191 protein-coding genes, 1 tRNA gene and 1 pseudogene (1 of these 193 cut by a window edge) are annotated in these 230,686 nt (G+C 54.7%); 110 read left to right on the top strand and 83 right to left on the bottom strand.

Annotated elements, in window-relative coordinates; all coding sequences use genetic code 11:
• The 9 genes from purL to OZ410_RS14085 all read left to right on the top strand — a co-directional run.
• Nucleotides 1-2,078: the 3' portion of a phosphoribosylformylglycinamidine synthase gene (gene purL / locus OZ410_RS14125; protein ID WP_277708667.1), read on the top strand. 1,585 nt of this gene lie to the left of the window's left edge; 2,078 of the gene's 3,663 nt are visible here — the last part of the coding sequence; the start codon falls outside the window, past its left edge; it ends in the stop codon at nt 2,076-2,078.
• 20 nt (nt 2,079-2,098) lie between these two features.
• Nucleotides 2,099-2,521 carry a VOC family protein gene (locus OZ410_RS14120; RefSeq protein ID WP_277708666.1) on the top strand — a complete coding sequence of 141 codons (423 nt, stop codon included), beginning with the start codon at nt 2,099-2,101 and terminating at the stop codon, nt 2,519-2,521.
• Nucleotides 2,522-2,607: 86 nt separating this feature from the next.
• Complete coding sequence (locus OZ410_RS14115) at nt 2,608-4,668, top strand: S9 family peptidase (protein ID WP_277708665.1); 2,061 nt, start codon at nt 2,608-2,610, stop codon at nt 4,666-4,668.
• 190 nt (nt 4,669-4,858) lie between these two features.
• Nucleotides 4,859-6,628 carry an AMP-dependent synthetase/ligase gene (locus OZ410_RS14110; protein WP_277708664.1) on the top strand — a complete coding sequence of 590 codons (1,770 nt, stop codon included), beginning with the start codon at nt 4,859-4,861 and terminating at the stop codon, nt 6,626-6,628.
• Between the two features lie 117 nt (nt 6,629-6,745).
• A complete protein-coding gene (locus tag OZ410_RS14105; protein WP_277708663.1) occupies nt 6,746-7,210 on the top strand; it encodes a MarR family winged helix-turn-helix transcriptional regulator in 465 nt (154 codons plus the stop codon).
• A gap of 21 nt (nt 7,211-7,231) precedes the next feature.
• Nucleotides 7,232-9,637 (top strand): 3-hydroxyacyl-CoA dehydrogenase/enoyl-CoA hydratase family protein, encoded by a 2,406-nt coding sequence (locus tag OZ410_RS14100; protein ID WP_277708662.1) that lies wholly within the window; start codon nt 7,232-7,234, stop codon nt 9,635-9,637.
• A 34-nt stretch (nt 9,638-9,671) separates the two neighbouring features.
• Nucleotides 9,672-10,859 (top strand): acetyl-CoA C-acyltransferase, encoded by a 1,188-nt coding sequence (locus OZ410_RS14095; protein WP_277708661.1) that lies wholly within the window; start codon nt 9,672-9,674, stop codon nt 10,857-10,859.
• Nucleotides 10,860-10,903: 44 nt separating this feature from the next.
• A complete protein-coding gene (locus OZ410_RS14090) occupies nt 10,904-12,715 on the top strand; it encodes an acyl-CoA dehydrogenase family protein (protein WP_277708660.1) in 1,812 nt (603 codons plus the stop codon).
• A 108-nt stretch (nt 12,716-12,823) separates the two neighbouring features.
• Nucleotides 12,824-14,263: a pyridoxal phosphate-dependent decarboxylase family protein gene (locus OZ410_RS14085; protein ID WP_277708659.1), complete on the top strand. Its 1,440-nt coding sequence runs from the start codon at nt 12,824-12,826 to the stop codon at nt 14,261-14,263.
• Here the strand turns inward: OZ410_RS14085 and OZ410_RS14080 are convergent.
• Together OZ410_RS14080 and OZ410_RS14075 are read right to left on the bottom strand one after the other, a co-directional pair.
• Entirely contained in the window at nt 14,241-16,268 is a 2,028-nt protein-coding gene (locus OZ410_RS14080) for a dipeptidyl-peptidase 3 family protein (protein ID WP_277708658.1), read from the bottom strand. The two genes, OZ410_RS14085 and OZ410_RS14080, sit on opposite strands and share 23 nt — an antisense overlap.
• A 262-nt stretch (nt 16,269-16,530) precedes the next feature.
• Nucleotides 16,531-18,333 carry a glycoside hydrolase family 15 protein gene (locus OZ410_RS14075; protein ID WP_277708657.1) on the bottom strand — a complete coding sequence of 601 codons (1,803 nt, stop codon included), beginning with the start codon at nt 18,331-18,333 and terminating at the stop codon, nt 16,531-16,533.
• 103 nt (nt 18,334-18,436) lie between these two features.
• On the opposite strand from OZ410_RS14075, the gene OZ410_RS14070 reads away from it, so the two are divergent.
• The 6 genes from OZ410_RS14070 (at nt 18,437) to OZ410_RS14045 (ending at nt 26,547) form a co-directional block, all read left to right on the top strand.
• Nucleotides 18,437-20,647: a bifunctional alpha,alpha-trehalose-phosphate synthase (UDP-forming)/trehalose-phosphatase gene (locus tag OZ410_RS14070; RefSeq protein WP_277708656.1), complete on the top strand. Its 2,211-nt coding sequence runs from the start codon at nt 18,437-18,439 to the stop codon at nt 20,645-20,647.
• Nucleotides 20,648-20,708: 61 nt separating this feature from the next.
• Nucleotides 20,709-21,593 carry a TolB family protein gene (locus OZ410_RS14065; protein WP_277708655.1) on the top strand — a complete coding sequence of 295 codons (885 nt, stop codon included), beginning with the start codon at nt 20,709-20,711 and terminating at the stop codon, nt 21,591-21,593.
• Entirely contained in the window at nt 21,586-22,215 is a 630-nt protein-coding gene (locus OZ410_RS14060) for a TMEM175 family protein (protein WP_277708654.1), read from the top strand. Before OZ410_RS14065 ends, OZ410_RS14060 begins: the two co-directional genes overlap by 8 nt.
• The gene (locus OZ410_RS14055) at nt 22,212-23,543 is read left to right on the top strand and encodes a M28 family metallopeptidase (protein WP_277708653.1); all 1,332 of its coding nucleotides are present in this window, start codon (nt 22,212-22,214) and stop codon (nt 23,541-23,543) included. Before OZ410_RS14060 ends, OZ410_RS14055 begins: the two co-directional genes overlap by 4 nt.
• Before the next feature lie 9 nt (nt 23,544-23,552).
• A complete protein-coding gene (locus OZ410_RS14050; RefSeq protein ID WP_277708652.1) occupies nt 23,553-25,253 on the top strand; it encodes a M1 family metallopeptidase in 1,701 nt (566 codons plus the stop codon).
• 13 nt (nt 25,254-25,266) lie between these two features.
• Entirely contained in the window at nt 25,267-26,547 is a 1,281-nt protein-coding gene (locus OZ410_RS14045) for a serine hydrolase domain-containing protein (protein WP_277708651.1), read from the top strand.
• Between the two features lie 48 nt (nt 26,548-26,595).
• Here the strand turns inward: OZ410_RS14045 and OZ410_RS14040 are convergent, their stop codons facing one another.
• Nucleotides 26,596-29,997 carry a ThuA domain-containing protein gene (locus OZ410_RS14040; RefSeq protein WP_277708650.1) on the bottom strand — a complete coding sequence of 1,134 codons (3,402 nt, stop codon included), beginning with the start codon at nt 29,995-29,997 and terminating at the stop codon, nt 26,596-26,598.
• Between the two features lie 120 nt (nt 29,998-30,117).
• On the opposite strand from OZ410_RS14040, the gene OZ410_RS14035 reads away from it, so the two are divergent.
• From OZ410_RS14035 to OZ410_RS14015, 5 genes are all read left to right on the top strand, one after another.
• Nucleotides 30,118-30,687 (top strand): YdeI/OmpD-associated family protein, encoded by a 570-nt coding sequence (locus OZ410_RS14035; RefSeq protein ID WP_277708649.1) that lies wholly within the window; start codon nt 30,118-30,120, stop codon nt 30,685-30,687.
• Nucleotides 30,684-32,084 (top strand): amidohydrolase family protein, encoded by a 1,401-nt coding sequence (locus OZ410_RS14030; RefSeq protein ID WP_277708648.1) that lies wholly within the window; start codon nt 30,684-30,686, stop codon nt 32,082-32,084. Before OZ410_RS14035 ends, OZ410_RS14030 begins: the two co-directional genes overlap by 4 nt.
• Nucleotides 32,085-32,212: 128 nt before the next feature.
• Nucleotides 32,213-34,549: a glycoside hydrolase family 3 protein gene (locus tag OZ410_RS14025; protein WP_277708647.1), complete on the top strand. Its 2,337-nt coding sequence runs from the start codon at nt 32,213-32,215 to the stop codon at nt 34,547-34,549.
• A gap of 6 nt (nt 34,550-34,555) precedes the next feature.
• Nucleotides 34,556-36,781 (top strand): DUF5916 domain-containing protein, encoded by a 2,226-nt coding sequence (locus OZ410_RS14020; RefSeq protein WP_277708646.1) that lies wholly within the window; start codon nt 34,556-34,558, stop codon nt 36,779-36,781.
• A gap of 128 nt (nt 36,782-36,909) precedes the next feature.
• The gene (locus OZ410_RS14015) at nt 36,910-38,166 is read left to right on the top strand and encodes a metal-dependent hydrolase family protein (protein ID WP_277708645.1); all 1,257 of its coding nucleotides are present in this window, start codon (nt 36,910-36,912) and stop codon (nt 38,164-38,166) included.
• Here OZ410_RS14015 and OZ410_RS14010 read toward each other — a convergent pair.
• Together OZ410_RS14010 and OZ410_RS14005 are read right to left on the bottom strand one after the other, a co-directional pair.
• Nucleotides 38,163-39,362, bottom strand: coding sequence for a DUF819 family protein (locus OZ410_RS14010; RefSeq protein ID WP_277708644.1), 1,200 nt, complete (start codon nt 39,360-39,362; stop codon nt 38,163-38,165). The two genes, OZ410_RS14015 and OZ410_RS14010, sit on opposite strands and share 4 nt — an antisense overlap.
• Before the next feature lie 13 nt (nt 39,363-39,375).
• Nucleotides 39,376-40,881 (bottom strand): S10 family peptidase, encoded by a 1,506-nt coding sequence (locus OZ410_RS14005; RefSeq protein WP_277708643.1) that lies wholly within the window; start codon nt 40,879-40,881, stop codon nt 39,376-39,378.
• Between the two features lie 165 nt (nt 40,882-41,046).
• On the opposite strand from OZ410_RS14005, the gene OZ410_RS14000 reads away from it, so the two are divergent.
• Nucleotides 41,047-41,604: a hypothetical protein gene (locus OZ410_RS14000; RefSeq protein WP_277708642.1), complete on the top strand. Its 558-nt coding sequence runs from the start codon at nt 41,047-41,049 to the stop codon at nt 41,602-41,604.
• A gap of 1 nt (nt 41,605) precedes the next feature.
• Here OZ410_RS14000 and OZ410_RS13995 read toward each other — a convergent pair whose 3' ends face one another.
• The gene (locus tag OZ410_RS13995) at nt 41,606-41,920 is read right to left on the bottom strand and encodes a hypothetical protein (protein ID WP_277708641.1); all 315 of its coding nucleotides are present in this window, start codon (nt 41,918-41,920) and stop codon (nt 41,606-41,608) included.
• A gap of 109 nt (nt 41,921-42,029) precedes the next feature.
• On the opposite strand from OZ410_RS13995, the gene OZ410_RS13990 reads away from it, so the two are divergent.
• Nucleotides 42,030-43,130 (top strand): acyltransferase family protein, encoded by a 1,101-nt coding sequence (locus OZ410_RS13990; RefSeq protein ID WP_277708640.1) that lies wholly within the window; start codon nt 42,030-42,032, stop codon nt 43,128-43,130.
• On the opposite strand, the gene OZ410_RS13985 is transcribed toward OZ410_RS13990, so the two are convergent.
• From OZ410_RS13985 to OZ410_RS13920, 14 genes are all read right to left on the bottom strand, one after another.
• Nucleotides 43,127-43,732, bottom strand: coding sequence for a hypothetical protein (locus tag OZ410_RS13985; RefSeq protein ID WP_277708639.1), 606 nt, complete (start codon nt 43,730-43,732; stop codon nt 43,127-43,129). The two genes, OZ410_RS13990 and OZ410_RS13985, sit on opposite strands and share 4 nt — an antisense overlap.
• Before the next feature lie 70 nt (nt 43,733-43,802).
• The gene (locus tag OZ410_RS13980; RefSeq protein ID WP_277708638.1) at nt 43,803-44,528 is read right to left on the bottom strand and encodes a VIT1/CCC1 transporter family protein; all 726 of its coding nucleotides are present in this window, start codon (nt 44,526-44,528) and stop codon (nt 43,803-43,805) included.
• Between the two features lie 125 nt (nt 44,529-44,653).
• Complete coding sequence (locus tag OZ410_RS13975) at nt 44,654-45,739, bottom strand: 3-oxoacyl-ACP synthase III family protein (protein ID WP_277708637.1); 1,086 nt, start codon at nt 45,737-45,739, stop codon at nt 44,654-44,656.
• 216 nt (nt 45,740-45,955) lie between these two features.
• Nucleotides 45,956-47,224 carry a DEAD/DEAH box helicase gene (locus tag OZ410_RS13970; protein WP_277708636.1) on the bottom strand — a complete coding sequence of 423 codons (1,269 nt, stop codon included), beginning with the start codon at nt 47,222-47,224 and terminating at the stop codon, nt 45,956-45,958.
• Between the two features lie 174 nt (nt 47,225-47,398).
• Nucleotides 47,399-47,737, bottom strand: a complete 339-nt coding sequence (locus OZ410_RS13965; protein WP_277708635.1) for a hypothetical protein — start codon at nt 47,735-47,737, stop codon at nt 47,399-47,401.
• Nucleotides 47,738-47,952: 215 nt separating this feature from the next.
• Complete coding sequence (locus OZ410_RS13960; RefSeq protein WP_277708634.1) at nt 47,953-48,582, bottom strand: DUF4386 domain-containing protein; 630 nt, start codon at nt 48,580-48,582, stop codon at nt 47,953-47,955.
• Between the two features lie 10 nt (nt 48,583-48,592).
• Entirely contained in the window at nt 48,593-49,096 is a 504-nt protein-coding gene (locus OZ410_RS13955) for a hypothetical protein (protein WP_277708633.1), read from the bottom strand.
• A gap of 154 nt (nt 49,097-49,250) precedes the next feature.
• Complete coding sequence (locus OZ410_RS13950; RefSeq protein ID WP_277708632.1) at nt 49,251-49,976, bottom strand: formylglycine-generating enzyme family protein; 726 nt, start codon at nt 49,974-49,976, stop codon at nt 49,251-49,253.
• A gap of 80 nt (nt 49,977-50,056) precedes the next feature.
• Entirely contained in the window at nt 50,057-51,199 is a 1,143-nt protein-coding gene (locus OZ410_RS13945; RefSeq protein ID WP_277708631.1) for a ligand-binding sensor domain-containing protein, read from the bottom strand.
• A gap of 45 nt (nt 51,200-51,244) precedes the next feature.
• On the bottom strand, nt 51,245-51,721 hold the full coding sequence (locus tag OZ410_RS13940; RefSeq protein ID WP_277708630.1) for a hypothetical protein: 477 nt from the start codon (nt 51,719-51,721) through the stop codon (nt 51,245-51,247).
• Between the two features lie 159 nt (nt 51,722-51,880).
• The gene (locus OZ410_RS13935) at nt 51,881-52,585 is read right to left on the bottom strand and encodes a hypothetical protein (RefSeq protein WP_277708629.1); all 705 of its coding nucleotides are present in this window, start codon (nt 52,583-52,585) and stop codon (nt 51,881-51,883) included.
• A gap of 213 nt (nt 52,586-52,798) precedes the next feature.
• On the bottom strand, nt 52,799-53,500 hold the full coding sequence (locus tag OZ410_RS13930; RefSeq protein ID WP_277708628.1) for a tetratricopeptide repeat protein: 702 nt from the start codon (nt 53,498-53,500) through the stop codon (nt 52,799-52,801).
• A gap of 224 nt (nt 53,501-53,724) precedes the next feature.
• Nucleotides 53,725-55,242 carry an SNIPE associated domain-containing protein gene (locus tag OZ410_RS13925; RefSeq protein ID WP_277708627.1) on the bottom strand — a complete coding sequence of 506 codons (1,518 nt, stop codon included), beginning with the start codon at nt 55,240-55,242 and terminating at the stop codon, nt 53,725-53,727.
• Nucleotides 55,243-55,410: 168 nt separating this feature from the next.
• The gene (locus tag OZ410_RS13920) at nt 55,411-56,019 is read right to left on the bottom strand and encodes a DUF4145 domain-containing protein (RefSeq protein ID WP_277708626.1); all 609 of its coding nucleotides are present in this window, start codon (nt 56,017-56,019) and stop codon (nt 55,411-55,413) included.
• A gap of 879 nt (nt 56,020-56,898) precedes the next feature.
• Between OZ410_RS13920 and OZ410_RS13915 the strand changes: the two genes are divergently transcribed.
• From OZ410_RS13915 to OZ410_RS13885, 7 genes are all read left to right on the top strand, one after another.
• Complete coding sequence (locus OZ410_RS13915; protein WP_277708625.1) at nt 56,899-60,105, top strand: WD40/YVTN/BNR-like repeat-containing protein; 3,207 nt, start codon at nt 56,899-56,901, stop codon at nt 60,103-60,105.
• A 31-nt stretch (nt 60,106-60,136) separates the two neighbouring features.
• Entirely contained in the window at nt 60,137-62,092 is a 1,956-nt protein-coding gene (locus tag OZ410_RS13910; protein ID WP_277708624.1) for a S9 family peptidase, read from the top strand.
• A gap of 73 nt (nt 62,093-62,165) precedes the next feature.
• The gene (locus tag OZ410_RS13905; protein ID WP_277708623.1) at nt 62,166-62,879 is read left to right on the top strand and encodes a DUF2490 domain-containing protein; all 714 of its coding nucleotides are present in this window, start codon (nt 62,166-62,168) and stop codon (nt 62,877-62,879) included.
• On the top strand, nt 62,876-63,583 hold the full coding sequence (locus tag OZ410_RS13900) for a DUF2490 domain-containing protein (RefSeq protein ID WP_277708622.1): 708 nt from the start codon (nt 62,876-62,878) through the stop codon (nt 63,581-63,583). Before OZ410_RS13905 ends, OZ410_RS13900 begins: the two co-directional genes overlap by 4 nt.
• On the top strand, nt 63,580-64,812 hold the full coding sequence (locus OZ410_RS13895) for a bifunctional alpha/beta hydrolase/OsmC family protein (protein ID WP_277708621.1): 1,233 nt from the start codon (nt 63,580-63,582) through the stop codon (nt 64,810-64,812). The genes OZ410_RS13900 and OZ410_RS13895 overlap by 4 nt, the downstream gene beginning before the upstream one ends.
• A gap of 52 nt (nt 64,813-64,864) precedes the next feature.
• Nucleotides 64,865-65,464 (top strand): superoxide dismutase family protein, encoded by a 600-nt coding sequence (locus OZ410_RS13890; RefSeq protein ID WP_277708620.1) that lies wholly within the window; start codon nt 64,865-64,867, stop codon nt 65,462-65,464.
• Nucleotides 65,465-65,948: 484 nt separating this feature from the next.
• The gene (locus OZ410_RS13885; protein WP_277708619.1) at nt 65,949-67,154 is read left to right on the top strand and encodes an LETM1-related biofilm-associated protein; all 1,206 of its coding nucleotides are present in this window, start codon (nt 65,949-65,951) and stop codon (nt 67,152-67,154) included.
• Nucleotides 67,155-67,193: 39 nt separating this feature from the next.
• Here OZ410_RS13885 and OZ410_RS13880 read toward each other — a convergent pair whose 3' ends face one another.
• The 5 genes from OZ410_RS13880 to OZ410_RS13860 form a co-directional block, all read right to left on the bottom strand.
• Nucleotides 67,194-67,949 (bottom strand): LytR/AlgR family response regulator transcription factor, encoded by a 756-nt coding sequence (locus OZ410_RS13880; protein ID WP_277708618.1) that lies wholly within the window; start codon nt 67,947-67,949, stop codon nt 67,194-67,196.
• A 7-nt stretch (nt 67,950-67,956) separates the two neighbouring features.
• On the bottom strand, nt 67,957-68,316 hold the full coding sequence (locus OZ410_RS13875) for a 2TM domain-containing protein (RefSeq protein ID WP_277708617.1): 360 nt from the start codon (nt 68,314-68,316) through the stop codon (nt 67,957-67,959).
• A gap of 17 nt (nt 68,317-68,333) precedes the next feature.
• Complete coding sequence (locus OZ410_RS13870) at nt 68,334-68,636, bottom strand: 2TM domain-containing protein (protein ID WP_277708616.1); 303 nt, start codon at nt 68,634-68,636, stop codon at nt 68,334-68,336.
• An 11-nt stretch (nt 68,637-68,647) separates the two neighbouring features.
• Nucleotides 68,648-68,929, bottom strand: coding sequence for a 2TM domain-containing protein (locus OZ410_RS13865; RefSeq protein ID WP_277708615.1), 282 nt, complete (start codon nt 68,927-68,929; stop codon nt 68,648-68,650).
• Nucleotides 68,930-69,037: 108 nt separating this feature from the next.
• Nucleotides 69,038-70,369, bottom strand: coding sequence for a 2TM domain-containing protein (locus tag OZ410_RS13860; protein WP_277708614.1), 1,332 nt, complete (start codon nt 70,367-70,369; stop codon nt 69,038-69,040).
• 184 nt (nt 70,370-70,553) lie between these two features.
• Here OZ410_RS13860 and OZ410_RS13855 point away from each other — a divergent pair, with 184 nt between their 5' ends.
• The 5 genes from OZ410_RS13855 to OZ410_RS13835 all read left to right on the top strand — a co-directional run bounded on the left by OZ410_RS13855 (nt 70,554) and on the right by OZ410_RS13835 (nt 73,203).
• Nucleotides 70,554-71,165, top strand: a complete 612-nt coding sequence (locus tag OZ410_RS13855; protein ID WP_277708613.1) for an FMN-binding negative transcriptional regulator — start codon at nt 70,554-70,556, stop codon at nt 71,163-71,165.
• Nucleotides 71,166-71,206: 41 nt separating this feature from the next.
• On the top strand, nt 71,207-71,581 hold the full coding sequence (locus tag OZ410_RS13850; RefSeq protein ID WP_277708612.1) for a hypothetical protein: 375 nt from the start codon (nt 71,207-71,209) through the stop codon (nt 71,579-71,581).
• Between the two features lie 3 nt (nt 71,582-71,584).
• Nucleotides 71,585-72,070: a GNAT family N-acetyltransferase gene (locus OZ410_RS13845; protein WP_277708611.1), complete on the top strand. Its 486-nt coding sequence runs from the start codon at nt 71,585-71,587 to the stop codon at nt 72,068-72,070.
• 102 nt (nt 72,071-72,172) lie between these two features.
• Nucleotides 72,173-72,592 carry a DUF2141 domain-containing protein gene (locus tag OZ410_RS13840; protein ID WP_277708610.1) on the top strand — a complete coding sequence of 140 codons (420 nt, stop codon included), beginning with the start codon at nt 72,173-72,175 and terminating at the stop codon, nt 72,590-72,592.
• Nucleotides 72,593-72,753: 161 nt separating this feature from the next.
• Entirely contained in the window at nt 72,754-73,203 is a 450-nt protein-coding gene (locus tag OZ410_RS13835) for a hypothetical protein (protein WP_277708609.1), read from the top strand.
• Nucleotides 73,204-73,292: 89 nt separating this feature from the next.
• Here OZ410_RS13835 and OZ410_RS13830 read toward each other — a convergent pair.
• Nucleotides 73,293-73,460, bottom strand: a pseudogene (locus OZ410_RS13830) (ferritin-like domain-containing protein); the annotation flags it as partial.
• Between the two features lie 127 nt (nt 73,461-73,587).
• Here OZ410_RS13830 and OZ410_RS13825 point away from each other — a divergent pair.
• A complete protein-coding gene (locus OZ410_RS13825; protein ID WP_277708608.1) occupies nt 73,588-74,544 on the top strand; it encodes a hydrogen peroxide-inducible genes activator in 957 nt (318 codons plus the stop codon).
• 32 nt (nt 74,545-74,576) lie between these two features.
• Here the strand turns inward: OZ410_RS13825 and OZ410_RS13820 are convergent, their stop codons facing one another.
• On the bottom strand, nt 74,577-74,774 hold the full coding sequence (locus OZ410_RS13820) for a hypothetical protein (protein WP_277708607.1): 198 nt from the start codon (nt 74,772-74,774) through the stop codon (nt 74,577-74,579).
• Between the two features lie 119 nt (nt 74,775-74,893).
• Here OZ410_RS13820 and OZ410_RS13815 point away from each other — a divergent pair, with 119 nt between their 5' ends.
• Complete coding sequence (locus OZ410_RS13815; RefSeq protein WP_277708606.1) at nt 74,894-76,186, top strand: D-alanyl-D-alanine carboxypeptidase; 1,293 nt, start codon at nt 74,894-74,896, stop codon at nt 76,184-76,186.
• Here the strand turns inward: OZ410_RS13815 and OZ410_RS13810 are convergent.
• The 6 genes from OZ410_RS13810 to OZ410_RS13785 all read right to left on the bottom strand — a co-directional run bounded on the left by OZ410_RS13810 (nt 76,161) and on the right by OZ410_RS13785 (nt 80,404).
• Nucleotides 76,161-76,793 (bottom strand): NUDIX domain-containing protein, encoded by a 633-nt coding sequence (locus OZ410_RS13810; protein ID WP_277708605.1) that lies wholly within the window; start codon nt 76,791-76,793, stop codon nt 76,161-76,163. The genes OZ410_RS13815 and OZ410_RS13810 overlap by 26 nt on opposite strands.
• 52 nt (nt 76,794-76,845) lie before the next feature.
• Nucleotides 76,846-77,880: a hypothetical protein gene (locus tag OZ410_RS13805; RefSeq protein ID WP_277708604.1), complete on the bottom strand. Its 1,035-nt coding sequence runs from the start codon at nt 77,878-77,880 to the stop codon at nt 76,846-76,848.
• Nucleotides 77,881-77,922: 42 nt separating this feature from the next.
• Nucleotides 77,923-78,576 carry a DUF2461 domain-containing protein gene (locus tag OZ410_RS13800; protein WP_277708603.1) on the bottom strand — a complete coding sequence of 218 codons (654 nt, stop codon included), beginning with the start codon at nt 78,574-78,576 and terminating at the stop codon, nt 77,923-77,925.
• Between the two features lie 102 nt (nt 78,577-78,678).
• Nucleotides 78,679-79,479: a TIGR00266 family protein gene (locus OZ410_RS13795; protein WP_277708602.1), complete on the bottom strand. Its 801-nt coding sequence runs from the start codon at nt 79,477-79,479 to the stop codon at nt 78,679-78,681.
• A 33-nt stretch (nt 79,480-79,512) separates the two neighbouring features.
• On the bottom strand, nt 79,513-79,890 hold the full coding sequence (locus tag OZ410_RS13790; protein WP_277708601.1) for a hypothetical protein: 378 nt from the start codon (nt 79,888-79,890) through the stop codon (nt 79,513-79,515).
• 61 nt (nt 79,891-79,951) lie between these two features.
• Nucleotides 79,952-80,404 carry a DUF4442 domain-containing protein gene (locus OZ410_RS13785; protein WP_277708600.1) on the bottom strand — a complete coding sequence of 151 codons (453 nt, stop codon included), beginning with the start codon at nt 80,402-80,404 and terminating at the stop codon, nt 79,952-79,954.
• Nucleotides 80,405-80,540: 136 nt separating this feature from the next.
• Here OZ410_RS13785 and OZ410_RS13780 point away from each other — a divergent pair, with 136 nt between their 5' ends.
• The 8 genes from OZ410_RS13780 (at nt 80,541) to OZ410_RS13745 (ending at nt 87,271) form a co-directional block, all read left to right on the top strand.
• On the top strand, nt 80,541-81,023 hold the full coding sequence (locus OZ410_RS13780; protein ID WP_277708599.1) for a DUF4870 domain-containing protein: 483 nt from the start codon (nt 80,541-80,543) through the stop codon (nt 81,021-81,023).
• Nucleotides 81,023-81,478, top strand: a complete 456-nt coding sequence (locus tag OZ410_RS13775; RefSeq protein WP_277708598.1) for a nuclear transport factor 2 family protein — start codon at nt 81,023-81,025, stop codon at nt 81,476-81,478. Before OZ410_RS13780 ends, OZ410_RS13775 begins: the two co-directional genes overlap by 1 nt.
• Before the next feature lie 103 nt (nt 81,479-81,581).
• Entirely contained in the window at nt 81,582-81,917 is a 336-nt protein-coding gene (locus tag OZ410_RS13770; protein ID WP_277708597.1) for a PadR family transcriptional regulator, read from the top strand.
• 1 nt (nt 81,918) lies between these two features.
• The gene (locus tag OZ410_RS13765; protein WP_277708596.1) at nt 81,919-83,658 is read left to right on the top strand and encodes a PspC domain-containing protein; all 1,740 of its coding nucleotides are present in this window, start codon (nt 81,919-81,921) and stop codon (nt 83,656-83,658) included.
• Nucleotides 83,659-83,800: 142 nt separating this feature from the next.
• Nucleotides 83,801-84,523: a head GIN domain-containing protein gene (locus OZ410_RS13760; RefSeq protein ID WP_277708595.1), complete on the top strand. Its 723-nt coding sequence runs from the start codon at nt 83,801-83,803 to the stop codon at nt 84,521-84,523.
• A gap of 108 nt (nt 84,524-84,631) precedes the next feature.
• Nucleotides 84,632-85,663 carry a dipeptide epimerase gene (locus tag OZ410_RS13755; protein ID WP_277708594.1) on the top strand — a complete coding sequence of 344 codons (1,032 nt, stop codon included), beginning with the start codon at nt 84,632-84,634 and terminating at the stop codon, nt 85,661-85,663.
• Entirely contained in the window at nt 85,660-86,718 is a 1,059-nt protein-coding gene (locus OZ410_RS13750; RefSeq protein ID WP_277708593.1) for an aminotransferase class I/II-fold pyridoxal phosphate-dependent enzyme, read from the top strand. The genes OZ410_RS13755 and OZ410_RS13750 overlap by 4 nt, the downstream gene beginning before the upstream one ends.
• Nucleotides 86,719-86,824: 106 nt before the next feature.
• Complete coding sequence (locus OZ410_RS13745) at nt 86,825-87,271, top strand: hypothetical protein (protein ID WP_277708592.1); 447 nt, start codon at nt 86,825-86,827, stop codon at nt 87,269-87,271.
• A gap of 62 nt (nt 87,272-87,333) precedes the next feature.
• On the opposite strand, the gene trxB is transcribed toward OZ410_RS13745, so the two are convergent.
• From trxB to OZ410_RS13680, 13 genes are all read right to left on the bottom strand, one after another.
• Nucleotides 87,334-88,302 carry a thioredoxin-disulfide reductase gene (gene trxB / locus OZ410_RS13740; protein WP_277708591.1) on the bottom strand — a complete coding sequence of 323 codons (969 nt, stop codon included), beginning with the start codon at nt 88,300-88,302 and terminating at the stop codon, nt 87,334-87,336.
• A gap of 73 nt (nt 88,303-88,375) precedes the next feature.
• Entirely contained in the window at nt 88,376-89,944 is a 1,569-nt protein-coding gene (locus OZ410_RS13735) for an arylsulfatase (RefSeq protein ID WP_277708590.1), read from the bottom strand.
• Between the two features lie 43 nt (nt 89,945-89,987).
• Nucleotides 89,988-91,718, bottom strand: coding sequence for an efflux RND transporter periplasmic adaptor subunit (locus tag OZ410_RS13730; RefSeq protein ID WP_277708589.1), 1,731 nt, complete (start codon nt 91,716-91,718; stop codon nt 89,988-89,990).
• A gap of 12 nt (nt 91,719-91,730) precedes the next feature.
• On the bottom strand, nt 91,731-92,462 hold the full coding sequence (locus OZ410_RS13725) for a hypothetical protein (RefSeq protein ID WP_277708588.1): 732 nt from the start codon (nt 92,460-92,462) through the stop codon (nt 91,731-91,733).
• Nucleotides 92,463-92,468: 6 nt separating this feature from the next.
• Nucleotides 92,469-94,970 (bottom strand): heavy metal translocating P-type ATPase, encoded by a 2,502-nt coding sequence (locus OZ410_RS13720; RefSeq protein ID WP_277708587.1) that lies wholly within the window; start codon nt 94,968-94,970, stop codon nt 92,469-92,471.
• 5 nt (nt 94,971-94,975) lie between these two features.
• The gene (locus OZ410_RS13715) at nt 94,976-95,515 is read right to left on the bottom strand and encodes a hypothetical protein (RefSeq protein WP_277708586.1); all 540 of its coding nucleotides are present in this window, start codon (nt 95,513-95,515) and stop codon (nt 94,976-94,978) included.
• Between the two features lie 18 nt (nt 95,516-95,533).
• Nucleotides 95,534-96,745 carry a TolC family protein gene (locus OZ410_RS13710; RefSeq protein ID WP_277708585.1) on the bottom strand — a complete coding sequence of 404 codons (1,212 nt, stop codon included), beginning with the start codon at nt 96,743-96,745 and terminating at the stop codon, nt 95,534-95,536.
• Nucleotides 96,742-100,509: an efflux RND transporter permease subunit gene (locus OZ410_RS13705; protein ID WP_277708584.1), complete on the bottom strand. Its 3,768-nt coding sequence runs from the start codon at nt 100,507-100,509 to the stop codon at nt 96,742-96,744. The genes OZ410_RS13710 and OZ410_RS13705 overlap by 4 nt, the downstream gene beginning before the upstream one ends.
• 93 nt (nt 100,510-100,602) lie before the next feature.
• Nucleotides 100,603-101,004, bottom strand: a complete 402-nt coding sequence (locus tag OZ410_RS13700) for an HYC_CC_PP family protein (protein ID WP_420917761.1) — start codon at nt 101,002-101,004, stop codon at nt 100,603-100,605.
• Between the two features lie 73 nt (nt 101,005-101,077).
• Entirely contained in the window at nt 101,078-102,085 is a 1,008-nt protein-coding gene (locus OZ410_RS13695) for a 4-hydroxyproline epimerase (protein ID WP_277708582.1), read from the bottom strand.
• A 3-nt stretch (nt 102,086-102,088) separates the two neighbouring features.
• Entirely contained in the window at nt 102,089-103,807 is a 1,719-nt protein-coding gene (locus OZ410_RS13690; protein ID WP_277708581.1) for a DUF885 domain-containing protein, read from the bottom strand.
• The gene (locus OZ410_RS13685; RefSeq protein WP_277708580.1) at nt 103,804-105,399 is read right to left on the bottom strand and encodes an aldehyde dehydrogenase (NADP(+)); all 1,596 of its coding nucleotides are present in this window, start codon (nt 105,397-105,399) and stop codon (nt 103,804-103,806) included. Before OZ410_RS13685 ends, OZ410_RS13690 begins: the two co-directional genes overlap by 4 nt.
• A gap of 46 nt (nt 105,400-105,445) precedes the next feature.
• Nucleotides 105,446-106,366, bottom strand: a complete 921-nt coding sequence (locus OZ410_RS13680) for a dihydrodipicolinate synthase family protein (RefSeq protein WP_277708579.1) — start codon at nt 106,364-106,366, stop codon at nt 105,446-105,448.
• Nucleotides 106,367-106,565: 199 nt separating this feature from the next.
• Here OZ410_RS13680 and OZ410_RS13675 point away from each other — a divergent pair, with 199 nt between their 5' ends.
• The 5 genes from OZ410_RS13675 to OZ410_RS13655 all read left to right on the top strand — a co-directional run bounded on the left by OZ410_RS13675 (nt 106,566) and on the right by OZ410_RS13655 (nt 110,976).
• Entirely contained in the window at nt 106,566-106,967 is a 402-nt protein-coding gene (locus OZ410_RS13675) for a response regulator (RefSeq protein ID WP_277708578.1), read from the top strand.
• Between the two features lie 67 nt (nt 106,968-107,034).
• Nucleotides 107,035-107,577 (top strand): heme NO-binding domain-containing protein, encoded by a 543-nt coding sequence (locus OZ410_RS13670; protein WP_277708577.1) that lies wholly within the window; start codon nt 107,035-107,037, stop codon nt 107,575-107,577.
• Entirely contained in the window at nt 107,570-109,927 is a 2,358-nt protein-coding gene (locus OZ410_RS13665; protein ID WP_277708576.1) for a PAS domain S-box protein, read from the top strand. Before OZ410_RS13670 ends, OZ410_RS13665 begins: the two co-directional genes overlap by 8 nt.
• A 5-nt stretch (nt 109,928-109,932) precedes the next feature.
• Nucleotides 109,933-110,250, top strand: coding sequence for an Hpt domain-containing protein (locus OZ410_RS13660; protein WP_277708575.1), 318 nt, complete (start codon nt 109,933-109,935; stop codon nt 110,248-110,250).
• Between the two features lie 3 nt (nt 110,251-110,253).
• Nucleotides 110,254-110,976 carry a LytR/AlgR family response regulator transcription factor gene (locus tag OZ410_RS13655; RefSeq protein WP_277708574.1) on the top strand — a complete coding sequence of 241 codons (723 nt, stop codon included), beginning with the start codon at nt 110,254-110,256 and terminating at the stop codon, nt 110,974-110,976.
• Here the strand turns inward: OZ410_RS13655 and OZ410_RS13650 are convergent.
• Complete coding sequence (locus tag OZ410_RS13650) at nt 110,968-113,028, bottom strand: tetratricopeptide repeat protein (protein WP_277708573.1); 2,061 nt, start codon at nt 113,026-113,028, stop codon at nt 110,968-110,970. The two genes, OZ410_RS13655 and OZ410_RS13650, sit on opposite strands and share 9 nt — an antisense overlap.
• Before the next feature lie 219 nt (nt 113,029-113,247).
• Here OZ410_RS13650 and OZ410_RS13645 point away from each other — a divergent pair, with 219 nt between their 5' ends.
• From OZ410_RS13645 to OZ410_RS13635, 3 genes are all read left to right on the top strand, one after another.
• Nucleotides 113,248-114,486: an MATE family efflux transporter gene (locus OZ410_RS13645; RefSeq protein WP_277708572.1), complete on the top strand. Its 1,239-nt coding sequence runs from the start codon at nt 113,248-113,250 to the stop codon at nt 114,484-114,486.
• Nucleotides 114,487-114,724: 238 nt separating this feature from the next.
• Entirely contained in the window at nt 114,725-115,960 is a 1,236-nt protein-coding gene (locus OZ410_RS13640) for an MATE family efflux transporter (protein ID WP_277708571.1), read from the top strand.
• 208 nt (nt 115,961-116,168) lie between these two features.
• Nucleotides 116,169-117,407 carry a glycosyltransferase gene (locus OZ410_RS13635; RefSeq protein ID WP_277708570.1) on the top strand — a complete coding sequence of 413 codons (1,239 nt, stop codon included), beginning with the start codon at nt 116,169-116,171 and terminating at the stop codon, nt 117,405-117,407.
• 54 nt (nt 117,408-117,461) lie between these two features.
• Here OZ410_RS13635 and OZ410_RS13630 read toward each other — a convergent pair whose 3' ends face one another.
• From OZ410_RS13630 to OZ410_RS13620, 3 genes are read right to left on the bottom strand one after another with little or no spacing between them, the layout of a single operon-like run.
• Nucleotides 117,462-118,991, bottom strand: coding sequence for a glycosyl hydrolase (locus OZ410_RS13630; RefSeq protein ID WP_277708569.1), 1,530 nt, complete (start codon nt 118,989-118,991; stop codon nt 117,462-117,464).
• Nucleotides 118,978-120,243, bottom strand: coding sequence for a hypothetical protein (locus OZ410_RS13625; protein ID WP_277708568.1), 1,266 nt, complete (start codon nt 120,241-120,243; stop codon nt 118,978-118,980). Before OZ410_RS13625 ends, OZ410_RS13630 begins: the two co-directional genes overlap by 14 nt.
• Nucleotides 120,224-123,274 (bottom strand): hypothetical protein, encoded by a 3,051-nt coding sequence (locus OZ410_RS13620; protein WP_277708567.1) that lies wholly within the window; start codon nt 123,272-123,274, stop codon nt 120,224-120,226. The genes OZ410_RS13625 and OZ410_RS13620 overlap by 20 nt, the downstream gene beginning before the upstream one ends.
• 206 nt (nt 123,275-123,480) lie before the next feature.
• On the opposite strand from OZ410_RS13620, the gene OZ410_RS13615 reads away from it, so the two are divergent.
• The 3 genes from OZ410_RS13615 to OZ410_RS13605 all read left to right on the top strand — a co-directional run bounded on the left by OZ410_RS13615 (nt 123,481) and on the right by OZ410_RS13605 (nt 125,649).
• Complete coding sequence (locus tag OZ410_RS13615) at nt 123,481-124,713, top strand: response regulator (RefSeq protein WP_277708566.1); 1,233 nt, start codon at nt 123,481-123,483, stop codon at nt 124,711-124,713.
• A gap of 34 nt (nt 124,714-124,747) precedes the next feature.
• Nucleotides 124,748-124,876: a hypothetical protein gene (locus tag OZ410_RS13610; RefSeq protein ID WP_277708565.1), complete on the top strand. Its 129-nt coding sequence runs from the start codon at nt 124,748-124,750 to the stop codon at nt 124,874-124,876.
• Between the two features lie 104 nt (nt 124,877-124,980).
• Nucleotides 124,981-125,649, top strand: a complete 669-nt coding sequence (locus OZ410_RS13605; protein WP_277708564.1) for a peroxiredoxin — start codon at nt 124,981-124,983, stop codon at nt 125,647-125,649.
• A 53-nt stretch (nt 125,650-125,702) separates the two neighbouring features.
• Here the strand turns inward: OZ410_RS13605 and OZ410_RS13600 are convergent, their stop codons facing one another.
• Nucleotides 125,703-127,805 carry a TonB-dependent receptor gene (locus OZ410_RS13600; protein WP_277708563.1) on the bottom strand — a complete coding sequence of 701 codons (2,103 nt, stop codon included), beginning with the start codon at nt 127,803-127,805 and terminating at the stop codon, nt 125,703-125,705.
• 66 nt (nt 127,806-127,871) lie between these two features.
• Nucleotides 127,872-128,264: a hypothetical protein gene (locus OZ410_RS13595; RefSeq protein ID WP_277708562.1), complete on the bottom strand. Its 393-nt coding sequence runs from the start codon at nt 128,262-128,264 to the stop codon at nt 127,872-127,874.
• A 134-nt stretch (nt 128,265-128,398) separates the two neighbouring features.
• On the opposite strand from OZ410_RS13595, the gene OZ410_RS13590 reads away from it, so the two are divergent.
• The 9 genes from OZ410_RS13590 to OZ410_RS13550 all read left to right on the top strand — a co-directional run bounded on the left by OZ410_RS13590 (nt 128,399) and on the right by OZ410_RS13550 (nt 141,304).
• On the top strand, nt 128,399-129,778 hold the full coding sequence (locus OZ410_RS13590) for a cytochrome ubiquinol oxidase subunit I (protein ID WP_277708561.1): 1,380 nt from the start codon (nt 128,399-128,401) through the stop codon (nt 129,776-129,778).
• Nucleotides 129,779-129,784: 6 nt separating this feature from the next.
• Nucleotides 129,785-130,822 carry a cytochrome d ubiquinol oxidase subunit II gene (gene cydB, locus OZ410_RS13585; RefSeq protein WP_277708560.1) on the top strand — a complete coding sequence of 346 codons (1,038 nt, stop codon included), beginning with the start codon at nt 129,785-129,787 and terminating at the stop codon, nt 130,820-130,822.
• 81 nt (nt 130,823-130,903) lie between these two features.
• A complete protein-coding gene (locus OZ410_RS13580; protein ID WP_277708559.1) occupies nt 130,904-131,536 on the top strand; it encodes a DUF2202 domain-containing protein in 633 nt (210 codons plus the stop codon).
• A gap of 113 nt (nt 131,537-131,649) precedes the next feature.
• Nucleotides 131,650-132,987, top strand: a complete 1,338-nt coding sequence (locus OZ410_RS13575) for a TolC family protein (RefSeq protein ID WP_277708558.1) — start codon at nt 131,650-131,652, stop codon at nt 132,985-132,987.
• Between the two features lie 11 nt (nt 132,988-132,998).
• Nucleotides 132,999-134,081: an efflux RND transporter periplasmic adaptor subunit gene (locus OZ410_RS13570; protein WP_277708557.1), complete on the top strand. Its 1,083-nt coding sequence runs from the start codon at nt 132,999-133,001 to the stop codon at nt 134,079-134,081.
• A gap of 12 nt (nt 134,082-134,093) precedes the next feature.
• Complete coding sequence (locus tag OZ410_RS13565; protein ID WP_277708556.1) at nt 134,094-137,297, top strand: efflux RND transporter permease subunit; 3,204 nt, start codon at nt 134,094-134,096, stop codon at nt 137,295-137,297.
• Between the two features lies 1 nt (nt 137,298).
• Nucleotides 137,299-137,604: a hypothetical protein gene (locus tag OZ410_RS13560; RefSeq protein ID WP_277708555.1), complete on the top strand. Its 306-nt coding sequence runs from the start codon at nt 137,299-137,301 to the stop codon at nt 137,602-137,604.
• Between the two features lie 70 nt (nt 137,605-137,674).
• Nucleotides 137,675-138,919 carry a cation:proton antiporter gene (locus OZ410_RS13555; protein ID WP_277708554.1) on the top strand — a complete coding sequence of 415 codons (1,245 nt, stop codon included), beginning with the start codon at nt 137,675-137,677 and terminating at the stop codon, nt 138,917-138,919.
• 3 nt (nt 138,920-138,922) lie between these two features.
• Nucleotides 138,923-141,304 (top strand): alpha-L-rhamnosidase-related protein, encoded by a 2,382-nt coding sequence (locus OZ410_RS13550; RefSeq protein ID WP_277708553.1) that lies wholly within the window; start codon nt 138,923-138,925, stop codon nt 141,302-141,304.
• On the opposite strand, the gene OZ410_RS13545 is transcribed toward OZ410_RS13550, so the two are convergent.
• Both OZ410_RS13545 and OZ410_RS13540 read right to left on the bottom strand, forming a co-directional pair.
• A complete protein-coding gene (locus OZ410_RS13545; protein WP_277708552.1) occupies nt 141,301-142,629 on the bottom strand; it encodes a Gfo/Idh/MocA family protein in 1,329 nt (442 codons plus the stop codon). The two genes, OZ410_RS13550 and OZ410_RS13545, sit on opposite strands and share 4 nt — an antisense overlap.
• Nucleotides 142,630-142,657: 28 nt before the next feature.
• Nucleotides 142,658-143,575, bottom strand: a complete 918-nt coding sequence (locus OZ410_RS13540; RefSeq protein ID WP_277708551.1) for a formylglycine-generating enzyme family protein — start codon at nt 143,573-143,575, stop codon at nt 142,658-142,660.
• 114 nt (nt 143,576-143,689) lie between these two features.
• Between OZ410_RS13540 and OZ410_RS13535 the strand changes: the two genes are divergently transcribed.
• Nucleotides 143,690-145,435 carry a PQQ-dependent sugar dehydrogenase gene (locus tag OZ410_RS13535; RefSeq protein WP_277708550.1) on the top strand — a complete coding sequence of 582 codons (1,746 nt, stop codon included), beginning with the start codon at nt 143,690-143,692 and terminating at the stop codon, nt 145,433-145,435.
• On the opposite strand, the gene OZ410_RS13530 is transcribed toward OZ410_RS13535, so the two are convergent.
• Nucleotides 145,405-146,280: an alpha/beta hydrolase gene (locus tag OZ410_RS13530; protein ID WP_277708549.1), complete on the bottom strand. Its 876-nt coding sequence runs from the start codon at nt 146,278-146,280 to the stop codon at nt 145,405-145,407. The two genes, OZ410_RS13535 and OZ410_RS13530, sit on opposite strands and share 31 nt — an antisense overlap.
• A gap of 92 nt (nt 146,281-146,372) precedes the next feature.
• Complete coding sequence (locus tag OZ410_RS13525) at nt 146,373-147,392, bottom strand: GntR family transcriptional regulator (protein WP_277708548.1); 1,020 nt, start codon at nt 147,390-147,392, stop codon at nt 146,373-146,375.
• A gap of 90 nt (nt 147,393-147,482) precedes the next feature.
• On the opposite strand from OZ410_RS13525, the gene OZ410_RS13520 reads away from it, so the two are divergent.
• From OZ410_RS13520 to OZ410_RS13500, 5 genes are all read left to right on the top strand, one after another.
• Nucleotides 147,483-149,582 (top strand): bifunctional aldolase/short-chain dehydrogenase, encoded by a 2,100-nt coding sequence (locus OZ410_RS13520; protein WP_277708547.1) that lies wholly within the window; start codon nt 147,483-147,485, stop codon nt 149,580-149,582.
• An 84-nt stretch (nt 149,583-149,666) separates the two neighbouring features.
• A complete protein-coding gene (locus OZ410_RS13515) occupies nt 149,667-150,947 on the top strand; it encodes a sugar isomerase (protein ID WP_277708546.1) in 1,281 nt (426 codons plus the stop codon).
• A 10-nt stretch (nt 150,948-150,957) separates the two neighbouring features.
• Nucleotides 150,958-152,331, top strand: a complete 1,374-nt coding sequence (locus OZ410_RS13510) for an FGGY-family carbohydrate kinase (protein WP_277708545.1) — start codon at nt 150,958-150,960, stop codon at nt 152,329-152,331.
• 3 nt (nt 152,332-152,334) lie between these two features.
• Nucleotides 152,335-153,480, top strand: coding sequence for an alpha-hydroxy acid oxidase (locus OZ410_RS13505; RefSeq protein ID WP_277708544.1), 1,146 nt, complete (start codon nt 152,335-152,337; stop codon nt 153,478-153,480).
• Nucleotides 153,481-153,490: 10 nt separating this feature from the next.
• Nucleotides 153,491-154,903 (top strand): purine-cytosine permease family protein, encoded by a 1,413-nt coding sequence (locus OZ410_RS13500; RefSeq protein ID WP_277708543.1) that lies wholly within the window; start codon nt 153,491-153,493, stop codon nt 154,901-154,903.
• On the opposite strand, the gene OZ410_RS13495 is transcribed toward OZ410_RS13500, so the two are convergent.
• The gene (locus tag OZ410_RS13495) at nt 154,900-158,502 is read right to left on the bottom strand and encodes a family 78 glycoside hydrolase catalytic domain (RefSeq protein WP_277708542.1); all 3,603 of its coding nucleotides are present in this window, start codon (nt 158,500-158,502) and stop codon (nt 154,900-154,902) included. The two genes, OZ410_RS13500 and OZ410_RS13495, sit on opposite strands and share 4 nt — an antisense overlap.
• A 128-nt stretch (nt 158,503-158,630) precedes the next feature.
• Between OZ410_RS13495 and OZ410_RS13490 the strand changes: the two genes are divergently transcribed.
• Nucleotides 158,631-160,328, top strand: coding sequence for a sulfatase family protein (locus OZ410_RS13490; RefSeq protein ID WP_277708541.1), 1,698 nt, complete (start codon nt 158,631-158,633; stop codon nt 160,326-160,328).
• A 131-nt stretch (nt 160,329-160,459) separates the two neighbouring features.
• On the opposite strand, the gene OZ410_RS13485 is transcribed toward OZ410_RS13490, so the two are convergent.
• A complete protein-coding gene (locus OZ410_RS13485; protein WP_420917764.1) occupies nt 160,460-162,085 on the bottom strand; it encodes a carboxylesterase/lipase family protein in 1,626 nt (541 codons plus the stop codon).
• Nucleotides 162,086-162,295: 210 nt separating this feature from the next.
• Here OZ410_RS13485 and OZ410_RS13480 point away from each other — a divergent pair, with 210 nt between their 5' ends.
• Genes OZ410_RS13480 through OZ410_RS13460 form a run of 5 tightly spaced genes read left to right on the top strand, consistent with a single transcriptional unit; the run spans nt 162,296 to nt 167,314 of the window.
• Nucleotides 162,296-164,011: an IlvD/Edd family dehydratase gene (locus OZ410_RS13480; protein WP_277708539.1), complete on the top strand. Its 1,716-nt coding sequence runs from the start codon at nt 162,296-162,298 to the stop codon at nt 164,009-164,011.
• A gap of 12 nt (nt 164,012-164,023) precedes the next feature.
• Nucleotides 164,024-164,782, top strand: coding sequence for an SDR family NAD(P)-dependent oxidoreductase (locus tag OZ410_RS13475; protein WP_277708538.1), 759 nt, complete (start codon nt 164,024-164,026; stop codon nt 164,780-164,782).
• Between the two features lie 2 nt (nt 164,783-164,784).
• On the top strand, nt 164,785-165,558 hold the full coding sequence (locus OZ410_RS13470; protein WP_277708537.1) for an SDR family NAD(P)-dependent oxidoreductase: 774 nt from the start codon (nt 164,785-164,787) through the stop codon (nt 165,556-165,558).
• Entirely contained in the window at nt 165,558-166,469 is a 912-nt protein-coding gene (locus OZ410_RS13465; RefSeq protein WP_277708536.1) for an SMP-30/gluconolactonase/LRE family protein, read from the top strand. Before OZ410_RS13470 ends, OZ410_RS13465 begins: the two co-directional genes overlap by 1 nt.
• Complete coding sequence (locus tag OZ410_RS13460; RefSeq protein WP_277708535.1) at nt 166,466-167,314, top strand: fumarylacetoacetate hydrolase family protein; 849 nt, start codon at nt 166,466-166,468, stop codon at nt 167,312-167,314. Before OZ410_RS13465 ends, OZ410_RS13460 begins: the two co-directional genes overlap by 4 nt.
• 10 nt (nt 167,315-167,324) lie before the next feature.
• Here the strand turns inward: OZ410_RS13460 and OZ410_RS13455 are convergent, their stop codons facing one another.
• Complete coding sequence (locus OZ410_RS13455) at nt 167,325-167,753, bottom strand: RrF2 family transcriptional regulator (protein WP_277708534.1); 429 nt, start codon at nt 167,751-167,753, stop codon at nt 167,325-167,327.
• Nucleotides 167,754-167,867: 114 nt separating this feature from the next.
• Here OZ410_RS13455 and OZ410_RS13450 point away from each other — a divergent pair, with 114 nt between their 5' ends.
• From OZ410_RS13450 to OZ410_RS13415, 8 genes are all read left to right on the top strand, one after another.
• On the top strand, nt 167,868-168,377 hold the full coding sequence (locus OZ410_RS13450; protein ID WP_277708533.1) for a c-type cytochrome: 510 nt from the start codon (nt 167,868-167,870) through the stop codon (nt 168,375-168,377).
• Nucleotides 168,378-168,383: 6 nt separating this feature from the next.
• Nucleotides 168,384-168,974 carry a fasciclin domain-containing protein gene (locus OZ410_RS13445; RefSeq protein WP_277708532.1) on the top strand — a complete coding sequence of 197 codons (591 nt, stop codon included), beginning with the start codon at nt 168,384-168,386 and terminating at the stop codon, nt 168,972-168,974.
• 44 nt (nt 168,975-169,018) lie between these two features.
• Entirely contained in the window at nt 169,019-170,950 is a 1,932-nt protein-coding gene (nosZ, locus tag OZ410_RS13440; RefSeq protein ID WP_420917763.1) for a Sec-dependent nitrous-oxide reductase, read from the top strand.
• A 76-nt stretch (nt 170,951-171,026) separates the two neighbouring features.
• Nucleotides 171,027-171,626: a hypothetical protein gene (locus OZ410_RS13435; RefSeq protein WP_277708530.1), complete on the top strand. Its 600-nt coding sequence runs from the start codon at nt 171,027-171,029 to the stop codon at nt 171,624-171,626.
• A gap of 3 nt (nt 171,627-171,629) precedes the next feature.
• Nucleotides 171,630-172,067 carry a nitrous oxide reductase accessory protein NosL gene (locus OZ410_RS13430; RefSeq protein WP_277708529.1) on the top strand — a complete coding sequence of 146 codons (438 nt, stop codon included), beginning with the start codon at nt 171,630-171,632 and terminating at the stop codon, nt 172,065-172,067.
• On the top strand, nt 172,064-173,296 hold the full coding sequence (locus OZ410_RS13425) for a nitrous oxide reductase family maturation protein NosD (RefSeq protein ID WP_277708528.1): 1,233 nt from the start codon (nt 172,064-172,066) through the stop codon (nt 173,294-173,296). The genes OZ410_RS13430 and OZ410_RS13425 overlap by 4 nt, the downstream gene beginning before the upstream one ends.
• Nucleotides 173,293-174,000 carry an ABC transporter ATP-binding protein gene (locus OZ410_RS13420; RefSeq protein ID WP_277708527.1) on the top strand — a complete coding sequence of 236 codons (708 nt, stop codon included), beginning with the start codon at nt 173,293-173,295 and terminating at the stop codon, nt 173,998-174,000. Before OZ410_RS13425 ends, OZ410_RS13420 begins: the two co-directional genes overlap by 4 nt.
• The gene (locus OZ410_RS13415; RefSeq protein WP_277708526.1) at nt 173,993-174,775 is read left to right on the top strand and encodes an ABC transporter permease; all 783 of its coding nucleotides are present in this window, start codon (nt 173,993-173,995) and stop codon (nt 174,773-174,775) included. Before OZ410_RS13420 ends, OZ410_RS13415 begins: the two co-directional genes overlap by 8 nt.
• Before the next feature lie 10 nt (nt 174,776-174,785).
• Here the strand turns inward: OZ410_RS13415 and OZ410_RS13410 are convergent, their stop codons facing one another.
• From OZ410_RS13410 to OZ410_RS13370, 9 genes are all read right to left on the bottom strand, one after another.
• A complete protein-coding gene (locus OZ410_RS13410) occupies nt 174,786-175,070 on the bottom strand; it encodes a hypothetical protein (RefSeq protein WP_277708525.1) in 285 nt (94 codons plus the stop codon).
• Between the two features lie 63 nt (nt 175,071-175,133).
• The gene (locus OZ410_RS13405; RefSeq protein WP_277708524.1) at nt 175,134-175,493 is read right to left on the bottom strand and encodes a bleomycin resistance protein; all 360 of its coding nucleotides are present in this window, start codon (nt 175,491-175,493) and stop codon (nt 175,134-175,136) included.
• A 127-nt stretch (nt 175,494-175,620) separates the two neighbouring features.
• Nucleotides 175,621-176,505, bottom strand: a complete 885-nt coding sequence (locus tag OZ410_RS13400; RefSeq protein ID WP_277708523.1) for a hypothetical protein — start codon at nt 176,503-176,505, stop codon at nt 175,621-175,623.
• 35 nt (nt 176,506-176,540) lie between these two features.
• Nucleotides 176,541-176,966 carry a hypothetical protein gene (locus OZ410_RS13395; RefSeq protein ID WP_277708522.1) on the bottom strand — a complete coding sequence of 142 codons (426 nt, stop codon included), beginning with the start codon at nt 176,964-176,966 and terminating at the stop codon, nt 176,541-176,543.
• Nucleotides 176,967-177,782: 816 nt separating this feature from the next.
• Complete coding sequence (locus tag OZ410_RS13390; protein ID WP_277708521.1) at nt 177,783-178,415, bottom strand: uracil-DNA glycosylase family protein; 633 nt, start codon at nt 178,413-178,415, stop codon at nt 177,783-177,785.
• Nucleotides 178,416-178,491: 76 nt separating this feature from the next.
• Nucleotides 178,492-179,823, bottom strand: coding sequence for a Shedu anti-phage system protein SduA domain-containing protein (locus tag OZ410_RS13385; protein ID WP_277708520.1), 1,332 nt, complete (start codon nt 179,821-179,823; stop codon nt 178,492-178,494).
• 124 nt (nt 179,824-179,947) lie between these two features.
• Entirely contained in the window at nt 179,948-180,358 is a 411-nt protein-coding gene (locus OZ410_RS13380; RefSeq protein ID WP_277708519.1) for a hypothetical protein, read from the bottom strand.
• A 45-nt stretch (nt 180,359-180,403) separates the two neighbouring features.
• Nucleotides 180,404-182,368, bottom strand: a complete 1,965-nt coding sequence (locus OZ410_RS13375; protein WP_277708518.1) for a hypothetical protein — start codon at nt 182,366-182,368, stop codon at nt 180,404-180,406.
• A gap of 4 nt (nt 182,369-182,372) precedes the next feature.
• A complete protein-coding gene (locus tag OZ410_RS13370; protein ID WP_277708517.1) occupies nt 182,373-182,987 on the bottom strand; it encodes a recombinase family protein in 615 nt (204 codons plus the stop codon).
• A gap of 251 nt (nt 182,988-183,238) precedes the next feature.
• Between OZ410_RS13370 and OZ410_RS13365 the strand changes: the two genes are divergently transcribed.
• The 16 genes from OZ410_RS13365 (at nt 183,239) to OZ410_RS13290 (ending at nt 198,147) form a co-directional block, all read left to right on the top strand.
• Complete coding sequence (locus OZ410_RS13365) at nt 183,239-184,171, top strand: hypothetical protein (RefSeq protein ID WP_277708516.1); 933 nt, start codon at nt 183,239-183,241, stop codon at nt 184,169-184,171.
• 630 nt (nt 184,172-184,801) lie between these two features.
• On the top strand, nt 184,802-185,536 hold the full coding sequence (locus OZ410_RS13360) for a hypothetical protein (RefSeq protein ID WP_277708515.1): 735 nt from the start codon (nt 184,802-184,804) through the stop codon (nt 185,534-185,536).
• 1 nt (nt 185,537) lies between these two features.
• Complete coding sequence (locus OZ410_RS13355) at nt 185,538-185,879, top strand: STAS-like domain-containing protein (protein WP_277708514.1); 342 nt, start codon at nt 185,538-185,540, stop codon at nt 185,877-185,879.
• Nucleotides 185,876-186,493 carry a hypothetical protein gene (locus tag OZ410_RS13350; protein ID WP_277708513.1) on the top strand — a complete coding sequence of 206 codons (618 nt, stop codon included), beginning with the start codon at nt 185,876-185,878 and terminating at the stop codon, nt 186,491-186,493. The genes OZ410_RS13355 and OZ410_RS13350 overlap by 4 nt, the downstream gene beginning before the upstream one ends.
• A 656-nt stretch (nt 186,494-187,149) precedes the next feature.
• Nucleotides 187,150-187,956 (top strand): RteC domain-containing protein, encoded by an 807-nt coding sequence (locus OZ410_RS13345; protein WP_277708512.1) that lies wholly within the window; start codon nt 187,150-187,152, stop codon nt 187,954-187,956.
• Nucleotides 187,957-188,211: 255 nt separating this feature from the next.
• Nucleotides 188,212-188,490 (top strand): helix-turn-helix domain-containing protein, encoded by a 279-nt coding sequence (locus OZ410_RS13340; RefSeq protein ID WP_277708511.1) that lies wholly within the window; start codon nt 188,212-188,214, stop codon nt 188,488-188,490.
• Between the two features lie 4 nt (nt 188,491-188,494).
• Entirely contained in the window at nt 188,495-189,070 is a 576-nt protein-coding gene (locus OZ410_RS13335; protein WP_277708510.1) for a hypothetical protein, read from the top strand.
• Nucleotides 189,067-189,729 (top strand): P-loop NTPase family protein, encoded by a 663-nt coding sequence (locus OZ410_RS13330; protein WP_277708509.1) that lies wholly within the window; start codon nt 189,067-189,069, stop codon nt 189,727-189,729. Before OZ410_RS13335 ends, OZ410_RS13330 begins: the two co-directional genes overlap by 4 nt.
• Nucleotides 189,730-189,853: 124 nt before the next feature.
• Complete coding sequence (locus tag OZ410_RS13325) at nt 189,854-191,236, top strand: endonuclease/exonuclease/phosphatase family protein (RefSeq protein WP_277708508.1); 1,383 nt, start codon at nt 189,854-189,856, stop codon at nt 191,234-191,236.
• 232 nt (nt 191,237-191,468) lie between these two features.
• Nucleotides 191,469-191,756: a hypothetical protein gene (locus tag OZ410_RS13320; protein WP_277708507.1), complete on the top strand. Its 288-nt coding sequence runs from the start codon at nt 191,469-191,471 to the stop codon at nt 191,754-191,756.
• Between the two features lie 270 nt (nt 191,757-192,026).
• A complete protein-coding gene (locus tag OZ410_RS13315) occupies nt 192,027-194,432 on the top strand; it encodes a TraG family conjugative transposon ATPase (RefSeq protein WP_277708506.1) in 2,406 nt (801 codons plus the stop codon).
• 6 nt (nt 194,433-194,438) lie between these two features.
• Entirely contained in the window at nt 194,439-195,008 is a 570-nt protein-coding gene (locus tag OZ410_RS13310; protein ID WP_277708505.1) for a TrbJ/VirB5 family protein, read from the top strand.
• Nucleotides 195,008-195,853, top strand: a complete 846-nt coding sequence (locus OZ410_RS13305; protein ID WP_277708504.1) for a hypothetical protein — start codon at nt 195,008-195,010, stop codon at nt 195,851-195,853. Before OZ410_RS13310 ends, OZ410_RS13305 begins: the two co-directional genes overlap by 1 nt.
• Nucleotides 195,850-196,467, top strand: coding sequence for a conjugal transfer protein TraK (locus OZ410_RS13300; protein WP_277708503.1), 618 nt, complete (start codon nt 195,850-195,852; stop codon nt 196,465-196,467). Before OZ410_RS13305 ends, OZ410_RS13300 begins: the two co-directional genes overlap by 4 nt.
• Nucleotides 196,454-197,368 carry a conjugative transposon protein TraM gene (gene traM / locus OZ410_RS13295; RefSeq protein ID WP_277708502.1) on the top strand — a complete coding sequence of 305 codons (915 nt, stop codon included), beginning with the start codon at nt 196,454-196,456 and terminating at the stop codon, nt 197,366-197,368. The genes OZ410_RS13300 and traM overlap by 14 nt, the downstream gene beginning before the upstream one ends.
• On the top strand, nt 197,365-198,147 hold the full coding sequence (locus OZ410_RS13290) for a DUF4138 domain-containing protein (RefSeq protein ID WP_277708501.1): 783 nt from the start codon (nt 197,365-197,367) through the stop codon (nt 198,145-198,147). The genes traM and OZ410_RS13290 overlap by 4 nt, the downstream gene beginning before the upstream one ends.
• Nucleotides 198,148-198,160: 13 nt before the next feature.
• Here OZ410_RS13290 and OZ410_RS13285 read toward each other — a convergent pair whose 3' ends face one another.
• The 12 genes from OZ410_RS13285 to OZ410_RS13230 form a co-directional block, all read right to left on the bottom strand.
• On the bottom strand, nt 198,161-199,732 hold the full coding sequence (locus OZ410_RS13285) for a type IV secretory system conjugative DNA transfer family protein (protein WP_277708500.1): 1,572 nt from the start codon (nt 199,730-199,732) through the stop codon (nt 198,161-198,163).
• A 10-nt stretch (nt 199,733-199,742) separates the two neighbouring features.
• Nucleotides 199,743-200,771 (bottom strand): MobB family relaxase, encoded by a 1,029-nt coding sequence (gene mobB / locus OZ410_RS13280; RefSeq protein WP_277708499.1) that lies wholly within the window; start codon nt 200,769-200,771, stop codon nt 199,743-199,745.
• A gap of 2 nt (nt 200,772-200,773) precedes the next feature.
• A complete protein-coding gene (locus tag OZ410_RS13275) occupies nt 200,774-201,169 on the bottom strand; it encodes a BfmA/BtgA family mobilization protein (protein WP_277708498.1) in 396 nt (131 codons plus the stop codon).
• A gap of 379 nt (nt 201,170-201,548) precedes the next feature.
• Complete coding sequence (locus OZ410_RS13270) at nt 201,549-201,998, bottom strand: JAB domain-containing protein (RefSeq protein ID WP_277708497.1); 450 nt, start codon at nt 201,996-201,998, stop codon at nt 201,549-201,551.
• 71 nt (nt 201,999-202,069) lie between these two features.
• Complete coding sequence (locus OZ410_RS13265) at nt 202,070-202,408, bottom strand: single-stranded DNA-binding protein (protein ID WP_277708496.1); 339 nt, start codon at nt 202,406-202,408, stop codon at nt 202,070-202,072.
• A 754-nt stretch (nt 202,409-203,162) separates the two neighbouring features.
• The gene (locus OZ410_RS13260) at nt 203,163-203,981 is read right to left on the bottom strand and encodes an IS3 family transposase (RefSeq protein ID WP_277708495.1); all 819 of its coding nucleotides are present in this window, start codon (nt 203,979-203,981) and stop codon (nt 203,163-203,165) included.
• 23 nt (nt 203,982-204,004) lie between these two features.
• The gene (locus tag OZ410_RS13255; protein ID WP_277708494.1) at nt 204,005-204,280 is read right to left on the bottom strand and encodes a transposase; all 276 of its coding nucleotides are present in this window, start codon (nt 204,278-204,280) and stop codon (nt 204,005-204,007) included.
• Nucleotides 204,281-204,388: 108 nt separating this feature from the next.
• Nucleotides 204,389-205,675 carry an HlyD family secretion protein gene (locus OZ410_RS13250; protein WP_277708493.1) on the bottom strand — a complete coding sequence of 429 codons (1,287 nt, stop codon included), beginning with the start codon at nt 205,673-205,675 and terminating at the stop codon, nt 204,389-204,391.
• A gap of 9 nt (nt 205,676-205,684) precedes the next feature.
• Nucleotides 205,685-207,874 (bottom strand): peptidase domain-containing ABC transporter, encoded by a 2,190-nt coding sequence (locus OZ410_RS13245; protein ID WP_277708492.1) that lies wholly within the window; start codon nt 207,872-207,874, stop codon nt 205,685-205,687.
• Between the two features lie 62 nt (nt 207,875-207,936).
• Nucleotides 207,937-208,836, bottom strand: a complete 900-nt coding sequence (locus OZ410_RS13240) for a thiopeptide-type bacteriocin biosynthesis protein (protein WP_277708491.1) — start codon at nt 208,834-208,836, stop codon at nt 207,937-207,939.
• 12 nt (nt 208,837-208,848) lie between these two features.
• Nucleotides 208,849-211,089: a lantibiotic dehydratase family protein gene (locus tag OZ410_RS13235; RefSeq protein WP_277708490.1), complete on the bottom strand. Its 2,241-nt coding sequence runs from the start codon at nt 211,087-211,089 to the stop codon at nt 208,849-208,851.
• 4 nt (nt 211,090-211,093) lie between these two features.
• Nucleotides 211,094-212,323, bottom strand: coding sequence for a lanthionine synthetase C family protein (locus tag OZ410_RS13230; protein WP_277708489.1), 1,230 nt, complete (start codon nt 212,321-212,323; stop codon nt 211,094-211,096).
• 117 nt (nt 212,324-212,440) lie between these two features.
• Here OZ410_RS13230 and OZ410_RS13225 point away from each other — a divergent pair, with 117 nt between their 5' ends.
• Both OZ410_RS13225 and OZ410_RS13220 read left to right on the top strand, forming a co-directional pair.
• Complete coding sequence (locus OZ410_RS13225; protein ID WP_277708488.1) at nt 212,441-214,693, top strand: S41 family peptidase; 2,253 nt, start codon at nt 212,441-212,443, stop codon at nt 214,691-214,693.
• Between the two features lie 786 nt (nt 214,694-215,479).
• The gene (locus tag OZ410_RS13220; RefSeq protein ID WP_277708487.1) at nt 215,480-216,040 is read left to right on the top strand and encodes a hypothetical protein; all 561 of its coding nucleotides are present in this window, start codon (nt 215,480-215,482) and stop codon (nt 216,038-216,040) included.
• Between the two features lie 307 nt (nt 216,041-216,347).
• Here OZ410_RS13220 and OZ410_RS13215 read toward each other — a convergent pair whose 3' ends face one another.
• From OZ410_RS13215 to OZ410_RS13205, 3 genes are all read right to left on the bottom strand, one after another.
• The gene (locus tag OZ410_RS13215; RefSeq protein WP_277708486.1) at nt 216,348-217,613 is read right to left on the bottom strand and encodes a site-specific integrase; all 1,266 of its coding nucleotides are present in this window, start codon (nt 217,611-217,613) and stop codon (nt 216,348-216,350) included.
• A gap of 238 nt (nt 217,614-217,851) precedes the next feature.
• A tRNA-Pro gene (locus tag OZ410_RS13210) sits at nt 217,852-217,925 on the bottom strand.
• A gap of 76 nt (nt 217,926-218,001) precedes the next feature.
• Nucleotides 218,002-220,557 (bottom strand): adenosylcobalamin-dependent ribonucleoside-diphosphate reductase, encoded by a 2,556-nt coding sequence (locus OZ410_RS13205; protein ID WP_277708485.1) that lies wholly within the window; start codon nt 220,555-220,557, stop codon nt 218,002-218,004.
• Between the two features lie 268 nt (nt 220,558-220,825).
• Between OZ410_RS13205 and OZ410_RS13200 the strand changes: the two genes are divergently transcribed.
• From OZ410_RS13200 to OZ410_RS13165, 8 genes are all read left to right on the top strand, one after another.
• Nucleotides 220,826-222,361 carry a sulfatase family protein gene (locus OZ410_RS13200; RefSeq protein ID WP_277708484.1) on the top strand — a complete coding sequence of 512 codons (1,536 nt, stop codon included), beginning with the start codon at nt 220,826-220,828 and terminating at the stop codon, nt 222,359-222,361.
• A complete protein-coding gene (locus OZ410_RS13195) occupies nt 222,358-223,062 on the top strand; it encodes an NUDIX hydrolase (RefSeq protein WP_277708483.1) in 705 nt (234 codons plus the stop codon). The genes OZ410_RS13200 and OZ410_RS13195 overlap by 4 nt, the downstream gene beginning before the upstream one ends.
• Before the next feature lie 27 nt (nt 223,063-223,089).
• Complete coding sequence (gene galK / locus OZ410_RS13190; protein WP_277708482.1) at nt 223,090-224,307, top strand: galactokinase; 1,218 nt, start codon at nt 223,090-223,092, stop codon at nt 224,305-224,307.
• Nucleotides 224,308-224,637: 330 nt separating this feature from the next.
• Nucleotides 224,638-226,641 (top strand): hypothetical protein, encoded by a 2,004-nt coding sequence (locus OZ410_RS13185; protein WP_277708481.1) that lies wholly within the window; start codon nt 224,638-224,640, stop codon nt 226,639-226,641.
• Between the two features lie 28 nt (nt 226,642-226,669).
• Nucleotides 226,670-227,899 carry a hypothetical protein gene (locus tag OZ410_RS13180; protein WP_277708480.1) on the top strand — a complete coding sequence of 410 codons (1,230 nt, stop codon included), beginning with the start codon at nt 226,670-226,672 and terminating at the stop codon, nt 227,897-227,899.
• A gap of 23 nt (nt 227,900-227,922) precedes the next feature.
• Nucleotides 227,923-228,408 (top strand): hypothetical protein, encoded by a 486-nt coding sequence (locus OZ410_RS13175; RefSeq protein WP_277708479.1) that lies wholly within the window; start codon nt 227,923-227,925, stop codon nt 228,406-228,408.
• Entirely contained in the window at nt 228,374-229,240 is an 867-nt protein-coding gene (locus OZ410_RS13170) for a Hint domain-containing protein (RefSeq protein ID WP_277708478.1), read from the top strand. Before OZ410_RS13175 ends, OZ410_RS13170 begins: the two co-directional genes overlap by 35 nt.
• A 78-nt stretch (nt 229,241-229,318) precedes the next feature.
• Nucleotides 229,319-230,473, top strand: coding sequence for a hypothetical protein (locus OZ410_RS13165; RefSeq protein WP_277708477.1), 1,155 nt, complete (start codon nt 229,319-229,321; stop codon nt 230,471-230,473).
• The last annotated feature ends 213 nt before the right edge of the window (nt 230,474-230,686 follow it).

The following is a 230,686-nucleotide window of genomic DNA, read 5'->3' as shown; positions in this document are numbered from 1 at the left end:
ACCACCGCTTCACCTTTGCCTCCGACGCTGAAAAGCCCATGGACCTGGCCCTTTCCGATATGTTCGGGAGTTCGCCCAAGACTGTAATGGAAGACCAGCGGCAGGAGCGCCGCTATGCCGAGCCCCAATACGAACCGAATATCCTGCACCAGTATCTGGAGCAGGTCCTGCAACTGGAGGCGGTAGCCTGCAAGGACTGGCTTACCAACAAGGTAGACCGCTGCGTGGGCGGGCGGGTGGCCAAACAGCAATGCGCCGGCCCCCTGCAACTGCCCCTGAACAACTGCGGGGTAATGGCCCTGGATTTCAAAGGGAAGGAAGGCCTGGCCACTTCCATTGGCCATAGCCCGGTATCTGCCCTGCTTCACGCGGGAGCCGGCAGCCGGAACAGTATTGCAGAAGCCCTGACCAACCTGGTTTGGGCGCCCCTGGAAAATGGGTTAAAATCAGTGTCCCTCTCGGCCAACTGGATGTGGCCCTGCAATAATCCCGGGGAGGATGCCCGCCTGTACGAGGCGGTGGAAGCGGCCTCGGAATTTGCCATAGCGCTGGGGATCAATATCCCGACGGGAAAGGATTCCCTGTCCATGAAGCAAAAATACCCGGACCGGGAGGTACTGGCCCCCGGAACCGTGATCATCTCTGCCGCCGGGCACTGCTCCGACCTTAAAAAGGTGGTGGAGCCCGTGTTCAAAAAAGGAGGGGGCAGCATTTACTACCTGGGGGTTTCCTCCGACGCCTTCCAACTTGGGGGCTCCTCTTTTGCCCAGGTGCTGGGGCAGCTGGGAACCCAGGCCCCGGACGTAAAAGATGCAGCCTACCTGGCCAGGGTCTTCGATACGCTGCAGGAAAATATCCGCAACGGCCAGCTGCTTGCCGGGCACGACGTAGGCTCCGGCGGGCTGGTGACAACCCTGCTGGAAATGTGCTTTGCTGACCTGGACCTGGGGGCCGAGCTGGACCTGACCCCCATGGAGGAACCGGACACCCTGAAACTCCTGTTTGCGGAAAATGCCGGGGTGGTGGTACAGGCCAAGGACGATACCGTTGAAGCCACCTGGCGCGCAGCAGGGGTCCGCTTTGCCAAAATCGGGGAAGTACGGGAAGAGGCCGTGGTGGCACTCCGCAACCACAGGCAGACCGTGGCCCTGGATGTGGCCGCCCTGCGGGATACCTGGTACCGGACCTCCTTCCTGCTGGACCAGAAGCAAACCGCGGGCGATCTGGCCCGGGCGCGGTACGAAAATTACAAGGCGCAGCCCCTGCAGCTGCGTTTCCCCAAAAAATTCAAAGGCAAACTCCCCAAAGGCCTGGAACCTGTTGGGCAACGGCCCAAGGCTGCTATCCTCCGGGAAAAGGGAAGCAATTCCGAACGGGAAATGGCCCATGCCATGTACCTGGCGGGCTTTGACGTAAAGGACGTCCACATGACCGACCTGATCAGCGGGCGGGAAACCCTGGAAGATATCCGGTTTATCGGTGCCGTTGGGGGCTTCTCCAACTCCGATGTGCTGGGCAGTGCCAAAGGGTGGGCCGGGGCCTTCCGGTACAACGAAAAAGCCAACCAGGCCCTGCAGCGCTTCTTCTCCCGCCCGGATACCCTTTCTGTCGGGATCTGTAACGGCTGCCAGTTGTTTATGGAGCTGGAACTGATCCACCCGGACCACGAGGACCACGGCAAAATGACGTATAACGATTCGGGGAAGCACGAAAGTGCCTTTACTTCTGTGAAGGTGGGCGCCAACCACTCGGTAATGCTCTCGGGCCTGGAAGGCACCACGCTGGGGGTCTGGATTTCCCACGGGGAAGGCAAATTCCACCTGCCCTATGCCCGGGACCGTTACAATATTGTAGCCACCTACGGATACGAAGCCTACCCGGCCAACCCGAACGGCAGCGATTACAATGCCGCCATGCTTTGCGACGACAGCGGACGCCACCTGGTGACCATGCCGCACATTGAACGTTCCATCTTTCCCTGGAACTGGGCCTATTACCCGGAGCGGGAAGATGCGGTATCGCCCTGGCTGCAGGCCTTTGTAAACGCCCGGAAATGGATTGAAAAACACGGGCAGTAAAACCCCGGAAAACGGCTGTTATGGCATCCCAGCACCCGTTCGACATCGCCTTTCTGGACCATGTGGCCCTTCGGGTACAGGACATGGAGGCCTCTGCACGCTGGTATACCCGGGTGCTGGGGTTAACCCGGTACGACGTCCCGGAATGGGGGGAGTTCCCCGTGTTCCTGCTGGCCGGGAAGACGGGTATAGCCCTGTTTCCGCCCAAGGGCGACGCCCCGCAGTACCCGGCCCCCGCTATCCGGCTGGACCATTTTGCCTTTCAGGTAAGCCCATCGGCCTTTGACCGCGCCCTGGAGCACTACCGCGAACTGGGTCTGGAATTCGAGGTAAAGGACCACCTGCATTTCCGTTCCGTCTATACCCGGGACCCCGATGGCCATACCGTAGAGCTTACGGCCCTGCAAGTCCCTCCGGAATCTTTTTACCTCCCGGGGTTCTAGGGATATCCTCCTATCCCATCGACTTTTGCCTATCTTTAAGGACGGGCACCCGTATGCCGGGATGCCCCATTAAAACCAACCCTGATATGCGCCTGATCCGCCTTTTAGCCCTGTTATTGGCCTTCTCCCTGGCCCCTTTTGCCACTGCACAACCCACCCTGGAAACGCTGCTGGAGGCACCGTATGTAGAAAGCCTGAAAGCCTCCCCGGACGGGGATCAACTGGCCTGGGTGGTCAATCAGGGCGGGGCGCGCAACATTGGCTATACCACAACAGGGGAAATTAGCCCGATAATCCTGACAACCTATACGGAAGACGATGGGTTGGGGATAGCCCTGGTGGGCATTGCTCAGGGGTATATCCTCTACCTGCGTGGAAATGGCAACAACCGCCAGGGATACCCCGCAAACCCGGCCAGCCTGGCCACTACGCCAGAGCGGCAATTGCTCCGCCTCCGGATTGCGGACGGTGCCATCGATACCCTGGCAGCCACCGGGAATGCCACCCTGGGGCCCCAGGGCCGACGACTGGTTTACGCTAAAGGGAACCAGGTTTATGAAATACCCGACGTAAGCGAGGAAACCCCTCAGCCCAGGGTAGGGTTTGAGGTACGCAGCGGGGCGGGCTCTTTTGCCTTTTCCCCGGATGGGGAACGCCTGGCCTTTACCAGCCGGCGGCAGGATCACAGCTATGTGGGGGTATACCGATGGGGGGCACGTCACATTGCCTGGATGGCCCCGGGCCTGGCATTTGACGATGCCCCGGCCTGGAGCCCGGACGGGAAACAACTGGCATTTATCCGCCAACCCGGATACAGCAAAGACGGGCTGCGCAACCTGATGGGTGGTACGCCCTTTGAGATTGTAGTGGCCGAAGTCGCTACCGGGAAAGGCAGCACGAAATGGAAATCCCCTGCCGACGACGGGGGCTATGCTCAATATTACCCCAATGCCCCTTTGCGGTGGACGTCCAGCGGGCACCTGGTATTCTATTCCGAGCACGAGGGGTGGAACCATATTTATGCCATGCGCCCGGACGGCACCGGCCTCAGGGACCTGAGCCCGGGCGCCTGCGAAACGGAAAACAGCGCCCTGTCTGCAGACGGGCAGACCCTGTACTTCACCAGCAACTGCGGGGACCTGAATCGCCGCCATATCTGGGCGGTGGCCCTGGGTAGTGGCAGTGCCCGGCAGCTCTCTGAAAACGAAGGGATACAAACCAACCCGGAAGCCCTGGCCGGTGGCGCCCTGGCCTACCGGGAAGGTCGGTACAACCAACCGACCACCGCAGTACTGCAAAAGGGGAATTCAAGGGAAACCCTGCAGCCGCTGCCAGCAGCCTTTCCCCGGAATGCCCTGCAGGAACCCCAGGCCGTAACCTTTACCGCAGCCGACGGGCTTACCATCCATGGCCAATTGTTTTTACCCCCCAATGCAGGCCGCCGGCAATACCCTGCCGTGATCTTTATGCATGGCGGGCCCATCCGGCAAATGCTACTGGGCTACCACAACCGGGGATATTACGCCAATGCCTACAGCATGAACCAGTACCTGGCCGCCCAGGGCTATGTGGTTCTTTCGGTGAATTACCGGGCGGGAATCGGATACGGCCGGGACTTCCGGCGCGCCAAAAACCAGGGCCCGCGGGGCGCTGCTGAATATAAGGACATCCTGGCGGGTGCGGCCTTCCTGCAGCAACACGCCTCGGTGGACCCGCAACGCATCGGGTTGTGGGGTGGCTCCTATGGGGGCTATCTGACCGCCATGGGCCTGGCTAAGAACTCGGACCTCTTTAAGGCCGGGGTAGACCTGCATGGGGTACACGACTGGGCCTGGAGGGGACGGGACTTCTCCCCAGGAGGCGGCTGGGGTATTGGGGCTGATCTTATGGAGCAGGCCTTCCACTCCTCCCCCATTTCGGAACTGCAGTACTGGAAATCCCCGGTGCTGATCATTAGCGGGGACGACGACCGCAATGTGATGATTGGCCAGTCTATTGACCTGAAGAATAAACTGGACGCCCTGGGGGTCTATAACGAAGTGCTGGTTTTTCCGGACGAGGTACACGGCTTCCTGCGCAGCGGGAGCTGGCTGGAGGCTTACCGGGCCGCGGCAGACTTCTTTGACCGCCATTTGAAAGGAGACTGATTTCAGAAGGGGTCCCCCCCTCCCCCCACCCGATTTCAAAATACCCCCCGGCCCTGCAACTCCCAATCAGAAAGGCAGATGGACCAGGTGACCGATTCGGATTTCGCAAAAACCCGGGGCCGGAATTACAAATCTTTTTTATTTAACCGCCTCCTTTTGTTATTTTGCGATTCCGCATTACAAACGAGCTATGGAAAACCCGACCCGTCTTTTCGACTTTCCCAGATATCAGGCCAGCCATTGCAGGCTGGACAAAGCCATGGTCCGCAAGACCGACGGCCAGTGGCAGGCTATCTCTTCCGAAACCTACCTGGACCAGGCCGATAGCATCAGCCGCGCCCTGCTGCGCCTGGGCGTGAAGGCCAATGATAAGATTGCCCTGATCTCCATGACCAACCGGACGGAATGGAGTATAATGGACACCGGGATCCTGCAAGTGGGCGCCCAAAACGTCCCCATTTACCCGACCATATCGGAAGACGACTATGCCTATATCCTGAACCATTCCGAAGCATCCTATTGTTTTGTTTCCTGTACCGAGGTATTGGAAAAGGTAGAGGCGATCCGCAAGGATGTTTCGGGGTTGAAAGCCGTATACAGTTTTGACGAAATCCAGGGTTGTCCCAACTGGAAGGAATTGCTCGAAAGCGGGGCAGACCCGTCTAACCAGGAAGACGTACAGGCCCGTATGGATGCCGTGCAACCCAAAGACCTGGCCACCCTGATTTACACCTCAGGAACCACCGGGCGGCCTAAGGGGGTTATGCTTTCCCACGAAAACATCGTGTCGAACGTGTTGGCCAGCAAAGAGCGGGTGCCCTTTGAATACGGCGGTACGGCCTTAAGTTTCCTGCCCGTCTGCCACATCTTTGAACGCATGATCCTTTACCTCTACCAGTATTGTGGTATCTCGATCTACTATGCGGAAGGACTGGAGAGCATCAGCGATAACCTGAAGGAAGTAAAGCCCAACGTAATGACCGTGGTGCCCCGGCTTCTCGAAAAGGTATACGACAAAATCATCGCCAAGGGCGCAGATCTCACCGGCATCAAAAAAGCCCTGTTCTTTTGGGCGGTGGACCTGGGGCTCAAGTTTGAGCCTTACGGAGCCAATGGGGGGTGGTATGAATTCCGCCTGAAACTGGCCCGGAAGATCATCTTCAAAAAATGGGTGGAAGGCCTGGGCGGTAACCTGGAGACCATGGTGAGTGGCAGCGCCGCCCTGCAGCCCCGGCTGGCCCGTATTTTTGCCGCGGCCGGCATCCCCGTGATGGAAGGATATGGCTTAACGGAAACCTCCCCGGTGATCTCGGTGAACGACCAACGCAACGGCGGGTGGAAAATCGGTTCCGTGGGGCGTGTGATCAGCGGGGTGGAAGTGCAGATTGCAGCCGACGGGGAAATCCTCTGCAAAGGCCCCAACGTTATGATGGGTTACTATAAAGACCCGGAAAAGACGGCCGAGGTGATACAGAACGGGTATTTCCACACCGGGGATATTGGTGAACTGGATACCGATGGCTTTTTGCGGATCACGGACCGAAAAAAGGAAATGTTCAAGACTTCCGGCGGGAAATACGTGGCGCCCCAACTGCTGGAGAACCGGATGAAACAATCCCGTTTTATTGAACAGGTTATGGTGATCGGGGAAGGGGAAAAAATGCCTGCGGCCTTTATCCAGCCGAATTTTGAATTCCTGGCCGAATGGGCCAAGCGCCACGAAATTCCCAGCGGTTCCCCGGAAGAAATGGTGGCAGACCCCCGCGTGGCCGAACGCATACAGCAGGAGGTGGACCTGGCCAACAGCCATTTCGGCAATTGGGAGAAGATCAAGCAATTCCGCCTGACGCCCGATACCTGGTCTGTAGATGGAGGGCACCTGACCCCTACCATGAAGCTCCGCAGGAAGATCATCAAGGAAAAGTACCGGGACCTCTACAAAGACATCTACGGGCACTGAGGAACATCCCACCAGGGGCCCGATTTCCCAGCCTAGGTGTTAAATCCACATTTTAGCATTATTTATTATGCATGCATAATAAATTTTCCTATATTTGGTGGAATCCAAGTTCCCGAGATGAAAGATATCACCATCGACCACGCCATGCGCGCCACCTGGCAGGCGGTAGCCCGGATGTACAACGAGGAGGCCAAAAAATTCGACGGCACCATGGCCATCGGGTTTTGCCTGCTTAGCATCGACCCCAAAAAAGGTAGCCCCTCCACCGCCCTGGGCCCTAAAATGGGGATGGAAGCCACCAGCCTTTCCCGCATCCTGAAAAGCATGGAACAACAGGGGCTGATCCAGCGCAAACCCAACCCGGAAGACGGACGGGGGGTGCTGATCCACCTGACAGATTTCGGGCTGAAAATGCGGGCGAATTCCAAGGAGGTGGTGCTTCGGTTTAATGAAGCCGTTACGGGTAATGTCAGCCCCGGGGACCTGCAAGCCTTTTTCAGGGTCATGGATACCATCAACACCCTGATTTCAGAAAAGAAAATATACGAGAAGACCACGGATACCCCGGTATCCCAATCCTGACACTGCAAACGCATCCACACTATGAACAGACACATCAACAAGGTAGCCGTAATCGGCTCCGGGATCATGGGAAGCGGGATTGCCTGCCATTTTGCCAACATTGGCGTACAGGTACTCCTGCTGGACATTGTACCACGGGAGCTCAACGATGCTGAAAAAGCCAAAGGGCTTACCCTGGAGGACCGGCGCGTACGCAACCGCCTGGTGAATGATTCCCTAACCAAAGCCCTGAAAAGCAAGCCCTCCCCCATCTACCACGCAGATTTTGCCAAGCGTATCCAAACCGGGAACCTGGAGGACGACCTCCACCGGGTATCCGAGGTGGACTGGATTATCGAAGTGGTGGTGGAACGCCTGGACATCAAAAAACAGGTATTCGAAAAACTGGACGCCCACCGCAAGACAGGCACCCTGATCACCTCTAATACCTCGGGGATCCCCATCCGGTTTATGTGCGAAGGCCGCAGTGCGGATTTTCGCGCCCATTTCTGCGGGACCCACTTCTTTAACCCGGCCCGCTACCTGAAACTCTTTGAAATCATCCCCGGGCCGGACACCCGCCCGGACATCCTGGAATTCCTGAGGGGATACGGGGAACAATACCTGGGAAAAACCTCCGTGGTGGCCCAGGACACCCCGGCCTTTATCGGAAACCGGATCGGGATTTTCAGCATTATGAGTCTCTTCCACGCCGTGGGCGAGATGGGCCTGACCGTGGAGGAAGTGGACAAACTGACCGGACCGGTTATTGGCCGGCCCAAATCCGCCACCTTCCGCACTGTGGACGTGGTGGGACTGGACACCCTGGTACATGTGGCCAACGGCATTGCAGACAATTGCCCGGACGACGAGCGCCACAGCCTGTTCCAGCTCCCGGGCTTTATCAGCACCATGATGGAGAACGGCTGGCTGGGCAGCAAATCCGGCCAGGGCTTTTATAAAAAGGTGAAACAGGAAGACGGCTCCAGCGAGATCCTGACCCTGGACCTGGATACCCTGGACTACCGCTCCAAAAAGCGGGCCCAGTTTGCCACCCTGGAACAGACCAAGACCGTGGATAACGTCATTGACCGCTTCCCTATCCTGGTGGCCGGCAAGGACAAGGCAGGCGCCTTTTACCGCAAGAGTTTCGGGGCCCTTTTTGCCTACGTATCCCATCGCATCCCGGAGATCACCGATGCGCTCTACAAAATTGACGATGCCATGAAGGCCGGGTTCGGCTGGGAACACGGCCCCTTTCAGATCTGGGACGCCGTAGGCCTGGAGCAGGGCCTTGCCATGGCCCAAGAAGCCGGACAGGAAGTGGCCCCCTGGGTTTCCGAACTGTCGGCATCCGGCGCCAAAAGCTTTTACACCGTCCGGGACGGGGCTACCTGCTATTATGACATCCCCGAAAAAACCCACCAGAAGGTCCCCGGGCAGGAAGCCTTTATTATTCTGGACAACATCCGCAAATCCCACGAAGTTTACAAAAACAGTGGCGTGGTGGTGGAAGACCTGGGCGACGGCATCCTCAATGTGGAATTCCGTTCCAAAATGAATACCATTGGCGGGGACGTCCTGGCCGGGCTGAACAAAGCGGTAGATCTGGCCGAGGCCAACTATCGGGGCCTGGTGGTGGGCAATCAGGCCGCCAACTTTTCCGTAGGGGCCAACATCGGGATGATCTTTATGATGGCCGTGGAACAGGAATACGACGAGCTGGCCATGGCCGTAAAGCAATTCCAGGACACCATGATGCGGATGCGGTATTCTTCCATTCCCGTAGTGGCCGCCCCCCACGGGATGTGCCTGGGCGGGGGTTGTGAGCTGAGCCTCCATGCAGATATGGTGGTGGCAGCTGCAGAAACCTATATCGGGCTTGTGGAATTTGGCGTTGGGGTGATCCCCGGCGGGGGTGGTTCCAAGGAAATGGCCCTGCGCGCCTCCGATATCTTCCACAAGGACGACGTGGAGCTGAACGTACTGCGGGAATACTTTCTGACCATCGGTACGGCCAAGGTCTCCACCTCGGCCTACGAGGCCTTCGACACCGGCATCCTGCAGAAAGGCAAGGACATCGTAGTGGTGAACAAGGACCGCCAACTGGCTACGGCCAAGGCCTATGCCGCCCTGCTTGCCGACCGGGGGTACACCCGCCCCATTGAGCGCACCGACGTTAAGGTGCTCGGAAAACAGGCCCTTGGGATGTTCCTGGTGGGTACCGATTCCATGCATGCCGGGAAGTACATCTCGGAGCACGATAAGAAGATTGCCAACAAACTGGCCTACGTGATGGCCGGGGGCGACCTCTCCGAGGCGAGCTACGTTAGCGAGCGCTACCTGCTGGACCTGGAACGGGAAGCCTTCCTGTCTCTCTGTACGGAACGCAAAACCCTGGAACGCATCCAGCACATGCTGAAAGTGGGTAAACCCCTGAGAAACTAATCCGAAATCGGACAACCCAAAAACGCGCAAAAAAATGAAAACCGCATATATCGTTAAAGCCTACCGCACCGCTGTCGGCAAAGCCCCCAGGGGTACCTTCCGCTTTAAGCGCCCGGACGAGCTGGCCGCCGAAACCATCGCCTACCTGATGGCGCAGGTGCCGGAGCTGGACAAAGCCCGACTGGACGACGTGATTGTGGGCAATGCCATGCCTGAAGCCGAACAAGGCCTGAACATGGCCCGCCTGATCTCCCTGATGGGCCTGGGGATTGAAGATGTTCCCGGGGTTACCGTAAACCGCTACTGCGCCTCCGGCCTGGAAACCATTGCCATGGCCACCGCGAAGATACAGGCGGGAATGGCAGACTGCATTATTGCAGGCGGGGCCGAGAGCATGAGTTACATCCCCATGGGCGGGTACAAACCCGTGCCGGATTACAAACTGGCCCAGGCCGGGCACGAAGATTACTACTGGGGGATGGGCCTTACGGCCGAAGCCGTGGCCCAGCAATTCAAGGTTTCCCGGGAAGACCAGGATGCCTTTGCCCTGGCCTCCCACCAAAAGGCCCTGAAGGCCCAGGCGGAAAACCGGTTTAAAGACCAGATTGTCCCCATTACCGTAGAACACACTTTTGTGAAGGACGGGAAGAAAACCACCCAAAGCTATACCGTAACCGAAGACGAAGGCCCGCGGGCCGATACCAACCTGCCGGCCCTGGGTCGACTGCGCCCTGTCTTTGCTGCCGGGGGAAGCGTAACGGCCGGGAACTCTTCCCAGATGAGCGACGGGGCGGCCTTTGCCCTGGTGATGAGCGAGGAAATGGTCAAAGAGCTGAAGCTGGAACCCGTGGCGCGCCTGGTGAACTATGCGGCTGTGGGCGTAGAGCCCCGAATCATGGGGATCGGGCCCGTGAAAGCCATCCCCAAGGCCCTGCGCCTGGCCGGCCTGAAACAAGAGGACGTAGGCCTGATTGAACTCAACGAGGCCTTTGCCTCCCAATCCCTGGCCGTTATCCGCGAACTGGACCTGGATCCTGAGCGCGTGAATGTGAACGGCGGGGCCATAGCGCTCGGCCACCCGCTGGGGTGTACCGGAGCCAAGCTGTCCGTGCAACTCTTTGATGAGATGCGCCACCGGAAGATGTCCGGAAAATACGGGATGGTCACCATGTGCGTGGGGACCGGACAAGGGGCGGCCGGAATCTATGAATTCCTGTCCTGACCCCCGGGTAAGAAACAACAACATTTAGCTATACTACACACACCATGAGCACAAAAACCGAAAAGAAAGAGCTGCTGCGCGGCGGGCAGTTTATCGTAAAGGAGACCGCCTGCGAAGACGTCTTCACCCTGGAAGACCTGAGCGAGGAACAACGGATGATGCGCGAGAGTACCAAGGAATTTGTAGACCGGGAACTCTGGGCCCACTGGGAGCGCTTTGAACACAAAGATTACGCCTACACCAAGGAGTGTATGCAAAAAGCCGGGGAAATGGGCTTCTTGAGCATTGCCGTGCCCGAAGCCTATGGCGGTATGGGGATGGGCTTTGTAGACACCATGCTGGTTTGCGATTACATCTCCGGGGCCACCGGCTCCTTCAGTACGGCTTTCGGGGCGCATACCGGGATTGGTACCCTGCCCATTACCCTGTATGGCACCGAAGAGCAGAAGCAGAAGTACGTGCCCAAACTGGCCACCGGGGAATGGTTTGGCGCCTACTGCCTGACCGAACCGGGGGCAGGCTCCGACGCCAATTCCGGGAAGACCAGGGCGGTGCTCTCCGAAGACGGCACCCACTACAAAATCAGCGGGCAGAAGATGTGGATCTCCAATGCCGGGTTCTGCAACCTCTTTATCGTTTTTGCCCGCATTGAAGACGACAAGAACATCACCGGGTTTATTGTGGAGAACGATCCGGAAAATGGGATTTCGCTGGGGGAAGAAGAAAAGAAACTGGGGATCCACTCCTCCTCTACCCGCCAGGTCTTCTTCAACGAAACCAAGGTTCCTGTAGAAAACATGCTGTCCGAACGGGGCAATGGCTTTAAGATTGCCATGAACGCCCTGAACGTAGGCCGCATTAAACTGGCTGCCGCCTGCCTGGAAGCCCAGCGCCGCGTAACCAATGAAGCGGTAACCTATGCCAAGGAACGGGTACAGTTTAAAACGCCCATTGTAAACTTCGGTGCCATCAAGGCTAAAATCGCCACCATGGCCACCAACGCCTATGTGGGCGAAGCCGCCTGTTACCGGGCTGCCAAGGATATTGAAGACCGTATTGCCCTGCGCATCGAAGCCGGCAACAACCACCAGGAGGCCGAACTAAAGGGCGTGGAGGAATACGCCATTGAGTGTTCCATCCTGAAAGTTGCCGTTTCGGAAGACGTGCAACAGACCACGGACGAGGGCATCCAGATTTTCGGGGGCATGGGCTTTAGCGCAGACACCCCCATGGAATCCGCCTGGCGCGATGCCCGGATTTCACGGATCTACGAAGGCACCAACGAGATCAACCGCATGCTGAGCGTGGGGATGTTGATCAAAAAAGCCATGAAGGGCCATGTGGACCTGCTTGGGCCTGCTACGGCTGTAGGGGAGGAACTCATGGGAATTCCTTCCTTTGACACCCCGGATTTCTCGGCCCTGATGTCCGAGGAAAAAGACCTGATCGCCCGCCTGAAAAAAGTGTTCCTGATGGTGGCCGGCAAGGCCGTGCAAACCTTCGGGCCCGACCTGGAAAAACACCAGTTGCTGCTGATGAATGCCGCAGACATCCTGATCCAGGTGTATATGGCCGAATCCGCCGTACTGCGGGCCGAAAAGAATGCCAAGCGCTTTGGGGAAGACGCCCAGAAAACCCAGGTGGCCATGGCGCGCCTGAACCTCTACGAGGCCACGGAAATCGTGATTTCCAAGGCCAAGGAAGCCATTTTGTCCTTTGCCGAAGGGGACGAACAGCGCATGATGCTGATGGGCCTCAAACGCTTTACCAAATACCACAACCCGCCCAAAGTTGGTGCCCTTCGCGAGATGATCGCAGACCAGGTGGCCGAGGCCGGGTCGTATACCTTTGACTAATTCAGATGCACTGCTGGAAACAGGAGTGAGAAGCCGCCTTCCGAAAGGGAGGCGGTTTTTAGTTGGGGGCATCTTGCCCGTGCCGCGCTTTCCCGCTACTTTTAAGGCATGGAAAACGACGTGCTGCAACAGGCGTATGACCCCGAGGCCTTCCGCAGGCAGGGGCACGCCCTGATCGACCAACTGGCCGACCACCTGAGCGGGGTGATGTCCGGAATGGGACCCGTACTGGAGTACCGCGAGCCCACCCAGGAATGGGAAGACTGGGAAACCTACCTGAAGGAAGGCAACCCAGCCGACCTCTTCCCCAAAATGCTGGAGCGAACCACCCAGGTACACCACCCGAGATGCGTAGGTCACCAGGTGGCTCCGCCCATGCCGCTGGCCTCCCTGGCTGCCCTGCTCAGTGGCGTACAGAACAACGGAATGGCTATTTACGAAATGGGGATGGCGCCTACAGCCATGGAACGGCTGCTTACCGACTGGCTGTGCCGGAAAGCGGGCTTTGGGCCAGATGCCCGCGGCTTCCTTACCTGCGGCGGCACCCTGGCCAACCTGACCGCCCTGCTGGCGGCACGTCGGGCGCGAGGCCGGGACGATGTCTGGAACCAGGGGTATTCCGCCCGGCATGCCGTGCTGGTCAGCGCTGCCGCTCATTACTGTATTGACCGGGCTGCCCGCATCATGGGGATGGGCAGCCAGGGGGTAATCCTGGTGCCGGTAGATTCGGAGTACCGTATGGACCCTGCCGCCCTGGAAGTTGCCTATACAAAAGCCCTGGAAGACGGCCTGGAGCCCATTGCCGTAGTGGGGAGCGCGCCCAGCACGGCCACCGGCAGTTACGACCCCCTGGCCGCCCTGGCGGATTTCAGCGAAAAACACGGGTTGTGGTTCCACATCGATGGGGCGCATGGCGGGGCAGCCTTCCTCTCGGAGCAGTACCGCCACCTGGTCCGGGGGCTGGAACGGGCCGATTCCGTGGTCATTGACGGCCATAAAATGATGGGCATGCCCGTTTTGACCACCGCCTTGCTGTTTCGCAACGGGGCGGACTCCTATGCCACCTTTTCCCAACAGGCCGAGTACCTGCTGGGCGAAAGCCAGGAGGAAGACTGGTACAACCTGGCCAAGCGCACCTTTGAATGCACCAAAATCAGCGGGGTATTCAGCTGGTTCGCCGTTTGGAAGCACTACGGGGAGGGCGTTTTTGCCCAATACCTGGAACGGCAATACCACCTGGCCCGGGAAGTGGCCGCCCTGATTACAGACCGCCCGGAATGGGAACTGGCCTGCCCGCCGGACGCCAACATCCTTTGCTTTAGGTACCGGCCCGAAGGGCTGGACGGGGAAGCTACGAACCAGCTAAACCAGGCCCTCCGCCAGGCATTCCTGGAAGAGGGCCGGTTCTATGTGGTCCAAACCCGCCTAAAAGGGGAGGTATTTCTGCGGACCAGCCTGATGAACCCCTTTACCCGGGTGGAGGACCTTTCCGCCCTACTGGCCCTGGCCGAGCAACAGGGCCAGGCTATTCTGGCGAAAGGAAACTAAACCGGGCCGCATAATCCAGCATCTGGGCCTCAAAGGTCTCCGGCTGGGTAAGCACCACATCGGTAATGTTCCCGTCCGCATCGGACACCAGTTCATACACCGGGTTTACAAAGCCGCTGTAGGGCGCCGAGGTAAACTGGGCGTTGCGTTCCAGCACCTGGGCATGCAGGGCCTGGTCTACCTTAACGCCATACCCCTCCACCAATGCCTGGGCGGCTTCAAAATCCCCCTCGGACTTGATGCGCTGGGTTTCCCGAAGCAGGTCCCCGAAGAGTTCGCGCAGGCGGTCGTAATCCTTGATGTCGTAATAGGTTTTCCCGTCAAGGGCAATTTTTTCGATCACCCCTTCGTCCTGACCTTTCTCAAAAACCCAGGCAGAAACCCACTGGCGGTTCACCATATGGTCTTCCTCTATGTCGTTGCCCAGTTCAATGCGGATCAGCTGAGTTACCAGCCCATTTCGAATATAGCCGTCATAGGCAGCCATGCCCACCTTGCGGTAGTCGTCCACCAGGCCCAGCTCCTGCAGTTTGGGATCCATCAGGTAGTAAAGGGCCACCAGGTCTGCCCGGCCCTCCTCCATGGTGGAGCGGTAATTGCGTAGCGTTTCCTTGGGCTGTCCCACCCCCGGGTTGATCTGGCCGGAGGCGTGGCCCACCACCTCGTGTAAGGCGGTGTGTAGCTTATCGGCCAGCTGGCCGTACTGGATTTCGAGGTCGATTTCCGTGCTGTCGTGGGCAAACTCCTTGAGGCGGCCCGTACCCCCGGCCTGGTTATAGGCATCGATGATGTTTCCCAGGGAAACGGACTTGCTGCCATGGGCAGCCCGGATCCAGTTGTTGTTGGGCAGGTTTACCCCGATGGGCGTGCTCGGGGACGCGTCCCCGGCCTCCCCGGCCACGATAACCGTTTTATAGGACACCCCTACCACACTGTCTTTCTTGTGCTCCTCCATAAGGGGGGATTGGTCCTCAAACCACTGGGCGTTCTCGGAGAGGACTGCCATTTGCCGGCTCATCTCAAAGTCCTTGATCTCCACAATGGTTTCGTAGGAACCCTTATACGCTTTCGGGTCGTTATAGACCTCGATAAAGCCGTTAATCCAGTCGATGTTGCCTTCGGTGGCGTTCACCCAGGAAATAGCGTATTCGTCCCATACCTCCAGGCTGCCGGTGCGGTAGTATTCGATGAGCAGTTCCAGGGTCCGGGCCTGGGCTTCATTTTCGGCTACTTCCCTGGCCTTTTCCAGCCAGGTTACAATTTCGGCAATGGCCGGGCCGTAATGCCCGCCCACCTTGTTTACCTGCTCGACCAGCTTGCCGTTTTCACGCACCAGGCGGCTGTTCAGACCAATTTCCACCGGCCGCCCTTCCGGACCCCGGTCCAGGCTGCTGTAGTAGGCATCCACATCTGCATCCGTAATATCCGGGCCGTAGAAATTTACAGCCGAGGCCAGGGTATTGTCCACACCCTTTTTCTTGTTGACCTTTTTGGTGTCGGCTTCGTTGAAGATTACATCAAAGGCTTCCCCTTCCAGGGAGGCACCGCTCGCTTCGAGCAAAGCGGTAAGGTATTCGGGCGAGAAGCCCGCGGGCAATTTGTCATTGGAATAATGGTGGTGAATCCCGTTGGAGAACCACACCCGTTTCAGGTAGGTTTCAAAGGCCGCCCAATCTTCCGAGTTGCGGTCACCCGGATAGTTCGTATACACTTTTTCCAGGGCGTGGCGAATGGCCAGGTTGTGGCGGTAGTTCTGGTCCCACATGATATCCCGCCCGGCCAGCCCGGCCTGGTTCAGGTAGTATACCAGCAGTTTTTCGTTGAGGGTAAGCTGGTCAAAGCCGGGAACCTGATAGCGGAGGACCCGCACATCGGCAAACTGGTCCACCACATATTCAAAGGCCTGTCCGGCATCCGGTTTTTGCACTTCCGCCTGGGGTTTATCGGCACAGCCGGTCCATAGCGCCAGGGCCAGGGCAAGCCCCGTAAAACGAAGGGTTTTCATGTGTATTAATGGGTTTTGGTTAACCTAATAAAGGTACGGAAAAGCCTGCAGAAAAGCGAGGGAAACCGGCTTGGATTGGGGCTGGGGGCACCCCCCTCCCCCCACCCATCCAAACTACTTGCCCACCCTGCAATACCCCAGCACCACATGGTCAAAAAATAGCACCCCCACCTCAGCAATCCGGCAGGTAAATGTGCCGGGTATGGCCATAAGAAAAGCCCGGACATTCCTCCCGGGCTTCACTTTTATGGCCACTGCGACCTTATTTTCCCATGGCCTGCAATACGCGCTCTTCCCGCCCTTTGCGGGAGAAATTCACAGCGCATTCAATCAGGGCCAGGTGGGAATACGCCTGGGGGAAGTTCCCCAGCAGGCGCTTGGTCTTAAAGTCGATGTCCTCGCTAAAGAGCCCCAGGTGGTTGCTGTAGGAAAGCAAGCGTTCAAAAAGCTCCCGTGCGCGCTCTTCCTCCCCAATCTTGTACAGGCTGTTAACAAACCAGAAGGTACAGATGGTAAAGGAGGACGAGGGCAGGCCAAAATCGTCTTCATTCTTGTAGCGGTAAAGCAGCCCGTCGTTGCTCAGGTGTTTTTCCACGGCCCGCACCGTATTCACGTATTTGGGGTCCCGGGCGTGGATAAAGCCGTAACTCTCCATCAGCAGGATGGAGGCATCCATATGGGGCGACCCGTAGGATTGTGTAAAGGCTTGTACCTCATCATTCCAGGCGTGGGCGTGGATGTCGTTTTTAATCTCCTGCTCCAGGGCCGTCCAGCGTTCAATTTTGTGGCTTTTCCCAAAGATGCGGGCAATCTTGATGGCCCGGTCAATGGCCACCCAGCAAAGCACCTTGGAAAAGGTAAAATGTCGGTCTTCTGTCCGGAATTCCCAAATCCCTTTATCCGGCTCCTGCCAGTGCTTCTGGACAATCCAGACAATGCCCTTGGTAATCCCCCAGAGTTCCTCCCCGTGTTCAATGTCGTTGGGAAAACGCACCAGCTGGGCGTGGATCACATCCATCAGGATGCCGTAGATATCGTTCTGCCGCTGCTGGTAGGCGGCATTGCCCACACGCACCGGGCGCGACCCCCCGTAACCGGCCAGGTGTTCCAGGGTGGTCTCGGTAAGCTTTTTTTCCTTGTTGATCCCGTACATGATCTGCAGCTTCTCATCCTTGTCCGGGATCAGGTCTACGATAAACTGCAGATAGCGCCGGGCCACATTCTTATGCCCCAGTTCAGAAACCACCTTCACCACCATGGAGGCATCGCGGATCCAGCAGAAGCGGTAATCCCAGTTGCGCACCTCCCCTATGGTTTCCGGCAGGGAGGTGGTGGCCGCAGCCAGGACGGCCCCAGAGCGGTCGTAACTCAGGAGTTTCAGGGTAATGGCCGAACGCTGGATCTGCTTGTTGTAGGCCTGGTACACGGGGGTGCGGCTGCTCCAGTTGAGCCAGTACACCTTGGTGCGCTCCATTTCCAAATAGGCATTGCGGGTAGAGGGTTTAAAAAGTTTCTCATTGTAGGACAACAGGAAAAAGCCGTTTTCCTTTAACGTGATCTCCCGGCCTTCCACCACCGCATTTTTATTGAAGGAGGTATACAGGAAAACCGTATCGTATTTCTCCCCGTGGTTCAGGCTCACAACAAATCCGTTCTTTACATAGGTTTCCGTGGTGCCCTGGGCGTACTCCAGGCGGGGGTCGTAGTGCACCCGGAATACCGGGGCGCCCTTCACGTATCGGATATAACGGATTATTTCAGGGGGGGCGTGGTACCCGCCATTTTCCTTCCGGTAGCGCGGCATAAAATCCCGTACCTCAAAGATATCTTCCCCGTTGGAGAAGCGGGTAATCAGCAGGGCGGTGCCCCGTTTATAGCGTTGGGTGATGGTATAGGAATCGTCGGTCAGGATTTGAAAACTACCGCCCTTTTCTGCATCGAGCAGGCGGGCAAAGACCGAGCTGGAATCAAACTCGGGCAAACAGCACCAATCCAGGGAGCCTGTTTTAGAGATCAGGGCTGCTGACCTACAGTTTCCTACGATACCAAAATCCAAATTATCCATATGTTGAAATATCCTTAAAAGTGAATGTTTTATTGGTTTAACCCATTCGTTTTGCCGAAATTTAGAGAAAATCAGGCCAAAAACACATCAAAAACGCCCATTTATGCCCAAAACTATCATTATCTCAAACAGACTCCCCGTTCAATTGCAAATTCACAATGGCGGCCTGGAAGCCACCCCCAGTGTGGGTGGTCTGGCTACCGGGATGAAGTCCGTGCACTCCGATGGGGAAAGCCTCTGGATTGGGTGGAGCGGGCTCACCCGGGAAGAAATCCCCGAGGGCCTGGACGGGGATATCGATGCCGCCCTGGAAAAACACGGATGCCGGCGGGTGTCCCTGACCCAGGATGAAGTGGAAGGCTTTTATTTCGGTTTCAGCAACCGCACCATCTGGCCCCTGTACCACTACTTTACGGAATACACGGAATTTGAATTGTCCAGCTGGGAAACCTATGTGCAGGTCAACCGCAAATTTGCCGATGCCATTCTGGAGGAGGCAGAGCCTGAAGACCTGGTCTGGGTACACGATTACCAGCTTATGCTGGTGCCCCAGATGCTGCGGGAACAACAGCCCGACCTTTCCATCGGTTTTTTCCTGCACATCCCCTTCCCGTCCTATGAAATTTTCCGGACCCTGCCCTGGAGGCGGGAAATATTGCGCGGCTTGCTGGGGTCTGACCTCATTGGCTTCCACACCTACGACTACGAACGGCACTTCCTGAGTTCCGTCCGCCGCCTGCTGGGCCTGGAGGTGAGTTTTAACGAAATCCATATGGATGGCCGGGCCGTGAAGGTAGATTCCTTCCCCATGGGCATCGATTACCAGAAATTCAATCAGGCGGCACAGCATCACGCCGCCCTCAAAGAAGGGGATCGCTCGGATCTGAAGCGTCGCCTGGACCAGCACAAAGCCTCCACCCCCAATGCCAAGTTTTTCCTCTCCATAGACCGCCTGGATTACACCAAGGGGATTGCCCAGCGCCTGAAAGCCTTTGAATATTTCCTGAAGAAATACCCACAGTACAAGGAAAAAGTACGTCTGATTATCCTGGCCGTCCCATCCCGATCCAAGGTGCCCCAATACCAACGCCTGAAAAAGGAGATCGACGAGCTGGTAGGACGCATTAACGGGGAATGGTCTACGGTAAGCTGGACCCCCATCTGGTACTTCTACCGCTCCCTGCCCTTCGACAACCTTATAGACCTCTACACCTCCTGCGATATAGCCTGGCTTACCCCCATCCGGGACGGGATGAACCTGGTGGCCAAGGAATACATCGCTACCCGCACGGACCAGAGCGGTGTACTGATCCTGAGTGAAATGGCGGGCTCCGCCAATGAAATGCACGAAGCCCTGCTGATTAACCCCAATAACTTCGAACAGATTGCCGAATCCCTCTACCAGGCCATTAACATGCCCCTGGAAGAGCAGCGTTCCCGAAATGCCCCTATGCAAAAGCGACTGGAACGCTATAATGTGGAGAAGTGGGCCAACGATTTTGTGGATTCCCTCAGGGCTCAGAAAAAACTGGATTTCTCCCACATTGCCCTGAAGCTGAACGTAGACAAAACCCAGGACCTGATCCGGAGCTACCGCGAAGCCAGCAGCCGTATTCTCTTCCTGGATTACGACGGCACCCTGGCCGGCTTCCATACCGACCCTCAGAAGGCCGAACCGGATCCGGAACTCTACAACTTGCTGGATGCCTTGCAGGCCCAGCCGCGCACGGATTTCTTTTTGATCAGCGGGCGCGACAAAGACACCTTCCAGCGCTGGTTTGGCAACAAGGGCTACTCCATGATTGTAGAGCACGGGGTCTGGATTTCGGAAAACGGCAACGGCTTCCGCATGCTGGAAAACGTCAAGAACAACTGGATGGATAAAATCCGCCCGGTGCTGGAATCCTTCGTGGACCGCACCCCAGGGAGTTTTATCGAAGACAAGAACTATTCCCTGGCCTGGCATTACCGCAATACGGACCCCGATTTTGGCCAGAAACGCGCCTCGGAACTCAATACGGTGCTCACTTCCCTGATCGCCAATGACGAACTGAGCGTGCTCAACGGAAATAAGGTGATGGAAATCAAAAGCAGCAATGTAAACAAAGGCCGGGCAGCCATGCGGATGATCGGCCGCAAGGCCTATGATTTTGTCTTTGCCATCGGGGACGACTGGACGGATGAGTTTATGTTCCAGGAACTCCCGGAACAGGCCATTACCGTAAAAGTGGGGCCCATGAAAACACAGGCGCGCTACTTTGTGGACGGCATTGGTTCGGCCCGCGAACTCCTGGGCCGCTTTGCAGCGCTCTAAACGCGCTCACCCCTTGTGAAAACGGCGCGAATTGGCTACTTTAACGCCCCTTTGCCAACCCATGCTGACGATGCTTTTTCACCGGACCTTACAGCACGCCATTCTATTGGCGACGCTAACCCTCCCTGCAGCCTTGCTGGCCCAGCCGGACACCGAGGTATACCAGGTACGCCTGGAAAATGGCCGGATTGCCGGCCCGGCACAAAACCTGTCCGATAACCCGGGTTACGACAACCAGCCGGCATACCTGCCAGACGGGTCCCTCCTGTACGCCCGCACCCGGAACGGGCAAACCGATATTGCCCACTACTCCGCAGCGGATGGCACCACCCAATGGGTTTGCGATACCCCGGGTGGCGGGGAATATTCCCCCACGCCCATCCCGGGCAGTGATGCCGTATCTGCCATTCGCCTGGATACCACCGGCCTGCAACGCCTCTACCGCTATACCGACGGGGAACCCACCCTACTGTTGAACGACTTGAAAGTCGGGTACCACCTCTGGGCCGGGCCTGACCTGTTGATTTGCACCGTCTTGCGGGAAGACCGGATGGACCTGGTCATGGCCCACCCGGGCACTCAGGGCTCCCGCACCCTGCGCAAGGGCGTGGGGCGAAGCCTGGCCCGCATCCCGGGCAGCCATCGCATTAGCTTCACTTCCCCGGAGGACGAGCAGACCTGGGTGTTTACCCTGGACCCTGAAACCGGAGAGCAACAACGCCTGCTGGCCCTGCCGGCCGGGGTACAGGACCTGGCCTGGCTGCCGGATGGTTCCCTGCTCTGCGGCGGGCCGGATGTGTTGCGGCAAATCATGCCAGGGACGGAGGCCCAATGGCGCACCTTCCACCGGTTCGAAGCCGGGGTGGGCCACATTTCCCGCCTGAGCGTTTCCCCGGACAGCCAACGCCTGGCCTTTGTGGCCGAAAAAACAGTAGCCCATGACTAAACCCCACCACAGTGGCCGGCTACAAGCCTTTAGCGACGGGGTATTTGCCTTTGCCGCCACTCTGATGGTGGTTTCCCTGGACCTGAACCGCGGGGTAGCCGAACTGATGGCCCAGGGCAGTAACCTGGTGGCCTTCGGGGTGAGTTTCTTTGTGCTGGTGGCCCTGTGGGTCGTGCATTACAACTACTTCCGCCGCTCGGGCTACGTGGACTACTGGATCATGGCCTACAACGCCCTGTTGCTATTTGTAATCCTCTATTACGTATTCCCTTTGAAATCCCTTGTGCACTCCTGGATGGGGACCCAGCAAATGACCCTGGAAGGCCTCTCCAGCCTGTTCCAGTTGTACAGCCTGGGCTTTGCCCTGATCTTTCTTTGTTATGCCCTGATGTACCGGCGGGCTTTTAAAAAAGAACGCAATGCGGCCACGGCCGTAGACCTTTTGTTTTACACCCGGCATTTTGCCCTCTACGTGGGGGTAGGCCTGCTGTCCATGTTGCTCTCTGCCCTGAAGGTGGGTGTAGGCGTTGGCCTGCCCGGCTTTATCTACGTCCTGCTGGGGCCCCTTTGCTATGCACATTCCAAATGGTTCGACCAAAAATTCAGACCCTCAGACTTATGAAACACTTCCTTACGCTTTGTTTATTCCTGGGTTCCCTGGGGCTTGCCGCCCAAACGGATACCCGTATGTATGATATTATCGATGCCGTATCTGCCAGCCGCCTGGAGGCGGATATCACTACCCTGGCCGGGTTCGGCACCCGGCACACCCTGAGCGACACCGTGTCCCAGACCCGGGGCATTGGCGCTGCCCGCCGCTGGATCAAATCGGAATTCGACAAGATTTCGGCTGCCTGCGGGGATTGCCTGGAGGTTTTCTACCAGCGCAACCTGGTCAAGGCCGGGGAAAACGGGCGCATCACCCGGGACGTATGGGTAGTGAACGTGGTAGCCATACAGCGGGGCACGGCGCATCCCAATCGCATGGCCATCATGAGCGGGGACATCGATTCCCGGGTAAGCGATGCCAATAATTTTACCTCGGATGCCCCGGGCGCCAACGACAACGCCAGCGGGATGGCCGGGGTCCTGGAAGCCGCACGGGTCCTGAGCCAGTACCGTTTCCCCAGCAGCATTGTGTACACCGGCCTCTCCGGGGAAGAGCAGGGCCTCTTCGGGGGCCAGGGCCTGGCCGCCTATGCCCAGGAACAGGGCTGGGACATTGTGGGCATCCTCAATAACGATATGATCGGCAATACCAGCGGGGTAGACGGGGTAGTCTCCAACCGGGACTTCCGGATCTTTTCCGAGCCCGTGCCACCCACGGAAACCGAACGGGAGCGGCGGGCCCGCCGCTTCTACGGAGGCGAAGTAGACGGGATTTCCCGCCAGCTGGCGCGGTACATTTACCGCAGTACCCAGACCTATATGCCCGAGATGAACCCCATGCTCATTTACCGCCTGGACCGCTTTGGGCGGGGCGGGCACCACCGGCCCTTCAACGATGCGGGGTTTGCCGGGGTCCGCATTATGGAAGCCCATGAAAATTACACCCAGCAACACCAGGACATCCGGGTGGAAGACGGGATACAATACGGGGACCTGCTGGAATTTGTGGACTTTGGCTATGCCGCCAAATTAACGGCCGTAAATGCCATTTCCCTGGCCGGGCTGGCCTGGGGCCCGCCGGCCCCTGCCAAGGTGGAAATCGGGGGCGTGGTACAGCCTGCCGCCAAACTGCGATGGGAAGCGGTACCCGGCGCCGTGGGCTACAAGGTCTACTGGCGGGATACCACCTCGCCTACCTGGGACCATTTCCGCTATGTGGGTGATGCCACCGAAACCGTCCTGGAAGGTATCGTAATCGACAATTTTTTCTTCGGGGTAGCCGCCGTGGGGCCCGACGGGCATGAAAGCCCGGTGGTCTTCCCCTCAGGTGTATACCGTTAACAGCACATTATGAAAAGACTCTTTGGATGGGGGCTGATGGCCCTGTTGCTCCCGGTGGGTGCCTGCATGGCGCAGTCCCGGGGCAGCGAATCGGAAACCAAACCCAAAAGCGGGCTGCTCACCCCCTGGGACGGGCGGGCCTTTACCCGGCAGGACAGCCTTCGCGGCAGTATTACCCCGGAAAGGGCCTGGTGGGACCTCACCTATTACGACCTCTCCCTGTCCGTAGACCCGGGCCAAAAAGCGATTTCGGGTAGCAATACGATTGGATATACCGTTTTGGAACCCGCCAACCGGATGCAGCTTGACCTGCAGCCGCCCCTGGAAATTACCGGGGTTCGGCAGGACGGAAAGCCCCTGGCCTTTACCCGGGAGGGGAATGTTTACTTTATAACCCTGGAAAGCGCCCAGCAACCCGGTACCTACCGGGAGGTGGAAGTGGCGTATGGAGGGCACCCCAGGGAAGCCGTCCGCGCTCCCTGGGACGGGGGCTTTTCCTGGAAGCAGGACAGTGCCGGCCTCCCCTTTGTGGCCACCTCCTGCCAGGGCCTGGGCGCCAGTGCCTGGTGGCCCAACAAGGACCACATGTACGACGAGGTAGACAGCATGTCTATGCGCATTACCGTGCCCAAACCTTTGGTGGATGTCTCCAACGGCCGGCTGAAGGCGGTTTCGGAAACGGACAGCACCAGCACCTACCACTGGGTGGTGGCCAACCCCATCAACAATTACGGGGTGAATGTCAACATCGGGGACTATGTGCATTTCGGGGAAACCTATGCCGGCGAAAAAGGCCCCCTGGATGTAGACTATTATGTGCTGCGCGAAAACCTGGACAAGGCTAAGGCGCAATTCCGGCAGGTACCCCTGATGCTGGAGGCCTTTGAACACTGGTTTGGCCCCTACCCCTTCTACGAAGACAGTTTTAAGCTGGTGGAAGCCCCTTACCTGGGGATGGAGCACCAGAGCTCGGTCACCTACGGCAACGGCTATGCGAACGGGTACCGGGGTACCGACCTGTCCGGAAGCGGCTGGGGGATGAAGTTCGATTACATCATCATCCACGAGGCCGGGCACGAGTGGTTTGCCAACAACATCACCTACCGCGACATCGCAGACATGTGGATCCACGAGAGCTTTACCACCTATTCCGAAAGCCTGTACTTGGATTACCACTTTGGGACGGAGGCTGCCAATGCCTATGTTATCGGGCTCAGGCGGAACATCCGCAACGACAGCCCCATTATCGGGCCCTATAACGTGAACCAGGAAGGCTCCCGCGATATGTACTTTAAAGGGGCCAACATTTTGCATACCCTGCGGCAACTGGTGGAGGACGATGCCCTGTGGCGCAGCATGTTGCGGGGGTTGAACCAGGAATTTTACCACCAGACGGTAACCACCCGGCAAATCGAGGACTTCCTCAGCGCCCGCAGCGGCAAGGACCTCTCTGCCTTTTTTGACCAGTACCTGCGCACGGCAAAAATCCCCAGGCTGGAATACCGGCGGGCCAACGGCCAGCTGGAATACCGCTATACCCAGGTGGTACCCGGCTTTGACATGCCGGTTCGGGTGTTCCTGGACGGGGAGGCCCACTGGCTTTTTCCGTCCGCCCAATGGAAGCAGGAAGCCCTGCCGGAAAATACCGCCCTGATGTGGGACCCGAATTTTTATATCCAAACCCAGGCCCTTCCCCCGGGGCAACCGTAATTGACCCTGCGTTATGAAACCGTATTATCTCTGCCTGAGCCTTATTTTGCTGGCCGTGTCCTGCCAGGAAAAACCGGCGCCCGAACCGAACCGCGTGGTGCAACAGGAAGCCCGCGCCCGTATGGATTCCCTCTTGCAATCCCTGGTGGCTTCGGGGAAAGTGGCCGGGGTCTCTTCCCTGGTCTACGAAAAAGGCCAAGAAGCCTATTTTGGCGCCTACGGGTACGCCAACCGGGAAGACAGCATCCCCATGGCCCGCAACACCCTGGTGCAGATCTTTTCCATGACCAAGCCCCTGACCGGCACCGCCCTGATGTCCGTCTATGAAACCGGGGCCTTTGCCCTGGACGATTCCCTGGCCCAATATGCCCCCGAGTTTGCAGGGATGCAGGTGTATAAGGGGGTGGATGAACACGGGCAGATGCAGACCGAGCCGGCCCGCAGCGCCATTACCATCCGGGATATTACCCGCCACACGGCTGGCTTCCCCAACCGTACCGAAATTCCCGGTTTGGGGGATGCGTTGGCCGAAGCCGCCCCCCTGGCCAAAGAAAAGACCCTTTCGGAAATGGCAGCCACCTTTGGAAAGCTCCCGCTTTGGTTCCATCCCGGAACCCAGTGGGAATACGGCCCCAGCGTAGACGTGCAGGCCTTCCTGGTGGAGCGCCTCTCGGGCATGCCCTTTGATGACTACCTGCAGCAGGAAGTCCTGGGGCCCCTGGGGATGACGGACACCCGCCGGGTGGTTCCCCCGGCAGACCGGGAACGATTTTCTGCCATGTACCGCCTGGAAGAGGACGGAAGCCTTACCCAAATCCCGGACAGCCTCTCCAAAATCGAGCATTTCCAGGCCTGGCCCCTGCAGCGGGGCGGCTGGGGGATGACTTCCTCCCTGGACGACTATATGCGCTTTGCCCGGATGTTGTTGGGTCGCGGTACCCTAAACGGGGTACAGGTGCTGAAACCGGAGACCGTGGCCCTGATGGCTACCAACCACCTGCCGGACAGCGTAACCGAACGGGCCTGGTTGCCCAGCAAGGGGCAAGTAGGCTTCGGGATTGATTTTGCCGTGCGCACCGCACCCCCGGCCGGGCCCCAGGAAAACAACGGCGCGGTGGGCGAATTCTTCTGGGACGGGGCAGCCAGCACCCTCTTCTGGGTAGACCCGCAAAACGAGCTGGCCGCCGTTCTGTTTGTACAACTATTCCCCTACGACCCCATCCGGCTGCACAAGAATTTCCGGGATGCGGTCTACGGGCCGTATGTGCCCCCAGCTACGCAAAACGCAGAATAAGAAAGGGGCGCCCATGGCGCCCCTTTTCATTTCGTTCCGGGTTTCGGTTTACTGAAACTGTACCCCGGTAATGGCTACCATACCCGGGTCGTCCGAGGGGTGGCGCTTATAGGTGAGGTACACGGTTTGTTTCCCTTGTTGGGGCTTGCTGATCATTACGGGTATACCTGTGCCTTGTCCCGCCTGGGGGGTGGTCAGGCTACCGGAGCCGATCACTTCCCCGTCCGGGCTGCCCAGGTGGAGTTCAAAATCCGCCCCGGCGGATGGGGGCGTCTGCCACCCGGCCATAAGCAGGAGCATTTTCACTCCGCTCATGTCATATCCATCCAGTTTCAGGTAACCTTCTCCTGCATTGAGCAGCGCCAGGTTCATGGCCCCGAAGGACATGGCCTGCATCCCTTCCATTTCCATATCCTCAGATGGGGAAATGGTGTTGCCGGTAAGGGCCATCTGCCCGTTGCCGGTAAGGGCCTTTACCCCGTTCCCGCCCTGGTCAGTGTAAGACGCGGTCAGGATCATGGTGTTGGCGGCCTGGGAGGCGTCCGGGATAATGGTGCCGGACAGCGGCAGGGAGGGTGCCCGCTCCCGCGTATCTTCCAGGGACAGGATATAGGTGGCAATCTGCCGCGCCTCCTCGGTGCTTACATCCGGGTGGGCCGGCATGACCACTTCGCCCCATACGCCGCTGCCGCCCTGCTGGATTTTCTCCATCAGGTAGCGCAGGTTGGTATTGCGACGGCCTTCCTGGTATTTGGCAGACACCAGGTTATAGGCCGGGCCAATAGAGGCCTCGTTTTCCTTGTGGCAGGATTTGCAGTCCAGGCTCTGGGTGAGGGCCTTGCCGCTGATGGCAGCCGTAGCCTGCTGGTGCCCAAAGTTCCGGGAGCTGTCGTCCATGCCTTCGCGGTAATCCACCGCGATGTAGTAACTGCCGTCTTCGGGAACCACTTCCTCCCCTTCATCCACAATGGTAACCTGGTATTGAACCGGTACGCCGGGGATAAAGAAGGATTCGTTCCCCCCGGCCAGGGATATCCGGACCTCCGGACGGGTATTGCCCACAAATACGGTTTCTTTGGCGGATTCAGAGGCCATGCCGGAAGCATCCACCGCCTTGGCGCTCAGCTGGAACTCCCCGGTTTTTTCGAAAGTATATTCCAGGGTGGGGGTATCCGTCACCACGCTGTCGCCGCTGCTAAACTGCCACACATAGTGCATAGCGTCTCCTTCCAGGTCCTGGGCATTCAGGGTGGCCTTGATGCTCAGGGGGGCCTGTCCGGAGGTGAGGTCCACTTCCAGGCCCTCGATCATGGGCGGGCGGTTGCCTCCATTGTATTCGATATAGCTGAGCCCGCTGTTGTCGTTCTTGGTAAACCAGCCGGTCCCGTATTCCAGCAGGTATACCCGGCCGGAGGGGGCTACCTCCATATCGATCAGGTTGTAGAGCTGTATGTCCGAAGCAAAGGGTTCCATCTTGTTGAAAGTGCCATCCTCAAAGAGGTGGACGGCCTTCATCCAGCCCCGCATCCAGTCGTAGACAATCACCTTCCCATCGTAGTATTCCGGCAGGGCCCCTTCCCCGTTATAGAGGTCGGAATAATAGGCAGGGCCCGCCATGGCGTTCCGGCTACCGGAGCCCACCTGGGGGTATTCGGCACTCTCCCCGTAATGGTAGTACACCATGGCCGGCTGGGCCGGGGGAAGCTCCTGCAACCCGGTGTTGTTTCGGGAATTGTTGATGGGATGCTCGGGGTCGAAGGGTTCCCCGCTTTCCCCGGTGGCATAATCATATGCCACATAGGGCTTGTTGTTGGCGATAAACAGTGGCCAACCAAAGTTACCGGGCTGGCGTGCCTGGTTGATCTCGTCATAGCCGCGGGGCCCGCGGGTCTGAAGGCTGTCTGCCCGGGCATCGGGGCCCACATCCCCCCAGTAAACATATCCATTTTTCGGGTCTACCGAAATCCGGTAAGGGTTCCGGTGGCCCATGGTATAAATTTCCGGACGGGTATTGGGCGTACCCGGGGCAAAGAGGTTCCCTTCCGGGATGTCGTAGCTGCCGTCTTCGTTCACCCGAATCCGGAGGATCTTACCCCGCAGGTCATTCGTGTTCCCGGAAGAACGGCGGGCATCGAATTGGGAACTACCCGGCAGGTCGTTCAGGGGGGCAAAGCCGTTGTTTACATAGGCTACATCTGCCTGGTTAAACGGCGTGGAGTTGTCGCCCGTAGACAGGTAGAGCAGGCCGTCGCCCCCGAAGGCGATGGAACCCCCGGTGTGGCAGCAGATCTCCCGGTCGCTGTGCAGTTCCAGGATCACCTGTTCGGAATCCAGGTCAAAGTTCCCGTCCTGGTATGTAAAGCGGGACAGCCGGTTGATCTCCGCATCCCCTGTGGGGGCATAGTATACGTAGATCCAGTGGTTATTGGCGTAATCCGGGTCCTTTTGCAGGCCCATCAGGCCCTCTTCGGCATTTACCCCGGGGGTGCGCAGGGTCTTGTGGTACACATCCAGGTAGGCTACCTGGCGCAGCTCGCCCGTGGCCTGCTCATAGAGCATGATCTCGCCCCGGCGCTGCCCGATCAGGATATCTTCCCCGGGAAGGACCGTCATTTCCGTAGGCTCAAAGAATTCCCCCTGAATCAGTTGAACCTTGGTGAAGCGGTTGGCCTCCGGCGGGATCTGGGAATGGGCCTTACTGTAGTCCAGTTCCATGTTTTCGCCAATGGCATACTGAATCCCACCCCAGAGGTGTTGCAGGTAGAGATCTTCGGAAAAACTTTCCTCCGTATGGCCCAGGGCGGTGTAGAACGCCCGGCCGCCGTCGTACTCGTGGTACCAGGCCATGGGGTGGTAATCCCCGTTCTGCCCGCCTTCGTACGTGCTTTCATCAATAGTGATCAGGACGTTTACCTCCGGGTTCAGGTTTTTAAAATTGTACATTTCATCGGTACGGTGCCAGATGGAATCCTGGAAAAAGACGGTGGAAGGATGCCCCTGATCCACAATGGTAAAGTCGGCTTCGGGCGTGCCGGCAGGATGGCTCAGGAAGTAGCCCCCGGCCAGTTTGCCATACCAGCCCCAATCGTATTCGGTATCGGTGGCGGCGTGAATCCCCACATACCCGCCCCCGGCCTGGATATAGCGCTCAAAGGCGGCCTCCTGGGCGGCATCCAGCACGTCGCCGGTGGTACTCAGGAAGATCACCGTGCTGTATTGCTTCAGGTTTTCTTCGTTAAAGCGGGCGGCGTTCTCGGTGGTATCCACTTCGAAGCCATGCTGGGCGCCCAGCTCGCGGATCGCTTCAATCCCCGCGGGGATGGAGGCGTGGCGAAAGCCCATGGTCTTGCTGAAGACCAGCACCTTAGGCGGGCCCGGACGTTTCTGATCACAAGAAACGACAAAGGCCCCAACCAGGAGGGCCACAAGTAAAATGCGTACGGATTTCATGAACGTTTTCGTTTGAGTTTGATTATTCAGGAAGGTAAATGTACAATTTACACCTGTGGCATTCCCGTTTGCCAAAAACTTTATCGTAATTTTAAGATTCCCTGTTTGATATGAAACAAATTGGCCCTGGAAACCCAATATTTTGAGCATGCCGGGTTGTGGCGCAGCTGGTTGGAATCCCACCACGGCCACAGCCAGGGGGTCTATCTGATCTTTTATGCGGTGGGCCATGCCATGCCGAGTATGCGCTGGGAAGAGGCCGTGCGGGAGGCGCTGTGCTTCGGGTGGATTGACTCCACAGTAAAGAGCCTGGGGGATGGAAAACGCCGGCAGTATTTCTGCCCGCGCAAGCCGGGGAGCACCTGGAGCCGGATCAACAAAACCCATCTGGCCGAACTGATGGAAGCCGGCCGCGTACACCCCAGCGGGATGGAACGCATCCGCCAGGCCCAGGCGGACGGTTCCTGGGTAGCCCTGGACCAGGTAGAGGCCGGGGTGGTCCCGCCGGACCTGCAGGAGGCCCTGGATCGGTCACCTGAAGCCCTTAGCTTTTTCAACAGCCTGAGCCGGACCTATCGCAAGAGCTATTTGTACTGGCTGTTTCAGGCCAAACGGGAAGAAACCCGGAACAAACGCATTTCAACCATTGTCGGCTGCTGTGCTGCCGGCAAAAAAACCTGGTACCCATGAATCTGAAAGTCCTCTGTGGCATCCTTTTGCCGGCCCTTCTGGCCGCAATGGGGTGCCGGCCGGCCCCTGCCTCGGGCCCGGAATCCGAAACGGCCATGATCATCCGCAACGTCCATATTGTAGATGTGGAACGTGGACTGCTCCTGGAGCACCAGGCCGTGGTTATAGATTCCGGCCGTATTGTCCGCATTGCCCGGGGGGCCGAAGTGGCAGTTACTTATGCTACCGAAATAGATGGGCAGGGCGGGTACCTGATGCCCGGGCTCACGGAAATGCACGCCCATATCCCCTCTCCCCCGGCAGACCCGCAGTGGATCCGGGATGCCCTGTACCTTTACCTGTCCCAGGGGGTGACCACCATCCGGGGCATGCTGGGCCACCCGGCCCACCTGGAACTGCGGGAGCAAGCCGAAAACGGAGAGCTCCCCAGCCCCAGGATTTATACCTCCAGCCCTTCCCTGAACGGCAACACTGTTCCTGATACGGCCACCGCAGCGGCCCTGGTACGCCAATACGCCCGGGAAGGTTACGATTTCCTCAAGATCCACCCAGGTATTCCCCGGCCCGCCTTTGATGCCCTGGTGGCCACCGCCCAAGAGGAAGGTATCCCCTATGCCGGGCACGTACCCGTGGATGTGGGGATCCGGCAAGCCCTGGAAAGCGGTTACGCCACTGTAGACCACGTAGACGGCTACCTGGAAGGCCTGGTCCCGGAAAAGGCCGGGGTTGCCCCGGACCAGAACGGGTTCTTTGGCTTCAACTTTACCGACCTGGCGGATACCACCCGTCTGGAGGGGCTCCTGCAACTCACCCGGGAAAACGGGGTCTGGATTGTACCCACCCAAAGCCTCTTTGAGCGGTGGTTTGCACCCACCACTGCCGATAGCCTGTTGGCCCAGCCGGAAATGCAATTCATGCCTCAAACCATACGCGATGCCTGGGCACGGAACAAGGCCCAGTATATGAATAGCCCGAACTGGGACCCGGAGCGCTGGGCCCGCTTTGACCAACTTCGCCTTTGGATGATCCGCCGCCTCCATCAGGACGGCCATGGCCTGCTCTTGGGCTCGGATGCCCCCCAGGTATTTAATGTACCCGGTTTTTCCCTCCGGCACGAAATGGCCGGGATGCTCCGGGCCGGGATCCCCCTGGCCGATATCCTGAAAATGGGCACCCTGGAACCCGCCTTCTTCTTTGGCATTGACGGGGAAACCGGCTCGGTGGAAGTGGGAAAAAAGGCGGAATTGGTCCTGCTGGCCACCAACCCCCTGGAAGACCCGGATGCCCTTGGGGATATACGCGGGGTGATGCGGCAGGGGCAGTGGCATTCCCAAACAGACCTGGCTGCTGGCTTGGAAGCCATTGCCCAAAGGTATGCGCAGAACGGAGCGGAATAGTCACCGGAAACGAATACTGTAGATTGCCGGGGTTAAACCTTTAGCCCTTTCGCGGGTCAAAGAACCCTATGGTTCTTTGCAGCCCCCATGGGGGAGGACCTGAACACGCACAACCTAAAACCACACCTATGAAACCCACCTTGTACGGCCGGTTCGCATGTGCCGCCCTGACCTTCGCCCTGCTGCTGAGCAGTTGCGGCCCCAAATGGGAAGAAACCCAGAAAGACGGATTCAATGTAGTGACCCAGGCCGGGGGCCAAACCCTGGGGTATGCCCCGGGTTCCGGGGTTACCCTGCTTACCGAAGACCGGTATGCGTTCAAGGACCTGAACCGCAATGGCAGCCTGGAGCCTTATGAAGACTGGCGGCTTACGGCCCGGCAGCGGGCCGAGGACCTGGCCGGGCGCATGAGCGTGGAACAGATTGCGGGCCTGATGCTCTACAGCGCCCACCAACGGGTACCCGGAGGGGGCTTCGGGGGGCGGGACACTTACAACGGGCAATCCTTTGAGGAGAGCGGGGCCCTGCCCTCGGACCTCACCGACCAGCAAAAGGCCTTCCTGACCGACGACAACCTGCGCCACGTCTTGATTACCACCGTGGAACGCCCGGGGGTGGCTGCCCGCTGGAACAACAATGTACAGGCCCTGGTAGAGGGCCTGGGCCTGGGCATCCCGGCCAACAACAGTACGGACCCCCGCCACGAAGCCGCTTCGGATGAAGAATTCACCATGGGGGCGGGGGGCGACATTTCCCGCTGGCCCAATGCCATTGGCCTGGCGGCGAGTTTTGACCCCGCCCTGGTACAGGAGTTTGGCCGGATTGCCTCCATTGAGTACCGGGCTCTGGGCCTGGCCACAGCCCTGTCGCCCCAGGTAGATCTGGCCACGGACCCGCGCTGGTACCGCTTCAGCGGGACCTTCGGGGAGGAGCCCCGCATGGCCACGGCCATGGCGCGGGCCTATGTGGACGGGTTCCAGACTTCCTCTGCGGAAAAGGAAATTGCCGGCGGCTGGGGCTATGAATCCGTGAATGCCATGGTCAAGCACTGGCCCGGCGGCGGCGCCGGGGAAGGCGGACGGGACGCCCACTACGGCTTCGGCAAGTTTGCGGTTTTTCCGGGTAACAACCTGGACATGCACCGCCTGCCCTTTACGGAGGGCGCGTTTAAACTGGATGGGGGCACGGGGAAAGCAGCCGCAGTTATGCCCTATTATACTATTTCCTTTGGGCAGGATCCCGCCGGGGATAACGTGGGTAATGCCTTCAGCAAGTACTTTATTACGGACATGCTTCGCGGCACCTACGGGTACGACGGGGTGGTCTGCACGGACTGGGGGGTAACCCGCCCGGATGAGGGCATGGCCGTTTTTGGCCGGACCCCATGGGGCGTGGAAGGCCTGACTGAAGCCCAGCGGCATTACCGCATCCTGATGGCCGGATGCGACCAGTTTGGGGGCAACAATGCCGCCGGACCGGTATTGGAAGCGTACCAGATGGGCGTGGAAGAACACGGGGAGGAATATATGCGGACACGGATGGAGACCTCCGCCCGCAGGCTGTTGACCAATATTTTCCAGGTGGGACTGTTCGAGAACCCCTATCTGGATGTAGCCGAAACCGAAGCCGTGGTGGGCAACCCGGAATTTATGAAGGCCGGGTATGAAGCCCAGCAGAAATCTGTGGTGTTACTGAAAAATGAAGATGGGGTACTCCCATTGGCTAAAACGACCAAAGTCTATATCCCGCAACGGTTTGTACCCCCGTCCGAAAGCTTCTTTGGCGATCCCATCCCGGGCCGGTGGGAAGACCCCATCCGCCCGGAAATTGCTTCCCGGTATTTCGAGACCGTAGATACCCCGGAAGCCGCCGATGTAGCCCTGGTGGTTATCACCAGCCCCATTAACGGGCGTACGGCCGGGTACAGCACGGACGATGCCGAGGCTGGCGGCAACGGGTTTTTCCCCATCTCCCTCCAGTACGAACCCTATACTGCCACCGAGGCCCGGGACCCCTCCCTGGCCGGTGACCCGCGGGAAGGCGATGTGCTGAACCGGACCTACAAGGGCAAAGCCGCCACAGCCCACAATAGTACGGACCTGCAATTGATCCGGGACACCCAGGCCGCCATGCAGGGCAAACCCGTGGTGGTGGTTCTGAAATTGTCCAACCCCACCGTGGTGGCCGAATTTGAACCTGGTATCCAGGGTCTTTTGGTGAATTTCAATGTGTCGGACCAGGCCGTACTGGATATCGTTTCCGGAGCGGTGGCCCCTTCGGGCCTGCTACCCCTTCAGATGCCCGCCCATATGGCCACGGTGGAACGGCAATATGAAGACGTGCCTCTGGATATGGAGGTCCATGTGGACCAGGCGGGGCATGCCTACGACTTCGGGTACGGCATGAACTGGGAAGGCCCCATACAAGACGCGCGTACAGAAAGGTTTAAACCCGCTGAAGATTAACCATTTATGAATTTATATAAAACCATCCCGGCCCTGGCCGGGATGTTATTTTCCTTTAGCGCCCTTGTGGGGCAGACCCAGGTGGGCGACCCCCGTGAAAGCCACCAGTTGGAAATCCGAAGGGCCTCCTCCCCTATTGTCATGGACGGCTTGCTGGGCGAAGCAGCCTGGGACGAGGCCGCCGTGGCCACGGAATTCTGGCAAAAATACCCCACGGACGGGGTCCCCGCGGCCAAACGCACGGAGGTGCGCATGACCTACGACGACCGCTTCCTCTACATTTCCGCCGTGTGTTACGACAGCGGGGAGTATGTGGTGCAGACCCTGAAGCGGGACAGCCGTTTCTTTGACGGGGATGCCTTCGGGGTGGTGATTGACCCGGTAAACCGGCGCACCAATGGTTTCCTGTTCGGGGTAAGTCCCTACAATGTACAATCCGAAGACCTGCTGAGCCAGAATAGTTTTGGCAGGCTCAACTTTAGCTGGGACAACCGCTGGTTTTCAGAGGTCACCCGTTTTGATGACCGCTGGATTGTAGAGATGGCCATCCCCTTTAAAACCCTACGGTTTGAAACCGGGCTGCAGACCTGGGGCATCAACTTTTTTCGCAATGACCTGAAGGCCAACCAGTACCACAGCTGGACCCCCATGCCGGTAAACTTCAACCTGACGGACCTGGGGTATACCGGCGCCCTGACCTGGGACGCCCCGCCCCAGAAAACAGGGACCAACGTCTCGGTAATCCCTTACCTGCGTACGTCCCTCTACAAGGATAAGGAAGCGGCAGACCCAGGGGTGGATTCCGAATTGGATGCCGGGGTGGATGCCAAACTGGCCCTGACCTCCTCCCTGAACCTGGACCTGACGGTAAACCCGGATTTTTCCCAGGTGGACGTGGATGTGCAACAGACCAACCTCACCCGGTTTAGCCTGAACTTCCCGGAGCGCAGGCCCTTTTTCCTGGAAAACAACGACCTGTTCACCAGCTTTGGTACGCCCCCGGCACGGCCCATCTTTACCCGCCGCATGGGCCTGGACGAAAACCGGATGCCGGTCCCCATCCTGTTTGGGGCACGGTTGAGCGGTAATGTGGGCAACCGCCTGCGCGTGGGCCTGCTGAACCTGCAGACCAAGGCAGAAGAAGGCCGCAACGGGCAAAATTATACCATTGCCACCTTTAACCAGAGTGTGTTGAAGCGCTCGCTAATCAAAGGGTATGTGACCAACCGGCAGGCCGTGGTGAAAGGGGAAGGTTTCGATTACAATGACTATGGGCGCAACGCAGGCCTGGAATTCAACTACCTGAACCTTTCCGGTACCTGGAATGTATTTGGCGGGCTGCACCTTTCGGACAAACCGGACATTGGCCTGGGCACCTTCCGCAATTTGGCCGTGCAGCACAGTGGGCGCAACCTCAACTTTTTTGTGGATTACTTTGGGATCGACACCGAATACTATGCCGATATCGGTTTTATCCCCCGCCTGGATAATTATGATGCTGCCAATGATACCATCGTTCACCTGGGGTACGAGCACCTGTATTCCCGTGTGGGTTATACCTGGCGTCCCGAGGGGGACAAGGCGGTGATTTCCCATGGCTTTGCCCTGCAAAACCGGCAGGACTGGCAGGTCGACTGGACATTTAACGAGCGCGCCAGTGCCTTGAACTACGAGGTGCGGTTCCGCAATACCAGCCAGCTGCAACTGTCTTTGGAAGATAATGACACCCGCTTGCTGTTTGCGACCCGGTTTACGGATGCAGAGCCCCTGCCGCCGGGGAAATACACCTACCGCGCGGCCTCCCTGGGCTACAATTCCGATACCCGCAAATCCATAGCTTTTGAAGGCGGGATGCAGACCGGAGGTTTTTACAATGGTACCCTGAACAGTTTTGTTGCCGGGCTTACCTACCGGGTGCAGCCCTGGGGGAACTTCAGCCTGGCCCTGGAGCAGAACTACCTGCGGTTGCCCGGGCCCTATGGCTCGGCGGACCTTACGCTGATCAACCAGCGATCGGAGGTGAATTTCTCCAACAAATTGTTCTGGACCACCTTCCTGCAGTACAATACGCAGGCGGACAATTTTAACATCAACAGCCGGCTGCAATGGCGCTTTGCGCCCATGTCCGACCTGTTCCTGGTGTATACGGACAACTACCTGAGTACCCCCTTTTTACAGGTAAACCGCAACCGGGGCGTGGTATTGAAACTCAATTACTGGTTTACGTTTTAGGGTTACTGCAAGGGGATTACAGCCCAGAGGCCTATCTTGAATGCGGGGGTGGGGGCGGGATGTTTTATCCCCTTCCCCCTACCCGGGATGACGGGAACTTTGTATTTTGAACCCAAATCCAACCCTGTATGATAAAGCCCCTCGCCCTCCTGTTTTTCCTGTTCCTGCTCCCCCTGCCCGGCACGACCCAAACCCTCCTGCGCCCGGACCGGGTTTTTGACGGGGAAGCCATGCACCCCGGGTGGGTGGTCGTGGTAGACCAGGACCGCATTGCCTACGCCGGGCCCGAATCCGGATACCGGGTTACCCGGGGCGTAACCACCCTGGACCTGGTGGGGCATACCCTGATGCCAGGCCTTATTGAGGGCCATGCCCACCTGTTGTTGCACCCCTATAACGAAACCCCCTGGAACGACCAGGTACTGAAGGAAAGCCCGGCTGAAAGGGCCATCCGGGGTACCGTCCATGCCCGCCGCAGCCTGATGGCCGGGGTAACGGCCATGCGCGACCTGGGCAGCGAAGGCGCCGGGTATACGGACGTGGCCCTGAAAAAAACCATTGAAGCCGGAATCGTGCCCGGTCCCCGCCTGCTGGTGGCCGGCCCGGCCCTTGTAGCCACCGGGGCTTACGGGCCCAAAGGGTTCCACGAGGGGGTGAGCGTACCCCTGGGGGCGGCGCCCGTGAGCGGCGTGCCTGATATCATTGCCGAAACGCGGCGGCAGATGGGCGGCGGAGCCGACTTTATCAAGGTCTATGCAGATTACCGCTGGGCTACCGGCGCCCCCTCCCAGCCCACCTTCCTGCAGGACGAACTCGATGCCCTGGTGGCCACCGCCACCTCTGCCGGTTCCTATGCCGTAGCCCATGCCAGTACGCCGGAAGGCATGCGCCGGGCCGTCATGGCCGGGGTGGAAACCCTGGAGCACGGGGATGGGGGAACGGCCCAGGTTTTTGCGCTGATGCGGGAAAAGGGCGTGGTCCTTTACCCCACCCTGGCCGCAGGGGATGCCATTGAACGCTACAACGGCTGGGACGGGGATGCGGATACAGACCGTATCCGCCGGAAAAAGCAGAGCTTCCGCCTGGCCCTGGAAAGCGGGGTAACCATCGGGTTTGGTGGCGATGTAGGCGTCTACCCCCACGGGGAGAACTACCGGGAGCTGGAACTGATGGTGGCCTATGGCATGCGCCCCCTGGAGGTCTTAAAGGCGGCCACTTCTGTAAATGCCGACACCTTCCACTGGGAAGGCCTGGGCCGCATCCGCCCCGGCTACCTGGCCGACCTGATTGCGGTACCCGGCGATCCGTCCCAAGACATTACCGCCCTCAGGCAGGTGCCCCTGGTGATGCTGAACGGCCGAATCGTAAAACAGGAAATCCCCTAGAGCAACCCGGCCACCAGAAAGCCCAGGTAGGTGCCCAGGGCGTTGCCCAGAGAACCGATGATGATGGCAGGCAGGATCAGGGCATCCCGCCCGAAGTTCTTGGCCAGGGCCATGGCGCTGGTCCCCCCACCTACATTGGCCTGGGAGGCAATGGCAGCCAATTCCCAGTCATATCCCAACAGGGCGGCCAATCCAAAGGTGATGGCCCCGTGCAGGAGCACTGCAATCAATACCACCGCCAGTAGCAACAAAGCCAGTTGGCCCGCCGCCACCAGGGCGCCAATATCGCAAAAGGCCCCTACGACGGCCAGAAAGAGGTAAACCGCCCAGCTGCCCAGGAACATATTCCCCCGAAAACGGTGTACGGCAGGCACCTGCGCCAGCAAGAGGGCCAGGGTGGTGAGCACCAGCATAAAGGGGATGGCCAGGCCTATGGACGCAAGGGCTGCGGTTGCCGCTTCGGAAAGCAGCAGGGCCGCCCCGGCCAGGACAATCCAGAGGGAGAGGCTGCCCAGGTTCAGGTGTTCGGCCTCGTCCGACCGCAGGGCCGGGGTGGTATCCGCAGGTACTCCGGAAGTTGCCACCCCATCCACCTGCTGGCGCGGCATCCACCGTTGCAGGAGCACCGGCAGGGTAATGGTGGCAAAAAACCAAAGCGTGGTCAGCACATTATCTGCAGCCACCGCACTGGTATAAACCAGCCCGTTATCCATTACGCCATACTCCAGGGCCACCGCATTAAAGTTGATGCTCCCCCCGGTATAGGTCCCGGTAAACATCCCGCCCAGGGGGGCATAGAGGCCCTCGAACAAAGGGCTGTCTCCAATAAGCCACATCCCGCCCACAACACCCGCCACGGTGCCCAGGCTCCCGGCCAGGAAGAGGACCAGAATGGGCAGGCCCGTCTTGCGCAGCTGGGACAGGTTGGCATCCAGCAGCAACAGGAACAGGGCCGCAGGGGCAACAATCTCGAAAATGGCATTGTAGGTGGGGTTGGCCTGGCTGGGGATCAGGCCCAGGTTGGAGGCCACCGCCCCAAAGATGATAGCCAGCAGGGCCATGCCAAAAGCGCGGAACACCTTGTGCTGGCTAAAACGGTAAGACAGGTATAACACCAGGGCCAAAGCCGTAACCAGGTATACCGGGTGTTCGGTATCGATGCCGGGGATAGAAATCAGGAACGCGGAAATGGGCATGCGGTAGCCTTTATTACTGTTCGTCAATAAAGGCCCCTACATCTGCTTTGAACTGGGCCATGCTGGGCGGATGCGTATACATCATATGCCCGGCCTCGTAGTACTTCATAATGATATTGCCCTGCAATTCCGGCTTCAGGCCCATATGGCTTATGGAGTGTTCCACCCCATAGAATACAGTGGCCAGGTCATAGTACCCGTTCAGGATCAGGATTTTCAGGTTGGGGTTCCGGTTCATGGCCGAGGTCATGTCCGGGAGGGTACTCACCGCTACCTGGGCGTTCCAGGCCAGGTTCCCCTGGTGTTTCCAATCCCACTGGAAACCATCCCGCAAGCCAGTGGACGTTACATAAGTCATATTGCGGTCTACCCCCAGGTCCGAATACAGGTAGTCTTTAAAGGCTGCGATATAGGGGGCCGAAATGGCATCGCTCTGGGGATCCGTCTGGGCATACTGCCCCAGCAGGTCTTCGTTTACACCCGTAAAACGGGAATCGAGACGGCCCACGGTTTCGCCCGCGTCACGCAGCAGCTCCTGGAAGTACTCCTGGTTGGTGACCCTTAGGTTTGCCTTCAGCCAGAAGTTGGCAGACAGCCCGCTATAGGCCGCCAGGCGACCCGCCATGGCCTGCTTTTCGGCCGCGGAAAGGCGGTCGCCCTGCAGCAGGGCCGGGGCGTATTCCTGCTCCGTAAAGCGGCGCACCTCGCTGAGGAAGGCTTCCAGGTCCGGGTTTTTACTGGGCAGGCGGTTGTGGTACCAGGCCGTGGCGGCATAGGTGGGGAAATGGATCAGGTAGGCCGTATCGTCTCCCGGGCCAAAGAGCAAATGCTGCAATTCGAAAACGGCGGAGACCATGATGACCCCGTTCATGGCAATACCGCGGTCCTGCAGCCATTTGACCAGGCCGGCATTGCGGAAGGTGCCATAGCTTTCCCCCAGCAAAAATCTCGGGTGGTTCATGCGTCCTTCCCGGATCAGGAATTGTTCGATAAAGCTGCCGATGCTGCGGATGTCCTGGTCTACCCCCCAGAAATCCTTGAATTCGGACTTGCCCACGGGGCGGCTGAAGCCCACCCCTACCGGGTCGATCATCACCAGGTCTGCCTTGTCCAGGATGGAGTATTCGTTATTCACCACCTGGTAAGGAGCAGGGCCCGTATACCCGGGGTCGTTCACCACTACCCGCTTGGGGCCCAGGATGCCGAAATGCAGCCAGAAACTGGCCGAAAGCGGCCCCCCGTTAAAGGCAAAGACAATGGGGCGGTCCTTGCCCCCGGCCTGTTTGTAATAGGTAAAGCCGAACAGGGCAATGGGCTTGTCGTCCTGGTCGCGTAGCAGGTGGGTGCCCACCTCCGTCTGGAAGGTGTAATTACGCCCGCCGATAACGGCCGTTTGCGTGCTTTTAAAAGTTTTGGCATCCGGGACGGGTGCAGCCTTTTCGGGGGTATCCCCGGCCTGTTGGGCGTACACCCCAACCGTCAGCAAAAAGGAACACAAAAAGAGGTAAAGCAGTTTCATGGGCGAGCATTTTGTTTCGAAGGAAGATACAACTTCAGGGCGATACCCGCAATGCCACTCTTCGGCATCCCTTTGTGACCTGTCTGCTATTCAGGGGGCTCACTAACAAATATCATAGATTATATCATAATTAAGGGTGATCTTCTAGAGTAGAATGCAGGGGAAATGAGCTATGGGTGTCTGGAATGTGGAAAACGGGTCACCGTGGGGTTTGCGACTTTTTCAATCGCCCAGTTTGGCGTGCCCCTTTGCCTGGAACACCAACGCTGGCTCCTGCAGGCTGAATCCCGTGGTCGCCCGGCCCTTTTCCACCTCTATTTTGAATTGCATGCCAGGGGTATCCCGGCGGTACTGGACGTACTGCCCGGCACGCGGGAGGCGTGCATCCGCCTGACCGGGGAGGACGTATACCTGCGCCTGGACCCACGCATTACCTTCCCGGTATTGCGGGAAGGGTTTAACGTTACCCGGAGGGATTACTACAGCCACGGCCATATTCCGGGCTATCCGGTGGTGCTGGCCGAACGCCTGATGGACCGGCCGGAATACACCCGCAATACGGTAGACTTCCTGATTTCCCTGTTGGGGCTGCCCGCTCCCTTGTCGCACGGCCGGGCCCCGGAGTTCAACTACCGGCCTCCGGCAGACCGCATCGACTTTCGGACCCTGCGCGTGGAGGCCTCGGAAATCCGGCCGGAGAACCCATCGGAATCGGACTTATAACCTACCCGAAGCTACGCAACGGAAAGAGGATGTCCATCAGTTCAATCTGCGGGGGTTCCACCACCTGGTAGGCTTTGGGGATGGTCGCCGCCAGGTCCGAATGACGAAAGGCTTCCAGGGATTCCAGGGAATCCCAGACGTATATCCCGCCGTAACCGGCGCCGGCGCCCAGGCGTACATAGTACTTCTGTAAAAGGCCGGGGATGGCCTGGAACTCGGGTGACCGTTCATGAGCCTTTTCCATGAGGTCCGCCTCCGAAAGGCTGGTGTTCAGGCGTACGATCATCAGGATCGGGCCGTTGTGTGGGTTGTCCATAGTCGGTTGTTTGCCATAAGGTACGTTTTTCGCCCCAAAGCCGGCCGCGTGCCCGTAGGATTTCCCATGGCAAATCCGTACTTTGATCCCAACCAACCAACCCCTTTCCATGCCGACGCCAGCCTCCCTCCCCGCGCGCATGCGCTCCATCGATTTCTTTCGCGGCCTTACCATGCTCTTGCTGATCGGGGAATTCAGCGGCCTGTTTGAATGGCTGGCCCGCCCGCCCCTGGATGAAAGCTGGTTCCACCCCCTGGTGGAGCAGTTCCACCACCACCCCTGGCACGGGCTGCGGTTCTGGGACCTGATCCAACCCTATTTTATGTTTATTGTGGGGGTATCCCTGGCGCTTTCCGTAGCCAACCGCCAAAAACGGGGGCAAACCCGCGCCCAGCTGTCCCGCCACGTGGCCCGGCGCTCGGTCCTGTTACTGCTGCTGGGCTGGGGCCTGTACTGCATTGCAGACGGGGCGATTACCTGGCGCTTCCAGAATGTACTGGCCCAGCTGGCGGTAACTTACCCCCTGGCCTATCTGGTGATGCGCAAGCCTTTCCGGTTCCAGGCGGGTTTTTCCCTGGCCGTGCTGGTGCTGGCCGAAGTCCTGTATCGCTACTTCCCTTTGGAGGGGTTTGACCAGCCCTTTACCCCGGGTCACAACCTGGGCGAATGGCTGGAACTCCAGCTAAATGGCAACCTGCCCGGGGGGCACTGGGTTTCCCTGAATGCCCTCTCTACCACGGCCCATACCGTATGGGGGGTGCTGGCCGGGCAATTGCTGCTGGGTAGCCGCCCGGCGGGAGAAAAGCTCAAATACCTGCTGGGGTTCGGTTTGGGGTTGCTGGTGGCCGGGTATGCCCTGGACCCGCTAACCCCCATCATCAAACGCATTGCCACCAGCACCTTTGTGCTGGCCAGCGGCGGGTGGACCCTGCTTACCCTGGCGGCCTGTTTCTGGTGGATAGACGTAAAGGGACGAAGCCGTGCCGTGTGGTTTTTTGCCGTAGTCGGGATGAACCCCCTATTTATCTATCTCTTTGCCCACCTGGGCGGCGGGGGTTTCCTGGAAAACATCCTGCATCCCTTTACCTATGCCCTGATGGGGTGGGCCGGGGAGCCTGCGGCAGCCATCTTTACCGCCCTGTGCGTATGGGCCGGGCTCTGGGGTATCTGTTACTGGCTGTACCGGCGCGAAATTTTTATCCGGATTTAGCAGCCCATGGGCAGTTCCAGCACCACGTAGTAGGTTTGGCGTTCGCCCCCGGCCGGGTAGTATTCAATCCAGAGGAAGATCCGGCTCATCCCTACGCCCACCGGGTATTCCAGAGGGCTTGGGGCGCTGCCGGCCAGTTCCGCCCAGTGATCGCCGCACTGCCGGCGCACGGCTTCCACCACTTCTTCCTGTGTCACTTTCGGGAAGCGCTCCCGGTCTTCCGGGGTGTAGCCCGCCAGGATAAACGACCGCCCGCGGAAGGGCAGGCGCTCCCAGCTGCTGTTGTAGTGGGTCCACGCCGTCAGGTCGCAGTGGGGGCCTTCCTCCATTACGGTCAGGCTGTTTTCAAAGCGCTGGCGCACGGTCATGCTGCCCGGGGTTTTCTGGGTAAACTGCACCCGGGTATTTTCCAGGGATTCGCCCAGGGCCAGGTATACGCGGGCGGTGTCGGCTTGTACGCCCTGCAGCAGGCCTTCTTCGTCCCAAACCTCTACGGCTTCAAACTCCAGGCGGAGTTCCGGGAACTCGATGACCAGCGGCCCGGCATCCTGGGCCTGCATACCTAAACCGAAAAGGCAAAAAAGGGGAATCAGATATCTCATATCGGTTAAACGCATTCGTTATAAAAATCTTATGTGGTTCCCAGCGGGATTTGGGAAGGTACCAACAGCCCTAAACCGCCACCCCAAAGAGGTACCCCACCGCCGCGGTAAGCCCCATGGCAATGGTCCCCCAGAAGGTGATGCGCCAGATGGCCTTACCCACCGGGGCCCCGCCTGCCCTGGCCGAAAGGGCACCCAGCAGGATCAGAAAGCCTGTAGCAAAGCCGTACAGGGTGTATTCCATAAAGGAGATGGGCGCCAGCAGCACCACCAGCAGCGGCAGCAGCCCGCCCAGGGAAAAGGCAGAGCCGGAAGCCAGGGCGGCCTGTATGGGCCGGGCCTGGGTTTGTTCAGTAATCCCGAGTTCGTCCCGGATGTGGGCCCCCAGGGCATCGTGCTCGGTGAGTTCCCGGGCCACCAGCTCGGCGGTTTCGTGTTTCAGGCCCCGTTTGCGGTAGATTTCCGCCAGGAATTCCAGCTCCATCTCCGGCATGGTGCGCAGCTCTTCTTTTTCGCGTTCAATGTCCGCCTCTTCCAGGTCCGTCTGCGAACTGACCGAAACATATTCCCCGGCAGCCATGGAGAGGGCCCCGGCTACCAGCCCGGCCAGGGTGGCCAGGATTACCGGGGTACGGGTATCGCTTGCGGCCGCCACCCCAATGGCCAGGGAGGCGGTAGACAGGATGCCGTCGTTGGCGCCCAGTACGGCGGCGCGAAGCCAATTGCTGCGGTGGATGTAATGTTTTTTGCGGTAGGCTTCCAGGTTAAGTTCGGAGCCCGGGTTTGAAGCGGTCATGGCCAGGAGGTTTATTCCCTTAAAGGTACGGAAAATCAAGGGTTTTACCCAGCGTACCACAGGGGTTTTACCCCATATGGACAGGGGGCTTCACGCTCCAAAACTAAGGGACAAACCTCCCCGTCTTACAGGCGGTAAATGGCGGCATTGATGTGCATGCCCGCGCCTACGGAAGCAAAAATGATGGTATCCCCAGCCTGCAGGTTATGGCCCTCCATTTCGCCCCGCATCAGGATGTCGTACAGGGTGGGCAGGGTAGCCACGGAGGAATTCCCCAGCCAGGTGATGGTCATGGGCATGACCTCCTCGGAATCCGGTTCCATGCCATAGAGCTGGTACAGGCGCACCAGGATGGCCTCGTCCATCTTGCCGTTGGCCTGGTGGATCAGCACCTTTTTGATGTCCGAAAGCGGGATACCCGTTTTGTCCAGGCAGGCCTTGATGGCCTGGGGTACGTTTTCCAGGGCGTACTGGTAGAGCTTGCGCCCGTACATTTTCAGGTAGAGATCGTCTTTGTGCTCCTCCCCCGGCTTAAAGGTGTGGCCCATAAAGAGCATCCCGGAATGCACCAGGGTATCCGAACGGCTCTGGTGCGCCAGGATCCCCACAGGGGCCTCCGTTTCCCGGGCTTCCAGCAGGGTTGCCCCGGCCCCGTCTGCATAGAGCATGCCGTCCCGGTCGTGGGGGTCGTACACGCGCGAGAGGGTCTCCGCCCCGATCACCAGTACCTTTTGCGCATCGCCGGAACGGATATAGTAGTCGGCCTGTATCACGCCCTGCAGCCAGCCCGGGCAACCAAAGATCACGTCGTAGGCTACCGTGGCGGGGTTTGCAATCCCCAGCTGGTGTTTTACCCGGGCCGCCAGGCTGGGTACAATATCCAGGCGGGTGCTGCCCGGTTGCACATCCCCGAAATTGTGGGCCACAATAATGTAGTCCAGGGTTTCCGGGTCTGCCCCGGCATCCTCCAGGGCCTCGCGGGCCGCAAAGGTGGCAATGTCCGAGGTCACCCACTGGTCTTCCACATAGCGGCGTTCCGCAATGGTGGTGATCTCTTCAAATTTTTGGGTAATCTCGGCTCCGGGTTTATCCAGTTTGCGGGCATCGGCCGTGTAGAATTCCGTGTCCTGGAAATCCGCATTGGTAATCTTCCGCTTGGGGATATACTTACCGGTGCCGGTAATGACGCTGTGAATCTTCTGGGTACTCATATGGGGGTTGGTCAGTTCTGTGGGCGGGCGGAGGGGTTCACCTCCAAGGCCTTGCCCGTTTCAAAGCCTTAAATATACCCCCACTTGCAGGACTTCGCCAATTCAATTTTCAAGAATCTGCTCCAAAGCCCTGCCCAGGCCCCTTTTATTGCCCCTGCAGCATAAAAAAAGCCGGAGCTGCAATGCCCCGGCCTGGTTTTGTGTTTTAATGCAAGCCTAACGCCCGCGGCGCTGCCCGGGGCGGCCTCCGCCCTGGCGCTGTTGTTTGCGACGGGCAAAGAACTCCTGTTTGCGGCGGTTCTTCTCCTTCTCAAATTCCTTGCGTTCGGCCGCATTCATGGGCCGGTCAGTCTGGGGGTACGGGTGGTCCTGCACCTCCTGGATTTTGCGGGAAATCAGCTTTTCAATATCCTTTACATAGGCGTTTTCCTCCGGTTCGCACAGGGAAATGGAAACGCCCTCCTCCCCGGCCCGGCCGGAGCGGCCAATGCGGTGCACATAGGTTTCGGCCTCGTTGGGGATGTCGAAGTTCACCACGTATTTCAGCTGGTCAATGTCGATGCCGCGGGAAGCGATGTCCGTGGCCACCAGCACACGCACCTTCCCGTTCTTGAATTCCTGCAGGGCATTTTGCCGCTGGTTCTGGGATTTGTCTCCATGGATGGCCGCTGCGCGGATTTTCTGCTTGTTGAGCTTGCGGGCAATGCGGTCTGCCCCGTGCTTGGTGCGGGAAAACAGCAGCACCTGGTCCAGGTCCGGGTCTTCCAGCAAGTGCAGCAGCAGGTCGTTCTTCTTGTCCTTGTTGGTGCGGTATACGTACTGCTGAATGGTGTCGGCCGTAGAGGAAACCGGGTCTACCGCCACCTTAACCGGGCGGGTCAGGATGGTGCGGGAGAGTTCCACAATGCTGTCCGGCAGGGTAGCCGAAAAGAAAAGGGATTGCCGCTCTTTGGGCAGGGTGGCAATTACCCTGCGGATGTCGTGGATAAAGCCCATGTCCAGCATGCGGTCTGCCTCGTCCAGCACAAAGTATTCAATGCGCTCCAGGCGCACCAGGCCCTGCCCCATCAGGTCCAGCAGCCGCCCGGGGGTGGCCACCAGGATGTCTACGCCATGGCGGAGGGCATCTACCTGCCGGTTTTGTTTTACCCCTCCGTAAATGACCGCGCTGCGCAGGTTGGTGAAGCGGCCGTAGGCCTTCAGGCTGTCATTAATCTGCAGGGCCAGCTCGCGGGTGGGGGTCAGGATCAGGCCCCGCACCGGGCGGAAGCCTTTTTTAATGGGGCGGTCGCCCGCCAGCTTTTGGATAATGGGGAGCGCAAAGGCAGCCGTTTTCCCCGTACCCGTCTGGGCACTGGCCAGCAAATCGTGGCCTTCCAGCACTTTCGGGATGGCCTTGGCCTGTATGGGCGTGGGGTGGGTGTAATTTTCGTGTTGCAGCGCCTTCTGAATGGGCGCCATCAGTTCCAGTTGTTCGAATGTCATGGGATAAAATTAGAGGTCCCGTGAGTGAAGCCAAGCCGGAACCCGTGTAGTTTGAAGGTGCGAAGGTAGGCATAAAAAGGGCAGCCCCTCCGGCTTTTGGGAATTAATTGGGTTTTGGGCAAAAGAAAACGCGGGGGCCGCCCCCCGCGCTTTCACTCCATAATACTATGGCATTCAACCCCTATCTGTGTCTTTTTTCTCCTTTTCGGGTTTGGCCTTTCGGGACTCCCGAATGGCCTCGCGCTCCGATTTATAGCTTTTGCGCGCCTGCTTGTAGCGTTTTTGCTGGGCCTTCAATTCGGCCTTCTCCCGCTTCAGGCGGCGCTTCTGTTCTTTCAGCCGGGCCTTTTCCCGGGCCCGCAGTTCCTTTTGGTGGGCTGCCTCGGCCGCTTTTTGGGCCGCAGCTTCGGCTTTTTCGGTTTGGGCGGCCTGCTTCCCGGCCGGCGTTTCCTGCCCGAAGGCAGCGGTCCCGGCCAGCATCAGGCACAGGAGCCATACATATTTAAATTTCATCCCTTGCTGTGTTCCCGGTGGCAAATAAAGGGGATTTTACAATCGGTTCCCCCGTTAAAAATTACCGGTTTTTGATCATAAGACCCGAAAAATGGGAAAAAGTCACGCCCCGGATGGAAAATTTTGAAAAAAGTTTGGACCTGTGGCCTGTAACCGGGTTTCAGAGCTGTGGGCGAACTTTACCCCAGGGGTGGGGCAAAGGGCCCCAGCCGGCGTTAATCGTCCAGCCCGTCGCCTTCCCGCCCCCCGCGAATCAGCAGCCAGACGGCAAAGCCCATTTCCCCCAGGACGCTGGGCAGGGCCACCAGGGCCAGCAGCACCCCGGCATAGGCCTCGTAATTGCCCAGCAGGGAATGGGCCAGGGTATCTACCATATACATCACCCCCGCTATGGTAAGCAGCATGGCCAGCCAGCGCGGGTTCCCCAGGATACGTGCCAAAAGGATCAGGTGGATGCCAAAGAAAAACAACCCAATAAGCCAAACCCCTTCAAAGCGGTCTACCTGGGTAAGGATTTCCGAGACCGTCCCGGGCCGCAGCACCTGTTGCAAAAAGATGAGGGCAGCAGCCATCAAAGCGGCGTGCAGCACCCGGAATAGGGTACTCAGCCCGGAAAACGGCTGGTCTTCATACAGGCGGTACAGGGCCCAGGCCACCACCACGTCCAGCACCACCGTACCCCAAAAGGCCGCAATGCCCAGGCGCACCAGGGTGCCATGTTGGGCTACCGTGCCCAGGGGGTCTGCCTTAATGGCCTCCAGCACCACAAAATTGGCGAAGATGGCGGCAAAGAAGATCCCCAGGTAGGCGGTGCCCGCTATTTGGGCATAGGTGATGCGCGTCATACCATTTGATTTAATCCGCCCCCAGGCGGTTGCGTACCTGCTGGGCTTTCAGCACCAGGTAAATGCCATACCCCAGCATGCCTATGATGGCCAGCTTCAGGACAATCCCCCTGAAGATCAGGGCCGGATCCGTCATATAGGCCACCCCCATATTCCCCAGGTAAAACATCAGGGGGATGGCGGTGCATAAAACAGGCTGGCGCTCCATAAACAGGCCGCAGATAAAAAACACCAGGGCCAGCATCAGGGTAATGCCCGCCCCCAGCAGGTCTGCGGTGCCGGCCAGCAGGCCAATGACCAGGGCCAGCACGGTAAACCCGGCAATGCCAAAGAGGATGTAGCGGCTGCGTTTCAGGGCTACTGCCACGTCTACCAAAACGCCTTTCTGTTCAATGATGCGGCCAATATGGCGCGCGCGCTCCGCGTCCGTCCCCAGGAAGGGGTAACGGCAACGGGTACAAAAATCCACAGGCTCCCGCTGTGCACTTTTACAGGCCGGGCAGGTTATTTCCATGTACAAAAAAATTAAGGTTTGGGCAGCCGGGCGTTTGGGCCCGCTGCAAAGGGGGGAATGCGTGTTAACAAGGTAGCCAATCGGGGCGTATGCAGACTATATGAATCCCATAGAACTTTTAGGGTTTATCTTGACGGAAAAGGGCCACAGGGCGTTACCGCCTTTGGGCCACCACCCGAAACCCGATGGAAAAGCCCCAGGCATCTGCCCTGTGGGCCCGCCTGTGGCCGGAGCGCGCATTGCCCGCCCCGTAGTACCAGCTGCCCCCTTTTAGCCAGGGGCCATCCGGGGCAGCCACCCATTCCCAGGCATTGCCGTGCATGTCCTGCAGCCCCCAGGGGTTGGGCGGATAACTCCCCACCGGGGTGGGGTGGCCCACCGCCTTCCCGGGCGGGCCGGTTTCCGAAGGGATCTCTGCATTAATGTTGGCCTGGGCAGCCGTCAGGACTTCACCCGTATAAAAAGGTGTGGTTGTGCCCGCCCGGCAGGCGTATTCCCACTGGGCCTCGGTAGGCAGACGGTACACCCAGGGCCCGCCGGCATGGTTAAGCCGCGCCAGGAAATCCTGCACCTCCACATAGGAGATGCTCACCACCGGGTACTGCGGATGCTGCCCCCTAAAGGGCGAGGGCTTTTCCGGGTGGGGTTCCCCTTTGCCCATTACCGCCTCCCACTGCGCCTGGGTAACCTCGGTGCGCCCCATCCAGAAGGGCTCTGCCAGGGTTTCCCGATGCTGCTTCCCTTCCTCCCCCATCAGGAAAGTCCCGGCGGGCAGGCGTACCAGTTCCATGCCGGTTAGGGGTTCGGTCAAGGCATCCGGTTCACCCTTGGCCTTACAGCCCAGGGTGAGCAAAACGAGTAAAAGGAAACGTAAATGCATCGGATTTACAAGTTATTGGTTAGCCCCCGGCAGCCTGTCCTTAAGGGCGTATTATCAGGGCTTTCATGGATGTGCCTGTTTTAAAATTTCCTGATGAAGGTATTCCCGTTCCATATATAAACTGCACCGGGAGATTCACCCGCAAACAGTAATTGTCCTTCCCTTGTTTTATAAATGGTCCAGATATTATCGCTCTTAACCCCGTTATCCGCGGTGTAGTTTTTAAATATTCCCGTTTTGGGATGGTAGCTCCATATACCCGAATATACCGTACCAAACCACATTGTTCCCGCAGCATCTTCGGATACGGAAAATGCCCGGTGAAGAGTACTGCCGGCGTTACTTCCTTCATCCAGATTATGCTTCCGGGTGAAGTTCAGCGTTTCTTTCCCATTATACACAAAGACCCCAGCCCCATTATCGGCGATCCATAATTTCCCTTCACTATCCACAAAAATCCCCCGAATGCCCATTTGACGTTTGTCTTCATGCCGCCCCATTTCTTTGCGGCCAATGGAAACAAAGGACTGATCTTTGAAACCGAACACCCGCTCCATAGTTCCCATCCAAACAGTGCTATCCTTTCCAATAGCTGCTTTTGTACTTGGGAAATATAAATACTTGTTATCCGTATGCTCCTTAACCGGGTAGGGGTGAAAAACGGCATTTCCAGATCGTACCTCATACAGGCCTGGCGCTGCATAAGTCGTGTCTGTGGGACTTAGGCCCCGTTGCATCCAAAGCCCATTAGGACCTGCAATGCTGTCCAGACGTATTTCTGAAAATCCCTGCCCATGATATACGAATACCTGAGTTCCATTCTCAACCCAAATTTTGCCATCGGCATCCTCATGGAGATTTCCAGGGCTTCCCAACCCATCTTTTTCAGTGAAGTATACCAGGGTTTTGCCATCGAACATGGCCACATAATCCGGGCTGGAGAACCACAGGTTTCCCTTGCGGTCCTGTAATATATCCCGGATACCCCGCGTTTCCTTTAGCCAAAAGCTGGAATCGTTTTCAATGTGTGGTTGGGTTGATCCAGATGCGGTATTCTTTTCAAAATGCCGGCAGGACATCATAATAACACCCAGGATAACCATCGGAAATACAACCCTTATTGCGCTCCTCATGTACACTTCAATCCTCGTTAATTTAATGATGCCAAGCCATCTCCAAAAGATAAACACTCCCGGGGAGGTGGTGGGGAGTTGCAGGGGCAAACCCGAACTTTCAGCTTCGGGCGGGGATGGGGCCCCGCCCGCTATTTAAAACCGCAACGCCACCCCTACCCCCTTTCGGGACGGTTCCAGCTTAAAAGCGGTTCGGGTTTCCAGTTGTTCGTTATAGTCCAGCACCGCCTTGCGTTTTTTGTTTTTGGCGATCTCCACCAAAATGCCGCTCACCACAAAAGCCACGGCCCCGCCCACGTAAAACCCGGTAGCCTCCTCGCCTAAATCGTCTTTGGCCAGGCCGGTACCCAACAGGAACCCGCTGCCCCCGGCCGCCAGCAGCCCGGCTACTTCAAAGCCCGTGCCGGTGTTCCAGTTTTTAAGCGATGCCTCGTGCTGCGCCAACAATCCTTTAAACTCCTTTTGCGTGATGCGCACATGGTCCTGGTAGTAAGATACCGAGAGCATACCCGGGTAGTAGGAAAGTTCCTGGGCGTGGGTGGTGTTCGTAAAGGTGAGGGCGAAAAAGAGAAAGGCGAAAAACAGTAAGGGGTTGGAGGGGGTGGGTTTCATAGGGTTAGAAATATAAAGTTTATATGTTGCTTTTTGAATGGTTGAAAATAATATCTCCTTGAAGTTTTTTTGCCCTTTCCTTATTAATCCCAATGGGGCTACCCAGCAGTTACATTTTAAATCAGAAAGGAATTCTTTGCATTGCAATGGCCAATTTTTTTAGAGCTTGTTGCTACTCCTCCAACTGCTCATCGTTGTTGGATGCTCATGGTCAATGGGATAATTCCGAATGATAAAGTCATATTGATTTGGGGTTAAGAGCACAAACCTGCCATCATTCCCGCAGTCAATGGGATAGAATTGTTCGTTGGAATGTTGGCGCCTTAATTCAGCATTCAACATGTCTATGAAATTCACGTAGGCCACTCCCCAGTCCAGATCTGAAAATGGTCCGTCAAAGGCTACGTATTCATTTCCATTTAGTTCAATGGTGTGTTTCCAGCTCCTTTCATCTTGTTCGCTTTGTTCATTTTCCCAGGCCAATTCCAGCCCGAGTTTCTCAAAAGTCGGTTTAACCTGTTTTAAATATGTGGTTAGCCCGCCGACTTCAAAAAGTTCTTCACAGTCTACCCAATAATAGCGATAATCCATAAAATTCAGGGTTTCTCCCCGCATGGGTCCCTGAAAGAAATTTTGGTCGGTATATTTTATTTCAAAATCAGCTTTTACCGTATCTAACTCGGATTCGCTGGTTAAATTGAAATACCCCAATCTTTCCAATTCCTCCACCACCTCTTTTCCACTTAATTGCTGTTGAATGGTTTTCTCGGGATTTGGGTTTTTGATTTTGGAAACCGCGTTGTCCTTTTTAGGATTACAAGCCAGAAAAGAGGTTAGAATGATAATCAGAAATAATGCCTTCATGTGTTGGGTCATTGGGAACACATCAGAATCGGATGTTCCTCCATGTTATCTTCGTTGTACAGGTTTTTACCATGAGCGGCCCCGCGGCAAAACCCTCTGGGTTAGGTTGTTTCCAGGTGACTACTAATTTTACTTCAATGTAGAAATTTTTAGGGTCGGGCAGGTGCAGCCATGGGAGATACCCGATGCTGTACTACGTTTTACCCAATTATTCTAATTGCCATTTTCGCAATAGATGTAAAGCATGTCCTCCACAGAGTTATCTCCGAGTTCTTTTGCTTTTGCCAAGTCTTTGCAGGCGCTTTTTGTTTCTTTTTTTGAGGGTTTTAAATTACCCCTGGTCGTTAATAGATTAATCTTGGCGACTCCTCTGTTGGCATACGCCTGATAGGCATTTGGATAGTTCTTTAATATTAAAGTATAATCTTTAATTGCTTGTTCTAGATTGCCTGTCAAACCATAAGCTAAGGCCCTAAGAAAGAGGACCTCAACATCAGAAGAATTTAAATCCAGAAATTGGTTACAATATGCAATGGATAAATCTGGATTTCCTTGTTGATAGCTAATTAAGGCTAACCAGTAAAGTGAATTCTCACTCATTTTTCTATTGCTGTTGGAAGCTACAACATATTGGAAATCGGTAGTTGCCTCCTCGAATCGTTGAGCTTGAAAAAACGCCAGGCCTCTATCGACAAAAGATGCCATGTCTGTACTGTCTATCTGAATGGCATGGGTGAAATCTGAAATCGCCTTGTCATATACTTTCATTCTCGTAAAGGCGAGCCCGCGATTAATAAGACCTTGTTTCATTATAGCAGGTTCATCTGTCGCTTCAATAAAGCGTGTGTAGTAGGGTATTGCCTTTTCAAATTCCTTTGCATGGTAATGAGAGTTACCTTCTTGATATAGGTTCATTAGCTCATTGGTTTGCCCCGAGCAAACCGTTACCATAAAAAGAGCAAAGAGTATGAATATGTTAGATCTCATTTAGAATGTAGTACAACGGTCTCGGCTACGAGTAGTTGCGTGGGGTAGCACTTAACTTTGCAAATACGCACCAAACTGAAAATCCACCAGGGTTTTCAGAAGTAGGCGAGAACAAGCAATTACTTATAGCCATTGTTGTAGCAAGTACTTTTTCAGAACAAACTGTCTGGATATTTCTCAATTTCGTTTTCAATTTGTTCTTGTTTAGCTTGCTCTAATTGTTTAATTATTGATTTTGTTTCTCTATATTCTTGTGCTTCTGGAACTTTAATAAATTCCACTTCTTTATCATATTTTTCTTGGATAACTTGTTCTATTTCGTCAAGTGTAACTCTAAAATATTCTTTACGATAGTTTACTTTATTTATTCTTCTATCGTCAAACTCTTTTTGTAGTAAATTTTCTAATTCAGGTGCGTTTTCGGTGAAGATAAGAGCGTGTAAGTCAAACCTGAAAGGAACGGAAGCATCTCCTAATTCCTTTACTCTGTCCATCGGTTCAAGTCTTCTTGTCATTCCAATTTTGTATATGTTCTCGCCAAAAGAACCAATATTTGAAATAATGTAAACGTGTCCCGATTTTGTTTCTTGCGCTCTTGAAATTGCTCTTTCTTTTGCTTCGTGTGCTTCTTGAAGGTTTTTTTGAAGTTCAGCTATTTGAGTATTCAATTTTTCAAGTTCTTCGCCACTTACTAACCCAAGCTCTTTTTGTGCTCTTTCAAGTGCTTTTTGGAATCTCTTTTCTTCTAATTCCGCTTCTTTTTTTGCTTTTTCAAATTCTCTTTGTGCTATTTCTTCTTCTCTTTGTTCTTCTCTTATAGCTCTCTGTTCTTCTTTTTCTTGTTGTTTTTTATGTTCGAGTTCATAAGCTAAATGAAGTTCGTCAAGTTTTAATTTCAAGTACTTATCTGTTATATAAACATCATTTGATTTGCCAAGTTTATTAATTGCATTAAATGCTTTTGTTATACGTTCTTCAAAACGTTTTACATTGTTCCATTTTACTTTTGAAATTAGAGTGTCACACTCTCCGTTAAATGCTCTCAAGGTTAGATTAATATAACGCCTTGTCATTATTTCTCCTTGCTTTCTGCTATTCCCAACGTGCCAATTTGTATTACAGATACAAGCGTTTCCACCTTTTATGAGTTGTTTTTGTTTAGTTCTAATATTTGTTAGTTGTTCTTTGTACTTTTCAGAGGTTTCGTAATCAAATATTGGTTCATAAATTCCAAGTTCAACAAATTCGAGGTCGTTTCTGTAAAGTTTTATGTCTCTTTCTAATTCTTTGAAAATTGATTTAGCATTGGTATATCTGTCGTTGAGATTTGAGGCTTTATTTTGAATTTCATTCAATTCCTTTTCCTCAATTTCTTTCAAGTTTTTAAGTTTATCGAGTTCTGAATTTAATGTCTGTAAATCATTTATACTTTCATTGAAGGATTTGGCAGTTTTTTGTAATTCAGCCAATTCAGAATTTTTGTTTTCAATTTCCTTTTCTATTGATACAATTCCGTTATATCTGTTTAAGTCGGAATGAAGTTTATCCGATTCTTTCGTTTTTTGCTCTAATTCCGATTTGAATTTTTTCTTGGTTTTAAGACAGTTTAAAATTGTTAAGATTAATGCAATTCCTAAAACTACAGTTGTTATTATTAGTCCTAATTCCATTTATTCGTTTTGGTTTTTCAGTATTTGCTACAACGGTCTCGTATAACCGTCAGTTACGGGTTTATATACGTTAATTTTCGGTTTAGCACTGACGTTAGTAATTTCGAGTGGATTTGGACGTAGTCGAATCCGCCGTAATTGCGGTTATACATTGTTGTGTGCTGGCTTTTATTCTTCACTTGTGGATTCCGTAGCATCTTTAATTCCTCTTTGAACTTTAGAAGGAAATACAAAAAGATATTCCGCAAGTGCTAGAGCAAAGTCCACTGCTTTTTCAGCATCTGAAGTATTCGGTAATTCAGCATCATCGTCAGCATGTCTTTCATCATTTGCATCTAATCTTACTTCATGTGCCCAAGTAGCCATATTTTCAGTGATCAAATGGTCTTCCACTGCAGAATTTATTCTAGCGTACAAAGACCCTTTTTTATAGCCCTTGTCCTTTAACATTGCATCAACTGCGCTAGCAGAAAGCATTATCGCTCCTGACGGTGCATGAATACTGTTTTTAGCTTGGTCCAAAAACGCCTTAGCCTTGTCTGGTATTGATTCATCAGTAACTGAACTTTCAGGAAACCACTTTGCCACATCTCCGTTTTGTGACCACGTAAATGCGTTTACAGCACCACCACATCTTTCACATAAATATGTTTTCCAAATCCTCCCTCGAGAGCCATCTGATGCACTTGAGGTAAATTGGTTTATTCCTCTCAGGCTAGGACTATCGATTTTACAATGTGGACACCTATCAAGTAATAAGTAATTTTCTAATTTCATTTTATCGGTTTTCTTTTTTCAGCTTGCACACAACGGGTATTATGTTCTATTTCTTTGTTTATATCCCCAATAAGTTTGGTAAAATGGTCTATCTATCTAAAAGTGGGTATAGCCCATCAAACAAGGGCAGCGGAGGGAACAGCCTACAATTTACCACCAATCCCCCTAACCCCCAATACGGAAAACCATAGAAGTTTTAGGGGTTTTCAACAAAACGTGTTGAGAATCAGGGAATGTCATTCTCTAATGCCCGCGCAGCTGGCAAACCCTAGCGTTTCATTTTCTATTTTTTCCGGCCTACTTTCTCGTTTCGTCAGAAATCAAGGAGGCCGGCAAAGGCCCTGGGGAAGCCACTTCGGAGCAACCTGCGGTTGCGTAGTTTAAGTGGCTGAGGACGTGCGGCCGACGTAGATTTGTAGAAACAGAAAGTCAGCCGCCAGCTCTTTTGGCCACTTTTGGAGCGCCTGCCAAAAGTGGCAAGACTTGGGAGGCGGGGCACAGCCCCACCGACCGTTCTCGATACCCTGAATCAGAGCAAAGTTCACTTCAGGCCACAGCATATAACAATACCACGGATACCTAAATGCAGGCGCAGCCGGCCCCCCCCCGAGGTTCAGCGTAAGGTATTGGAAGCGTTAAGAAGGCGGGAAGCCTTGGACCGTCTTTAGCTTCCAATGCCTGGTTTTGCAGTGCAAACTGCAAAAACGCCTAAGCGAGGGCGCCTTTTCTTTTGGTTCGTTTTCTTTGGGCGAGCAAAGAAAATGAACAAACCTGGGGAGGCGGACCCTGGTCCGCCGACCCTTCCCCCTTAACACTTCTTTAAGACTACCCCCCTCCCCCTTTTTCTTACCTTTAGGCGGCTAACTAACGACACCTGAAATGAGACAACTTTTACTCAGCCTGCTGCTGCTGGCAGTGGCTCCGGCCTTTGGACAAAATTTTGACATGAAACTGGCGCGGGACGTAAAACCGCGCAACATCGGGCCCGGCGGTATGAGCGGGCGGGTTACCGCCATTGATGTGGTAACCGAGAACCCCGACGTCATGTACGTGGGCACCGCCTCCGGCGGGCTGTGGAAATCCTCCTCCGGGGGCATTAAATGGGAGCCCGTCTTTGACGAGGAAGTAACCGCCAGCATCGGGGCTGTGGCCATACAGCAGTCCAACCCCAGCGTGGTCTGGGTGGGCACCGGCGAGGGGAACCCCCGCAACTCCCTGAACGGGGGGTATGGCGTATACCGCACCCTGGACGGGGGTAAATCCTGGCAGCGCATGGGCCTGGAGCAGACCCGCCACATCCACCGGATTATTATTGACCCCACCGACCCCAACACCGTATACGTGGGCGCCATTGGCTCGCCCTGGGGCGAACACCCGGAGCGGGGCGTCTTCAAGACCACAGACGGGGGCAAGACCTGGAAAAAGATCCTCTTTGTAAACAACAAGACCGGGGTGGCAGACATGGTTATGGACCCCACCAACCCCAACAAACTGCTGGTGGGCATGTGGGAACACCGCCGCTGGCCCTGGTTCTTTGAATCCGGCGGGCCCGGCAGCGGGCTGTTTATGACCCACGACGGGGGGGAGACCTGGAAGCAGCTCTCCGAAAAAGACGGCCTGCCCAAAGGCGATCTGGGCCGTATTGGCCTGGCCATTGCCCCGGGCAAACCGGACGTTATCTACGCCCTGGTGGAGGCCAAGAAAAACGCCCTCTACAAATCTACGGACGGGGGCTTTAGCTGGAAGATGATCAACAACAAGAACGACATTGGCAACCGCCCCTTCTACTATTCCGACATTCATGTAGACCCGGAAAACGAGAACCGAGTGTATTCCGTCTTTACCTATGTAAACGTGTCGGAAGACGGCGGGAAAAACTTCACCGAACTCATGCCCGCCTACGGGGTAGACAACGGGGTACACCCGGACCACCACGCCTGGTGGATCCACCCCACCAACGGGCAGTTTATGATGGACGGGAACGACGGCGGCCTGAACCTGACCCGCGACGGGGGCAGGACCTGGCGTTTTGTGGGCAACCTGCCCGTGGCCCAGTTCTACCACATTGCCGTAGACCAGGAATACCCCTACAACGTGTACGGGGGCATGCAGGACAACGGTTCCTGGCGGGGGCCGGGCTATGTATGGCGCGCCCAGGGCATCCGCAACAGTTACTGGCAGGAAATCGCCTTTGGAGACGGGTTTGACGTGGTGCCGGACCTGGACAATTCCCGCTACGGTTATGCCATGAGCCAGCAGGGCTTTGTGCGCCGCTACGACTGGATGACCGGGAACGACTATACCGTACGCCCCACCCCCCCGGACGATTCCACCGAGCTGCGCTTTAACTGGAACGCCGGCATTGGGCAGGACCCCTTTAACAACAACACCGTATACTTTGGTTCCCAGTTTGTGCACAAGAGCACGGACAAGGGCCTGACCTGGGAGGTGATCTCCCCGGACCTGACCACCAACGATCCGGAAAAACAAAAACAAAGCGAGAGCGGGGGCCTTACCATGGACGCCACCGGGGCGGAGAACCACTGCACCATTTTGGTCATTGAGCCCTCGCCCGTAGAGCGGGACATGCTCTGGGTGGGCACGGACGACGGCCGGGTGCACATTACCCGCAACGGCGGGCAAACCTGGACAGACGTTAGCGCCAACCTCAAAGGCCTGCCCAAGGGGAGCTGGATCCCGCAGATCCGCGCCTCGGCCAATACCCCGGGCGAAGCCTTGCTGGTGGCCAACGACTACCGCCGCTTTAACTATACCCCATACGCCTACCGCACCCGCGATTACGGGAAAACCTGGCAGCGTATTGTGGACGGGAACGATGTGGCCTCTTACGCCCTCTCCATCCTGGAAGACCCGGAGAACCCCAAACTCATGTTCCTGGGTACGGACGACGGCCTGTACATGAGCATGGACGCCGGGGCCAGCTGGACCAAATGGCAGCACGGCTATCCGACCGTATCGACCAAAGACCTGGTGATCCACCCCCGGGAGCAGGATTTGGTCATCGGCACCTTCGGGCGTTCGGCCTGGGTGCTGGACGACATCCGCCCGCTGCGGGCCATTGCCAAAGACCCGGCCGTACTGAATAAAGACCTGGCCCTTTTCCCCTCCCCCACGGCCTACCACGCTGCCTACCAGCAGCCCACGGGCAGCCGCTTTGGGGGCGACGCCCTCTACAATGCCGAGAACCGCCGGGGCGGGGCCATGATTACCTACTTCCTGAAGCAGGGCAGCAAAGAAATGCCCAAAGCCAAAAAGGAGGATAAAAGCGAGGACGAAGCAGAAGGCGAAGCTGCCGAAAAGAAAGCCACCAAAGATTCGGTGATCTTTACCTTCTACGACGGCGACCGCCTGATCCGCACCCTGAAGTACAAAACCCCGGATTCCGCCGGGCTGCACCGCATTTACTGGGGCCTGGACGAGTCCGGGGCAGACTTCCCCTCCCGCACCCTGCGCAAGCGCAACCGGGAACCGGGCGGGCCGGCCGTGAAGCCGGGCACCTATAAGGTGGTGGCCCAATTTGGGGAAGCTAAGGATTCCACCATGGTTACGGTAGAATCGGATCCCCGCCTGGAGGTACCCCGCAAGGCTATAGACGAGGCCTACGCCGCCGCCAAACAGTTGGAGGGTTGGCAGCAGACCGCCGCCGATGCCGTACGCCAGCTGGCCGAGAGCAAGAAGATTGCTGAGGACCTGCAGAAGACCATGAAGGAAAAGGATAAGGACGGCTTTAAGGACGCCCAGAAGGCATCCAGGGAGATCGTAAAACAGGTAGACAGCCTGATGGCCCTTTACATTGGCAAGGAAGACAAGCGGCAGGGCATTACCCGCAACCCGGAGATGACGGTGATGACCCGCCTGCGCAACGCCGCCGGTTATGCCACCAGCCGCCCTGCGGGCCTGACCGAAACGGAGCGCCGCCTGATGGCCTTTGCCCAGGCCGATCTGGAAAAAGCCCTCTCCGCCACCAACGCCTTCTTTGCAGAGGCCTGGGCGGAGTACCGCAGCACCATGGAAGGGCTGGACATGTCTCCCTTTAAGGAGACGGAAACCTTTTCCATGGAATAGGCGTCTGATAAGACAACCTTAAACCATCGATATGAAACGCATCGCAATTGTACTGGCCCTGGCCCTGGCGGTTTCCTGCAAGCAGGAACCCCAGGCGCCTTCGGTGGCCGAAACCCTGGAGTCCTACACCATCGCCCAGATGATGGACAACGAGGCCGTGGGGGGCGGCAGCTTCTCCCCGGACCACAGCGAGCTGCTGGTCCACAGCAACCGCTCCGGTATCTACAACGTGTATACCGTAAGTACGGCAGACGCTACCTGGCGGCCGGTAACGGCTTCGGACAGCTCTTCGGCCTTTGCCATCTCCTTCTTCCCGGAAGACACCCGCAAACTGTTCCGCATGGACAACAACGGGGATGAGATCTGGCACATCTACCTGATGGAGGAAGACGGCACCCACCGCGACCTGACCCCGGATGCCGGGGCCCGCGCCCTGTTTTACGGCTGGGCGGAGGACAAGCAGTCGTTCTTTTACGGCAGCAATGCCCGCGACAACCGCTTCACGGACCTCTACCAGATGGACCTGGAGACCTTTACCCCGGAGCTGGTGTACCAGAACGACGAGGGGTACAGCGTGGAGATGATCTCGGATGACAAGGCCTATATAGCCCTGTCCCGCTCTTTGAACACCAACGATGCGGACCTGTTCCTCTATAAAATAGCGGACGGCAGCCTGGTGCAGATCAATGAAACCCAGAGCGCCAACAGCGCCCAGGACATGGGCCCGGACGGCTGGTTCTATTACACCACCGACGCCGGGGGGGAATTTGCCTACCTGATGCGGTACAACCCTGCAGACGGCACCCGCGAAAAGGTGATGGAACGGGACTGGGACATTTCCGGTTCCTACTTCACGGAAAAAGGCACCTACCAGGTAACGTACGTAAACCAGGACGCCAAGAACGCCATTGAGGTAACCGAGGTGGCCACCGGCAAGCCGGTAGCCATGCCCGCCCTGGACGGCATGGACGTGACCTCCGTGGGCTTTGCGGCAGACGAGGCCATGATGCGCTTCTTTGCCGGGGGCTCCCACACCCCCTCCAACCTCTATGTATACGACCTGGAAAGCGGGGAGATGAACCAGCTCTCGGACGTGCTGAACCCGGAAATCACCCCGGAGCACCTGGTACGCGCCAGCGTGGTGCGCTTCCCCTCCTTTGACGGCCTGGAGATCCCGGCCATCTACTACCGGCCCCACCAGGCCAGCGCAGACCACCCCGTACCGGCCCTGGTATGGGTACACGGGGGCCCCGGGGGGCAGTCCCGCCAGAATTTCAACCCCTTCTTGCAGTACCTGGTGAACCACGGCTACGCCGTGCTGGCGGTTAACAACCGCGGCAGCTCCGGCTACGGGAAGACCTTTTACCAGATGGACAACCAGAACCACGGAGACAAGGACCTGAAGGACTGCATTGCCGGGAAGGACTGGCTGGCCCAGCAACCCGATATTGACGGGGAGAAGATCGGCATTTTGGGCGGCTCCTACGGGGGCTATATGACCATGGCCGCCCTTACCTTTGCCCCGGAGGAATTTGACGTGGGGGTTAACCTCTTTGGGGTGACCAACTGGATCCGTACCCTGCGTTCCATCCCGCCCTGGTGGGCCTCCTTCAAGGATGCCCTCTACGACGAAATGGGCGACCCCTACAGCGCGGATTCCGTGCGCCTGAAAGCCATTTCCCCCCTCTTCCACACGGACCAGGTAACCAAGCCGCTTATTGTGCTGCAGGGCTCCCAGGACCCCCGGGTGCTGCAGGTGGAATCCGATGAGATTGTGGCCGGGGTGCGCGCCAACGGCGTGCCCGTGGAATACGTGCTCTTTGAGGACGAGGGCCACGGCTTTGTGAAAAAAGAAAACCAGATAGAAGCCTACGGGCAGGTGCTCAATTTCCTGGACACCTACCTGAAGGGCGAGCCCGCCACCCCCATCCGGGACAATGCCATGGAGCAGCCCGAAATGGAATCCGGGGGGGCGGAGCAGGAGTAATTAGGATGGGAACGGGCGGGGCACCAGCCCCGCCCTGCCCCAAAAGTAAGGACCAACCCTGAACATGACTTTCATGCCATGGATTAAAAGTAATACAGCAGGCCGCCTTTTCGGCCTGTTGTTGTTTGTATGCGCCGGCCAGGGCCTGTGGGCCCAAAACACGGGAGAAGACCAGCTGGGCGCCTGGTATATGTATTTCGGCACCAACCGCGTGGCCGAGAAATGGAGCATCCACACCGAGGCCCAGTTCCGGTTTTACGATGCCTCCAGCAACTTTAACCAGTTGCTACTGCGCACAGGGGCCAATTACCATTTAACAGACCAGGCTATCGTTACCCTGGGGTACGGCTACATCTGGACCGATCCCACCTTTGAGGATGGGGATGCCCTGCCGGACCGTATCCTGGAACACCGCATTTTCCAGCAGTTTATCCTGAAAAATAAGGTAGGTCGCCTGGCCTTTGAGCACCGCTACCGCCTGGAGCAGCGCTTCCTGGATTTTGACGGACCCACGGAGACCCAGCACCGGGCGCGCTACCGCCTGCAGCTGACCCACCCCCTGGGCGATACCTTTTTTATCAACTTCTACGACGAAGTTTTTATAAACCTGCAGGAGCCCCTTTTCGGGCAGAACCGCCTGTATCTGGCCCTGGGGGCGCGCCTGTCGCCTGCGGTAAGCCTGCAGGCCGGCTTCCTGAAAAACAGTTTTACCGGGCGGGACTACAACCGCCTGCAGCTGGGGGTTTTCTTTAACCCGGACCTGCGCAAACGCCCTGCCGCCCCTTGAAGCAGCCCCTGCGGGCCTTGCTGGCCCTGACACTGGTCTGGCTGGGGACCGCCGGCGCCCATGCCCAGGAAGAACCCCGGGGCATCGGGGCCTGGTACATCTATTTTGCGGATTATGGCCTGTCCGAGCGCCTGTCCATCCACCACGAGACCCACCTGCACTTTCACGGCACCCTGCAGGGGTTTAACCGGTTTATTGTGCGCCCGGGGGTGAACTACCGCCTGGCCAACGGGCTGGTGGGGTCCCTGGTATACAGCTATATGTACTCAGACCCAACCTTTGAGGATGCCCTGCCCCGGGGAAACCGTTCGGACCACCTGCAGGAGCACCGCATCATGGAACAATTTGTCTGGCGCAGCCCCCTGGGCAGCTTTCGGTTTTCCCACCGCCTGCGCATAGAACAGCGCTTCTTTAACGACGAAGGCGAACGCTTTACCCGCCACCGCCTGCGCTATCGGGCCCTGGCCAGCCGACCCCTGACGCGCCGCCTCTATGCCAATGCCGATGCCGAGGCCCTGCTGACGCCCCACCAGGGGGGCATCTGGAACTACCGCCTGGGGGCCAGCCTGGGGGTGCGCCTGAACCCACAGGTACGTTTGCAGGCGGGGTATGTGCGCTTTTTCAGCCCCAATGGCCAGGACCAGCGCCTGAAATTCATCCTGTTGTTTAACCCGGACCTGCGCCCAAAAATCCTGCAACCATGACCACGGAAAAGATCACTTTTACCTCGGCCGAAGGCCATGAATTATCCGGTCGGCTGGAACTCCCGCCGGACCGCCACCCTCACCACTATGCCGTGTTTGCCCATTGCTTTACCTGCTCCAAAGATCTGAAGGCGGCCCGGGAGGTGACCCGCGCCCTGAGCCGGGAAGGCTTTGGGGTGCTGCGCTTCGATTTTACCGGCCTGGGCAGCAGCGAGGGGGATTTTGCAGCCACCAATTTCAGCGGGAATGTGGAAGACCTGCTGGCCGCCGCGGCCTTCCTGGAGCGGGAATACCAGGCCCCGGCCCTGCTGGTGGGCCATTCCCTGGGCGGTACGGCCGTACTTTCGGCGGCCTTTAGCCTGCCCTCGGTAAAGGCGGTGGCCACGGTTGGCGCCCCGGCGGCCCCGGCCCACGTCACCCATTTGTTCCGGGATAAAAAGGAAGTGATCGAGGAAGAAGGGAGCGCCGAGGTACAGATTGGCGGGCGGCCGTTCCGCATCCGCCGGCATTTCCTGGAAGACCTGGAGCAACATCCCCTGGAACAGCGCCTGGGCAACCTGGAGAAGGCCCTGCTATTTTTGCACTCCCCCCAGGACACCACCGTGGAACCCCTGCAGGCCGAGCGCCTGTACAAAGCAGCCCGCCACCCCAAAAGCTTTATCAGCCTGGACGGGGCCGACCACCTGCTGAGCCGGGCCGAAGACGCGGCTTATGCCGGTCGCGTCATTGCCGGGTGGGCCTCCCGCTACCTGCCGCCCCCGGTGGGTACGGACCCGGAAGCCCGCCACCATGTGGTGGCCAGCCTGGATGCCCATGCGGGTTTTACCACCGAAATGCGGGTGGGCCGCCACCAGATGACGGCAGACGAACCCGAATCTTTCGGGGGGGACGATTTTGGGCCTTCTCCCTACCAACTGGTATCGGCCGGGTTGTCTGCCTGCACGGCCATGACCCTGCAGCTCTATGCGCGCCGCAAGGGGTGGGACCTGCAAAACGTAGAAGTACACACCTCATACAGCAAGGACCATGCGGAAGATTCCCGGGACTGCCAGCAGGAGGATGCCAAAATAGACACCTTCCGGCGCAGCCTGCGCCTGACGGGGAACCTGGACGCATCCCAGCGGCAGCGCCTGCTGGAAATTGCCGAAAAGTGCCCGGTACACCGCACCCTGACCAGCCCTACCCAGGTGCTTTCCAGCCTGGAAGGGCCCGGAGAGAATGGGGGTTGATATCCCCCTTCAAATTGTGTAATTTTAGGGCTAAACCCAAAAACACGATCACATGAAAAAAGTAAGCATAAGCCTGCTGGCCCTGGCCCTGGTGGCCGCAACCAGCTGCAAGCAGGCCAAAAAGGAGGCAGACGACGCCATGGACAGCATGGAAGAAGCCACCGAGGAAGTTATGGACGAAGCCAAGGAAATGGTGACCGAGAAAACCGTCACCTTTACCATGGAGCCCAAGAGCGACAGCGGGGTATCCGGGGAGGTGACCTTTACCGAGAAAGACGGGAGCGTGATGATGCACGCCATGTTTTCCGGTCTCACTCCTGGGGAACACGCCATCCACATCCACCAGACGGCAGACTGCTCTGCCGCGGACGGCACCTCCACGGGCGGGCACTGGAACCCCACCGGGGAGCCCCACGGCAAATGGGGTGATGACACCGGGTACCACAAAGGGGATATCGGGAACTTTACCGCAGATGAAAACGGCAACGGCATGGTCCACTTTGAGACCGACCAGTGGTGCCTGGGCTGCGGAGACTCCAACAAGGACCTCATGGGTAAGGCCGTTATCGTGCACCAGGGTACAGACGACTATACCTCCCAGCCCAGCGGGGCTGCCGGGGCGCGCATTAGCTGCACCGGGATTATCGAGTAATCCCTGTTCCTGAATACAAGCCACAAAAAAGGCCGGGAATTTCCCGGCCTTTTGGTTTGTTTAGGGTTAGGGGGTACGCCTCAGATCTGGGCGTCCATGTTCTTTTGAAACTTGCGCAGGGACTGGTGGGCGATATAGACCCGAAAGCTTAAAGCAGACATTACCAGAAGCCATGCGGAAAAGAGAATGATTTCCATAACATATAGTTTAGTAGGTTCTTATTTCGGGGAGATTACGCCCCCCGGAGTGAATTGGGTTCGATCAAATGTATGAAAAAACCGGTGAATTACCTGATGTAAATTCACAGTTTTGCGCGAAAATGCCGATGAATGGCACTATTCAGGGGTTGTATGACACCTTTTGGGCCAAATTTGCACCCGATGTTAAGGCAATGTTAAGGTAAATGGCGGCCCGTCGAAATCCCGGCCCCGGGTTTCCGGCGGTGGGAAATAAACCCTAATTTGGCGGCCTAAACCGGGAAGTCGTGAACCCCTCAGCATCGGGTTGGATAGAAAAATTTGGCCATCTGGCCGCCAAAGAGGCGGCCGCCTACCCGGATTTTACCCACCTGTACGACCAGTTGCGCCGCCTGGGCTTTGCCTACGGCATGAATGTCTGCATCCCCGACTTCATCAGACCCACCCACGAGCTTACCCAGGACGAACGCGCCAAAATCAACCTACTGTTTGGCCTGTTTGCCACCCACCGCCTGCAGCGGCCCGGGGCGGGGTTTGACGCCTTCCTGGAGTCCGTCTTCAGCTATTACAAGGCCCTGGGGGTGGGCCGCATCACCTTCCTGCAAAAGATTCTGAGCGGGCGCAAGACCTCTTCCCAGCTGGAAAAGCTGCTGGATTCCCGCATCTACCTGGGGGGGAACGTGCTGTCCAAGACCTTCAACAGCATGATCACCAACTCCCTGTTGCAGATTGACGTGCTTACCTACAAGCACTATTTGGAGCAGGACACGGACCCCCGCACCTTTGCGCGCAACCTGGAATTCGTGGCCGTAAACATTGCAAACCAGGCGCTTTCCGCCAAGCGGAAGAAACCCTCGGACGAACGGCTGCGGGACCTCTTCCAGGCTTCCCTGACCTATATGGAGCACCCGCCCCATCCCCTGGACCTGAGCTACCGGGGCATGCTCGAGGGCTACCGGGGTACCGCCATGGCCGCCTACCTGATGGATGTGGCCTGCCTGACCGTGTGGGAAGACAACAGCCTGGAATATCTGGAGTCCGAATTTGTCCTGACCCTGGGGCGGGAACTGGGCCTGGATGGCAGGGCCATTCGCGAAGCCCTGAATGCGGTTACGGAATTCTTTGCCCATTATGCAGACCAGCTCTCGGTCTTTAATAAAGAGAATTACTACGACAATATGTCTAAGGTGGTGGGCAAGCTGATCCGGCGCAATTCCCGCCGCCTGCAAAGCGAACTTTCCCAAAGCCGAGAACTGGTATACCTGCTGTCTAAATCTACGGTAAAGGAACTCTCCGGGGAGGAACGCAAGAAGATGCAGGAGCAGCTGCTGGACCTTTTTAAAAGCATCCCTTCCCTGGCCATCTTCCTGCTGCCCGGCGGGGCGTTGCTACTCCCTATCTTTATTTCCCTTATCCCGAAGCTGCTGCCCTCTTCCTTTGACGAAAACCGGGTAGACCCGGAGGAAAATACCGGGTATAAGGAAAATCTATAATACAGGCTTGATACCTCTTTTCCAGAGGTGTAAATCCGGTTATTCCAACCAAAGCTTAAAATCCCGGACCCGTTCGCGGGCCACGATGATTTCCTGCTCCCGGTAGCGGCCCAGCAGGATTTTCAGGCGGGAATTGGAGTAGGCTACAATGTCTTTGATGTGGTCGATGTGGACGAAGAATTTCCGGCTGACGCGGAAAAACGTCTCGGGCGAAAGTTCGTTTTCCAGCTGCTCCAGGGTAGTGTCCAGCAGGTAGGTGCGCCCCTCGGAGGTGGCCGCATAGGTGCCCTTGTTCTCACTGTAGAAACACTCGATTTCGTCCGAGTGGAGGATCTTCAGATGTTGCCCCACCCGGGCGGTAAAGCGCTTCTTGTAATCCCGCTCCAAGGGGTTGGTCAGCAGCTTGCGGATGTCTTCAAAATCTACCGTGACCGGCCCGGCCTCCGGCATGCGGTCCCGGTACTGGGCCAGGGCGGCCCGCAGCTCGTCCGGGTCTATGGGCTTGAGCAGGTAATCCACGCTGTTCAGCTTAAACGCCTGCAGGGCGTACTCGTCGTAAGCGGTGGTAAAGATGATGGGGGATTTTACGGTTACCGCATCGAAGATCTCAAAGGAGAGCCCGTCCGAGAGCTGGATATCCAGAAAGATAAGTTCGGGGGCGGGGTGCTGCCCGAACCACCCGATGGCTTCTTCCACGGAATGCAGGGTATGGGCCACCTGTACCCCCTCCCCTTCCAGCATGCGGGCCAGGCGGCGGGCGGCGGGCTTCTCGTCCTCGATAATCAGTACTTCCATGTCCGGCCTATTTGAATTTCTCGGCTTCCCGCTGGTCTTCCTCCATGTATTTGCGGATTTGGCGGGCTTCCCACTCCCGGCCCAAGATACCATTTAATCCAAAGACATTGATGGCGTGGAAGGCCAGGCCAATCCCCCAGAACACCGGGGTGGACAACACCCCCCAAAGCCCTGCCCCCTGCACGTGCCAGTTGGACTGGATCAGGATGGAGCCGGCAATAAACAGGTTAATGACCAGGTAGACCGAAAGGTGCACATAAAAGCCCTTGATCTGCTGTACCCGTTTGCGGGCGCGCTGCAATTTGTAGAATTCCCGGGATTGCTCCCCGGAGCCGGAGGTGTACTCCTCGTTTTCGTAAGGTTCCATAAGGCGGTATTTGAAGGTTATTCCCAGCGGCCGGTTTTCTCGTCCTCTTCCATAAACTCCCTGATCTTGCGCTCTTCCCAGTCCCGGTTAAAGAAAGGGTTCCAGCGGAAGGTCTTCAGGGCGTGGAACAACAGGCCAATGCCCCAGCCCAGGGCGGCCCAGAGAAACCACTTATACTCCCAGAAGGTGAAGTAGTTGATCAGGGCCAGCATGCCGATCACAAAGACGTAGGCCGTCAGATTCCCGTAAAACTTCTTGAGTTCTTCCACCCGCTGGCGGGCACGGATGTACTTGTTTTCCCGATTGAGGTCTTCTTCCATGGTATGGGTGATTAAAAATCGTCTTTAGACATGAATTCGCGGATTTTCCGGTTTTCCCAGTCCGGGCCCAGGAACAGGTTGTAGCCAAAGGCCCGCAGCCCGTGCATGGCCAGGCCCATCCCCCAGCCCAGGGCGGGGAAGATCACCCAGGGAAAGTGGGTGGTGCGCCAGTTCAACCAGGCCAGGAAGGGGATTACGATCAGGTAGGCCAGCAGGTTGTGGTAAAAGCCCTTGATGCAGTCTACCCGGCGGCGGGCCCTCAGGTAGCGGTCGGATTCGATTCGGTTTTCCATGATGTTGCGTTTTTTGATGGTTTCTAAGGCAAAGGTGCAACCGCGGCAGGGGCTTTAAAAGGATTTCCGACCGAACTGTCGAAAAGCCCTCCCGAACCGGGGACGCCCTTAAAAATCGTCCCGTTCCATCAGTTCGCGGATCTTGCGCTCTTCCCATCGTTTCCCCCAAAGCGGGTTGTACCCATAGGCTTCCATGCCGTGCATCAGCAGGCCAAACCCCCAGCCCAGGGCGGGAAAAACCACCCAGGGGAAGTCCGTGGTGCGCCAGTTCAGCCAGGCCAGAAAGGGGATAACCACGCAATAGGAGGCCAGGTTGCCGTAGAATTTCTTGATGGCCTCTACCTTCTCCCGAGCCTTCTGGAAGCGCTTGTCGCGCAGGAAATCGGCGCTGGGCTGCACGGTGCCTACCTGACGGGTAAGCATGGGCAGGGCCACGCGAAAGGCGCCTCCGTCTTTGGAAATGCGCACCTGCCGGTCCGTAAGCAGGGCATAGCGCTGGCGGATGTTCTGCAACCCCACCCCGCTGGATTTTTTCACCACCTGCTTTTCCTGCAGGTTGTTGCTCACCACCAGGTAGCCGTCTTCCTCCCGCACGGTAATCCGCAGCGGGCGGGTAGCGGTTACCACATTGTGCTTTACGGCGTTTTCCAGCAGGAGTTGCAGGGAGAGGGGCACAATGCGGGCCTCGGGCTGCTGCGCCGCCTCGGGAATGTCGAAAACGATGCTGTCCTCGAAGCGCATTTTCAGCAGGCGCACATAGGTGCGGGCAAAAGCAAATTCCTCATCTACGGGCACCAGTTCCTTATTCTTCTGTTCCAGCACATAGCGGTACACCTTGGAAAGGGAGGTGGTAAAGCGCTGGGCCGCCTCCGGGTCTTCGTCGATCAGGCTGGTGAGCACATTCAGGCTGTTGAACAGGAAATGGGGGTCCAGCTGGTTCTTCAGGGCGTCGAACTGGGCAGAGGCCGTGCGGGCAATGATCTTCTGCTCCTTTACCCGGCCTTCCTGCCGCTGTTTGTAGTAGTACAAGGCATAAAAAACGCCGGCCACTACAAGGGCGATCAGCACGCTGGTGGTGTAATAGCCCGGCTGCTGCATCTGCAGGTATTCCTCCATGGGAATGCGCCAGAAGGCCAGGGCCACCAACAGGCGGGCTACAAAGATGGCCAGGGCGGTCACCAGGGCATGGGCCCCCAGGCTAAGGGCCAGGTTGCGCAGGCGGAAGACCCTGGGGCCAAACCGCTGCAGGGCCCGGCTGAATACCCAGTAATTGGCCATATAGATCACCCAGCTGAAGATCATGTGTTCGGCAAAATCCGATCCCATTTCCAGGTTAAAGCGGATCTGGGTGCCGTTCCAGAAGTAAATGAGCAGGAACACGGCATAGAGGGCTATCCCTACCAGGGTGGCGCGTCCGAGTTCTCTCCAGAGGGTTTTCATGTATGCCGGTTTTTGCTGCAGCCCGCAGCCGTCCCTAAAGTAACAATTCTATGGCGGCCTTGCGGGATCTCTGGAAACAAAGGTGGGGCCTTTCGGGGCTTCCGCCCAATCCGGCCTACCCAACCGTCGGATTCCGGGGCTGAACCGTAGGTGGGCATCCCGCCCGATTTCCTACCTTTAACCCATGTACATCCCGCCCAAATACCGCAATGAAGACCCGGAGGCCATCCGCCGCTTTATCCGGGAACACGCCTTTGGCATCCTGGTCAGTGGGGGTGCCGAGACACCCATGGCCACCCACCTGCCCCTGGAACTGGAAGAAGCCGGGAACGGCCAGCTCGTGCTCTGCGGGCATTTTGCCCGGGCCAACCCCCAGTGGCAGCACATCGCAGACGGGCAGCAGGTACTCTGTATTTTTAACGGGCCCCATGCCTATGTCTCTTCTTCCTGGTACCAGCAGGAAGAGGTGCCTACCTGGAATTACATGGCCGTACACCTGACGGGCACCTACCGCCAGCAGACCGAGGCGGAACTCTGGGCCTCCCTGCACCGGCTGGTAGACCGGTATGAGGCCGATTCCGAGGCCCCGGTACGCCTGCAGGACCTCTCCGAAGCCACGCTGCGCCAGGTGCGGGGCATTGTGGGCTTTACCATTACGGCCACCCGCCTGGAGGCCGCTTTTAAACTCTCCCAGGGCAGGGAACAGGACCACCCGCGCATTGTCTCGGAACTGCAGCGCCGGGGCGGGGCCTCCGGGGCTGTGGCCGATGCCATGCAGGGACCGGAATCCCTTTGAGGATTCCCCGGTTTGGCCTATCTTTAAGGAAAAACCCAGCCATGTTACAAAGCAAGTTCTGGCAGGCATTCTTTGCCCTGGCCCCCTTTATCGCGATCATCCTGCTTTTTGGCGGGTACTTTATATTTATTTTCTCCATGATCGGCCATATGGACGAGATGGAGCACGGGGGCGGCCTGCCCATGACCACCTTTAGCGTGCTTTCGGGGTTTCTCGTGCTGGTCCTGCTGATGGTGGCCCTGTGCCTGGGCAGCCTGATCTTCTATATCGTACACGCCGTAAAAAACCCCAACCTGCAGCAGAACAACCTGCTGCTGGTCTGGATCCTGCTGTTCATCTTCGCCAATGGCATCGGGCAGTTTATCTACTGGATTGTGGAAATCCTCGGTAAAAAGGATACCCCGGCCACCCCCTGACCCATGGACCCTGTACAGCAGGAGGTGCGCATTGTACCCTACGCCCCCCGTTACCGGCAGGCCTTCCACGACCTGAACAAGGCCTGGATAGACCAGTATTTTACCATGGAGCCCATAGACCACCAGGTGCTGGAACACCCGGCAACCTACATTTTGGATCCCGGGGGTGCCATCTGGGTGGCCCTGGTGGGGGAAACCCCGGTGGGGGTATGCGCCCTGATGCCGGACCACGAGGCGCCCGCCACCTTTGAACTTACCAAGATGGGCGTAGACCCCGCCTACCAGGGGCTGGGCATTGGCTATGCCCTGGGCCGCGCCGTCCTGGAAGGGGCGCGCCAACTGGGGGCACGCCGGGTTTACCTGGAGAGCAATACGGTGCTGGAGCCCGCCATCCGCCTCTACCACAAGCTGGGGTTCAAGGCCTTTCAGGGGCGGCATTCGCCCTATTCGCGATGCAACATACAGATGGAGGTCCAGCTCGCCCCCTAAGCTACGGTTCGGGGCGCCCATCCGACATTTCGGTCAATCGCAATTGCCAGGGACAAGTACGTTTCGGAGTTTTGGGGCATAACCTTCAAAAAACGTGCTGTAATGAAAACTGTATTACTTACCGCCTTTGCCCTTTTGACCGCCCTGGGGACCTTTGCCCAGCAAACCCCGGGGGTTACCCTAACGGTAACTGTGGAAAATGTCCTGAACGACCAGGGAAATGTCCTGGCCGCCCTGCACCAGCAACATACCTTTATGAAGGGAGCCGGGCTGGCCGGGTACAGTAGCCAGGCCCAAAAAGGCCCGCTCACCATTACCTTCGAAGATGTAGCCCCGGGCACTTACGCCATCTCGGTGCTGCACGACCTCAATGCGAACGGCCGGATGGATTTTGACACCAGCGGCATGCCGCAGGAACCCTACGGCCTGAGCGGCGAGACCCTGCAAATGGGGCCGCCCAACTTCCAGGCCTCTGCCTTTGAAGTGGGCACGGAAGACGTCAGCCTCAGCATTCGGTTCTAAGTTCCAATGAACCCTAAAACATCATCCAAACCAAGTATCTTATTTGATGTATGTGCTAAAACAGTAATATTTAAAAGGTTTGAACCCGTGGATTAAATGGCAATAATAAGAGGGTATAATCGTTATGAACACAGATCTAAATGTCATTAAAAACATTACTGATGAAAACAGTATACACAAAATTTCCCAAACTTTTATTGCTGCTGCCAGCCTTACTGCTATTTCTCTCATGCAGCAATGACGAAGAGGCCTATGCCCGCGTAACCGTTAACGGAACCCTCCTCATGGAAGATGTCTCCGATTTTAATGGGGATATCAACGCGAGTTTTACAGGCAACGGGGGGACAGCAACCCGGAGCTTCGTCTGGAACAACAATTTGTCCACTGCAGACTTCAATGCAGATATTACATCTACTGCGTCTGGAAGTTTCCAGATGATTGTTGAAGATTCCCAGGGTATGGTAGTTCTGGATCGCACCATTCTCGGATCGAATCAGGAGGACACCATTGGCGGGGTAACCGCCGCGGGAAGTGCCGGACTTTGGACGGTTACCATAATTGTTACCAATTTTAACGGAGATGGCAGCTTTTCCCTAAGTGAAGGAAACTAAGACGGCAATCTCTTTCCTATCAAGCGCTACCAGAAGTTCTGGTAGCGCTTTTTTTTGGCTCAATGGCATATTATGTCACAGTTGGCCCATTATACCTGTTCGGCCAGCCAGGCTTTCATCATCCATACCGTTTTTTCCTGTTCGGTGATAAAGTCGCTCATCATGGCATTGGTGCCTTCGTCCCCGGAACGGTCCGAGGCGTCCAGAATTTCCCGCGCAATAAGGAGCAATTCCGTCAGGGAATCCGCGATCAGGCGCTAGTCATGTTGATTTAAAAACCTGATCTGTATTTAATCAGAATACCTGATTACAATAAGCAGTTACAATAGGTATTTTTTATACCTTTATGGGACTTATAACCCATACCAACCACGCCTTTCCGCCATGACCATTACCCAACTCCAGTACGTACTGGCCGTAGCCGAACACCGGAATTTTACCCTGGCCGCAGAAAAGAGTTTTGTCACCCAGCCCACCTTAAGCATGCAGGTACAAAAGCTGGAAGACGAACTGGGCCTGCTCATCTTTGACCGGGGCAAAAAACCCATCGCCATCACGGAAGCCGGCCAGAAAATTGTGGACCAGGCCCGCAACATAGTGCAGGAGGCCGCACGTATCCGAGACATTGTAGACCAGGAAAAAGGTTATGTGGGGGGCTCCTACGCCCTGGGGGTCATTCCCACGGTTATGCCCACCCTGTTGCCCATGTTCCTGAAATCCTTTACCCAGAAATACCCCAAGGTGCGCCTGATTATCCGGGAGGTCAGTACGGAACAGATGATTGAAGAGCTGCGGGAAGGCCACCTGGATGCCGGGATTGCGGCCACGCCCCTGGAAATCCCGAACCTGGTGGAGCGCCCGTTGTATTACGAACCTTTTGTGGCCTATGTGCCCCCGGGGCACCGCCTTTCCGGTTCCGGGAAAATCGGGCGGGAACACCTGGACCTGGAAGACATGCTGCTGCTGCAGGACGGACACTGCTTCCGGGACGGCGTCATTAACCTCTGCAAGGCCACCAACCGGGCGGCAGATGAACCCTTCCAACTGGACAGCGGCAGTTTTGAGACCCTGGTGAACCTGGTAGACGAAGGCCTGGGCATGACCCTGCTACCCTACCTGCATACCCTGGGGCTGGACGAGGCCCGCCAGCAAAACCTGCGCTTTTTCCAGGACCCGGCCCCAGCCCGGGAAGTGAGCCTGATCTACCACAAAAAAGAATTGAAATTCCAGATTACCGAAGCCCTGAGGGAGGTTATCGCATCCGTGGTACGCGGGGCCATCGCCTTTCAGGACGTACAGATCATCAGCCCCAAAGCCAAAGGCCGGGGCGGGAAGGCATAAAAAAGCCCCGCCGGAGGGCGGGGCGTTATGCCTTACGCAGGCAGATAGATTAATGCAGGTTGTAACTCCGGCTTGTCTGTGGTGAACTGTAGCAGCCACTGTTTGAGTTCCTCAATTTCATTGGGAAGCAGGTGCTGCATTGCTTTTTTGAGTTCCCTGCCAAACAACCGGGCATCGAAACTGACCTTTTGGAGTACCGTTTTGGTGTACTCCAGCATAGATCCAGCCATAAATCAGAATGTTTTGGTGAGTTGTTGTACAGACAAAATAACCAAAAATTGCGCTTAAATCGTATGCGGGATTCGTTAAAAATTGAATAATTTCATCCCAACACACCTTTAAATTCCTGTTGAAAACGCCCTTAAACGCCGTAATAAAAGGGGTTGCAGCCGCTGCCCTGATTTTGTCATTTACCTCGGGTTGCAGCCCGGCCCGCCAGGTACACCGCCATGCGAGCCGCACCCTGCAGGGCCCTGCCTTCCAGGCCCAATTAACAGGCCTGTTACTGTTGGATCTGCAGGCCGGCGATACCCTCTATGCCCATAACCCCCTTAAGCCCTTTACCCCGGCCAGCAACGTAAAGTTATTGACGCTCTACGCCGCCCTGAAAACCCTGCCCGAACGCCTTCCGGCCCTGGCCTATACCATGGCAGGAGATACCCTGGTGGCCTGGGGTACCGCCAACCCCGCCGCTCTGCACCCGGATTTGGCGGACAGTACGGCCTTCCATTTCATGCAGGGGTTCCCGCGGGTAGCCCTGGTAAATACCCATCTGGAAGACCCGGCCTGGGGCCCGGGATGGTCCTGGGACGATTTTGACCAGTACTATACCCCTACCCGTTCGGCCTTCCCGGCCTACGGGAATCTGCTGCGCGTGATTCGCGGGGATGATTCCCTCCGGGTATGGCCCATGGCCTTCCGGGACAGCATATTTCCCGAAGCCGGCAGGTATGCCCGAACGCCGGAGCACAATCGCTTTTTCCTGGACCCCCAACCCGGAGACACCCTGGAAGTACCCCTGGTGACGGACCCGCAGCGGGAGCGGCAGCTTTGGTCCCAGGCCCTGGGCAAACCCGTTCTCCCCTACCCGGCCCGGCCGGGGGGCAACCTCAAGGTCCTGGACGGCCCGCAGGCAGACAGCGTCTACCGGCGGATGATGCAAACCAGCGATAATTTCCTGGCCGAGCAGCTGATGCTGATGGTCTCGGCCACCCTGGGGGATACCCTGGGTTTTGGGCGGGCCCGGGATTACGTGCTGGACACCTACCTGGCCGACCTGCCCCAACGCCCCAAATGGGTAGACGGGTCCGGGCTAAGTCGCTATAACCTGATCTGCCCGGGCAGTGTGGTGCACCTGCTGCGCAAACTCCATCGGGAAATCCCACCGGAGCGCCTGTTGCCCCTGCTGGCCCAGGGCGGGGCCAACGGCACCCTGAAGGACTGGTACCGCAGCCCGGAGGGGCCCTACCTTTTTGGGAAAACGGGAAGCCTGAGCAACAACCACAACCTGAGTGGCTACCTGCGCACGCGCTCAGGCAAATGGGTGGTGTTTGCCTTTATGAACAACCATTACCTGGATAGCGGCACAGCCGTGAAAGCGCGGATGGAAGCCCTGCTTACCTGGGTGCGGGAGCACTATTGAGGAAGGCCTCCCGCAGCGGGCCATACAGGGCTGCGTACTGCAACAGCAGCACGGTCTTGGCGTCCCGGATGCGTCCCTGGGCCAGGGCCTGCAGCACTTCGGCATAGGAAACCTCCAGCACCTCGATATCTTCGGATTCACTATCGAGGCCCCCGCCTGCCCCGGCTTTCATCTCCGGGGCATATTCCGCCAGGAAATAATACAGCTTTTCGGTAACGGCCCCAGGGGAACTGTAGGCCTCCAGCACCCGCCTTACCCTGGGGACCCGGTACCCGGTTTCCTCCAGGATTTCCTTTTGGATGCAACCCTCCGGGTCCGCCTCGTCCAACAGGCCGGCACAGGCCTCGGTAAGCATCCCGTCTGCATTCCCGTTCACATAGGTGGGCATGCGGAACTGCCGGGTAAGCAGCACCTTTTCCCGCCCGGGGTCGTATAGCAACACCACGGCCCCGTTCCCGCGGTCGTAGACTTCCCGCTGCTGGGTATCCCAGCGGCCGTCGGACCGGAAATAATCGAAGGTGTAGCGGTATAGGGTATACCAGGCGTCCGAGAGGACTTCCCGGGCCACGTTGCGAAGGCTGCCATGGGTTGGAAGGTGTGAAGACATAGGTATAGAATATCAGGTATAACAAAGGTCGGGAATTCCCGGCTGGGCCCTTTTAGTCCCTGAGGTGGTTCAGGATCCTGCGCTGGAAACTCCGGTCGGATGCCAACAGGTTAAAGCCCTCCTCCAGATAGGCCCGCGCCCGGGCATAGGCCTCCGGGTCCCGGAATTCCGGTTGGGCCGCCTTCAGGATCCGGAAACAGGTATCCCGTGCCCCCAGCACCTGTTCCCGTGCCTGCTGGAGCACCTCCGGGTTGCGGCGGAAGCCCTTATAGATGCGTTCGGTTACCACCCCGACAGAACCCTTCAGGTGCTGCGTATTGGAAACGGTGGCATAGGGGGCATTCACCCAGCCCGAGAGGTCAAAATCATACGGAATGCTGAGGTAGCGCCCGCCAAGAAAATACAAGCGCTGGTTGTGCTGCAGCCGCAGGGAGAAATCCGTATGGCCGATCAGGAACTGGAACAGGTTGTTCAGGGCGCTGTAATAGGGATCCTGCATCCCGGCGGGCATTTCCCGGCGGACCCGCTGCCCCTCCAGGCGCCGGGCCAGGGCCCCGTGGTCTTCCAGCAGGAATCCCTGTAAATCGCGCTCCAGCCGTCGGCGGCCCCTGTGCTCGGTAAACACAACGCGTACCGGCCGGGTCTTGTAATGATAGGGGCTTATGGCCGCATACATGCGGTAGGCCAGCCATTCCTTCAGCACCAGGTCCTCGGCCTCACGGCTGGCCTGGCAGGGCCAGACCAGCTTGAGTTCCCGCTGCCCTGCCAGGACGGGGTTTTGGCGGGCCGCAGCTGCAAAACGCAGCGTCAGGGGCGGGTAATAACAGGTTTGGAGCCGGGACTGCCCGCGTACCCGAACCCGGGCCGTAAAGGCCTCCAAATGTCCGCCTTCCCCCATACGCAGCGGTATGGAAATGGCTGTGGTATCCCCGGTCTCCGATTTCAGGGTCCGGATGTTTGCACTGAATTCCAGGAGAGCCGCTTCCCGTTCCCAAAATTCCTGATCCTGTGAGGACAAGGGATGCTGGGCCCGGGTAAACAGGGTCAGGAGGCCAAAAAAGACCAGGAAAAGGCGCCGCAACTGCATGGGAATGACTTACCCCTTTAAGTTACGGAATTTCAGGGGATTTCAGACCGTCAGGGCCTGGTTCAGGTACCGGCGGAAAGGCAGCATTTCCCGGTAGGTTTCCAGCACCAGGGCCTCAAAGCCGGGGGCCAGGATTTCGGCCCGGGTCAGGGGGCGGGAAACCGCAAAGGTTTTCTGGCGCAACAGTTCCGCCTGGGGGTGGTCCGCAGCATACCCTTTGGGCATGCGCTGCAAGGCCTGGTCCGGGTACAGGCCCCCGAATGTCTTTTTAAAGGATGGCTTTTCCAGGATGGCCTGCAGCACCTCCCCGTTGTAATCGATGGCTTCCCGCACGCTCTGCAGCCGTTCCCGGCCCGGGCGCCACAGCCCCCCGGCCAGCATGGATTGGGACAGACCCACCTCGATGTAGAAATCCGCCGTGCCCGGGGCCTTGTCCAGCCCGGCTCCGAAATGGTCCTTGTAAACGGGGCGATCCGGGTGGAACATCAGGTTGTTGTTGATGCGGTTAATCCCGCGTTTTCCGGGCGTGGGATAGTATTCAGGGTCTATGGCCGCCACCTCGGCATCCAGGTGGTCCAGCCAGCCGATAAACTGGTTGCGCAGGCGGGTATACCGCTTGCGGTGCTGGTCCATCCAGGTTTTGTGGTTATTGGCCTGCAGTTCCTCCAGAAAGTCGAATAGGGCTTGGAAATCCATGGGGGCAAAGATACGGATTCAGGGCCGTTCTCCCCCGGGTGGGGGTGCCCCCCACCCCGGCACGAAGATACCTTTCTGTCCTGAAATCCGTCAGCAGGAAGTTTAGAAGCGGTTGTCCCCGTCCAGCAGGTCGCCCAACCCGCCCAGCAGGCTGCCTTCCCCCTTGTCTTTGCCGCCGGCCCGGGGCGCAGCGGCCAGTACCCGGCCGGCCAGCCGGCTGAAGGGCAGGGATTGTATGTAGACTACCCCCGGGCCGCGCAGGGTGGCAAAAAACAGCCCCTCGCCCCCAAAGATGGTGTTGCGGATGCCGCCAACAAATTCAATGTCGTAATCCACGGTCTGGGTAAAGCCCACAATACAGCCCGTATCTACGCGCAGCACTTCGCCAGGCTGCAGCTCGCGCCGGGCCATGGTACCCCCGGCATGGACAAAGGCCATCCCGTCTCCCTCCAGCTTCTGCATGATAAAGCCTTCGCCCCCAAAGAGGCCGCGCCCCAGTTTGCGGGAGAACTCAATCCCTACGGAAACACCCTTGGCCGCACAGAGGAAGGCATCCTTCTGGCAGATGAACTTCCCTCCCTTTTCGGAGAGGTCTATGGGTACGATTTTGCCCGGGTAGGGCGAGGCAAAACTCACGTCGCGCCGGGCGGCGCCTACATTGTAGAAGGCCGTCATAAAAAGGCTCTCTCCCGTGAGGATACGCTTGCCGGCCGAAAAGATTTTGCCCAGTACGCCATTGTCTTTCTGGGAGCCGTCGCCAAAGATCGTTTCCATTTTGATGTCCGGGTCCATCATCATAAAACTCCCGGCTTCCGCCACCACCGCTTCCTGGGGGTCCAGGGTTACCGAGACGTATTGCATCTCCTCTCCGTGAATGGCGTAGTCAATTTCGTGTGCGTTCATTGCGTGTGTTTTAATGGGTGGTAAAGCCGCCGGCTATTGGAGCAGCCACTTTTTGGCAGGCTTTTTTTTCGTAAATAATTTCATCTCGTACCCCAGGCTTACCATGGCCGTTTCCGTAAAGAGCTGCCGCTCGAACTGCTGAGGGTCGGCAATCACCACCGCCAGCTTCAGGTCCGGACTCCAGCCAATGGCCGAAGCGCCCTTGGCCAACCTGAACTTGAGTTCCAGGCTGTATTCGCCTTCAAAGACCATGGTGACCAGCACCCGGGTGCGGTCGTGTTCCCGGCACAGGGCGGCCACCTCCTTCCAGCGTTCAAAAGCCTCGCGGAGTTCCAGGCCTTCTTCTACCTGTACGGACATATCCACTTCCAGGTATTCCGGTTGTACCGAAAAAGAAAGGGTATAGGGCATATAGCAATGAATCTGTATATAAGGTACGGAAAATGTTACAGGAAATTATCTAACCCCCTGGTTATTTAACCTTTAAGGTCCACTCAAAGCGAAAAGTGCTTACGGGGTCGCCTGCGGCGTCAATACCTGTGGCGGTCATCCATACGGTCTGCCCTTCCCCGCTGCGCACCGCTTCGGCCAGGGCCTTTTGTACGGCCGGGCCGTCCTCGCACCGGAAACGGATCCGCCCCGTGGCCTTCTTGGTGAAAGTAGCCGTATTGTTCAGCACCAGCATGGAAACCTTCCGCCCACTCTTGCGGATGTGGTACATGACCAGGGCGCCCGTGGCAAATTCGGCAGCCATCCCCTGAACGGCCCAGAACATGGAACGGAAGGGGTTCTGGTTAATCCACCTGTGGGTAACCCGGGTATCGGCCGAATTGCCGTCCAGGTGCTGCAGGCGCACCCCGCACCACCAGGCAGAAGGGAGTTTCAGGAACATAAACCCATTGAATTTGCGGACCAGGGAAGCCATGTCTTGGGAGTTAGGTAGGCGTAAAAATATCAAATTCCCGGGGATTCCTAATTGTTAATATTATGTTAATTAATAGTACTATGTTTTGCATAATACCTTCTTTCGTATATATATTTGCATAAGAAACAACTATGCCATGACAGAATCAGTCACCAAACACGAACGCAACCTGTCCGCCGTGATCCATGGCTCCACCCTGTGCAGGTTCTTTATCCCGCTGGGGCATTTCCTGCTGCCGCTGGTGCTTTGGCTCTCCAACAAGAACCAGTCCGCCTTTGTGGATTACCACGGGAAACAGGCGTTGAACTTCCAGATCAGCATGACCCTGTACAATTTTATGCTGGGCCTGCTGAGTGTTCCCTTCCTATTGGGGTCCCTGCCAGCATTTTTTCGCAATGGCGGTTTCCACTGGAACGAGTGGGAACACATGGACGACTTCCACCTGAACCTGGGCGACGGCCTGTTTGACCTGCCCTTCTTCTGGTGGCCCGTTGGCGTGGCCGGGTTGTTGGGATTTGGCCTCTTTATCGTTAACGTGGTCTACACCATCCTGGCCACCCTCCGCACCAACGAAGGGGACTATTTCAAATATCCGCTCACCATTAAATTCATCCGATAATGAAACTGCGCCACATCCTTTTACTGCTGGCCATCCTGGTGGGCGCCCTGGCCGAGGCCCTGGCACAAGTCCCTGAAGACTCGGACCTGTACCGCACCATCAGCAACCTGGACCTCACGTATTTTGAGGCCTATAACCACTGCGACATGGAGACCCAGGCCAGCCTGTTGTGCGAGGACCTGGAATTCTACCACGACCAGGGCGGCTTAAGCCGTTCCAAGGCCGACATCCTGCAAAGCATCCGCGAAAACATCTGCGGCAAGGTGACCCGCACCCGGGTGGAAGGCAGCCTGGAGGTCCATGAAATACCCGGCTTTGGGGCCGTAGCCCTGGGCCTGCACCGCTTTTTCAATGCCGAGGAGCCGCAGGCCGAGTCCCGGCCCAGCCGTTTTATCACCCTCTGGAAACAGGAGGAGGACGCCTGGCGGATGTACCGCATCGTAAGCCTGCACTAACGTTTATTCATCAATCAATCCATCATCATGAGCATCAAAAAACGAACCGTCGAACTCAGCCGCCCCGCTACCCGCGCGGGCGGTAGCTAAAGATCCGAGCATTATGAACATCGAAAATACCAAAGCGCAAATGCGTAAGGGCGTCCTGGAGTATTGCATCCTGTCCATCCTTAAAGGGGGGGACAAGTATGCCTCCGAGATCCTGGATACCCTGAAAGACGCAAAAATGCTGGTTGTGGAGGGTACCATCTACCCCCTGCTCACCCGGCTGAAAAACGCAGGGCTGCTCTCCTACCGCTGGGAGGAATCCAGCTCCGGGCCGCCCCGCAAATACTACGGGCTCACCGAAACCGGGAAGATGTTCCTCAAGGAGCTGGACACCACCTGGGACGAACTCCGAACCGCTGTAAACGTGGTCACCAATAAAAAAAGCAAGTAAGATGAACAAGACTGTAAATATCAACCTGGCCAATATGCTTTTTCACATTGATGAAAACGCATTCATGAAGCTGCAGCGCTATCTGGAGGCCATTAAGCGCTCCTTTTCCGGTACTACGGGCAGCGACGAGATCATCGCCGATATCGAGGCGCGCATTGCCGAGCTGTTCTTCGAGAAAATGGAGAACGAGCGGCAGGTGATCACCCTGAAGGAAGTGGACGAAGTCATCGCCATTATGGGGCAGCCGGAAGACTACCACGTAGACGAAGACATCTTCCAGGACGAACCCCAGGCCGGGCCCTCCTCCCAGAGCGCCCGCCCGAAGGCGAAGAAACTCTATCGCGACATCGACCAGAAATACATTGGCGGGGTCTGCGCCGGGCTGGAGCACTACCTGGGGATTGACGCCCTGTGGATCCGCCTGATCTTTATCCTGCTGGCTATTTTCTCCGGCTTTGGCTTTATCGCCTACATCCTGCTCTGGATTTTGGTGCCCGAGGCGGCCACCACGGCTCAGAAACTGGATATGACCGGGGAACCCGTGAACATCAGCAATATTGAACGCAAGGTAAAGGAGGGCTTTGACGAGGTAGCCGAAAAGGTGCGCAGCGTCGATTATGAAAAGGTGGGGGACCGCGTGAAGAGTTCCGGGAAATCCTTTTTCGACACCCTGGGGGACGTGATCATGTTCTTCTTTAAGGTGATCGGGAAATTCGTGGGCATCATCCTGATCATTACCGGGGCCACTGCCCTGATCGGGCTGGTCATTGCCCTGTTTACCGTAGGCGTGGTGGATGCCGTTCACATTCCCGGGGTAGACCTGGTGGGCATGCTCAACGACACGGACACCCCCATCTGGATTGTGTCCCTCCTGGTATTCCTGGCCGTGGGCATCCCCTTCTTTTTCCTGATGTACCTGGGGCTGCGTATCCTGGTGACCAACCTGAAATCCATCGGCAACATCGCCAAGTTCTCCCTGTTGGGGCTGTGGCTTATGGCGCTGATTTCCCTCTCGGTACTGAGCGTGAAACAGGCCGCCGCCCATGCCTACACCGGCAGCGTGACGGTGCGCGACACCCTGGCCCTGCCGGCACCGGATACCCTGCGGGTGCACTTTAATGAGAATACCTACGGCTATGAGTCCGGGCCCATTGTAGCCGGGATGCGCATCCGGTACGACGAGGAAGACCAGCCCATGCTGTTCTCGGACGACCTGCTGCTGGACATCCGTAAATCCGAAGATTCCACCGCCTACCTGCGCCTGCGCAAGGACGCGGACGGCCGTTCGTATGCAGATGCCCGGGCACGGGCCGAAGCCATCGACTTTGGCTATGCCTTAAGCGGCAATACCCTGCAACTGAATGACCATTTCACCACGGCCATTGCCAACAAGGTACGCGGGCAGGAAATGCGCCTGACCCTGTACCTGCCGGAAGGCACCGTAGTGGATTTTAACCCGGCTGCCCGGGAATTTATGGGGCGCCGCACCCAAACGGACCGCGACCTGTACCGCAAGGAAATTGCCCGCTACCGCTGGCAGATGGGGGCCAACGGCATCCTGACCTGCCTGGACTGCCCGCCGGACACCAGCCGCCATAGGGACGACGGGGATGGGGAAGGCCATATCATCATTGACGAGAACGGCGTGGACATAGACCTGAACGACAGCGGGGATAGTTTTAAAATGAAAATTAACGAGGACGGCGTACGCATCCGCGCCAACGACCAGGGACGGCCCTGACGGTTCATCCCCCGGATCCGACAATTCGGTCCGAAACCCTGGGAAAAGGCGGGCTTGTGTCCCACCTTTGACCCATCGACTAAAAACATCAACCTGAAACGCATCAACCCGGGCCCAGCCCGGTCATCAAAAAACGAACATCATGACAACACTTGCCAGAATTACCATCGCCCTGATTTTGACCTTACTCGCCTCCTCCTGTATGCTGGACGTTAACTGGGGGCCGGGCAAACGCGGCAACGGCGTCGTTGTGGAAGAAGCCCGCAGCGTAACTGCAGACTTTACCGCCATTACGGCCTCCGAAGGCATAGACGTGTACGTGACCCAGGCCACCGATTACGACATCCGGGTATCGGCAGACGAAAATGTAATCGACCTGATCGGCACCGACATCCGCGACGGGGAGCTCCGCATCCACGCCGTCGAGAACATTGGCCGGGCCACCAAGAAGGTCTATGTAAGCCTACCGCAAATCAATGTATTGCGCGCCTCCAGCGGGGCAGACCTGCGGGGGCAGGGCCTCATTGAAGGCGACATGATCAAACTGGACGCCAGCAGCGGGGCGGACCTGCGCCTGGAACTGGTAGCCGACGAGGTGGAGGCCGATTGCAGCAGCGGGGCGGACATCAAGGTGAGCGGCCGGGCCAACCTCCTCTATGCCGATGCCAGCAGCGGGTCGGACATCAAGGCCCAGGACCTGGAAGCCAAGGTGTGCCATGCCCACGCCAGCAGCGGGGCGGACATCCGGGTCTACGTAACCGGTTCCCTTACCGCCGATGCCAGCAGCGGGGCAGACATTCACTACAGCGGCGATGCCACGGTAGAAACGCGCAAATCCGCCTCCGGCAGCGTACATCGCTACTAAAATTTCCCATCACTCAATCAAAGACCGAACGGTCGCCCGGAACCCCTGCCTTGCGGGGGTTCTTTTTTGGGACAAATACAGTACCTTGGGAAACCAAACCGAACCGCCTTGGAACTGTATACAAAGACCTTTACCCTGGAGCTGGCGCACAGCTTCGGGATTTCCCGCGAACGCTACGATACCCAGGAGACCCTCATTGCCGCCTTGTCGGACGGCACACACACGGGCTTCGGGGAAGCGACCACCAACCCCTACTACGGGGTTACCCTTCCGGCCATGTTGTCTGAAATGGAAGCCGCCAGGCCCGCAATCCGTAACTTCAGCGGGGGCAGCCCGGAGGACTTTCACACCCTGCTCTGTACCCTGCCCATATCCCCTTTCAGCCGCTGCGCCCTGGACCTGGCCTACAACGACCTGTACGGGAAACAAAAGGGGCAGCCGCTATGGCAACTCTGGGGCACCACCCTGGACCGCCTCCCGGTCTCCAATTACACCATCGGGCTGGATACCCCGGAGGTCATGGTCTCCAAAATGCTGGAAAAGCCCTGGCCGGTTTACAAAATCAAACTGGGCACCCAGGCAGACGTGGCCCTGGTTACGGAATTGCGCCGGCATACCGATGCCGTGTTCCGCGTGGATGCCAATTGTGCCTGGACCGCCCAGGAAACCATAGACAATTCCCACGCCCTGAAGGAACTCGGGGTGGAATTTATTGAGCAGCCGCTGCCGGCCGATGCCTGGGACGCCATGGAACGGGTACAACACGCCTCGGTCCTGCCCATAATGGCAGACGAAAGCTGTATAGTGGAAGCCGATGTAGCCCGGTGTGCCCTGCACTTCAGCGGCATCAACATCAAGCTCACCAAATGCGGGGGCCTGACCCCGGCCCGGCGGATGATCCGGGAAGCCCGCAGCCTGGGGCTGAAGGTTATGGTGGGCTGTATGACTGAATCCACTGTAGGGATCTCGGCCATTGCCCAGCTGCTGCCCCAGCTGGACTATGTCGATATGGACGGGGCCATGCTGCTGCGCTCGGATATCGCCACCGGGGTCCGCTTTACGGATGCGGCCGAAATCGTCTACCCGGAGGGCAACGGCAGCGGGGTGGCCATGCTGGAACCCTTTACCCCGGTGCCGTGATCCTGGAACTGCCCCATATTCCCGGCCCGGAGTTCAGGCACCAGGGTACGGATTACCTCTATTTTGGGGGTACCGCCTACCTGGGGATACAGCAGTCCCAGGACTTCCGCACCCTTCTTGCTGCAGCGGTGCAGGCGCACGGTTCCCACTGGGGCGCCTCCCGCCTGGGTAATATCCGGTTGCAGGTGTACCGGGAGGCCGAAACCCGTCTGGCAGCGCTTGCCGCCGCCCCTGCGGCCTGTACGGTTTCTTCCGGTTACCTGGCGGCCCGCCTGGTCTCCGAGTATTTTCTGGGACTTGGACATCCCTGTTTCTACGCCCCGGGATGCCACGCTGCCCTGATCCCGCCCGGGAAACAACGGGAAGCAGACTGGGAAAACCTGGCGGTCCGCTTTGGGGCCGCACAGGAGCAGGAGCGCCCCCCTGTGCTCTTTGCAGATGCCCTGGAGGTTACGGACCGGCCCCGCCACCTCAAGGAAATCCTCGAGGGGTTTGCTGCGCGCAGAGGCATCCTGGTGGCAGACGATTCCCATGGCCTGGGCCTTATCGGCTCCAACGGGTTTGGCACCTATACAGCCCTGGAGGGCATGGGGTTCCGGGAAACCCTGGTCTGTGCCTCCATGGGCAAAGCCATGGGCATTACCGCAGGCCTGGTCCTGGGCCCTGCCCATCGCCTTCAAACCTTGCAGGACTCGGAAATCTTTTCAGGCGCCAGCCCGGCCCCGCCCGCCAGTCTGGCCGCCTTTCTGGAAGCAGAAGCCGCCGGCCTCTACACCCGCCAGCAAAAGGCCCTGCAGGACTTGCTTTCCCTGGTGGAACCGAAAACCCTGCCGCCAGGCATGGGCTACAAAGCAGGATACCCGGTACTGGCCTTCCAGAACCCTGCCCTGGCCGCCTATCTATTTGCCCAAAATGTCCTGATTACCCATTTCGAATACCCGGCAGACGGGACGCCAGCTTCCCCCAGCCGCATTGTCCTGACAGCCGCCCACCAACCGGTCCACCTGGAACGTTTATCGGGCTTGCTCCGGAAATTCAACAAAACGCAAGCTTAGGGCCGAAAGCGTTCGGATCCTGTAAAATTTGAAAACCACCCCTATGGTTTTCACAAATTTTATTGTATCTTTTTAACACTTTTTTAATAATTCTAAAGCGTTGACTATGAAAAAATACGTTGGACTGCTACTGCTGGCAGTGGCTTTCATCACCAGCGCAGCCATGAGTACCCGGGCCCCCGAGGCCATGCACAGCCTGGAAGGTACCTGGGAGCTGCAGAGCTTTTGCAATTTCAGCAGCGACGATGTGGCAGATACGGTTAAGCTGGTAGACGGTTACCGGCAGGTAAAAATGTATTATGGCGGCAAGGTCATGTGGTCCCGAACGGATCCGAACGACACCATTGGCCGGTTTGGCTATGGCTCCTACCGCATCACCCAGGACGAGCTGATCGAAACCATCGAGTACGGGGACTACTACTTTATGCAGGCCCTGGACACCATCCGGGAATTCCGGTTCGAACTCATTGTGGGAGACAACACCTACAGCCAGATCACCATTGACGAGGATGGCAACCGCACCTTTTCCGAAAATTACCGCAGGGTAGATTAAGCGACAACCCCAAAAAAGAAAACCCGGGCAAGCCCCGGGTTTTTTTATAAGAAAAGCGGGAGTTATTCCACTTCTTCCTGCAGGGATTCCACTTCCTGAAGGTAGCGCTCGGCATCCAGGGCGGCCATACAGCCTGTGCCTGCAGCCGTAACCGCCTGCCGGTATTCCTTATCCTGTACGTCTCCGCTGGCAAAAACTCCGGGCTTATTCGTTTTGGTGGATTTTCCCTCGGTGATCAGGTACCCGGTGGCATCCATGTCCAGCTGCCCTTTAAAGATGTCTGTATTGGGCTTGTGGCCAATGGCGATAAAGAGGCCGGTAATGGCGATATCCTCTTTCTCCCCGGTCTGGTTGTTTACCATCCGCAGGCCTTCCACCACCTGCTGGCCCAGCACCTCATCCACTTCCGTATTGAAACGGATGTCGATATTGGGCAGGCTCATCACCCGGTTTTGCATGGCCTTGGAGGCACGCAGGTGGCCTTTGCGCACCAGCATGGTTACCTTCTTGCAGATCTTGGCCAGGTAGGAGGCCTCTTCGGCTGCCGTATCCCCGCCGCCTACAATGGCTACTTCCTGTCCCTTGTAGAAAAAGCCGTCGCACACGGCACAGGCAGATACCCCGCCCCCGCGAAGGCGTTGCTCGCTGGGCAGCCCCAGGTATTTGGCAGAAGCCCCGGTAGAGATAATCACCGTTTCGGCCTCTACCTGCTTGCTGTCGTCTATGGTTACGGTATGGATCCCGCCCGGCTCATCGCTGAATTGCACGGCCGTGGCCATTCCGATGCGCACCTCGGTGCCGAAGCGCTCGGCCTGTTGCTGCAACTGCACCATCATGGTGGGCCCGTCGATCCCTTCGGGATACCCCGGGAAGTTTTCCACTTCCGTGGTGGTGGTGAGCTGGCCTCCGGGTTCCATCCCGGTATAGATCACAGGGTGCAGGTCTGCCCGGGCAGCATAGATGGCTGCCGTATATCCGGCAGGGCCTGAACCAAGGATGAGGGTTTTAATGCGTTCTTTGGTTTCCGACATGGTCTGTTACATTAGGATTCTGGGGTAAAAGTAGCAGATTACCCCATTTCCTTACACGAAAAGTTATCAAAAGTTATAAATCCGGGATAGCGTTCACAGCCTCCCATTCCCGCAGGCGGAACCGGGGCGTTTCCGGGACCTGATACGCCTTCTGGAACACGGTAGCAAGGCTGTCTACCAGGGCTGGGTACCGGGAGGCCAGGTTCTCTTGTTCCTGTGGGTCCCGTTCCAGGTGGTAGAGCTCGGGCCCGGGGTTCAGCAGGCTGTCGTTCAGCCCCCGTTCCACCAGTTTCCAGGGGCCGGCCCGCACGGCCAGCTGGCCGCGGTATTCCGGAAAGGCCCACACCAGGGCCGGGTGCTGCTGCTGCCCTTTATGACCCAACAGGGTGGGCAGAAAACTGATGCCATCTACGCCTTCAGGGGTAGCGAAACCCACCAGCTCTGCCAGGGTAGGTAACAGGTCGTACTGGGCAGAAATATGGTCCGATTGGCTGCCCGGCGCAATCTGCCCGGGCCAGTGGGCCAGCAGGGGCACGCGGATGCCCCCTTCGTAGACAAACCCCTTGCCGCGCCCGTAGGCCGAAGGAAAGGGGTTGGCGCTACCGAACCATTCCGGCTGCGCCCCCCCGGCGTAGGAGGGGCCGTTGTCGGAACTAAAGAGGATCAGGGTGTTTTCCGCCAGGCCCTTCTCCTGCAGCAGGGCTACCAGTTTCCCGATATTCTCGTCCAGGTAGGAGATCATGGCCGCATAGGTGGCCCGGGGGTATTCCTGTGGGAAATACCCGCCTTCCGAGGCGTCGTACGGAGGCTCTTCCCCGAATTTCTCCCGGTAGTAGTTCACCCAGCGCTCCGGGGCCTGCAGGGGCGCGTGGGGGATGGGGGTGGCCCAGTAGAGGAAAAAGGGCTGGTCCGACCCGGATGCCACAAAATGGGTCAGGGCGGCAAAGATCCGGTCCGGGGCGTAGTCGTCCTGCTGGAAATACCCAAAGTCTTCCATTCCGTCCAGGGCTTCAAAACCGGTGTGCGGCGCAACGGTGTCATTGGCCAGGGCCACCCGGTGCCGATTGTGGTAGAGGTGCAGGGGGTAATAGGTATGGGCCTGTCGCTGGCAATTATATCCGTAAAATTCATCGAAGCCTTTAAGGTTGGGGACCGAAACGGTTTGCGGGGCCCCCAGGCCCCATTTGCCGAACATCCCTGTACGGTAACCCTCCTCCTGCAACCATTGGGGCAACAGCTTTTCAGAGGGCGGCAGGGGCCGCTGTCCCTCCAGGGTGGAGTCTGCAGCCATAGCCCGGTAATCCCAAACGGGACCGCGGGCTGCCCATTCGTCATTGCCGCGGATAAAGGCGTGCCCGCTGTGTTTGCCCGTAAGCAGCATGTAGCGGGAAGGGGCACAGACGGGGGCCCCGGCATAATGCTGGGTAAAGGTCATCCCCCCGGCAGCCAGGGCATCCAGGTTGGGGGTTTCGATCAGGGACTGCCCGTAGGCGCCAAGCTCCCCGTATCCCAGGTCGTCCGCCAGGATATAGATAATGTTGGGGCGAACAGGTTCCGGGGCCGGGGCTTTACAACTGCCAAGGCATCCCGAAAGAGCCAGCAGGATCAGGCGCAGAGGGCCTGCAGGATGAAAAAAGCGCATGGGTCAGGGATTTGATTTCTCCCAAGATACACCAAAGCCCCTTTTATTCCGAAGTACCGGCCCAGGTTTCCCGCACTTCCCCGCAGGTGAGCATGGCGTCCCCGAAATAGGGATTGCGGATCTCGGCATCCCGGCTAATCCAAAAGGCCCCTTTAAAATCGTCGGCCATGGGGCAGAACTGCACATAGATCGGGGCCTCGGCAGAGCCCATGGCACCTCCCAGCCCAATCAGCAGGCCGGACACCTCCTGGAATTCGGCCCGTTGGCGGTCCAGGGCTGCATCGGCTTGCACAAGGCGCCCCAGGCGGGTATTTATGCCTTCCACGGCGGAAACGTAGGCCTGCGGCCACCCGGCTGCAGGTTGGGGCAGGCTTTCCTGCATCTTACGGCCGGCGGCAATGGCACCGGGAGCATCCGAACCCACCAGGGCATCCTTTAGGGCCAAATAAGCGTCCAGCAGCCCCGGATAGGCCTGTTGCAGCCCATTGGGCCATGGGGTGTCGCCCGCCATGGGCATACGCATCTGGCCAGGGCCGGAATCCTGGTTCATCATGGATTTCTTCCCCTGCAACTGGGCGGCTGCATCTACCGTAAAAGCGCCGTGGGCCACAATTTCCTCCCCGCCAGCCAGGCCCTTCACAATGGCATAGTGCTCCCCAATGCGTTCGCCCAGATATACTTCCCGCATCTCAAAAACAGGCTGGTCGGGCCGCGGCTTCACATAGACCAGGGAACGCTCGCCGGTCCAGAGCACCGCGCTGGCCGGGATGGTGAGCCCCTGTGCCCCTGTAGATTCTCCGGTATCTACGTTTCCGGTTACAAACATCCCGGGTTTGAACAGCCCCTGCGGATTTTCCAGGGTAGCCCGTACGGTAACCGTGCGGGAGCGGGTATCCAGGATGGGATCAATAAAAGAGATGCGGGCTTCAAAGGTACTACCCGGGCGGGCATCGGTTTGGATCTGTACCGGTTGTCCCACGCGAAAGCGGTCCATTTGCCGCTCGTAGGCATCGAGCTCCACCCATACCGTAGCCAGGTTGCTCAGACGGGCAATAGGCTGGCCTGCTTTCACGTAATCGCCGGATGCCGCCAACACCTCGGTTACGGTGCCGGAAACCGTAGCGAAGACCGGGAAGGCCTCCCGTACTTTGCCGCTGGCCTCAATCTGATCCATCTGGGCGTCGGTCAGCTTCCAATTGCGCAATTTGTTCCGCACAGCCCGGTAGAGTTCCGGTTGTTCCTGCTTCAGGGGGGCGGCTGTCAGTAATTCCTGCTGGGCGGCCACCAGGCCCGGGGCATAAAGGGTAGCCAGGCGTTGCCCGCGGGATACTGACTGCCCCGGGTAGGTTACAAACAATTCCTCGATCCGGCCGTCAAAATAGCTGGCCTGAACGGCCTCGGTACTGGCATTGGGTTTGATTTCCCCGGAGAGGCGCACCATACCGTCGGCATCGGACGGGCCCTCCCCTACCCGAAGCGTGCGGATATCGGCCAGGGCCATGGCGTTCTCAGTCATACGGAACTGGTCCGGGGCCAGGGACTGATCCCCGGTTTCGGCCGGGATCAGGTCCATGCCGCAAATGGGGCAGGAACCCGGCTCGGGTTGCATGATCTGCGGGTGCATGGAACAGGTCCAGAAGGTTTCGTGCTCATGGGATTCTTCGACAACGGCCCTATCCGGGTTTTCGGGGGCCTCCCCGTTGGAAAACAACAGGTAGCCCAGTGCCAGCCCCCCCAGGGCGGCTACAGCAATAATGATCGCATTTTTTTTCATATCCTCAGGCATTTACGCATTCACATTTCGGTCTTTCCCCTGCGGGCGGCGTTTCCACCGTCGCAGGGTAGGGGAACTGATGCCCCAGAGCACAAAGCCGCTCAGCACAGTGATGAGCCCCAGCAGGGAGAAGCCCCGCAGCAGCGTTGTGTTAAAATTGTCCCGGCCTTCATAATCCATCGTATGGGTCATCCACAGGAAATCGAACCAGCGCCAGCTGCGGTGGCGTACCGTTTGGAAGGCTCCATTGGCAACAGCTACGTAAGCCTTCAGGTGGGCCGGGTTGCGGTAGCTGATCTCATAGGCAGGCAGGGGGCGCTCCCGGTATTCATGATGGGGGCCTGCGCTGTCAATTCTTTGTATCCCGGATACCTCCAGGTCCGAACGCATATAGCGCGAAGCTACCTGCAGGGCCTCTTCCCGGGTAATGCCCTCCCGCACAGCGCCGGTGCGGGCATCCACCAACTGCGACCCGTTAATCCAGTAATACGGCTGGCCGGCGATCTCCAGCAGGTGCAGGCTGCGGACTTCCGTGCCCGGCAGCAGGTCCTGGGTGCCCAACAGGCCGCTGAAACCAGTCATCTCGGGGGCATCATTTTTGAAATGGTCGCCGTGGATTTCATCCAGGTCCGTCCAACTGAAATACATGCCGCTAACCGTCCAGAACAGGAATTGGATGCCCAGGAAAATCCCGAGATAGCGGTGGGCCTTGCGGATCGTGCCCGCTGTTTTTCGATTTACCATCTTGGTTCAGGTATTAGATGCAGTTAAACGCAGGGTGCGTAACCGCAGCGCATTGGCGATCACGGAAACCGAACTGAAGCTCATTGCCAGGGCCGCAATCATAGGGGAAAGCAGCAGCCCGAATACCGGGTACAACACCCCGGCGGCCACCGGGACGCCCACCGTATTGTACACCAGGGCAAAGAACAGGTTCTGCCGGATGTTCCGCATCACGGCATGGCTCAATTCCCGCGCTTTTACGATGCCGTGCAATTCCCCTTTAACCAGGGTAATGCCCGCACTTTCAATGGCCACATCCGTGCCCGTACCCATGGCGATCCCCACATCGGCTTGCGCCAGGGCGGGGGCATCGTTAATGCCGTCCCCGGCCATAGCCACAACCTGCCCCTTGTCCTGTAAGGTCTTCACGGCATTGCGCTTGTCTTCGGGCAGCATCCCGGCCTTAAAGTCAGACAGGCCCAGGGTTTCCGCCACCGCTGCCGCGGTTTCCGGGTTGTCTCCTGTGAGCATGACCACGGCTACCCCCTGTTCCTGCAGGCGTGCAATGGCCCCTTTGCTGTCTTGCTTGACCGGGTCGCCAATCACCACGTAACCCAGGACCTTCCCGGCCTGCGCCAGGTAGGACACGGTTTTTCCCTGCTGCTGAAATTCCAGCGCTCGGGATTCCATTTCCGGGGAAAGCACAGCCCCGGCCCGTTCCATCATCCGGGCATTGCCCAGGGCAACCTGCCGGCCTTCAACTTCCGCTTCCACCCCCATACCACTAACCGCCCGGAACCCCGTGGCCTTACCCGGGGCGGTACCCCGGGCCTCGCCATAGGCCAGGGTGGCCTTGGCCAGGGGGTGCTCGCTGGAGGCATTCACGGAGACGATCAGCCGCAGCGCTTCTGCGGCATTGGCCCCGTTAAAAGCCCCTACCTCCTCTACGGCCGGGCGCCCTTCGGTAAGGGTCCCGGTCTTGTCCACCACCAGGGTACTGACCCGACTCATGCGCTGCAGGGCTTCCGCGTTGCGGATCAGGACCCCGCTCTGGGCCCCCTTCCCCACCCCGACCATCACGGACATGGGCGTAGCCAGGCCCAGGGCACAGGGACAGGCAATAATCAGCACGGCAATGGCATTCACCAGGGCGTAGACATAGGCGGGCTGCGGGCCCCAAATGGCCCAGGCCGCAAAGGTGATTGCGGACACGCCCACCACAGTGGGCACAAAATAGGCCGATATGCGGTCTGCCAGGTTCTGGATGGGCGCCCGGCTGCGGCCGGCCTCGTTCACCAGTTGGACGATGCGGGCCAGCAGGGTCTCGGACCCTACTTTCTCGGCGACCATCAAAAAGGTCTGGTTCCCGTTCAGGGTACCCCCGCTTACAGGATCTCCGGGTGCCTTATCCACCGGGATGGGTTCCCCGGAAATCATAGATTCATCTACTGTGGTTTCCCCTTCGGTGATGCGGCCGTCCACAGGGATTTTTCCTCCCGGCTTTACGCGCAGTACATCACCAGGACGCACCTGGTCCAGGGCCACGGTCTCCTCCCGCCCGTCTTGTACGCGCACGGCCGTATGGGGAGCCAGCTGCAACAATTCCTTTACGGCCGCATGGGTGCGACTGTGGGCCCGGGCTTCCAGTACCTGCCCCAGCAGGACCAGGGTCAGGATTACCGTGGCCGCCTCAAAGTACACATGCACGTTGCCGTTTTCCGTCTTAAAAGCTTCCGGGAAAAAACCCGGGAACAGCAGGGCAAACACGCTGAAAGTCCAGGCCACCCCGGCGCCAATCCCGATCAGGGTAAACATGTTCAGGTTCCAGGTCCGCAAAGACCGCCAGGCGCGGCGGAAGAACATCCAGGTGGCATAGAAAACTACCGGCAGGGAAAGCAGGAGCTGCACCCCGTTCCAGTAGCGCTGGTCCATCAGGCGGTACAAGGGGTTATCCGGAAGCATCTCGCTCATGGCAATGACAAAGATGGGCAGGGTAAAGGCAGCCGCAATCCACAGCTTGGCCAGCAGTTCGCGGTAGGTCTTTTCCTCTGCGGATTCATCCGGCGCCTGGGGTACCAGGTCCATGCCGCAAATGGGGCAACTACCCGGGCCATCCTGTACCACCTCCGGATGCATGGGGCAGGTCCACTTCCCGGAAGCGGCAGGGGCCATACGCTGTTCCTCCACCAGGGCCATCCCGCAAACGGGGCAGTCCCCCGGGGCATCGTAGGTCTTATCGCCTTCGCATTGCATGGGGCAATAGTAAACACCCGTCCCGGGGCCGCTGGCAGGCGGTTCCGGATCGGGGGCCTTATGACCCTTGGGGTGCAGGCTGTAAAGCCCGCCCGCGCCTTTTACCGCCTGCTGCAGGGTCTCCAGGGGGATGTGCCCTTCCATCTCCAGGACGGCCTCCCCGGTTTCCAGGTCTACCAGGGCCCGGGATACGCCATCTACCCCTTCCAGGGCAGCCTGCACGTGGCTCCGGCAACCCATACAGGTCATTCCATGTATGGTATATGCGTGTTTCATTGTTTCTATTTGGTGTGGGTGGCGCTAACGGTTCCGCATTTCAGCATTTTATCCCCGAAATAGGGGTTGCGGATCTCATCCACATCGCTGAACCAGTACCCGCCCTTGTTGCCAAAGGCCATGGGGCAGTACTGCTTATAGAGGGTGCCTTCCTGCAGGGCTTCGGTGAAAAAGGTTTCGGACTGGCCGATAAATTCCGAAAAAAGGGCGCGCTGGGCTTCCACATCCTGCTGGTCGCGGATCTTCCCGGCCAGTTCGCCCAGGGCGGGTTGCCCCTGCCCCAGCACCTCGGCCAGTTGCCCGGCAGCCCCGGAAGCGGCCTGGGCATCGGTTTGCACCAGGGCCAGGCGCAGGTCCATGTAGGCCTTCCACGCATCAGAAGCGGAGGCATCCGCAAAACGGGGGCCGGTTGCTGCCTCCATGGCCGCCTCAGATGGTGCGGGTTGGGATTCGACAGCGGGTTGAGCCTGCTGCGGTTTCTCTTTACAGCTTACCCACAGGGTCAGGCAAGCCAGGGCCAGGGTGTTTCTCAGGATTGTTTTCATCGTTTGCATTTTAAACATTTATTGGGTGATATAATGGATCATGGCGGATTGCAGGAAAAAAGCCTTAACCGCCTCAATCTGGCTCAGCTGGAATTTCAACTGCAATTCCTGTATTTCTAATAAGTCGTTAAAGTCGACCGTGCCGGTTTCGTAACTGCGAAGCAGGATTTGTTCCGCATTGCGGGCCTGGGCCAGGTTGTTAGCCCGTGCCTGGTAGCGTAGCCGGGCGGCACGGCGTTCAGCCCTGGCGCGCTCCAGGGCGGCCTCCAGGGTGTTGAGCCGCTGTTGCTTTTGCGCCTGCAACTCTTGTTGCTTCAGGGCATTTTGCCGGGTCCGAGACGCAAAACGCGTATCGAAGAGCGGGATGCTCAGGGAAACCATAGGCATCAGGATGTCCTTCCCGTTATCCGGAAGCGCCACATCGGGCCGCTCCTGAACGGGTACGTAATCCACCCCGAACCCGAGCATGGGGGCGCTTTCCTTTTGGTTCAGGGATTCTGCCTCTGCCACCGATTCATACAGGCGGTCGTACCGGAGGAGTTCCGGGTTCAGCCCCAGGCTGTCTGCCACAAAGGGGTCTTCCTCCGGGATGTCCACCCGATCGGGCACCATAACCGCCACTGTGGCCGGGCGGCTCAGCAAGGCATTGAAGCGGGCCTGTTCGGCTGTAAACAGCTCCGCAAGCACGCCCCGGCGCTCGCGAACCTCTTCCTGACGGATCTGCAACCGCAGCACATCAACCGCACTGGCCTGGCCTACCTCCAGGGCAGTGAGGGCCAGTTTTTCATAGGTTTTCAATAGCTCCAGGTTTTCCCCCAGCACCGCCTGCTGTGCCTGCAACTGATAGAGGTCGTAATAGGCGCGGGAAACCTCCAGGGCCAGCTTTCGACGGGCCACTTCGTATTCCTGGTACTCCGCATCTGCCATGCTATGGGCATAGCGCTCCCGAGCCGTTCGGGTACCGAACCACGGTACCATCTGCCGGGCCGAAAACCGGGCCTTCTGGGCCCCGGTACGGGTTTCCGGTTCGGAAACAAATACGCCCGCACTCAGCTCGGTATTAGGCAGCCACTGGGTTTCCTGAACCCGTTCCTGAGCTACTTCATAGCGCAAGCGGTAGGCCTGCAGTTCCGGGTTATTAGCCTCGGCTTCGGCAATGTATGTCGTCAGCTCCTGGGCGGTGGCACACAGTCCGGTAAGGACCAAGGCAAGGGTTACGATTGTTTTCATGCATTCTCGGCTTTAAGTTCCCATTCCTTTTTCCATCCGTACAGTACCGGCACCACAAAGAGGGTGATCAGCGCAATGAGCATCCCCCCAAAGCTCGGGATGGCCATGGGGATCATGATATCACTGCCCCGCCCTGTAGAGGTGAGTACCGGCAAAAGGGCCAGCAGGGTGGTTGCGGTGGTCATCAGGCAGGGTCGGATGCGCTTTTCCCCGGCTTCCACCACGGCGTCCCGAACTTCCTGGGGCGTTTTGGGCCGGTTTCGCCCAAAGGACTGGGTGAGGTAGGTGGCCATGACTACCCCGTCGTCCGTGGCAATGCCAAAGAGGGCAATAAAGCCTACCCATACCGCCACACTGAGGTTAATGGTGTGCATCTGGAAGAGATCCCTGAGGTTCTCCCCGAAAAGGCTGAAATTCAAAAACCAGCCCTGCCCGTACAACCAGAGCATCAGAAAGCCCCCGGCAAAGGCCACGGCCACACCCGAAAAGACCATCAGGGAGGTGGCTACGCTGCGGAACTGGAAATACAGGATCAGAAAGATGATCGCCAGGGACAGGGGCACCACCACGGAGAGGGTTTTAGCGGCCCGAACCTGGTTTTCATAGGTACCCGTAAAGGAAAAACTGATCCCTTCGGGCACCCGGAGCGTGCCCTGCTCAATATGATCCTTTATGGCAGCCCGGGCGTTTTCCACTACCTCTACCTCGGCAAAGCCATCCTGTTTGTCGAACAGCACATAGCCCACCAAAAAGGTGTCTTCACTCTTGATGACCTGGGGCCCCTTTTCGTAGCGGAGGGTCACCAGGCTGGCCAGGGGAACGGGGTTGCCGCCGGCCACCGGCACATAGATGTCTTTCAGCTGCTCCGGCCCGTCCCGCAGTTCCCTGGGGTAGCGTACGCGCACTGCGTAACGCTCCCGTCCTTCAACGGTCTGGGTAAGCGGCATGCCGCCCACCGCAACGGACAACACTTGCTGCACATCCTCGATGTTCAGGCCGTAGCGGGCCAGCCGTTCCCGGTCAATGTCGATCAGCAGGTAGGGCTTCCCCACAATGCGGTCGGCAAAGACCGCCTCGGGTTTTACCCCCCGGGCCTGTTTCAGGATGGGCTCCAGCTGCAGGCCAAAGGCTTCAATCTGCCTGAGATCCTGCCCTTTTACCTTAATCCCCATGGGGGCCCGCATCCCGGTTTGCAGCATCACCAAACGGGTTTCAATGGGCTGCAATTTAGGGGCCGAGGTAACCCCGGGCAGGCGGGTTACCCGGACGATTTCGTCCCAAATGTCATTCGCGTTGCGGATTTCCGGACGCCAGTTCCGGTAATACTCCCCATCCGAATCCGGCACCAGCAGGTTGCGGTCCATGCGGTACGGGTCCGGGGCATCCTCGGGCTGGGAATCCCCTTCGGCCCAGAGGTTGGGGTTAAATACCACCCGGCCGTCCTGCAACTCAAAACGCCCCTTCGCGTCCACCCGGAAACGCATGGGCTTCCCGTCCGGCCCCAACTCGTACTGCGGCCGGTATTGGATGATGTTCTCGTACATGGAGAGGGGGGCGGGATCCAGGGCGGATTCCACACGGCCGGATTTCCCCACCACCGTTTCCACCTCCGGGATACTGGCCACGGCCATATCCAACTGTTGCAGTACCCGCTTGTTCTCTGCCACGCCGGCATGGGGCAGGGAGGTGGGCATCAAAAGGAAAGACCCTTCATTCAGGGAAGGCATGAATTCGGACCCGGTGTTGCGCATAATCAGCACCCCGGACAGGATCAGGCCCAGGGGGAGACACAGGAAAGCCAGGCGATTGCGCATGGCCCATCGCAGGATCCGGGTATAGTAACGGCGGAAAACCCAAAAGATCCCCAGCAACCCAAAACAGATCAGGGAAACGAAGATCAGGTTCATCGCCAGGCTGCGGTCGAAGCCCAGGGGCCGCCAATAAGCCGCCAGCATTACGGCAATGGTCGCGGCAGCCAGGGCCATACGCAGCATTGCCCCTTTCCCGGCCAGCCAGGCACCCCAAGGGGCGCTAATCCGGCCCTGCTTCTGCAGGGTTTCCAGCAGCCCCAGGGCCCCGAAGGCAACCAGGGCCAGGCCCAGGACATATCCCTGGAACAGCCCGTACAGGCCCAGCAGGGCCACGCCCCCGTGCAGGGTATAGCGCCAAAGTATCTTCAGCCGGCGTTCCCGGAATATCCAGGCCGCAAATGGCGGAATCAGGAAAAGGGCCACAATAATGGAAGCGGTAAGGGCCATCGTTTTGGTAAAGGCCAGGGGCCGGAACAACTTGCCTTCTGCCCCGATCAGGGTAAAGACGGGGATAAAACTGATGATGGTGGTCAGCACTGCCGTGACAATGGCACCGGACACCTCGGCCGTGGCGTTGTAGACCACCGCGTTAATGCCCAGGGGATCGGATTTATCCTTGTTTTCGTGCAGGTGCCGGATGATGTTTTCCGAGAGGATCACGCCCACGTCCACCATGGTGCCGATGGCAATGGCAATCCCGGAAAGGGCCACAATGTTGGCATCCACCCCAAAGGCCTTCATGGCAATAAAGACCATAAGCACGGCCACGGGCAACAGGCCTGAGATCAGGACGGAGGCCCGCAGGTTCAGGACCATGACCACAATCACCAGGATCGTAATGAGGATTTCCAGGCTCAGGGCCTCGTTCAGGGTTCCCAGGGTTTCCTGTATCAGTTCGGTACGGTCGTAAAAGGGCACGATGGTGAGCTGGGACGTACGCCCGTCCGCCAGCACCTTGGAGGGGAGGCCCGCAGCTACCTCATCCATGCGCGCCTTGACGTTTTCGATCACCTCCAGCGGGTTGGCCCCATAACGGGCCACCACCACGCCGCCAACCACCTCGGCCCCTTCCTTATCGAGCAGCCCGCGGCGGGGCGCCGGCCCCAGCTGTACCCGGGCAATGTCCCGGATGCGGATAGCGGTATACCCCTGGGAAGTGACCACGGCATCCTCCAGGTCCTGCAGGGATTTGATATACCCCAGGCCGCGCACCAGGTATTCGGCCTGGTTGATTTCCAGGGTCTGGGCCCCGATGTCGCGGTTGGATCGGCGAACCGCTTCCACTACCTGCTGCAGGTGGATGCCATACTGCCGCATGCGTTCGGGGTCTACGTCTACCTGGTATTCTTGCACATACCCCCCAATGGACGCCACTTCCGATACCCCGGAGGCCGAGGCCAGCCCGTACTTCACGTAGTAATCCTGGATGCTGCGCAATTCCTGCAAATCCCAGCCGCCCGTTACTTTCCCCTGTTTGTCACGCCCCTCCAGGGTATACCAGAAAATCTGGCCCAGGGCGGTGGCGTCCGGGCCCAGGGCAGGGCTTACCCCCTGCGGGAGCAGGCCTTCTGGCAGTGAATTGAGTTTCTCCAGTATACGGCTGCGGCTCCAGTAGAATTCCACCCCTTCCTCAAAAATGAGGTAGATACTGGAAAAGCCGAACATGGAAGAGGACCGGATGGTCTTTACCCCCGGTATCCCCAGCAGGGATGTGGATAGCGGATACGTAACCTGGTCCTCGATATCCTGGGGCGACCTCCCGGGCCAGGCCGTAAAGACGATTTGCTGGTTCTCACCGATATCCGGGATAGCGTCTACCGGTACGGGGTCAGCAGGCAGGCCGGTTTCCCAGTTAAAGGGGGCATTGGATATCCCCCAGCCCACTACAAGTACCAGCAGGATAAAGGGGACCAGCTTGTTTTCGATCAGGAATTTAATGCCTTTGTTAAGCATGAGTGCAATTCTTAAACATGAGACGTAAGGGTGGTGTCAGCCCCAAAAGGGACTGCCCGGGCTAGGCCCAGGGAGATGACTCAGGTTTAAAAATCAAATCAGGAAACGCTGGTCGCGTACGGGAATGTCCGTGACCCGCGGCGGGGGCGAATAATCGTCGAAGGGGATATCCCGTTGCCATTCGGCCAAATCGGGAAGTACATACGTGTATACCGCCTGGAAAATGGCAGCTACCTGTACCTGTAACTCCGGGAGGGAGGCGGCCTGTTCCATCTGGTCCTGCCCTTGTACGGCCAGTTCTACATCGGAACAACACCCCATATCGGCCATCAGGTCGGACATGGCGGACATGCCGCAATCCTCGGCCGGGTGGAACAGGCTGAAGTCCACCAGGATCTTCCCGCAGAAATGCATGTCCATGGTAAAGGACAGCGTGGAAAACAACAACAGTTGTGCCAGCAAGATTGCGCCTATTTTCCGGGATAAAGATCTCATATGCAAGGTCAAAACTACAAAATTATCCCGTTTATTGCCCGGGTTTAAGAAATGTTTAGTCCGGAAATACCGGTCAGATCACCTGAAATCCCTCAGGGAAGGGGTGAGACTCGTCTATGATCAGGGTGTTGTACCCGTGCACCCAGGCGCTGCCGCGGATCTCCGGGATAATGGCCGGGAAAGGCCCGATCTGGGTCTCCCCCACAATCCGCCCCTCAAAGCGGGAACCGATATAACTCTCATGCACAAAAACCTCCCCGGGTTGCAGCCGGCCCCGGGCCGCCCACTGGGCCATCCGGGCGGAGGTGCCTGTGCCGCAGGGAGACCGGTCTATTGCATTGTCCCCGTAGAATACCGCATTGCGTGCCGTGGCGCCTTCGGCCAGGGGGGTACCTGCCCACAAAATATGGCTTACGCTGCGGATACGCGGGTCCAGGGGATGCACAAAGGGCTCCGGGTAGGCCGCATTTACCTGGCGCCGGAGTTCCCGACTCATCCCGATCAATTGGGAAGCGGTGTACGCCTGCAGGCCTTCAAACCCGGGTTGGGGATCCACGATGGCATAGAAATTACCGCCATAGGCCACATCGAGCCGGATAGGCCCCAGGGGTGAATCCGGGATCTCCAGGTCCCGGGCCGCCAGGAAGGAGGGGACGTTGGTCAGGGCCACCCAGTCTACCTTGTTGCCGGTTTGCCCGTAACGGATCTGTACCAGGCCCGCCGGGGTTTCCAGGCGTACCTGCCCCGGGGTTTTGGGGTGGATCAGCCCTTCTTCAATCCCGATGGTAATGCTGCCAATGGTGCCGTGGCCGCACATGGGCAGGCACCCGCTGGTTTCGATAAACAGGATGCCCAGGTCGTTGGCCGGGTCCGAGGGCGGGTAGAAAATGCTCCCGCTCATCATATCGTGCCCCCGGGGTTCAAACATCAGGCCCTTGCGGATCCAGTCGAATTCGCGCAGGAAATGCTGCCGGCGTTCGGCCATATCGCGACCCTGAAGTTCCGGGCCGCCTTCGGCCACCACGCGCACAGGGTTACCCGCCGTATGCCCGTCAATACACTTAAAAATATGTCTGGCCATAGGTCAGGGCTGGGTTTGAGAGGCAATGTAGGCGTCTATGCGGCGGCGCAGGATGGGCAGGGTTACCGTCCCCTGCTCCAGGACCAGGCGATGGAATTCGCGGATATCGAAATCCGCGCCCAGGGCCTTTTCGGCCCTGGCGCGCAATTCCCTCAGGGTGATCTCCCCCATTTTGTACGACAGGGCCTGCCCGGGCCAGGCAATGTAGCGGTCCGTTTCCGTATTGATCTCGTGCAGCGAAAGGGCGGTATGGTCGCGCATAAAGGCAACGGCCCGGTCCCGGCTCCAGCCCAGGGCATGGATGCCGGTGTCCACTACCAGGCGGCAGGCCCGCCACATCTCGTAGGTGAGTTGGCCAAAGCGCTCATAGGGCGTGGTATAGATGCCCATGTCCGCAGCCAGGTATTCCGAATACAGGCCCCAACCCTCCCCATAGGCGGAAAGGTAGAGGCGGCGGCGGAAACCGGGGATGCTGTCGGACAGCTCCCGGTTAAGAGCCCCTTGCAAGTGGTGGCCCGGTACAGCCTCATGGGCCGTCAGGGCCGGCAGCGTATACAGGGGGCGGCTATCCAGTTTATAGGTATTTACCAGGTAGGTGCCCGCCCGGGTTTCGGAAGCCGGGGGTACATAGCGCCCGCCGGTGTATTTGGGGGCAATGGCTGCAGGCACGGGTTCCACCCCATACGGCCGCCGCGGCAGGCGTTTAAAAAAACGCGGAAGTTGCCCGTCAATGCGTTTGGCAATATCACGGGCATGCATCAGCAGGGCCTGGGGGGTCTCTACATAAAATTGGGGATCGGTGCGCAGGAATTCCAGGAATTCGGCAAAACTGCCCTGGTAGCCCAGGGTGTCGATGATCTCCTGCATCTGGGCCTGGATGCGGGCCACTTCCTTCAGCCCGATCTCGTGGATATCCTGGGCGGTATACGCCTTGGAAGTGGTGTAGAAATCGATGCGGTTCTGGTAAAATTCGGCCCCGCCCGGCGTGGCGGATACCCCGATTTCCGTCCGGGCCACCGGCAGGTATTCCGTTTCGAAGAAGGTTTTGATGTTGCGGAAGGTAGGCACCACATATGCCGCAATTGCGGTTTGGGCCGCCTGCAGGACAGAATCCTTCTGGGTTGCGGTCATGGAAGCGGGCAGGTCCAGGAAGGGCTTGTAAAATGGGCTCTCCCGGAAGTCTTCCACAATGTGGTCGTTATAGGTGCTCTCATACCCCCGGAACATGGCTTTGGGCTGGGCTACCCCCCGTTTAAGTCCCTCCCGCATCAGGGTAAAATGCTGCTGGGCATATTCGGGCAGGGCGGCCAGCAACTGCAGGTAATTGCGGGCGTCCCGGTAGGAATTCAAGGGGCGGATACGGTAATTCAGGCTCAGGTGAAACCCCTGGTCTGCCTGTATGGGGTTCAGGTGCATGCCATAGTGGTACTGGTCTACCCGGTCCTGCAGTACAAAACGCAGCAATTCCAGGGAAATGCGGTCGGTTTCCCCCAGCCCTTCGCCGGAATAGGGTTCCAGCTCCTGCAGCAGGGTTTCGGCAAAACGGGCATGGTCCCGGTACCGGGCTTCGGTATGCAGCCCCAACGGGTATTCCTTCCAGTCATAAGGTTGGTAGGCTTCCCATTGGGCCATCACGGTATCCAGGGCAGTCTTGGCCCCCATGTCCTGAGCCGGGCTCCAGAACGCGGCCAGCGCGCAAAAGGCAAATACAAATTTTTTCATGATGACAAGCTTTCGCGGGTTTGTTTTCCATTAACCATGCGCCAGATGCCCAGGGGGTTCTCATCCCTCAGAGCAGGGGGCAGGAATTCGGCCGGCGCATTCTGGAAGGAGACCGGGCGCGCCCATCTCAGGATGGCATCGGTCCCCACAGAGGTATAACGGCTGTCAGTGGTAGCCGGAAAAGGCCCGCCGTGGTGCATGGAAGGGCAAACTTCCACCCCGGTAGGCACTCCGTTAAACAAAAGGCGGCCCACCTTGGCCTGCAGGGCCTCTATGGCCGGGCGGTATGTACGGAAAGCTTCGGTATCCCCGAGAACGGAACCGGTAAGCTGCCCCTCCAGGGCTGCGATCACCTTTTCTAATTCGGAGGCGTCGGCACACCCTACCACTAAAGTAAAGGGGCCAAAAGCCTCTTCCTGCAGGCCCGGGTTCCCCAGGAAATCCCGCCCCGAAACCGCTGCTACCGTAGCCGGCACCCGGTTTACCTCTTCCGGCGCGGCGGGGCCTTCAATTTCTTCTACCCCGGGCTGGCCCAGCAGGGCCTCCCGGATCTGGCGGTAGCGGGCCGCAATACCTGCGTCCAGCATGCAGCTGTTGGGCAGGGCCGACATGGCCTGGGCCAGCTCCCTTCGGAAGCGGTCCAACGCAGGCCCTTCCAGCCCCAAAAGCAAACCCGGGTTGGTGCAGAACTGTCCTGTACCCAGCGTTACGGATTGGGCATAAGCCGCCGGCCAGGCAGATCCTTCTTCGAGGGCTGGCGGCAGGAGCAGCACAGGGTTAATACTTCCCATTTCGGCAAAGACCGGGATAGGCACCTCGCGGTTTTCCGCCAACCGCGCCAGGGCCAGGCCACCGGCCCGGCTTCCCGTAAACCCGACGGCAGCCGTTGCCGGGTGCATCACCAGTTGTTCCCCCAGGGCATGGGTGCTGCCCTGCAAATGGGAAAAGACCCCTTCGGGCATCTCAGATTCCCGGGCCGCCTGCAGCATTACACGGGCCACCCATTCCCCGGTGGCCGGATGCAGCGGATGCCCTTTAACCACCACCGGGCAGCCGGCAGCCAGAGCCGATGCAGTGTCACCCCCGGCTGTGGAAAAGGCCAGGGGGAAATTGCTGGCGCCAAAGACCACTACGGGGCCCAGGGGCACGAGGCATTTGCGCAGGTCCGGCCTGGGCATCGGTTGCCGGTCCGGAAGGGCCGGTTCCAGGCGGGCGGCCACCCAGGAACCCTCCCTGGCCAGGGCGGCAAAGCTTCGCAACTGCCCCACGGTACGCCCCAGTTCGCCCCGGGCACGCCCTTCCGGTAATCCGGATTCTGCAGTGTACAGGGGAACCACCTGGTCCGCCCCACTTTCCAGGCCACTGGCTATGGCCTCCAGGAATACCGCGCGCTGCGCCCCGGAAAGGGAGGCATAGGGTGCGGCAGCCGCTGCAGCCAGTGCCATGGCCTGATCGGCTTCCTCCCGGGTGGCTTCCAGAAAGGTCCAGGGGTTAGGTTTGCCCGTGTCCGGGTTATGGGATGTAAAATGGGACTGACCTGCCCGGGATTCCGAAAATCCGATAAGCTGGCCTCCACTGATGGGATGTTGCATGGTGGTGCGTTATTTTTTGTGCGGGGGGTACCCCCCTAATCGATGCTTACAGTAAATGCTTGTATTCAGGCAATTCCGGACGGGAAGCCATCCCGAGACGGATCACTTCCAGCACCCGCTCCCGTTCGGCCCCGGCCAGGGGCAGGCGGGGCGGGCGCACGTTTTCGGTGCCCAGGCCCGTGGCTACTTCGGCCAGCTTGATGTTCTGCACCAGCTGGGGGCTGATGTCCAGCTCCAGCAGGGGCAGGAACCACTGGTAAATGGGCAGGGCCTCTTCCAGGCGGCCAGCCCGGGTAAGCGCATAGACAGCTACCGTCTCGGCCGGGAAGGCACAGACCAGCCCGGCTACCCAGCCATCGGCCCCCATGGCTATACTTTCCATCCCCAGGGTGTCCACCCCGGTCAGGATTTTAAGCCGGTCCCCGAAACGGCTGCGCAGGCGGGTCACATTGGAAACGTCCCGGGTAGACTCTTTCACGGCCTGTACTGTGGGGCAGTCCTGCAACATTTCGTCAAACATCTCCGGTGTTACCTCAATGCCGTAATCCACGGGGTTGTTGTAGATCAGGATAGGCAGGTCCGTGGCAGCTGCCACGGCCTTGAAATAGACCACGGTTTCCCGCGCCGTAGCCTTGTAGCGCATGGGCGGTAGCAGCATAAGCCCGGCTGCCCCGGTGGCTTTGGCGCGTTGGGCCGCTTCTACGGCGCCGCGGGTGGTTTGTTCTGCAATATTGACGATTACCGGAGCACGCCCGCCGGAAACCTTCAGGGCTGAGGCTACCAGCTGGTCCTTCTCCGCAGCCGTAAGGGTACTGGCTTCCCCCAGGGTACCCCCCAGGATAAGCCCGGATACGCCCGCTTCCAGTTGGGCTGCCACGTTTTTTTCGAACATGGGGAGGTCCAGTTGGTCCCCTTCGGTGAATTTGGTGGTGAGGGCCGGCATGACCCCTTGCCATTCGAATGCCATACGTTAAGATTTAAGTGCTAAAGATACACAACGGCATCCAATCCCCGCAGGGGTTTTAGCCATCCTTTTACCTTCGTTCAAAACCATTGGCCGACACAAAAGTTCCATTCGTCTACACTAGTTGCCCATCGGACGGCGTTATGGATGTAAGCGTGAGGATTGCCCTACTTTAGGAACTTATAATGGGGAAATTATAGTTATGAACGTACTATTCATTGAGGACGATGCGATCGAAAGCATGAAATTGCACCGAACCATCGCCAAATCCGAAACCAAACACCAGATTACCGAGGCCAAAAACGGGGAAGAGGCCCTGGCATATCTGCAATCCGGCAAACCCTTGCCGGACATCATCCTGCTAGACCTGAACATGCCGCGCATGAACGGCATCGAATTTTTACGCATCCTGAAAGCAGATGAAAAATTGCGGTACCTGCCCACGGTAATCCTGACCACCTCCCAAAACCGATCGGACCTGCTGGAATGTTATAAGGTGGGCATCGCCGGTTATCTCAGCAAACCCCTGAAATACGAGGATTACGAAGAGATGATCCTGCGATTCCTGAAGTACTGGGAGGTAAACGAACTGGTTAAATCCTGAGACATCCGAAGCGGAATCCCTGAGGTTCCGGAAATGTTTAATGTAAGAACTCAACACCCACCCAAATATGAAAGGGATCATTTTTACCGAGTTTCTGGAGATGGTAGAAGAAAAATTCGGCCTGGAAGTGGCAGACCAGATCCTGGAAAACACCTCCCTGGAATCCGGCGGGGTATATACCGCCGTGGGCACCTACGATTTTAACGAAATGGTGTCTTTGCTAACCGCCTTAAGCCAGACCGTTGAAATGGACCCTGGATCCCTGTTGTACGCTTTCGGGCACTACTTGTTTGGAGGCCTGGGAAAGGCCCACCCCGAGGTCATTGCCAGTTATAAGGACCCCTTGGAACTGATTTACGGCATTGAAGACCACATTCATGTGCAGGTGCGCAAACTCTACCCGGAGGCCCAGTTGCCCACCTTCACCATTCTGGACCGGAATCCGGACCATCTGACCCTGGTCTACCAGTCCGAACGGGGCCTGTACGCTATTGCTCACGGGCTGATGGAAAGTTGCTTCCAGCACTTTGACCAGCATGCCCAGGTAACCTACAAGTTACTTGAACCTAACGGTACCAAAGTAGAATTTCAGATTGTCCGCAATGGCTGAAAACCGGATTGAAATCCTGGAGCGGGCGTTGGAGCGCCAAAAAAAAGCCCGGCGGCAGGCGGAAAGCATCCTGGAGGTCAAATCCAGGGAGCTGTTCGACACGGCCCGCCAACTGAAGGAAGCCAACGAGCAACTGGAGGGGCTACTCAGTGAGAAAACCGCCGAGCTGCAGGGAATCTTTGTGAATATTGTGGATCCCTATGTGGTGATGGACACCTATGGGAATGTGATCCGCATGAACAGCGCCGCCAAGGAATTCCTGGGGTTCGACCATGCGAAAAACCCGAAGAACCTTACAGAGCTGGTCCACCCGGATTACGAGCAATACACCCGGGATTCCCTCAGGCAGCTCTTCCGGGACGGTTTCCTGAAAAATTACGTAGCCCGCATACAGGTGGCCCCCGGGCACGAACCCTTTGTGCAGATCAATGGCAGTGTCATTTACGACCGGGACAACAAGCCGGTTGCTGCCCAGGGTATTATCCGCGACATTACCCGGGAACGGGAAGCAGCCGACCTGATCCGGGAACAGAAACAGCAACTCGACATCATTGTGGACCACTCCCCCCTGGGGATTGTCCTTACTGTGGACGGCCAAATCATCAAAGCCAACCATGCCTTTGAGGTACTCACCGGGTATCCGCACCAGGAGGTGATCGGGAAAAAACTCGCTTCCCTGTCCACACCGGAAGATCCGGACCTTGGCGCCCGGCTGGAAAGGGAAATGGCCAGAGGAACACGGGATACCTACCACCTGGTTAAACGGTATGTCCGTGCCGATGGGCGGAACATCCTCGCCAAAGCCACCGTAAGTGCGGTTAGGGATAAAAATGGTAAAGAGGTATACCGGGTAAAGATATTGGAAGACATCACCCGCCAACGGGAGGCAGAATTGAAAATACACGCCTCCGAGAGCCGGCTCTCCAACCTGATTGAAAACCTGAACACGGCCGTGTTGCTGGAGGACCAGGATCGCAAAATTGCCCTGACCAACCAGCAATTCTGCGACATTTTTGGCATCACCGCACCCCCGGAGTCCCTCAAAGGGTACGATTGCGATACAGCCGCACGCCAGAGTATGGGGCTTTTTGAAGATGAAAACGGTTTCCTGGATCGCATCGATGAAATCCTGAAGGCCCGGGAACTGGTGCATGGGGAGGAGCTGCTCCTGAAGGACGGCCGTATCCTGGAACGGGATTATATTCCCATTTATTCGGACGAGCATTACCAGGGCCACCTCTGGACCTATTCAGATGTTACCCTGCCCCGCCTTTACAAGCAAACCATAGAACAGGAACGCAACAAATACGGCAGCATTATTGCCAATATGAACCTGGGGATGATCGAGGTAGACCTGGACGATACCATCCAGATGGTCAACAAGCGCTTCAGCCAGATGAGCGGCTATGGCGAAACCGAGCTGCTGGGCCAGACTGCCACGGAAATCCTTCGGGTAAGCAACAAGGAAATCATCCCTGAAATGCTCGAGCGGCGCAAGAAAGGATATTCGGATTCCTACGAGGTGGAAGTGGCCACCAAAAAGGGGGAACGCAAATACTGGCTGGTGAGCGGGGCGCCCCGTTACGACGAAAAAGGCCGGCTGGCCGGGACCATCGGCATCCACCTGGATGTGACCATGCAAAAGGAACTCGAAGCCCAAAAGGAACTCCTGCTGAAAGAACTCCAGGCCAGTAACCGGGAGTTGAGCGAGTACGCCCATATCGTATCCCACGACCTGAAATCCCCCCTGCGTTCCGTAAATGCCCTGGTGAGCTGGATGCAGGAAGACTACCGGGACAAGCTGGGGCCCGAAGGCCAATTACAACTGCAGATGATGCAGGACAAGATTGAGGGGATGGACCACCTGATTGACGATATCCTGCGCTATTCCAGTATTCAGCAGGATGCTGCAGCCCAGGAAGAAGTAGACCTGAACCAGGTGGTTTCCAATATCCGTGAAATTATTTTTATTCCAGACCATGTGCGCATTGTGATTATGGATGAGCTTCCGGTGATCCGGGCCATCCCGGCCCAGATGCACCAGTTGTTCCAAAACCTGCTCAGCAATGCCGTAACCCACATTGAAAATCCGGAAGGCCTGGTAACCGTGGGCTGCCGCGATATTGGGGACTTCTGGGAATTCTACGTGGAGGACAACGGGGTGGGTATCCCCCCGGAATACCACCAGAAGATCTTCCAGATGTTCCAGTCCATTTCAGGGAAGCGAAAAGGCACAGGTATTGGTTTGTCCATCGTTAAGAAAATCACCGAACTCCACGGGGGCGAAGTACGGGTAGCCAGTACTCCGGGGCAGGGCACCACCTTTACTTTTACTATAAGGAAGCAATAAGCAATATGGAAACCCCCAATATGGATTACCTGAACGCCCTGGCCGGGGACAACCTGGAATTCCGAGAACGCTTTACGGGCATCCTGAAATCCGAGTTCCCCGGAGAGCGGCAGGCTTACGAAAAAGCCCTGCAGGAAGGGGATTTCGAAGAAGCCCGGCTCATGGTGCATAAGCTAAAGCACAAAATCAGTATTTTAGGCCTGAAAAAGGGATATGCCCTGGCCGAAGACTACGAAGAACACCTTCGGGAAGGCCGGGATGCCTACCCTGCCGAATTTGGGGAATTACTGGACTGCATGGCGCAGTTCTTAAACGAACTCTAGACTATGACCTGTATTATCATCGACGATGAAGCCGCGGCCCGTGCCATTATCCGCCAACTCTGCGAGGGCATCCCGGACCTGGATGTGATTGCGGAATTTGAAAATGCCATAGACGCCATCAAGTTCCTGAACAAGGACGAGGTTGATGCGGCCTTTCTGGATATCCACATGCCGGGATTTACAGGTTTTGACTTTATAGAGACGGTACGCCACCCCCCAAAGGTAGTGCTGACCACCTCCGATGCCCAGTTTGCCCTGGAATCTTATGAGTACAACTCCGTAGTAGATTACCTGGTAAAGCCGGTGCTGCCGGAACGCTTTGCCAAGGCGGTGGACAAGGTCCGGGCCCAACTCAAGCAGAAGCCGGCCGGGGAGGCCTCATCCAATGCTCCTGCCCCCAAATCCGGGGAACACGGTAATGAATTGTTCGTGAATATCGACCGCCGCCTGATCAAAATCCTGTTCGAGGACATTCTGGTAATTGAGGCCGAAGGCGACTACATCCAGGTCAAGACGGAGAAGGAGATCATCCGGGTGCACAATACCCTGAAAAGCATCAAGGGCAAACTGCCGGAGAGCATCTTTTTGCAGATTCACCGCTCTTATATCATCAACCTGAAGCGCATCATCGACATCGAGGACAACAGCGTGCTGATCGGTAAGCACGTGATCCCCATCAGCCGTTCCAACCGGCCGGAACTGATGCGCCGCCTGAATTTACTTTAATCCCTTCTCCGGGTTGAATAACAGCTTAGCGACCCGGTAACGGATTCGAAATCCCGCTTCCCCGAATTCAAACCCCGCTGCATTGCTGGAGGCCTGGCTGCTGTACTGCCCGTACAGAGCGGTTTCCCAACGTTTGCCCCAGAGGCGGGTGAACTCCAGGCGGGCCCGAAAGGTACCCTGTGCAGGCAGGGCCTCTATGCGCTGTGCCCCCAGGGCCGCCATGGCCATCAGGCGGGTTTTCTCTCCCAGGTCCGGGCGGTATTCCGCAAAACCGTCCCAGGCTACATAGCGCCCAGGGCTGAAATACTGTTCGGGCCGTTGTTGGGCAAAACCCAGGTACTGCCCGTTTACCCCCAGTTTGAGCACGGGTTTGGTGAGCGGTTCCGCATAGAGGGAAGCGAAGACCGCATCCCCGGTATTTTTGTCACTTTGGCGCTGGTGGATCCACTGGCCAAAAAAGCCCAGACCAAAGGTAGTTTTCAGGTGGTAGTTGCCCCCCATTTGTTCCATCAGGAGGTTTTGCGCCAGGAGTTGTGCGTTGAAATCCTGCACCTTGCGTTGGTAGAACACCTCGGCGTTCTGTCGTGGAAAGGGTTGGAACTGCAACCCCAGTCGGCCTTCCGGCCGGAACACCCCGCCTTCGGAAAGCAACGTCTTAAACCCGCCCAGGGAGGCCTGCAAGACGGTATGGGGCATCATCTTCAGGCGTATGGAGGCCTGGGCCGATTGGGTCTCTGCGCGGATACCCGCCACGCGGTTCTCCGTCAGGCGCTGCCCGAACTGCAACCCGGCTTCCCAGCGACCGGAAAGCGGCAGGCGCACCTGGAAGGTGCTGAAATAGGCCTGGTTTTTCCCGTTGTCAAAACTCACGCCCGAGGTATTGGATACCTCAGGGGAAAACCCATTGCGGACTTTCTCCACAAATTGCTGTACATCCTGCTGGCCGGTGAAGATACGTGAAGCCCGCCAGCCTGCCGCCAGGGCCTCCACGGGCCGGTCCGCGGCAAAGAGGGCATTGGCCCGTCCCAGCAAGCCGTCAAATGAGCTGCTGTCTGCATGCAGCAGGCGATCATAGGCGTTCAGGCTTTTCCGAAACTGCCCGGTGTACATTTCCAGGGTTGCCGAAAGGGCGGCATGGGTACCGCTGGGGGCAACGGCCTTTTGCCTCCGCAATTCGATACGAGCCTTGCCATAACGCCGGTTCCAGATCAGGGCCTGCACATAGCGTTCCCAGGCCGGCCAATACTGGGTATCTGCAGGCCTTTCCTGTACCTGCTCCCATCCCTTGCGGGCCCATTCCAGGGCTTTAGCCGGACGGCCTTGCAGGTGCCAGGCCAGGGCGCGGCCCCGCCAGGCTAGCAGGGTATCACCCAGGGCCTCCAGGGTGGTGTAACACGCCTGTGCCTGCCCATACGCCTTGGTTTGCAGGAAATAATCCGCGCGCAGGTGGTGTACGTCCCGATCCCCGGGTCGTGCCAGCCGCAGGGTATCCAGCAGGGCTTCCGCCCTGGCGTATTGTTGCCCCTGCATGGCCTGGTACGCCCATCCCATCCGGATGTATTTTTGGGAGGTGAGCGCCTCCGGATTTCCCGGTTGAAGACCCAGGGCCAGGGTAACCAGGGAATCCGCCCGGGGATATTCTTTCAGGTTGGAAAGCGTATTGGCCAGCCCGAGCAGGACCCCGAATTGCTTCGGGTACCGGGTCATCAGTTCCTGGTAATAGGGTTTGGCCTCGGCATACCGCCCGTCCCAGAGCAGGGCTTCGGCATAGTTCAGTTCCAGTTCCAGGTCGCCCGGGTACTGCTCCAGCAATTCAGAGAAAATCCCACGGGCACGCCCCGGGGCCCCGTCCAGGCCCACGGCCCGGCCCAGGCATAAACGGGCGGTGCGGTTGGCCGGATCGGCCTGCAGGTAGGCGTCAAAAAAGGCAGCGGCGCTTTGGTAGTTTCCCGCTTCCAGCAGGGCAAAGCCCGCTTCCATGGAAGGCTGGGCCTGTAGTCCTGCCAGGGGCAGGCCCAACAGCAGGGCGTAAAAGATTCGTTTTACAAGCATAGGTCATAGGGTTGCATTCCAGGGATTACGGGCGTTTTTTGTGCCTCTAAATCCCTGGTATAAAAGTACTTCCACCCCCTTCCTTTTTGGAAGTCAGTTACCTCCCGTTCGTCTACAGTAATAGGGCATCCGGCGAACGCCAGCCCTGAACAAGGGCTAAAGCGCCCAATTTTGTTGGGAATTCCGGGGCATGGAGGTGCTCCGGATAAAACCGGATTCATGCGCTCAACCGTATTGCTGGCGCGGCAACTCAGCCCCCAGCGCATCTTTATGCTCAGCGCCCTGTTGGTTAACGGGGGGAACTACCTCTACAACCTGATCCTGGGCCGGTGGCTGGGGCCCGAGGCCTTTGCCCGAGCCGCCCTGCTGATTACCTTATTACTGGTGGTGGCCTTTATCGGGATGACCGTACAGCTCACCGCCGCCAAATACCGCAGCGAATGGGATGGCTCGCGCTGGGATCGCTTTCACGGCTGGTTCCGCAAACGCGCCCTTTGGGCCGGGGTCGCCATTGGCCTGGCCATGGTGCTGACCCACCCCTACCTGGCAAGCTGGTTCCATTTTGAAAATGGGCTGCCCTTTATCGCATTTGGCCTGGGTATCCCCCTGTATTTTGGGATGAGCTTTTCCCGGGGCCGGCAGCAGGGTGCCCAGGATTTTATCGGGCTGTCCGTAAGCTACCAGGCCGAAATGTGGGCCCGCCTGCTGCTTACCGCCCTGTTGCTGTGGCTCCTGCCTTCTGCTCTGGCGGTTGGGGTGGGCATTGCCGCCTCCTTTCTTTTCGGGTGGGTGGCACCCCGCGGTGTGGTACAGGATAAGGCACGGGCTGTGGAGGCTCCGCTGCCCGCAGACCGAACCCTGGTGTACCGCTTTATAGGGATGACCGCCCTCTACGAGTGTTCCCAGATCCTGATCAACAACGGGGATATGGTGCTGGTTACCCATTTCTTCGACCCGCATACGGCCGGGCAATACGCCTCCCTGGCCCTGGTGGGGCGGGTAGTGTACTTTGTAACCTGGATGTTTGTGATGGTGCTGTTGCCGGAGGTGATCCGCCAGCGGAAAAACGGGGTGGATACCCGCCCGCTGCTGATGCGCCACGGCCTGATGGTAGGGTTGTTTTCCGGGGCGGCCGTTTTGGGTTGCTTCCTCTTCCCCGAGGCCACCATTCGCCTGCTGTTCGGAGAAGCCTACCTGGAACTGGCCGGCCTGCTGGGCCCCTATGCCCTGGCTACGGCTTGTTTTGCCCTGGCCAACCTGTTTACCTATTACTTCCTGTCTTTGGACCAGTATACCCCCATGTGGATCGCTGCCGTCCTTGGGGCCTTGCAAATTACGGCGGTAGCCGCCTATCACCCTACCCTGGATGCCGTAGTCTGGCTGCAGGTGGGCTGTATGGGGACCCTGCTGATTATACAGTTGGCCTACTTCCTGTTACGGGGCGCCCCCCGGGCCTGATCCTGTACTTTCCCACAAAAATATGACCCGGCCACTACCGGGTTTTTTGCTGTAAAAAGGACTTAACTCCCTCTATGAACGGTGTTAAAATCCGACTAAGTGCACAGCGGCTTATGGCTGCATCTATTCCATTCGTCTACACCAAGTTGCATTTGAACACGGCCGGCCGGACCGGCTTCCTTTAATTAAAGAGTTTTGGAGGGTAAATGAAAAAGTAACCCGAGAATACATTTGAACCATGATCACACGCACCCTCTCCAAGTCCTTTGCTCCCGAACAGGTTTTCCTGGGCAGCATCCTCTTTGTCCACTTTGGTGTTTATGTATTTAACCTGGTGATGGGCCGCCTGCTGGGGGCCGACCTTTTTGCCGATGCGGCCCTGGTCCTTACCCTGGTTATGGGGATTGCCTTCCTGGGACTTACCTTCCAACTGACCATGGCGCAGGTATTGCCCCAACTGGAAGAAGGGCGCCGGGAGCATATGATCCAGCTGCTAGGGCGCCGCGCCATCCTGGCCGGGTTGGTCCTGGGGTTTGCCATGATCTTCTTTGCCGGTTCCCTGCAGAACTTTTTCAATGCCGCCAGCCCCTATACCTTTGTGATCCTCGGCTTCGGGCTTCCGGTATACCTTTTTATGTGCGTCTCCCGCGGCAGGCAATTTGCAGGCAATGACCTGTTTGGCCTGTCCATGTCCTATGGCACCGAGCTGTGGTCCCGACTGCTGCTCACCCTGGTGCTTCTGCTGGTGGCCCCCTGGGATCCCATCCTGATCCTGACCCTGGGCATGGTCCTTTCCTTTGTGCTGGGCCTGGTGCCCATCCGTACGCGCAAGGACCCATTCTCTGCCATAGCCTTCCCCAACCTGTCCGAGGTAAAGGAACTGAACCGCTTTTTGGCCCTTTCGCTCTTTGCCCAACTCACCCAGTACTTTATCAACCAGGGCGATGTGTTCTTTGTAAAGCACTTTGCCACCAACCTGGACGCTTCCCAGTTTATGGCCATGAAAATGGTGAGCCAGACCATCTATTTTATCGGATGGGGGTTTGTGGCCTATATGCTGCTGCGCAACCTACGGCAAACCGTTACCATGCACGAGCGCCTGGACCTGCTCTACCGGCAGCTCGGGATTGCCGCCGGAGTCTTCAGCGTCCTGATTGTCGGGGCCAGCCTGTTTCCACAGCACATCATGAATTTTATGCTGGGCGGGGCCTACCTGGACATCAGCCCCCTGCTCTGGAAATACGCCCTGGGGGTGTCCCTGTTCTCCCTGAGCAACATCATCGTATACCACTTTGTGGCTATCCGCAACTATATCCCTGTGGTGCTGTCCTGCAATTATGGGTTTTTACAACTCATCTTCCTGTCTACCATCTGCGACACCATGGAAGAAATCGTAAACATCCAGATCATCTGCATGGCCGCCCTGCTAATCTTCCAAATCGCCTACTTAATGCTATTTAACCGGAGTGAATAACTCCAGTGCTTTTTTCGTGTTCGTTACGGGGGCCGGATCTGATCCGGCCTTCTTTTTTTTCCGAAACCAAAGCCCGTTCGCCCCTGTTTTGCCTTAGCCGACGCATCTTCCCCATTCATCTACACATACCGCCCGCCAGCCTATATCGGGCTATTTACCCCCCGGATTTGCCGCATCTTTGACTTCGAATTCAAACCCCACTCCACCTATGAAATTAGCTGTCATCACCGCTTATCCCTCCAGCAAGGTTACCTTGTCTGAATACGGATACCACCTGGTGAAACACTTTCGCAATAACCCTGAAATCAGTGAGCTGATCCTGCTCACCGACCAGAGCGATGCCCCCAAAGACATTGAAACCGACCACCCGGGTTGCCGGGTAAAAGTGGTCCCCTGCTGGGCCTTTAACGACTGGAGCAACCTCTGGCGCATCCAGAAGGCCCTGAGCCAGCATCGCCCGGATGCCGTGCTGTATAACCTGCAATTCCTGAAATTCGGAGACCAGCGCATCCCAGCTGCCCTGGGGCTGTTTTCCCCCATGGTTACCCGCTGGCGCGGCTTCCCCACCGTGACCCTGCTGCACAACATCATGGAAACCGTAGACCTGGAAAATGCCGGCTTTACCGCCAACCCCATCAAACAGTGGGCCTATCGCCAAATCGGCAACCGGCTTACGCGCATTGTCCTGCAATCCGATGTCCTGGCCCTGACCATCAGCAAATACGTAGGCATCCTGGAAAAGAAATTCGGCGCCCGGAACATTACCCTGGTGCCCCACGGTTCCTTTGAGATCCCGGAAGAACCGGATTACCGCCTGCCCGAAGGGCCCCGCCAAATCATGGCGTTTGGCAAGTTTGGCACCTACAAGAAGGTAGAATCCCTGATTGAGGCCGTGGAAATCCTTCGCGCCCGCACCGATTTTGACCTGGAAATTGTCATTGCCGGCACCGACAGCCCCAACACCCCCGGATACCTGGAAGGGGTGGCCCAAAAATACGCCCATGTGCCCGGTTTGCGCTTTACCGGCTACGTTGCCGAAGCGGATGTTCCCGCCCTGTTTGCGGAGGCAGCCGTAGTGGCCTTCCCCTACACCTCCACTACCGGAAGCTCCGGGGTTTTGCACCAGGCCGGCAGTTATGGTAAAGCCGTGGTGCTGCCGGATATCGGAGACCTGGGCATCCTGGTACGGGAAGAAGGCTACAAAGGGGAATTCTTCGAACCGGAAAACCATAAATCCCTGGCTGAGGCCCTGGACCATATCCTGAGCTTCCCCGCCTACCGGATGCACCTGGGGAAAGCAAATTACCGGGCGGCCTGTTCCCTGCCCATGTCCGTGATTACACAGCGCTACATTGACCTGTTCAAGGCATTGATCCGCGGGCGGCAGGAAGGCTTTGCATGGCAAACCCTGCTAAAAGAGCCCGTTTACGAGACTGAAGACATTTAAGATCATAGGTTGAGTTCCTTCGAAGGGGAGCCGATACTCCGGTATCGCTCCCCTTCACTTTTTGGGGCCGGGCGCAAAGACCCGGGCCGCCGCCTTAGGTGTCCCGTCCGGCAGCAGCAGCCCGAAATGCTTCTGAGGGGCCCGCCGCCAGGGCAACTGGCCGACCACCTGCCGGGGCACCTCCTCATAGTCGTATAGCGTCCAGCAGAGCAAGGGCACCCCCAGATTTTGGGCATCTTTATAGACGGCCTGTACATAGGCTGCCTGGGCCTGTTGAGAACCGCGGAACAGGTTCCAAACGCCCCCGTAAGAGCTGCGCCCGAATTCCCCCAGCATCAGGGGTTTGGTAACCCGGGCCTTTAAGGCCTGTACCTGGTCGGTAAATCCTTCGGGTTCCGTGTAGAAGTGAAAAGAAATGAAATCGACCTGGCTTTCCATTTGCCCGGCTGCCGCAGGGGCAGACCACCCGATGGTACGCGCCACCCCGGGCTGCCATTCGTGCAGCTTCGCACTTAATACCCCCAGCCAGGCCAAAACCCGGTCGCGGCCCCGGCTTTCGAAATCCAGGTCGGGTTCATTTTTGAGGTCCCAGGCCAGCAGGGCCGGGTGGCTCCCCACATGGTCGGAGACGGCCCGGGCATGGGCCAGGGTGGCCGGCCAGTCCGGCAGGCTGTAATCCCCGTAAAAATCGAAGAGGGTCAGGATCACCTTCACGTCCTGCTGCCGGGCCTGGTCCAGGAAATCCTCCAGGTGGCCCAGGTAAGCCTGGGAGGGCCGGGGACCCCCTGAGGCCGCATAGGGGAAAAAGACCCGAACCGTGGTAAAGCCCATGGCGCGGATGCGCTGCAGGTCCGCCCGGTTTACATCCGGGTCATAGGCCGGGCCAAAATGGTCCCAGGGCTGGGCGGCCGGATAATAATTTACCCCCAGGACCCCGGAGAGATCTACCTCCGGAATTTCCTGTTCCTGCATGGGGGTGGCCAGCTCTTGCGGTACAGGTACTTCCCTGAGGTTGCGGATGCGCCAGAAGCCATCCTCCAGGAGGAGGACCACTTCCTGGGCGGTATATACAGCCTCCTCCGAGACCACCTCCCCGTCCTGAAGGTACTGCCGAAAAAGCTCGGCACCTTCGTCCCGGATTACGGCCAGGGTCTGGTCGGCGCTCATAAACAGGGGGCGCAGGCGGTGGGAGAGGTTTACCTGCCGCACCTCCAGGCCCGTATCCCGGAACAACCGGAGTTGGGCCCCAACTTTTGCGGCGGCGCTGTCCGTGTAAATATCGCCCAGCCAGGCCGGGCTGCCGGTGGCCATGGCCTGGTTCCGGTAGGCCCAGGAAGTGAGGTAATCCCGAAGGATTTCAGAGCGGTGGTGGGGCTTGAATTCGGGATGCGGGGCCAGGCTGTCCAGCCAAACCGCCTCCTGGGGGTGCAGGCGCAGGCTGCGGCTGTCCTGCAGCAGCTGGCTGCGGTCCGCCCCCGTGTTCAGGTAACTCCACACCCCCCCAATGCCCAGCAGTACCAGCGCATTGACCAGCAGGAATGACAGGAGTATACCTGCCCGGCGTATCGGTTTATTCCAGCCCATCGCGATCGGTGTTTAAACGGGTTTCGCCCTGCCAGTCCCCGCAGCGCAGCAGCAGCCGATACCGGCCCGCCCCTACCTCCGTAGCTGGAAAGCGCAGACTGGCCTGCCCGTCCCGCAGCCAGGCCAGGCGGGTAAGTACAGTATCCCCCTCCGGACTTTCCAGACGGGCATTTACGGGAAAGCCGTCCGGCGCCAGGCCACCTGCCAGGGAAGGGACGGGCCCGATTTCCACCAGGCGTCCATTCGGAGCAACCACAAAGGGCACCTCCACCACTGCCGGGAGAAAGGCCAGTTCCAATGGCCGGGATACGACCCCGCCCGCCGCGGCAGCGGTAATCCGCCATTGGGTAGCCCGGTTCGGGAAGGGCACGTCAATTTCGGCCAGCCCCCTGAGGGCGGCTCCCTGGGTCCGGGTTTGGTTCCCCAGGGAATCGGTCAGGCGGAATTCCACCCAGGTCCCATCCGGAACCGGGTTGCCCCATGCATCCCGTAGCGGGCCAGCCGCCAGGTGGAGCAGGCTGTGTCCGTCTGCCACATCATGCGGACGGGTAGCCAGCAGGGTTAAGCTATCAGGGATACCGGCCATTACCCGAACTTCGCGGCGTTTGGAACGGATATCCCCATGGCGGGCATCCAGGTAGCGGATCCCAGTGCGCTGCCCGGGGCCCAAACGGCGATAAGCCATGAGGTGGCTGGCGCGGTCCGTTGCAGTTTCCCGGGAGCCATCCCCGGATACCGTCAGGGAAAGTGCGGTGCCATCCGGCAGGGGATTATCCCAGACATCCACGGGCAAGACTATAAAATCCCCATAGGGGTCCTGCCCGATACGCAAATGGGATGGGCCGGCATAACTCTCCAGCACTTCCGGGCGTTTTTCCGAAGGTTGGATCTCCACTACCCCGCTGGCCAGCAGGGTATTCCCCTGCCCCATCCGCCACCGCAAGGGCCCGGCAAACCGGGTAACTTCCAGGGGCACCCGGGCCAGGTATACCTCCCCATTGCGTTCCAAAGGAATGCCCAGGGCACCCCAGGGATTGGATACAAACGTCCAGGGCGTTTCCAGGGCGGCGGAGGCCCTGAAGGAAAGGGTAAGCGCTTCCCCGGCCCCAAGGGAATCCGGTGCTTGTACGGTAACCCCGGGCAGTTCAGCATCCAACACAGGGAGAAGGGCAGGCTCCTGCCGGCAACCCCAGGCCATAGCCAGGATCGGGAGCAGAGTTACCAGGCGGATGTTAGCGCGGCACCCCCACATAGGCGTTTACTTTTACGTGAATATAGGAAAAGCCCCTGCCGGGCACCGGCAGCAGCTCCGGGGCCTGCAGGGCCTCGGGAAACCGGGGTGGCGGGGTCAGGTTGCCCTGGTCTGGCGGCCAGGCCTGCAGGTGGGTGAGGTCCGGCAGCTCCAGGCGAAAAGGCTGCCGCCGCTGTACGCGTACGCTGGCTTCCAGATATTGGCTGTCTACCCACAGGGGCTGCCCCTGGGCATCGTAATAGGAGATCAATAACTGGACAATGGTGGCCTCCTGTATCCCCAGGTTATGCACGGTACCGGATAGGGTTTGGGGGGTCAGGGTATCCACCTCCAGGGCCAGGTGGTGATAGAGGTCCTGGGTGGCCTGGTTGCCTTCCGAGAGCACTTCGAATGCACCCGGCATCTCTGCCAGGTCCAGGGGCTGGAACTGGTCCGGGTTATAGGTCAGGGGCTTGCTTGCCGTAGCCACCCGCCAGGCGATGTCCTGGAACCGCACCCGAAAGGGACTGCCCTCGCCCGGCAGTAACTGGTGCTTGAGCACCTGCCCGGCATTATAGCGGGCCAGTTCCGTACCATCTGCTCCCAAAAGCCGGCCTGTGAGGGTCACATCGGCCGGGTAGGCATCGATGTTCTGCACCCATCCCACTACGGAGTAGGTGCTGTCCGCCTCAAGGACGCGGGTCTGGTAGACTTCTGTCCGGGGCCTGCGCAAGACATCTTCATGGTGGGTTTGCTGGGTGGTAACCCGCCTGCGGCCGTGGTTGAAATAAGAGACTTCCCGCTGCTCTACCCACTGCTGCGGGGGCAGGTCGGGATCCCGGGGTTCGGGCAGCAGGTACCACCGGCCACCCCGTTCCACCAGGTCGTGCACCCGCTCCTGTTCCACTACCCGCAGGGGGGTTACATACCGCACCTGGGCACGTACCCGGGCCTGGTTCCCTTTCCGCCCTTCTACCCGGGGGCGGACCGATTCCAGCTTGGCATATGAACTCAGCAGCCCATCCCCCACGGAAAGCTCCAGCAGGTACTGGTCCAGGCTCAGGCCGGCTTCCGGGTCCAGGTAGGCATGTGCTTGTTCAAACTCCTTAAAATCCACCGCGTCGTAATAGGCCTGCACGGCCTTTTCCGGGCTGGCTTGCAGCAGGCTGTTGCGGTACAGCATCAGGGCCAGCAACAGCAAGGCAGCAAAAACGACCCACCCCCAGGCCTGGGAAAGCAGTAGCATGGGCCGCCGCATCCCGGAATAGGACCAGGCGGAATACCCCGGGTGGGTACTGGGAACCCTTCGGCTGAGCCAGGTGGCCGTCAGCCCCCACTGAATGCAAACCAGGTAGGCCACCAGGGCACTCAGGGGCGGCACCACCCCCCACCAGAGGTTGAGAAGGCGGGAAGGTTCCGGGCGCGGCAAAAGGTTGGGCAGGGGGGCTACCCCGGCCCGTTCCCAGACCATAATGCCGTTCTCCAGCAACTGCAAGCGGCGCCAGCCGGAGAAATAGAGCAGGGGGTCGTAAAACTTATCATTGGAAAAAATAAACTTCAGGTGGTATTTTTCCGGGACGGTCAGGAACTGCTGCAGGGAGCCCAGGCCTTCCAGCCCCCGGTATTTGGAGTTTTCCAGGCGCTCCACGGCCCGGGAGGTAAGCTCGGGCAGGCGGCGGGCAGAGTGGTAGTTGCCGTCTACGGAAAGGGCATTGGTCTGGGCGGAGAGCCAGGCCATCTGGTCGCCAAAGCCCAGGGTGAGGTAGCGCCAGTGGTCGTGCATGTCCTGGTTCAGGAAGTTCACGATAGGCAACATATTGATGCGTTCCGGCTGGGAGGGCCTGAAATACCCCAGGCTCATGGTGAAGACCGCCATAAAAAGGTAGGCCCCAAAGAAGCCCCCGCCTACCAGGCGGTGATAATTGCTGCCATAGCGACTCAGCCAGATTTCGCGCAGGTCCCCGGCCAGATAGCGGTATACCAGTTCGGCCAGCATGGGCAGGCTCATCATGGAGGCCCAAAGGGTAAAGCGGTCCAGGGTCAGGATGTTAAAGGCGTTTTCCCCCAGCAGCATCCGGGGAAGGGGCGTGGTACCCCCGGTGCCCAGCAGGGTAAGCAGGGCCAGGGATAGCCCGTAAAACAGATACCTTTTGCTAAAATAGCGGTAGAAAATATACGGCAGGAATAACAGCAGGGCCCCCCAGGGAATCAGGAAAAAGACCAGGCCGGAGGAAAACACTTCCAGGTAGTTGTCCCGGCTGCCGTGCGGGATGGGGACCTGGGTAATCGGATTGGCCTTGCTATTAAGCCAGTACGGAAGGATCAGCACCACAATGAGTACCAGGGTAGGCAGGCCAAAGGCCATCAGGCGCCCCAGGCTGCGGCGCAGCACCCGCCAGAAGGCCAACAGGTTTACCTGGCGTACCCCCCCGCGCTCCAGGGCAGCCAGGTCCATCACGGCCATCCCCAGGGTGGGGAAAATAAAAAAGACCATCCCGAAGATGGGGGTAACGTGGTGGGAACACACCGTGGCCCCGATCAGGGCCAGGGCCCGGAACAGGTAGCGGCGGTTCCCGTAGCGCACCCAACTGTAAATCTCGGGCAGGGCGTGCAACAGGAGGGACAACCCTACCAGGCTGGGCAGCTGCCCGAACAGGTGGAGGGTTTCCACCAGGGCCGAACAGCAGGTGGCCAGCAGGGCCGCCGTACCGGCAATTCGCGGGTTGCCGGTCAGCATCAGGGAAAAGCGGTACATGCCCGTAATAAAGAGGACCACCGCCAACAGGGCCATCAGGTAGAGCCCGAACTTTAGCCCGCCCGCCATGGCGAAAAAGGCCATGGCCTGGTGGACCAGGGGCGGGTACCCCTGAACCGTAAAGCCGGTATACCAGCGGGGTTCCCAGGCTTCGAACCAGTGCTGCAGGTAGTGGTCGGCAAAAAACAGGTGTACCAGCGCATCGTAGGTGTCCTCCAGGGTAAAAAAGATGGCGGAACCGTGGAAGGCCAGGCCAATGCCCAGGGCCAGCAGCAGTAAATTATTGGTTTTTCCCACAGGTTGGTTTACAGCGTACTTATAACACCTTAAAAGTAGGGATATTGTCCCGTTCTGCCCCATTCATTCACCGCAGGGCCCTTACCATTCGTCTACACAACCGCCCCCCTCGGGCCAATTCCGCGGGGAAGACACCCTTAAGCCCCTAGTTTTGCCCCCTACATGGAACTCATGATCCCCCGGGATCGCCCCCAAATCTTAAACCTATGCAGATTTTAATTATTGATGACCAGCAACTGGTAAGGCTCTCCGTGGAAAAGTACCTCCGCGACCAGGGCTATGCCGTAACCGCTGTGGCGGATCCCTACACCGCCATCAGCCTGCTGGGTCAGGAACGGCCAGACCTCATCCTGCTCGACATCAACATGCCCGGGATGTCCGGGCTGGAATTCATCCGCAAGATCCAGACCATGCGCGTGGCTTCCGTGCCCGTCATGATCCTCTCCGGAAACGTTCAGGAAAAAGTGATCAGCGAAGCTTTTGAACTGGGCGCAGTAGATTACATGAAAAAGCCAGTAAGCCTTTCAGAACTGGCCGCGCGGGTGCGTAACCTGCTGGGCTGCCCCCTACCCTACGTGCACCCCTATTCCCGTATGGGGACCTCCCGGGTGCAGGAGCATTGCGTGGGCGTGGTCATCCCCTGTTACAACGAAGGCGACCGCCTGCAGGAAGAGATCTTCCAGGAATTTGTGGACCGCAACCTGGGGTACCACCTCTGTTTTGTGAACGACGGCAGTACCGACAACACCCTGGAGGTGCTGCAGCGCATCCGAAAGGGGCGTGAAAACCAGATCAGCATCCACGATTGTGCCCAGAACGGCGGCAAGGCCGAAGCCGTGCGCCAGGGCATGCTGCACCTGGCCCAGGACCCGCAACTGGATTATATCGGCTTTCTGGACGCCGACCTCAGCACGGATTTCACCGATTTTGACAACCTGGTACAGACCCTGAAAACCGGGCCGTACGGGGTTGTGAGCGGCTCGCGTATCCAGCGGATGGGCGCCAATATCACCAAGGAATCCGCCCGGGCGGTCATCAGCAAGGGAATTAACCTGCTAATCCGCACCATCCTGGGGATGCCGTTCAAAGACACCCAATGCGGCGCCAAGGTAATGCACCGCCAGCTGGTCCCCTCCCTGTTCCGCGAGGCTTTTGTAACCCGGTGGATCTTTGACGTGGAACTCTTTATGCGCCTGCGCCAGCAATTCGGGCGGGATACTGCCCGCGAAATGATCTGTGAGCTGCCCCTCACGCGCTGGATCCATGCCGACGGGTCCAAACTGAGCATGCGCGACAGTCTGAAAATCGGATTCCAGCTACTGAAAATTGTAAAAACCTATCTCTGGCAACCCCGCCCGCAAACCTCCCGCACGGAGGTAGAGGTAACGGAATTCCCCGCCGTACCGGTGGCGGAGCAGGTGCCGAGTGAAACCCATTAACTACCCAAGCTTACTAAACACTAATCACACTGCAATGAAAGACAAAGAAGAACGCCCCCTGTCCGGATACCTGTTCCTGGTGGATTCCGAACGCAAGTTCCGGATTGAAAACGTACGCATCCTGGACCATGCCATCTCCTTTAGTATCCGGTCGGTGATGTAACCAGGCCTGGGCGGGGCAGCCTTATGCCAAGGGTAACCCTTGTTACTGTACAGCGGATGACCCGGGTCTACCTTTGTACAAAATTAATCACAAAATATGACCCTATGGAACATATGAATGCACCTGAAAGCATCAACCTGATGCCCAGGATCGGCGATACAGCCCCGGATTTTGAAGCCCTGACCACCAAGGGGAAAATTAAATTTTCCGAATTTGCCCCGGACAAATGGGTAGTACTGTTTTCGCACCCGGCAGACTTTACCCCGGTTTGTACTACCGAGATGAGCGGTTTTGCCCAGCGGAAGGCCGAATTTGACGCCCTGAATACAGAATTGATTGGTCTGAGTATCGACAGCATCCACGCCCACCTGGGATGGGTACAAAACGTACGGGAAAACACCGGCGTATACTTCGATTTCCCGATTATCGCAGACCTGGATATGAAAGTGTCCAAGCGCTACGGTATGTTGCAGCCCAATGAGAGTGAAACTGCAGCCGTACGGGCGGTCTTTTTCATCGACCCGGCCAAAAAAATCCGGCTGATCATGTACTATCCGCTGAATGTAGGCCGGAATATGGATGAAATCCTGAGGGCCCTGGAAGCGTTGCAGGTTTCAGACAAGCACCGGGTAGCCCTTCCCCTGGATTGGAAGCGGGGCGAAAAAGTAATTGTGCCCCCGCCTAAAACCCTGGACGAGCTCAATACCCGACTGGCGGATGAAACCCTGGAAAAAGTCGACTGGTACCTGGCCAAAAAGGAACTGCAGAACTAAGTCACCTGAAACTAAAAGAAAAAGCCCTCCATATCCGGAGGGCTTTTTTGGTTTTAGAGCGTATACTTCAGGTAGACCGAAAGATTCCTCCCGGGCTCCCGGATACGGTTTCCGGATACTTCTCCCTGATTCGTCAGTGCAAAATTCAAATGGTCGTAATAGGAATGGTTCAGCACATTAAGGGCTGCTAAACCCACCTGCATTTGCGGGGTGGGGTTAATCCCCAGGCGCAGGTCTACCAGGCCATAGCCAGGGGTTTCGGTTTCCCCAAAGGAAGGCGCCAGTAACGTTTGTTTGGCAGTAAACCGGAAATCCGCCCTGGCCCAGTACCGGCTCTTCTGATACGCCAGCCGGAAAGTTCCGCTAAACGGCGGAGTCAGGGGCAGGGCTTCTCCCAGGTCCCGGTTCCGGGAATAGACATAGGCCAGGTTTACTTCGGTACGCAAACCCGGCCACAGGGCTAATCCCAACGCGCCTTCAAACCCGGTTTTATACGCCCGCTCCAGATTGATGAAGCGTTTAACCTCCGAAGGCTCTGCATTGGGCATGTATTTCCGGCTGAGGCTGGGGTCGATCACTGCCATGATGTAATCCGAAAGCGCGCTGTAAAAGGTAGAAAGTTCATAGGATACCGGCCCAGCAGGCAGGTTCCACTCCCCTTTAAATCCCACCTCTGCCTGGTGGTTTACTTCTGCGCGCAGGTTGGGGTTCCCCACGTACTCATAAGGATCCTGTCCTACCGTAAAATGATTGATATACCGTTCGATCATCCCAGCGGGGCGCACGCCACGGCCCAGGGCTATCTCCAGCAGCAGGCCGGGATTCAGGCGTGTCCTCAGGGAGAGGTTGCCCGAAACATATCCCGCGGCACTATACCCCAGGTTGGGGTAGAGAGCCTGAAAATCCGCCTCGGGATCCCGGATATCGGACCAGACGGCATCCATGCGCACTCCAGCCGTAACCTGGCCTGACGGGAAGGCCGCCCACCGGGTTTCCAGGTAGGTGCCGGCCTGGTTTACATAGCTGTCCTGCCAGATTTTGTCGGTATAGGCCATGGGCTGCGCCAGGGGCATCCCCATCATGTTGCGCTTGACCAGCCGGTCCCGGTTGCCGTCTCGTGCCACGGCATTCAGGTCTGCCCCCAGGTACAAATCCAGGGTGCCTCCGGGTTTCCAGCGGGATTCCAGACGCCCACCCCAGGAACGTGCCTGCACCTTTGCTATGGCCTCCATGGTTTCGTAGTTGGGACGCAATTCATTGGTCATCAGGTGATCCACAAAGGCGTGGTAGGCCTTGGCGAAAATCCCGCGAAAGGCCTGGCTATTGGCGCGCCAGGTATAGTCTGCAGACAGCACGGAAGAGTTGTCGTATTCCGTATCCATGGGCAGGCCTGCATGTAAGACATCCCGTCCAAAGGATTGGCGCCAGTTCATTTCCACCCGCTGCCGGGCAGTAAAATTATGGCCCAGCTGCAGTTTGTAATCCAGGCTTTCAAAGGACGCGGGGACGGCTTGGCCATCGCCATCCGTATAATCCCCAAAATCCCGCCATCCCAGGTTGGCGCCCAGGTCGGTGTGTTCCCAGACCTGTTGCAGCCGCAGGGTGGTGAGGTAGGAATCCCCATTGGATTCGTACCCGCTGCTCAGGGCGCCATGAAGGCCGGTTCCGGCTTCCCGCGGGTCCTGGGTCACCAGGTTGATCAGCCCGGCAAAGACCGGACCATACCGCACGGTAAAAGGGCCCCGCACCAATTCAACCCGCTCGATTTCCTCGGGGCTTACATGGGTGGTTATGGGATCCATCCGGTTGGGACAGGCATGCATCACCCGGGTGCCTGCATCGAATTGTACATTGAGTTGTTCGTATTGGGCTGCACGGAACGCCGGGTCAATGGCATAATTCCCCCTGCGGATCAGATGGAATCCGGGAAGGTCTCCAAAAAGGTCGGCCACATTCCGAGGCTGCACCACGTTCTGGGAAAGGTCCTGGGATTGTTGTGTCATGGCCGGGTCTTCCATACTGTTGCCCACCACGATAACTTCATTAAGCCGGTACAGGGGTAACCCCAGCGTATCGGCAGGATCGGGCAGAGGATGTTGTTGCCCCCATACCCAAAATGGCAAGCTGCATAGCAGCACTACGCCAAATGTTTTCATAGTTCTAAAGGGTAATAATGAGTAAATACCTTTAGGCCCCTTGCCAAAGTGGCGGGGCCTTCTGTTTCAACCTATGGCAGGGAGCACTGGAGGAGGTCGAAAACAATAGGTAAGCGGCTGATAGGCATACCGCTGGTTCCAGGCATCGGCAGGCTGGTCCTTCTCCGGAGCGAATCGGGAATTTTCCCGCTGTTCGGCTGCCCAGAATAGACGGATTTCACTCCATTTAAGCATGGGCATTGCCGGTTCCTGGTCTGCCTCCTGTTCCGCTTGCATCATTTTACTCAGGTAGCATTTCCCGTCGCAGTTCATTTCCGGTTTGTCCTTGTTCTCGCAGAGGCGTGCAATAAAGTCGGATTGGGCCACCATATAATAGGCGTAAATCACGGGGATGCGCAGCACAGCCGTCCAGAGCAGGAAAGAAAAGAATAGGCCTATATAAGCCGTCCGGGGGAACATGAGGCAAAGGTATGGCTATTGCCTGCATTGTAATCTGACAATTGTCACCAAATCTTATAAATCCCCGAAGTGTAACCTGCGTTACCTACCCACTCCCCTGGGGCAGCGTACCTTTGTTGCAAAGAGAAGCCACCATGGATACCGAAGTGCTCGCACGCATACAGTTTGCCTTTACCGTTGCTTACCATTATATCTATCCCCCACTCAGTATTGGACTGGGGCTGTTGCTGGTTATCTTTGAAAGCCTGTACCTCAGAACCCGCAAAGAGTCCTACCATCTACTGGCCCGGTTCTGGACCCGCATCTTTGCCCTTACCTTTGGGATTGGGGTGGTTACCGGGATTGTAATGGAATTTGAATTCGGTACCAACTGGGCCGTATATTCCCGCTATGTAGGAGACGTTTTCGGAAGTGCCCTGGCTGCGGAGGGCATTTTTGCCTTTGCCCTGGAAAGCGGTTTTCTGGGCATCCTGCTCTTCGGATGGAACCGGGTACCGGCCTGGGTACACCTGGTTTCAACTATTGGGGTTTTTCTGGGCTCCATGTTTTCGGCCATCTGGATTGTAGTGGCCAACAGCTGGCAGCAGACCCCAGCCGGCTTCCATATAGTGGGCGAAGGCCTTGACGCCCGGGCCGAGATTACCGACTTCTGGGCCATGGTCTTTAACCCCAGCAGCGTGGATCGCCTGCTGCACGTGTGGCTTGGGGCTTTTCTGGCTGGTGCTTTTCTGGTACTGAGCGTACATGCCTGGTACCTGGTGAAAGGGCGGTATGTGGAAATTTCCCGACAGGCATTCGGGATTGCCCTGGGGGTAGCTACCTTTTTTTCCCTGGCCCAACTGGCCAGTGGCCATAAATCGGCCGAGGGAGTTGCCCACAACCAACCGGCTAAACTGGCCGCTATGGAAGGGCATTTTAAAGCCTCCGCCCCTGCAGACCTATACCTGTTTGGGTGGGTAGATGCAGATAGCGAAACCGTTAGCGGGGTACGTATCCCCGGGGGCCTGTCCTTCCTGCTGGACTATGATACGGAAACACCGGTTACCGGCCTGCGGGCCTTCCCTAAGGCAGATCGGCCCGGGCAGGTAAATGCTGTTTTCCAGTTTTACCACATCATGATTGGGATTGGAATGCTGCTCATTGGCCTCACCCTTTATTCCAGCTGGCTCTATTGGCGGGGCAGTCTGTTCGATAAAAAATGGCTGCTTTGGATTTTTGTGGCTGCCGTCCTGTTGCCGCAAATTGCCAATCAAGTGGGATGGTTCACTGCCGAAATGGGCCGGCAACCCTGGGTAGTCTACGGGCTGCTACGTACTTCGGAAGCCTTTTCCCAGGTGGTGACGGCCAACCAGATTTTGTTTTCCTTAATCCTCTTCTTCCTGATCTACACCTTGTTATTTGTCCTGTTTCTGTACCTGCTCAATAAAAAGATCAAGCACGGACCTTATGACGAAGGTAATGAGGCGGACCGGCCCCTAACCCGTGAAATCAGCGAAGTCATAACCGGTAAATAAGCAACTATGGAAACCTTTTTAGGCCTTGATTATCCCACCTGGTGGTACCTTGTAGTAGGCGGTCTGTTCTCCGGATATGCCATCCTGGACGGCTTTGATTTCGGGGCAGGAGCCTGGCACCTGTTCTTCAAAACGGAAAAAAGCCGGCGGATTGCCCTGAATGCAGTGGGCCCGGTCTGGGACGGAAACGAAGTCTGGCTGGTGATTGGCGGGGGTGCCTTATTTGCAGGTTTCCCCCTGATGTATGCCACCCTGTTCTCCTCCCTTTACATCCCCTTTATGCTCTTCCTGGTTTTTATCATCTTCCGGGCCATTGCCATTGAATTCCGCGGGAAGGAACCCATGAAATGGTGGCGGCAATTATGGGATGTGGCCTACAGTATCTCCAGCATCATGCTGGCATTCCTGCTTGGCGTGGTCCTAGGCAATGTCCTCCAAGGCATTAACCTGGGGCCGGATTACCAGTACCAGGGAGATGGTTTCCTGGATTTTCTGAGTCCCTATGCGTTACTGACCGGAGCCACCACCCTGTCCTTGTTTATGATGCATGGCGCCATCTACCTTTTATTGAAAACCGAAGGTCGGCTCTACCAGAAAATCCGAATGCTGCTCAAACGCGGGATGATCTTTTTTATGGTCAGTTTCGGGATTACCACCCTCTATACCCTATTGTATATCCCCCACTTGTCAGACGATTTTAAAAGCCAGCCGGCCCTGTTCCTTATCCCCTTACTCACCTTCCTGAGTATTGCCAACGTACCCCGCCTGGCCAACCGCAAACGCTTTTTGCAGGCCTTTGTCTTTTCCTCCCTCACCATTGCCCTGATGTTGGTACTGGTGGCGGTGGAACTCTATCCGGTCCTGCTCTTTTCCTCACAGGACCCGGCCAACCACATCACCATCTATAATGCCGCATCTTCCACCAAATCCATGCAGATCATGCTAACCATTGTGGCGATTGGCGGCCCGCTGGTACTGGGATATACGATATTTGTCTACCGTACCTTCCGCGGGAAGGTAACCCTGGACGAGACCAGCTACTGACCCCGGGCCTTATGTAACCCAGATGGCTGAACCCCAGCGATAAGAGTGGGTACTTTGTAGTCTCATCTAAATGATTTGACTATGAAAACACGTTTGATAATTGCGGCAACCGCCCTGGTGGTGGTGCCCCTGACCTGGGCCTTTAGCGCCTGTGAATCTTCCGACCTGCCCGCGCCTACGGCCAAAATAGCTGTGGAACCCCTGTCCCCTTCGGACCAGGAGGCCCTCTACTTCATGCTGGAAGAGGAAAAACTGGCGCGGGATGTCTACCAGTTCCTGGGAGATCTCTGGTCCCACCAGACCTTCCTCAACATTGTGCAAAGTGAAGCACAGCACATGAGTGCAGTAACCACCCTGCTCGAAGCCAATGCCCTTCCCTTTACGGTAGAAGCCCCCGGGGAATTCCAGAATCCGGAACTCCAGGCCCTTTATGACCAGTTAACCGAACAGGGCCGTACAGACCTGAGCCAGGCACTGAAGGTGGGGGCCCTGATCGAAGACCTGGACATTGCAGACCTTGAGACCTTTATACAGGCCACAGACCACCCGGACCTGATCCGCACCTTCGAGCGCCTGCAATGCGGTTCCCGTAACCACCTGCGGGCCTTTTCCAACGCCCTGGATGCACTGGGGGATACGTATGCCCCGGCCTATATTTCCGCTGAGGAATACCAGGTAATCCTTTCCAACAGTAACGAACGCTGCGGGCGTTAAGCCTGCTGCCAGGTATAATTCGAAGCTCCTAAGGGGGCTGGTGCGATCCGTAACGAATGTTACTGATCCGTGCGCCGGCCCCCTCTAATTTTGCCTCCATCAAATCCGACGAAATGATGAGAACCCGCCACATAACTTCCCTGTTGCTGCTCGCCTCCCTGGCGGTGCAGGCACAGGAAGTGGCCATATCCGAAGCGGAAATCATGCAGCGCGCCCTGAAGGCCAATACCCAGCTGAAGATCTCCGAAGCCGCCTACCGGGAAGCCCGGGGGGCATACCGCCAGACTCAGGCCATCTTTTTGCCTTCCCTATCGGCCTCCCACACCGGTATAGTAACCACCAACCCCCTGATGGCCTTCGGGTCCCGCCTGAACCAGGAAGTCCTGACCGCAGCGGACTTTAACCCGGAGCTGCTGAACGACCCGGAGCGTACCGAAAATTACGCCACACGCCTGGAGGTCCAACAGCCCCTGCTCAATGTGGATGGTTTGTACCAACGTAAGGCTGCACGTTACCAGATGGAGGCCACCGCCCTGCAAGGCGAACGCAGCCGCCAATACCTGGAACTGGAAATCCGCAGGGCCTACATGGAGCTGCAACTGGCCCACAAAAGCGTAACGGTCCTGGAAAAGGCCCTGCAGGCCGCCCAATCTTATGAAACCCTGGCCGGGAACCTATACCAAAAGGGGTACCTGCAAAAATCGGACCTGCTGGCGGTACAGGTACGTGTAAGCGAGGTACTGAACCATTTGCACCAGGCCAGGAGCCAGGTGGCCAATACCTCGGACTACCTGTCCCTGCTGATGGACACTACTCCTTCGGTGATCTATATCCCCAGGGACAGCTTAAAACCCGCCCCCCAGGCAGCCCCCCTGGCCCCTGAACTGCCTTCTGACCGGGCAGATCTCAAAGCCCTCTCACTGGCAACCGAGGCCTATAAGAATGCCTATAAGGCCGAACAAACGGGTTTCCTCCCCCGCCTGAATGCCTTTGGTACCTATGAGCTGTACGATGACCAGCTCTTCCGGTTTGGCGCCAGCGGCTATACCCTTGGGGCCCAGTTAAGCTGGGATCTCTTTAAAGGGAACAGCCGTACAGGACGCATTCAGGCCAGCAAGGCCGCCTATGACAAGTCGCGCCTGGAGCAGCAACAATACCAGTCCCAAAGCCAGATGGAATGGCAAAAGGCCCAACGGGCGCTGGCCGATGCCCGCAGCCGGTTGCAAGGGGTTACCCTCTCTTTGGAACAGGCGCGTGAAGCCCTGCGCATCCGGAGCAACCGTTTTCGGGAGGGCTTGGAAAAAACCACCGACCTGCTGTCTGCCGAAGCTTCTGCCGCCCATAAAGAACTGGAATACGCCCAAACGGTATACGCCGTGAATTACGCCCTGGCATACCTGGAATTCCTTGCCCCGGGCCAGACCCCGCAAACCCAACACCTGAACAAGTAAACTGAAAAACCATGAAAACGAGATATACCCTTTCCCTGATCGCTATCGCACTCCTGATGGGAAGCTGCGGGGGCGATCCCAGCGAATCCCCATCCGGAGCCCAACAACCCGTTGCCGTAACCCTGGCACAGGCCGGAACTGCGTCTGCCACCCCGTATTTCACAGCCAGCGGGAAGGTGGAAGCCGCCCGCCAGGCCAACCTGGGTACCCGGATGATGGGATACGTACGCACCCTGCATGTTAAGGTAGGCCAGCCGGTACAGGCCGGGGACTTACTTCTTAGCCTGGACCTGGCAGATCTCCGGGCCAAAATGGCCCAGGCCGAAGCGGGCATTGCCCAGGCGCAGGCGGGCTTTGCCAATGCCGAAAAGGATTACCAGCGCTACCGGGAGCTCTTTGCCGCGCAGAGCGCTACCCAAAAGGAGCTGGACGACATGACCGCCCGCTACCAGATGGCAAAGGCACAACTGGAAGGTGCCCGGCAAATGCGGCAGGAAGTGGCCGCTCAGTTTGCCTATGCCCAAATCAAGGCGCCGTTTGACGGGGTGGTCACCAATGTGTTTACCGAAGCGGGAGACCTGGCCAGTCCGGGCCAGCCCCTGGTGGCCGTGGAGGCCCCCGGCCGCTTTGAGGTAGCGGCCCGCATCCCGGAAAGTGCCATTATCGGGGTTGCCGTGGGCGATACCGTTCCCGTTTTAATAGAGGCCGCCGGCCTGGAGCTTCGGGGGCATGTAAGTGAACTCAGCACCTCTGCCCGCAATACCGGTGGCCAATACCTGGCTACGGTGCAGCTGGACCAGACAGACCCGGGCCTGCGCTCCGGGATGTATGCCACCCTGCATTTCCCAGGAGCCAAAAAAGATTCCGGGCAAACCGTCACGGTCCTAATCCCCCGCGACGCCCTTGTACAAAGGGGTCAACTTTCCGGGATCTATACGGTAAGCCAGCAACAGACCGCCATGCTGCGCTGGCTGCGGTTAGGCCGGGAATATGGAGACCAGGTGGAAGTACTTTCCGGTTTACAGGCCGGGGAGACCTATATACGCTCGGCCGAAGGAAAATTGTTCAACGGGGTACGCATCAGCACCCCTTAAGCAGCAGCTGCAATGAAAGAAGGATTAGCCGGAAAAATAGCCAAGGGCTTTATCGGCTCCAAACTAACCGTCCTGCTGATGATCGTGTTTATGGTCATTGGCGTATACAGTTCGTTCCTGATCCCCAGGGAGGAAGAGCCACAGATTGACGTGCCCATGGCCGACATCTTTGTGGGCTACCCGGGTGCCAGCCCCGCGGAGGTGGAATCCCGGGTGGTGAAACCCCTGGAAAAGCTCATTTCCAATATCCCAGGGGTGGAATACGTATATGCCACAGCCATGCCGGAACAGGCCATGGTGATCGTACAGTTCTATGTGGGGGAAGACATTGAGCGGTCCTTTGTAAAGCTGTACAACGAGATCAACAAACACATGGACCGTATGCCCCGGGGGGTAACCTTCCCCCTGGTGAAGACACGCGCCATAGACGATGTCCCCATGCTGGGGCTTACCCTCTGGAGCGATTCCTACGACGACTACCAGCTGAACGAGCTGGCCCTGAGCCTCAAGGATGAAATCGAAAAGGTGCGGGATGTTTCCATCACCAAACGCATAGGAGGCCGGGACCGACAATTGCGTATAGCCCTGGACCGGGAAAAACTGGCGGCCAGCGGCCTGGATTTTCTTTCGGTGGCGGCCCGGATTGAAGGAGCCAATGCCCAGATGCAGTCCGGCAGCTTTGACCGTGCAGATACGGAATACCTGGTGCAGACTGGCCGTTTCCTCCAATCCGCCGAGGATGTTGAGCACCTGGTGGTGGGGGTACAACAGGGGCAGCCGGTATACCTGGGGCAGGTGGCCCGGGTTACGGACGGCCCACAAATCCCGGTGCATTACGTTTCCCTGGGCTTTGGCGGCGCCAGCCCGAATGCCAGGGAATTCCCGTCCGAATACCCGGCTGTGACCCTCTCGGTGGCCAAGCGCAAAGGGGCAGACGCCATGAAGATCTCGGACCAGATCCTTCGAAAGGTGGAGCATCTGCGGCAAACCCTGATCCCTGATCAGGTACATGTGGAGGTTACCCGCAATTACGGGGAAACGGCCTCCCAAAAAGTGTCCGAGCTGCTGATGCACCTGATCGGGGCCATCATTGCCGTAACCTTTGTGGTGATGCTGGCCATGGGCTGGCGGGGAGGCTTGGTGGTCTTCCTCTCGGTGCCCATTACTTTTGCCCTTACCCTGCTGAGTTACTACATGCTGGATTACACGCTAAACCGAATTACCCTCTTTGCCCTGGTTTTCGTGACGGGGATTGTGGTGGACGATTCCATCATCATTGCGGAGAATATGCACCGCCACTTCAAGATGAAGCGGCTCCCTTTCCGGCAGGCGGCCCTTTACGCCATTAACGAGGTGGGCAACCCCACCATTTTGGCCACCTTTACCGTGATTGCCTCGGTGCTGCCGATGGCCTTTGTCTCCGGGCTGATGGGCCCCTATATGTCGCCCATGCCCATAGGGGCTTCCATAGCCATGCTGCTCTCCCTGTTTGTGGCCCTCACCATCACCCCATACCTGGGTTACCTCTTCCTGCGGGAAAAGGACAAAAAAACAGGAAAGGCGCCCAAGGTCCACAAACCCCTGGAGGAAACCCTGATCTATCGCTGGTACGAAAAACTGGAGCGGCCACTGATTGAAAACCGCACCCGCAGGTATGCCTTTCTGGGGATTACCGTAGTGTTGCTGTTAGGTTCCATGGCCATGTTCTTCACGGAATCGGTCCTGGTGAAAATGCTGCCCTTCGACAACAAAAACGAATTCCAGGTGGTGATCGACATGCCGGAAGGGACTACCCTGGAGCGCACCGCCGTGGTGGCCCGGGAAATTGGCCAATACCTGAAGACCCGCCCGGAGGTAGTGAATTACCAGGCCTATGTGGGAACCTCTGCCCCCATCACCTTTAATGGCCTGGTACGCCATTACGACCTCAGGGGCGGCAGCAACATGGCGGACATCCAGGTAAACCTGACGGACAAACACGACCGCTCCGCCCAGAGCCACGACATTGCCAAGGCCATGCGCCCGGGTATTCAGGCCATAGCCGCAGTTTACGGTGCCAACATCAAGTTGGTGGAAGTCCCTCCCGGGCCCCCGGTGCTCTCCACTATTGTTGCCGAGATCTACGGCCCGGATTACAACCAGCAAATGGCCCTGGCAGAACAGGTAGAAACCCTGCTTCGGGAAACCCCGGATGTGGTGGACGTAGACGGCATGACCGAAGATGACCAGACGGAATTTGAGCTGGTAGTAAACCGGGAAAAGGCCATGCTACACGGGCTGGCTCCCCAACAACTGGTCCACAGTGTCCATATGGCGCTCTCGGACCGCCCCATTGCCAGCCTTTACGACGAGCGGGCCGCAGACCCCGTGGAGTTGGTCCTGGCCCTGGGAGAATCGGACCGCTCCTCCGTGGATGCGCTGGGGCAGTTGCGGGTTAAATCCCAACAGGGTAACCTGCTGCCCCTTGCAGATTTCGTCTCGGTGGAATCCCGGACGCGTGCCAAGAATATCTACCGTAAAAACCAACGGCGGGTGGTATATGTGATGGCAGACATGGCCGGCACCCTGGAAAGCCCGGTCTATGCCATATTGGGGATGGACGACCGGTTGAAGGCCCTGGAGCTACCCGCCGGGTACACCCTGGAGGAACGCTATCTGGGGCAGCCCGAATACGAGGATGATTTCACCCTGAAATGGGACGGGGAGTGGCAGATTACCCTGGAAGTCTTCCGGGATTTGGGTCTTGCCTTTGCCGGGGTAATCGTAATCATCTACATGCTGATTGTAGGCTGGTTCCAGAATTTCAAAGCCCCGGTGGTTATGATGGTGGCCATCCCCCTTTCGCTGGTAGGTATCGTGATTGGCCACTGGTTGCTGGGCGCCTTTTTTACCGCCACCTCCTTTATCGGGATGATCGCCCTGGCAGGGATCATGGTGCGCAACTCGGTGTTGCTCATCGACTTTGTGAACCTGCGGCTGGCAGATGGCATTCCCCTGAAACAAGCGGTGATTGAAGCCGGAGCCGTTCGTACCACACCCATACTGCTTACGGCAGGGACTGTGGTTATTGGGGCATTTGTAATCCTGTTCGACCCTATTTTCCAGGGCCTGGCCATTTCGCTTATGGGCGGGACCATTGCCTCCACCGTCCTTACCCTGCTGGTGGTGCCCCTGGTGTACTACCTCATTGAAAGAAAGAACCACAAAGAATCCTGATATGAAATTGCTGATCGTTACCGTGGTGGACCAGTTTAAGTCCGAGGTGCTTGCCTTGTTTAAAAAGGCGGGGATTGAGAGCTTTAGCGGTTCGGAAATTGACGGGTATAAAAGCCTGCCCCCCCTGATGATGACCCAGAGCTGGTTCCCGGGGGAGAAAGGCGGGAATGAATCCCGGATGTTTTTCTCCTTTACCGATGCCGACCACATCGACACCCTGTTCGGACTCATGGAAGAGTTCAATGCCCACCTGGAAACCAACAACCCCATAAAGGCAGTGGTGGTCCCCATAGAGCGCTCCCTGTAAGCAGGTTGCCAAAGAGCAGGCCGGATAGGCATGATTTTCTATCTTTAGGGGGCTAAAAAACCAGCCCCCTATGGATTACTTCCTGATTGCCACCATCCTGGTGTTACTCTCTGCCCTGTTCGGGTACCTGAATACCCGCGTGATCAAACTCCCGAACACCATCGGGCTTACGGTGATCACTATCGGGTTTACCCTGGCCGTCTTTGCGTTGAGCGCCATAGATTCCCGCCTCTTGCAGGCCGAGCGGTACATCATCGGACAGATCGATTTTGAGTCGCTGTTGCTGGATATCCTGCTGGGGTTTCTGCTGTTTGCCGGCGCCCTGCACACCGACCTGGAAAAGCTGCGGGCCCAGCGCTGGCCGGTGCTGGCCTTTGCCACCTTCGGGGTGCTGGTCTCCACCTTTTTGATTGGCGGGGCCACCTATTTTTTGCTGCCCCTGTTCGGGTTGCAGGTTTCCTTTCTGGTATGCCTGCTCTTTGGCGCCCTGATCTCCCCCACGGACCCCATTGCCGTGCTGGGCATCCTGAAAAAAGCCGGGGTCCCCAAAAAACTGGAGATCAAAATCGTAGGGGAATCCCTCTTTAACGACGGGGTGGGCGTAGTGGTCTTTCTAACGCTGTATACCCTGGCCGCCGGGGATGCCGGGGACTTTTCCCTGGGGCATACCGCCCTGCTCTTTGTACACGAGGTGTTCGGGGGGCTTTTGCTGGGGTTGGGCCTGGGCTGGGTGGCCCTCAGGATGATGCGCAGTATTGACGAATATTCGGTGGAGGTGATCATTACCCTGGCCGTAGTGATGACGGGTATTGTGGTTTCGGAATACCTCCACGTCTCGGCCCCCCTGGCCATGGTGGCCGCGGGGTTGATGCTTGGCGGGCCCCATGCCCGCTCCCAGGCCATGAGCGAGACCACCGAGCGCTATGTGGACCAGTTCTGGGAGCTGGTGGATGTGCTGCTCAATACGGTCCTCTTTGTGCTGATCGGGATGGAAATTTTGGTGCTGGACCTGAAAACACCCTACCTGTTGGCGGGGCTGGCTATGATCCCCCTGGCCCTGGTTTGTCGCCACCTCTCCCTGTGGATGCCCGTAAAATTCTTTGAACGCCGGCTGGACTTTGTACCCGGTACCCACCCCATGATGACCTGGGGCGGCCTGCGCGGTGCCATCTCCATTGCCCTGGCCCTGGGCCTGACCGCAGAGATGGAACGCGACCTCTTCCTGGTCATCACCTACATCGTGGTGATCTTCTCTATTATCGTACAGGGCCTTACCGTCGGGAAACTGGCGGCCCGCCTGCGCAAAAACGCCTGACCTATGAAATCATTGCCGATGCCCTTTCGCCTGCTTGCCGTTGCCCTGCTGACCTTTGGCTGGGCCTTTAGCCAAGGGCAGGAACCCGACCCCCGCAGCCCCTGGGAGGCCCGCTGGATTGCACACCCGGACGACCCCGGGGACACCTTTGGGGTGTTTCATTTCCGGAAGGTCCTGGAGCTGGACCAGGCCCCGGAGCATTTTGTGGTGCACCTCTCTGCAGACAACCGCTATAAACTCTATGTGAACGGGCAGTACCTGACCTTTGGCCCGGCCCGGGGAGACCGCCTGCAGTGGCGGTACGAAACCCTGGACCTGGCCCCCTACCTCCGCCAGGGCACCAATATCCTGGCGGCCACGGTCTGGAACTTTGCCGAATACCGGCCGGTAGCCCAGCATACGGTGCGCACCGGCTTTATCCTGCAGGGCGCCCCGGAAACCAGGGGCCTGGCCAATACGAATGCCAGCTGGGAAGTACTGGCCAACCCGGCCTATACCCCCCTGCCGGTCCGGCTGAATGCCTACTACGTGGTGGGGCCGGGCGAAGGCATTGCCGCCTCGGACTACCCCTGGGGCTGGATGGACCCCGCAAACCATACCCCCGGGTTTGTAGCCGCCCGGGAATTGCAGGCCGGCCGGCCCCAGGCCAGCCTGGGCCGTTATGGGGGTACCCCTTCCCACGTGCTGGTGCCCCGTACCCTGCCCCTGATGGAGGAAAAGGCGCAGGAATTTGCCGCCGTACCCCGTCGCAACCCGAATGCCCTGGGCGGGCCGGACTATCGGGGCGAAAAGGCTTTAACCATCCCCGCCAACCGGAAGGTAACCCTGCTTTTTGACCAGGGGCACCTGACCAACGCCTACCCGATTGTAACCACCCGGGGCGGCAAAGGCGCGCGCCTTTCCCTGACCTATGCCGAAAGTCTGGTGGATTCCGCGGGGAACAAGGGAAACCGCAATGCCGTTGCAGGTAAACATATAGTGGGAAACACAGACCGCATTACCCTGGACGGCGGGGCCTCCCGCACCTTCGAAACCCTGTGGTGGCGCACCTTCCGCTTTGTGGAAATGGAGATACAGACCGGGGGCGAACCGCTGGTACTGGAGCGCTTTTACAGCCGGTTTACCGGGTATCCCCTGGAGGAAGCGGCCGTGTTTGAAGCCGCCATCCCCGGGCTGGAAGACCTGTGGGAAGTGGGCTGGCGCACCCAGCGGCTCTGCGCCGGGGAGAACTATTTTGACTGCCCCTATTACGAGCAACTGCAATACGCAGGCGACACGCGTATCCAGGCCCTGATCACCACCTATGTATCCGGAGACACCCGTCTCTTTAAAAACGCCCTGCTGGCCTACCGGGATTCCAAACGCCCCTTTGGCCTGACCCAGAGTCGCTACCCCAGCTACGACCCCCAACAGATCCCCACATTTTCCCTGGTGTGGATCACCATGCTGCACGACTACTGGATGCACACCCCGGATACCCAAACCGTAAGCGAACTGGTCCCGGAAATATTATCTGTGTTGGAATGGTACGAAGCCCGGTTGCGGGAAGACGGGTTACTGGGGCCAATGGAGTGGTGGAATTTTGTAGACTGGGTGGTGCGCGACGGCTGGGAATCCGGGATTCCGCCCGGGGCGGAAACCGGGGGTTCGGCCCTGATCACCCTGCAGTACGCCTATACCCTGCAAAAAGCCATCCCCCTGCTGCAGGCCTTCGGGTACCCGGGGCAGGCGGAGCGCTTCACCAGTCGGGTGGCCTCCCTGCAACAGGCTGTCCAGCAAACCTGTTGGGACCCGGTGCGGGGGCTGTATGCAGACACCCCGGCCAAAGACTTTTACAGCCAGCACACCAATACCCTGGCCGTTTTGACGGGAACTGTGCCACAAGAAGCCGCTGCCCCGCTCATGGAACGCGTCCTGGAGGGACAGGACCAGGCGGAAACCTCCTATTATTTCTCCTTTTACCGGACCGAAGCCCTGCTGCAGGCCGGGATGGGCAACCGTTACCTGGGTACCCTAGGGCCCTGGCACACCATGCTGGCCAACGGGCTCACCACCTTTGCCGAGGAACCCGAACCCACCCGTTCGGACTGCCATGCCTGGAGTGCCTCCCCCCTCTATCATTTCCTTTCGCTAATGCTGGGTATCCGTCCGGATAGCCCGGGGTTTGAAACCGTGGGGGTGAGCCCCCATTTCAATGGGCTGGACCGCCTGGACGGCCGTATGCCCCACCCGAAAGGGGAAGTTGAAGTCGCCCTCCGGCAAACCGCCCGCGGCGGCCTGGAAGGTACTATAACCCTGCCGGAAGGCACCCCGGGCACCCTGTACTGGCAGGGGCAGGAGCTGGCCCTTACCCCAGGGGAAAACCGGATCCGGATCCGCCCCTAGAAAGCCTGGGTCTGCCCTGGGATGGGAATGGGATATTTCCCCTGGGCATCCGGCACCGAAGGCGGCACGGTTTGCCAGGTGACGGTTTCCGGCATCAGTTGCAATTGTGAATTCAGGGCGTCTTCCCAGGTAACCACCTGCCCGCTATAGGTGGCCATACGGCCCATAATGGCCGTGAGGGTACTTTTGGCCCCGTTATAGGAATCGTTGAGCTGCCCCCCTTCGCGGATGGAGGCAAAAAGGCGGTTGTGTTCTTCCTGGTAGGGGTTATGCCCCTCCGAATTGGATATGGTCGCGGTTTCCGCCCCGCTCAGGTCGTAAATGCGCGCCACCCCTGCATCGCTGGTGACCACGGAACCTTCGGTGCCCTGGAAGCACTCCCCCACCCGGTACATGGTGCCGGGCTGGTGGCGGCACTGGCTGGCCACTACGGCCCCGCCGGGATAGGTGAATTCCACAAAATGGTGGTCAAAAATCTCGCCGTGGTCCGGGCCGGTGCGCACCAGGCGCCCACCCATGCCCTGGGCCGAGGCTGGATACTCCCCAATAAACCAGTTGGCCACGTCTATGTTGTGGATGTGCTGCTCCAGGATGTGATCGCCGCAAACCCAGTTGAAGTAGTACCAGTTGCGCATCTGGTACTCCAGTTCGCTTTGCCCGGCCTGGCGGGGACGCACCCACACCCCGGCGCTGTTCCAGTACACCTGCCCGGAGCGGATCTTCCCGATAGCGCCCTGTTGCAGGCGGCTCAGGGTTTCCAGGTAGTTTTCCTGGTAATGGCGCTGCAGGCCCACCACCACATTGAGCTTTTTCGCATCGGCCATACGGGCGGTCTCCAGGACGTGGCGGATGCCCGGGGCATCGGTAGCCACGGGCTTTTCCATAAAGACGTGCTTGTCGTTTTCCACCGCATAGCGGAAGTGGTAGGGCCGGAAGCCGGGCGGGGTGGTCAGGATCACCACATCGGCCAGATCAATGGCCTTTTGGTACCCGTCAAAGCCTACAAAGCGATTTTTTTCCGGGACCTGTACCCGCCCGCTGTCTGCATAGCGCTCCATCAGATTTTGGTAGCTGTTGGTCAGGCGGTCTTCAAACAGGTCGGCCATGGCCACCAGTTCCACATGGGGGTCTGCCTGCAGGGCCTGATTGGCAGCCCCGGTACCCCGCCCGCCGCAGCCCACCAGCGCAATCCGGAGTTTTTTCTCATTGAAGGCGCGGGCCATGGCCTGCATTTCCAGGGTGGGCAGCATCAGGGCCGAGGCGGCCACGGCAGAGGTTTGCAGAAAATCCCGGCGTGTCTTGCCGGAGGTTGGTTTCGCTTTCATCGCTATGGTTTTAAAAGGTTGTTTTCGACTATTTCAGGTCCCAGTACAGGGTGTATTCTTCGGGTGGGGGCGGGTGCAGCGGGCGCACCACCCGAAAGCCGGCAAAGGGCGCATCGGTAAACCACCACTGGCTGCGGGGGAATTGAGGGTCCCGCTGTTTCCACACCGGGTCCGACAGCAGGCGTACCCCGGTTTGGGTCTGCGAAGGGCTGCTCCGGTAACTGCCGCCTTTCAGGATGCCGGGATATTCCCGGGCCGGAGGAGAAAAGGTTTGGGTCGGATCTGTGCCGGCTTCCGGGCTGTCCATCACCCATTCGGCAACATTGCCGTAGAGGTCATAAAGCCCGTGGGGGTTGGGCTCCTTCTGCCCTACCTGGTGGTACACCCCGGCGCTATTGCCCGCATACCAGCCATAAGCTTCCAGGCGGGTAGTATCCGACCCGAAGAAATAAGGCGTGGAAGCCCCCGCCCGGGCGGCGTATTCCCATTCGGCTTCGGTAGGCAACCGGTAGAAATGCCCGGTCTTGGCGGAAAGCCATTTGCAGAAGCGGGCCGCGGCCTTGCGGGTCACATTGCCCACCGGTAATCCCGGCCCTGAGCCCATGCCCAGGCTCATGTCTACATAGGGCACCGTGGCCCCGGAAACGGCATCCGCATCCAGGTGTACGGCATCGCCCGAAGGCGTGCCCGCACCCCCGGTGCGTTCCAGGTACAGGCGGTAGAGCTCCCAGGTGACTTCGTGGGTCCCCATCCAGAAGGGGGCAAGGGTTACCTCACGGGCAGGCGTGCCCGCTTCGGGACTTTCCGGGGTATAGGTACCGCCTTCAATGTAGGCCATGCCAAACCGGGCATCCGTACCCGGCACTTCCCCGGTGTAGGCGGCTTCCTGGGCCCGGCAAAAGCCGAAAGCCCAAAGCAGGAGCATGGAAATCAGCAGCGGCTTCACCTCAACAAGGTAAGCCTTTTTAAGCAGCTGGCCAGCGGGGGGCTGACTGCCCGGGAGAAATCCTATCTTTGGAAATGGAGGCCCCAAACCCGGCGCGACTTACCCTCCCGGACCATGAAAAGTAAAAGCTGTTTTTTTCGATTCCTCTCCCTCGGGCTTGGCCTGATCACGCTGGCCCTGCCGCTATCCTGCGGGCCGGAATCCAAAGGAAAACCCTCCGATACAGGCCCTGTGGCAGCCCGGTATGCCGGGGGCGAACTCTCCATACAGCACGGCATGGAAGTCTTTAACCGGCACTGCGCCAGCTGCCACAACTTCCAGGCCAGCGAAATCGGGCCCAACCTGAGCGGGGTGACCTCTCAGGTGGACAAGGCCTGGCTGGTGGCGTATATCCAGGACCCGAAAGCGATGATTGACGGGGGCGACCCCAGGGCTGCCGCCCTGTTTGAGCGCTACAGGATGTACATGCCCGGGTTTCCGCACCTCCAGGGGGAAGATATGGAACACCTGCTGGGCTTTATCCATAAATTCTCGGAGGCAGAAAAACGCAATACCAGCAACCGCACCGGCGGCCTGGTGAACCCCATCCCGCAACCCATCCCGGAGGCCGGGCTGGCGCTGGAGCTGGAGGAATGGTTTACCGCGCCCCCTACCGCCACCGAACCCCTGCTGGCGCGAATCAACAAACTGGATGGGATTGGGGGGCGCCTGTTCCTGGCGGACCAGCGGGGAATACTTTACGAAATAAACGGGGATACGGTCCACTCCTATCTGGATCTGAAAGCAAAAACCCCGGCCTTTATCGATACCCCGGGGTTTGGCTCCGGCCTGGGTAGTTTCGCCTTCCATCCTGCCTTTGAAGCCAACGGGCTGTTGTACACCACCCATACGGAAAAGGCCGGTTCTGCCCGGGCAGATTTCGCCTTGCCGGATAGCATTCCGGCAGCCCTGCAGTGGGTGCTTACCGAATGGCAAGCCACCGATCCCGGCAAAGCCACCTTTGCAGGCAGTCGGCGCGAAGTGCTCCGAGCCGATATGACCTCCCAGATCCACGGCTTCCAGGAACTTACTTTTAACCCTCTGGCGCAACCGTCCGACCCGGATTACGGCCTGCTTTACCTGGGGATCGGAGACGGGGGTGCCGCCCTGGGCGGGCACCCGGAATTGTGCGACAACTCCCGGCACATCTGGGGCAGCGTGATCCGGATAGACCCCGGGGGGCGCAGCAGCGCCAACGGGCAGTACGGCATCCCGGAAGGCAATCCCTTTTTGGGGCAGGAAGGCGCCCTGGGCGAAATCTGGGCCCGGGGCTTCCGCAACCCCCACCGCATGACCTGGGACCGGGGCGGGAGCCACCAGATGTTTATCAGCAATATCGGACAGCACAGCGTGGAGGAAATCAACCTGGGCCGGGCCGGGGCGGATTACGGGTGGCCTGTACGGGAAGGGACCTTCCTTTTTGATGTACACGCCAATTCGGAGCTGGTCTACCCCCTGGATAAGCCCGATACCCTGTTCACCGGCCCGGCCCTGCAATACGACCACGACGAAGGCAATGCCGTTTCCGGCGGCTATGCCTACCGGGGGATGCGGGTCCCGGAACTCCAAGGGTGGTACCTCTTCGGAGACATCCCCCGGGGGACCCTCTTCGGGGCTCAAGTAGCCGAAATGGATGGAAAAGACCCGGCAACCGTGTACCGGGTTGCCTTGCGCATTGATGGGGAAGCCACTACCCTGGCGGCACGGTCCCTGCACCCAAGGGTAGACCTCCGCTTTGCCCAGGACGCCTCCGGGGAATTGTACCTGTTCACCAAGAACGATGGCAAGGTTTACCGGGTGGCCGGCGCCAAAAAACCGTAGTACCCCAGCCAGGCTTCAAAGGCGGTAATCCAGGCGTCGCTGGGCAGGCCCTGCCGGCGCATGCCAAAGCCGTGCCCCCCTTTGGGATAAAGGTGCAGTTCGGACGCCACCCGCGCTGCATTCCACGCCTGGAAGGCCTGTTGGGTTTGCACCTGAAAACCAAACTGGTCGTCCTCGGTAACGGCAAAAAATGCGGGGATGGCCTCCTTGGGCGGATGCAAATAGTCCAGCACATGCAGGGCCGGGTAGATGGGGGCCGTAAAATTGGGGCGGTTAGCCTCCGAAGTAAACTCCAGGGCAGCCGCAGCGGCTACAGTACCCCCGGCTGAAAACCCGATGATGCCGATCTGGTCCGGCTTTACGCCGTAGGATTTTGCGTGCTCCCTGATGTAGGCAATGGCCGCCAGGCCGTCTGCCTTGGCCAGTGCGATATAGGGCGACATCTGCCGGTCCAGTTCCTCCTGGCTGCGCTGCAGCTTTTCGGCAAATTCCCGCCCGGGGTTCTCGCCCGTGGGCACCAGGCGGTACTTCAGCACAAAGGCGGCTATCCCGTGCTCCACACACCACCGGGCCACATCCCGCCCTTCATTGTCGATACTCAGGGTGTGGAACCCCCCGCCCGGGGCAATCACCAGGGCCGTACCGGTGGCTTTGGAAGGCTCCGGCAGGAATACCGTCAGGGTGGGCTCGGAAACGTTGGAAACCGTTGGCAGCCCGTCCCAGTCGGAAATCTGGGTGCGTTCGCCTCCTTCCCAGACCATCTCCGGGGTGGCGGGGGCGGACGCTAATCGGATGGTTTTAAAAGGAGCTGTTTGCCCCTGCATGGTAAGGAGAACCATCCCCATGAAACATCCTAAAATACTTTTCTTCATTGCGGTAGCTTTCCTCTGAAAATACAAATAATATCGCTGCCGCATCAGGCCTACTCGGATTCACTCTAAAGCGAATTCCGCGCAATCACATAAAACGGGTTTTCCTGTACAAGCTGCCCCTGTCCCAACACCAGGGCAGCTGCCTGCCGCCCAAGGTTTTCAAAATCGGTGGAAATGACCGTAATCCCATCCAGCAACACCTCCTTTAAAGGGGTGTCATTATAGGAAATGATACCTATATCCCGGCCTACTTTTAGCCCTGAAGCCTTTATTTTCTTGATCAGGGATACCAGATCGTCTTCCTTCAGGTTGATGTAAGCCGTGCCGGCTTCCAACACTTCGGATTCCACGTCTTCCACCAGGCCAAAATCGTAGGCATACTCCCCACAAAAGCGGATAAATCCTTTTTTGATCTCAACAGGGTGATAGGTAGGTTGGCGCAGCAACATTTTGATCTTCCCGTATTTTTTCAGAGAAGGATTCAACTCCACCAGGGCATCATAAATATTGCGTTGAAAATCCTGGTAAAGGGTCGCCGCAGACGGGCAGCCTTCGGGCAGACGCTTGTCCAGCACGATGAGTTTTTCTGCCGGAATAACTTGTGTCAGGAAAGCACAGAGGTCGTCCCCGCCTTCTTCAAAATGGCAGATGATTACAAAATGGGTGTAGTCGCGCTTGCCCGCGGCATGGATAAGCTCCTTGAAATGCCTGTAATTGTTCTCGTAGATAAAGAAGTCCAGGGTTGCCTTATCCTCCAACTCCCTGGCAAAGGCATCGTAAATCAGTTTTTTATGCGCACTGAGTTTGTTGAAGAGCAGAAATACCTTGGCCTTAAGGGTTAGCTGGTCGTTCCTGACGTAATACCCCTTCCCGGGCACCGACTCAATGATCCCCCGCTTTTTCAGGTGGTCATAAGCGCGAACCACGGTATCACGGGATATATCGAACTCGATCAGCAAGGTATTTACCGAAGGAAGCTGGTCCTGGGCCTGCAACTTGCCCCGGGCAATGGCATCGACCACAGAATTTATAATCTGTTGGTATTTCGGAACCTTGGAATGCTCTTTAATGTCGATATAATCCACTCTTAAATGCGTATCTTACCCGGTACAGTGCAGAACGGAAAAGCCATCCTTCCCGGTTAGTTTTATCCAATATTAGGAAAATTACTGCCGATGAATATCAAAACCTTCAAATACGTGGACTACCTCTGGGATGAGCAAAAGGCCGCCGCCCTGGGCGACGACCAGATAGCCCTGTTCCTGTACCGGTCCAACATCCTGGGTACAGACCTTCGCATCACCAATTACGGCGGGGGCAACACCAGTTGCAAGACCGTAGAAAAAGACCCGCTTACCGGCAAGGATGTGGAAGTGATGTGGATCAAGGGTTCCGGGGGCGATATCGGCACCCTGACCCGGGCCGGGATTGCCGGGCTGTACACCGACCGCCTGCGCAACCTGAAGAACGTATACCAGGGCCTGCACGACGAAGACCGGATGGTGGGGCTCTTTAACCACTGTATATACGACCTGGACAGCCGGGCCCCTTCCATAGATACCCCCCTGCACGGCTTACTGCCCTTTGCCCATATTGACCACCTGCACCCGGATGCCCTGATTGCCATTGCGGCAGCCGAAGATAGCGAGGCGGTTACCCGGGAAATCTGGGGCGACACCATGGGCTGGGTACCCTGGCAGCGACCGGGCTTTGACCTGGGGTTGCAACTGGAAAAATGCCTGGCAGAAAACCCGGGGATCCGCGGGATCGTCCTGGGCAGCCACGGCCTGTTTACCTGGGGGGACACCTCCTTCGAGTGCTATATCAACAGTCTGGAGGTCATTGAAATGGCCTCTGAATACATCGCCAGGAAAATAAAGGAAAACGGAACCGTTTTCGGGGGTCAGAAAGTGACCTCCCTGCCCGCAGACCAGCGGAAAAGCCAGGCAGCCACCCTGATGCCGCTGCTGCGGGGGTTGTGTTCTTCCCACCGCCGAATGGTGGGGCACTTTAACGACTCCGAAGCCGTACTGGAATTCATCAACAGCCACGACCTGGAGCGCCTGGCACCCCTGGGCACTTCCTGCCCGGACCACTTTTTGCGGACCAAGATCCAGCCCCTGGTGCTAGACCTGGCCCCGGACCAGGACCTGTCCGACCCCAGGGCTACCCTGAAGAAACTGGAGCCCGCCTTTGAACAATACCGGGCCGAATACGCCCAGTATTACGAAAACTGCAAACGGGACAACAGCCCGGCCATGCGGGACCCCAACCCCGTGATTATTCTGTTTCCGGGCGTGGGGATGTTCAGTTTTTCCAAAGACAAACAGACCACACGGGTGGCCAGCGAATTTTATATTAACGCCATCAATGTGATGCGGGGGGCAGAAGCCATTTCGGCCTACACCGCCCTGCCGCGGCAGGAGGCCTTCGACATTGAATACTGGCTGCTGGAAGAAGCGAAACTCCAGCGGATGCCCAAACCCAAGACCCTCTCCGGCAAGGTAGCCCTGGTAACCGGGGCCGGCGGCGGGATCGGGAAAGCCATTGCCGACAAACTGGCGGAGGAAGGGGCCAACGTGGTGCTGACCGACGTGGCCGAGGACCGGCTGCAGGAGGCCCTGTCTACCTATAAGCGGGATGTGGCGGCTGCGGTAACCTGCGACGTCACGGACCGGGAATCCGTACGCCGGGCCTTCTCAGAGGCGTGCCTGGCCTTCGGTGGGGTGGACATCCTGGTGCACAGCGCCGGTCTGGCCATTTCCAAACCCCTGGCGGAAACCTCCGAAAAGGAATGGGACCTGCTGCAGGACGTTTTGGTCAAAGGGCAGTTTGAACTGGCCCAGGAAGCCGTAGCTGTGATGCGGAAACAAAACCTGGGTGGCGATATTGTGAGTATTGCCAGCAAAAATGGCCTGGTGGCCGGGCCCAACAACGTGGGCTATGGCACTGCCAAGGCCGCCCAGCAACACATGGTTCGCCTGCTGGCAGCCGAGCTGGGGCCTGAAAAAATCCGCGTGAATACCGTAAATCCGGACGGGGTGATTGTGGGCAGCAAGATATGGGAAGGCGAATGGGCGGAAGGCCGCGCCAAAGCCTATGGTATTTCCGTGGAGGAACTGCCGGCCTACTACGCCAAACGCAACCTGATGAACGAAATCATCTACCCGGAGGATATTGCCAACGGGGTATATGCCGTGGTGGGAATTCTGGATAAAACCACAGGTAATATCGTAAATGTGGACGGGGGCATGGCCAATGCCTTTGTCCGGTAACCGACTTTTGTTAATTTAATTCGAGGAGAATGGCCCCGGGCGCCCTTGTGGTACCCGGGGATCATTCAAATAGCACACATTCATATGCAGATCACAAGCGAGCAGCTGGCAGACCTGAACCGGGCCGAATTCACCACCCTGGAGGCGGATTACGCCTACCTGGAAGACAAACTGGGGCAACGGGGCGTAGATGCCGCCGCCGTCGTGAAACAACTGGAGGCCTTCCAGGTGGCCATCCCGAGCTGGGCCCTGGGCGCAGGCGGGACCCGTTTTGGCCGTTTTGGCACCCCGGGGGAACCGGCCACCCTGGAGGACAAGATGGACGATGTAGGCCTGCTGCACGCCCTCACGGCTACGGCCGGGGCCATTTCCCTGCACATTCCCTGGGACATCCCCCAGGATTATGAAGGCATCCGCCAGCGGGCCAAATCCCTTGGGCTTGTTTTTGACGCGGTAAACTCCAATACCTTCCAGGACCAGGCCGGGCAGCCCCACAGTTATCGCTATGGCTCCCTCTGCCACTCGGACCCCGAGGTACGCCAACAAGCCATAGCCCACAACATTGAGGTGGCCCGCATAGGCGAAAAACTGGGCTCCGAAAGCCTGACCGTCTGGTTGGCGGACGGGATCAACTTCCCGGGGCAGCACAATTTCCAGCAGGCCCTGGACCGCACCGCAGACAGCCTTTCCCAGATCTACCGCGCCCTGCCTGAGTCCTGGAAACTCTTTATTGAATACAAGCCCTACGAACCGAATTTTTACAGCACCGTCATCCAGGACTGGGGCACTTCCTTTATGCTGGCAGAGCACTGCGGCCCCCGGGCCTACACCCTGGTAGACCTGGGCCACCACCTGCCCAATACCAACATCGAGCAAATCGTGGCCACCCTGATGTACAGGGGCAAGCTGGGCGGGTTCCACTTTAACGACAGCAAATATGGGGACGACGACCTTACCGTGGGCAGTATCAAACCCTACGCCCTGTTTTTGATCTTCAACGAGCTGGTCTACGGGATGCGGCACAACCCGGACAACCCTTACCCGGCCTGGATGATTGATGCCAGCCATAACATTAAGGACCCCCTGGAAGACCTGATCCAATCCCTGGAAGCCATTCTGGAAGCCTATGCCAAAGCCCTGCTGATTGACCAGCCCGCCCTGCAGGAAGCCCAGCGGGCTCACGATGTAGTGCGTTGCCAGGAGCTGTTGCAGGATGCCTACCGCACCGATGTGCGGCCCCTGGTACGCAAGTCCCGCCAACAGGCCGGGGCTGCCATAAACCCCCTGGGAGCCTACCGCGCCCTGGAGGTACGCCGGCACCTGACCGGGGAACGGGGATCGGAATCACGGGCAACGGGACTTTAAAACGCAACGGATGGGCCAGCCAGTTACCGCCGTTTTCGACATCGGGAAGACCAATAAGAAATTCTTCCTGTTTGGGCCCGACTTTAAGGAAGTCGGCCGGCGATACACCCAACTGCCCCAGACCGAAGACGAAGACGGGTACCCCTGCGAGGACCTGCAGGCCCTGGAAGCCTGGATGGCCAGCGAATTGAAGGAGGCCCTGGCCCGCACCGATATAGACATCCGGGCGCTGAACATCTCCAGCTATGGCGCCAGCCTGGTCCACCTGGGCCGGGACGGCCAGGTGCTCACCCCCCTGTATAACTATACCAAACCATACCCCGAAGCCCTGGAGGATGCCTTTTATACCGCCTATGGGCCGGAAGCCGAATTTTCCCGGGCCACGGGCACCACGCGGGCCGGGATGCTCACCTCAGGCCTGCAGCTCTACCGCCTGAAGCACGAGGCCCCGGAGCGCTTTGCCGGGGTAGTCAAATCCCTTCACCTGCCCCAGTACCTGAGTTACCGCCTTACCGGGGTCCCGGTAAGCGACTACACCAGCATTGGCTGCCATACAGGCCTTTGGGACTACACCCGGGGCGGGTACCACCGCTGGGTGGAGGCCGAAGGCATGGCTTCCCGCCTGGCGCCCATTGTGGGCACAGGTACCTCGTATTCCCAGACCCTCCACGGCAAGACCCTGCGCATCGGGGTGGGCATCCACGACAGCTCTGCCGCCCTGCTGCCCTACCTGGAAAGTTCGCCTGAACCTTTTGTATTGTTGTCTACCGGTACCTGGAGCGTGGCCATGAACCCCTTCTCGGACGGGGTCCTGAGCCCTTCGGACAGCGCCCACAATTGCATCAACTACATGCGGGTGGATGGCCAGCCCGTTAAAGCTGCCCGCCTCTTCCTCGGGCAGGAATTCAAGGCCCAGGTGAAACGGCTTTGTGCCCATTACGGGCAGGACGCCCATGCCTATCAGCAGGCGGGCTTTAACCCGGAACATTTTGAGGCGGCCAGGAGCCAGCCCGATCCCTGCTTTCACTGGGAGCACCTCCAGGGTATCCCCGGCGCAGCGGAAACCCGGTATGATTTCCCCGATTTCAGCCGGGCCTACCACCAACTGGTCTATGAATTGTGCCGGGTGCAGGAAGGCTATCTGCGCCACGTGATAGGGGCATCCGAAATCCGCCACCTGTATATTGACGGGGGGTTTGGCCAGAACGCCGTCTTTGTGGCCATCCTGGCGCGGCTGATGCACCCCATGGAACTGCACACCACGGATGCGGCCCTGGGTTCGGCCCTGGGCGCCGCCGTTGTGGTTTCGGGCCGGGAACTGGAACCCGGGTTCCTGCAAACCCACTACCACATGAAATCTCACCACCCCTATAAAACCCACTGACCTATGCCGTTCGATACCCGATACCCCTCTGTGGAAGCCCTGCGGGAAAAAGCCCGCCGACGCATGCCCGGCTTTGCCTTCGATTACCTGGACGGGGGGTGTAACGAAGACCTGAACCTGGACCGAAATACCCGCGAGCTGCGGGAGGTCCGGGTAGAGCCCCGCTACATCCGCCCCTTTGAGGCGGCGGACACCTCCTGCGAACTCTTCGGCCACCGCTACGATGCCCCCTTTGGGATTGCCCCGGTGGGCCTGCAGGGCCTGATGTGGCCCAATTCCCCGGAAATCCTGGCCAAGGCTGCTTTTGCCCATAACATCCCCTTTATCTTAAGTACCGTAACCACCCTGTCCATTGAACGGGCGGCGGAACTCACCGAAGGCCGCGCCTGGTTCCAGTTGTATAACCCCGTGGAGGAAAAGGTCCGAAATGACTTGCTCGATCGGGCGGCCCAGGCCGGGTGCCCGGTGCTGGTGGTATTGTGCGACGTCCCCACCTTTGGCTACCGGCCCCGCGACATCCGCAACGGCCTGGCCCTGCCCCCTAAAATGTCTGCACGCAACATCCTGCAAATCCTGGGAAAACCCACCTGGGCCCTGCAGACCCTGCGCCATGGGCAACCCACCTTTGAAAGCCTGAAACCGTATACCCCCGAAGGCCTGAACCTGAAACAGCTGGGGCTGTTTATGAACAAGACCTTCTCCGGGCAGCTGGACCCGGAAAAACTGAAGCCCATCCGCGACCAGTGGAAGGGTAAACTGGTACTGAAAGGCGTGGCTTCCCAATGGGATGCCCAGCAGGCCCTGGACCTGGGCTTTGACGGGATTATCGTCTCCAACCACGGCGGGCGGCAGCTCGATGCCGGGGAAGCTTCCATCCAACCCCTCACCCGCCTGGCCCGGGAATTTGGCGACCGGATGACCGTGATGGTAGACAGCGGCCTGCGCTCCGGGCCGGACGTGGCCCGTGCCATGGCATCCGGGGCCGCCTTTTCCTTTATGGGGCGCACCTTTATGTACGGGGCTGGTGCCCTGGGCAACAACGGAGGCGACCACACCATTGCCATGCTCAAAACCCAGTTCCGGCAAATTATGGAACAACTCTGCTGCTCCCGGGTAGCAGACCTGCCGGACCACCTGATAACCGACTAAACCCACCGCCATGACACAATTCGACATCGAAGAACAAATAGAAGAACTGGCCGGGGGCGAGTTCGAACGCCAACCCGTACCCGCCTCCCGTCTGAAAGGCTGGAAAAGCTTCCTGGGTATGTATGCCGGGGAGCACGCCGCCGGTACCGAATTTGTCATTGGCCCCCTGTTTTTGACCACGGGAGTCAGCGCCTTCGACCTGATTGTGGGCCTGCTCCTGGGGAACCTGCTGGCGGTGCTCTCCTGGAGGTACCTTACTGCAGAAATTGCGGTAAAACATCGCCTCACCCTCTACTACCACCTGGAGCGGATCTGCGGCAAAAAACTGGTGATTGGCTACAACCTGGCCAACGGCATCCTCTTCTGTTTCCTAGCCGGGGCCATGATTACCGTTTCGGCCACCGCCGTGGGGGTTCCCTTTAACATGGAGATGCCTAAACTGACGGATACCCTGCCCAATGGCCCCACCTGGGTCATTATTGTCCTGGCCATCGGGGCCGTGATTTCCCTGATTGCCGCCAAGGGATATGAAACCGTTTCCAAGGCCGCCAACTGGATGTCGCCCTTTATTGTACTGGCCTTCCTGGCCTGCGGTATCGTGGCGCTGAAGCAACTCGGAATCGGGTCTTTCGGGGAATTCTGGGACATCTGGGGCGAAGGCTCCGAGCCCTTTCCCGGACAGGTGAAATACACCTTCTGGCACGTGGTGATCTGGTCCTGGTTCGCCAATGCCGCCATGCACATCGGGATGTCCGACCTTTCCGTTTTCCGCTTTGCGCGCAAGGCCAATGCGGGGTGGACCACGGCCGCCGGCATGTACGTGGGCCATTATATGGCCTGGATTGCCGCCGCCCTGCTTTATGCGGTATACCTGCGTACCCCGGAGGCCCAGGCCGTGCTGCTGGGCGGGGATGCCCCCACGGTAGCCCCCGGCCCCCTGGCTTACAGCGCCATCGGGTTCTTCGGGATCATTGCCGTGGTGCTGGCCGGATGGACCACCGCCAACCCGACCATCTACCGGGCCGGCCTGGCCTTCCAGGCCATCCTGCCCAAGGCCTCTACTTTCTGGGTGACCCTCCTGGCCGGGGGCATTGCCACCATTGCCGGGTTGTTCCCGGCCTTTGCCATGAAGTTATTGGATTTTGTGGCCCTGTACGGCTTTATCCTGGCCCCGGTGGGCGCAGTCATTGCCTTTGAGCATTTCTTTGGCAAACGCGCCGGGATTATCCCCAATTATGCGGAGTACCACGGGCTGGGCATTAGCCGGGCCGTACTGCTGGCCTGGGGGATCAGCGCCATTGGCGGATACCTGATCTCGGTCTCCTTTGGCATCTTCCTCTCGTTTATGACGCTGCCGGCCTGGATCCTGAGCGGGTTGCTCTTTTTGTGGTTCAGCCGCCTGGCCCACCAAAAACCGGCTTAGCGCATCACCTGAAATACATAGCGGCCACTGCCCAGGGTCATCTGTACCTGGCCGCCACCTCCGCGGATCTCCCGGATGCCCGGGCGGGGTTTCAGGCGTTTCCCGTTAGCCCTGACCTGCTTCAGGCCCCTGGCCGGTAAGGTCAGGGAAGCCGTGGTGTTGGGCGGGACCACAACGGTATAGACCACCGCCCCATCCTGGATTTCCCACCCGCTTTCGATGCGGCCGTAAGGGCTGTCGTAATACCCGCGGGCAAAGGTCATGGAACCATCCGGGTCCGGTACGGGGGCCAGCACAAATTGCCGGAAGCCGGGGCCGTCTTCCCCCCTGCGGATCCCCAGAGCGTAATTGTACATCCAGGCTGCCACGGCCCCGAAGGAATAGTGGTTGAAGGAATTCATGCTGTTATTCCCGCCAAAGCCGTCTTCCAGGGTGTAGGAGTTCAGCCGCTCCCAGATGGTGGTCGCCCCGTTGCGTACCGGATAGAGCCAGGAGGGATAGTCTTCCTGTTGCAGCAGGCGGTAAGCCTGGGCATGCCGGCCGGTTTCCGAGAGGGCATGGTTCAGGGAAGCCGTGCCTATAAAGCCCGTCATCAGGGAATATGCGGGGCGCATAACGCCCAGGTCGTCCCGGTTCTCCCGGGCCACTGTGGCTTCCAGGTGGCGTGCAGCGCCCTCCCGGTGTTCCGGGGCAAAGACCCCAAAGTGCAGGGGAATGGCATAGGAGGCCTGCGTATCGACCAGATCCCCCGGTTGAGGCGGCTGATACCCGGGTGGCGGGGGGCCGAATAACCGGCCGGCCACCCCACTGTGGCGAGTTTGATGGGTTTCGGGGTCTACATAAGTGCTGTTGAAGAACGCCCTGCGCTCTGCGGCCCGGGACGCATACCGGGCTGCATCTTCGGGTTTTCCTAAAAGGCGGGCTGCCTGGGTCATGATATCGAGGTCCCGCACCTGGTAGGCGGTCCAGAGCAGGGTGTTGTCATTCCGGCTGCCTTCCGGGCTGAGCCAGTCCCCCAGGGGGCCTTCATCCAGGATCCCCGTTTGTGTGTCGGTCCGGGACTCCAGGAAGGCCAGGTAGGCGGCCATGGCCGGATAGTGATCCTCCAGGATGCGCACATCTCCGTACTGTCGGTAAACCTCCCAGGGCAGGATCATACCCGCGCTGCCCCAGAGGGTACCTCCAAAACCACCGCCTACGGGAGCCACGTCGGTAAAACGGCCATCTTCCCGCTGGATGTCGCGCATAGCCAGCAGGTGGCGTTGCAGGAAAGGGGCCACGGTGGCCAGGTAGGTAGCCGCCTGTGAGAAGACGTTGATGTCCCCGCTCCACCCCATCCGCTCATTGCGGGCAGGGGTATCTGTGGGGATGGAGAGGAAATTCCCCCGAAGGGACCAGGTGATGTTCTCCCAGAACCGGTTAACCAGGGGGTTGGAGGTCTCAAAATGGGAATCCAGGTGGGGCACGGAACTCACCACCCGGCCCCGGACGGCTTCCAGGGGCGGGGGTTGCGGGACTCCGCTAAGCTCCAGGTAGCGGTACCCGTGGAACGTGAACCGGGGGCGGACCTGTTGGGGTCCCCCCTTTAGGATCACCAGGTCCTGGGTAAGGGCTGCCCGGATATTCTCCAGCATCACCATCCCCTGCTGCCCTTCGTATTCCGGCAGGTCCGGATAGCGCACCTCGGCATAGCGCAGCACCAGGGTATCGCCAGCCTGCCCCCCGCTCAGGTCAATTTCCGGCACGCCCACCATATTCTGCCCCATGTCGTATACCCAGACCCCCGGGCGCACCTCCTGCACCGATTGAGCCGTAAGTGTCCTAACGATAGCCGGCGGGTCCCCGATCTGCCCGATCATTTGCATGTTATCGTAATCCAGGCCCGGGTACGCAGTTCCCGCAAGCGGGACCGCTGCGGCCGACCCCCAGGCCGATGCGTCAAAGCCCGGCTGTGACCAGCCCGCCGTTTCGGACTCCAGGCGGGCATCGTAAACCTCGCCCTGGAAGTAGCTGCCATAGCGCAGTGGGCCTTCCGTATAGACGTCCCACTGCTCCGGGGAGGTCACCAGAGTGCTTTCCGTCCCGTCTTCATAGGTAATCCGCAACAGGGCCCGGAAAGAAGGCCGGTCTCCGAAATAATTCCAGTTTTCCCCGCTATAGGTAATGTTCCCGGCCCACCAGCCTTCGCCCAGCCAGCTGCCCAGCACATTCTCGGCGTTTTGACGGATCTGGCCGGTCAGGTCGTAGGTTTGGTACTGTTGGTGGCGGTTGTACTGGGTAAGGCCCGGGGTGAACCAGGCCTCCCCGACCCGCTCCCCATTCAGGTGGGCTTCGTAGATACCCCGTGCCGTAGCGTAGAGGCGGGCGCTACGGATGGGTTTGTCCGGGGTGCGGAAAGCGGTACGCAGTATGGGGGCGGCGTGGTGGCTGGGGTCTGCGGCAATCAGCAACCCTTCTGCCTGCCCGGATAAACGAATGCCCTCCGGTTGCAGGACCGCCCCGGGGCCGAGGGCCGGGTTAAAGATGCCCCCAAAGTCATGGGCTTTCGAAAACAGCAGGTTGGCCGGTTCCCGGAAATGCCGGATGGCATACTCGGTTACTATAGCCTGTTGCCCCGGGCGCATCCAAAACCCGATATCGGCCACCATGGGAAAACTGATAAAATTATTCCCCGAGCCTACCGGATTTACATTGAAACCGGGCGGTGCATAAGGGCTGCGCGGCCCGTCCACACCCACTTCGTTATCGGGGCTAGTCCCGTCCACAAAAAGTTGCAGGATGCCAAAATTGGATTTCAGGTACAGGGTGTGGGGTTCGTACTGGTTGGAAGCGTTCACCAGGCCTTGCGGGACCTCCAGGCTTTTAAAGGGCTCTTCGGGATCGTCCCCCGGGGCATACCCCACCCGGTACAGGTGCAGCTTGGCATGGCCTCCCTCCGTTTGCAGGCCGGAAATATCCAGCTCCAGGGCCAGGTAGCTCTGGTTGCGCCCCTGTTGTACCCCCTGTATATTGTAGTCCCGGTGCATCAGCCGCATATCGTTGGCACCAAAAACAAAGGCGGCCCGGGTACTGCCCGAGGCCTGGTCCAGTTGCAGGCCCAGTTCCAACTGGAATACGCTCAGGTAGTGGGAATAGAGTTGGAGGGCCTCGGGGCCGGCGCCTATCCACTGGGCCCCTGCCCAGCGGTTCGATTCCGGATCCGGGTCCAGCAGCCCGGTTTCAAACCAGGAATCAGCCCGCAGTTCCTGCCCGTCCCGGGTCCATACCGAAAGAGCCCAGCCATAACGGGTAAAGGGTTGCACGGCTGCTCCTGTATAGGGAATCAATACAGATTCGGCATCCGTCACACGCCCGCTGTCCCAGACCTCCTGCCCATTTGCATCAGCTACCCGAATGCGGTACGCCTCCTGATAGTGGTCATGGCCCTGCTGCGGATCCTCCATCCGCCAACTGAAGCGGGGAGCGATTTCATCCAGCCCCAGGGGGGTGGTCAGGTATTCCGTCTGCAGGCCCGTTACCTGTAATTGCCCCCGGGCAGAGATACCAAAGCAGATCAGAGTGGCTGCAATCAAAAAGGTCGGAAGGCGGAAAATGCTCATGGATAGGGTATTTGATTTAAACAAGGATACAGCAGGGAAGGGAAAGGCCCGTTCCGTACCGTTCGGAGCGGGCATGCCGGAATCCACTGGAATCCGTATCTTCTGATGCTTCATAAAGATAAAAAGGAATGTTGGTACGCGTCATTACTATTACCCTGTTGATGGGCCTGCTCTGGGGATGTGGTCGGCAAACCCCGGATACCTCCAATACTGACACAAATAAATCCCTGGATTACACCAAACTCCAACTGCCCGAAAAACCCAATATCCTGTGGCTGGTAGCCGAGGACCTGAGCCCGCACCTGCCCGCCTTTGGCGATTCCACCGTGGTTACCCCTAACCTGGACCGCCTGGCGGCCCAGGGGGTGCGCTACCCAAACTTTTTTTCCCCCTCCGGGGTATGCGCCCCCAGCCGGGCAGCCATAGCCCTGGGGATGTACCCGACCCGTACCGGCGCTATGCACATGCGCACCGGCCCCTGGTATGCCCCCAACCCGGACCCTCCGGCTACCTGGGGCGAAAACCGCCCGGTGTATGAAGCCCTGCCCCCTGCCGGCACCCATATGCACAGTACCTACCTGCGGGCCGCCGGGTATTACGCCACCAACAACGCCAAACAGGACTACCAGTTTCGGGTGGAACTGACCGCCTGGGACGAAAGCAGCCGCTCCGCCCACTGGAGGAACCGGCCCGATGCCAGGCAACCGTTCTTCTCCATTTTTAATTTCGAAGTCACCCATGAATCCCGGATCTGGGCCAAGGCACAGGATTCCCTTTGGGTACCCGAAAACCTGGAAGTACCCGTACCGCCCTACCTGCCCGATACGGAGGTAGTGCGCCAGGACCTGCGCCGCATGTATTCCAATATCCTGGAAATGGACCGCCAACTGGGGGAAATATTGGACCAGCTTGAAGCGGACGGCTTGCTGGATAACACCATTATATTTTTCTACGGAGACCATGGCGGGCCACTGCCCAGGTCAAAGCGCACCCTGTACGATACGGGGCTCAGGAGCCCGCTGATTGTGCGATTCCCCGGCGGGCAAATGGGCGGCATGGAAGACCCACAACTCTTGAGCTTTCTGGATTTAAAACCCACCCTGATGTCTTTGGCCGGCACCCCGTCCCCGGCCAACCTGGATGGCCGGGCCTGGCTGGGAACCTATACGGATTCGAATCCCAGGGCCTACCTGCATGCGGCAGCAGACGACTTTGACGGCAGCAGCCATGGCCGGCTTCGGGCCGTGCGCGACCAACGGTATAAGTATATTCGGAACTACCTCCCGGAAAAACCGTCTTACAATGATGTGCCCTACCGCAAACAGATGCCGAGCATGCAGGAGTTACTGGCGCTGAAGGAAGAAGGCCAGCTGGATTCCATCCCGATGTTGTGGTTCGGAACCCAGGATAACCCGGAAGCCCTGTACGACACCTGGCAGGACCCCTTTGAACTCCGCAACCTGATCCGGGAGCCCCATCTGGCTGGCATTCGCGATACGCTGCGGGCCGAAATGGACCGATGGATTGCCCATACCGGAGACCTGGGGATGATGCCGGAAACCGAATACCTGACACAAATCTGGCCCGAAGGGCAACAGCCGGTAACCCAGCCCCCTACCTTGTCCGTGACAGATGGCAAAATTACCCTGACGTCCCCAACGCAGGGCACAGCCATCGGCTACCAGTGGCTGGCTGCCGGGGAAACCCCTGCAGCTTCCTGGCAGGTGTACCAGGGGCCGATGCCCATAGAACCCGGTAAAAAACTGGTGTACCGGGCCCACCGGATCGGGTACCTGCCGAGCGTGGAAGTGGGACGGGAATTTTAGGGTAGGTGTTTGGGGGCGCCCCCCCTACCGGGAAGGTATCCCGTAGCCCTGCAACCTCCTGGCATTTGGCCCACAAAAAAAAGGGGCAGATACAAGCCGTGTATCTGCCGCTTTTTATAAGGAAGCTACCCCTAACCCAGCGCTTTGCGCGCTTCCCGGTCCGGGTCGTTCAGGGCCTCGCAGGTATCGTCCAGGATCATAACCTCCCCGTTTTCCACGGTATACTCCGGCCATTGCGGCAAGCCCGGGGTATTGGGGTTGCCGGTGCGCATAAACTGCAGCAGGGCATCGGACATTTTTTCGGCCAACATCCGCGGACGGCTACCGCCCCCCGTGTGGGTCAGCATCAGGTCGGTATTGTAAAACCAGAAACAGATGTCCAGGCAGTGGAAGGCCCGCATCCGCCCGTTAAACATATCGGGCTCCCACCCGAACCAGGCGGCGTACACCGGCGCCCCCTGTACTTTTTTGGCATTGGCGGTGCTTACCACCCCCTGCCGGTTGCTGGCAATCAGGCACATGATCTCGATGGGCTTGGCCTCCGGGAATACGGCGGCATAGGCGTCGTAGATTTCCGGGGCACGCTCACCCATCCCACCGCGGATCCCCGCCCGGGTTTTGAGCATTTCCCGGGCCGCATCGGCGGTGATCTCCTCCATGTCCGGATCGGTTCGGGACATGGCCCATTCGTGGAAGGTGCTGCTGATAAGCATGGGTACTTCTGCGGATACCCCGGAGGCTTCGTTATAAAACGTGCCTTTGGGGATATGGACCCCGTCCGCCACCGGGCGGAACCCACCGCGGAACCCGCCGGCCGAGCCGGTTTCTTCCGATAACCTGGCCTGGGCCCTTCCGGCCAGCAACAGGTATTCCTTCCAGGGGATTTCCTGTAATTGATCTATTTCCGAAGGCTGCAGCCCGGCTTCTTCCAGCACATACGCGCCCAGTTTACGGGCGTAGTCCTGGTCCAGGGCTTCGGTGGAAGACCCGCTTAAGGGTACCACCTTGTGCAGCAGGCCGGAGGCGGCCGGCATGGCCGCCAGGGTACATACCTTGGCGCCGCCCCCGGACTGCCCCATAATGGTCACATTGCTCGGATCGCCGCCAAAATTGGCGATATTTTCGTTTACCCATTCCAGGGCAGCCACCATATCCAGGGCGCCTACATTTCCGGAATCCCGGTATTTCTCACCCCCAACCCCGGAGAGGTCCGAGAAGCCGATAGGCCCCAAACGGTGGTTGATGGATACAAAGACCACATCGCCTTTACGGCTCAGGTTTTCCCCCATATAGCCGTCCTGTTCAATGGCATTGCCGTTGCGGAAGCCGCCCCCGTGATACCACACCAGGACCGGCCGTTTGCCGCCGTCCGCCAGGGCCGGGGTCCAGACGTTGAGCTTCAGGCAATCCTCGCTCACATCGTCATAATTCCAGTGGTCTGCGTAGGAATAATACGGGTTGGCATAGCGGTTGTCCATAATCTGGGGGGCGGAATTGCCCCACCAAAGGGCCGGGCGTACGCCTTCCCAGGGTTCCGGTGGCTTCGGGGCCATAAAGCGGTTGGCACCCCCGGTATCGGCTCCGTAGGGGATGCCCCGGAATTGATAGATGTCGCGAAGCAGGAACCCCTGCACCTGCCCGTATACGGTATCGGCTATGGCCGTATCGTCCCCGATAAACAGGATTTGCCCGTCGGCAGCGGGAGCCGCCTGGGCCGTTTGGCACCCGGCGGCGGACAGCCCGCCCACCAGGCCCATCCCGGCGGCACCGGCGCCCATGGTCTGTATAAAATGTCTTCGGTTGGTTTTCATGGTTAGAAGTTTTTACAACGGGCTTCCCCTCCCGGGGAGCCAAGCAAAAAGGTACAAAAAATCCCCGGATAAATGTGCGTTTTACACGCTAAATGGCTACTTTGGAAGGACGGGATAGAGAGGTGCTCCCTTTTGCCCCGGCATCAAACCGCCACCATGAAAGACAAAACACTCCGCAGCCAGGGGTGGTTCGGCAAAAAAGGCAAGGACGGGATCATTTACCGGTCCTGGCTCCGCAAGAGCGGGGTCCCCTCCCATGCCTTCGACGGACGGCCCGTGATCGGGATCTGCAACACCTGGTCCGAACTCACCCCCTGTAATTCTCATTTTCGCGAACTGGCCGAATGGGTCAAAAAAGGGATCCTGGAAGCCGGGGGCTACCCCTTCGAATTCCCCGTAATGTCCCTGGGCGAAACCCAGATGAAACCCACCGCCATGCTCTATCGCAACCTGGCCGCCATGGACGTGGAGGAAAGCATCCGCGCCAACCCTATGGATGGGGTGGTGCTGCTTTGCGGTTGCGACAAGACCACCCCGGCCCTGGTAATGGGAGCCGCCAGTGTGGACCTGCCATCCATTGTGGTCTCGGGCGGGCCCATGCTTACCGGGCACTACCGCGGGCAGCGCATTAGCACCTCGGACGTTTGGCGCTTTAGCGAGGCCCAGCGCAGCGGGCAGATGACCGAAGCCGAAATGGAGGTGGCAGAAGCCGGCATTTGCCGGAGCGACGGGCACTGCGCCGTAATGGGGACCGCCTCTACCATGGCCTGTATGGTGGAAGCCCTGGGGCTTTCCCTGCCGGGGAATGCGGCCATCCCTGCCCCGGATGGGAACCGGAAGGTCCTGGCACGGGCCTCGGGGGCCGAAATTGTACGTATGGTCCAGGCAGACCGCAAGCTTTCCGACCTGCTTACCCGGGAAGCTTTTGAAAATGCCATCCGGGTCAATGCGGCCGTGGGCGGGTCCACCAATTTTGTGATCCACCTGCTGGCCATAGCCGGGCGCGTAGGGGTCTCCCTGGAAATGGACGACTTTGACCAGTTTTCCCGGGGCATCCCCCTGCTGGCCAACCTGCAACCCTCCGGCGACCACTTCATGGAAGACTTTTATTATGCCGGGGGCTTACCCGTGGTGATCCGGGAACTCCTGCCCCACCTGCACGGGGATGCGGTTACGGCCAACGGGAAAACCGTGGCCGAAAACGTTGGGGCGGCCGAGGGGTATAACGACCAGGTAATCGCCCCCCTGCAAACCCCCTTTAACCCCATTTCCGGGGTGGCCGTGGTGCGGGGCAACCTGAGCGAAAACGGGGCGGTCCTGAAGCCTTCGGCAGCTACCCCGGGGCTGATGAAACACCGGGGCAAGGCCGTGGTGTTCGAAGACATAGACGATTACAAAGCCCGCATAGACGACCCGGACCTGGAGGTAGACGCCAGCAGCATCCTGGTACTGAAATACGTAGGCCCCAAGGGCTACCCGGGTATGCCCGAGGTGGGGAATATGGGATTGCCTCCCAAACTGCTCGAAAAGGGGGTTACGGACATGGTCCGCATCTCGGATGGCCGGATGAGCGGTACGGGGTTTGGGACGGTAGTCCTCCACGTTTCGCCCGAGGCCGCCGAAGGCGGTACCCTGGCCATTGTGCAAAACGGGGACACCATAGTCCTGGACGTGGAACAACGGCTGCTGCACCTGGAGGTGCCGGAGGCGGAAATCGCAGCCCGGAAGGCGGCCTGGAAAAATCCGGAAACCCCTGCTACCCGGGGGTATGTGGCCCTGTACCAGCAACATGTGCAGGGGGCCCACCTGGGGGCAGACCTGGACTTCCTGCGCGGCAGTTCCGGGAGCGAGGTTACCCGGGATTCCCATTAAAATCGAAAGGAAATGAACCTGAAGAACAAAACCGCGATCATCACTGGGGCCGGGAAGGGCATCGGCCTGGAAATTGCCCGCCAGCTGGTGGAAGCCGGAGCCAGGGTCTGGCTGAACGACCAGGACCCGGACCTGTGCGAAGCGGCCTGCGCGGAAATAGGCAGGACCTGTTATCCGGTACCCGGAGATTGCAGCCAGCCGGAGGTGATCCGGGCCCTTGTGGCCGGGCCTGTGGAAGCGACAGGACAGTTGGACATGGCCATTGCCAATGCCGGAGTAACCCATTTCGGGGATTTTCTGGACTATCCCAGGGCCGATTTTATGCGGGTGATGGAGGTGAACCTGGCCGGCACCTACTTTCTGGCGCAGGGGGCCGCCCGCCAGATGAAAGTCCAGGGAACAGGCGGGTCCCTCTTGTTTATGTCGTCGGTAACGGGAATCCAGGCCCACAAAGCCCTGAGCGCCTACGGGATGACCAAGGCGGCTATCCAATTGCTGGCCCGTACCCTGGTGATCGAACTCTCGCCCCTGGGGATCAACGTGAATGCGATTGCCCCCGGGGCCACCAAAACCGAGCGCACCCTGGAAGACCCGGATTACGACATTACCTGGTCCCGCCTCACCCCCATGGGACGCCCGGCCACCGTAGCGGATATTGCCAAAGCCGCCCTGTTCCTGGTCTCCGACCAGGCACGCCACATCACCGGGCAAACCCTGGTGGTGGACGGCGGGTGGAGCGCCGTGAGCCCCTCACCTTTTGAAACCCCATAACCATGTTCCGACTGGACCAGAAACACGCTTTAATTACCGGGGGCGCCAAAGGCATTGGCCGCGCCATAGCCACTCTTTTCGCCCGGCAGGGTGCCCGGGTAAGCCTGCTGGATATAGATACCGGTCAGGGCAACGCCCTTGCGGCAGCCCTGAAAAAGGAAGGCCTGCAGGCGGTATATATCCCCTGCGATCAGGCTTCCCTGGAAGCGGTACAGGCGGCTGCGGAAGCCCAGCCTAAGGCCTGGGGCCCGCCGGATATCCTGGTGAACAACGCCGCCGTTTCCCATATCGGAACGGCAGAAAGCACCACGCCGGAAGACATGGAACGCCTGCTCAAAATCAATATTCAGGGGGTATACCATATGCTGCACGTTTTCCTGCCCCTGATGAAGGTTCGGGGCGGGGCCATCCTGAATATGGCCTCGGTTGCAGCCAACGTGGGGCTGTCCGAGCGCTTTGCCTACAGCGCCACCAAAGGGGCCATTGCCACCATGACCCTCTCGGTGGCCAAGGACTACCTCCCCTTCGGGATCCGATGCAACAGCATCTCCCCGGCCCGGGTGCACACCCCCTTTGTAGACGATTATTTAAAACAGCATTACCCGGGGCGGGAAGCGGAAATGTTTAAGGCCCTTTCCGCCACCCAGCCTATTGGCCGCATGGCCCGGCCGGAGGAAATTGCCGCCCTGGCCCTGTACCTGTGCTCGGACGAGGCCGGTTTTGTGACCGGCACCGATTTTCCCATAGACGGCGGCTTTAAAACCCTGAATACCTGATGGCCACACCCCTCCCGCCATACCAGGTGGTACTGCCACACCGATGTACCCTGGGGGAAGGCCCCCTATGGGACGCCCGCACCGGCACCCTGTATTGGGTAGATATCCTGGAAAGCCAACTGCATTCCTACCGGCCGGCTTCGGCCCAACACCAGACCCGTAACCTGGGCAGCCTGGTGGGGGCGGTGGCCCTGACCCAAACCCGGGCCCTGCTGGCCGCATTGCAAAACGGGGTGGTGCTCCTGGACCCGGACACGGGGGTGCAAGCCCCATTGGCCCACCCGGAAGCCCGCTTATCCGGCAACCGCTACAACGATGGCCAGGTTGGTCCGGGCGGGCGGTTCTGGGTCGGAAGCATGGCCCTGGACGAAGCCCCGGGGGCCGGGGCCCTGTACCGCATAGACCCGGACGGGACGGCCCACACCATGGTAGAGGGCGTAGGTATTTCCAACGGCCTGGCCTGGAGCCCGGACCACGGCACTTTGTATTATATCGACAGCCCGGAGCGGGCGGTTTTTGCCTTCGATTACGACATGCAGACCGGTGCGCTTTCCCGGCGCCGGGTAGCTTTTCGAATCCCCGAAAAGGAAGGGGTGCCGGACGGGATGTGCATCGATACGGAAGGCATGCTCTGGATTGCCCACTGGGACGGCTGGCAGGTAGCCCGCTGGAACCCGCATACGGGTGAAAAACTCCTGGGGGTGCCCCTGCCGGCCGCCCGGATTACCTCCTGCTGCTTTGGCGGGGCCCATTTGGACGACCTCTATATCACCTCGGCCCGGATAGGCCTGGACCCCGCAGCCGGGGAGGCCCAACCCGAAGCCGGCGCCCTCTTTGTTTTACCCGGTTGCGGCTTCAGCGGCCGGGAACCCTTCCGCTTTGGCGGGCCCTTCATACCTGAAAAACCATGAAACTGATCCGATTTGGCTCACCCGGGGCCGAAAAGCCGGGCATCCTCCACCAGGGCGTGCGCCTGGACTGTTCCACCCAATTCCCGGATTGGGACCGCAACTTTTTCAACAGCGGGGGCCTGCCCCGCCTGCGCGCCCTGCTCGAAAGCGGGGCCCATCTGCCCGAAGTACCCGAAAGCGAACGTTGGGGGGCGCCCGTAGCCCGCCCGGGGAAGGTGGTGTGCATCGGGCTCAATTATTCGGACCACGCCGCCGAAAGCGGCATGCCCATCCCGGAAGAACCCATCCTGTTCCAGAAAGGCGCTAATACGGTGGTAGGGCCCTACGACCCCATCCTGATCCCTCGGGGAAGCACCAAAACGGATTGGGAAGTAGAATTAGGCATCGTGATCGGGCAGGACGCCCGTTACCTGGATTCGGAAGCCGATGCCGCGGCTTGCATTGCAGGATACTGTATTTCCCACGACGTATCCGAACGGGCCTTCCAACTGGAACGCGGCGGGCAGTGGACCAAAGGCAAATCCTGTGATTCCTTCAACCCCCTGGGGCCCTGGCTGGCCACCCCGGAGGAAGTGGAAGACGTCCAGGACCTGGAAATGGCACTCGCTGTGAATGGGGTGCCCATGCAAAAGGGCAACACCGCCACCATGGTCTTTGGCTGTACCTACCTGGTGTGGTACCTGTCGCAGTTTATGACCCTGGAGGCCGGGGACCTGATTTCTACCGGCACGCCCCCCGGGGTGGGGCTGGGTATGAAGCCCCCCCAATACCTGAAGGCAGGGGATGTGGTGGAACTGACCATTGCGGGCCTGGGCCGGCAGCGGCAGGTGTGCCGGCAGGCCTGACCCGGGGGCATTACATCGGAAAATCGAACGGGCTGGATTCCGGTTGGGCCAGATCCCGGAAACGCGTTTGGTACAGGGCAGTATTAAAATCGGCCTTGGCCGGGCCCAGGACATGGTGTACAGCACAGGGTTGAACTTCACTGCATTCGCGTATGCCCAGAACACAAGCTTCCACGCTTTCTTTCCCATCTATAACCCGGACCACATCCATAAGGGAGTGTTCCAGGTTGGCTGCATTGAGGTAAAACCCCCCTCCCCTTCCCTTGGCCGAGGATACCAGGCCATGGCGGGATAGGGTTTGCAACAGCTTGGCCAGGTAGGCCTCGGAAACCCGGATTTCCTGATACATATCCCGCACCAGAACCTTATTGGCTTCGGAAGACTGCCGTACCAGGTAGATCACAGCTTTAATTGCAGATTTGGTGGATTTTGAAATCATGATACGGGTAGGAATCGTTTGCGAAGATTAAAAGATGTTTTTGTCCTTTTTATGAGAGATATCATGTTTTGGGTTTTTATCAAAAGATACATTTGTCCTAAAATAAAAATATCCATGAAAACAACCTCATCCCTAGGAATTCTTTGGGTGGCCGCCCTCCTGCTGGGTTGCGGTGGCAAGGCCGAAAAGCCCACTGATGACTTTAGCATCCAGCGGCAGAAGGCCCCTGCCGCCACTGAAACCCCAGCTCCCGAAACCACCCAGGCCAAGGCCTCCGAACGGGTAGACCTGACCAACAAAGGCGTTGGGCCCATCACCTCGGTAACCCTGCCGGCGGAAGTCGATACCGACCTGGCCGCCCAGGGCGAGGCCGTATTCAATCAGATGTGTCTGGCCTGCCACCGGGTAGGCAAGCGTTTTATCGGGCCGGCCCCGAACAACATCCTGGAACGGCGCAGCCCCGAATGGGTGATGAACATGATCCTGAACCCGGAAGTCATGGTGAATGAAGACCCCCTGGCCCGGGACCTGCTCATGGAATTTAACGGCTCGCCCATGGCCAACCAGGGCCTTTCGCAAGAACAGGCCCGCGCCGTACTGGAATACTTCAGAACCTTAAAATAATCACCTATGAAAACCATTTCCAAATGCATGTTTTTGCTTGGGGGGATGCTGCTGTTTCTGATGCTCGGCTGCGGGCAGCAGAATAAGGAGGCATCCACCGCCAACGCCCCTGCAGCCGAAAATGCCACGGCTGCCGAGAAAACCAAGGGACAGGCCTTTATTGAAGGCGACGTAGGCAAACCCAATGTGCTGCAGATAGCCCTGGGCTCCCAGGACCACACCACCCTGGTGGCTGCGGTACAGGCCGCAGACCTGGAGAATGCCCTGGTCAATGCCGGCCCCCTGATGGTCTTTGCGCCCACCAATGCGGCCTTTGACGCCCTGCCCGAAGGGACCGTGGAAACTCTCCTGAAACCGGAAAACAAGGACGCCCTGGCCAACATCCTCAAGTACCATGTAACCCCGGGGAACTACAGTAAGGAATTCCTGAAGAAATTCCCCAAACTCGGGCAAGCCAACAACCAGTATGTAGACGTTACCGTGGAAGGGGACGACGTCTTTGTGGGCGGCGCCAAAATCCTGGCCAGCGTGCCTGCCGGGAATGGCATTGTACACGTCATAGACAAAGTCATGCTTCCCCCAACCGAAGAAGAATAGCAAACCTTAAAACACCTGATATGAAAAATAGATTTTATTCCCTGATGGGCGGGTTAGCCGCCCTGCTAACGGTGTTCGCCTGCGGCCCGACCCAGGAGGGCAACGCAGGGGCGCTAACGTCCAACGCGGCCGAACGCGTTTACGTGGCCCCGGGCGAGCACGACCAGTACTACGCCTTTATCTCCGGCGGCTTTAGCGGGCAGCTTTCCGTGTACGGCCTGCCCTCCGGAAGGCTCTTTAAGGTGATCCCCGTATTTTCCCAGGATGCCGAAAAGGCCTGGGGGTACAACGAGGAGACCAAACCCATGCTGAACACCTCCCACGGTTTTGTGCCCTGGGACGATTCCCACCACCCGGATATTTCCCAGACCAACGGGGAGGTAGACGGCCGCTGGGTCTTTATCAATGGCAACAACACCCCCCGGATTGCCAAGATCGACCTAAGCGTGTTTGAAACCACCGAAATCATCGAAATCCCGAACAGTGCCGGGAACCACAGCTCCGCCTTTGTGACGGAAAATACCGAATACGTGGTGGCCGGTACCCGGTTCTCCGTGCCGGTGCCCCAGCGCGACATGCCCATTAATGAATACAAGGGCAATTTTAAAGGGGCTCTCACCTTTATTAGCGTAGAACCGGAACACGGGCATATGGACATCGCTTTCCAGCTGATGATGCCCGGGTTTGACTACGACCTCTCCCACCCCGGCCGCGGAAAAAGCCACGGTTGGTTCTTCTTCTCTACCTACAACACCGAAGAGGCCAACTCCCTGATGGAGGTAAACGCCTCCCAGAACGACAAGGATTTTATTGCGGCGGTAAACTGGAAGAAAATCGAGGAATACGTGAAAAACGGCGGCGGCACCCTAATGCCGGCCAACTACGCCCATAACGTCTATGACGACAACACCCATATGGCCACCTCCACCATGGAGAAGGAAGTGCTGGTGGTGAACCCGTCCGAAGTACCCGGGGCCGTCTTCTTGCTGCCCACCCCCAAATCCCCCCACGGCTGTGATGTAGACCCCAGCGGGGAATACATTGTGGGCGCCGGAAAACTCTCTGCAGACCTGACCGTCCATTCCTTTACCAAGATGCTGGACGCGATCGAGAACGAGAAATTTGACGGGGACGCCTATGGCATCCCGATCCTGAGCTTCGAAGACGTGCGTGCCGGTACGGTAAGCCAACCCGGCCTGGGGCCCCTCCATACGGAGTTTGACGGGCAGGGCAACGCCTATACCACTTTCTTCATATCTTCGGAAGTGGTGAAATGGAAACTCGGTACCTGGGAAGTCCTGGACCGCCAGCCCTGCTACTATTCCGTAGGGCACCTGATGATCCCGGGCGGCAACTCCCGCAAACCGTTTGGCCAGTACCTGGTGGCCATGAACAAGATCACCAAGGACCGCTACCTGCCCACCGGGCCGGAAGTGACCCAGTCTGCCCAGCTGTATGACATCAGCGGCGGCAAGATGGAACTGTTGCTGGACTTCCCCACCGTTGGGGAACCCCACTATGCCGCCGGGATTGCTGCGGACATTGTGAAAGCGCGCTCCAAAAAGATCTTTGAATTGCAGAACAACAACCACCCCTATGGCATTAAATCCGATGCCGATGTGCGGGTGGAACGCGACGGCCGGGATGTGCACATCTATATGTCCACCATCCGCAGCCACTTTAACCCGGATAACATTGAGGGTATCCGGGTGGGAGACCGGGTCTATTTCCACGTGACCAACCTGGAACAGGACTACGATGTGCCCCATGGCATATCCATGATTGGCGCCAATACCTCCGAATTGCTGATCATGCCCGGACAGACCGAAACCTTTGTCTGGGAACCCAAACAACCCGGGGTATGGCCGTTCTACTGTACGGACTTCTGTTCTGCCCTGCACCAGGAAATGCAGGGATATGTTCGGGTGTCCCCGGCCCAGAACGCACCGGAACTGAGCTGGTCCCTCGGGGAATAGCCCGCCCGGCAAATCCGTATGAACCAGGGGCCGGCTCCGGCCGGCCCCTTTATTTTTGAACTGTAAACCCACGGCCATGAAAAAATCCCGCATCCTGATGTTCCTGGGCGCCCTGCTCCCCCTGCTGCTCTTTGTCTTCCCCCTGTGGAAGATTACGCTGGAGGCCCCGCAGTACCCCACCCCCCTGGGGATGTACATCTACATTGACGACTTTGCCGATGCCAACCCCCACGACATCAAGAACATCAACCTGATGAACCACTATGTGGGCATGAAGTACATCCCGGATGCCATCCCGGAGTTCCAGATCTTTCCCATCGGCATCCTGGTTTCGGTCCTGATCGGCCTGCTGGTGGCCTGGAAAGCCCCCTCCCGCTGGTACCTGTTCTGGTTCCTGCTTATGATAGCCGTGAGTACGGCGGGGCTTATCGATTTCTACCTCTGGGAATACGAATACGGCCACGACCTGGACCCCAAGGCCATTATGAAATTTACCAACCCGGACGGCTCTGTGATGGGGTTCCAACCGCCCTTTTTCGGGTCTAAGGACATCCTGAATTTCCGGGCGCATTCCTATCCGCAATTAGGAGCCTACAGCCTTGGTCTGGGCATCCTGCTTTCCCTGGTGGCCTATGTTGTCGGGCGTAAGGAAGCCAAAACCCCTGTTGAATCCTGAGCCATGAAACTGCAATTCCTGATCCCCTTAACTCTTCTCATGCTGGGCTGCAGCGTAAAACCCAGGCCCATCCGCTATGGTGCGGACGCCTGCCATTTCTGCCGGATGACCCTGGTGGACCGCCAGCACGCCGCCCAGATGGTCACGGCCAAGGGCAGGAATTACACCTTCGATGCCATTGAATGCCTGGCCGACCAATTGGGGCAGATGCCGGATACCGAAATGGCCTACCTGCTGGTTGCGGATTATGCCCACCCGGGGGAACTAACCCAGGCCAGTGAAGCCACCTACCTGGTTAGCCCCGGTATCCCCAGCCCCATGGGGGCCTTCCTGAGCGCCTTTGCCCAGGAGGCAGATGCCCGGGTTGCCCATGAGCGGGAAGGCGGCACCCTGTATACCTGGGCTTCTCTCCAAACCTACCTCAATACCCGGCAACGATGAAACCCCTGACCCTCCTCCTGTTTTTACTATGCCTGCCCGGGCCTGCCCGGGCCCAGGTGCTGGAGGTGTGCGCAAGCTGTCCGCTGCCCACGGTAGCGGCCGGATTGGAACAGGCGGCACCCTACGATACGGTTTGGGTACGCTCCGGGGTATACCGGGAAAGCGGGCTGCGCATTGAAAAACCCCTCACTCTTATGGGCGAGGCCGGGGCTGTAATCGACGGGGAACACCAGGGGGAAATCATGCAGGTGGCCTCGGATTCGGTAAGCGTACTGGGGCTGCACCTGCGCAATGTGGGGGTGAGTTATACCCAGGACCACGCCGCCCTTCGGGTGATCAAAAGCAAATATTTCCGCCTGGAAAACCTGAAACTCGAAGGCCTGTTTTTCGGGATTTACCTGGAAAAATCCAGCCAGGGCCAGGTCTGCAACAACCAGATCCTGGGGGATGCCAAGGAAGAATTCAACTCGGGCAACGGCATACAACTCTGGTACTGCCAGGATGTGGAAGTGAGCGGGAATACGGTGCATCGCGTGAGGGACGGGATCTACCTGGAATTTTCGGACCGCATTCAAATTGCCGGCAACATAAGTTCGGGGAATGTGCGCTACGGCCTGCACTTTATGTTTTCCAACCACGACACCTATACGAATAACCTCTTTGAGGACAATGGGGCCGGGGTGGCCGTGATGTTTTCCAAAGACATTGAAATGGTGGGCAATACCTTCCGCAAGAACTGGGGAACCGCCAGTTTTGGGTTGCTGCTCAAGGAAATCAACGATGCCCGGATTGCGGGTAACCGCTTTGAGGAAAACACGGTGGGCATCAGTATTGAAGGCTCCAACCGCATCGAATATCTCAACAACGATTTCCGGGCCAACGGCTGGGCCATCAAGGTGCGGGGCGCCTGTTACACCAACCTTTTCAGCGGCAACAATTTTATGCACAACTCCTTTGACGTTTCCTACAACAGCAAGGTAAATGATAACCGGTTTGAGGGGAATTACTGGAGCGCGTACTCCGGCTATGACCTGGACCGCAACGGGTATGGCGATGTTCCCCACCGCCCGGTAAAGCTCTTTTCCTACATTGTGAACCGCACCCCGGAAACCCTGGTGCTGCTGCGCAGCCCCTTTATGGACCTCATCGATTTTTCAGAGCGGGTATCCCCGGTCTTTACCCCGGACAACCTCCTGGACCCCGAACCCCTAATCCGCCCCAGGCCATGATCGAAATTACCAACCTTCATAAGCGTTTTGGGAAAAACACCGTACTGAGCGGGGTTAACCTTTCCCTGCAAGAACCCGGCATCCATGCCGTACTGGGCCCCAACGGCTCCGGTAAAACCACTCTTATCAAAAGCATCCTGGGGATGGTGTGCCCGGACCAGGGCAGCATCAGCATCGGGGGGCAACCCACAGGGGGGCAGTGGCTGTACCGCAAGGACCTGGGGTACCTGCCGCAGATTGCAGAATTCCCGGGCAACCTCAAGGTAGGGGAACTGTTCCGGATGATTGAAGACCTGCGCCAGCAGCCCGCCGCCCCGGAACCCCTGGTGGAGCGCTTTGGCCTGCAGCCCTTCCTGAATAAAAAACTCAGCACCCTTTCCGGGGGCACCCGCCAGAAGGTGAACCTGGTGCTCACTTTTATGTTTGAACCCCCGGTGTACATCCTGGACGAACCCACCACCGGCCTGGACCCCGGCGCCCTGATTGCCCTCAAGGAACTGATCCGAACCCGGGTGGGCAGCGGGGCCCTGTTTTTGATCACCACCCACATCATGCCCTTGGTGGAGGAGATGGCCCAGTCCGTAATTTACCTGCTGGAGGGCAAGGTGTATTTTGAAGGCAGCCTGAAAACCCTGTATACCCTTACCGGGAAAACCCATGTAGAACCGGCCATTGCGGCCATAGCAGCCCGCCACCATGTTTAAGATAGTCCGCTACAGTTTCCAGGATTTACTGCGCAGCCGGTGGAGTTATGTCTATTTTGCCTTCTACCTCCTGCTGGGCTTTGTGATGCTCTTCCTGAACCACGACCTGGCCAAAGGGGTAATCACCCTGATGAATGTGATCATTATCCTGGTGCCCCTGATTGCCACCATCTTTGGAGTGATGTACTACTACAGTTCCCGGGAATTCACCGCCCTGCTGCTGGCTCAGCCCATCAGGCGCAGCCGTATCTTCCTGGGGCAGTACCTGGGGGTGGCCGGCTCCCTTTCCCTGAGCCTGGTATTGGGCCTGGGGTTGCCCTTTGTGCTGTACGGGCTGTTTCGAAGCCCGGCCATCTGGGATTTTGTATTGCTGCTGGTCACCGGGGTTTTCCTGAACCTGATTTTTACCGCCCTGGCCTTTCTGGTGGCCCTTTCCAACGACAACCGCATTAAGGGCTTTGGCTATGCCGTATTGCTCTGGCTTTTCCTGGCCGTGGTGTACGACGGCATTTTTCTGCTATCCCTGATCCTCTTTGAGGAATATCCGCTGGACAGTTTTGCCCTGGGGGCCACCCTGTTGAACCCCATTGACCTGTCCCGCACCCTGATCCTGCTGAAGCTGGATATCTCTGCCCTTTTGGGCTATACGGGGGCCGTTTTCAAGGCCTTTTTCGGGACCTCCCTGGGGATGTTGGTATCGCTGGGGGTACTGGGCCTGTGGACGGCAGCCCCGGTAGCCGCTTTGGTCCGCAAGGCCCGGCATAAGGACTTCTGAAGGGGAAGGGTTAAGGCGTAAAGATCCACCAGACAAACCCAATGATCAGGGCGGCGCCCACCACCCCACCTACATAGGCCATGATTTCGTAGTAGACGGCACGGCGCGCGCGGCAACGGATTTTCGCTTTTACCCGCTGCAGTTCCAGGGGGCTGATTTCCCGGAATTCCACAGCCGTTTTGCCGGAAACCTCATAAAGCACATCCTTCAGTTCCCGGATCTTGCGCTTTTTCAAGAGCGCCCGGTTGTTTTTAAAACTGGTGATGGCCCATGTCATGCTGCCTTCGCCTCCCATCTCGGAACTTTTAGTATCAGTATGGACCTGCAGTGAATTGTTACAACAGGCCGTTTCTCCGGGTTAGCCCGGAAGGGGCTGCCCAAAGGTGAGCAGGTTATGGTCCGGGTCCAGCAGGGAGAATTCCCGCTGCCCCCAGGGTTTGTCTTCCAACGGCCCGTTGGGGTGAATAGATACCCCGCGCTCTTGTACATCCCGGTACAGTGCATCGATCCCCCGGGTTCGGATATACACCTGTCCGTAATTTTCCGGGGGATCCAAATCTTTAAAGGCAAAGAAATGGATTTCCACCCCGCCCCGGCCCATCATCAGGTAGTCGGGGTACTCCCCCAATAGGGCAAAACCCAGGGCTTCGTAATAGGCCCGGGTCTGCGCCGGGTTGCGCATGGGGAGTTTGGGGCAGATTTGCAGGAGTTCGGACATAGTTGCTAGGGCTTTTCGGGATATTAATCCCTCATGAAAGGTAGTGCATACCGCATGGAGTTCATCAGGAGGAAAGTACAATTTTATGGTAATTCTTGGGAACGTTCCTGAACCCATACGGTCGGGGTCATGGCAGTTCCTTCACCTGATAGATGCGGGACCATGCCGTGGCCCGGCCGGGCTCCAGGGCAATGGCGTGAAACAGCTCGGGGCTGATCACATGCCCCCACCCCCAGAGGTTTACCTTGGCTGGGGTAAAATTCCCCTGTTCGGACAGGGCCAGCCCGTGCCCGGAGTGCTCCAGTATCCATTGGGCCGTAACGGCCTCCCCCCCGGACAGATGGCTGAAGAAAAAAGGATCCTTGGGCGTCCCTTTTAAGCTGAGATCCTGCGTACCCAACAGCACCTTTCCTTCGGGGTTTACGGTTTCTTCGAAGCTATCCGGGCGCAGCGCAAAGGGAAACCGAAGCCGGTATTCCGGGCCTATCAGGGCCTGGCCAATGGCAGTAAAATTGTGGTTGTATTCGGTGGTGCGTATGGGCCTCTCCCCGGTGTTTTCCAGGCGGTACTCCAGGGCAAACCCATGGGCCAGCAGGCGGATGGTTTTGTGCAGTACATAGGCATAGCCCAGCGCCATTTCGGACCGGCAGACCAGTTCCAGGCGGTCGGCCGCAGACTGTACCTCGAAGGCAGCGGGCTGTACCGGGTAGGTTTTAAGGAAATCGTAGGGGCCTTCCCCTTTTTGCAGCAGCCCCACCCCGATCTTGTGGAACCACCCCCCTATAGGCGCCTCCCCGTACCCCAGGGCGCCTTCAATGCCAAACTCGTTGTAAAACCCCCAGCCCAGGCCCTCCGGGTGGGGTGCATCCCGCTGTTCCGCCCCGCAAAGGGAAACCCCACGGTATTTCACTTCCCGGATTTTCCCGGTCCAGTCAAAACGGGTGGCCTCATACCCTTCCAGGGGCAGGTCAATCTCCAGTTCAATGTTGGAATTTACGAGGTGGTGGGGCATAAAGGTGTAGAAATGACCAAATCCGTTTTGGGAAACTATCCGAGGTTGTGGATAAAAAGCAAGGAATAGATCAGCGCGAAAAACACAAACAGGAAGTTCATGCCATAGCTCCCAATCCTAAAGATGGTTTTTTGTGGAATTTGATACATCGGATAGTAGGCGAACTGCGTAATCACTTTTCCAATCCAATACGCGCCAATCAGTCCAGTCAGGGCCAGGGCTAAATGGGATTGGTTCTTTAAATCGGAGGGAATAAGGAGGGCAATGAGCCCAAACGTAAAATTTAACCCCTGAATATATCTTCCATATGTTTTTGCGATTTCCTGATTCAGGGGTTTAAGTTTTTTAACATCGTTATACCAGTCAAAAACACGGTGTCGGATATAGGGATAAATCAGGGCTGTAAATATTTGGCCGATTCCCCCTGCAACAATAATGGCATTCGGAATTTGGATTTCCATAGGTGTTTGGTTATCACTATTGTTTACTGAATATACATTGGAAAACGCATAGACTCCTCAACAGAGGATTAATTTCAATGGCCTTTACTCCATTTGTCCCAAAGGTAGTAATACTCCCAGGAGGCAGAGCAAAGGTAAAGGCCTCCAATTGCAAATCGAAGTTAATACCCGGGGCACGGGACGGACCAGGCACAGCCATTGAACCATATATTTTTTACTGCGCCAACAACCGGTAATGCCAGCGGGTACCATTCTCCTCCCATTGTACTTCAAGGTAGAGCCTTCCCGAGGGATTTCGCCTCGCTGGTGCTCGGCGCAATCCTGGGCAGCCCTCGTTGCAAATAGAAAAGCGAAGCGCTGGCGCGCTTCACGCCTTTTATTTTCCGACCCGCTTACAAGAGCAAGCTCTTGACGCGGTCTTGAAAATAAAAAGCGATTTGCTTTCGCAAATCGCTTTTCTGCTTGGTCGGGATGACAGAACTTCGAAATGTCTTTTATATTAGTAATATACAATATATTATGAAATTTTTATTGAAGAGGTAACCGAATTGGTAACCTTTAAATTACTAATAAATGAATGGAAATAATGCTAAAATAACCACTATTCAAATCGGAAACTTTCCAGTTCATATCTGTCCGACTTCCAGGAGAGGTTACAATTAGGCTTATTAGTCTTCTTCAGTAGGATTCTCCAAGGAATTTAAAAATTTCTCCAATATTCTAATTGTTTCATCATCAGGCTCAAAATTTAATGACTGATTTAGTTCCGAGAATTGAATAGTGCCTTTAATTATTTTATTCTTTTTCATCCTTTAATTAAACTTTGTGATCAGTAATATCTGACCATAATTGTTCCCGAACCTTTGAATTGATTCTAGACTGCGGGTGTGGAACGCAGTAAAATTTATACCTGTTAAAGAGTCTACCGCGGTATGCAAAACTTCTCCTGCCATTAGTTGATTTTTCAAATCTTTCCAAATTTACTAACGCTTCGTGCCTCATTAGAACATTTACACCTGTGGTTCCCATTAAAATGGCAACCCTAGGCTTGATGTAGTCGACATATTTTTCGAACAATGGTAATGATAAGGACCAGTCCTTGTCTGTAAGCGGTTTGGTTGTTGGTGTCCGGAAAAAGCAAAGGTTTGAATAATTTAATTCGTTTTCGTTCTCAATATTCAAATATTTGGTGAAATACTTTCTACTCGTTGACATGAAATTCCAGTTGCGATTGGCTTTATCTGATCTGGGATATTCTGATTGGGTATCTATGTCGTCACCGCCCCAATTCAATCCGAAAAGTAAGGCCTTATATTTCTGAATTGGGGTTTCGCAAATAGCATAATTCCAATTGAAACCTCTCTCCTTCTGAAAACTATATATGGGGGATTGCTTAAAAATTGTGTCGGTTTCCCTAAGAAGAGAGTAAAAGAACTTTTCTTCTGTCATCCTTTATTTGAACTTTTTAACGGTTTGTATATGAAGCGTAGCCAGCCGATTGGCGGCTATGATTTCATTTACCTTGTTATCGGGTTTTTCTTTTACTTTTTAATTCATTGTTGATCTCGATAAGACTATTTAAAATCTCATCAAACATTACAATTTCTATATTTTTAAAACTATGTCTCTGAAGCTGTAAATCTTCGTGTCTTGACTTATTTCTTAAGATTGATTTAATCTCGCCGATTATCAGTCGAGCTTTGGGTTTTGTTATCAAAAGATTTATATCCTTCTGAAGTACACCATATTTATTGCCAATTTTTCTTCTTATAAGCTTCTCAACTTTTTCCTTATTGTTTTCAATACACATTAAATATTTTTCTAGTTGAACACAAGCTTTTGAGCAATTATTCAGCAAATAATAGTTGTTATGGTCTTTATTTGTAGAGATAACATTTGCATTAGGAGTTTTAATCTCGATAAGCTCTACATTATTATAAATGTCAATTGCAATAAAGTCAACAGGTCTGCTCTCCGCTTCTAAGTCAATTGCTTCAAAAATTGTATCTACTTCCCTTATGACGTACTTATATCCTGGGAATATTAAATGAAAGTTAGTCTCTAAAAAATCTTGCCATTTTAATTCGTCTTTGTTGTGCTTTGACAAATGTTCTTCATATTCTTTTAATATGTATTCAAGTTTGTAAGTGTCTGTCTGTTTGAAAATGTCAATTTTTGTTTCTGACTCACTCAAGTACTTTTCGTACAATTGGAACATCAAATCGTGAGCTTCTTTGTCACTCAATTCGTCAATTGTTTCTTGGAAAATGAGATTTCGGAATTCTTTCGAAACTATCTTTGAAGTAACTGCATCATCCACTGTTAATTCAGGCAACTTTTTTTTTAGATATCGAAATATTTCAGATTTAGAGTTTTGTGTCGATACTTGTTTTTCTGCTACAAACAGACCATTACTATAGTTATAATCTTTCTGGCTTAGAGTTAAATAATAATTTCCATTTCTTGTTGCAATACTAGATTTTGCAGATTTCCTATAGTCAAGAGTGAAAGATTCTAAATTTTCGAATTGATTAATTATGCTTTCTATTATGTCTCCGAATCCTTTGTAAAACAATCCAGTAGTGTTGTAGATTCCCTTAATTTTACTTAGCGAGGAAGTACCAATAACCTTAATTTCGTCAATCGGAAAACCACTTGGAGGGAAAATAGAAATTTTCTTGTTCGTCTTGTCAATTTTACAGCCGAGTGTCTCTGTCCTTAATTTTCTTGTGCTGGTATTTTTTTCATAAGCATTTGCCAAACCCATTCCCTTCTCTGTAAGGTCAAAGTTTTTGTAATACACATATGTGTAGTTACCTTTTTGAATTTTTCTAACCTTTTGAATTGTCCTAGGCATCTAAATTGGTCTAATTACCGATAACATATGTATACAGTTCATAATGCACTATACCCCATATATAGGCAATCATTTAATTGTATTCTATTAGGCGTTATTACTACCACCTTAATCTCATTGACTTCTATTTTAAGAATAAGGAGACCAGCGAAATGATGGTAGCAATAATTGCTATGTAGAATCCCCATTCCCCGTACCTAAATCCCTCTATGGTTTTTTCACGAATCATTGATTCCTGTTGTTCTCTTAAGTCTACCTTAGCATACCCACCTTTTCTTTTAAATTCTTTACCATCTTCGGTAATTTTCAGATTACCTTCTGTATCTGCTATCACAAAACCTTTGTGGATCAGTTCTTCTTGAAAAGATATAATCATCCAATCTTCCAATTCAAAGTCTGGCATCAGTTGAAATAATGTCGACATTGTAACGTCTCCCATTCTATCAATCAATAAATTTTCAAAAACGGGCACATCCCTGTACATCAGAAGACCTAGTATTCTATCTAGTACTTCATTCCTATTAATTGAATTCAATTATCATAGAATTTTTGAGTAGTAATTAGTTGTATATTTAACATGCTAGGCACTTTCTTCAGTAAACCGATTGTATATGAACAAATCATCATCAATCTTTAAAAAAGCCAATACAACTAGTTTCAAATACATGAAATATACGTTTTGGTGCACTTCATCATTTTCAGCTCTACCATGGGTGCCATGTAGATAGCTATTTCTTAAATCTAGACTATTTGTAAACTCTGATTTATTCAAATAATAGTTGAAATAAGACTGTTCTGTTCTGGAGAATAAAGTGTTCTCCTTAAATATTAAGTTCTCTTCAATCATCTTATTTACCTCGATTTGAAACAATTTTGGATAATGATGAAATGAACCAAATTCATTTTCATAGAGGTCCTTTAATATCATTAATCTGTGAAAATCCTTTATCAAAATATTCTCGTCCTCATCCAGAGCTAACAAACCCTCATTTATTAAAAAGTCGATTCGAGGTTTATTATAATCTTCATAATTTTCATAATTTACTTCTTCATTGACGAGAAGATCACATAGGTTTCTATAATGTTTCTCCTTATGAGGATCCACGTAAGCTAGAAGGGTCTGATCTGAAAAAAGCAAAGATGTGTACTGATTAACCTTATGATTTTCTTCGTTTAAATAAATATACTTTGATTCGTTTAAACTGGGAATGTCTTTAAGTGCTACCGGTAATGAGGAAATCCTTAGTAGATCGAAATCAATTTCACCATCCTCAACAAACAATTTGAATTGTTTCAAACTGGCTTCGAATTCTGGGGCCAATAGTTTAATCTTCTCGAATGATGAATTATTAGCCGATGGAACTGAGAATCTGGCGTTATTTGGGAAATTGTATTTGGTTTGAAATTCTAAAGTAAAGATGTCTCGAAGTACTCTTAATAGAGGAACATCAATCTCATCTAATACTTTATCATAACCTGCTAATTGCGCTTGGGAGGTCATTTCCGAAAGCAGAAATGATGTGCCTTTAACATATTCGTTCTTAGAGCGAACACCCATCACTCTCTCAAGTACTCCTAGACGAGACCTCTTACTTACTAACGTTATTCTACCTTGTTCGTCAATAAAATCAAATAGGTAGTTGAAATTTTTAAAAAGCCTGTATGTTTCTCTATTCTCTCTAATGAATGTAACGCTATAGCGATAGTTTGCTATATGGTTGTCATCAACAAAACCTTCGATGATCTTAGTTGCTTCCTCAGAAAATGACACTGACACACCAAATCTTAACCCACTTTGATTTTGAAATAGCTTTTCCGTTAGTTTTCTGTTCAAAAGCTCTGCTTTCAGTCTTGTCTTAGGGGAAAGTTGAAAATTGCTTTGATGCTTCACATTAGGAATCAATCCTACATAATTTAGATTTGCATCGTCTGAATCGAGATATCCCAATATAATATGTTCCTTATCCTCCAGAGTTAAGCTTTTTGGTAGTAATTTTTGACCAATCTCACGGTCATGCTTTATCTCATATTTTGCAAGTAAGATTTCAGCAGACTTATCGTATTTAAGTAAAAATGCACGTATAGTCGTATCGTAGTAGTCGACTATACCTTTATTTTCTAAGAGGGTATTGATTAAGAACGGACTGTCTCGTAGAATTGCATCTATTTTATCATTCGAAATTCTTTTATAGACCTTATGATTATTGATTATTTCCCAAAAGGAGCTAATATACTCGTGTGGTATTTGCCGATATAATGCTTGAATATTTCCGCTATTTATTCCAGAAAAATACTCTCCGATTTTAATCAGATATTCATCTGCTTCGGACTTATAATCTAATATTTCTGAAGGAGTCCAGGAATTGAGATATAGTCCATTGTCGAGGTATTTCTTGATTTGGTAGCGTTCTAAGAAATCATTAATATCAAGTTGTGCATTCTCGACCTTGGATTTTAGTATACTTTCGCCTCTTTTTAGGTGAGTCGGTCCCATTATGTCCTCTTTGGAATAAAAGACAACCCTTTTTAGATCAGGTTCTTGCATAAGATTATGCTTGGTTGTTATAAGCCCTTATTTCTCCTGAAAGGCCTCTATGCCTTAAATACTTGTAGTAAGATGCTCTAGAAATTTCAAGCCGTTCACAGATTTCAAAAACTGTAAGTTTTCCCTCTTTGAAATATTCTTCACAGAGTATGGCCTTCTGTTGATTCTTCTTGCTAATACCTTTCGGTGCTCCCAATACTTTTCCACGTCGCCTCGCCGATTCAAGACCGGCTTTTGTCCGCTCTATGATAATATCCCTTTCCAATTGTGCTAAAGCAGCAAAAATGTTGATTATGAATTCTGAGTGTGAAGATTTCTCAGTCGTATCAATGAAAGGCTCAGTGATGCTTTTGAATTTTACCCCTATTTCTTCGAGTTCTGTCATAAGCTTTGTAAAATGAATCAAACTCCTTGCTAACCGGTCGAGTTTCCATACCACTATCGTGTCACCGTCTCTTACATAGCTCAATAGCCTTTGAAGACTTTTGCGCTCTTCTTTAGTACTGGAAACTTTATCGGTATAAATATTCTTTTGGGCAATACCTTCCTTCAATAAAGCATCAAGCTGAAGATCCAAACTTTGCTCTTGAGTACTCACCCTTGCATATCCGAAAACCATACGGAAAAGTTTAAATAATGGTTATAAACTAGACTATTTATATAGTACGCCAAAATGAACTTTTTAGAAGTTGTAAACACGGAGAATCAAAAAAGTCTAGTATAACGGTGGTTAAGGAATACTTATAAGAACTTGCCTTATTATTAACAATAAACCCTATAAAATCTATGGTTTACATATAATATAAAGAATTCACTTCTTAATATATTTCAATCATTCCCCCTTTTACAAACCAGTCAAAATCCTTGATCATGAAAAACATGCAAAGTGGGGTGTCATTCCTGTTTGTCCTAATCAGTCTAAGTCAACTCGATTCAATTTATTCACAAGAGGCTTTATTTAGTCCACCCACAGATGGACCAAATCAATTTTTTATTGATTTTGTTGGAACAGCTAATCTTCAAGGGAATTTAAATCAGGCGAACGAAGAATTGCAAGGTTCCGCTGGATTAGGGGTGATATTCGAACGATACTATCTTAAAAATGACCAAGATGGGATCTTTTTTGAGAGTCTTGATATGGAGGCATACATTAATGTTGCCTCCAGTGTAGATTCATTAAAAGCTGTTACAACTAGTGCGGGGGAAATCACAAATAAACGCGACTTTGGTAGCTATATTCTCAATCCGATAAGCTCCAAGCAATCGGTATTTATAAATGCTAATCTCTTTTTTAATCCAGAATTAAACTGGGAAAAAAGTAATTGGATTACAAAATGGATCAGTGGAGCGAACTTTAGAGTAAATGCATCTAATGTCCTATGGAATTACGAGGCCGATAATGAAACTATTGGAATTAATGCTTCTGCAATTAATTTGAGATTTGGAATTTTCCATGAGTTTATTCCCAATGATAAGATACGTGATGATAATAACCGTCGTAAGTATAGTGTTACACTTGGCATTAATTACACATTTCGCGAACTAGCCGGAGATATATCTTCTCCTACCAACGACCCTCTGCGATCAAGATTTTTAGGAACGACCGATACTAGTTACAGTGGTATTGAGCCATCATTCGGCTTTAGGCTTAACAATATCATTGCTGAGTTTTCAATGCCTATGATTGGTGGGGGCAGTAGAAATGACATTGAAGGATTAACAGATACTCAGTTTTTATTCTCAATACGTTTTGTTGGTGGATTTAGCTTAAAATTAAATGATACCGCCGAAAATGATGGGTAAAATGGGTGTTCCGAATTATATTAGAACCTCACCATATGTCGGAATATAGTTTATAGGGTATTTCCTGCTCATACTAGTCAAATCATGGAAAGGATTAAACTCCGACTATACTTTTATTATTCTAATATACAATATCTTACGGTATTATCTTCAAAAAGGCAACCGTATAGGTTTCCTTTCTAATGACTTATATTATTTTTAAAGAATGTAATAAATACTTTTAGATTCGAGTGCTTCCCAGTTCATATTGGGCCGGTTTTAAGGAGGGGTTACAGTTTTACATACCCAATTTGTGAAATATGGTCCAGAAAATAGGGAGTATTAAATAGTCCTGAATAGTTCGTTACGATAATCGCAGCCATCAAAAAGAAAAAGCCATATAAGTCTGTATACCCAATTCAATCAAATCGGATTATATATCCACATCGAGAGTTTCAAAGAAAAGCCGAAAAGAGCCTTGGTAAAAGTAGTCGGCACAAAAAGAGAAAACGAAAGTGGAAAAAGATTCAGTTTCCAAAAACAGTTTCATTAATACTGAATCCAGAAGGGACACTCCAAACTTTCAACCATGCCTATCAATATTTTCAGAGAAACTATAACGTTGAGTTTGACCTATCCTCAATAGTAACTTTGACTCCCGAGTCGATTGCAGCCCTAGCTGCATGTATAGCAAGTGATAAATTTACAAATGGTATGTCCTCCCGGGGCAACATACCTTCGAATCCATCAATAGCAATGATGTTCAGGCAGTCGGGATTTTTTGATCATGTTTCAATATTGGATTATGATTCCGGTAGATCGAAGGGAGCCAAACTAATACACAAACGCTCGGATAAGAAAGTTGAATCAAGTGATGCCAAAAATATTTGTAGGCGATTGATCTCAAAAACAGACTATACGTATATCGATGAACTCGAACCAATGTATGTGATTTTAATTGAGGCAATGCAAAACACAAATAATCATGCTTCCGCCGGAAAACCTGATCAATATGATTGGTGGCTTTACCAATACGAAGATCCTGAGAAAAAATTACTTCATTACACCTTTCTTGATATAGGTGTTGGGGTATTTGAGAGCCTCCCAGTTAGGGACTTCAAAAGGAAATTTATGGAATTATTTAGTATTAAAAATAATTCCGATTTGGTAAGGCCACTTCTCAAAGGAGAAATAAAATCAAGGACTTTACAGCCCAACAGAGGTAAGGGCATACCTCAAATTTACGACCAATCCTTTGATGACCTATTTGAGGAATTTCATATCTTAAGTAACGATATCCTGATCAACACAAGAAAGAAATCCCATATTCGACTTAGCAATCAGTTTTATGGAACATTATATTACTGGAGCGTAAAAATTAATTAATATGAAAACAGAAGACACAATCATCATAGCAAAGGAATTTGCAGAAGATCCAGGCGCTCGTGAAATAGCAGATGGGGATAACTCAGCTGAAAAATTCTACAATACCCTATTGTTGCCCAAATTTAAAAGGGCAATTGCTGAGGATTACAGCATATTAATTGATCTTGACGGTGTTTTCGGATATCCTTCTTCTTTTGTGTCAGGTTCTTTCGGTAAACTGTCCTTGGAATATGGTTCCGATAAAGTACTCTCTCACCTTAAATTCAAATCTGATAGGCGACCCATCCGTATTGATAAAATCGTTTTTGAGATTAAGAATCCTGCTTCCCAAAAATTCCAATGAAGACAATAAACAAGATTTTTGCTTACTTAGGCAGAAAGGTCAGATGGGTGGTTTTTTTATCACTTTTGCTTATTGTTTCAGCGTTCGTTCTTGGTATTAGCGTAAAGAACTGGCCCTTTGTTTCTTTCAATAAAGAGCTCGGATTGGCGGACATCCTGGATGTTTTGACCACGTTATTACTTGCCTTTTTAATACCTTATTTTATAAAGTACTTTATCGACAAGTCTGATAAAGTAAGTAACATAGTTCTTCAAGCTATCGAAGCTTATAGGGATGAAGCTTATTCAATACATGATAAATTTATAGAAATCAATGAATCTGGTTCTATCAAAGGGATGGATCGTGATCAGCTTTTATTAGCTACTGAAAACCTTGATGGTCGTTTAACCCTGCTCGAAAAAATTGTTAATCGTAGATGTGGCGATTCTGCCAAGGATCCTTTGGACAAATTGAAAAAAACTCATATCGAGTATTGGCGCTTGTTAACAGGATCCGAAATAAATTCCGTGTCACTTGACTCAATTGATCTTGATTTGGCTAAAATCGAAATAAAGGAATATCATCGACTTATGGAAGATCTTATGTCACTTGAGTTCAGGATAGTTGAATTATAGAACTACGTTCAACTCAAAAATTTGAACTATTTGTAACCTCTCATTTATTCGAACTATTGTTTAATCAAATTTTCTTCTGCCAACCTATTTCAAAGCATAATCTGCCCGACACCATACTACCGGGAAGATCAATAAATCAGGTTCTTACTCACTTCTATTGAAATCAGGTAACCGTATTGGTAACCCAAAAGGGCAATTCATACTAAAATTCGGTGCGCCAAACTTGCCCTAAAAACAAGTGATCCCTGGTTAAAAGAATCCTTATTCCCTGGGTTATCTTCCCCAAGGATGATGGGAATGTGTTTTTTGTTGTTCCCTGCAATGGAAATTCAGCACCAAGCATTTACTTCGAGAGCTCAATGGAATTTCAACAATTTCAAGCATGCTCAAAGGAGCAGCAATGGGAGCTATTTTTCAGCCAAGGTGTTTACCTGATGCAGATGGTCGAAGGGAACCATTCCTATTCCCTATACGCCATGCATCGCTTCTATGTGGAAGTCGTCTTCTCGCTGGTAGAAGGAAAGACACTGCGAATGAACGCTTTTGAATTTGGATCCAACTTAGACCGATATCTTTCCTGGAAGGTAATCATTCTCTGATCGGGTTCTTCAGATTAATTCCAGAAACATGCTTGAAGGATATAAACGTGGATCGAAATGGAGGTGCAATTATTGAACAAGAACTATTTAAACGAAATCAAAGATTACCTCGGAGACTATCAAATTGATCTTCCCAGTATTGATTGTGCCTTGCAGCTATCAAAATCACAACTCGATAAACTCAACTGCTGGCTCACTAGTCATGATGAATTAGACCCTTGTTGCGAAATTAATTTCTTCAAGACCATTAAATCCGTTCCCTTTTCGCATTTCATTTATTTCCTATTAATAAAGGACTTTTTAAAAGATGTGCCGGTAATGGATACCAAAGCACAAAACAAGTTCTTGCGGGCCCATATGGATCGGGTCAATGCATTCTATCGCCATAATTCTGAATTCATTTCCTATATCCTGCAAGAGCAATCCTATATGGATCCGCTCTATTTTACTAGAGAGGCAACCCGTAATCAGGCAACCTATTCCCTTTACTTTCTGGATCCTGGCTTCTCAACCAGTCATGATACCCTTCTGGCAAAATTCAAAGCCTTCTCACTATTCAAGGACTACCTGGAAAATCAATCCTTAGACAATCAAAAGCAAACGCGCATTTCTACATTGAGATGGACCGGTCAAAAAGTCGATCTGGTTGAACTCGTTTATGCTTTGCACAGCTGTGGGGTGTTCAACCATGGGAATGCCTCTCTGAAAAAGATTGCTGAATACCTTCAATGCGAATTTGGTTGTGACCTTGGAGACTTCTACCGCAGCTACTCCGAGATACGCTTTAGAAAGAAAAGTCGAACCAAGTTTTTAGATCAATTGGCCATCACCTTGCAGTCTAAAATGGAATTGGACGACCAATAAGTAAAACACCCAACTTGGGAATTTTGCATTTCTTATTATTAAGCTTAATCCTGCATTTGGAAGCGCTGTATTTATGCCGAATTGATGCTTTGTTTTCTTTTCGAATCTCAACTAAAAAAACACCCATCTGGGGTGCTTCATCTGAGTAACTCCCATCACCAGAGGTCATTTTTGTGAAACGAAAGTCAAATCAGTGCAAAGCCGTCAAACCAAAATGTATAACCCTGGCGGCTTTGCTTTTTTAAACCCTATTCAATGAGTGCTACCGTAATTACCACCGATGATTTACGCTTATTTAAACTGGAACTCCTCGATGAAATCCGAGAGATTTTCGAGGACAAGAAACTCAGCGGAAAACGAAAATGGCTCCGATCCCAGGAGGTTCGAGAAATGCTGGGAATCTCTCCTGGGACCTTGCAAAACTTAAGAATTAACGGAACCATACCCTATACCAAAATCGGAGGGGTACTCTACTATGACTCCAATGAGATCAACACTGTGCTGGAGCGCAATCGCGTACACAATACAATTTGAATTCTTGGAACAGCCGATCAATTATATCACGCACCTCAATGTGGTCCTGGACAAAATTGCTAGTGATAGTCGAATGAATCCTACCCATGTAAGCCTCTATATGGCGCTGTTTCATCTATGGAATCTACAGTATTTCAAAAAGGAGTTTTTCATTAACCGGGAAGAAATCATGTCTAGTTCCAAGATTGGTTCAAAAACCACCTACCATCGGTGCCTTACTGATCTCAATGCCTGGAAGTACATCAAATACATTCCCTCGAATAATCCATTCAAGGGTAGTCGAATTCGCTTGCGTTATTACGGAAAACTAAAGGGAACAACACCCATAAAAGACCGTCCCGAATCCGGGACAACTGGTGTACCGCTTATGGCCCATCACTTGGCCAATAATTGGACAAGTCCTGGACAAGCGCTGGTACCTTATAACAAACAAATACAAACAGATAAAAACATTAAAAAAAAGAAATTAAATAAAGAAAAAGTTGCCCCTACCCAATCAAGGAAGCATGAAAGTGCATCCAAAAATGAACCTGGAAATCTCAAAGCTTCACATCCCAAAAATTACGCCGAACCGTTATGAATTTTCAGGCCCCACATCTGATCGTTGAGGGAAATAGAACGTTTCGCCTGGGTTCCATCCAGGGTCGAGAAATCCATTATGAATTTTCACGAATTCGGGACTTTTTAGAATTCAAGGGAAAGCAACTCTTCGGTGAGACTTTTCAAATTTACCCTGAAGACCACGGCATTCTCACCCAGCTGATTCACTATTTCATAAAAGATGAAATCATGTGCAAAAATCACGGGATAGATCCGGATAAGGGCATTTTACTATCTGGGCCCATCGGTTGTGGAAAAACAAGCTTTATGCGGCTTCTAAAATTGATTGTGCCTCATAAAAGGCCCTATTCGGTCCTCTCGAGCCGAAATATTGTGTTTGCCTATAATCACATCGGATCCAAAGCACTTCAGGATTACGGAGACCATGGCTCCTATTGTTTTGATGACCTGGGAGTAGAACCTAGTGGCAAACACTTTGGGCAGGAGTGTAACGTTCTAGGAGAAATTTTGCTTTCCCGCTATGAGCTGTTTGTTCTGCACAAGGTAAAAACCCATGCCACCACCAACCTGAATGCACAAGAACTCGAGGATCGCTATGGTAACCGGGTTCGAAGTCGTATGCGGGAACTATTCAACCTCATAGCCTTTGACGCTGATTCTAAGGATAAACGCAGGTAAATTACATCACCCGTTTACACCGAATTGAAAGCCATCTACACAAAAACACTTCCAGAATACCAAAAAAGTGGCCATCTTCTTACATGTTCATATCACCGCAAGTTAAACTACATGTCATCGAGTCATGCCATTTTACACCAATCTCAAAATCCGGCCCGGTAATTCACCCGAGCTGATAAGCAAGAAAAAAAGAACAGCAGCAAAATTAAAAGCGCTTCGGGCTGCCATATTAGACCATTTTAATACCAGCAGCAACGCAACGGCTCGCGATAAAACCATTAAGATTGCTACGTGGAATATTCGAGAATTTGGTGGAAGCAAGTTCAAGGGGCGTGACTTCGAACCCCTTTATTATATCGCCGAAATCATATCACATTTTGATATTGTCGCCCTGCAGGAAGTCCGAGGGGATTTAAAGGAATTTAATCGCCTTCTGAAAATCCTAGGCCCAGACTGGTCCTTTATCGCAACGGATGTAACAGATGGCAAAGCCGGCAATGGGGAGCGCATGGTATTTCTCCATGACCGCAATAAGGTTCATTTCAAAAATATTGCTGGAGAACTTACCTTGGAAGATGGTGCTAAAATTCGAGCAGCTTTTGGAGAACGCATTAAACTTGAAAATGGCTTATCGCTTAACCTTCCCGCAAATAATGATCTTTCCGGCACCTATGATGCGCGATTAAAAACATCCAATGGTCAAAAAAAGCTCGACCTGGATCTTGAAATTCCCCTACCCCAAAACTGTTCCCTGGAAATTCCAGCTGGATCAAAATTAACGGTAACCAAAGGAACCAATGTAGCCAGTCCAGCACGAGGAAAGGCCACGGTAACCATTCCAACCGGATCCGTAAATGGATCGGATTTTCGATTACGATTTCCCGAGAATTCCTTCGATGATTCATTCAAGCAATTTGCGCGAACCCCTTTCCTGATTGCCTTTCAGACGGGATGGCTAAAGATCAACCTGTGCACCGTTCATATTTATTATGGCGATTCCAGTGATCCAAGCATACTAAACCAAAGAAGAGACGAAATTCGGCAATTGACCAAGGCTTTAGCCGATAAGGCCAAGAGTGAATTCAAAGAAGATAGTGAGACCTTTTTAGGAGTCCTAGGCGATTTTAATATCATTGGTGAAGGCCATCCCACGATGGCCGCTCTCAAATCGAATGATTTTGTCATTCCGCAGGAATTACAAGATATTCCCGGATCCAACGTGGAACGAAATAAGGCGTATGACCAGATCGCCTTTTGGAAACCAAACCGGGTAACACAATATGCACGATTGGATATTAAAGGCGCCAATATTTTTGATTTCTTCGAACATGTTTTCAAAGTCGGGGAGGAAGATCTCTATATAAATGAAAGCCCAGAGAATGGGCTTAAATCAAAATCTAGTTTCAAAAACTGGCGGACCTATAAAATGTCTGATCATCTGCCTATGTGGATTGAGCTAAGGAATGATTTTAGTAACGAGTATTTAGACAAGATTGAATCAACCTAAAGGTTGAATCGTGCTTACTTGAGCTTTTTAAAAGGGAATGAGCCTCCAAGCTCCCTTGTTCTTAACAGATTCCCTAAAGAACATTTACTGCATTTGATTCTATTTAAACACTTTTATCCACATCCTGCATTGCATTTCTTGCTTATCCACAAATAATCAAATTTCAAGCATTTGATGCTCTGAAGCCGTAGTTTTTCCATATCAATAATCGCTAATTCCTAAGCTTTTTGATATGAAAAAATCAATACTTCCTTTTGCCCTAACCCTTTTACTTACCCATTCCCTTTCAGCCCAAATCGGTGGCATCGAAAACTCGGTTAATGATGTTGCCGATACGATCCGAACCATCTTTCCGATAGTTCTGGGAGTCATCTTTCTAATCGGCTTCCTATTTAATGCCGGGCACTTTTTCGGAGAGAATGCCGACCTAAAAAAAGGCATCACCCGAGTACTGGTCTTTGTACTCATTGCTGGGGCCGTGGTAGGCATCTTTACCTATCTCATTGGAATTGTGGTCTGATGAAAACCTACCGTATCTATCGCAATATCCGAAGGCGAGCCTTGATCTTCGGATTACCCGTCAGCTTTTTTGCGTTGCAAATGGTTTGCTTGTTAGGATCACTCCTGGTTATCATATTCTCTTTCGGGACGGGCATGTTGTTGGGAACTGTGGTCGTCAACATGTCAGTCTATGTCCTTTTACTTCGACTGACTCGAAATCCCCAGACCTTTTCCCTCCAGCAGGTATTTCCTGCTTCCATTAGCAACCAGCAAACCAGCAATCTGACCTATGAAGCCGATTGAGCTTGCGGGGTTCCATCCCATATTAACGATCCAGGATGATGTCGTTTTTGCCAGTAATGGAAACCTGGTGCTTCCCTACCAGGTCGATCTACCTGAGATCTACACCCTTTCGGAAGGGGATTTTGAAGCTTTGCACGCCACCTGGTTACAAGCGATAAAAGGCCTGCCGGCAGGTACAGTCATCCACAAACAGGACGTGTACCTCAAAACTGCCTTTGAATCCAGCGCTCTACCTGGAGACACCTTCTTGGCAAAAGCTACGCGTAGGCACTTCCAGGGTAGGCCCTTTATGGATCATACCTGTTACCTGTTCTTCATTCACAGCAAGAACAAAGCGCTCAACAATCCGGCAATGGTTAATCCCTTCCGCAAGATTTCCACTGCAATCCCCTCCCTATTGGAAGAATCCCTAAAAACCTTTGTCCGACAAGTAGAGGATTCGGTGGCCTATCTCAATAATTCTAAAAAGGTGCAGCTCACCCGCATGGACGCCCCCTCCTTTCGGGAGTATACCCGGTCCTATTTCAACGGTTTTTCTCATGATGTAGACACGGATATTTTACTCGATAAAAACCTGGAAATCGGTGATCGACACTGGGATATTCTTAGCGTCAATAGTGAGCTCTGCTTTGGGGATACCGTAAGTACCAGTTTACCTAACAACCAATTCGCATCAGACGCTTTTGGTTTTCATCAGGGATTCCTAGAGGGACTGGGCCTCCAGTTGGACGAAAACCACCTGGTGAACCAAATCATCTATTTGGATGATAAGGCAAAATGGCGCAAAATTCTAGAGCGGCGCATCGATGAGCTTAAAAAATCGTCCCGCTTCGGATCCCAAAACGCGGTTATTCTAGCGAAGGTGGAAGACATTCTGGAGCGTATTAATGAGGATGAGCAGTCAAGAATCATTCGAGGGCATCTCAACATTCACTATTGGGATACCATGCGATCCCGTCTTGGGGCTATCGCCTCGAAGGTTAAAGCAGAATTCAAGGAACTCGATATCCGCCCCTACCAGCCTAAAGGCGCCAATCGCTCCCAGTACTATATCAATAGTTATCCCTGCTATGCGACGCTTTTCCGGGATTCGGATCTGTATGTAAGCGATCTGAAACACGCCCTGTGCCCATGGATCCACACCAGAGGATATCGCAGTGATGAAACCGGCATACTTTTTCAAGATCGGGTTTTTAATATCCCTGTACGTAAAGATGTATGGGACGAAACAAAAAAGCGTATCAAAGCGCGCAACTTTGCCATTTTTGCACCCACCGGTGAAGGCAAGTCCTTTTTGGCCAACAACATCTTACGTCAATATTTTGAAGCCGGGGTGCGCCTGGTCATCATCGATCTGGGCGGCTCCTATACCAAATTTGCCCAGCTCTATCCTGAGCAGTTTGTCATACTACGGTATCAAGAAGGTACCTCTCTGGGCATTAATCCCTTTTATGTGGTTAACCCCGAAGCCGTGGATGCGGATCACCTGGAGGATCTATGCCAATTTCTCCTCGAACTGTTGGCCTGCGACACCCCTATGGAGCGCACGGGCATTGTAGCCCTTAAAAAAGTACTGCGACACTACTATTTGGAAATACGAGACGGGCATTCGATGAGCTCCTTTGTTGCATTTATAAGAGCACAACAGAACGATCTTCTCCGGCAACTGGATATTCATCCAAGCTATCTCTCCCTGGATTATATCCTGCATATGCTCTCGGAATATGTAGGTGATGGACTCTACGGATTCCTATTCGCCTTGGGCCAGGATCAAACCTATCGCCTGGAGGACAAACGACTGATCATTTTCGAACTCGATCAAGTCCGTGATAACCGGGAACTGTTGGCCGTGATGCTAAAGCTGATTAAAACGGCCATACAGCGCACCATCTGGAAAAACCGCTCGGAAAAAGGTATTATCCTTTTCGATGAGTTTGCCAAACAACTGAAATTTGACAACGTACTGGAAAGCGTTGAATTCTATTACCAGGCCATTCGCAAACAGAATGGAGCCATCGGGATTATCCTGCAGAGTATTAATCAGCTTCCCAAAAACCATACCTCGGCCAGCATCCTGGAAAACACCCAGGTGGTCTATAGCCTGCACAATGAAAAAGGGTATGACGAACTGAAACAGCGGCTCAATCTATCGGATCATGACGAAAACCAGCTTTACAGCATGCGTAACAACCTTTCAGGCCCACGCAAATACACCGAGCTCTTCCTAAAGATCGGTAAAGAAAGTAACGTCTATCGCCTGGAAGTTCCTCCAGAGGCCTATGCCGCCTACCTCACCGATGGGGCCGAATCTGAAGCCTTACAAAGGCTTTTTGAAGCCTCTGGGAATATGCAAACGGCCATTACTCAATTCATATCAAGCACTAAAACGTAAAACATCATGAAACGAATCGTTATTCTCGCTGTCCTTATCCTCACCTTTTCAGCGCAAAGCGCCGCTCAAGGGATGCCCGTATATGACAACACGAACTTTATTAGCCTGACCAAATCCCTTTTCGAATCGGCCAAACAAACCGCTGAGCTACTCAAAACTGTAGAGTTCCTACGCGAACAGAAAGACAACATTGTAAAGGTCAATGCGGTTATCCGAGAACTTAAGGCCGCTAGTGAACTCACGCGGAATCACCAGCGCCTTTTTAAAACCGTCCGGGGTGATCTTCGGCAAATCCTCAGTTCCCCATACATCCACCCGGACGAAGTATCCCGAATATCAAGCTCCTTTGAGGCAATCATGACTACCGCCATCGACGATTTGGAGCTCATCAATCACATTCTCTCCAGCGACTTTCTAAAAATGTCGGATGCAGAGCGCACCTCCCTGCTGCTCACCAAAGAGCGGCAATCCCAGGAAATGGTCGCTGAAATCACACAAAAGACTGAGCGCTACAGGGATATTATTGCCTTTCGGCGTATGCAGGATCTGATCAACAACCGCGAAACCAACTACTAATGAGCCCTTGGATACTCCCGTTAAGCATGGGATTGGAATACATAGATGCCGTTTTCCAAACTATAAAAGCCAGCGACTTTTCCCAGTATACCATTACTGGAATGAAGGTCCTGGCCGTGCTTTTCTTTCTGGTGAATATCCTTAAAAAATACAACGAAGGGGTAGCGGACCGAAACGGGTATACTTGGGGCCTTTCACCCGGGGAGTTGGCCAAAAACGTAATGATTGTGCTGCTGGTGATCTACTCTACCCAGATTCTAACTTTTTTCGATGCCATCCTGGTGGCCATCGAGTACCAGTATCGCGATACCGCCCCTGCCCTACTTCCTCTCCAACTCCAGGATTTGCCCATCGAAGAAGAGATCGGTGCCCTGGAGGCAGCAAAAAAAGCCATGGCACTTCTTTATGAAGCCTTGGTTACTCCGCTCTACGGTTGGAAAATCCTAGCCTTTATCATTAGTCTGTTTCTCTGGATTGTGGACTTATTTATTTATCCACTCTTTTTGGCTGAACGGTATTTCTTGCTCGGTATCCTGCAAGCCTTCTTTCCACTGCTTATCGCCCTGGCGGTCTTTGAGAAATTCCGGAGTCTGGCCTACAACTTTTTTAAACTCTACGCGGCCGTGTACATGCTGGTGCCGGCCTTCTTTCTGGTCAATGTCTTTATTAATACGCTCTACAGCGAAATCAACACTAATTTCTGGCCCAACCTTTTTGGAACCGATGTGGGCAGCCGGGTTTTCGCACCGGTGGTGGAACTCGGCTCCGTGGGTTTTATCGTCTTTTTAAAATTCAAACTCTACCGCAAGGCCACCTCCTTTACCCTTAAACTCTTTAGTGCATGAAATTCACCTACTCCAATATCCATACGCTCTTTCGTATCAATCGCCTGATTGTAATCAGCGTGGTCCTCGTGGCCTTTGCCAGCAGCAGCTTTTCCGGGTGGCTGGCCTATGAAATTCACCGGGAAGCCCTCGATAATGCCTTTGCCATTGACCCGCAAGGCGAGGTCCATACCCTTACCCGCACGGCCTCGGATACCAACCGGGAAGTGGAAGCTCTGGCGCATTTGGAAGCCTTTCACCGCCTGTTCTATGGTATCGACGGGGCCACATTTGAGGATCACCTGGAGCGCGCCCTGTGGTGGGGTGATGCTAGCGTTAATGAACTCTACCGGGAGAAAAAAGCCGATGGACTTTACAATCGCCTGCTCCAGTACTCCCTTACCCAAAGGGTACTGGAAGTGGATTCTCGCATTGAACTTGGAGATTCCCGCATTCCATTTACCACAAGAATACGTTTTGAGGTGCAGCGCGCCTCTGTTACCGATACCTACGAACTCATCACCACCGGGGTCCTTGTGGTCACAGAGCGCAATTTTCCGCACAATCCCCATGGTATGCTGATCACCAATTTCTTTGAACAATCCTTAAAACAATTGCCCCATGAAAATCCATAAGAATAAAATAGTATTCGGCGGGGTCTTACTGCTGATTGTGCTTTTCCTATTTGGGTATGGGTATACCCTCTGGGGAGAAGCTTCTTCCGACGAACCGCTCGCCAAGCCCACTCTTCCACGTTGGGAGGATACTGAGGCTACCTTTAAGACTAAACTCGAAGCGGTGGATGCCATTGCACCCGAGCGAGAAGCGCGCGTGCTGCCCTCCCCCTATCCCGAGCATATGATTGATGAGAAAGGTTATTTCAATCCGGATTATATGGAATATGAAAAAAGCCGAATTATCGATAGCATCTACGCCCGGGGAGCGCTATCCAAAAAAAGCATACCCCGACTGACACCGGCCGAACCCCCCTTATCGGATCCAAAACCAAGAACCCCTGAAATTCCAACCCCAACACCAGAGATCGAATGGCAAAAATTCGCAGTGGAGCATCAGCTGTTCTTTGCTGCAGATCCAAATGCTGAGCAACCTCAATCCAGGATATTAGCACGGATTCTCGATGTGCAAACCGTACGTAAGGACTCCCGTGTTTGTGTCGAAATAGGCCAACCCATCCCATGGGGTGATGTCCACATTGAGTCGGGTACCCGGGCATGGGGCATCGCTTCATTTGGTTCTAACCGTTTGTTTATTACGCTCTCGGATCTTAATGGCCACCCCATTGAGTGGGAGGCCTACGATCTGCAGGACGGGCTTCGGGGGATCTACCTGGAAAACTCCTTTCGCGCCGAAGCTGGGAACCAAGTCCTCGGTGAGGTTGCTGAAGATATCAGTCTGCCGGGTGTTCCCCAACTCAGGGGCCTAAAAAATGTATTTCGTCGACGTCAGCAAAACCCAAAAGTGACCCTCTTGGACGGTCATATGTTTGTTTTTAAATCCAAATCTACTTCATTATGAATTCGCAACCTTTATGCTTCCTTTTCACCCTGGTATCCACTTGGGCCATGGCACAAAATCACCCTGACACGCTTTATGCCAATCAGCATGAGGTCCTCTCACTATTCTTCGATCACCCCATCGAAAAAGCCGTAACCGGTGCGCCTCATTTTACCTTTACTTTCAATCGGGAATCCGCAGAAAACCTAGGGCTCTTACAAGCCAATCCCGGGCCCAAGAGCAATTTACTGGTGCTCACCCAAGGCGGGGATGTCTACTCCTATGTGCTGGCCTATCGCGATAGCTTAGGGCAGTTTGTACGGCGCGTGGATGCAGGTGAAAAGGCCTTACCCATAAACACATCCCCAAAAGAAAAAACGCTAGTACCTATCCCGGAGCAAGTGAAAGAAATCAGCACACAGATGCTGAATTCCAAAATAGTGATGCACACATTTAAAATGGAACAGGGGCTTGGTCTTCGCGTCTCAAAGGCGTTTTATCACCAAGGCTTTACCTATCTACGGGTTGACCTCAAAAATGAATCGGCCATTAACTACCAGCTAGACAGGATTACCCTCTTCAAGGTTTTAGGTACCACCGCTCGCAGAGCGTCCTTCCAGGAGCTCAAGCTCGAACCTATCCATGTCCATAACCTCCCGGAAGTAATCCCGCAAGCCACCAGGGCCCGATTTGTTCTGGTGTACCCTAAGTTTACCTTAGGGCCACATCAGTACCTGCGCTTTTCCATACGAGAGAATCAGGGGAGTCGGCATTTTTACAAGCTTTTAAGGCGTTTGTAGGTCTACCTGGATTCTAGTCCGCCTGAAAGATAGATCGGGCCTCTTCATAGATTTGGGAGTAATGGGCCGCCAAATCCCCGGCTTTTGGGGGCTTAGGCAATCCCCGCATCAGTTGTGGCTTTTCGAACCAAATCCGTGCCTCCTGCCCATCGGCGAAGGCAATAAACTCCCCTGGCTTGAGCCGGAAAAACACATCCGCTCGTACTTTCGACACCTCGCGTTCCCCTGTGGTTACCCGGGTGTCAAAATTGATGGTATGGCTGCGGTTCACGCTGCGGGTGGGTTTTTTAATGATCTCAAAAAACTGCTCGTAGTACTTGGCTGTATCTGGATCATTTACCTTGCCGAAGAACTGGTAAGACAGGTTGCTTAAAATGGCCTTACCTGCCTTTTCCCCGTACATCAGATCGTTCTGGATTTTATCCTGCATCACATAGATGGTAGCGATATCATAACTGCGTAAGGTAGCTGGGATTCGGTGCATGTTATAAAGTCGAATCGTCGGGGCTTCCTCCATAAGAATAAAGGATGGATTTGCCCCTCGAACTGCCATTTGTTTGGTTATGGCGTGCATCACCGTAGCTAATACTGGGGCATATGCGGATTCGTACTGCGGATTGTTCACCAGACTTATCCAGGTGGGCATAGCCTGTGAATTCACCCCGAGGGGTACTTCATCTTCAGAAAGCACATAGAAGATCTTAAAGGTGGATATCTTTTTTAAGGCATTGGCCAGGGTGCTCATCACACCAGCCGTCTGCCGCTCCGAAGCTATCCCCTGCAAAAAAGCGCTGGACAGGCCCTGGGATATGGCACTGGCGTTTAAAAAAGCTACCAGGCTATCCTGGGGTAACTGCTGGTAGAGGGCAATCAGATGTGGGAGGGTACAGTACCTGGGATAATCAGTGCGAAGCCGCCAGATCATTCCGGCCAGTAGGCCCTCTACCGCGTCGGTGAAAAACTTTCCCGTTCCAGAAGGCCCATCTTCCTTTTGTTCCAGAAGGTTGCTAATTAGCACATGTACGATTTCATTGATGGCTTCCGCGGAAGGCAAATAACGGGGCGCAATGGGATTAACCCGGTGATATACGGGATCAAAGGAAATACAGTAAAACTGCGCCCTTTTGGTATCCAGTAAGGGATAAGCCAGCTCGGTAAGCTCAAAATCCTTATAGTCATGAATTACCCCAGAGAGTCCTTGCTTGGCCGCATGTATAAGAATTTGGGCGAGCACACTTTGAGTTTTTCCACTACCGGCTGCCCCAATAACGGAAACACCCCGCCGCATATTCTGTAATCGAAAAACCCCTTTGCGATGTGCCAGGTTTACCGTGAAAACGTCAGCGGCAGCTTCTAGTGCAGTGGATTCTATATAGGTCAATAACATGACGGTAATACCCAATATCGGGCACACCCAAATCAGTAGATAAAGATGCCAGGCTTCCTTCCACCAAATAAATCCAAGAACCAAACTGAATACAAAAAGGAGGATTCGAATCGCATCGGCTTTTCGTCCGGCTCGCCGGCTTAATAGCCATAGTAGCGTATAGATCAGTAGGCTCGAAAAAAGCAAAGGGATAGGCATATTTCAGGCATTAGAATTGAATGGTTGATGCGGACAAGGCCCGCGATACTGACCTTCGCAGGGCCTTGGCAGCTTTAACGGTTATAGAGAATCCCGGACCGGATACCATCGGGAGTTTAACCCCAGCCTGGATTAGCACTTTTAAGGCCGCCCCGCGCTCGCCACCAGGCAATCCTGCCAAAGCTTTAAAAAAGCGTTCGGGATCACGCTTTAATAGCCTACGGTTGGCATAGTGTTGGGTAAAGGATCGCTGGTAGTTAAACCGCGTGTCAAAAATGCGCTCGGCCTGGGTAAAAAACCTATCCCGATCAAAACCTCGTTTGACCAGTTTCCCACCAAACTCCACCGTAGATGCCTTGTATTTACTCCCCGGAGAGAGGCTAACCCGGTTAGAGGCATCCTTTCGAGAAACAATTATATGGATATGGGATTGGGGGCCGGGTTTGGGCATGCCTTCCCGGATACGCCGACCTTCAAGCTGCGCCGGGGCCGAAGCTTCCAATCGAAGGATTTCTTTCTGAAGGGCTCCGACCTTACCTGGCTGCTCCCCACGCTCAATCCGACGGACTTCGTGTTTCAGTTCCAAAATTTGCGCCGCAACGGCCTGATTCATTTGGACGGCACGATCCGTTCCTTTATAGAACCGCTGGTGCTCAATTCGCGCGAAATACAGGATATCCGAGGCCCGGATGACCCGCCCGTCAATTTCCCGATTAAAACACTGGGCATAGGATGCCATGATTTCTCGGGTGTAGGCTTTTAAATCTTCTGAGGTATTACCAAGGGATTTTAGTTCAGATGCACTCGGGCTGATGGTGATGGCATAAAAGCGAGGCTCGTTTCGGGAAAGCTTGGTTGCATTACCGTCGATTTCACAAATTACCTTTTCCGGGGATACCTGATCTTCCATCCGACTGAAAAACTGCTCACCAGTCCAATCGGATATTCCCTCAGCTTCCTTTTCCAGATAGGATACATAGTCAGCCACACTGCGGGCAAAATGACCTCCGGAGCGCTGTGGAGTGATGGTGATATACATAACTAAAATTTATCTTTTAGTCCCTTCAGCTCCTCTTGAAGCGTGCGTCCCTGATACTTTTTTTCAACCCATTTCGGTGATTTCTTCTCTGCCTCCAAGTCAACCTCAAATAGGGCCTTAAGCATGCCCACTGTAGGTAGGGTCTGTTTTTTTTCGATGTCCTTAATAATGGCAATGACAGCATTGATGCGCTGCAAAACCTTCTTTTCGGTTTTGATGAGATGGTTCGAAAGTTCATCATCCGGATGGAGCTGATAGCGTTCAAAAAAGTCAAGCATTCCATCCAGCACGGCGCTATTGGATCTGCCCATTTGTCGAGCGAATTTGCGGTACTTCTTCGCAACGGATTCCTTTATTTTAAAAGTCACAAATCCTTCTTTTTGGAACTCCTTATCCATTTTTGAGTAAATTTTGAATTGATTATCAGTGATTTAATCCCTTTTTTACTCAAAATCCTCAGAATGGGAGTAAATTGGAAGGGTATAACTATTTGATAATGTGTGGTATGCGACAAGTAACCCGCCCCGCGCAGGTTACCCTCTTGCTTCTCCTTTTTGTCTTCAATTGGCAATAGAAAACAAACGTCGAACCCTGAATTCCTTCAGGACCTAAATGGCTTAAAAAATCGTAAATGAGCCTAGCGAAAAAGGAAAGTCAAATCGAAGAGTCGCTAGGACAAAATTGCGCTGTGACACGCAAAGGGAAGATACGAATAATTCGAAAAACGCGGCAGAAAACCCCTCTTTATGGAAGGGCTTTCTTGTGGAGTAGCGATTGTTAGATCATCCCCTCATCGGCAAAGCTGAAGTAGGTTTGATTCGGAGAGAGAATCAAATGGTCCAGTACGCGAATATCCAGGGTAGCTGCCGCCTTTTTGATCTTACGGGTGATCTGCTGATCGGCCCGGCTGGGCCTCAATTGTCCGGAAGGGTGGTTATGGGCGAGGACCATTGCGGTAGATAGGGATTTTAAGGCAACCGCCATCAGGATGCGGACATCCACCAAGGTTCCGGTGATCCCACCGATAGACAGATCAAAGATACCCTTGACCTGGTTGGAATTGGTTAGGAGCACCACCCGGAAGGATTCCAAAAGACCAATTGTGTCTTGATTCCAGGTATCCCAAAGCAGGATAAAAGCATCCTGGGAGGTAACGATCTTGCCGCTGGAAAATACGGATGGGATCTCATGGTAGTGAATCTGAATTTCGTTAACTTTAGCTTCCATTGCTTTTGCGATTAAGAGTTAATGGTTAAGAGGGTGCTACGCCTGCAAAGCAGCACCCTCTTTTTTTGTGCTCAGGGTTTGGAACCCAGTAACAGGAGTTCATTGACCTCGACTTCGGTGACATATCGGCGTTCACCCTCGGAGGTGTCGTACTGACGGTGGATGAGTTTGCCACTTACCGCGAGCTCTTTGCCTTGGGTCACATAGGACTCGATGATTTCGGCGACCTTGCCCCAGGCAACCAGTTGATGCCACTGGGTCTGAGTTTCTTTTGCGCCTTGTGCATTTTTGTAATACTCATTGGTGGCCAAGGAAAAGCGGGCTACTTTCTTGCCGCTATCCAGGGTAGTGACGGTAGGATTCTGTCCTACGTTGCCAATTAATTGGACTTGATTTCTGATGGTGTTCATAACACGGGATTTAAGTGAAACATTTGATTTACATGTTGAGGGATTCAGCGAACTTTCAGCCTTAATTTTTGAAGATTGGTTTCGTCGCTTTAAAGGTTTCATGGGATACATTTTTGAATAGTCTTTGATGATGCCCTTGGCTGTTTTCTTTTTTGATGCTGACACAATTGCAATACTTCGCATTGGCAAAAGGACTTATATAAAGGACCTTTTATGAGGTCCGGCTTTATGCAGTCCGGCCAACTGGGAAGTGTTGGTGTTTTGCGATCAAAAAAGAACCGGGAAAGGTGCGGAAAGTCCTAAGTGAGATAGGCCCAGAAACTGCAAAGTCAGTTCAGCTTAAGCGAATAGACAGATCGAAACTAGACTGAATTTAACTGGTAGTTAATACCAAATAAATACTTAAAATTCAATCAACAACTGAAAATTGCGAATAAGGATTTAAGTAGTTCAGTAAAAAATTGTGCTGATAAGAAATTGGAAATTAACAAACTAATGAAAGGATCAGTTTGATACTACTAAATTGAATTTAAGAGAAATCAATAAAAATATCACCAGAGATTACGTGAAACATTTAATCACTACTCATTTTTGCCTTAAACCAAGGCTTACTTGGGGATTATTCAGACATCTGAAGAAAAGAGAAGAAATCATCCTATTTCGTTTACCTTGAACAGTAGCTAATTAAGGGGTAGATATAGAATGTAGATACCCCAAAAATTAGGACAGCTTTCTTTCAAATTTAGATAAATATTCATGCTGCTTTTTTAAATACATCAGCGGGTATTTCATAATCGATGGATTGATGTCTTCTGCTGTGATTGTAATAGTCGAAGTACTCCGCCAATAGCAGATATAGATCCATGCCATCTTTTGGAGGATTCAGATAGATTTTCTCATACTTCACATTTCTCCATAGTCTTTCGATAAACGCATTGTCGGTTGCTCTTCCCTTGCCATCCATGCTTAAACGTATTCCCTGACCCAAGACGTAATTTGCGAATTCTTCGGCAGTAAACTGACTCCCCTGGTCTGTGTTGAGGATTTCTGGTTTCCCATGTACTTCAATAGCTTCCTCTAATGCCTGTTTGCACCACTGCGCATCCATGGAATTGGAGATACTCCAGTTAAGCACATACCTACTGTGCAGGTCAATGATGGCCACCAGGTACATGTATCCCTTCTTCAGCGGAATATAGGTAATGTCCGTAGCCCAGACTTGATTGGGCCGTTCAACGGTCAGATTCCTGAGCAGATAAGGATAGGTCTTATGCTCCTTACATCTGCGTGAGGTGTGTTTACCAGGTAGCACAGCCCTCAGGCCCATGACCTGGTAATAAAGCCGTTCAATACGGTTTTTGCTCACCGTGTAGCCTTTGTCCTTGGTTAGCCAGATATGCATGCGTCTGGCGCCTTTAAAGGGATGATGCAAATAATGCTCATCCATCTCCTGCATCAGCTTCAGATTCAGCTCGCTCTCGCCCCTGGGTTTATAATAAAGCCCTGAACGATGTACAGACAGCGCCTTGCATTGTTTGGTAATACTTAATTTGGAATGACCCTTGCGTATCATTTTTCGGCGTTCGACCAGTGGTCTTAGCGCAAGGCGTCCTTTAAAAAATCTACTTCCACTTTAAGCTCCCCTATAGTCTTGAGCAGTTGATCATTCTTTTTCTCGGCTTCGCTGCGCTTGTCTTTCTTTCCCGATTCAAAAACCTGCTCGGCACCGTTGAGGAAATCTCGTTTCCAGGAGCTTATTTGCGTAGGATGCACTTGATATTTCTGAGCCAATTCGGCCAGGCTATGCCGCTCTTTTAAGGCCTCCAAAACCACTTTGGTCTTGAATTTCGATGTGTACTTTTTTCGTGTCATGTACAGTAAATTTAATAATTAAACTTACTGCCCTAATTTTTGGGGTATCTACACAGTTCAATAGGATTTCTTAAATAAGCATCAACCTCACAAATCATTATTTAGTGATTAGTTGTATTGTAAAACTTTTCTTAGCTTGTTAAAAATCCTTTCTACAACTGATAAATCATTAGTTACAATTTCCGCAATTCCTAATAATTCTTGGTCAAAGGGTAGTCGTTCACCATATGTAGTAAGAGTTCCATCAGGTATAGAAATAAATACGAAGTAGTTATTGTTGGAATCGGGTGAAAATGATTTATTTACAACCTTTCCTTGCAAAAACCCAAACTCTTGATAGGGATAGTTGTCCAGTTTGATGTTAACATCTTGACCTATTTTAACCTTACCACTATTTTGAGAAGGAATTATAAGCCTACCAACCAAACCTTCACTTCGATTTGGTAACACGGTGAAAACTTCCAAACCTGCACTGACAAATTGGTTTGGCCCCCAGAACTCCTTAAAGCTGACTTTTCCTTCTATGGATGCCTTGAGTACGAAGGAATATTCCCAATCCAATATTGCCTTCTTCAGGGCGTTTAAGTTTTGGGCCAGAGACCCCAGAATTCTGAGGCTTTCCTCAGTACGATTTAATTCAGTTGACCTTAACATATAATTAGAGGATGAAAGAGTCTCTCGAAGCTTAGAAATTGAAATCGACATGGTGGATATCCTATTCTCAAAATTTAATTTTTCAATCTTCTTACCTTCCATTTCTTGTTGAGAAATTACACCCTTAGAGAATAAGGTTTCATACCGAGAAAAATCATTCAGAAATAGGTTATACTCTTGTTCTAAAAGTCGTCTTTGAAAGATTTGTGAATTTAGTTGTTGAGTTAATTCGCTTAAGGACTGTCTATTTGCTTGAATTTCATTTTTATATGTTCCTAGCTTTTCCAATAGCCTATACTCTAAAATATCATTTGCAAATAGTGTATACATCGGCCCTACGTCTCCTAAGGAATATTGGTTGAAGCTCTCGACGGGAAATTCAAGAACATCTTTACTTACATCAAACGTATCGATATAACCTTTGAGTTGGTAAACATCATTGGTGCGAGCCGTATTCCGAATAACACCAATAACATCTTGTTTACTAACCTGCGATCCATTGTCGAAATAAATGGTATCCAATGCTCCACTAGATCGAGCAATAATATGCTCAGCCGGTGAACTTGTTGTAACCAAAACCTCTGCTTCGACTATATCTGGATATTTAATTAAAGATGAAAGTAAAAGGATTAGTGCAGTTATGAAAAAGACGATCGTAATCCCATAACGGATAATCCATTTAGGAGGCTTTGATAGCACCTCCTGGACCTCTTGGGAACGTAGTGGCTCTTCTTGTTCCATTTTTGACAACTATATACTTTGAAGATCCAATTGGTTTTTAACCAAATTGAAATATGCGCCTTTCAATTGAACTAATTCGTGGTGTGTACCCTTCTCCAATATTGCACCATTCTCAAGTACTATAATTTGATCGGCATTCTTTACAGTACTTAAACGATGAGCAATAATAACGGCAGTTTTATTTTTGAAGAATTCTTTCAAGTTTTTCATAATAATAAATTCATTTCGTGCATCTAGCGACGATGTTGCCTCATCAAAGAATAATATAAATGGGCTTTTATATGCAGCCCTCGCCAGAAATAACCTCTGTTTTTGGCCAGTGCTAATACCGATTCCCTCATTACCGATAAGTGTATTAAAGCCTTGTGGTAGCGAATTAATAAATTCATCGATGTTAGCGAGTATCGCCGCTTCTTTAAGTCTTCTTCGATCGATATATTCAGCGCCCAAGGCAATATTTGCTGCAATTGTGTCATTGAATAAAAAACCTTCTTGCATTACAGTTCCGCAATGCTCACGCCATTTTCTCGGTGAAATCTGATTTAGGAAATGATTTCCGTATCTAATGTTGCCATTATTCGGCTCATAATACTGCAACATTAGTTTAACCAAGGTGGATTTGCCACTACCGCTTGACCCCACAATTGCTGTGGTTTTATTAGCGGGTATTACTAGATTGATGTTGGTTAAAACATTCTTTTCACTACCTAGGTAATTAAAGGATACATTCTCGAAAACTATATCTTGATTTGGCCGAATTGATTTATGGAGAAGTTTACGATTAGACTCTTCATCTTCGCGCTCATGAACTTCGGCGAGTCTTTCAATACTAATTTTAGCATCTTGGTAGGTTCTAATAAAGCTGACGAGTTGTCCAATTGGAGCATTGAGCTGTCCAATTATATACTGTATTGAGAGCATCATTCCTAAGGTAATCTTACCTTCAATTACTAGAACGGCAGAGAGGAAGGTGATAATAATATTCTTTAACTCATTGATTACCGATGAACCAACACCTTGAGTTTGCTCAAGTCTTAAATTTTTCATTGAAACTTTAAAGAGCTTAATCTGGATGAACTCCCAATTCCAGCGTTTGAACCTTTCAGCATTATGCAGCTTTATTTCTTGCATTCCATTTATCAACTCAATTACCGTACTTCTTTCGCGGCTTAGTTCTTGGAATCTTTTATAATCGAGCTCTTTCCTTCTCTTTAAGAAATAGATGATCCAAACAACATAAATAAGACTTCCAAAAATATAAACACCAAAGATCTGCGGACTATAGTAAAAGAGAACGAACCCAAAAATTATAAGGTTAAATAGTGAGAAAAGGATACTAAGGGATGATCCGGTTAAGAGTCTTTCTATCCTTCTATGATCATTGATCCTTTGCATTATATCTCCAGTCATTTTGGTGTCAAAATATGCAATCGGCAAGCTCATAAGCTTTAAAAAAAAGTCAGAAACAAGAGAAATGTTAACGCGTGTGCTGAGATGTAACAAAATCCAACCTCTAAAAATATCTACACTTGTACGACCAATAAAAAGCATGAGTTGTGCGCCAAGAATGAGATAAATAAAATTGACATCTCGGTTTTGGATTCCAATGTCGACAATGCTCTGGGTTAAAAATGGAAATATAAGTTGAAGTATACTTCCTACTAGTAGCCCTAGAACAAGTTGGGCTAATAAATTCTTATACTTGAATAAGTATTGGTAGATAAACCGAATCGAATTTTTAGGCTTTTCATTCCACACCAGATTTTTAAGATTTGGAGTTTCTTCAAGAAGTAAAACGATACCTGGGCTTGAAGGTATTTTAGAATGGCCTATCCAACCGTTTAGAAAATCCTGAATGTCATATTTCAATAAACCAAACGCGGGATCGGAAACATAGACTTTTTCCCTCCTTATTTTGTATACAACTACGAAATGATGATCCTTCCAATGGACTATACATGGAAGATTTGCATTTTTGAGTTGCTCAAAACTAATTCGTGCACATATTGTTTTAAAACCCAGTTGCTCGGCAGCTTCACTTAAATTAAATAAGCTAGTTCCCTCCCTGGTTGTTTCACATAAGTCCCTAATGTTTGGAAAGGACATTTGATGCCCATAATAGTTCAATATAATCTGTAAACAAGCTGGGCCACAATCTTTTGAGTTTGGCTGAATATATGTAGGGAATTTACTTCTCAAATTGTTCCAGGTTTAAATACCCAAATAGCGTTAGAACTATTTGAATTTTTACCGAAGTTGAATTATTTCATTCTAGCTATCTCCGACTTATAATGACGTGTAAGTAAGTCATAACAGACCAATTCATATTTTCTGTTTTCCGAGATAAAGAGTCTATTCATGGTCATGTGTATATATGCCCTTAACAGGGAAAACAAACGATTCTGTGACATTTCATTAAAGGAAAAACTCCGACTAGTCTCTAAAAGTCTTCCAATGGATTCATTCCTGGTCTTAATTGCTTTTATAACAGCGTGTGTTTTTTGGTCGGAAGAGCTCTCAAGATTAATAAATTCGGTGAGTCTATCCCTTTCAACTCTGAACTTGTTCCCAAGTTGCTTTCTTAATCTCCGATTATCGCCAAATTCGGTTAGAAACGATTGATTCATTCCTGATATAAGTTCGCACTTTTGACTCTGGTTTAGTCCAATCGTATCCATTAATGTATCGATACTTTTAAGGCCTACCAACCAACGTAGTCCATCTGAATAATCAAGATAGATACACTTCAATATTTCTCCCACCATTTTGCTATCATAGTGGAATAAACATTCAGAAAATTCCATAAGCTCTTCTCCGTATCTTTCAAGCTCTCTTTTATACGTACCGATTTCAACATCCCAAATGATATCTTGATCTACAAAAGGACCGAGTCGTTTGGATAACTCGTACATGATCTGCCCTATCCCTGAAGGGTTAATTAGTCTAAATCGAAGTCGTATATGGAACCCCCTGTCTGAATACCTAATAAAGAACCAATTATCGATTAGATTATCACCGATATACTTTTCAGATTCAGGAATCAATTCTTCAACTAAAACTTTTTCAGCGGTTTTTGTTCCAGTATAGATCTTATAATATAACCATGATTGTCCAGGGATAAACGTGCGTTGATTGTTCACGTATTTGTCTACTCCATTCATACTTACTAATTTTCATGAGACTGATTTTATCTGGTCCTTGTAAAAAGACAAGATGATTTCATTGGAATATCGCTTTCCATTTGCCCCTTTTATAGAATCCGATGGACTTAAATATTCTTTAAGGAGAAAGTCCTCTTTGTTTTTAACTTCCGAAAGGAACATCCTAATTGAGTCTAAAGAAGCTAAAAAAACTAAAAGTTCATTATCACCTTGAGCCAAATAGAACTTTTCTGGTATTCCGGTTTTTCTTTGAAAATTTGAGGTCGCATTAATTAATTTATCGTCATCATCGTATGAACGCAGCATCATTTCAACATGTGATTTTTTTAAATTCCATGTGGCACAATGCAGAATTATGTTTTTGTATTCGATTCTTGGAGTAAATTCAATTTGTTTACGTAAGGGACCAAAATCCAAATAAAGTCCTCTTCTTAGTCCGACATTTTGCATGTCACACAGGAAATGATATATCGGGAGCGATTTATTTCTAAAATTATGGGCATTCGTTAGCCTTGGCTTTACTTCTCTTTTGTACTTTTTAGATTTCAATTTTATTGGCTCAGAATATTTGGCAGATACTGTTAAATCCGAAATTGGTATTTGCATATCCAAGGGCTTCAATGATTTAGCCAGATATGGGATTTCAAAATTTCTGATATTCGGTCGCATTAGTACATTGCCAACCCTTGATTCCGGCAAGTGATTAATTTCTGCTACGATACTGTCGGCATTTCTTTTTTCTTCGTATTCTATTATTTCATTTACAAACTCATGAATCTCTTCACTAACATGACAAAAACGACCAAGGAGATTCCCAGCACTTGAACCAAGCCAGCCTGATAAAACGTATTTTTCCTTATCCCCAACATTTACTAATCGGACTACACACGAAAACGTATCCGGCAAGTCATCCCATATTCCAGGAAGCGCCTTTATATCGTTATGGGATAAATTAATTGAGTCTTGGTTATTCTTGGCAAAATCGATGATTTTGTTAAGTAATAAGCCATGAATATTATTCCATTGAATGGCTTGGGTTTGTGAATTTCTAAGTGAATGATCAATATGTATCCCCTTAACGAATTGATTTAAGTCTTTGTTAGCAGAGCCATCGCCGTAGAAAATACCCAATTCCGGGTCAAGACATTTGGACAATTCTATTTCTCGTTCTTCAAATCTTTCACGAAACCTTTTTCTGAAATCCTTTAAATTGCTGTTCCCATTTGAAACTGATAGCTTGTTTATAATCCTTAGGCCTTCCTCAAAAACATCTAACAAGGATGAAGCTAATGTGGCTTCGATACACTTTAAGGATGTATCGGTCTGAAATACGTATTTGGGATTGAATTCTGTTCCCAAGTTTTTCAGCAGATCAATTATATTCTGATAAAGTTGTAATTCGTTGCCTACTCCTTGGTCCAATTCATTAAGTAAAACATCTATTTGTTTCAAATCAGATTTTATCTGTTCTACACCATGCATCCTTTCTAATGAAGCGAGAATTTGATCCATAAATTCGGGCCCAACTACAGACGGTTCGATTTCACTTACGAGAACTTTATTATTAATTAAATCATGAATATATTCCTTGGCGTCATCTCGATCAACCCCCATTTCTTTAAGAACTATCTCAAGTTCAGTTATATTCAGACCCCTTTGAGATTTTTTCAATAGTTTAGTCAAGAACCTATTATTGTCAATAGAAACGGATTGATGATATCGTTTCCCTCTTCTATATTGATATTCAACGTATCTAAGCTTTTCGCCAATTTCATAAATGCTGGAATTGGAATAGTAAAGAATCTGGGGCTTTATAAGATCATTTCTTGAAAGATCCATTGCAAGCGCGACTAAGTAATTCATATCCAAACGTGTATGGCGCTTATGATTACCCGGTTGGGCTAATTGAACTTTAGTTTTCGAGTTGATCTGGCCTAACGAAGAACCGGCGAACAATCCAAAGGGTGTGCATCGAGAACAAATTCTAGAGTAATATTTGAATATTGAAATTTTCAATTTGTTAATCCGCTTTAACCCAGTTAGATCTCCGGACAGCCATTTTTGTACTTCACTTACAAGAGGTGGTGAGGCCAGATATAAAGCTTCCATAAATAGCGGATCAGAGCATATTTCCTTGTAGTCTTCATCCGATAGGGCAGGTTTATTGGCGAGTTCAAAATATTGGTCTACCGAAAAAAGTGGTGTTCTCAATACGAATTTTGGAAAAGCCGTGTAGGGCATTTGGTAATTCATAGGCTTAACTTATCATTAAACACTTATCCCAATTATTTTCTTCCGAAGACAGACTATCAATTAGAACTAAGCCTATACCTGAGATCCCTTCAAGCAGATTAGTTCTAATCTCCCATTTTTTAGCGAGTGGATTTCTGAATCGAAATCCCGCGAATTCATTTCCATGATTTGATCGGGACAGGCCGTCTCGAATCCAGTGAGTTGCCGCATCTCTAAATTTTATGCTATTTGTTAGTTTATATGCTCTTCGATAAATCTGTGCTATTCCAAAGGAGCCATGACAAATTGGGGCATCTACCACTTGATGCTCCATTTCATTGGTGATCCTAAGCGTATTTTCAAAGGCCTCTATTGCTATTGTTTCTATATTTTTATCCTTCAGCACTTTAGATGCGCACATCAATTGGACAGCTATACCTAAATCACTGTAACACCATGCAAGTCTTCCATGATATAATTTCTCTCCATTTAATTCAACATGCTTAGGAAATCGATATCCTTCAGAACTTGAATTCATTTCATTAAGAAAATAATCACTAGCACCTCTCAATAAATCAACAGCATTGGAATCCAACAAGTCATAGGTTAGCATTCTAGATAAGAGCCCAATGATACTGGCCATTCCATGGGACAATCCAAGATTAATTACTACTCGTTTGGGATGACTCATTTCCATTTTCCAGGAGTAGGTTCCTTGATTTTTAATTGCGTTAGTTTGAAGTTGTACGAGAAACCGCTCTAAAATGCCTTTGTACTTCTCCTTAAGTTTGTTAGAATTTGTTGAATTGTATCTTTCCAAAAAATATAGAGCATAACCAACGCCTCCATGTAGATAGTCAAACTTGTTTCTGCTCATTTCCCTAAACATGGTCAGTTCTAAAAAACCTTCAAAAGTTGGAAGTACTTCGTCACAATCCACCTGAATAAAATGATTCTCATTAAGGTGATTGAGCACCCAAGCATACCCTGCAATGCCTTTACAAAATGTTGGAAATTGATATCCCTGATTAATCAATTCATTAGCCCTTTCCAATGAAAAAATTGCTTGATTTTCATATGAGAGTTGATCTTTTGAAAGCCTAGAATAATAGAAATAGAAGAGTGCAATACCACCTAAACCGGTTAGCACTCCAATATTAGATTCTTTAGTAAGCTCATAATTTAAGCTTTGTGCAATTTCATCTAACTTTTTGATGCAGTACTCTTGCGTTACATTTGGCGTCTTGTTATTCATAGGGCTAATAAAAAAATTAAGGGATTGCTGATATCCGAATTGAAGCAATTTAACACATATTTACTTTATTAATCTAGTGAATTATATTACTATTATTTCGTATTAACCGTATTTCATATGAAGTATTATCCGAATTTATCGGTATTAAAATTAATAACATCGCTTATACTCCTTGTAAGTTTATCTGGCTCGTGTCAGGCCCAACCTGAATCGAAAGAAGTATATGGTTTTGAATCCAATGAAACCCAAAATTCACCATTGCGGGATTGGTCAACTTGGGGCAGTTACGTGGTAACTCTAGATTCTAGTGTTTCGTTTAGAGGGAAAAATTCGGTTAGAATAGCATCAAACGAGAACTTAACTGACTCGATTGGTAGTATATATTTAAAAATCCCAATAGAAGGGAAAGGCAATACCGTTAAGCTTTCCGGCTTTATTAAGACTCAAAAGGTAAATAGTGGTTATGGAGGTCTATTATTGTGGACAGAATCTAATGATGGTCAAATTCCTATTTATAGGAATATGCAAGAATATGCGGTAAAAGGTACTAGTGATTGGAATGAGTATTCTATTGGGGTAGAAGTTCCAAAAAACACAAAATATCTTTATATAGGAGGTTACCTCGCAGGTAAGGGAATACTCTGGTTAGATGACATTAATTTGCAATTAGAAGGAATTCCGTTGAAATTTCCAATAAGTGAAGTTCCAACTTTTAAAATCCAATCTAAGAGCTATCAAAGCACCAAGCTAGGCTCAACTCTCAGTCTAAGGGAACTATCTCCAGATCAAATAAAAAACTTATCCTTCTTAGCAAAAGTTTGGGGATACCTCAAGTATAACCATCCTCTAGTATGTGGCGGTGTCGTTAATTGGGATTTCGAATTATTAGAAATTCTACCTAAAATCATTATGACGAGGAATGCATCTGAGCGTGATGAGATATTAACTCAGTGGATTGAGCAAATTGGAACAATTGAAGGTATAGACAGTACAAAAACCTCTGAACTAGGCTTAGAAAGTCTTTATTCAGAGATAGGTTGGATAAAGGATTATGATCCGCAACCAAGCTTAATAAATTCTTTACTTAAAGTCAGTCAAATAAAATGTCAAGGCCTTCAGTATTACGTCCAAGTCAATCCAGGCGCTGGCAATCCGAGTTTTCTAAACGAAGAGTGGTACCCCAACGTGGAGTCAACAGACGATGGTTTCCGCCTTTTAGGGTTATTCAGGCTTTGGAATATTGTAGAATATTTTTTTCCATATAAAGAATTGATTCCCAAAGAATGGGACGATGTTTTAGTGGAGTATATACCAAAATTTATTGAAGTTGAAGATGGTTTGGAGGGCGACTTGAATTATTTAGCTCTGATTAATGAGTTAAATGATTCCCATGCCCAGTTAAGATCTTCTCGCATTTCCAATTTTAGAGGTGAAAATTATGCTCCTTTCAAATTAGCCTTTGTTAAAGATAAATGGCTTGTTAAAGCTATCTATAATCCGGAGCTTATGCTAGACCTCGATATTCAACTAGGCGATCAAATCACGCATATTAATGGAAAGGAAATAGAGATTCATGTTGATAGTATGATGCCCTATTATCCTTCTTCAAACCTATCCAGTAAGTTGCGAGACATTTCGCGAGATCTTCTTAGATCTTCGCAAGAATTTTTGGAGTTGGACATTCTTCGCGGCGTAAAATCTATTGAAATTGATTTACCCCTATTTCCTAGGAACAAAATTGACTTCAAATGGTACAACTCTGAGGGTTCATCAAGTTTCAAATTAATTGAGGAATCAATATTATATGTTGAATTGCATAGAGTGGTAGACTCTGAAATCGAAAAAATAATTGAATTGGGGCAACTTGTCAAAGGAGTCATACTTGATGCGCGTAGGTATCCGTCAGGATCTGCATCAAAACTTTGGCCTCAATTCTCAATACCAGGTAAGGCATTTGCGAAGTTTACTAAGTTTAATATTTATAACCCTGGTGAATTCGAATTTCAAGATGTATCTGAAATCCCACAGTCGGACAACGAAAGATTCAGGGGAATGGTTATAGTCATTGTTGATGAGAATACACAAAGTCTCGGGGAATTTACTACAATGGCTTTCCAGGCTAATTCTCAGACAATTGTTGTTGGTAGTCAGACTGCAGGAGCCGATGGCAATGTTTCTCGAATCCCGTTACCGGGCGCCCTAGAGACAGGAATTAGCGGTATAGGTGTATTTTATCCAGATGGTCAGGCTACCCAAGGGGTTGGAATTAAAATTGATATAGAACTAGAAAATACCCCAGAATCAATAAGAAGGAATCAAGACTTAAGCCTTATTCAAGCAATTGCTTTAATAAAAAAGGCTATTCCATAATTGGAATAACCTTTTCAAATAAAAGAAACTTTATCAAACAATTTCTCTAACAAGAACATGAATATATACAGCATGTCATTGTCATATCCTCATTACAAGTGCATCCATCTATTGACTGAGGGTCCGTCTCACCACCAGGTGGTTGACAAATTCCTACCGGCTCAGTCTCATCTGGAGGACATGCAGGAGTAAAGTTTGACGCACAAATTTGATCCGTTTCCCCTCCTACCACTCGTCTTGCCTCAAATGTTGAAATAATTTCCTTGTTCAACGAAAGCTTAAATTTTTTATTCTTCATGATAAATGTTTTATGTAGGTAATATACTACATTATGTGAAGTGATGCCATATTATTAGTGTTTTTTCTGTCATTATTGTAGTAATATATAATTTATTTAGTAGGATTTTAATTGTCGATACCATTAGGTCCCAAAATGACTTTCACAAAGATTTTTTCAATCACTATACTTCAGTTAGATTGAATTGGAAAAAATAAACTCTAAACCGTAATATCTTTGATTGGTACTAATCAACAATGTCGATATGATCTTTCTATATATAAATGGCACAAAATTGAACTAGTTTCATTTAGCCAATTTTGATGAAGAAGAAACACCAAGATGAAAGGTTGCAAATCGATATATTTTTATAATAATTATCGATTATTTAACTGAATATAAGAAAGTTACAGCCAAGGATAGAATCCTGAAGTGGTCACTTAAGAATGAAGGACTTAACCCCCTAAGTGCGGATGAGTCCTTTTTATTTGCCCAAAAATTGCCAGATTATGAGTCAAATCACATACTTATTTGGGGCTGGTGCTAGTTTTCATGCATTACCTATAGTATCGCAAATACCCGAGCGCCTTCGGAATTGCATTATTCAAATTAAGGGATACAAATTTGATAATAAAGTGCATAACCAAGACCACTTTTATGGAAACAACAAGCTCCCTCCAATTGATGAGATATTAAACACTTTAGTTTCTGACTTGGAATGGCTGGAGAGAGAGTCAAGTCATCATCAAAGTGTAGACACACTTGCCAAAAAGCTAGAAGTAAAGGGAGACTATAATGGACTCAATAGGTTAAAATTAGCCTTATCCGTAATTTTTACTTATGAACAAATCCGAAATCCAATAGACAAAAGGTATGACTCATTTCTAGCTTCTCTTCTTGACAGAAATGGGAATTTACCCCCTAAACTAACTTTACTGACTTGGAATTATGATATGCAACTAGAGTTGGCCTTTCGTGAATATCTTAATCATGATTCTTTGCACACATCTCGAAATGGACTTAACATAAGATCAAGGTATACGGCCTCTAATAGAAAAGCCGGTTTGTAATACTCCCTAAATCTTAGACCAGAGATTTAGTTAAAAATATCGGATTACACTTACTAGACCTATGAGTAAAAGATCATGACCCAAATTTTCAGCTGAATTCAAGGCCTGGGTGGCCCAAGAGGCGATTATGTAACCCCTTCTAAAAATCGGACTGTCGTTAATTGGACCGTACTTTTTTTTGTCCAATGGACTTAAAAGTTACAATTACACCGGTTCACAATTCGATAAATTTTTATTACCCTTAGTCTACAACTGATTGTTTTCTGAAAGTTACAATTAAGATTTGAATCCTGGCGTAATACAGACTTTATTTGCCTCCTTCTGCTTTTAAGGTTTGCTTAGAATATGGAACATTACCTTCAAGTTTGGACTGTAAATCGCGCATATCCCCGCTTATTTTTTCATCGAGTACACGGGCATAGACTTGAGTCGTAGTGATTTTGGTGTGTCCTAACATCTTAGAAACGCTTTCAATGGGAACACCGTTTGAAAGTGTCACCGTTGTCGCGAAGGTATGCCGGGCTGAATGAAATGTTATGTGTTTATAGATGCCAAGTGAATCACAGATTTCAACCAAGAAATCATTAATACGTTGATTTGATATCACCGGCAATAGTTGCCCTTCGAATTTCTTTGGTTTGTCCATATAGCGATCAATTATCGATCTTGCCTGGCGCAGCAGAGGGACTCTAACCGGTACATTATTTTTGGTCCTGGAGGTATGAATCCACTTTTCACCATCAATACCTCGAACAAGATTGGAATACGACAATTGTCGAATATCACAGTAGGATAACCCGGTATAGCAACAGAATACAAATACATCTTTGGCCGTTTGCAAACCGGAATCTTTAAATTCAATCTCTTCAAAAGCAGCCAACTCTTGACGGGTCAAGAATTCCTTTTTGAATTTTTTAAATCTGAGTTTGAATCTGGAAAAGGGATTTCGCTCTAACCATTCCAGATCTACTGCCAAATTCATCATTTTCTTTAATCGCTCCATATGTTTCATGATTCCATTTTGATTGAGTGATCTTCCCTTTTGTAAGGGAGATGCCTTTCTCAAATAATGCTCAAAGTCAATAATGAAACTGTAGTCCAAATGCTTCAAGTACTCATCTCTGGTCTTACGCTTTTCTACTAAGAACCGTTTGATATAACGCTCAGTTGAAAAATAGTTTTTTAAAGTCCCTGGTCTTAAGGTTTCAGCCATCCGATCATTATGATAGGTGATTAATTGGAGTAGGGTTTTGTCCAAATCCTCTTGCCCGACGAACCTAGATTTAATCAACTTTGCCGTAACTAACTTACCCTCAATACGTAACTGATTATAGCATTCGTACAGCTGTACTTGTACTTGGTCCAAATAGCTGTTAATTGACCTACTCTCTGGTGATTTTCCGGTAGTTTTTCGGGATTTGGTATCCCAATAAGTAACCGAAGTGAGGCGTTTTAAACTGATTTCTGAGCGTCTACCGTCCACAGTAATACGCGCATAAATGGGTGCCAAATCGCCATTTCGTTTAGACAGATTTAGCCAAAAATGAATACTGAAAGTTCTTGAAGTGCCCATAGACTCTCGCTTTAGGTGAATACTCGATTTTGATTTCGAAAGTCAAATCGAAGCGAAAGTCAATTCCGTGAAGAATACAAATCAGTTACAATATCCGGAAAAAAAGGTAACCGATTAGGTAACCGAATAGGTAACTTTTGTGTTGATTATAAAGCTAACTGTATGACATCAAGAAAAATTAAATTTCCTGATAATCATACAATTAGCTCATTTTTGATGTCCATTGACACCAGTCTCGTCGGGATGACAGGATTTGAACCTGCGACCCCTTCGTCCCGAACGAAGTACGCTACCGGACTGCGCTACATCCCGAAACCGGACGGCAAAGATAAAACATTTCCCTATTTGGAAAAACCCAAATCGGGGGTTTCTTGGGCCGGGGGTTGCCCTACCCGCATTTGGAGGAACCGCAGTCCCGGCAGGTGAGGCAGCCTTCCTGGAAAACCAGGTTGTGGCCCTTGCAGTTTTCGCAGGTCTGCCCCTTGACTTCGGTGCCGTCTTTGATATACTTCTTTAGCGCCCGCACCACCCCGTTTTTCCAGGTGTTGATCTGCTCGGAATCCAGGTGGAGGCTCTGGATGAGTTCCACCACCTTGGGGATGGGCATGCCGTGGCGCAGGGTGCCGGATATAAGCTTGGCGTAATTCCAGTATTCCGGGTTAAACTTGTGGGACAGGCCTTCTATGGTGGTCTTGTATCCCTGTTTGTTCTGGAACTGGAAGTCGTAGCGGGAGGGCTGCCCCTCCATGCGGTGCTTGATGATCAGCCCCTTTTCCACCCAGCGGGGCAGCAGGATGCCGTCCTCGTCGTCCGCCAAACCGGTAAAGATCTCGTACGGCTGGCCGTCTATCAGCCCAATAAAGGCTATCCACTTGTCTTTGTTGTTCTGGAAGCGCACCACATCGGCCTCCAACACCTCGGGCCGTTTCAGCGGAAAGGCGGTCAGGGTCTCTCCCTCCTTTTCCTCCTTGGAAGGGGTATCCGACACCAGCACCCCGGAACGGGAGCCGTCCCGGTACACGGTTACCCCCTTGCACCCGGATTTCCAGGCCTGCAGGTAGAGCAGCCCCACCAGCTCCTCCGGCACGTCGTTGGGCAGGTTAATGGTCACGCTAATGGAGTGGTCCACCCATTGCTGTACGGCCCCCTGCAGGCGCACCTTCTGCACCCAGTCCACGTCGTTGGAGGTGGCGTTGTGGTAAGGCGAGGCGGCCACCATTTCGACAATCTCCTCCGGGCTGTATTCCCCGGCCGGGTCATACCCGTGGGCGGCCATCCACACCCGGAACTGGTGGTGGAAGACGGTATACTCCTCCCAGGAGTCGCCCACCTCGTCCGTATAGTCAATGCGCACGCCCTTGTCCGAAGGGTTCACCTTGCGGCGGCGTTTGTAGACCGGCAGAAACACCGGCTCTATCCCGGAGGTGGTCTGGGTCATCAGGCTGGTGGTGCCCGTGGGGGCAATGGTGAGCAGGGCGATATTGCGGCGGCCGTACTCCAGCATTTCGTAATAGAGCTTTTCGTCCGCTTCCTTCAGGCGGGTAATAAAGGGGTTGTTTTTTTCCCGTTCGGCATCAAAGAGGGGGAAGGCGCCCCGCTCGCGGGCGGTCTTTACCGAGGCCCCGTAAGCAGCCAGGGCCAAATTCTTGTGGACCTCCACGGAAAAGGCCGTGCCTTCGTCCGAGCCGTAGCGCAGGCCCAGGGCGGCCAGCATGTCGCCTTCGGCCGTAATACCAATGCCCGTGCGGCGACCCTCCAGGGCTTTTTTGCGGATCTCTTCCCAGAGGCGGCGTTCTACCCGCTTGGTCTCTTCCGTTTCCGGGTCGGCGCCAATCTTACCCAGGATGGCTTCCACCTTCTCCAGCTCCAGGTCTATGATGTCGTCCATCACCCGCTGGGCGGCCCCCACATGGGTGCGGAACAACTCGAAGTCAAACCGGGCCTGGGGGGTAAAGGGATCCTGCACGTAAGACAGCAGGTTTATGGCCAGCAGGCGGCAGGAATCATAGGGGCAAAGGGGGATCTCCCCGCAGGGGTTGGTAGAGATGGTCTTAAAGCCCAGGTCTGCATAGCAGTCCGGCACGGATTCCCGGATGATGGTATCCCAGAAGAGCACCCCGGGCTCCGCAGACTGCCAGGCGTTGTGCACGATGATTTCCCAAATCTCGCGGGCGCGTACGGTCCGCTCCACAGCCGGCTGGTCGCTGCCCACCGGGAATTGCTGCACGTACTCCCGGTCGTGCTCCACGGCTTCCATAAAAGCGTCGTCTATTCGTACGGAGATGTTGGCCCCGGTAATCTTCCCGGTTTCCAGTTTGGCATTGATAAAATCCAGGGCGTCCGGATGCTGTATGGATACCGTTAGCATAAGGGCGCCACGGCGGCCGTCCTGGGCCACCTCTCGGGTAGAGCTGGAATACCGCTCCATAAAGGGCACCAGGCCGGTGGAGGTTAGGGCGGAATTCTTAACCGGCGACCCCTTGGGCCGGATGTGGGAGAGGTCGTGGCCCACCCCGCCCCGGCGTTTCATAAGCTGCACCTGTTCCTGGTCGATCTTCATGATGGCGCCATAGGAGTCCGACTGCCCTTCCGTGCCAATCACAAAACAATTGGAGAGGGAGGCGATCTGGAAGGGGTTCCCGATCCCGGCCATGGGGCTGCCCTGGGGCACCAGGTAACGAAAATCCTTGATCAGGCCGTAAATCTCCGCCTCGGACATGGGCTTCGGGTACCGGGCTTCAATCCGGGCCAGTTCCCGGGCAATGCGGCGGTGCATGTCGTCCGGGGTGCGCTCGTACAACCGCCCCTGGGAGTCTTTCAGGGCGTATTTGTTCATCCAGACCCGGGCAGCCAGGTCGTCGCCCCCGAAATAATCCAGGGCAGCGGCAAAAACGGTTTCGTCTGTGTAGGTTTCTCGGGTTTGGGAAGCGGCAGTGGAATGCATGGGCTACAGGTTTAGGCAGGTTACAATTTCCTGTGAAATTACCCACGCCCCGGTGGCCCGACATATGACATTGGTCATGTTCGGATACGCGAAAACCAAAACAGGTGTTGAATATCAGACTTTTATAAAGTTATCAACTGTAAATTGTGAGCAATTTAAGGGGTACCGCCACCCCGCCCTGCGCAAGAATAGGGACGGACCCATTGCCCCTCCTATAAGTGTTTCATTTACATTATCTATATTTAGGGACCTAACCACCAACCCTTAAATGAAAATCCACTGGCTGCTGTGCCTGCTAACAGCCCTCATAGGCTGTAAGCCCCAGGCGCCTGAACCTTCCCCGGCTGCCGCCCGCCCCCCCAACATCGTGCTCTTCTATGTAGACGACCTGGGGTATGGGGACCTGGGCTGCTACGGGGCCACAGGGGTAGCCACGCCCCATGCCGACCGCCTGGCCCGGGAAGGGATCCGCTTTACCGATGCCCACAGCGCCGCGGCTACCTGTACCCCCTCCCGCTATGCCCTGCTTACCGGCACCTTTGCCTTTCGCTCCCAGGCAGCCGTCCTGCCCGGGGATGCCCCCTTATTGATCCGCCCGGGCACCCCTACCCTGCCGACCCTGCTGCAGCAGGCCGGATACCGCACCGGGGTGGTGGGCAAATGGCATCTGGGCCTGGGCAGCGGCAACACGGACTGGAACGGGGAGGTGCGCCCGGGGCCCCTGGAAATCGGCTTCGATTACAGCTTTCTGCTACCAGCTACCGGAGACCGGGTACCCACCGTATATCTGGAAGACCACCGGGTGGTGGGGCTAACCCCTGAAGATTCCCTCCGGATCAGTTATCGCACGCCCTTTCCCGGGGTGCCCACCGGCATGGACCAGCCGGAGCGCCTGCGGCAGGCGGCAGACCCCCAGCACAGCCAGGCCATCGTAAACGGGATCAGCCGCATTGGCTACCAGACCGGGGGTGCATCCGCCCTGTGGACGGACGAGGACTTTCCGGACATTTTTACCGACAAGGCCCGGGCCTTTATCGCCTCGGCCGCAGACCAACCCTTCTTCCTGTTTTTCTCCTTCCACGACATCCACGTGCCCCGCCTGCCCCACCCCCGCTTCCAGGGGGTATCGGAAATGGGTCCGCGGGGCGATGCCATTGCCCAGATGGATTGGATGACCGGGGCCATCCTGGAGGAACTGCAACGGCAGGGCCTGGCCGAAAGCACCCTGGTACTGTTTACCAGCGATAATGGGCCCGTGCTGAACGATGGATACGAAGACCAGGCCGTAGCACGCCTGGGCAGCCACCGCCCGGCCGGACCCTTCCGGGGCGGGAAGTACAGCGCCTTCGAGGCGGGCACCCGGGTGCCCCTGATCGCGCACTGGCCCGGGACCATCACCCCCGGAGAGAGCCAGGCCCTGATCTCCCAAACGGACTTTTTTGCCTCCCTGGCTACCCTGGCAGGGGTACCCCTGCCCGAGGGCGCCGCCCCGGACAGCCAGGATCTGAGCCAGGCGCTCACCCGGGCCGGGCAGCCCGGAAGTACCCTCCTGCTGGAGGAAGCTATGACCCTGGCCCTGCGGCAGGGCCCCTACAAATACATCCCCCCTTCGGCCTTGCCCCAGGCCCCTGCCTGGCTGCAGCAGAAAGGCATAGAAGCCGGGCTCTCCCCCCTGCCCCAGCTGTACCATTTGGAAGAAGACCCGGGGGAAACCCATAATTTAGCCCCCCAAATGCCAGAGCGCGTGGAACGCATGCAGCAATTGCTGGACAGCCTGGTGGCCCCTAAAAACACGAAACCATGAACTTACTCGATACCGCCCGGGTCTATACCGGGCAGACCAAAATCCTGGTAGCCGTAGATTGCATTGTCTTTGGCTTTGACGGGCAGCAGCTCAAACTGCTGCTTTTTAAACGCAAGGTGGAACCCCTGAAAGGCCAATGGTCCCTTATTGGCGCCTTTATCAAGGAAGACATGAGCCTGGACGACTCCGCCAAACAAATCTTGCTTGAATCCACAGGCCTATCCAACGTTTTCCTGGAAGAACTGAAAACCTATGGGGCTGTGGAGCGGGACCCGGGGGAACGGGTCATATCCATCGCTTATTACAGCCTGACCCGCCTCAATGAACTGGACCTGGACAGCGTGGAGGAGTACGATGCCCACTGGTTTGGGCTGGACGAGATCCCGGAGCTGATCCTGGACCACGGGGAAATGGTACAACTGGCCATTAAACGCCTGCGGGAGAAGGTGCGCCGCCAACCCATCGGCTTTAACCTGCTGGGCGAGCGCTTTACCCTGCCCCAAATGCAGATCCTTTACGAGAGTATCCTGCAAAAGGAACTGGACCCCCGGAATTTCCGAAAGAAAATGCTCTCCTTCGATATCCTGACCAAGACCCGGGAAAAGGACAAGTCCGCTTCCAAGAAAGGGGCCTTCTACTATGTTTTTAACAAAGAAAAATTCGACGAATTTGTAGCCAACGGGTACAACTTCGAAATCTAAGCCGGGGCCACCATCCCCCATGTGCCTATGGAAACCACAAATACCCCGGACGCCGGGAAACAGTCAGGCCTGGAGCTGGCCAGCAGCACCCGGGACGCCTTCCGGGAAACCTTTGGCTCCGAGCCCCTGATGGTGTTTTCGCCCGGGCGTATTAACCTGATTGGCGAGCATGTGGACTACAACGAAGGGGTGGTCTTCCCGGCAGCGGTGGATCAGGGCATCTATGTGGCTTTAGGCCTGGCCTCTTCCGGCAAAGACTGCCATGCCATAACCCGGAATTTCGGGGAGGAATTCCGGTTTAAACCCTCGGGATTGAAGGCCCTGCCGGACGGGGGGTGGCGCAACTACGTGATCGGGGTGGTAGCCGAACTGGAAAAGCGCGGGCACCCGGTGGCTCCCTTTAACCTGATGATTGCCGGCAACCTGCCCCAGGGGGGCGGAATGTCTTCCTCTGCCGCCCTGGAAAACGGGATTGTCTATGGCCTGAACACCCTCTTTACCCTGGGCCTGGACCGCATGGACATGGTCCGGGTTTCCCTGGACGCCGAACACCACTACGCCGGGGTACAATGCGGCATTATGGACCAGTATGCCAGCATGTTTGGGGTAAAGGACCACTTTTTACTACTGGACTGCCGCACCCTGGAAGCCGAGGCCGTACAAATAGACCTGCAGGGACACGAACTCTTTTTGATCAACACCCGCGTACAACACAGCCTGGCCTCCTCTACCTACAACGAGCGCCGGGCCCTATGCGACCGGACTGCTGCAGCCCTGGGCGTTCCAGCCTTACGGGATGCCAGCCTGGAGGCACTCAAGGCCCTGCAACGGGAGGGCCGGCTAAGCGCTGAAGAATTTGCGAAGGTCTCCTATGTGCTGGAGGAAATGGCCCGTACCCAGGCGGCAGCCCAGGCCATCCGCAACCAGGACCTGCAAGCCCTGGGCGCACTCCTGTTCGCCTCCCACCAGGGCCTTGCCCAAAAGTACGAAGTGAGTTGCCCGGAGCTGGATTTCCTGGTGGAGCAGGCCCGACAAGCCCCCGGGGTACTCGGGGCCCGGATGATGGGCGCCGGTTTTGGGGGTTGCACGCTGAACCTGGTACGCTGCGATGCCTCCGAGGCCTTTACCCGGCACACCCGGGAAGCCTACCGCAACGCCTTTGGCCACGACTGCGACATCCTGCGCGTACACCTGGGCCGGGGGACGCATGTGGTGGAAAGTGAAGCAGGTTACGCACTGGTTTAAAGGCCTTCGTTAGTCTTTTTATTTGAAGAGTATACAGTTTTTCCTACAAATTATACAATCTTGTACCTACATTAAATAGGTGTTGTATAGATTAGCTATATAAGTACTCCCCCTCTGATACATTCTAGGTAACCCCAATCTTCCCTCAATGCCCTGAATGTATGCGATGGATGAACAAACTTGTTGATTACCTGGGTCCCGATCACACCCTGGCGTTCCCCTTCAACTGATCTTACTGCTCACCCGTGCTTTGACCATCACGGGATACACACCTCCTATGCCTTAACGGTTTGGGCGAAAAAACAATACAACCCCTAATAATGAAACATCATGCCCGGAATTGCCACCCATTTTAAGATTCTCGAACGAAGTATGTCCGAATTAAAATCCTCAGGAGATAGCAGTCTTATCGCTATTGGTCAACTGATGGAAACACATTCCAAATATGCCTATCTGGGTGCTATTGGACCCATTTTAGCGGATTTTATTCCATCGGATCCCCCTCCTGACCTGGACTTCCCTTTTGGATATGGAAATGAGTATACTGCCCTTTGGAAAAACGCCCTGAAATTTGCTGGGGATAACCCTGCAAATGGTGCGAAGGGGATGATTACCATCCTGGCCGAATTCCAGGAATTCCTGGGTAAAATCCAACCGATTGCAGATAATGAAGACCTTGGGGCACTTAAAGATATGCGGGATAATGGGGAGGTAGATTCCATTATGGACACCGCAGCAGCCTTAAGTAGCCTTGTTGCAGACCTGACCAAAATACCAGATGGGTTTGTTCTTCAGATTGCAGGGATTATTGGCGGGGGATTAAAACCTGTAGTTAACGTTGCAGTGGGCAGCGAGATCCCGGTAAAGGAAACCTGGACCATTAGGGAGCAACTATTCTGGCGCCAAACGGGTGAATTTGTACAAAAGCTGGTTGAAAAGGCGGAATCTTCCGGACGTGATGAGTTCAAGGCCTACGCCTACGGTTATGTCACCAGTTATGCCGGCCTGGTGTGTGGCTCCCCTTTCCTCAATAGTATTGTAGGCGGTACGTATCGGACGGATTGGTGGAGACAGCGTTGGATCGGGGTATTCGTAGATGCTTGGGTTCATGGGTATTACGAAACACCCGCCAGTCTCTCCGGTGATACACCCAGCCCGCCATATGACCAGTGGAAGGGGCTTTGTGAGGCCAACCTGCAGGAAAAAATTCAATTTGATGGCGTGGATATTGAATCTATCCTGGAGGTAATCAATACGGATGCTCCTTTCCCCTCTGTACTCCCAGCAGACTTTATCCAATACTGGCGGGAAACTTATGAAAGCGTCTACGGCCCAATAGACCCTCTAAGTAGATTTAAGGACAATTCCCTGAACGCGGCTTACCAAATGACCTGGGCGATGCTCTGGTTTCAAACCAGCGGATATGTTGTGGGATGTAACCCAGCCCCCCCAATGCGCCCTCCTGAAGACTGTTCTACCGAGCCTTCCTGGGCCGATCCGACCGTTCCCGGTGATAGTGGTGGAGGGTCCGTCCCTCCAGAACCCACCATTGAAAAAGACGCGGACGTAGGTAAGATCATAACGGGCGTAATCCTTGCCCTTTTGGGTCTGGGACAATTTGCAGCCGGCGGTTTGATCTCGGGTGGGGCTGCGATTGCCTTTGGGGTAGAACAGATTATTGAAGGGGCTAATGATATCAACTGGGCCAAGTTGCGATGCGATTTGTATTGGTACCGAATGTATTTGTATCGCGGATTAAAGGCCTTGCACGAGGTAATGGTACTGGGCGGGCTCCAACACCCCTATCCTTCAGAACTTCGTGAAGATCCTATAATACTGAATTTCCTGGGCTTTGAATTCGAATTTGATTCCATTCGCAAAAATGCCAAATCCCAAGTCCTTGAGGTTTTCCCTCCAAAACCCTGGAGCGGTGCCATAGGCCTTGTTGGGCTTTGGAATGAGATGCCTTCCCGGCCGCAAGAGAACCCGGGTACTATAGCTTATCTCTCCACCGGAAAGTATCCTGATTTTTTCATTGACGATGATACAAACAACCCACTGGCCAAAGGAAAGGTGAGCGATGCAAGCCCAACATTCCTGCATACCGATGGAGGAAAGGTTGGCCAAGGACCTGTAATTACAGGGGCGAACAGACCAGTAGAATTTGGAAATGCCGTGGCCAATGCCCTTGATCTTTTCAAAACCAGGGCATACCCAAATTGGAACCTCGATGCAGACAGGGGGCTCGCCTACCAGACCTGGGCCTTTGGTATTGATAACGCTAGCCCAGCAACGTACCAGGATCCTGTAGAGATTCATCCTGTTAATACCTGAACCCATGGTTCACGATTAAGCCATTACCATGAAAAGAAAAACACAAAAGACCAAGGACTCCCGACGCCAGGACCGGAGGGATCCTCGTAGCAAAATAGAACAGGCCATTGCAGAGGTCGATGCCAAAAAAGAAAAAGAAAAGCAGGCCATTTGGAATAGGTACGGCAAAATATTTCAGGAATGGGGTCGCAAAACCCGGGTTACCCCCTGGCTTCTGCTGCGCTGCAACCTGAGTGATATGGGGATACGCCCTTTACCAGCGGGGGTTAAACATTGGCTTTCCCCGGACATCACGGTGGAATCTTCGGATCCTTTGGGCAATCCGGTGGCGGAAGAAGAAAATTTCATTCACGCCTTGATTTTGAATCTTGGGGAGGTTGGGGCAGCCCCGGTACAAGTAGATTTTTATTGGGGAGATCCTTCCATAGGCTTGAGCGCGGCGCATATGCACCACATTGGGACTGAATGGGTGGAAATAGAATCGCTGCACTCAGCCCGGGTCAGATGTCCGATTCCCTGGACACCTTCCCTGGCGAGCGGAGCCCATCAATGCCTCAAAGTGAATTGCACCAACCATTTGTTAGATCCCATACGGCATCCCTTTCAACCCAAATTGGACCGGCATGCCGGGCAACGCAATGTTACCGTTCAGGAGTCCCCGGCAGGAGCCACCTTTTCACTTACTCTAAAACTAAACAATACGTTTGCTTTAGGTTTTGTCCAAACCGTACGAATGGAAAGTCACCACATTCGTTTCCAGGAGGGCAAAAAATGGTCTTTAAAAGATAAAACGGTTGTCGCCATGAACTTTACCGAAGACCTGGCACTCAACCGAACCAATTTCACTAAAATGTTCCACAAGAGGTCTGAAACCTACAAGGATGCCCGCACCGCGGCCCGCATACAAGCGGCAAAAAAGGTGAATCCCGAATGGGCTATCCAAGCCATCACACCGGATCGGATGCCTGTGGTGCATACAGAAATTTCGGCAAAACGCAGGTTTATCAAGAACCCTCAGGCCGATGCAGATCTGGGGCAACATCTGATCCGAACGCGATCAACCGAGAGGACCCGTTGTGCCAAACCCGGATTAATCCTGGAGCAGATGCGTATGGAGGCCTTCGAACAGCGGGATTTTAACCTGGAAGTACAAGTACCACATGAAGCGCAGAAGGGTGATTTTCTGGTCATTCACCTGCAACAGGAAATCCACGAAATGGCCATGGGTGGGTATTCCATTGTGGTCCATATCACGTAATTCAAAACCTAAAATTAATAATCATGACAAAAGCAGAAAAAGGGGAACAAAGCGACCCCAAAGTGACCCGTGCTTATTCAAGGATCGTTCATGAACTGGAACAAGGCCGGAATGTTTTACAACTCTACCGGCAACTGAGCGGTGCCCTACCCATCAAGCATTTCGGGGATTTAGAAAAGGCATTTGCCAAAACCGGAAGGGTAGCCTTTCGCGACGTGAAGGTTCCTATTGCCTTCTTTAAGGACTACATCCCGGAATTCTTATTTCCGGTAACCGACGAGGATGCATTGATCGCGGCCCTTGCACAGTTAGTGCAAGCCATGCCTTCCGATATCGGATATGATCTGTCAAAGCCGGAAACGCAGGAGTTACTCAGCAAACGCAAATTTGCCAAATCGCTCCTTCCGCTAAGCAATGACTATAGTAGCAACTCCCTGGCTGCAGGGCACAGTATTCTCGGCGCCAGCCAAATGCGTGAAGCCTACGAAACATCAAATACTAACGAATAAATTATTGAACGGTACCCCGGCAATGGGGTCCATAAAAATCAACATCATGGCTACAGCAGCAGGAGTTATCAAACAAGGAAGTAATGGCCCGGTACCCGGTAAAGGCATCTGGAATGCCAGTGTATGCCGGCCGGGCTCACTGGATTGTGTTTATACAGACACCTACGGGGCATTTCTGATCCCCGCCAATTATATACCCGGCGAAACCCTAAAGGCCAATGCAGGTCATTATGACGCAAAAAATTTTGTACCCACCTGGAATGCCTCCCTGGGGGCATATTATGCAGTGGTAGAACTCACATATAACCCACCGCCCCCTTCTTCTTCCTCCTGTTTTACAGGCGATACGCAGGTACTCATGGCCGATGGCAGCTCACGTCGGATTTCAGAAGTACGGGTAGGAGACCTGGTACTCGGCGCCCAGCACAAGGTCAATAGGGTTATTGACATTGAGCGACCTGTTTTGGGTAACCGCCAGTTGTTTGCTTTTAATGGGGAAAAGCATTTCATAACCAAGGAGCACCCCATTATGACAGCCAATGGATGGGCTTCCATAAGCCCCAGGGCCACGCAGGAAGAAAATAGCCGCATGTCTGTTCTTAAACTGGAAACTGGTATGTCCGTAATACGTTACGCCCGGGCAAGCCAGATGGCGCTGCATGGTATAGCGGAATCCCTTATGGATACCCCCATGCAGATGAATGAAGAAACCTTGACACGCATTGAGGCGCGGACGGACCGTTGGGACCTCCCGTTATTCAATCTCATTCTTGATGGCAGCCATACCTATTTCGCCAATCGATATCTAGTGCATAATAAGGGAGGGCATTAATAGTGCATAAACAAGGTAGGTCCCGAAACTCGAGACCTGCCTTGTTTAGTATTGATTGATACTAAAAACTTTATAGGCATGAATACATTTCTACCTCCGGGCGTTGTCAGGGCACTTGGACAACGCCAGCTAGATGCGCTATGTGAATCTTTTCCCTCCTATTTTGTCACTGATCCAAAAGCCATTGGCCTTGCCATGGAACGGGGTTCCAATTGCATTGGAGAAATACTGGATAGGGAAATCCCGGAAGAACTCCTTACACACGCCCTGGCCAGTGTCAAAAATGATCCCAAATTTGAATTCACAGGACATCTTTTATACGCTGCTTTTATGGCAGGGTATCGGGCGGAACAAACCTCCCTTGCCTTCTACGGGAAAAGCCATCCGGACCTTTTCAAAACCGGGATGTACATAAGTCTTTTTACAAATCTACTGGACGGCTTATTGGACGAAGCACCGGATCACCTCTCGGATGCCGATCTTCAATTTGTATCCGAGCAGCTAACCCTTCAGGCATGGTGGGATAGAGCGAAAATTCCGGGAATACCCATATATCCAGACCGTCATCCGGTGGCGGAAGTGTTGCTACGCACCATGACTCAAGTAATTAGCATGATCTTGGGCGCTGCGGGCTGGCGGAAAGACACCTCAATCCAAACTGCACTTAAAACCGCAATTCGTAAGAGTTTTGACTCTGAACACCGCAGTGTGGAATTACGTCTATCGGCAACACACCTAACCCTAAATGGCTCGCTAGAGCAGGAACTACAGGCAAAATCTATAATGCCAGCCACTATGGGCCTCCTATTGCCGGTATGTTTTAACGGATGGCCGGTGGGGGTTTCTCGTGCAGGGTTGGAACGCCTTGGGGTACACATGGGAATCCTTGGGGGATGGTTGGATGACCTTGCCGATATCCAGGAAGACCTTCATAACGAATTCTGGAGTAATGTACTGCTTGAAGTTTACCATAGCTTCCCAGAAGCCATCCGGAATAATGGATGGCAGGTCCCTTTATTAGAACAAGGCCTTACCCAGATGGGAATTCAATCAAAACTGATCCATAAGGGGTTAGTTTATTTTGAAAATATCCTAAGCTGCATCGAAGATCTAGACCTACCGGAACCCGATTATTTATATTCCTGCATCGCCAATAAGGCAACCATCTTTTTAGGGAATACGGAGATCTTGAAAAGACAATTGGGTAGTATACCCATATTTGCCTTTTCCTGAATGAAACCAGATAGGCGAAGTCACTAAAGCCAGTGTTATGATAGGCATCTCCAGCACTTTGGCTGGCTGGTTTTTTCATTTCCTATTTACTTACGGAACGCTGGATTACGCCGCGCAAGGCGGCGTGATCCAGAATGGGGGGTGGTGCTCAAGCAAAGCCAACAAAGCTGCGCTTTGTGGTTTTTTCATTTCCGATTTACTTACGGAACGCTG

Source organism: Robiginitalea aestuariiviva, assembly GCF_029537735.1.
In the GTDB taxonomy this organism is placed as follows: Bacteria; Bacteroidota; Bacteroidia; order Flavobacteriales; family Flavobacteriaceae; genus Robiginitalea; species Robiginitalea aestuariiviva.
The sequence above is the reverse complement of the archived record's forward strand: the minus strand, read 5'-3'. Positions and strand labels throughout refer to the sequence as shown.

What these genes read in the sequence shown, in the direction of transcription:
- OZ410_RS14120 (WP_277708666.1), top strand. Translation starts at nt 2,099, where the DNA reads ATGGCATCCCAGCACCCGTTCGACATCGCCTTTCTGGACCATGTGGCC.
- OZ410_RS14115 (WP_277708665.1), top strand. Translation starts at nt 2,608, where the DNA reads ATGCGCCTGATCCGCCTTTTAGCCCTGTTATTGGCCTTCTCCCTGGCC.
- OZ410_RS14110 (WP_277708664.1), top strand. Translation starts at nt 4,859, where the DNA reads ATGGAAAACCCGACCCGTCTTTTCGACTTTCCCAGATATCAGGCCAGC.
- OZ410_RS14105 (WP_277708663.1), top strand. Translation starts at nt 6,746, where the DNA reads ATGAAAGATATCACCATCGACCACGCCATGCGCGCCACCTGGCAGGCG.
- OZ410_RS14100 (WP_277708662.1), top strand. Translation starts at nt 7,232, where the DNA reads ATGAACAGACACATCAACAAGGTAGCCGTAATCGGCTCCGGGATCATG.
- OZ410_RS14095 (WP_277708661.1), top strand. Translation starts at nt 9,672, where the DNA reads ATGAAAACCGCATATATCGTTAAAGCCTACCGCACCGCTGTCGGCAAA.
- OZ410_RS14090 (WP_277708660.1), top strand. Translation starts at nt 10,904, where the DNA reads ATGAGCACAAAAACCGAAAAGAAAGAGCTGCTGCGCGGCGGGCAGTTT.
- OZ410_RS14085 (WP_277708659.1), top strand. Translation starts at nt 12,824, where the DNA reads ATGGAAAACGACGTGCTGCAACAGGCGTATGACCCCGAGGCCTTCCGC.
- OZ410_RS14080 (WP_277708658.1), bottom strand. Translation starts at nt 16,268, where the DNA reads ATGAAAACCCTTCGTTTTACGGGGCTTGCCCTGGCCCTGGCGCTATGG.
- OZ410_RS14075 (WP_277708657.1), bottom strand. Translation starts at nt 18,333, where the DNA reads ATGGATAATTTGGATTTTGGTATCGTAGGAAACTGTAGGTCAGCAGCC.
- OZ410_RS14070 (WP_277708656.1), top strand. Translation starts at nt 18,437, where the DNA reads ATGCCCAAAACTATCATTATCTCAAACAGACTCCCCGTTCAATTGCAA.
- OZ410_RS14065 (WP_277708655.1), top strand. Translation starts at nt 20,709, where the DNA reads ATGCTGACGATGCTTTTTCACCGGACCTTACAGCACGCCATTCTATTG.
- OZ410_RS14060 (WP_277708654.1), top strand. Translation starts at nt 21,586, where the DNA reads ATGACTAAACCCCACCACAGTGGCCGGCTACAAGCCTTTAGCGACGGG.
- OZ410_RS14055 (WP_277708653.1), top strand. Translation starts at nt 22,212, where the DNA reads ATGAAACACTTCCTTACGCTTTGTTTATTCCTGGGTTCCCTGGGGCTT.
- OZ410_RS14050 (WP_277708652.1), top strand. Translation starts at nt 23,553, where the DNA reads ATGAAAAGACTCTTTGGATGGGGGCTGATGGCCCTGTTGCTCCCGGTG.
- OZ410_RS14045 (WP_277708651.1), top strand. Translation starts at nt 25,267, where the DNA reads ATGAAACCGTATTATCTCTGCCTGAGCCTTATTTTGCTGGCCGTGTCC.
- OZ410_RS14040 (WP_277708650.1), bottom strand. Translation starts at nt 29,997, where the DNA reads ATGAAATCCGTACGCATTTTACTTGTGGCCCTCCTGGTTGGGGCCTTT.
- OZ410_RS14030 (WP_277708648.1), top strand. Translation starts at nt 30,684, where the DNA reads ATGAATCTGAAAGTCCTCTGTGGCATCCTTTTGCCGGCCCTTCTGGCC.
- OZ410_RS14025 (WP_277708647.1), top strand. Translation starts at nt 32,213, where the DNA reads ATGAAACCCACCTTGTACGGCCGGTTCGCATGTGCCGCCCTGACCTTC.
- OZ410_RS14020 (WP_277708646.1), top strand. Translation starts at nt 34,556, where the DNA reads ATGAATTTATATAAAACCATCCCGGCCCTGGCCGGGATGTTATTTTCC.
- OZ410_RS14015 (WP_277708645.1), top strand. Translation starts at nt 36,910, where the DNA reads ATGATAAAGCCCCTCGCCCTCCTGTTTTTCCTGTTCCTGCTCCCCCTG.
- OZ410_RS14010 (WP_277708644.1), bottom strand. Translation starts at nt 39,362, where the DNA reads ATGCCCATTTCCGCGTTCCTGATTTCTATCCCCGGCATCGATACCGAA.
- OZ410_RS14005 (WP_277708643.1), bottom strand. Translation starts at nt 40,881, where the DNA reads ATGAAACTGCTTTACCTCTTTTTGTGTTCCTTTTTGCTGACGGTTGGG.
- OZ410_RS14000 (WP_277708642.1), top strand. Translation starts at nt 41,047, where the DNA reads ATGAGCTATGGGTGTCTGGAATGTGGAAAACGGGTCACCGTGGGGTTT.
- OZ410_RS13995 (WP_277708641.1), bottom strand. Translation starts at nt 41,920, where the DNA reads ATGGACAACCCACACAACGGCCCGATCCTGATGATCGTACGCCTGAAC.
- OZ410_RS13990 (WP_277708640.1), top strand. Translation starts at nt 42,030, where the DNA reads ATGCCGACGCCAGCCTCCCTCCCCGCGCGCATGCGCTCCATCGATTTC.
- OZ410_RS13985 (WP_277708639.1), bottom strand. Translation starts at nt 43,732, where the DNA reads ATGAGATATCTGATTCCCCTTTTTTGCCTTTTCGGTTTAGGTATGCAG.
- OZ410_RS13980 (WP_277708638.1), bottom strand. Translation starts at nt 44,528, where the DNA reads ATGACCGCTTCAAACCCGGGCTCCGAACTTAACCTGGAAGCCTACCGC.
- OZ410_RS13975 (WP_277708637.1), bottom strand. Translation starts at nt 45,739, where the DNA reads ATGAGTACCCAGAAGATTCACAGCGTCATTACCGGCACCGGTAAGTAT.
- OZ410_RS13970 (WP_277708636.1), bottom strand. Translation starts at nt 47,224, where the DNA reads ATGACATTCGAACAACTGGAACTGATGGCGCCCATTCAGAAGGCGCTG.
- OZ410_RS13965 (WP_277708635.1), bottom strand. Translation starts at nt 47,737, where the DNA reads ATGAAATTTAAATATGTATGGCTCCTGTGCCTGATGCTGGCCGGGACC.
- OZ410_RS13960 (WP_277708634.1), bottom strand. Translation starts at nt 48,582, where the DNA reads ATGACGCGCATCACCTATGCCCAAATAGCGGGCACCGCCTACCTGGGG.
- OZ410_RS13955 (WP_277708633.1), bottom strand. Translation starts at nt 49,096, where the DNA reads ATGGAAATAACCTGCCCGGCCTGTAAAAGTGCACAGCGGGAGCCTGTG.
- OZ410_RS13950 (WP_277708632.1), bottom strand. Translation starts at nt 49,976, where the DNA reads ATGCATTTACGTTTCCTTTTACTCGTTTTGCTCACCCTGGGCTGTAAG.
- OZ410_RS13940 (WP_277708630.1), bottom strand. Translation starts at nt 51,721, where the DNA reads ATGAAACCCACCCCCTCCAACCCCTTACTGTTTTTCGCCTTTCTCTTT.
- OZ410_RS13935 (WP_277708629.1), bottom strand. Translation starts at nt 52,585, where the DNA reads ATGAAGGCATTATTTCTGATTATCATTCTAACCTCTTTTCTGGCTTGT.
- OZ410_RS13930 (WP_277708628.1), bottom strand. Translation starts at nt 53,500, where the DNA reads ATGAACCTATATCAAGAAGGTAACTCTCATTACCATGCAAAGGAATTT.
- OZ410_RS13925 (WP_277708627.1), bottom strand. Translation starts at nt 55,242, where the DNA reads ATGGAATTAGGACTAATAATAACAACTGTAGTTTTAGGAATTGCATTA.
- OZ410_RS13920 (WP_277708626.1), bottom strand. Translation starts at nt 56,019, where the DNA reads ATGAAATTAGAAAATTACTTATTACTTGATAGGTGTCCACATTGTAAA.
- OZ410_RS13915 (WP_277708625.1), top strand. Translation starts at nt 56,899, where the DNA reads ATGAGACAACTTTTACTCAGCCTGCTGCTGCTGGCAGTGGCTCCGGCC.
- OZ410_RS13910 (WP_277708624.1), top strand. Translation starts at nt 60,137, where the DNA reads ATGAAACGCATCGCAATTGTACTGGCCCTGGCCCTGGCGGTTTCCTGC.
- OZ410_RS13905 (WP_277708623.1), top strand. Translation starts at nt 62,166, where the DNA reads ATGCCATGGATTAAAAGTAATACAGCAGGCCGCCTTTTCGGCCTGTTG.
- OZ410_RS13895 (WP_277708621.1), top strand. Translation starts at nt 63,580, where the DNA reads ATGACCACGGAAAAGATCACTTTTACCTCGGCCGAAGGCCATGAATTA.
- OZ410_RS13890 (WP_277708620.1), top strand. Translation starts at nt 64,865, where the DNA reads ATGAAAAAAGTAAGCATAAGCCTGCTGGCCCTGGCCCTGGTGGCCGCA.
- OZ410_RS13880 (WP_277708618.1), bottom strand. Translation starts at nt 67,949, where the DNA reads ATGGAAGTACTGATTATCGAGGACGAGAAGCCCGCCGCCCGCCGCCTG.
- OZ410_RS13875 (WP_277708617.1), bottom strand. Translation starts at nt 68,316, where the DNA reads ATGGAACCTTACGAAAACGAGGAGTACACCTCCGGCTCCGGGGAGCAA.
- OZ410_RS13870 (WP_277708616.1), bottom strand. Translation starts at nt 68,636, where the DNA reads ATGGAAGAAGACCTCAATCGGGAAAACAAGTACATCCGTGCCCGCCAG.
- OZ410_RS13865 (WP_277708615.1), bottom strand. Translation starts at nt 68,929, where the DNA reads ATGGAAAACCGAATCGAATCCGACCGCTACCTGAGGGCCCGCCGCCGG.
- OZ410_RS13860 (WP_277708614.1), bottom strand. Translation starts at nt 70,369, where the DNA reads ATGAAAACCCTCTGGAGAGAACTCGGACGCGCCACCCTGGTAGGGATA.
- OZ410_RS13855 (WP_277708613.1), top strand. Translation starts at nt 70,554, where the DNA reads ATGTACATCCCGCCCAAATACCGCAATGAAGACCCGGAGGCCATCCGC.
- OZ410_RS13850 (WP_277708612.1), top strand. Translation starts at nt 71,207, where the DNA reads ATGTTACAAAGCAAGTTCTGGCAGGCATTCTTTGCCCTGGCCCCCTTT.
- OZ410_RS13845 (WP_277708611.1), top strand. Translation starts at nt 71,585, where the DNA reads ATGGACCCTGTACAGCAGGAGGTGCGCATTGTACCCTACGCCCCCCGT.
- OZ410_RS13840 (WP_277708610.1), top strand. Translation starts at nt 72,173, where the DNA reads ATGAAAACTGTATTACTTACCGCCTTTGCCCTTTTGACCGCCCTGGGG.
- OZ410_RS13835 (WP_277708609.1), top strand. Translation starts at nt 72,754, where the DNA reads ATGAAAACAGTATACACAAAATTTCCCAAACTTTTATTGCTGCTGCCA.
- OZ410_RS13825 (WP_277708608.1), top strand. Translation starts at nt 73,588, where the DNA reads ATGACCATTACCCAACTCCAGTACGTACTGGCCGTAGCCGAACACCGG.
- OZ410_RS13820 (WP_277708607.1), bottom strand. Translation starts at nt 74,774, where the DNA reads ATGGCTGGATCTATGCTGGAGTACACCAAAACGGTACTCCAAAAGGTC.
- OZ410_RS13810 (WP_277708605.1), bottom strand. Translation starts at nt 76,793, where the DNA reads ATGTCTTCACACCTTCCAACCCATGGCAGCCTTCGCAACGTGGCCCGG.
- OZ410_RS13805 (WP_277708604.1), bottom strand. Translation starts at nt 77,880, where the DNA reads ATGCAGTTGCGGCGCCTTTTCCTGGTCTTTTTTGGCCTCCTGACCCTG.
- OZ410_RS13800 (WP_277708603.1), bottom strand. Translation starts at nt 78,576, where the DNA reads ATGGATTTCCAAGCCCTATTCGACTTTCTGGAGGAACTGCAGGCCAAT.
- OZ410_RS13795 (WP_277708602.1), bottom strand. Translation starts at nt 79,479, where the DNA reads ATGAACGCACACGAAATTGACTACGCCATTCACGGAGAGGAGATGCAA.
- OZ410_RS13790 (WP_277708601.1), bottom strand. Translation starts at nt 79,890, where the DNA reads ATGCCCTATACCCTTTCTTTTTCGGTACAACCGGAATACCTGGAAGTG.
- OZ410_RS13785 (WP_277708600.1), bottom strand. Translation starts at nt 80,404, where the DNA reads ATGGCTTCCCTGGTCCGCAAATTCAATGGGTTTATGTTCCTGAAACTC.
- OZ410_RS13780 (WP_277708599.1), top strand. Translation starts at nt 80,541, where the DNA reads ATGACAGAATCAGTCACCAAACACGAACGCAACCTGTCCGCCGTGATC.
- OZ410_RS13775 (WP_277708598.1), top strand. Translation starts at nt 81,023, where the DNA reads ATGAAACTGCGCCACATCCTTTTACTGCTGGCCATCCTGGTGGGCGCC.
- OZ410_RS13770 (WP_277708597.1), top strand. Translation starts at nt 81,582, where the DNA reads ATGAACATCGAAAATACCAAAGCGCAAATGCGTAAGGGCGTCCTGGAG.
- OZ410_RS13765 (WP_277708596.1), top strand. Translation starts at nt 81,919, where the DNA reads ATGAACAAGACTGTAAATATCAACCTGGCCAATATGCTTTTTCACATT.
- OZ410_RS13760 (WP_277708595.1), top strand. Translation starts at nt 83,801, where the DNA reads ATGACAACACTTGCCAGAATTACCATCGCCCTGATTTTGACCTTACTC.
- OZ410_RS13745 (WP_277708592.1), top strand. Translation starts at nt 86,825, where the DNA reads ATGAAAAAATACGTTGGACTGCTACTGCTGGCAGTGGCTTTCATCACC.
- trxB (WP_277708591.1), bottom strand. Translation starts at nt 88,302, where the DNA reads ATGTCGGAAACCAAAGAACGCATTAAAACCCTCATCCTTGGTTCAGGC.
- OZ410_RS13735 (WP_277708590.1), bottom strand. Translation starts at nt 89,944, where the DNA reads ATGCGCTTTTTTCATCCTGCAGGCCCTCTGCGCCTGATCCTGCTGGCT.
- OZ410_RS13730 (WP_277708589.1), bottom strand. Translation starts at nt 91,718, where the DNA reads ATGAAAAAAAATGCGATCATTATTGCTGTAGCCGCCCTGGGGGGGCTG.
- OZ410_RS13725 (WP_277708588.1), bottom strand. Translation starts at nt 92,462, where the DNA reads ATGGTAAATCGAAAAACAGCGGGCACGATCCGCAAGGCCCACCGCTAT.
- OZ410_RS13720 (WP_277708587.1), bottom strand. Translation starts at nt 94,970, where the DNA reads ATGAAACACGCATATACCATACATGGAATGACCTGTATGGGTTGCCGG.
- OZ410_RS13715 (WP_277708586.1), bottom strand. Translation starts at nt 95,515, where the DNA reads ATGAAAACAATCCTGAGAAACACCCTGGCCCTGGCTTGCCTGACCCTG.
- OZ410_RS13710 (WP_277708585.1), bottom strand. Translation starts at nt 96,745, where the DNA reads ATGAAAACAATCGTAACCCTTGCCTTGGTCCTTACCGGACTGTGTGCC.
- OZ410_RS13705 (WP_277708584.1), bottom strand. Translation starts at nt 100,509, where the DNA reads ATGCTTAACAAAGGCATTAAATTCCTGATCGAAAACAAGCTGGTCCCC.
- OZ410_RS13700 (WP_420917761.1), bottom strand. Translation starts at nt 101,004, where the DNA reads ATGAGATCTTTATCCCGGAAAATAGGCGCAATCTTGCTGGCACAACTG.
- OZ410_RS13695 (WP_277708582.1), bottom strand. Translation starts at nt 102,085, where the DNA reads ATGGCCAGACATATTTTTAAGTGTATTGACGGGCATACGGCGGGTAAC.
- OZ410_RS13690 (WP_277708581.1), bottom strand. Translation starts at nt 103,807, where the DNA reads ATGAAAAAATTTGTATTTGCCTTTTGCGCGCTGGCCGCGTTCTGGAGC.
- OZ410_RS13685 (WP_277708580.1), bottom strand. Translation starts at nt 105,399, where the DNA reads ATGCAACATCCCATCAGTGGAGGCCAGCTTATCGGATTTTCGGAATCC.
- OZ410_RS13680 (WP_277708579.1), bottom strand. Translation starts at nt 106,366, where the DNA reads ATGGCATTCGAATGGCAAGGGGTCATGCCGGCCCTCACCACCAAATTC.
- OZ410_RS13675 (WP_277708578.1), top strand. Translation starts at nt 106,566, where the DNA reads ATGAACGTACTATTCATTGAGGACGATGCGATCGAAAGCATGAAATTG.
- OZ410_RS13670 (WP_277708577.1), top strand. Translation starts at nt 107,035, where the DNA reads ATGAAAGGGATCATTTTTACCGAGTTTCTGGAGATGGTAGAAGAAAAA.
- OZ410_RS13665 (WP_277708576.1), top strand. Translation starts at nt 107,570, where the DNA reads ATGGCTGAAAACCGGATTGAAATCCTGGAGCGGGCGTTGGAGCGCCAA.
- OZ410_RS13660 (WP_277708575.1), top strand. Translation starts at nt 109,933, where the DNA reads ATGGAAACCCCCAATATGGATTACCTGAACGCCCTGGCCGGGGACAAC.
- OZ410_RS13655 (WP_277708574.1), top strand. Translation starts at nt 110,254, where the DNA reads ATGACCTGTATTATCATCGACGATGAAGCCGCGGCCCGTGCCATTATC.
- OZ410_RS13650 (WP_277708573.1), bottom strand. Translation starts at nt 113,028, where the DNA reads ATGCTTGTAAAACGAATCTTTTACGCCCTGCTGTTGGGCCTGCCCCTG.
- OZ410_RS13645 (WP_277708572.1), top strand. Translation starts at nt 113,248, where the DNA reads ATGCGCTCAACCGTATTGCTGGCGCGGCAACTCAGCCCCCAGCGCATC.
- OZ410_RS13640 (WP_277708571.1), top strand. Translation starts at nt 114,725, where the DNA reads ATGATCACACGCACCCTCTCCAAGTCCTTTGCTCCCGAACAGGTTTTC.
- OZ410_RS13635 (WP_277708570.1), top strand. Translation starts at nt 116,169, where the DNA reads ATGAAATTAGCTGTCATCACCGCTTATCCCTCCAGCAAGGTTACCTTG.
- OZ410_RS13630 (WP_277708569.1), bottom strand. Translation starts at nt 118,991, where the DNA reads ATGGGCTGGAATAAACCGATACGCCGGGCAGGTATACTCCTGTCATTC.
- OZ410_RS13625 (WP_277708568.1), bottom strand. Translation starts at nt 120,243, where the DNA reads ATGTGGGGGTGCCGCGCTAACATCCGCCTGGTAACTCTGCTCCCGATC.
- OZ410_RS13615 (WP_277708566.1), top strand. Translation starts at nt 123,481, where the DNA reads ATGCAGATTTTAATTATTGATGACCAGCAACTGGTAAGGCTCTCCGTG.
- OZ410_RS13610 (WP_277708565.1), top strand. Translation starts at nt 124,748, where the DNA reads ATGAAAGACAAAGAAGAACGCCCCCTGTCCGGATACCTGTTCCTGGTG.
- OZ410_RS13605 (WP_277708564.1), top strand. Translation starts at nt 124,981, where the DNA reads ATGGAACATATGAATGCACCTGAAAGCATCAACCTGATGCCCAGGATC.
- OZ410_RS13600 (WP_277708563.1), bottom strand. Translation starts at nt 127,805, where the DNA reads ATGAAAACATTTGGCGTAGTGCTGCTATGCAGCTTGCCATTTTGGGTA.
- OZ410_RS13595 (WP_277708562.1), bottom strand. Translation starts at nt 128,264, where the DNA reads ATGTTCCCCCGGACGGCTTATATAGGCCTATTCTTTTCTTTCCTGCTC.
- OZ410_RS13590 (WP_277708561.1), top strand. Translation starts at nt 128,399, where the DNA reads ATGGATACCGAAGTGCTCGCACGCATACAGTTTGCCTTTACCGTTGCT.
- cydB (WP_277708560.1), top strand. Translation starts at nt 129,785, where the DNA reads ATGGAAACCTTTTTAGGCCTTGATTATCCCACCTGGTGGTACCTTGTA.
- OZ410_RS13580 (WP_277708559.1), top strand. Translation starts at nt 130,904, where the DNA reads ATGAAAACACGTTTGATAATTGCGGCAACCGCCCTGGTGGTGGTGCCC.
- OZ410_RS13575 (WP_277708558.1), top strand. Translation starts at nt 131,650, where the DNA reads ATGATGAGAACCCGCCACATAACTTCCCTGTTGCTGCTCGCCTCCCTG.
- OZ410_RS13570 (WP_277708557.1), top strand. Translation starts at nt 132,999, where the DNA reads ATGAAAACGAGATATACCCTTTCCCTGATCGCTATCGCACTCCTGATG.
- OZ410_RS13565 (WP_277708556.1), top strand. Translation starts at nt 134,094, where the DNA reads ATGAAAGAAGGATTAGCCGGAAAAATAGCCAAGGGCTTTATCGGCTCC.
- OZ410_RS13560 (WP_277708555.1), top strand. Translation starts at nt 137,299, where the DNA reads ATGAAATTGCTGATCGTTACCGTGGTGGACCAGTTTAAGTCCGAGGTG.
- OZ410_RS13555 (WP_277708554.1), top strand. Translation starts at nt 137,675, where the DNA reads ATGGATTACTTCCTGATTGCCACCATCCTGGTGTTACTCTCTGCCCTG.
- OZ410_RS13550 (WP_277708553.1), top strand. Translation starts at nt 138,923, where the DNA reads ATGAAATCATTGCCGATGCCCTTTCGCCTGCTTGCCGTTGCCCTGCTG.
- OZ410_RS13545 (WP_277708552.1), bottom strand. Translation starts at nt 142,629, where the DNA reads ATGAAAGCGAAACCAACCTCCGGCAAGACACGCCGGGATTTTCTGCAA.
- OZ410_RS13535 (WP_277708550.1), top strand. Translation starts at nt 143,690, where the DNA reads ATGAAAAGTAAAAGCTGTTTTTTTCGATTCCTCTCCCTCGGGCTTGGC.
- OZ410_RS13530 (WP_277708549.1), bottom strand. Translation starts at nt 146,280, where the DNA reads ATGGGGATGGTTCTCCTTACCATGCAGGGGCAAACAGCTCCTTTTAAA.
- OZ410_RS13520 (WP_277708547.1), top strand. Translation starts at nt 147,483, where the DNA reads ATGAATATCAAAACCTTCAAATACGTGGACTACCTCTGGGATGAGCAA.
- OZ410_RS13515 (WP_277708546.1), top strand. Translation starts at nt 149,667, where the DNA reads ATGCAGATCACAAGCGAGCAGCTGGCAGACCTGAACCGGGCCGAATTC.
- OZ410_RS13510 (WP_277708545.1), top strand. Translation starts at nt 150,958, where the DNA reads ATGGGCCAGCCAGTTACCGCCGTTTTCGACATCGGGAAGACCAATAAG.
- OZ410_RS13505 (WP_277708544.1), top strand. Translation starts at nt 152,335, where the DNA reads ATGCCGTTCGATACCCGATACCCCTCTGTGGAAGCCCTGCGGGAAAAA.
- OZ410_RS13500 (WP_277708543.1), top strand. Translation starts at nt 153,491, where the DNA reads ATGACACAATTCGACATCGAAGAACAAATAGAAGAACTGGCCGGGGGC.
- OZ410_RS13495 (WP_277708542.1), bottom strand. Translation starts at nt 158,502, where the DNA reads ATGAGCATTTTCCGCCTTCCGACCTTTTTGATTGCAGCCACTCTGATC.
- OZ410_RS13490 (WP_277708541.1), top strand. Translation starts at nt 158,631, where the DNA reads ATGTTGGTACGCGTCATTACTATTACCCTGTTGATGGGCCTGCTCTGG.
- OZ410_RS13485 (WP_420917764.1), bottom strand. Translation starts at nt 162,085, where the DNA reads ATGGGCCTGGTGGGCGGGCTGTCCGCCGCCGGGTGCCAAACGGCCCAG.
- OZ410_RS13480 (WP_277708539.1), top strand. Translation starts at nt 162,296, where the DNA reads ATGAAAGACAAAACACTCCGCAGCCAGGGGTGGTTCGGCAAAAAAGGC.
- OZ410_RS13475 (WP_277708538.1), top strand. Translation starts at nt 164,024, where the DNA reads ATGAACCTGAAGAACAAAACCGCGATCATCACTGGGGCCGGGAAGGGC.
- OZ410_RS13470 (WP_277708537.1), top strand. Translation starts at nt 164,785, where the DNA reads ATGTTCCGACTGGACCAGAAACACGCTTTAATTACCGGGGGCGCCAAA.
- OZ410_RS13465 (WP_277708536.1), top strand. Translation starts at nt 165,558, where the DNA reads ATGGCCACACCCCTCCCGCCATACCAGGTGGTACTGCCACACCGATGT.
- OZ410_RS13460 (WP_277708535.1), top strand. Translation starts at nt 166,466, where the DNA reads ATGAAACTGATCCGATTTGGCTCACCCGGGGCCGAAAAGCCGGGCATC.
- OZ410_RS13455 (WP_277708534.1), bottom strand. Translation starts at nt 167,753, where the DNA reads ATGATTTCAAAATCCACCAAATCTGCAATTAAAGCTGTGATCTACCTG.
- OZ410_RS13450 (WP_277708533.1), top strand. Translation starts at nt 167,868, where the DNA reads ATGAAAACAACCTCATCCCTAGGAATTCTTTGGGTGGCCGCCCTCCTG.
- OZ410_RS13445 (WP_277708532.1), top strand. Translation starts at nt 168,384, where the DNA reads ATGAAAACCATTTCCAAATGCATGTTTTTGCTTGGGGGGATGCTGCTG.
- nosZ (WP_420917763.1), top strand. Translation starts at nt 169,019, where the DNA reads ATGGGCGGGTTAGCCGCCCTGCTAACGGTGTTCGCCTGCGGCCCGACC.
- OZ410_RS13435 (WP_277708530.1), top strand. Translation starts at nt 171,027, where the DNA reads ATGAAAAAATCCCGCATCCTGATGTTCCTGGGCGCCCTGCTCCCCCTG.
- OZ410_RS13430 (WP_277708529.1), top strand. Translation starts at nt 171,630, where the DNA reads ATGAAACTGCAATTCCTGATCCCCTTAACTCTTCTCATGCTGGGCTGC.
- OZ410_RS13425 (WP_277708528.1), top strand. Translation starts at nt 172,064, where the DNA reads ATGAAACCCCTGACCCTCCTCCTGTTTTTACTATGCCTGCCCGGGCCT.
- OZ410_RS13420 (WP_277708527.1), top strand. Translation starts at nt 173,293, where the DNA reads ATGATCGAAATTACCAACCTTCATAAGCGTTTTGGGAAAAACACCGTA.
- OZ410_RS13415 (WP_277708526.1), top strand. Translation starts at nt 173,993, where the DNA reads ATGTTTAAGATAGTCCGCTACAGTTTCCAGGATTTACTGCGCAGCCGG.
- OZ410_RS13410 (WP_277708525.1), bottom strand. Translation starts at nt 175,070, where the DNA reads ATGGGAGGCGAAGGCAGCATGACATGGGCCATCACCAGTTTTAAAAAC.
- OZ410_RS13405 (WP_277708524.1), bottom strand. Translation starts at nt 175,493, where the DNA reads ATGTCCGAACTCCTGCAAATCTGCCCCAAACTCCCCATGCGCAACCCG.
- OZ410_RS13400 (WP_277708523.1), bottom strand. Translation starts at nt 176,505, where the DNA reads ATGCCCCACCACCTCGTAAATTCCAACATTGAACTGGAGATTGACCTG.
- OZ410_RS13395 (WP_277708522.1), bottom strand. Translation starts at nt 176,966, where the DNA reads ATGGAAATCCAAATTCCGAATGCCATTATTGTTGCAGGGGGAATCGGC.
- OZ410_RS13390 (WP_277708521.1), bottom strand. Translation starts at nt 178,415, where the DNA reads ATGACAGAAGAAAAGTTCTTTTACTCTCTTCTTAGGGAAACCGACACA.
- OZ410_RS13385 (WP_277708520.1), bottom strand. Translation starts at nt 179,823, where the DNA reads ATGCCTAGGACAATTCAAAAGGTTAGAAAAATTCAAAAAGGTAACTAC.
- OZ410_RS13375 (WP_277708518.1), bottom strand. Translation starts at nt 182,368, where the DNA reads ATGCAAGAACCTGATCTAAAAAGGGTTGTCTTTTATTCCAAAGAGGAC.
- OZ410_RS13370 (WP_277708517.1), bottom strand. Translation starts at nt 182,987, where the DNA reads ATGGTTTTCGGATATGCAAGGGTGAGTACTCAAGAGCAAAGTTTGGAT.
- OZ410_RS13365 (WP_277708516.1), top strand. Translation starts at nt 183,239, where the DNA reads ATGAAAAACATGCAAAGTGGGGTGTCATTCCTGTTTGTCCTAATCAGT.
- OZ410_RS13355 (WP_277708514.1), top strand. Translation starts at nt 185,538, where the DNA reads ATGAAAACAGAAGACACAATCATCATAGCAAAGGAATTTGCAGAAGAT.
- OZ410_RS13350 (WP_277708513.1), top strand. Translation starts at nt 185,876, where the DNA reads ATGAAGACAATAAACAAGATTTTTGCTTACTTAGGCAGAAAGGTCAGA.
- OZ410_RS13345 (WP_277708512.1), top strand. Translation starts at nt 187,150, where the DNA reads ATGGAGGTGCAATTATTGAACAAGAACTATTTAAACGAAATCAAAGAT.
- OZ410_RS13340 (WP_277708511.1), top strand. Translation starts at nt 188,212, where the DNA reads ATGAGTGCTACCGTAATTACCACCGATGATTTACGCTTATTTAAACTG.
- OZ410_RS13330 (WP_277708509.1), top strand. Translation starts at nt 189,067, where the DNA reads ATGAATTTTCAGGCCCCACATCTGATCGTTGAGGGAAATAGAACGTTT.
- OZ410_RS13325 (WP_277708508.1), top strand. Translation starts at nt 189,854, where the DNA reads ATGCCATTTTACACCAATCTCAAAATCCGGCCCGGTAATTCACCCGAG.
- OZ410_RS13320 (WP_277708507.1), top strand. Translation starts at nt 191,469, where the DNA reads ATGAAAAAATCAATACTTCCTTTTGCCCTAACCCTTTTACTTACCCAT.
- OZ410_RS13315 (WP_277708506.1), top strand. Translation starts at nt 192,027, where the DNA reads ATGAAGCCGATTGAGCTTGCGGGGTTCCATCCCATATTAACGATCCAG.
- OZ410_RS13310 (WP_277708505.1), top strand. Translation starts at nt 194,439, where the DNA reads ATGAAACGAATCGTTATTCTCGCTGTCCTTATCCTCACCTTTTCAGCG.
- OZ410_RS13305 (WP_277708504.1), top strand. Translation starts at nt 195,008, where the DNA reads ATGAGCCCTTGGATACTCCCGTTAAGCATGGGATTGGAATACATAGAT.
- OZ410_RS13300 (WP_277708503.1), top strand. Translation starts at nt 195,850, where the DNA reads ATGAAATTCACCTACTCCAATATCCATACGCTCTTTCGTATCAATCGC.
- traM (WP_277708502.1), top strand. Translation starts at nt 196,454, where the DNA reads ATGAAAATCCATAAGAATAAAATAGTATTCGGCGGGGTCTTACTGCTG.
- OZ410_RS13290 (WP_277708501.1), top strand. Translation starts at nt 197,365, where the DNA reads ATGAATTCGCAACCTTTATGCTTCCTTTTCACCCTGGTATCCACTTGG.
- OZ410_RS13285 (WP_277708500.1), bottom strand. Translation starts at nt 199,732, where the DNA reads ATGCCTATCCCTTTGCTTTTTTCGAGCCTACTGATCTATACGCTACTA.
- mobB (WP_277708499.1), bottom strand. Translation starts at nt 200,771, where the DNA reads ATGTATATCACCATCACTCCACAGCGCTCCGGAGGTCATTTTGCCCGC.
- OZ410_RS13275 (WP_277708498.1), bottom strand. Translation starts at nt 201,169, where the DNA reads ATGGATAAGGAGTTCCAAAAAGAAGGATTTGTGACTTTTAAAATAAAG.
- OZ410_RS13270 (WP_277708497.1), bottom strand. Translation starts at nt 201,998, where the DNA reads ATGGAAGCTAAAGTTAACGAAATTCAGATTCACTACCATGAGATCCCA.
- OZ410_RS13265 (WP_277708496.1), bottom strand. Translation starts at nt 202,408, where the DNA reads ATGAACACCATCAGAAATCAAGTCCAATTAATTGGCAACGTAGGACAG.
- OZ410_RS13260 (WP_277708495.1), bottom strand. Translation starts at nt 203,981, where the DNA reads ATGATACGCAAGGGTCATTCCAAATTAAGTATTACCAAACAATGCAAG.
- OZ410_RS13255 (WP_277708494.1), bottom strand. Translation starts at nt 204,280, where the DNA reads ATGACACGAAAAAAGTACACATCGAAATTCAAGACCAAAGTGGTTTTG.
- OZ410_RS13250 (WP_277708493.1), bottom strand. Translation starts at nt 205,675, where the DNA reads ATGGAACAAGAAGAGCCACTACGTTCCCAAGAGGTCCAGGAGGTGCTA.
- OZ410_RS13240 (WP_277708491.1), bottom strand. Translation starts at nt 208,836, where the DNA reads ATGAATGGAGTAGACAAATACGTGAACAATCAACGCACGTTTATCCCT.
- OZ410_RS13235 (WP_277708490.1), bottom strand. Translation starts at nt 211,089, where the DNA reads ATGAATTACCAAATGCCCTACACGGCTTTTCCAAAATTCGTATTGAGA.
- OZ410_RS13230 (WP_277708489.1), bottom strand. Translation starts at nt 212,323, where the DNA reads ATGAATAACAAGACGCCAAATGTAACGCAAGAGTACTGCATCAAAAAG.
- OZ410_RS13225 (WP_277708488.1), top strand. Translation starts at nt 212,441, where the DNA reads ATGAAGTATTATCCGAATTTATCGGTATTAAAATTAATAACATCGCTT.
- OZ410_RS13220 (WP_277708487.1), top strand. Translation starts at nt 215,480, where the DNA reads ATGAGTCAAATCACATACTTATTTGGGGCTGGTGCTAGTTTTCATGCA.
- OZ410_RS13215 (WP_277708486.1), bottom strand. Translation starts at nt 217,613, where the DNA reads ATGGGCACTTCAAGAACTTTCAGTATTCATTTTTGGCTAAATCTGTCT.
- OZ410_RS13205 (WP_277708485.1), bottom strand. Translation starts at nt 220,557, where the DNA reads ATGCATTCCACTGCCGCTTCCCAAACCCGAGAAACCTACACAGACGAA.
- OZ410_RS13200 (WP_277708484.1), top strand. Translation starts at nt 220,826, where the DNA reads ATGAAAATCCACTGGCTGCTGTGCCTGCTAACAGCCCTCATAGGCTGT.
- OZ410_RS13195 (WP_277708483.1), top strand. Translation starts at nt 222,358, where the DNA reads ATGAACTTACTCGATACCGCCCGGGTCTATACCGGGCAGACCAAAATC.
- galK (WP_277708482.1), top strand. Translation starts at nt 223,090, where the DNA reads ATGGAAACCACAAATACCCCGGACGCCGGGAAACAGTCAGGCCTGGAG.
- OZ410_RS13185 (WP_277708481.1), top strand. Translation starts at nt 224,638, where the DNA reads ATGCCCGGAATTGCCACCCATTTTAAGATTCTCGAACGAAGTATGTCC.
- OZ410_RS13180 (WP_277708480.1), top strand. Translation starts at nt 226,670, where the DNA reads ATGAAAAGAAAAACACAAAAGACCAAGGACTCCCGACGCCAGGACCGG.
- OZ410_RS13175 (WP_277708479.1), top strand. Translation starts at nt 227,923, where the DNA reads ATGACAAAAGCAGAAAAAGGGGAACAAAGCGACCCCAAAGTGACCCGT.
- OZ410_RS13165 (WP_277708477.1), top strand. Translation starts at nt 229,319, where the DNA reads ATGAATACATTTCTACCTCCGGGCGTTGTCAGGGCACTTGGACAACGC.